General features: G+C 55.0%; 194 protein-coding genes and 1 riboswitch (2 of these 195 cut by a window edge). Of the genes, 104 read left to right on the top strand and 90 right to left on the bottom strand.

The window, feature by feature from the left end:
* Window positions 1-1,465 carry the 3' portion of a M28 family peptidase gene (locus EQG79_RS04775; RefSeq protein ID WP_129600312.1) on the top strand. It extends 707 nt beyond the left edge of the window, so only the last 1,465 of its 2,172 coding nucleotides appear in the window; its start codon lies off the left edge, out of view; its stop codon occupies window positions 1,463-1,465.
* Between the two features lie 146 nt (window positions 1,466-1,611).
* Here EQG79_RS04775 and EQG79_RS04780 read toward each other — a convergent pair whose 3' ends face one another.
* The 7 genes from EQG79_RS04780 to EQG79_RS04810 form a co-directional block, all read right to left on the bottom strand.
* Window positions 1,612-2,109 carry a Rad52/Rad22 family DNA repair protein gene (locus EQG79_RS04780; protein WP_077919118.1) on the bottom strand — a complete coding sequence of 166 codons (498 nt, stop codon included), beginning with the start codon at window positions 2,107-2,109 and terminating at the stop codon, window positions 1,612-1,614.
* Window positions 2,110-2,123: 14 nt separating this feature from the next.
* Window positions 2,124-2,381 (bottom strand): type II toxin-antitoxin system RelE family toxin, encoded by a 258-nt coding sequence (locus tag EQG79_RS04785; protein ID WP_129600314.1) that lies wholly within the window; start codon window positions 2,379-2,381, stop codon window positions 2,124-2,126.
* Entirely contained in the window at window positions 2,374-2,580 is a 207-nt protein-coding gene (locus EQG79_RS04790; RefSeq protein WP_129600316.1) for a hypothetical protein, read from the bottom strand. Before EQG79_RS04790 ends, EQG79_RS04785 begins: the two co-directional genes overlap by 8 nt.
* A gap of 217 nt (window positions 2,581-2,797) precedes the next feature.
* Window positions 2,798-5,473, bottom strand: coding sequence for a DNA mismatch repair protein MutS (mutS, locus tag EQG79_RS04795; RefSeq protein ID WP_129600317.1), 2,676 nt, complete (start codon window positions 5,471-5,473; stop codon window positions 2,798-2,800).
* Between the two features lie 59 nt (window positions 5,474-5,532).
* On the bottom strand, window positions 5,533-6,525 hold the full coding sequence (locus EQG79_RS04800) for a glycosyltransferase family 9 protein (protein ID WP_129600319.1): 993 nt from the start codon (window positions 6,523-6,525) through the stop codon (window positions 5,533-5,535).
* A gap of 15 nt (window positions 6,526-6,540) precedes the next feature.
* On the bottom strand, window positions 6,541-8,163 hold the full coding sequence (locus EQG79_RS04805; RefSeq protein WP_129600321.1) for a hypothetical protein: 1,623 nt from the start codon (window positions 8,161-8,163) through the stop codon (window positions 6,541-6,543).
* A gap of 42 nt (window positions 8,164-8,205) precedes the next feature.
* Entirely contained in the window at window positions 8,206-8,913 is a 708-nt protein-coding gene (locus EQG79_RS04810) for a hypothetical protein (protein WP_077919123.1), read from the bottom strand.
* Window positions 8,914-9,360: 447 nt separating this feature from the next.
* On the opposite strand from EQG79_RS04810, the gene EQG79_RS04815 reads away from it, so the two are divergent.
* The 9 genes from EQG79_RS04815 to EQG79_RS04855 all read left to right on the top strand — a co-directional run bounded on the left by EQG79_RS04815 (window position 9,361) and on the right by EQG79_RS04855 (window position 19,988).
* Window positions 9,361-10,188 (top strand): polysaccharide biosynthesis/export family protein, encoded by an 828-nt coding sequence (locus EQG79_RS04815; RefSeq protein ID WP_129600323.1) that lies wholly within the window; start codon window positions 9,361-9,363, stop codon window positions 10,186-10,188.
* A gap of 65 nt (window positions 10,189-10,253) precedes the next feature.
* On the top strand, window positions 10,254-12,572 hold the full coding sequence (locus tag EQG79_RS04820) for a GumC family protein (protein ID WP_129600325.1): 2,319 nt from the start codon (window positions 10,254-10,256) through the stop codon (window positions 12,570-12,572).
* Between the two features lie 144 nt (window positions 12,573-12,716).
* A complete protein-coding gene (locus tag EQG79_RS04825; protein ID WP_129600327.1) occupies window positions 12,717-13,379 on the top strand; it encodes a sugar transferase in 663 nt (220 codons plus the stop codon).
* 41 nt (window positions 13,380-13,420) lie between these two features.
* On the top strand, window positions 13,421-14,737 hold the full coding sequence (locus EQG79_RS04830) for a flippase (protein WP_129600329.1): 1,317 nt from the start codon (window positions 13,421-13,423) through the stop codon (window positions 14,735-14,737).
* Window positions 14,738-14,747: 10 nt separating this feature from the next.
* Window positions 14,748-15,665: a nucleotide-diphospho-sugar transferase gene (locus EQG79_RS04835; protein WP_129600331.1), complete on the top strand. Its 918-nt coding sequence runs from the start codon at window positions 14,748-14,750 to the stop codon at window positions 15,663-15,665.
* Window positions 15,666-15,696: 31 nt separating this feature from the next.
* Window positions 15,697-16,539 (top strand): alpha-1,2-fucosyltransferase, encoded by an 843-nt coding sequence (locus EQG79_RS04840; protein WP_129600333.1) that lies wholly within the window; start codon window positions 15,697-15,699, stop codon window positions 16,537-16,539.
* Window positions 16,540-16,817: 278 nt separating this feature from the next.
* Entirely contained in the window at window positions 16,818-17,879 is a 1,062-nt protein-coding gene (locus EQG79_RS04845) for an O-antigen ligase family protein (RefSeq protein WP_165358835.1), read from the top strand.
* 31 nt (window positions 17,880-17,910) lie between these two features.
* The gene (locus EQG79_RS04850; protein WP_129600337.1) at window positions 17,911-19,014 is read left to right on the top strand and encodes a glycosyltransferase family 4 protein; all 1,104 of its coding nucleotides are present in this window, start codon (window positions 17,911-17,913) and stop codon (window positions 19,012-19,014) included.
* Between the two features lie 95 nt (window positions 19,015-19,109).
* A complete protein-coding gene (locus EQG79_RS04855) occupies window positions 19,110-19,988 on the top strand; it encodes a glycosyltransferase family 2 protein (protein ID WP_129600338.1) in 879 nt (292 codons plus the stop codon).
* A gap of 48 nt (window positions 19,989-20,036) precedes the next feature.
* Here the strand turns inward: EQG79_RS04855 and EQG79_RS04860 are convergent, their stop codons facing one another.
* From EQG79_RS04860 to EQG79_RS04895, 8 genes are all read right to left on the bottom strand, one after another.
* Window positions 20,037-21,182 carry an endo-1,4-beta-xylanase gene (locus tag EQG79_RS04860; RefSeq protein WP_129600340.1) on the bottom strand — a complete coding sequence of 382 codons (1,146 nt, stop codon included), beginning with the start codon at window positions 21,180-21,182 and terminating at the stop codon, window positions 20,037-20,039.
* A 739-nt stretch (window positions 21,183-21,921) separates the two neighbouring features.
* Window positions 21,922-23,031 (bottom strand): glycosyltransferase, encoded by a 1,110-nt coding sequence (locus tag EQG79_RS04865; protein ID WP_129600342.1) that lies wholly within the window; start codon window positions 23,029-23,031, stop codon window positions 21,922-21,924.
* 101 nt (window positions 23,032-23,132) lie between these two features.
* Entirely contained in the window at window positions 23,133-24,056 is a 924-nt protein-coding gene (locus EQG79_RS04870) for a glycosyltransferase family protein (RefSeq protein ID WP_129600344.1), read from the bottom strand.
* Window positions 24,037-24,846, bottom strand: coding sequence for a WecB/TagA/CpsF family glycosyltransferase (locus tag EQG79_RS04875; RefSeq protein ID WP_236648545.1), 810 nt, complete (start codon window positions 24,844-24,846; stop codon window positions 24,037-24,039). Before EQG79_RS04875 ends, EQG79_RS04870 begins: the two co-directional genes overlap by 20 nt.
* 111 nt (window positions 24,847-24,957) lie before the next feature.
* On the bottom strand, window positions 24,958-26,457 hold the full coding sequence (locus EQG79_RS04880) for a capsule assembly Wzi family protein (protein WP_129600346.1): 1,500 nt from the start codon (window positions 26,455-26,457) through the stop codon (window positions 24,958-24,960).
* A 163-nt stretch (window positions 26,458-26,620) separates the two neighbouring features.
* Window positions 26,621-27,484 carry a lysylphosphatidylglycerol synthase transmembrane domain-containing protein gene (locus tag EQG79_RS04885; protein WP_077919138.1) on the bottom strand — a complete coding sequence of 288 codons (864 nt, stop codon included), beginning with the start codon at window positions 27,482-27,484 and terminating at the stop codon, window positions 26,621-26,623.
* A gap of 28 nt (window positions 27,485-27,512) precedes the next feature.
* Window positions 27,513-29,135, bottom strand: coding sequence for an ArnT family glycosyltransferase (locus EQG79_RS04890; protein WP_236648546.1), 1,623 nt, complete (start codon window positions 29,133-29,135; stop codon window positions 27,513-27,515).
* 290 nt (window positions 29,136-29,425) lie between these two features.
* Window positions 29,426-30,103 carry a tyrosine-protein phosphatase gene (locus EQG79_RS04895; RefSeq protein WP_240699274.1) on the bottom strand — a complete coding sequence of 226 codons (678 nt, stop codon included), beginning with the start codon at window positions 30,101-30,103 and terminating at the stop codon, window positions 29,426-29,428.
* A gap of 433 nt (window positions 30,104-30,536) precedes the next feature.
* Between EQG79_RS04895 and EQG79_RS04900 the strand changes: the two genes are divergently transcribed.
* The 4 genes from EQG79_RS04900 (at window position 30,537) to EQG79_RS04915 (ending at window position 33,440) form a co-directional block, all read left to right on the top strand.
* Complete coding sequence (locus EQG79_RS04900) at window positions 30,537-31,157, top strand: hypothetical protein (RefSeq protein WP_129600351.1); 621 nt, start codon at window positions 30,537-30,539, stop codon at window positions 31,155-31,157.
* Window positions 31,158-31,267: 110 nt separating this feature from the next.
* Window positions 31,268-31,798 (top strand): RNA methyltransferase, encoded by a 531-nt coding sequence (locus EQG79_RS04905; RefSeq protein ID WP_077919598.1) that lies wholly within the window; start codon window positions 31,268-31,270, stop codon window positions 31,796-31,798.
* Window positions 31,799-31,871: 73 nt separating this feature from the next.
* Window positions 31,872-32,336 (top strand): hypothetical protein, encoded by a 465-nt coding sequence (locus EQG79_RS31265; RefSeq protein ID WP_240699275.1) that lies wholly within the window; start codon window positions 31,872-31,874, stop codon window positions 32,334-32,336.
* A gap of 174 nt (window positions 32,337-32,510) precedes the next feature.
* The gene (locus EQG79_RS04915; protein ID WP_129600354.1) at window positions 32,511-33,440 is read left to right on the top strand and encodes a sensor histidine kinase; all 930 of its coding nucleotides are present in this window, start codon (window positions 32,511-32,513) and stop codon (window positions 33,438-33,440) included.
* A gap of 22 nt (window positions 33,441-33,462) precedes the next feature.
* Here EQG79_RS04915 and EQG79_RS04920 read toward each other — a convergent pair whose 3' ends face one another.
* Window positions 33,463-33,984, bottom strand: a complete 522-nt coding sequence (locus EQG79_RS04920) for a DinB family protein (RefSeq protein ID WP_129600357.1) — start codon at window positions 33,982-33,984, stop codon at window positions 33,463-33,465.
* A gap of 213 nt (window positions 33,985-34,197) precedes the next feature.
* Between EQG79_RS04920 and EQG79_RS04925 the strand changes: the two genes are divergently transcribed.
* A complete protein-coding gene (locus tag EQG79_RS04925) occupies window positions 34,198-35,367 on the top strand; it encodes a spore photoproduct lyase family protein (protein ID WP_240699276.1) in 1,170 nt (389 codons plus the stop codon).
* A gap of 55 nt (window positions 35,368-35,422) precedes the next feature.
* Here the strand turns inward: EQG79_RS04925 and EQG79_RS04930 are convergent, their stop codons facing one another.
* Entirely contained in the window at window positions 35,423-37,471 is a 2,049-nt protein-coding gene (locus EQG79_RS04930; protein ID WP_129600360.1) for a M13 family metallopeptidase, read from the bottom strand.
* A gap of 57 nt (window positions 37,472-37,528) precedes the next feature.
* Here EQG79_RS04930 and EQG79_RS04935 point away from each other — a divergent pair, with 57 nt between their 5' ends.
* The 3 genes from EQG79_RS04935 (at window position 37,529) to EQG79_RS04945 (ending at window position 39,825) form a co-directional block, all read left to right on the top strand.
* Window positions 37,529-37,984, top strand: coding sequence for a DUF4920 domain-containing protein (locus EQG79_RS04935; protein ID WP_129600363.1), 456 nt, complete (start codon window positions 37,529-37,531; stop codon window positions 37,982-37,984).
* Window positions 37,985-38,048: 64 nt separating this feature from the next.
* On the top strand, window positions 38,049-38,468 hold the full coding sequence (locus tag EQG79_RS04940) for a hypothetical protein (protein ID WP_129600366.1): 420 nt from the start codon (window positions 38,049-38,051) through the stop codon (window positions 38,466-38,468).
* Between the two features lie 79 nt (window positions 38,469-38,547).
* Complete coding sequence (locus tag EQG79_RS04945) at window positions 38,548-39,825, top strand: metal-dependent hydrolase family protein (RefSeq protein WP_129600369.1); 1,278 nt, start codon at window positions 38,548-38,550, stop codon at window positions 39,823-39,825.
* On the opposite strand, the gene EQG79_RS04950 is transcribed toward EQG79_RS04945, so the two are convergent.
* Window positions 39,767-41,170: a condensation domain-containing protein gene (locus EQG79_RS04950; RefSeq protein ID WP_129600372.1), complete on the bottom strand. Its 1,404-nt coding sequence runs from the start codon at window positions 41,168-41,170 to the stop codon at window positions 39,767-39,769. The genes EQG79_RS04945 and EQG79_RS04950 overlap by 59 nt on opposite strands.
* A gap of 264 nt (window positions 41,171-41,434) precedes the next feature.
* Between EQG79_RS04950 and EQG79_RS04955 the strand changes: the two genes are divergently transcribed.
* Window positions 41,435-43,249, top strand: a complete 1,815-nt coding sequence (locus tag EQG79_RS04955; RefSeq protein ID WP_129600375.1) for a histidine kinase dimerization/phosphoacceptor domain -containing protein — start codon at window positions 41,435-41,437, stop codon at window positions 43,247-43,249.
* Between the two features lie 5 nt (window positions 43,250-43,254).
* Window positions 43,255-44,064 (top strand): response regulator, encoded by an 810-nt coding sequence (locus EQG79_RS04960; RefSeq protein ID WP_129600377.1) that lies wholly within the window; start codon window positions 43,255-43,257, stop codon window positions 44,062-44,064.
* Here EQG79_RS04960 and uxaC read toward each other — a convergent pair.
* The 3 genes from uxaC to EQG79_RS04975 all read right to left on the bottom strand — a co-directional run bounded on the left by uxaC (window position 44,061) and on the right by EQG79_RS04975 (window position 48,002).
* Window positions 44,061-45,476: a glucuronate isomerase gene (gene uxaC / locus EQG79_RS04965; protein WP_129600379.1), complete on the bottom strand. Its 1,416-nt coding sequence runs from the start codon at window positions 45,474-45,476 to the stop codon at window positions 44,061-44,063. The two genes, EQG79_RS04960 and uxaC, sit on opposite strands and share 4 nt — an antisense overlap.
* A gap of 47 nt (window positions 45,477-45,523) precedes the next feature.
* Complete coding sequence (gene metX, locus EQG79_RS04970; protein WP_077919153.1) at window positions 45,524-46,597, bottom strand: homoserine O-acetyltransferase MetX; 1,074 nt, start codon at window positions 46,595-46,597, stop codon at window positions 45,524-45,526.
* An 88-nt stretch (window positions 46,598-46,685) separates the two neighbouring features.
* Complete coding sequence (locus EQG79_RS04975) at window positions 46,686-48,002, bottom strand: O-acetylhomoserine aminocarboxypropyltransferase/cysteine synthase family protein (protein ID WP_129600381.1); 1,317 nt, start codon at window positions 48,000-48,002, stop codon at window positions 46,686-46,688.
* Window positions 48,003-48,204: 202 nt separating this feature from the next.
* Window positions 48,205-48,323, bottom strand: a riboswitch (SAM riboswitch).
* Between the two features lie 188 nt (window positions 48,324-48,511).
* Here EQG79_RS04975 and EQG79_RS04980 point away from each other — a divergent pair.
* Window positions 48,512-48,838, top strand: coding sequence for a DUF721 domain-containing protein (locus tag EQG79_RS04980; RefSeq protein WP_077919155.1), 327 nt, complete (start codon window positions 48,512-48,514; stop codon window positions 48,836-48,838).
* Here the strand turns inward: EQG79_RS04980 and EQG79_RS04985 are convergent.
* Both EQG79_RS04985 and EQG79_RS04990 read right to left on the bottom strand, forming a co-directional pair.
* Entirely contained in the window at window positions 48,831-49,622 is a 792-nt protein-coding gene (locus EQG79_RS04985; protein WP_077919156.1) for a polysaccharide deacetylase family protein, read from the bottom strand. The two genes, EQG79_RS04980 and EQG79_RS04985, sit on opposite strands and share 8 nt — an antisense overlap.
* Window positions 49,574-50,572: a glycosyltransferase family 2 protein gene (locus EQG79_RS04990; RefSeq protein WP_077919157.1), complete on the bottom strand. Its 999-nt coding sequence runs from the start codon at window positions 50,570-50,572 to the stop codon at window positions 49,574-49,576. The genes EQG79_RS04985 and EQG79_RS04990 overlap by 49 nt, the downstream gene beginning before the upstream one ends.
* Window positions 50,573-50,747: 175 nt before the next feature.
* Between EQG79_RS04990 and EQG79_RS04995 the strand changes: the two genes are divergently transcribed.
* On the top strand, window positions 50,748-51,752 hold the full coding sequence (locus EQG79_RS04995) for an ion channel (protein WP_129600384.1): 1,005 nt from the start codon (window positions 50,748-50,750) through the stop codon (window positions 51,750-51,752).
* Between the two features lie 166 nt (window positions 51,753-51,918).
* Here EQG79_RS04995 and EQG79_RS05000 read toward each other — a convergent pair whose 3' ends face one another.
* Window positions 51,919-52,413 carry a nuclear transport factor 2 family protein gene (locus EQG79_RS05000; protein ID WP_077919159.1) on the bottom strand — a complete coding sequence of 165 codons (495 nt, stop codon included), beginning with the start codon at window positions 52,411-52,413 and terminating at the stop codon, window positions 51,919-51,921.
* 239 nt (window positions 52,414-52,652) lie between these two features.
* Between EQG79_RS05000 and EQG79_RS05005 the strand changes: the two genes are divergently transcribed.
* Together EQG79_RS05005 and EQG79_RS05010 are read left to right on the top strand one after the other, a co-directional pair.
* On the top strand, window positions 52,653-53,582 hold the full coding sequence (locus tag EQG79_RS05005; protein ID WP_077919160.1) for a S66 peptidase family protein: 930 nt from the start codon (window positions 52,653-52,655) through the stop codon (window positions 53,580-53,582).
* Window positions 53,583-53,588: 6 nt separating this feature from the next.
* A complete protein-coding gene (locus EQG79_RS05010; RefSeq protein ID WP_077919161.1) occupies window positions 53,589-54,401 on the top strand; it encodes an SDR family oxidoreductase in 813 nt (270 codons plus the stop codon).
* A gap of 86 nt (window positions 54,402-54,487) precedes the next feature.
* Here EQG79_RS05010 and EQG79_RS05015 read toward each other — a convergent pair whose 3' ends face one another.
* The gene (locus EQG79_RS05015) at window positions 54,488-55,825 is read right to left on the bottom strand and encodes an amidohydrolase (RefSeq protein WP_077919600.1); all 1,338 of its coding nucleotides are present in this window, start codon (window positions 55,823-55,825) and stop codon (window positions 54,488-54,490) included.
* A 288-nt stretch (window positions 55,826-56,113) separates the two neighbouring features.
* Here EQG79_RS05015 and EQG79_RS05020 point away from each other — a divergent pair, with 288 nt between their 5' ends.
* From EQG79_RS05020 to EQG79_RS05050, 7 genes are all read left to right on the top strand, one after another.
* Window positions 56,114-59,218: a SusC/RagA family TonB-linked outer membrane protein gene (locus EQG79_RS05020; RefSeq protein WP_077919162.1), complete on the top strand. Its 3,105-nt coding sequence runs from the start codon at window positions 56,114-56,116 to the stop codon at window positions 59,216-59,218.
* Window positions 59,219-59,241: 23 nt separating this feature from the next.
* The gene (locus tag EQG79_RS05025) at window positions 59,242-60,741 is read left to right on the top strand and encodes a RagB/SusD family nutrient uptake outer membrane protein (protein WP_077919163.1); all 1,500 of its coding nucleotides are present in this window, start codon (window positions 59,242-59,244) and stop codon (window positions 60,739-60,741) included.
* 60 nt (window positions 60,742-60,801) lie between these two features.
* Window positions 60,802-61,293, top strand: coding sequence for a hypothetical protein (locus tag EQG79_RS05030; protein WP_077919164.1), 492 nt, complete (start codon window positions 60,802-60,804; stop codon window positions 61,291-61,293).
* Window positions 61,294-61,686: 393 nt separating this feature from the next.
* The gene (locus EQG79_RS05035) at window positions 61,687-64,836 is read left to right on the top strand and encodes a SusC/RagA family TonB-linked outer membrane protein (protein WP_129600386.1); all 3,150 of its coding nucleotides are present in this window, start codon (window positions 61,687-61,689) and stop codon (window positions 64,834-64,836) included.
* Between the two features lie 84 nt (window positions 64,837-64,920).
* Complete coding sequence (locus EQG79_RS05040) at window positions 64,921-66,423, top strand: RagB/SusD family nutrient uptake outer membrane protein (protein WP_077919165.1); 1,503 nt, start codon at window positions 64,921-64,923, stop codon at window positions 66,421-66,423.
* A gap of 238 nt (window positions 66,424-66,661) precedes the next feature.
* Window positions 66,662-67,720 (top strand): 3-oxoacyl-ACP synthase III family protein, encoded by a 1,059-nt coding sequence (locus tag EQG79_RS05045; protein ID WP_077919166.1) that lies wholly within the window; start codon window positions 66,662-66,664, stop codon window positions 67,718-67,720.
* 29 nt (window positions 67,721-67,749) lie between these two features.
* Window positions 67,750-68,154: a MaoC family dehydratase gene (locus EQG79_RS05050; RefSeq protein ID WP_077919167.1), complete on the top strand. Its 405-nt coding sequence runs from the start codon at window positions 67,750-67,752 to the stop codon at window positions 68,152-68,154.
* A 3-nt stretch (window positions 68,155-68,157) separates the two neighbouring features.
* Here EQG79_RS05050 and EQG79_RS05055 read toward each other — a convergent pair whose 3' ends face one another.
* On the bottom strand, window positions 68,158-68,889 hold the full coding sequence (locus EQG79_RS05055) for a sulfite exporter TauE/SafE family protein (RefSeq protein ID WP_129600388.1): 732 nt from the start codon (window positions 68,887-68,889) through the stop codon (window positions 68,158-68,160).
* 79 nt (window positions 68,890-68,968) lie between these two features.
* On the opposite strand from EQG79_RS05055, the gene EQG79_RS05060 reads away from it, so the two are divergent.
* Entirely contained in the window at window positions 68,969-70,639 is a 1,671-nt protein-coding gene (locus EQG79_RS05060) for a S8 family peptidase (protein WP_240699277.1), read from the top strand.
* 175 nt (window positions 70,640-70,814) lie between these two features.
* On the opposite strand, the gene EQG79_RS05065 is transcribed toward EQG79_RS05060, so the two are convergent.
* Window positions 70,815-71,528 (bottom strand): SDR family oxidoreductase, encoded by a 714-nt coding sequence (locus tag EQG79_RS05065; RefSeq protein ID WP_077919169.1) that lies wholly within the window; start codon window positions 71,526-71,528, stop codon window positions 70,815-70,817.
* 143 nt (window positions 71,529-71,671) lie between these two features.
* Here EQG79_RS05065 and EQG79_RS05070 point away from each other — a divergent pair, with 143 nt between their 5' ends.
* Entirely contained in the window at window positions 71,672-72,727 is a 1,056-nt protein-coding gene (locus tag EQG79_RS05070) for a porin family protein (RefSeq protein WP_077919170.1), read from the top strand.
* 69 nt (window positions 72,728-72,796) lie between these two features.
* On the opposite strand, the gene EQG79_RS05075 is transcribed toward EQG79_RS05070, so the two are convergent.
* The 9 genes from EQG79_RS05075 to EQG79_RS05115 all read right to left on the bottom strand — a co-directional run bounded on the left by EQG79_RS05075 (window position 72,797) and on the right by EQG79_RS05115 (window position 84,425).
* Window positions 72,797-73,636, bottom strand: a complete 840-nt coding sequence (locus tag EQG79_RS05075) for an SDR family NAD(P)-dependent oxidoreductase (protein ID WP_236648553.1) — start codon at window positions 73,634-73,636, stop codon at window positions 72,797-72,799.
* A 204-nt stretch (window positions 73,637-73,840) separates the two neighbouring features.
* Window positions 73,841-74,728 carry an NmrA family NAD(P)-binding protein gene (locus tag EQG79_RS05080; RefSeq protein ID WP_077919172.1) on the bottom strand — a complete coding sequence of 296 codons (888 nt, stop codon included), beginning with the start codon at window positions 74,726-74,728 and terminating at the stop codon, window positions 73,841-73,843.
* A 77-nt stretch (window positions 74,729-74,805) separates the two neighbouring features.
* A complete protein-coding gene (locus EQG79_RS05085; RefSeq protein ID WP_077919173.1) occupies window positions 74,806-75,015 on the bottom strand; it encodes a hypothetical protein in 210 nt (69 codons plus the stop codon).
* A 51-nt stretch (window positions 75,016-75,066) separates the two neighbouring features.
* Window positions 75,067-75,531 (bottom strand): MarR family winged helix-turn-helix transcriptional regulator, encoded by a 465-nt coding sequence (locus tag EQG79_RS05090; RefSeq protein ID WP_077919174.1) that lies wholly within the window; start codon window positions 75,529-75,531, stop codon window positions 75,067-75,069.
* A gap of 113 nt (window positions 75,532-75,644) precedes the next feature.
* The gene (gene ctlX, locus EQG79_RS05095; protein ID WP_129600392.1) at window positions 75,645-76,574 is read right to left on the bottom strand and encodes a citrulline utilization hydrolase CtlX; all 930 of its coding nucleotides are present in this window, start codon (window positions 76,572-76,574) and stop codon (window positions 75,645-75,647) included.
* Between the two features lie 266 nt (window positions 76,575-76,840).
* Window positions 76,841-78,364, bottom strand: coding sequence for an arginine deiminase family protein (locus tag EQG79_RS05100; protein WP_077919176.1), 1,524 nt, complete (start codon window positions 78,362-78,364; stop codon window positions 76,841-76,843).
* Between the two features lie 91 nt (window positions 78,365-78,455).
* Window positions 78,456-82,274 (bottom strand): PVC-type heme-binding CxxCH protein, encoded by a 3,819-nt coding sequence (locus tag EQG79_RS05105; RefSeq protein ID WP_129600394.1) that lies wholly within the window; start codon window positions 82,272-82,274, stop codon window positions 78,456-78,458.
* Window positions 82,275-82,383: 109 nt separating this feature from the next.
* Complete coding sequence (locus EQG79_RS05110) at window positions 82,384-83,493, bottom strand: Gfo/Idh/MocA family protein (protein ID WP_129600396.1); 1,110 nt, start codon at window positions 83,491-83,493, stop codon at window positions 82,384-82,386.
* A 62-nt stretch (window positions 83,494-83,555) separates the two neighbouring features.
* Window positions 83,556-84,425 (bottom strand): sugar phosphate isomerase/epimerase family protein, encoded by an 870-nt coding sequence (locus tag EQG79_RS05115; protein WP_129600398.1) that lies wholly within the window; start codon window positions 84,423-84,425, stop codon window positions 83,556-83,558.
* Between the two features lie 135 nt (window positions 84,426-84,560).
* Between EQG79_RS05115 and EQG79_RS05120 the strand changes: the two genes are divergently transcribed.
* Window positions 84,561-85,451, top strand: coding sequence for an AraC family transcriptional regulator (locus tag EQG79_RS05120; RefSeq protein ID WP_077919180.1), 891 nt, complete (start codon window positions 84,561-84,563; stop codon window positions 85,449-85,451).
* A gap of 69 nt (window positions 85,452-85,520) precedes the next feature.
* On the opposite strand, the gene EQG79_RS05125 is transcribed toward EQG79_RS05120, so the two are convergent.
* Window positions 85,521-86,396, bottom strand: a complete 876-nt coding sequence (locus EQG79_RS05125; RefSeq protein ID WP_077919181.1) for an alpha/beta fold hydrolase — start codon at window positions 86,394-86,396, stop codon at window positions 85,521-85,523.
* Window positions 86,397-86,514: 118 nt separating this feature from the next.
* Here EQG79_RS05125 and EQG79_RS05130 point away from each other — a divergent pair, with 118 nt between their 5' ends.
* Entirely contained in the window at window positions 86,515-87,009 is a 495-nt protein-coding gene (locus EQG79_RS05130; protein ID WP_161492689.1) for a DinB family protein, read from the top strand.
* Window positions 87,010-87,032: 23 nt separating this feature from the next.
* On the opposite strand, the gene EQG79_RS05135 is transcribed toward EQG79_RS05130, so the two are convergent.
* Both EQG79_RS05135 and radA read right to left on the bottom strand, forming a co-directional pair.
* Complete coding sequence (locus EQG79_RS05135) at window positions 87,033-87,725, bottom strand: NRDE family protein (protein WP_129600400.1); 693 nt, start codon at window positions 87,723-87,725, stop codon at window positions 87,033-87,035.
* 71 nt (window positions 87,726-87,796) lie between these two features.
* Window positions 87,797-89,182, bottom strand: coding sequence for a DNA repair protein RadA (gene radA / locus EQG79_RS05140; protein WP_077919184.1), 1,386 nt, complete (start codon window positions 89,180-89,182; stop codon window positions 87,797-87,799).
* Window positions 89,183-89,402: 220 nt separating this feature from the next.
* Here radA and EQG79_RS05145 point away from each other — a divergent pair, with 220 nt between their 5' ends.
* Complete coding sequence (locus tag EQG79_RS05145; RefSeq protein ID WP_077919185.1) at window positions 89,403-90,077, top strand: porin family protein; 675 nt, start codon at window positions 89,403-89,405, stop codon at window positions 90,075-90,077.
* A gap of 80 nt (window positions 90,078-90,157) precedes the next feature.
* Here the strand turns inward: EQG79_RS05145 and EQG79_RS05150 are convergent, their stop codons facing one another.
* Both EQG79_RS05150 and EQG79_RS05155 read right to left on the bottom strand, forming a co-directional pair.
* Complete coding sequence (locus EQG79_RS05150; protein WP_077919186.1) at window positions 90,158-90,577, bottom strand: LytR/AlgR family response regulator transcription factor; 420 nt, start codon at window positions 90,575-90,577, stop codon at window positions 90,158-90,160.
* A 253-nt stretch (window positions 90,578-90,830) separates the two neighbouring features.
* A complete protein-coding gene (locus EQG79_RS05155; RefSeq protein WP_077919187.1) occupies window positions 90,831-91,262 on the bottom strand; it encodes a LytR/AlgR family response regulator transcription factor in 432 nt (143 codons plus the stop codon).
* Window positions 91,263-91,627: 365 nt separating this feature from the next.
* Here EQG79_RS05155 and pheS point away from each other — a divergent pair, with 365 nt between their 5' ends.
* The 5 genes from pheS (at window position 91,628) to EQG79_RS05180 (ending at window position 96,866) form a co-directional block, all read left to right on the top strand.
* Window positions 91,628-92,683, top strand: coding sequence for a phenylalanine--tRNA ligase subunit alpha (gene pheS, locus EQG79_RS05160; RefSeq protein ID WP_077919188.1), 1,056 nt, complete (start codon window positions 91,628-91,630; stop codon window positions 92,681-92,683).
* A gap of 81 nt (window positions 92,684-92,764) precedes the next feature.
* A complete protein-coding gene (locus tag EQG79_RS05165; RefSeq protein WP_077919189.1) occupies window positions 92,765-93,967 on the top strand; it encodes an exodeoxyribonuclease VII large subunit in 1,203 nt (400 codons plus the stop codon).
* Between the two features lie 60 nt (window positions 93,968-94,027).
* Window positions 94,028-94,216 (top strand): exodeoxyribonuclease VII small subunit, encoded by a 189-nt coding sequence (gene xseB / locus EQG79_RS05170; protein WP_077919190.1) that lies wholly within the window; start codon window positions 94,028-94,030, stop codon window positions 94,214-94,216.
* Between the two features lie 147 nt (window positions 94,217-94,363).
* Window positions 94,364-95,713, top strand: coding sequence for a DUF937 domain-containing protein (locus EQG79_RS05175; RefSeq protein WP_077919191.1), 1,350 nt, complete (start codon window positions 94,364-94,366; stop codon window positions 95,711-95,713).
* A gap of 115 nt (window positions 95,714-95,828) precedes the next feature.
* The gene (locus EQG79_RS05180) at window positions 95,829-96,866 is read left to right on the top strand and encodes an SDR family NAD(P)-dependent oxidoreductase (RefSeq protein WP_077919192.1); all 1,038 of its coding nucleotides are present in this window, start codon (window positions 95,829-95,831) and stop codon (window positions 96,864-96,866) included.
* Between the two features lie 71 nt (window positions 96,867-96,937).
* Here EQG79_RS05180 and EQG79_RS05185 read toward each other — a convergent pair whose 3' ends face one another.
* On the bottom strand, window positions 96,938-97,477 hold the full coding sequence (locus EQG79_RS05185) for a DUF4136 domain-containing protein (protein ID WP_077919193.1): 540 nt from the start codon (window positions 97,475-97,477) through the stop codon (window positions 96,938-96,940).
* Window positions 97,478-97,627: 150 nt separating this feature from the next.
* Here EQG79_RS05185 and EQG79_RS05190 point away from each other — a divergent pair, with 150 nt between their 5' ends.
* The gene (locus tag EQG79_RS05190) at window positions 97,628-98,665 is read left to right on the top strand and encodes an SDR family NAD(P)-dependent oxidoreductase (protein WP_077919194.1); all 1,038 of its coding nucleotides are present in this window, start codon (window positions 97,628-97,630) and stop codon (window positions 98,663-98,665) included.
* Between the two features lie 251 nt (window positions 98,666-98,916).
* Window positions 98,917-99,450: a collagen-like protein gene (locus tag EQG79_RS30925; RefSeq protein ID WP_165358837.1), complete on the top strand. Its 534-nt coding sequence runs from the start codon at window positions 98,917-98,919 to the stop codon at window positions 99,448-99,450.
* 175 nt (window positions 99,451-99,625) lie between these two features.
* On the opposite strand, the gene EQG79_RS05200 is transcribed toward EQG79_RS30925, so the two are convergent.
* Entirely contained in the window at window positions 99,626-100,885 is a 1,260-nt protein-coding gene (locus EQG79_RS05200) for an asparagine synthetase B (protein WP_077919196.1), read from the bottom strand.
* Between the two features lie 116 nt (window positions 100,886-101,001).
* On the opposite strand from EQG79_RS05200, the gene EQG79_RS05205 reads away from it, so the two are divergent.
* From EQG79_RS05205 to EQG79_RS05220, 4 genes are all read left to right on the top strand, one after another.
* On the top strand, window positions 101,002-103,521 hold the full coding sequence (locus tag EQG79_RS05205; protein ID WP_129600402.1) for a M1 family metallopeptidase: 2,520 nt from the start codon (window positions 101,002-101,004) through the stop codon (window positions 103,519-103,521).
* Window positions 103,518-104,432: a helix-turn-helix domain-containing protein gene (locus tag EQG79_RS05210; RefSeq protein ID WP_129600404.1), complete on the top strand. Its 915-nt coding sequence runs from the start codon at window positions 103,518-103,520 to the stop codon at window positions 104,430-104,432. The genes EQG79_RS05205 and EQG79_RS05210 overlap by 4 nt, the downstream gene beginning before the upstream one ends.
* An 83-nt stretch (window positions 104,433-104,515) precedes the next feature.
* Window positions 104,516-104,983, top strand: coding sequence for a hypothetical protein (locus tag EQG79_RS05215; protein ID WP_077919602.1), 468 nt, complete (start codon window positions 104,516-104,518; stop codon window positions 104,981-104,983).
* Window positions 104,984-105,005: 22 nt separating this feature from the next.
* A complete protein-coding gene (locus EQG79_RS05220; protein WP_077919199.1) occupies window positions 105,006-105,323 on the top strand; it encodes a DUF3817 domain-containing protein in 318 nt (105 codons plus the stop codon).
* A gap of 298 nt (window positions 105,324-105,621) precedes the next feature.
* On the opposite strand, the gene EQG79_RS05225 is transcribed toward EQG79_RS05220, so the two are convergent.
* Window positions 105,622-105,924, bottom strand: coding sequence for a hypothetical protein (locus tag EQG79_RS05225; RefSeq protein WP_077919201.1), 303 nt, complete (start codon window positions 105,922-105,924; stop codon window positions 105,622-105,624).
* A gap of 207 nt (window positions 105,925-106,131) precedes the next feature.
* Between EQG79_RS05225 and EQG79_RS05230 the strand changes: the two genes are divergently transcribed.
* Both EQG79_RS05230 and EQG79_RS05235 read left to right on the top strand, forming a co-directional pair.
* Window positions 106,132-107,637, top strand: a complete 1,506-nt coding sequence (locus EQG79_RS05230; RefSeq protein WP_129600406.1) for a catalase — start codon at window positions 106,132-106,134, stop codon at window positions 107,635-107,637.
* A 141-nt stretch (window positions 107,638-107,778) separates the two neighbouring features.
* A complete protein-coding gene (locus EQG79_RS05235; RefSeq protein ID WP_129600408.1) occupies window positions 107,779-108,699 on the top strand; it encodes an NAD-dependent epimerase/dehydratase family protein in 921 nt (306 codons plus the stop codon).
* Here EQG79_RS05235 and EQG79_RS05240 read toward each other — a convergent pair whose 3' ends face one another.
* Window positions 108,700-109,050 carry a winged helix-turn-helix transcriptional regulator gene (locus tag EQG79_RS05240; RefSeq protein ID WP_077919204.1) on the bottom strand — a complete coding sequence of 117 codons (351 nt, stop codon included), beginning with the start codon at window positions 109,048-109,050 and terminating at the stop codon, window positions 108,700-108,702.
* 109 nt (window positions 109,051-109,159) lie between these two features.
* Here EQG79_RS05240 and EQG79_RS05245 point away from each other — a divergent pair, with 109 nt between their 5' ends.
* The 3 genes from EQG79_RS05245 to EQG79_RS05255 all read left to right on the top strand — a co-directional run bounded on the left by EQG79_RS05245 (window position 109,160) and on the right by EQG79_RS05255 (window position 111,421).
* A complete protein-coding gene (locus EQG79_RS05245; RefSeq protein WP_129600409.1) occupies window positions 109,160-110,083 on the top strand; it encodes an SDR family oxidoreductase in 924 nt (307 codons plus the stop codon).
* Between the two features lie 131 nt (window positions 110,084-110,214).
* Entirely contained in the window at window positions 110,215-110,751 is a 537-nt protein-coding gene (locus tag EQG79_RS05250) for a DUF4229 domain-containing protein (RefSeq protein ID WP_129600411.1), read from the top strand.
* An 82-nt stretch (window positions 110,752-110,833) separates the two neighbouring features.
* The gene (locus EQG79_RS05255) at window positions 110,834-111,421 is read left to right on the top strand and encodes a Crp/Fnr family transcriptional regulator (protein ID WP_077919207.1); all 588 of its coding nucleotides are present in this window, start codon (window positions 110,834-110,836) and stop codon (window positions 111,419-111,421) included.
* Between the two features lie 27 nt (window positions 111,422-111,448).
* Here EQG79_RS05255 and EQG79_RS05260 read toward each other — a convergent pair whose 3' ends face one another.
* Together EQG79_RS05260 and EQG79_RS05265 are read right to left on the bottom strand one after the other, a co-directional pair.
* On the bottom strand, window positions 111,449-112,108 hold the full coding sequence (locus tag EQG79_RS05260; protein WP_077919208.1) for a hypothetical protein: 660 nt from the start codon (window positions 112,106-112,108) through the stop codon (window positions 111,449-111,451).
* Window positions 112,109-112,239: 131 nt separating this feature from the next.
* A complete protein-coding gene (locus EQG79_RS05265) occupies window positions 112,240-112,818 on the bottom strand; it encodes a Crp/Fnr family transcriptional regulator (RefSeq protein ID WP_129600413.1) in 579 nt (192 codons plus the stop codon).
* A gap of 191 nt (window positions 112,819-113,009) precedes the next feature.
* Here EQG79_RS05265 and EQG79_RS05270 point away from each other — a divergent pair, with 191 nt between their 5' ends.
* The 5 genes from EQG79_RS05270 to EQG79_RS05290 all read left to right on the top strand — a co-directional run bounded on the left by EQG79_RS05270 (window position 113,010) and on the right by EQG79_RS05290 (window position 117,006).
* Entirely contained in the window at window positions 113,010-113,477 is a 468-nt protein-coding gene (locus EQG79_RS05270; protein ID WP_129600415.1) for a hypothetical protein, read from the top strand.
* Between the two features lie 13 nt (window positions 113,478-113,490).
* Window positions 113,491-114,207: a DUF4386 domain-containing protein gene (locus tag EQG79_RS05275; RefSeq protein ID WP_129600417.1), complete on the top strand. Its 717-nt coding sequence runs from the start codon at window positions 113,491-113,493 to the stop codon at window positions 114,205-114,207.
* A 72-nt stretch (window positions 114,208-114,279) separates the two neighbouring features.
* Window positions 114,280-115,500, top strand: coding sequence for a nucleoside permease (locus tag EQG79_RS05280; protein WP_077919211.1), 1,221 nt, complete (start codon window positions 114,280-114,282; stop codon window positions 115,498-115,500).
* 95 nt (window positions 115,501-115,595) lie between these two features.
* The gene (locus EQG79_RS05285) at window positions 115,596-116,360 is read left to right on the top strand and encodes an exodeoxyribonuclease III (protein ID WP_129600419.1); all 765 of its coding nucleotides are present in this window, start codon (window positions 115,596-115,598) and stop codon (window positions 116,358-116,360) included.
* Window positions 116,361-116,427: 67 nt separating this feature from the next.
* On the top strand, window positions 116,428-117,006 hold the full coding sequence (locus tag EQG79_RS05290; protein ID WP_077919213.1) for a pseudouridine synthase: 579 nt from the start codon (window positions 116,428-116,430) through the stop codon (window positions 117,004-117,006).
* Window positions 117,007-117,026: 20 nt separating this feature from the next.
* Here the strand turns inward: EQG79_RS05290 and radC are convergent, their stop codons facing one another.
* From radC to EQG79_RS05305, 3 genes are all read right to left on the bottom strand, one after another.
* Window positions 117,027-117,722, bottom strand: coding sequence for a RadC family protein (radC, locus tag EQG79_RS05295; RefSeq protein ID WP_077919214.1), 696 nt, complete (start codon window positions 117,720-117,722; stop codon window positions 117,027-117,029).
* 151 nt (window positions 117,723-117,873) lie between these two features.
* A complete protein-coding gene (gene rpsT, locus EQG79_RS05300) occupies window positions 117,874-118,140 on the bottom strand; it encodes a 30S ribosomal protein S20 (RefSeq protein ID WP_077919215.1) in 267 nt (88 codons plus the stop codon).
* 104 nt (window positions 118,141-118,244) lie between these two features.
* Window positions 118,245-118,643 carry a Dabb family protein gene (locus tag EQG79_RS05305; RefSeq protein WP_077919216.1) on the bottom strand — a complete coding sequence of 133 codons (399 nt, stop codon included), beginning with the start codon at window positions 118,641-118,643 and terminating at the stop codon, window positions 118,245-118,247.
* Window positions 118,644-118,745: 102 nt separating this feature from the next.
* On the opposite strand from EQG79_RS05305, the gene EQG79_RS05310 reads away from it, so the two are divergent.
* Window positions 118,746-119,759 carry a zinc dependent phospholipase C family protein gene (locus tag EQG79_RS05310; RefSeq protein WP_369822663.1) on the top strand — a complete coding sequence of 338 codons (1,014 nt, stop codon included), beginning with the start codon at window positions 118,746-118,748 and terminating at the stop codon, window positions 119,757-119,759.
* Window positions 119,760-119,927: 168 nt separating this feature from the next.
* Here the strand turns inward: EQG79_RS05310 and EQG79_RS05315 are convergent, their stop codons facing one another.
* A complete protein-coding gene (locus EQG79_RS05315) occupies window positions 119,928-120,776 on the bottom strand; it encodes a sugar phosphate isomerase/epimerase family protein (protein ID WP_129600420.1) in 849 nt (282 codons plus the stop codon).
* 180 nt (window positions 120,777-120,956) lie between these two features.
* On the opposite strand from EQG79_RS05315, the gene EQG79_RS05320 reads away from it, so the two are divergent.
* Both EQG79_RS05320 and EQG79_RS05325 read left to right on the top strand, forming a co-directional pair.
* Window positions 120,957-122,171, top strand: coding sequence for a class I SAM-dependent rRNA methyltransferase (locus tag EQG79_RS05320; protein ID WP_077919219.1), 1,215 nt, complete (start codon window positions 120,957-120,959; stop codon window positions 122,169-122,171).
* Window positions 122,172-122,270: 99 nt separating this feature from the next.
* Complete coding sequence (locus EQG79_RS05325) at window positions 122,271-124,034, top strand: pyruvate dehydrogenase complex dihydrolipoamide acetyltransferase (RefSeq protein WP_077919220.1); 1,764 nt, start codon at window positions 122,271-122,273, stop codon at window positions 124,032-124,034.
* 67 nt (window positions 124,035-124,101) lie between these two features.
* Here EQG79_RS05325 and trxA read toward each other — a convergent pair whose 3' ends face one another.
* The 4 genes from trxA to EQG79_RS05345 all read right to left on the bottom strand — a co-directional run bounded on the left by trxA (window position 124,102) and on the right by EQG79_RS05345 (window position 128,807).
* On the bottom strand, window positions 124,102-124,446 hold the full coding sequence (trxA, locus tag EQG79_RS05330) for a thioredoxin (protein ID WP_077919221.1): 345 nt from the start codon (window positions 124,444-124,446) through the stop codon (window positions 124,102-124,104).
* 72 nt (window positions 124,447-124,518) lie between these two features.
* Window positions 124,519-128,136, bottom strand: a complete 3,618-nt coding sequence (gene dnaE, locus EQG79_RS05335) for a DNA polymerase III subunit alpha (RefSeq protein ID WP_129600422.1) — start codon at window positions 128,134-128,136, stop codon at window positions 124,519-124,521.
* 40 nt (window positions 128,137-128,176) lie between these two features.
* A complete protein-coding gene (locus EQG79_RS05340) occupies window positions 128,177-128,599 on the bottom strand; it encodes a PIN domain-containing protein (protein WP_077919223.1) in 423 nt (140 codons plus the stop codon).
* Entirely contained in the window at window positions 128,592-128,807 is a 216-nt protein-coding gene (locus EQG79_RS05345; RefSeq protein WP_077919224.1) for a hypothetical protein, read from the bottom strand. Before EQG79_RS05345 ends, EQG79_RS05340 begins: the two co-directional genes overlap by 8 nt.
* A 523-nt stretch (window positions 128,808-129,330) precedes the next feature.
* On the opposite strand from EQG79_RS05345, the gene EQG79_RS05350 reads away from it, so the two are divergent.
* From EQG79_RS05350 to EQG79_RS05370, 5 genes are all read left to right on the top strand, one after another.
* Window positions 129,331-130,485: a glycosyltransferase family 87 protein gene (locus tag EQG79_RS05350; protein WP_129600425.1), complete on the top strand. Its 1,155-nt coding sequence runs from the start codon at window positions 129,331-129,333 to the stop codon at window positions 130,483-130,485.
* 40 nt (window positions 130,486-130,525) lie between these two features.
* A complete protein-coding gene (locus EQG79_RS05355; RefSeq protein ID WP_077919226.1) occupies window positions 130,526-131,224 on the top strand; it encodes a class I SAM-dependent methyltransferase in 699 nt (232 codons plus the stop codon).
* 111 nt (window positions 131,225-131,335) lie between these two features.
* Window positions 131,336-131,830 carry a hypothetical protein gene (locus EQG79_RS05360; RefSeq protein WP_077919227.1) on the top strand — a complete coding sequence of 165 codons (495 nt, stop codon included), beginning with the start codon at window positions 131,336-131,338 and terminating at the stop codon, window positions 131,828-131,830.
* Window positions 131,831-131,866: 36 nt separating this feature from the next.
* The gene (locus EQG79_RS05365) at window positions 131,867-133,192 is read left to right on the top strand and encodes a serine hydrolase domain-containing protein (RefSeq protein ID WP_077919228.1); all 1,326 of its coding nucleotides are present in this window, start codon (window positions 131,867-131,869) and stop codon (window positions 133,190-133,192) included.
* Between the two features lie 52 nt (window positions 133,193-133,244).
* Window positions 133,245-133,676 (top strand): nuclear transport factor 2 family protein, encoded by a 432-nt coding sequence (locus EQG79_RS05370; RefSeq protein ID WP_129600427.1) that lies wholly within the window; start codon window positions 133,245-133,247, stop codon window positions 133,674-133,676.
* A gap of 418 nt (window positions 133,677-134,094) precedes the next feature.
* Here EQG79_RS05370 and EQG79_RS05375 read toward each other — a convergent pair whose 3' ends face one another.
* Window positions 134,095-134,613, bottom strand: coding sequence for an acyl-CoA thioesterase (locus EQG79_RS05375; RefSeq protein WP_077919230.1), 519 nt, complete (start codon window positions 134,611-134,613; stop codon window positions 134,095-134,097).
* A gap of 185 nt (window positions 134,614-134,798) precedes the next feature.
* Here EQG79_RS05375 and EQG79_RS05380 point away from each other — a divergent pair, with 185 nt between their 5' ends.
* From EQG79_RS05380 to EQG79_RS05415, 7 genes are all read left to right on the top strand, one after another.
* Window positions 134,799-135,650 carry a sterol desaturase family protein gene (locus EQG79_RS05380; protein ID WP_129600429.1) on the top strand — a complete coding sequence of 284 codons (852 nt, stop codon included), beginning with the start codon at window positions 134,799-134,801 and terminating at the stop codon, window positions 135,648-135,650.
* A gap of 210 nt (window positions 135,651-135,860) precedes the next feature.
* On the top strand, window positions 135,861-136,856 hold the full coding sequence (locus EQG79_RS05385) for a Kelch repeat-containing protein (protein WP_129600431.1): 996 nt from the start codon (window positions 135,861-135,863) through the stop codon (window positions 136,854-136,856).
* On the top strand, window positions 136,846-137,157 hold the full coding sequence (locus EQG79_RS05390) for a DUF4907 domain-containing protein (protein WP_165358838.1): 312 nt from the start codon (window positions 136,846-136,848) through the stop codon (window positions 137,155-137,157). The genes EQG79_RS05385 and EQG79_RS05390 overlap by 11 nt, the downstream gene beginning before the upstream one ends.
* A gap of 27 nt (window positions 137,158-137,184) precedes the next feature.
* Window positions 137,185-138,498 (top strand): DUF4270 family protein, encoded by a 1,314-nt coding sequence (locus EQG79_RS05395; protein ID WP_129600435.1) that lies wholly within the window; start codon window positions 137,185-137,187, stop codon window positions 138,496-138,498.
* Between the two features lie 489 nt (window positions 138,499-138,987).
* Window positions 138,988-139,962 carry a fasciclin domain-containing protein gene (locus EQG79_RS05405; RefSeq protein WP_077919233.1) on the top strand — a complete coding sequence of 325 codons (975 nt, stop codon included), beginning with the start codon at window positions 138,988-138,990 and terminating at the stop codon, window positions 139,960-139,962.
* A 232-nt stretch (window positions 139,963-140,194) separates the two neighbouring features.
* On the top strand, window positions 140,195-143,263 hold the full coding sequence (polA, locus tag EQG79_RS05410; RefSeq protein WP_129600437.1) for a DNA polymerase I: 3,069 nt from the start codon (window positions 140,195-140,197) through the stop codon (window positions 143,261-143,263).
* Window positions 143,264-143,439: 176 nt separating this feature from the next.
* The gene (locus tag EQG79_RS05415; protein WP_077919235.1) at window positions 143,440-144,408 is read left to right on the top strand and encodes an SPFH domain-containing protein; all 969 of its coding nucleotides are present in this window, start codon (window positions 143,440-143,442) and stop codon (window positions 144,406-144,408) included.
* A gap of 42 nt (window positions 144,409-144,450) precedes the next feature.
* Here the strand turns inward: EQG79_RS05415 and EQG79_RS05420 are convergent, their stop codons facing one another.
* Window positions 144,451-144,951, bottom strand: a complete 501-nt coding sequence (locus tag EQG79_RS05420) for a hypothetical protein (protein WP_077919236.1) — start codon at window positions 144,949-144,951, stop codon at window positions 144,451-144,453.
* Between the two features lie 288 nt (window positions 144,952-145,239).
* Between EQG79_RS05420 and EQG79_RS05425 the strand changes: the two genes are divergently transcribed.
* Window positions 145,240-145,968: a universal stress protein gene (locus EQG79_RS05425; RefSeq protein WP_077919237.1), complete on the top strand. Its 729-nt coding sequence runs from the start codon at window positions 145,240-145,242 to the stop codon at window positions 145,966-145,968.
* Between the two features lie 284 nt (window positions 145,969-146,252).
* Entirely contained in the window at window positions 146,253-148,628 is a 2,376-nt protein-coding gene (locus tag EQG79_RS05430) for a gliding motility-associated C-terminal domain-containing protein (RefSeq protein ID WP_129600439.1), read from the top strand.
* Window positions 148,629-148,682: 54 nt separating this feature from the next.
* Here the strand turns inward: EQG79_RS05430 and EQG79_RS05435 are convergent, their stop codons facing one another.
* From EQG79_RS05435 to EQG79_RS05450, 4 genes are all read right to left on the bottom strand, one after another.
* Entirely contained in the window at window positions 148,683-149,573 is an 891-nt protein-coding gene (locus EQG79_RS05435) for a sugar phosphate isomerase/epimerase family protein (protein WP_077919239.1), read from the bottom strand.
* 192 nt (window positions 149,574-149,765) lie between these two features.
* Entirely contained in the window at window positions 149,766-150,422 is a 657-nt protein-coding gene (locus tag EQG79_RS05440; protein ID WP_077919240.1) for a DUF4142 domain-containing protein, read from the bottom strand.
* Window positions 150,423-150,584: 162 nt separating this feature from the next.
* The gene (locus tag EQG79_RS05445; protein WP_129600441.1) at window positions 150,585-153,113 is read right to left on the bottom strand and encodes a DUF5686 and carboxypeptidase-like regulatory domain-containing protein; all 2,529 of its coding nucleotides are present in this window, start codon (window positions 153,111-153,113) and stop codon (window positions 150,585-150,587) included.
* Between the two features lie 246 nt (window positions 153,114-153,359).
* Window positions 153,360-155,723 (bottom strand): DUF349 domain-containing protein, encoded by a 2,364-nt coding sequence (locus EQG79_RS05450; protein WP_129600443.1) that lies wholly within the window; start codon window positions 155,721-155,723, stop codon window positions 153,360-153,362.
* A 94-nt stretch (window positions 155,724-155,817) separates the two neighbouring features.
* Between EQG79_RS05450 and pdxH the strand changes: the two genes are divergently transcribed.
* From pdxH to EQG79_RS05505, 11 genes are all read left to right on the top strand, one after another.
* Window positions 155,818-156,459 (top strand): pyridoxamine 5'-phosphate oxidase, encoded by a 642-nt coding sequence (gene pdxH, locus EQG79_RS05455; RefSeq protein ID WP_129600445.1) that lies wholly within the window; start codon window positions 155,818-155,820, stop codon window positions 156,457-156,459.
* 300 nt (window positions 156,460-156,759) lie between these two features.
* Window positions 156,760-157,179 carry an IS1 family transposase gene (locus EQG79_RS05460; protein ID WP_129601143.1) on the top strand — a complete coding sequence of 140 codons (420 nt, stop codon included), beginning with the start codon at window positions 156,760-156,762 and terminating at the stop codon, window positions 157,177-157,179.
* Between the two features lie 104 nt (window positions 157,180-157,283).
* On the top strand, window positions 157,284-158,696 hold the full coding sequence (locus tag EQG79_RS05465) for a porin (protein WP_170315641.1): 1,413 nt from the start codon (window positions 157,284-157,286) through the stop codon (window positions 158,694-158,696).
* Window positions 158,697-158,729: 33 nt separating this feature from the next.
* Entirely contained in the window at window positions 158,730-160,316 is a 1,587-nt protein-coding gene (locus tag EQG79_RS05470; protein WP_129600449.1) for an MFS transporter, read from the top strand.
* 29 nt (window positions 160,317-160,345) lie between these two features.
* Window positions 160,346-160,573 (top strand): DUF6814 family protein, encoded by a 228-nt coding sequence (locus EQG79_RS05475; protein ID WP_077919247.1) that lies wholly within the window; start codon window positions 160,346-160,348, stop codon window positions 160,571-160,573.
* A gap of 109 nt (window positions 160,574-160,682) precedes the next feature.
* Window positions 160,683-160,895, top strand: coding sequence for a hypothetical protein (locus EQG79_RS05480; RefSeq protein WP_129600452.1), 213 nt, complete (start codon window positions 160,683-160,685; stop codon window positions 160,893-160,895).
* Window positions 160,888-163,590 (top strand): ATP-binding protein, encoded by a 2,703-nt coding sequence (locus EQG79_RS05485; RefSeq protein WP_129600455.1) that lies wholly within the window; start codon window positions 160,888-160,890, stop codon window positions 163,588-163,590. The genes EQG79_RS05480 and EQG79_RS05485 overlap by 8 nt, the downstream gene beginning before the upstream one ends.
* Window positions 163,591-163,610: 20 nt before the next feature.
* Window positions 163,611-163,982: a response regulator transcription factor gene (locus tag EQG79_RS05490; protein WP_077919250.1), complete on the top strand. Its 372-nt coding sequence runs from the start codon at window positions 163,611-163,613 to the stop codon at window positions 163,980-163,982.
* A 97-nt stretch (window positions 163,983-164,079) separates the two neighbouring features.
* Entirely contained in the window at window positions 164,080-165,975 is a 1,896-nt protein-coding gene (gene acs / locus EQG79_RS05495; protein ID WP_077919251.1) for an acetate--CoA ligase, read from the top strand.
* Window positions 165,976-166,242: 267 nt separating this feature from the next.
* Window positions 166,243-168,015, top strand: a complete 1,773-nt coding sequence (locus EQG79_RS05500) for an ABC transporter ATP-binding protein (protein WP_129600459.1) — start codon at window positions 166,243-166,245, stop codon at window positions 168,013-168,015.
* Window positions 168,016-168,091: 76 nt separating this feature from the next.
* The gene (locus EQG79_RS05505) at window positions 168,092-169,492 is read left to right on the top strand and encodes a PQQ-dependent sugar dehydrogenase (RefSeq protein ID WP_129600462.1); all 1,401 of its coding nucleotides are present in this window, start codon (window positions 168,092-168,094) and stop codon (window positions 169,490-169,492) included.
* Window positions 169,493-169,549: 57 nt separating this feature from the next.
* On the opposite strand, the gene EQG79_RS05510 is transcribed toward EQG79_RS05505, so the two are convergent.
* Window positions 169,550-170,398, bottom strand: a complete 849-nt coding sequence (locus EQG79_RS05510) for a hypothetical protein (RefSeq protein WP_129600465.1) — start codon at window positions 170,396-170,398, stop codon at window positions 169,550-169,552.
* Window positions 170,399-170,578: 180 nt separating this feature from the next.
* Here EQG79_RS05510 and EQG79_RS05515 point away from each other — a divergent pair, with 180 nt between their 5' ends.
* Both EQG79_RS05515 and EQG79_RS05520 read left to right on the top strand, forming a co-directional pair.
* Window positions 170,579-171,673 (top strand): fasciclin domain-containing protein, encoded by a 1,095-nt coding sequence (locus EQG79_RS05515; RefSeq protein ID WP_129600469.1) that lies wholly within the window; start codon window positions 170,579-170,581, stop codon window positions 171,671-171,673.
* Window positions 171,674-171,796: 123 nt separating this feature from the next.
* Window positions 171,797-172,516, top strand: coding sequence for a 3-keto-disaccharide hydrolase (locus tag EQG79_RS05520; protein WP_240699278.1), 720 nt, complete (start codon window positions 171,797-171,799; stop codon window positions 172,514-172,516).
* A 5-nt stretch (window positions 172,517-172,521) separates the two neighbouring features.
* Here the strand turns inward: EQG79_RS05520 and EQG79_RS05525 are convergent, their stop codons facing one another.
* Window positions 172,522-173,676, bottom strand: a complete 1,155-nt coding sequence (locus tag EQG79_RS05525; protein ID WP_077919256.1) for a DUF1624 domain-containing protein — start codon at window positions 173,674-173,676, stop codon at window positions 172,522-172,524.
* Between the two features lies 1 nt (window position 173,677).
* The gene (locus EQG79_RS05530; protein WP_129600472.1) at window positions 173,678-174,586 is read right to left on the bottom strand and encodes a 3-keto-disaccharide hydrolase; all 909 of its coding nucleotides are present in this window, start codon (window positions 174,584-174,586) and stop codon (window positions 173,678-173,680) included.
* A 210-nt stretch (window positions 174,587-174,796) separates the two neighbouring features.
* Here EQG79_RS05530 and EQG79_RS05535 point away from each other — a divergent pair, with 210 nt between their 5' ends.
* The 4 genes from EQG79_RS05535 (at window position 174,797) to clpB (ending at window position 181,503) form a co-directional block, all read left to right on the top strand.
* Window positions 174,797-175,855 (top strand): endonuclease/exonuclease/phosphatase family protein, encoded by a 1,059-nt coding sequence (locus EQG79_RS05535; RefSeq protein ID WP_129600475.1) that lies wholly within the window; start codon window positions 174,797-174,799, stop codon window positions 175,853-175,855.
* A gap of 90 nt (window positions 175,856-175,945) precedes the next feature.
* The gene (locus tag EQG79_RS05540; RefSeq protein WP_129600478.1) at window positions 175,946-176,899 is read left to right on the top strand and encodes a TspO/MBR family protein; all 954 of its coding nucleotides are present in this window, start codon (window positions 175,946-175,948) and stop codon (window positions 176,897-176,899) included.
* Between the two features lie 173 nt (window positions 176,900-177,072).
* Window positions 177,073-178,326: a DUF418 domain-containing protein gene (locus EQG79_RS05545; RefSeq protein WP_129600482.1), complete on the top strand. Its 1,254-nt coding sequence runs from the start codon at window positions 177,073-177,075 to the stop codon at window positions 178,324-178,326.
* Window positions 178,327-178,842: 516 nt separating this feature from the next.
* Window positions 178,843-181,503, top strand: a complete 2,661-nt coding sequence (gene clpB / locus EQG79_RS05550; protein WP_129600484.1) for an ATP-dependent chaperone ClpB — start codon at window positions 178,843-178,845, stop codon at window positions 181,501-181,503.
* A gap of 508 nt (window positions 181,504-182,011) precedes the next feature.
* Here the strand turns inward: clpB and EQG79_RS05555 are convergent.
* Window positions 182,012-182,722 (bottom strand): LolA-like protein, encoded by a 711-nt coding sequence (locus EQG79_RS05555; protein ID WP_129600486.1) that lies wholly within the window; start codon window positions 182,720-182,722, stop codon window positions 182,012-182,014.
* A gap of 92 nt (window positions 182,723-182,814) precedes the next feature.
* Window positions 182,815-184,110, bottom strand: a complete 1,296-nt coding sequence (nhaD, locus tag EQG79_RS05560) for a sodium:proton antiporter NhaD (protein WP_077924118.1) — start codon at window positions 184,108-184,110, stop codon at window positions 182,815-182,817.
* A gap of 40 nt (window positions 184,111-184,150) precedes the next feature.
* On the opposite strand from nhaD, the gene EQG79_RS05565 reads away from it, so the two are divergent.
* Window positions 184,151-184,489 (top strand): hypothetical protein, encoded by a 339-nt coding sequence (locus tag EQG79_RS05565; protein ID WP_077924146.1) that lies wholly within the window; start codon window positions 184,151-184,153, stop codon window positions 184,487-184,489.
* Between the two features lies 1 nt (window position 184,490).
* Here the strand turns inward: EQG79_RS05565 and EQG79_RS05570 are convergent, their stop codons facing one another.
* The 4 genes from EQG79_RS05570 to EQG79_RS05585 form a co-directional block, all read right to left on the bottom strand.
* A complete protein-coding gene (locus EQG79_RS05570) occupies window positions 184,491-185,669 on the bottom strand; it encodes a cation:proton antiporter (protein ID WP_129600487.1) in 1,179 nt (392 codons plus the stop codon).
* Window positions 185,670-185,758: 89 nt separating this feature from the next.
* A complete protein-coding gene (crtD, locus tag EQG79_RS05575; protein WP_129600489.1) occupies window positions 185,759-187,252 on the bottom strand; it encodes a 1-hydroxycarotenoid 3,4-desaturase CrtD in 1,494 nt (497 codons plus the stop codon).
* A 42-nt stretch (window positions 187,253-187,294) separates the two neighbouring features.
* Window positions 187,295-188,161: a PE-PGRS family protein gene (locus EQG79_RS05580; RefSeq protein ID WP_077924115.1), complete on the bottom strand. Its 867-nt coding sequence runs from the start codon at window positions 188,159-188,161 to the stop codon at window positions 187,295-187,297.
* Window positions 188,162-188,258: 97 nt separating this feature from the next.
* Window positions 188,259-191,801, bottom strand: coding sequence for a PAS domain-containing protein (locus tag EQG79_RS05585; RefSeq protein WP_129600491.1), 3,543 nt, complete (start codon window positions 191,799-191,801; stop codon window positions 188,259-188,261).
* 133 nt (window positions 191,802-191,934) lie between these two features.
* On the opposite strand from EQG79_RS05585, the gene EQG79_RS05590 reads away from it, so the two are divergent.
* The 3 genes from EQG79_RS05590 to EQG79_RS05600 all read left to right on the top strand — a co-directional run bounded on the left by EQG79_RS05590 (window position 191,935) and on the right by EQG79_RS05600 (window position 198,260).
* On the top strand, window positions 191,935-194,439 hold the full coding sequence (locus EQG79_RS05590) for a S9 family peptidase (protein ID WP_129600493.1): 2,505 nt from the start codon (window positions 191,935-191,937) through the stop codon (window positions 194,437-194,439).
* Window positions 194,440-194,625: 186 nt separating this feature from the next.
* Entirely contained in the window at window positions 194,626-197,040 is a 2,415-nt protein-coding gene (locus tag EQG79_RS05595) for an endonuclease MutS2 (protein WP_129600495.1), read from the top strand.
* A 182-nt stretch (window positions 197,041-197,222) separates the two neighbouring features.
* On the top strand, window positions 197,223-198,260 hold the full coding sequence (locus EQG79_RS05600) for an alpha/beta hydrolase family protein (protein ID WP_129600497.1): 1,038 nt from the start codon (window positions 197,223-197,225) through the stop codon (window positions 198,258-198,260).
* 64 nt (window positions 198,261-198,324) lie between these two features.
* On the opposite strand, the gene EQG79_RS05605 is transcribed toward EQG79_RS05600, so the two are convergent.
* The 5 genes from EQG79_RS05605 to EQG79_RS05625 all read right to left on the bottom strand — a co-directional run bounded on the left by EQG79_RS05605 (window position 198,325) and on the right by EQG79_RS05625 (window position 202,671).
* Window positions 198,325-198,645 carry a DMT family transporter gene (locus tag EQG79_RS05605; RefSeq protein WP_129600499.1) on the bottom strand — a complete coding sequence of 107 codons (321 nt, stop codon included), beginning with the start codon at window positions 198,643-198,645 and terminating at the stop codon, window positions 198,325-198,327.
* Window positions 198,646-198,788: 143 nt separating this feature from the next.
* Complete coding sequence (locus tag EQG79_RS05610) at window positions 198,789-199,844, bottom strand: sugar phosphate isomerase/epimerase family protein (protein ID WP_077924109.1); 1,056 nt, start codon at window positions 199,842-199,844, stop codon at window positions 198,789-198,791.
* Between the two features lie 41 nt (window positions 199,845-199,885).
* Window positions 199,886-200,191: a four helix bundle protein gene (locus EQG79_RS31270; RefSeq protein ID WP_317126234.1), complete on the bottom strand. Its 306-nt coding sequence runs from the start codon at window positions 200,189-200,191 to the stop codon at window positions 199,886-199,888.
* 122 nt (window positions 200,192-200,313) lie between these two features.
* A complete protein-coding gene (locus tag EQG79_RS05620; RefSeq protein ID WP_077924108.1) occupies window positions 200,314-201,462 on the bottom strand; it encodes a Gfo/Idh/MocA family protein in 1,149 nt (382 codons plus the stop codon).
* A gap of 72 nt (window positions 201,463-201,534) precedes the next feature.
* Window positions 201,535-202,671, bottom strand: coding sequence for a Gfo/Idh/MocA family protein (locus tag EQG79_RS05625; protein WP_077924145.1), 1,137 nt, complete (start codon window positions 202,669-202,671; stop codon window positions 201,535-201,537).
* Window positions 202,672-202,895: 224 nt separating this feature from the next.
* Between EQG79_RS05625 and EQG79_RS05630 the strand changes: the two genes are divergently transcribed.
* Window positions 202,896-204,137, top strand: coding sequence for an MFS transporter (locus tag EQG79_RS05630; protein ID WP_129600501.1), 1,242 nt, complete (start codon window positions 202,896-202,898; stop codon window positions 204,135-204,137).
* Between the two features lie 183 nt (window positions 204,138-204,320).
* On the opposite strand, the gene EQG79_RS05635 is transcribed toward EQG79_RS05630, so the two are convergent.
* From EQG79_RS05635 to EQG79_RS05645, 3 genes are all read right to left on the bottom strand, one after another.
* Window positions 204,321-204,899 carry an HD domain-containing protein gene (locus EQG79_RS05635; protein WP_129600503.1) on the bottom strand — a complete coding sequence of 193 codons (579 nt, stop codon included), beginning with the start codon at window positions 204,897-204,899 and terminating at the stop codon, window positions 204,321-204,323.
* Window positions 204,900-205,203: 304 nt separating this feature from the next.
* Window positions 205,204-206,673, bottom strand: a complete 1,470-nt coding sequence (locus EQG79_RS05640; protein ID WP_129600504.1) for a dihydrolipoyl dehydrogenase family protein — start codon at window positions 206,671-206,673, stop codon at window positions 205,204-205,206.
* Window positions 206,674-206,693: 20 nt separating this feature from the next.
* Entirely contained in the window at window positions 206,694-207,602 is a 909-nt protein-coding gene (locus tag EQG79_RS05645) for an LEA type 2 family protein (RefSeq protein WP_129600506.1), read from the bottom strand.
* 226 nt (window positions 207,603-207,828) lie between these two features.
* On the opposite strand from EQG79_RS05645, the gene EQG79_RS05650 reads away from it, so the two are divergent.
* The 3 genes from EQG79_RS05650 to EQG79_RS05660 all read left to right on the top strand — a co-directional run bounded on the left by EQG79_RS05650 (window position 207,829) and on the right by EQG79_RS05660 (window position 213,129).
* Window positions 207,829-208,638 carry an META domain-containing protein gene (locus EQG79_RS05650; RefSeq protein WP_236648930.1) on the top strand — a complete coding sequence of 270 codons (810 nt, stop codon included), beginning with the start codon at window positions 207,829-207,831 and terminating at the stop codon, window positions 208,636-208,638.
* Window positions 208,639-208,832: 194 nt separating this feature from the next.
* A complete protein-coding gene (locus tag EQG79_RS05655) occupies window positions 208,833-212,261 on the top strand; it encodes a ThuA domain-containing protein (protein WP_129600508.1) in 3,429 nt (1,142 codons plus the stop codon).
* Between the two features lie 127 nt (window positions 212,262-212,388).
* Window positions 212,389-213,129 (top strand): DUF6503 family protein, encoded by a 741-nt coding sequence (locus tag EQG79_RS05660; protein WP_129600509.1) that lies wholly within the window; start codon window positions 212,389-212,391, stop codon window positions 213,127-213,129.
* Here the strand turns inward: EQG79_RS05660 and EQG79_RS05665 are convergent.
* From EQG79_RS05665 to EQG79_RS05680, 4 genes are all read right to left on the bottom strand, one after another.
* On the bottom strand, window positions 213,123-213,872 hold the full coding sequence (locus EQG79_RS05665; RefSeq protein ID WP_129600511.1) for a GLPGLI family protein: 750 nt from the start codon (window positions 213,870-213,872) through the stop codon (window positions 213,123-213,125). The two genes, EQG79_RS05660 and EQG79_RS05665, sit on opposite strands and share 7 nt — an antisense overlap.
* 41 nt (window positions 213,873-213,913) lie before the next feature.
* Entirely contained in the window at window positions 213,914-216,769 is a 2,856-nt protein-coding gene (locus EQG79_RS05670) for an outer membrane beta-barrel protein (protein WP_129600513.1), read from the bottom strand.
* Between the two features lie 238 nt (window positions 216,770-217,007).
* A complete protein-coding gene (locus EQG79_RS05675; protein WP_077924099.1) occupies window positions 217,008-218,396 on the bottom strand; it encodes an anthranilate synthase component I family protein in 1,389 nt (462 codons plus the stop codon).
* A 2-nt stretch (window positions 218,397-218,398) separates the two neighbouring features.
* Complete coding sequence (locus tag EQG79_RS05680; protein WP_129600515.1) at window positions 218,399-219,403, bottom strand: NYN domain-containing protein; 1,005 nt, start codon at window positions 219,401-219,403, stop codon at window positions 218,399-218,401.
* Between the two features lie 305 nt (window positions 219,404-219,708).
* Here EQG79_RS05680 and hisB point away from each other — a divergent pair, with 305 nt between their 5' ends.
* A complete protein-coding gene (gene hisB, locus EQG79_RS05685; RefSeq protein WP_129600517.1) occupies window positions 219,709-220,857 on the top strand; it encodes a bifunctional histidinol-phosphatase/imidazoleglycerol-phosphate dehydratase HisB in 1,149 nt (382 codons plus the stop codon).
* A 286-nt stretch (window positions 220,858-221,143) separates the two neighbouring features.
* Window positions 221,144-221,716: a 1-acyl-sn-glycerol-3-phosphate acyltransferase gene (locus tag EQG79_RS05690; protein ID WP_129600519.1), complete on the top strand. Its 573-nt coding sequence runs from the start codon at window positions 221,144-221,146 to the stop codon at window positions 221,714-221,716.
* On the opposite strand, the gene lpxB is transcribed toward EQG79_RS05690, so the two are convergent.
* Together lpxB and EQG79_RS05700 are read right to left on the bottom strand one after the other, a co-directional pair.
* Entirely contained in the window at window positions 221,713-222,819 is a 1,107-nt protein-coding gene (lpxB, locus tag EQG79_RS05695; RefSeq protein WP_129600521.1) for a lipid-A-disaccharide synthase, read from the bottom strand. The two genes, EQG79_RS05690 and lpxB, sit on opposite strands and share 4 nt — an antisense overlap.
* 29 nt (window positions 222,820-222,848) lie before the next feature.
* Window positions 222,849-223,265, bottom strand: a complete 417-nt coding sequence (locus EQG79_RS05700) for a 6-pyruvoyl trahydropterin synthase family protein (protein WP_077924094.1) — start codon at window positions 223,263-223,265, stop codon at window positions 222,849-222,851.
* 277 nt (window positions 223,266-223,542) lie between these two features.
* On the opposite strand from EQG79_RS05700, the gene rfaD reads away from it, so the two are divergent.
* Window positions 223,543-224,508: an ADP-glyceromanno-heptose 6-epimerase gene (gene rfaD / locus EQG79_RS05705; protein WP_077924093.1), complete on the top strand. Its 966-nt coding sequence runs from the start codon at window positions 223,543-223,545 to the stop codon at window positions 224,506-224,508.
* Between the two features lie 15 nt (window positions 224,509-224,523).
* Here the strand turns inward: rfaD and EQG79_RS05710 are convergent, their stop codons facing one another.
* Genes EQG79_RS05710 through EQG79_RS05720 form a run of 3 tightly spaced genes read right to left on the bottom strand, consistent with a single transcriptional unit; the run spans window position 224,524 to window position 227,050 of the window.
* Complete coding sequence (locus EQG79_RS05710; RefSeq protein ID WP_077924092.1) at window positions 224,524-224,895, bottom strand: DMT family protein; 372 nt, start codon at window positions 224,893-224,895, stop codon at window positions 224,524-224,526.
* A 22-nt stretch (window positions 224,896-224,917) separates the two neighbouring features.
* Window positions 224,918-226,465 carry a S8 family serine peptidase gene (locus EQG79_RS05715; protein WP_077924143.1) on the bottom strand — a complete coding sequence of 516 codons (1,548 nt, stop codon included), beginning with the start codon at window positions 226,463-226,465 and terminating at the stop codon, window positions 224,918-224,920.
* Window positions 226,466-226,498: 33 nt separating this feature from the next.
* Entirely contained in the window at window positions 226,499-227,050 is a 552-nt protein-coding gene (locus EQG79_RS05720) for an ABC transporter permease (protein ID WP_240699280.1), read from the bottom strand.
* Between the two features lie 142 nt (window positions 227,051-227,192).
* Here EQG79_RS05720 and EQG79_RS05725 point away from each other — a divergent pair, with 142 nt between their 5' ends.
* On the top strand, window positions 227,193-228,488 hold the full coding sequence (locus EQG79_RS05725; RefSeq protein WP_077924090.1) for an aminopeptidase P family protein: 1,296 nt from the start codon (window positions 227,193-227,195) through the stop codon (window positions 228,486-228,488).
* A gap of 70 nt (window positions 228,489-228,558) precedes the next feature.
* Here the strand turns inward: EQG79_RS05725 and EQG79_RS05730 are convergent, their stop codons facing one another.
* The 3 genes from EQG79_RS05730 to EQG79_RS05740 all read right to left on the bottom strand — a co-directional run bounded on the left by EQG79_RS05730 (window position 228,559) and on the right by EQG79_RS05740 (window position 230,357).
* Entirely contained in the window at window positions 228,559-229,179 is a 621-nt protein-coding gene (locus EQG79_RS05730; protein ID WP_077924142.1) for a TetR/AcrR family transcriptional regulator, read from the bottom strand.
* Window positions 229,180-229,340: 161 nt separating this feature from the next.
* The gene (locus EQG79_RS05735) at window positions 229,341-229,784 is read right to left on the bottom strand and encodes a WapI family immunity protein (protein ID WP_077924089.1); all 444 of its coding nucleotides are present in this window, start codon (window positions 229,782-229,784) and stop codon (window positions 229,341-229,343) included.
* A gap of 141 nt (window positions 229,785-229,925) precedes the next feature.
* Complete coding sequence (locus tag EQG79_RS05740) at window positions 229,926-230,357, bottom strand: WapI family immunity protein (protein WP_077924088.1); 432 nt, start codon at window positions 230,355-230,357, stop codon at window positions 229,926-229,928.
* A gap of 157 nt (window positions 230,358-230,514) precedes the next feature.
* Between EQG79_RS05740 and EQG79_RS05745 the strand changes: the two genes are divergently transcribed.
* Window positions 230,515-230,686, top strand: the 5' end (the start) of a protein-coding gene (locus EQG79_RS05745; RefSeq protein WP_129600523.1) for a saccharopine dehydrogenase family protein. Its footprint extends 1,043 nt past the window's final position; the window shows 172 of its 1,215 coding nt (coding positions 1-172); its start codon is at window positions 230,515-230,517; its stop codon lies beyond the right edge, outside the window.

Here is a 230,686-nt window from a genome sequence, read left to right on the forward strand (position 1 = left end):
CTATACCGGCGATCCGCTCACCCCCGGCGAAGCGGCCCTGCCCATGGATGCCAAAAACACGCCCAAACGGCTGGCCGAGAAAGATGTCGCCTTCCATAAAATTCCGGTAACGCCCCTCCCCTACGGATCAGCCGTTGAAATTCTGAAGCGCATGACCGGCACCCGCCCCGTACCCGGCGGCTGGCAGGGTGGCCTTCCGTTTACCTACCGGCTGGAAGGCGGCAACGCCCTGCGGGTGCGGCTCATGGTGAAGCAGGAACGGTCTATCCAGCGCATCTACCAGGTTGTCGGCACGCTGACGGGCAGCGAATTTCCCGACGAATGGATCATTGCGGGTTGCCACTACGACGCCTGGAGCTTCGGGGCTACCGACCCCAACTCGGGTACAGCCATGCTGCTGAGTATGTGTGAGTCGTTCGGAAAACTGGCCAAAACAGGCCAGCGGCCCCGGCGCACGATCAAGGTCTGCCACTGGGATGCCGAAGAGCCGGGCGTCATTGGCTCGGCCGAATGGAGCGAGCAGTTCCGCGATGAGCTGACCCAGAAAGCCGTAGCCTACATGAACTACGACGCAGCCGTATCGGGCCGCACCTTCGGAGCCTCGGCCTCGCCCAGCCTGAAAAAGCTGATCATCGAAGCTACCCAGTCGGTGCAGTACCCCGACTCGAACAAGACCGTTTACCAGCACTGGATGGGCCACAAAGCTGCGGGCAATCCCACCCGCGTTACGGGATCGAGCGCACCGGCCGTACAGGATGGCGAGCCAACCATTGGTAACCTGGGCGGAGGGTCTGACCATATCGGTCCGTACATGCACGTGGGCATACCCGCCCTGAGCGCCGGTATGGAAGGCCCGACGCTGTACCACTCGCAATACGACGATCTGTATTTCTACGACAAGTTTGCCGACCCGACCTACAAAATGGGTCCGATGATGGAGCAGGTAGTGGGTACGATGACCTTGCGACTGGCCAACGCCGATCTTGTTCCCTACGATGTGGCCCGCTACCCGAACGACCTGACCGTCCACCTCAAAGCCGCCGAACGGGCCATCAAAGCCTACGCGCCGACCTATACCATTCAGCCCCTGCTCGACGCCGTCACCGAGCTAAAGAAGAGCGCCGATGCCTGCGAAGCAGCCCGCCAGAACTACCTAAAAACCGGCCGTACCGACAAATTGGTCGACCTGAACCGCGAACTTCGGCTGCTGGAGCGGGCCTTCATCGACCCCAAAGGCAATGCGTTCGGATCGTGGTACCGGTCGCTCTACGCATCATCGGACCCCAACAGCGGCTACGCGTCCTGGATGCTGCCGGGCTTACTCTACGAAGCTTCGCTGAAATCGACGGCCAACCTGCCCGAGCTGGAAATGCGCTACAAGAAAGCGATCAACACCTTAAGTGAGAAATTACTGGCCCTGTCGCAGGGTATGGGTAGCCCGGCCAGCGTAGGCGGAGGAAAATGAGATCATTTTCCTAGCCGAGGCTATTGATTAGCCCCCAGACAAAAACCGGCTTTTGGGGTAAACGTGCGCCAACAGGTAAGCAGGTGCACGTTTACCCCAAAAGCCGGTTAAGCAATTCAGGATCGAAGAACTGGCTTAAACAGCGTTTACGCTTTGGCCGGCTTGGCGTGTTCGGGTTTGAGCACGACCACATCGCGAACGACTCCACCCGCGTTGATTTTATCGACCATCTTGTCCAGCAGGGGCGTAGCCCAGTTGGGTATGTACTTATCGGTTGTTTCGATGAATACCTTCGGGAAGTCGTAGAGCGCGCGGCCCAGCCCAAACTGTACGGCGCACCGCTTCATGGCATCGCTGATACCGCCCTTGATGGGTTCGATCCCGGTACGGCTGGCGCCATCGGTCTTGCGAACAATCTCGCCACCGGGCAATACGGCCGTGATGGTGCATAAAAACCCCCCTTCTATTTCGCGGATTTCGTTCTGCCAGCCCGCCCAGCCGAACTGATCGTCGAAGCGTTGCATCACGCAGCGGTTGGTAATGTAAGGCACGACAATAATCTTCTGACCATCTTTGGTCTGGCTCTGCACCCGCCATTCGATTTCGTGCGTCGTGAGCGGAGCCGTGAGTACGTTCAAGTCCATTGGTTGTTGTTTACTTAGTCATAAATATTCCGCCGATGCCCAACGCCAATTACGTTAACCGTTAACACATCGTCGTGAATGTCGTAAATGATGCGATAGTCACCTTTTTGCAGTCGATACCCGGCGCGCCCTTTCAGCTTTTTACAACCGTCCGGACGAGGGTCAGCGGCTAACAGTTCGATCGCGTCAAGCAGTGTTTCAGCCACTGAATCGGGCAACTTATCCAGCTGTTTCTGGGCAGTCCGGGTCAATACGATTGCATACTCAGTCATTCGACGGCTGTCGTTTTTTGCGATAATCGGCCAGCGAACGAGTCGGCTCCTGTCGCGCCTTCACTTCATCATAAAGCCGAATGTCATCGAGTTCCTCCAGGTCATCCAGCACCTGTTGCCATTGCTGAATCGGCAAAACAACCGAGACTCGCTTACCCTGCTCGTCGGTAATATACTGGGGGTGCAGTGTCTTGTTCATCTGGTTAGGTTTGATTTGATGTAAGCTTATGCTTTTCAGGAAGATTATTTACCAAAGCACTGGGTTGCTTCCAATTGTATACTCCCTTACCAATCCAGGATGGTGACGTACCAACCTTTGTACTGGCCAGTAACCACTCCATTATTTCATCGTGCGAAAATAAATAGCACCCTGTCCAGTCAGCCATAGAAAGACACATCCGCATCTCTTTGCTACATCACTCGGCCAGTTTCAGCAGTTCGTTGAGTTTCAGCAGCGCTTCGATGGGGGTCAGGCGGTTGACGTCGATGGCCCGGAGTTTCTCGCGGATGGCTTCGGAGCGCGGGTCGCCGGCTTCGATGATGCGGAGGGCCAGCTCGCGCTCCTGCGGTACAGCCTCGCGGATTTTTTCTTTGTTGGTTTCCCGAACGTGCGAGGCCTCCAGTTGCTTCAGGATCTCGCCCGCCCGGTTTACCACCTGCGCGGGCATACCGGCCATCTGCGCCACGTGAATACCGAAGCTATGCTCAGACCCGCCTTCTTTGAGCTTGCGCAGAAAGATCACCTTATTGCCCATCTCCTTCACCGACACGTTGTAGTTGCGGATGCGCGGGTTATCGACAGCCAGATCATTCAGTTCGTGATAGTGGGTCGCGAAGAGGGTTTTGGGCCGGCAGTCGGTCTTGTTGTGGAGGTATTCGGTAATGGCCCACGCAATCGACACCCCGTCGTAAGTGCTGGTGCCGCGCCCGATCTCGTCCATCAGGACAAGACTCCGCTCGCTGAGGTTATTCAGGATACTGGCCGTTTCGGTCATCTCGACCATGAACGTACTCTCGCCCCTCGACAGGTTATCCGACGCACCGACACGGGTAAAGATCTTGTCGACCAGTCCGATCTCGGCCAGGGAAGCCGGCACAAAACTGCCCGACTGAGCCATGAGCACGATCAGCGCCGTTTGTCGCAGCAGAGCCGATTTCCCCGCCATGTTGGGGCCGGTAATGATGATGATCTGCTGGGTTTCGTCGTCGAGGTAAATATCGTTCGGGATGTAGGGCTCGCCGGGAGGCAGCTGCTGCTCGATGACGGGGTGCCGCCCGTCTTTGATGTTCAGCACCTTGCTTTCGTTCATCTGCGGCCGGACGTACTTGTTCCGAACAGCTACCCGCGCAAACGAGGAGAGCACATCCAGCACCGACAAAACGCGGGCGTTCTGCTGAATGGCCCCTACGTACTCACCGGCGGCCATGATCAGATCGGCAAACATGCGCGACTCGATCTGAAAAATCTGCTCCTCGGCGTTCAGGATCTTTTCTTCGTATTCTTTCAGCTCGGGCGTGATGTAGCGTTCGGCGTTGACCAGCGTCTGTTTCCGGATCCAGTCGTCGGGCACCCGGTTTTTGTGGGCGTGGGTCACCTCCAGGTAGTAGCCGAACACCTTGTTATACGCCACTTTGAGCGAGCTGATGCCGGTGCGTTCTACTTCCCGCTCCTGGAGCTGAAGCAGATAATCTTTACCCGAGTAAGCAATGGCGGTTAACTCATCCAGCTCGGCGTTGATACCCGGCTTGATCATGCCGCCCTGGTTAGAGAGGGTGGGCGGGTCTTCGCGCAGTTCGGCTTCGATCCGGTCGATCAGGAAGGCGACCGGGTTGAGCTGGTCGGCGTACTTCTTCAGCGACGCCGGATGAAGCCCCGGCGACTCGGACTGGCTCAGCGCCGTGATCAGCATCTCCTTGATCGGCAACACGTGTTGCAGCGACCGTTTCAGCTGCAGCAGCTCGCGCGGGTTTATCCGTCGAACGGCTACTTTCGAGACGAGCCGCTCCAGATCACCGATTTGCCGGAGGTGGCTGACCATGGTATCGGCCAGTTCGATATCCTCGACCAGCAGTTCGACCATGTTGAGCCGCTCGTCGATCAGTGCTTTTTCCTTGAGAGGCAGGCTTAGCCACTTCCGGAGCAGCCGCGCGCCCATGGGGGTTACGGTCTGGTCGAGGATCTGGATCAGCGGAACGCCCCCCTCCTGCTGCGCGGCTGTCAGCTCGAGGTTGCGGATGGTAAACCGGTCGAGCCAGACGTAACGGTCTTCTTCGAGTCGGGTAACGCGGGTAATGTGCTGCAGGTCCTTGTGCTCCGTCTCGTTGAGGTAGTGCAGAATGACCCCGGCGGCAATGATCCCGTCGGGCATGCCTTCGATACCGAACCCTTTCAGCGAGCTGGTCTGGAAGTGCTGCTTCAGGAAGTTGTAGCCGAAATCGTAGGTAAAGGCCCAGTCTTCCAGCGTATAGGTATGAAATTTATCGCCGAAGAGCGCGCCGAACTCCTGCCGGTTGCGCTTGCAGTACAGCACCTCCGACGGGTTGAAGCTTTGCAGCAGTTTATCGATATAAGGTCCGTTGCCCTGCGAGGCCAGAAACTCGCCGGTCGAAATATCCAGAAAAGCCACGCCAAACACATCGTCGGCCTGCCCATTGCCGGCCTTGCCGAAGTGAACGGCCGCCAGGTAGTTGTTCCGGCGGGTATCGAGTACGTTATCGTTGAAGGAAACGCCGGGCGTAACGAGTTCAGTAACGCCCCGCCGGACAATGCCTTTGGCCAGGGCCGGGTCTTCGAGCTGGTCGCAGATGGCTACCCGCTCGCCCGCCCTAACCAGTTTGGGCAGGTGGGTATCGAGCGAATGGTGCGGAAAACCCGCCAGTTCTTCGTTCGCTCCGCCGTTGTTCCGCTTGGTCAGGGTAATGCCCAGAATCTTACTGGCTTTCACGGCATCTTCGCCGAAGGTCTCGTAAAAATCACCGACGCGGAAGAGCAGCAGCGCACCGGGGTATTTGGCCTTAATCTGGTTGTATTGGCGGTTGAGGGGGGTTTCTGTTTTCCTGGATTGTGGCTTTGCTGCAGTGGCTGTCTTCACTAGTTTCGGGCTGTTGTCGTAAACAAAAATAGTGATTTTTCGGGGGAAAACCGAATTGTTTACGCGATCCGCTCGTGGCTCAGTTCGGGCATGGGCACGGCCAGATTCAGCTCGTTCATGCAGCGAAAATGCCCCTGTGGACAACGCGCCGAACCGATCTTCGAGCAGGGGCGGCAGGGCAGATTCGGCACCTGCAGGGATACGTGCGGAGTCTGATAGGGATACATGCCCAGCTCGGGGGTAGTGTTGCCCCAGAGGGCGTAGACCTTCTTCCGGAACGCTGCCGCCACGTGCATCAGACCCGTGTCGTGACTGAACACCACCCGGGCCTGCTGCACCAGCGACGCCGACTGGCTGAACCGGTACAGGCCGCAGGCGTTGTAGACCCGGTCGGGACCGAGCGCCTGCTCAACAGCGGCTCCGGCCTCCCGGTCTTCGGCCCCGCCCAGCAACACCACCGGGTAGTCGATGCGCTGCACCAGCTCGATCATACGCGACACCGGTAGTCGCTTGGTGGCGTGTTGCCCACCCATGGCGTAGGCTGCGTAGCCGTAGTGGTGGCTTACCGGCAGCTGGTCCAGGCTTAGCCGGTCGGCGTCGGGAATGAAATAGTCGAGCCCCCCGCCGTCATTGCTGACACCCAGCGGGGCTACGGTGTCCAGGTAGCGGTCAACGATATGCCGGTCGGGCAGGCAGTTGACTTTCCAGCGGACGTATAGCCACTTCCGCCAGTTGAGTTTGTCGACCGTATAGGCCGGCTTCCCCAGCGCCAGCTTCACGGCCCGGGTCCGCAGGTTGTTGTGCAGATCGATGACCAGGTCATAGTCTTCGGCCCGCAGCTGACGAATCAACGCGGCCAGGCTATCGTCCAGGTAATAGCCTTTGTCGATATAGGGATTGGGCCCGATCAGCGCCGAGTAGGCCCGTTTGGTAGCGTAGTGGACCGACAGGCCGGGCAGTTGCTGCTTCAGGCAACGCACAACCGGACTCGTCAGCACGATATCGCCGATGGATGAAAACCGCAGAATCAGGATTTTTGTGGGGCGTGCCATACTCAGATAAGCCGTTTACTTGCAGTACATGGGCGCGTTGATATCCAGTTTCCACTCAGGCTTGTCGACCAGGTAATTGTTCTGCCGCAGGGGCCAGGTAGCTCCGCCGTCGGTGCTGGCCCGAAAATCGTACCGCTGCCCGATCTTCAGTTTGTACGAGGCTACCTTGCGTTGCGTACGGGTGGCCGTAATCAGCTCCCGCCAGTTTTCTTTGCCGGTTTCGCTGTACTGGGTCCGGATCTGGGCCGGCAGGGCCGACTCGTCGAGGGTGGTTCCTTTGGGGCATTCGAAATCGAACGACAGGTTCATGACCGGCGGTACCGGCAGCGACGCCAGGCTGACCGCAATGGGTGACGGATCGCAGGTTTCGCCTACCGCCGACTCGGCCATCAGCCCCCCCTTGGCGCCTTTGCCCCAGGCGTCGGTTTCGTCGTAGATCCGCAGTTTCAGCTGCCGCCCGCTCGGCTGGCCCGACACTCGTATAGAGGCCCCGTTGTTCACGTTCGCGTAGAAGTTACTGATGCGCTGACCGGTAGTGGCGTCAATCAGTTCGCAGCGGTAGTTGACATCCACATTGGCCAGCTTGCTGTTTATGGTAAAAACGGGCCCCAGGTCGCAGACCGACTCCGTCCAGGTGGCCACGTAGGCGGCTGTTCGGCTGGCCGTGGCGCGGTACTCCAGCCGGCTGTTCTGGCTGTTTCGTACGATAACTCCCGGGGTTTCCTGCTGCCAGCGGTTGGTAAAGGCATCGTAGCTGTAGAGCGGAATCGAGTCGCCAGGCTGTACGCGCCGGCCGTTGCTGCCGTTGATGGTGGCCGGGTTGATATCCATGGTCAGGCGGGCCGGTTGCGACAGGCCGTGGGCCAGCAGATACGCTTCGTTATAGATCTCCAGCGTTAGCGAGCCCGCCAGCGAGGTTACCCGCAGGCTACCCGGTGCCGGTCCGCCGTTCTGTCCGTGTACGTTGGAGAGTATACCGCCCCCCGGCACCTGGCTGGTCACATCACCGGCGCGGGTGTGGGTCTGTAACACCTGCATGGTCAGCTTCCCCCCCACGGCCTGCCCATCCCGATCGGTCAGGCGGGTACCGGCCGGCAGGCTGACCGACGCCCGGTCGGCGTCGGCGGTCAGGCCGGTGGTGGTGAGGCTGAAGGGCGCCGTCAGGGTACCGTCAGTACCGGCCTGTCCGGCCAGGCGGGCGGGCGTCAGGGTGCGGGGTGGCTTACTGAGGCTGATTTGCCGAATCACCCGCGTTACCCGCCCCGGCCCGGTTTGTACGATGGGCTGCACGATCGTCATATACCCTTCCGCTTCGACGACGGTAGTAAACCGGAACGGCGCCTGCGCCGACAGGGTCACCAAAGGCGACGGCGCCAGCAGCAACACCCCGTCAGGATTGATGCGGTAGCGGGTTGTGTTGAGGGTGGTAACGACCTGAGCCGCGTTCGGGCCAGCCAGCGTAATGCGATTATCGGTTGGCCGCGGGTTACCCGCCGGATCGTAGAGTCGTACCTCGACGACCCCGATCTGGATAGGGTCTTTGACCCGCAGCTGAACCCCGTCTAACGGGTTCTGGCAGGTAAGCAGGCCAGCAGCCAGACCAGCACATAAAAGAGAGGATAGCCGACGTATAGTCATGAGTTGAGTTGGATTGCAGTCGTGTCCGCAGCTAACAGTGTATCAACGGCTCAGCCGGTAGCCGACGCGCAGGTTCAGCGTGGGCAGGTAGCGGTAGTGGCGCAGGTTACGCTCGACCACCGGAATCTGCTCCGACAGGTTGGTCGTTTCCAGAAATCCTTCGTACTTCAGATCGATGCGGGGCTTACCCAGGTAGAATAGCCCCATTTCGAATCCGACGCCGACCCGCTTGCGGGGAATTACCCGCCCGAACCCCCAGCCTACATAGCCTACCACCGGACTCCAGCGGATAGCCAGGTCGATCGTACCCACATCTTCGGGGGTCAGCTCCAGCCCGCCCAGGTTCAGCTTCGTATCGGCCGTAGCCACCACGCCCAGATGCGGATGCCAGGAGTACCCGACCCCGCCCGCCAGGAAAAACGACCCCCGCCGGAAGGGATGCCAGTTGAGCCCGGCCTGGGCAATACCGATCATGAAATCAGGATCTACGGTCAGGAACGAGTTAGGTGCCGTTTCGATCTGGATAGGCTTCCGGTAGGCAATGTACTGGCCGCGGATCACCAGCGCCAGGCGATGCGGCTGGCTCAGCGTGCGGGCGTAAAAAACGCCGGGGCCGGTGGTGGTGAGTTGTATACCCAGCGACTGGCTGTTGAGGCCTTTCGCCAGTGAATCTGAAGACGACTGACAGTAGCCTGCCCCTACAGACAGGCTAAGACCAATGCTCAGGAGATACTTGTGCAGGGTATACATAAGATCTAATAGGCTTAGATCAAATTTATGTAAGCATAATTACAGTAACAAGTACTATAACGTTTAATCGGGTTTATTCTGTTTAAAATACAATTTTAACCTCATCACTATCTTAAATGAATATATGTATATTTAAGACATAGACTTTATCGTTAAAATTCAATAACTGGACAAAACCAATATATTCAGATTTTAATTAATTGAAAATCAAATACTTACAAAACTGACTTTTTTGTCACTAAAGCGCTTTATTTGACAGCTAATTGTACTGATCCTCAGCACAATCGGGAGTAAATCGCTGACATACAAGCGATATTACTTTTCCATACAGTTGTATAATTTATTAACTGAAATCTTGTTTGGTAAATATACTATTTACTATTTTTGCTAAGCCTGTTCACATTGATAATTAATAATACGCACGATTCTACTAAAAGATACTAGTTTATGAAAATAGCTTTCCCGCGCAAACTGAATTCGTACCAACACTACCTGATTCTAAGCCTTCTGATTTGCAGTCAGTATCTGGTTGGTTGTGTCTCGACCAAAGAGCTGGCTTACTTTCAGGACGATGCCGCTCAGGCCAATGCTTCGGCGGCTACCGCTGAACGGTATGTTCCAAAAATTCAGGTCGGCGACATACTATCGGTTCAGGTAAGCAGCCTCAACCCCGAGGCTTCATCGTTTTTCAACCCATATACAGCCACCGCTATAGGCGAACGCACAGGTCAGCCCCTTCAGGTAACAACCTCAACGCCGTTACCCGCCGTCAACGGCTATCTGGTTGATCCAACCGGCGCCATTGAATTGCCCATGGTCGGAAAAGTGAACGTGGCGGGCCAGACGGTAGCGCAGATCAAGGAGAAAATACGCGGTATGCTGACCGAGTACCTGAAGGAACCCACCGTTAACGTACGTAACCTGACATTCCGGGTGTCGGTCATGGGTGAAGTGAGCCGCCCCTCGCTGTTTGCCATTCCAAACGAGCAAATCACCCTGCTCGAAGCCCTGAGCCTGTCGGGCGATGTTACCATCTACGGCCGGCGCGATAATATACTCATCATTCGGGAAGAAAACGGCCAGCGTACGTTTGGTCGGATCGACCTGACCAAACGCGATATTTTCAACTCGCCCTACTACTACCTGCATCCGAACGATGTAGTCTACGTAGAGCCGGGTCGGGCGCGGGCTGCTACGGCCGACCGCACCAACCAGCTTTTGCCCATTGTTCTCAGCGCGCTCTCGTTTGTAGCGATTATCGTATCCCGTTTCTAAGTCACTCCACCACACGCGATGCTATTCAACTGTTAATGACTTTTCAATTGTAAACCGACACGATTATGTCAAATCAGAGTACATACGCTTACGCGCCTTACCAGGTGTACGACGGCGAAAAAGAGCCAAACCTACGGGTCGTATTGATGCGCTACCTAAAGCATTGGCCCTGGTTTCTGCTATCGGTACTCGTAGCCCTGGGAGCAGCCTATGCCTACTCCCTCTATCAGGTGCCCGTTTACCAGGTAAAAACCAGTCTTTTGATCAAAGACGATAAGAAGGGACTGAGCGAAGAAAATATCCTGAAAGAGATGGACATCTTCGCCCCTAAAAAAGTGATCGAAAACGAGATGGAGATCCTCAAATCGTTTTCGCTCATGAGCAAAGTAGTTGGTGAACTGGGGCTGGAAGTGCAGTATTTCCGCCCGACCGCTACCATCAAACAGGAAATCTACGACCAGTCGCCGATCAAGCTGATTGTTGAGAAGGCCAAGCCGCATCTGTACGATGAAGAGCTGACGCTGACGGTCGTTAGCCCGCAAATGGTGCGCATCAACAACCTGTCGTACCCCATCAACCAGAGTATCCATACGCCCTACGGTCGGCTGCGGCTGTTTGCCCGTCAACCCCTCAAAGTTACCGACGAACCCCTGATCGTTCAGGTGAACCCCAGGGCGGCTACCGTTGAGCGCTACCTGAAAAATCTGACGGCCGAGCCCAGCAGCAAAGCCTCTACCGTACTGCAGCTGACGCTCGAAGACGCCGTTCCGCGCAAGGGAGAAGCCGTACTGACCAAGCTCATCGAAGCCTACAATCAGGACGCCATCACCGACAAGAACATCGTTGCCTCCAACACCCTCAACTTTATCGAAGACCGGCTTCGGCTGATTGCGGGCGAGCTGACCACCGTTGAGAAAGGCGTAGAGTCGTACAAATCGTCGCAGGGCATCACGGACCTGAGTTCGCAGGCGCAGGTGTTCCTCGAAACGGTCAAAGAAAACGATGCCCAGCTGAACCAGGCCAGCATCCAGCTGAACGCCATTCAGGATATTGAGCGATATGTCAACAGCCAGAACAACGAGCGCGGGGTGGCCCCGTCTACCCTGACCGTTGGCGATCCGGTGCTGATCAGCCTGGTGGGTAAAATGAACGAACTGGAACTCCAGCGCGATCAGCTGAGCCGCACTACCGCGCCCAACAACCCCATGCTGCAGTCGCTCGACAGCCAGATCAAGATCGTTCGGAGCAGCCTCTCGGAGAACGTTCAGAACATGAAACGGACACTGCAGAGCACGGAGCGGAGCCTTAAGAACACCAACCGCCAGCTGGAAAGCCAGATCCGCAGCATTCCCAGCAAGGAGCGGACCCTGGTCAACATTACCCGCCAGCAGGCTATCAAAAACAACCTGTACACTTACCTGCTCGAGAAACGCGAAGAAACGGCCCTCTCCTACGCATCGACCGTAGCCGACAGCCGTACTATCGACGCCCCCCGGAGCGGCAGCAAACCGGTGAAGCCCGTGAAGAGTACTATCTTCCTGCTGTTCGGCATGCTTGGTCTGTTACTGCCGGTAGGCGTACTGGCCGGCCGCGATGCGCTGAACGACCGGATCAGCCACCGTTCCGACGTAGAAGATGCCTCGCAGGTACCGATCCTGGGCGAAGTGGTAGCCAGCCGGAACAACGATCCGCTGGTGATGCTCTCCGGCAAACGCTCGGTCATTGCCGAACAGATCCGGACGCTGCGCACCAACCTCCAGTTCCTGCGCAGCAACCCCACCGACAGTCAGGTTGTCCTGTTTACGTCGAGCATCAGTGGCGAAGGCAAATCCTTCCTGTCGCTGAACCTGGGCGCCAGCCTGGCCCTGGTTGACCGGCCAACGGTTATTCTGGAAATGGACCTGCGCAAACCCAAGCTCCACTCGGTCCTGAACATTCCGAACCGGGCGGGTCTGAGCAACTACCTGATTCAGGAAGCCACGCTGGACGATATTCTGCAACCGGTACCGGGTTTCCCCAATTACCAGATCATCACGAGCGGACCGCTGCCCCCGAACCCGTCGGAGCTGCTGAGCAGCCCACAACTCGAGCAGCTCTTCCGCGAACTGCGCCAGCGCTTCGACTACGTGATTGTTGACTCGCCCCCGATCGGCCTCGTTACGGATGCCCAGCTCATTGCTCCGTTTGCCGACACGACCATGTTCATGATCCGCAACGATCACACGCCGAAAACGTGTCTGAAGATGATCGATACGCTCTACAAAGAGCACCGCTTCCAGCGACTCAATGTCGTCCTGAACGCCGTTGGCGAAGGCCAGTCGTACTACTACAGCTACGGCTATTACGAGAAAGAAACCGGCAACTCCCGCAAAGCGCTCTCCTAAGCAGTATTCGAGGTAAATGATGTCAATACGGGTAAGCCGTGGTCCCCGACTACGGCTTGCTAAAGGCTCTTTTTGCCCTTTGGTAAGCCCTGTTTATGCGTACTACTACAATCTGAACAATAGAATCGTTAACCTACCATCCACATGCTCAGCCTTTCTACCTCTTTTGTTGAGCCGGTCCAGACGGAAGTGGACACCGTATCCGTACCGATCTGGATTGCTCTGAGCAAGCGTCTGCTCGACCTGGTTGTATCGGGACTAGTTGTGTTGCTCGTGCTATCGTGGCTTATTCCCATACTTGGACTGGCTATTCGGATTACATCGCCCGGTCCGATGCTCTTCATACAGGTTCGCACCGGGCGCAACGGGCGTTTGTTCCGGTGTCTTAAGTTCAGAACCATGACTTACGATCCGAACGCGCAGTTCAGGCAGGCTACCAAAAACGATCATCGGGTTACGCGCATTGGTGCTTTTTTACGAAAGACAAACATCGACGAGCTTCCGCAGGTGCTGAACGTACTCTGGGGCGACATGAGCCTGGTAGGCCCGCGCCCTCACGCCATACAGCACGACGCACAGTTCTGGAACGCCATACCCGGCTACGGATACCGCTATGCGATTAAGCCCGGCATTACCGGACTCGCCCAGGTTAGAGGATGCCGTGGCGAAACATCGCACATATCCCAAATGGCGCACCGGGTACGACTGGATAAATTTTATATCCAAAAACAGTCCGTATTTTTAGATATCAAGATTTGCTGGTGGACAGTTACCGCCATGTTCAAAGGGGATAAAAAAGCTTGGTAACTTTTGAATAAGTATAAATTAGTAGCTTAAAATAAACTCTCGTGCTCACAAAACTCCTCAACTCACCCAACAAGATACTTCTGAATATTGGCTGGAGTGTCTTTGACAGGCTATTCCGAATGGTGACTAGCATGTTCGTTGGCGTTTGGGTAGCACGATACTTAGGTCCTGAGCAGTTCGGACGATTAAATTATGCCCAAATTTTCCCAGGCGCATTTGTTGCATTTGCCAGCTTGGGATTAACAAATGTTATCATTACCAAGCTAATACAACTTAAAGGTAGCTCACAAGCAGAATTACTAGGGACGGGTTTTGCTTTAAAATTGATATCGGGAACCCTATGCTACACATTAGCGATTTCAGCTGCTTATTTTTTACATAGCGATGACGGCTATCTACAACTACTAATTTATATACTCAGTACAATTCTTATTTTTCAAAGCTTTGATGTAATTGATATGTTCTTTCAAGCCAACGTGCTTGCAAAGAAATCAGTTTGGGCAAAAACGCTCGCGTTTATTTTAAGTGCATCACTCAAACTTTACTTTTTGACGATCAAAGCCAGTCTAGTCGCTTTTGCATTAACAGTAGTACTAGATTTGTTATTTGGTTTACTGTTTTTGTGTTGGTTTTACAAGTTAGAAACCGGATTTTCAATAACACATTGGCGCTTCTCAACAGCACTTGCCAGAGAACTATTGAAAAGTTCGTGGCCGCTGATCATAAGTGATCTACTAATATTTGCCTACATGAAGTTAGATCAATTTATGATTCAGCAACTAGTAGGCAGTACAGAGCTTGGTATGTATTCGGCGGCCATGCGCCTTTCAGAGGCCTGGTACTTTTTAGCAGGTGCATTAACTAACTCTTTCTATCCCAGCATCGCTTCATATTGGAAAATAAATGAAGAGAAATTTTATGAGTTGTATCAAAAGCTAATTAGTAGGCTCGCTGCAATATCAATTGTAGTTGCTTTAGGAATATCATTGTCTGCATCAACGATAGCGTATATTGTTTATGGAAGCAGTTATAGTGGTGTTGGCCCTATATTGGCTATACATGTGTGGACAGGGGTACCTATTTTCCTAGGAGTGGGATGTAGTAACTTGTATATCTTGAAAAATATACAAAAATACACTGTATTCAGAAGTCTGACAGGCGCATTAGTAAACGTTGCTCTTAACTATTGGTTAATCCCTATATATGGCGCCATTGGTGCATCATTTGCAACGTTTATTTCTCAGTTATTCGCATCAGTATTATTCAACGCCATGACCCCACTTACTAGGTCAATTTTTCGACTTCAGTACAAGGCGGTCAAAAATGTACTCTTGCTTAACTTTTCATCAGTAAGATAGCCGTAATAGTATGGTATTCGATACTCCCATATTACTTGTTTGGTTCAACCGCCCGGATAATGCATCCAGGGTTTTTGATCAAATAAAAAAATTAAAGCCATCAAAACTGTATGTTGCTATTGATGGTCCGAGAGAGGGCAATATCACGGATCAAATAGGCACAGATGGCTGTAAAAGACTTCTATCAGAGATAGATTGGCCATGTAATCTTCAAACACTCATTCGAGAGAAAAACGCGGGATGCGGATTAGGTGTAAGTTCAGCCATTAGCTGGTTCTTTGAGCAGGAAGAGATGGGCATAATATTAGAAGATGATTGTGTACCAGCCCAATCATTCTTTCCTTACTGCCAAGAGATGCTTCTAAAATACCGAGATGACGAACAGATCATGCATATAGCAGGTACGCGTTGGAACGAAGAATATGTAACAGAATCATCATATCTCTTTAGCTCTATTTCACATATCTGGGGCTGGGCTACCTGGCGCAGGGCTTGGAATAAATATGATTTTGAGATGAAGCGCTGGTCCGAGTTAGTACAGAGCGAACAGATAAAAAAACATTTTAGAAATCCTGATAACGTAACCTACTGGGTAAAAACCTTGGATCGGTTTTTCAACGATTCAAATAAACACACTTGGGATTACCAATGGCAGTATACACTATTTTTACACAATGGCATTTCAATTAACCCATCAAACAACTTAATTCAGAACATCGGAACATCAGGAAGTCACGAATCGAATAGTATCAATTTCAGAAAGATTTATTTTCGCAATGTTGATAAAGAATATAAACCTTCGAAGAAGCCAACAATCATAGAACCAGATATAAGATTCAATGATTATCATACAAAAAAATTCTTTAGATGGAGACCGCCAATCATATACAGGGCTTATAAGAGATTGCACAAAATAGTCAGCAAGTAACCCACTTATTCAAAATTCGAACCTCCTCGACATGGTTTATATAATAGGACATACAGGGCAGCTTTGCAACCAACTTTTCAGATTTGCGCACCATGCAGCTAACGCCCTTGCTCACGACTACTCTGTGAATAACTTAGCATTCAGCTACAGCAGTTCATTTCCATCTTTACAAAACAACAAACAAATAAAACTGACCGAGATAAGCAAGAACGCCAATAAGATTGGTCAAAAACTGATAACAAAATTCTCTGACAATAAAATTTCTAAAACAGCATTACTAAAAACAGGAACATATATTATTGATAATAAATTTACACTCGAAGCAAATCAGGAAGACTTCCTTAAGCACGCTCGAAACAGGACTGTTCTGGCCGTAAACTGGCTTTTCAGAGACTATGAAAATTTCAATAAATTTTCAGATGAAATTAGAAGTTTATTTCTTCCAAAAGAAGATGTCATTAATCGTTCAAGAGAGAAAATAGAGGAGATTCGTCTTACTTGTGATATATTAGTTGGCATCCATGTACGAAGAGGTGATTACATAAGTTTTAATGATGGAAAATACTTTTACGAAGATCATGTTTACTATCAACATATGAAAAATATGGAAAAAATGCTTCCTAATAAAAAAGTATCATTTTTATTATGTTCAAATGAGGATATAGAAGTCAATAATTATAAAGATATCAATATAGTAAGTCATAGAAACCCTTTTATGAATGACCTGACGCTTTTATCCTATTGTGATTACATTGTTGGACCGCCTAGTACATTTTCTTTGTGGGCATCATTTATGGGGAATATACCATATTATCACATTAATGACCGTACTGCCTTTCCTAGTATAAATGATTTTCAGTTTGTGAGAGGTTAATTCTGTAATATTCTTACATTCATTTACTTTCGCTTCACATGGCTAGATTTAACTTAATATTTGCTCTACTCTGCTCAATAATCTTCTTGATTCCATTTTTTAGAGTACAGCTTCAATATGATTTCCGGCTCTATGTTGGTATATGTTATATGCTACATGTGATTTACACTAATAGTATATTAATAAATACGAATAAAAATATCAACCTAAACAAATACTTACTATTTTACCTATGGGTTGCCTTTACTTCAATTTTTACGTTGAATTTTGACTATTCAATGCAATATCTGAACAACTATTTATTCGTAGGACTATTCTTGTTTTTAACGGTGCATTATATAAATTCTAGTAAAAGGCTTATCAATGCTTCTAAAATTTTAGCTTGTTCTTATTTCATTCAGTTATTTATTGTATTCATGCAGTATGCCGGATTTAAAGCTTTCTATTTAAGTGAGACAGATAATTTGGGCTTAAATACAGGTATGAAGGAAGCAAGCACCGGTACTGTTAGATACTGGGGTAGTTTTGGAGAAGCACTTGATCTCTCCACCTATTTAACTACAGTCGGTATTGGAGTAATGGTATATTTAATAAGCATACATAAAAACAAATGGATCACAGCTACCACTTTATGTCTAACCTTATTTGGAATATATTTAACAGGATCACGCGCAGGGATGAGTATCTTCATTGCAGTCTTTTTCATTTATTTAATTAGAGAAAAGATATTCAGCCGAACTTCATTTGTAATTTTCACATCAATATGTATAACATTAATTTACAATATATATGATCTATTTTTGAAATCTGATGCTAATATTTCTCGTTTTAGTCAACTAAGAGAAGGAGATTTTAGATATGTATTATGGACAAAAGGATTTCAGATAGTATTTGATAGTCCTATATATGGATCATCTATTGGTTGTCTAAACTACGTCCTAGAGAAGTACGGTATATTAGCGGACTTTGCAACAACTTCAAGTGCATCTGGGCACGTCGAGAATACATACTTAACTATTTTATTCTCTACGGGATTTATTGGTATCATTCTCTTTTTTAATCTGGTTCGATATCCAATTAGATTGATGAATAAATATAAATTTATCAAGTTTAGTAAAAACACTACAAATCATCAAATAACTAAAGTTTACGCCTATAGCTATTTCAGCTTACTTTTATGCATGCTCTCTGAGCCTTCAGTTGGTGTTCATATGCGAAATACGCTGCTTTTCGTTTTAATAAGTGCTTTCATTTATTCATCAATTATTTTGTCTCTAAAAAATCGTCTGAATCATGACGAGATAGATACACCGAAGAAAGAACAATTGATTTACACGTAAGTGTTATAATTTCGAAAAGCCACAGATATAAATGAAAATTTTATTCGATCACCAAGCTTTTTCCAACCAAGATTACGGCGGAGTATCTAGGTATTTCTACGAACTATATCGAGGAATAAATAACCTCCCTGGCTTTCAAGTGGAACTACCAATTTTATTTTCTAACAATATTTATTTAAAAGAAAGCCATTCTACTGTAAGGCCTTTTTTTAAAGGTATACATGTGCCGAAGAAAGTACCGATTATAAAATTCATAAATAAATCTAACACGGAGATTTCTTTTAAGAACTTTCAATTTTCATTATATCATCCAACACATTATGACACATACCTTCTCGACAAAATTGGCAAAAAGCCTATAGTTATTACTGTACATGATATGATTCATGAAAAACTTGGCAATAAATACTCCATATCAAAAGACACAAACACCATTAATTTTAAGAAAAAATCAGTCGAACGAGCAGATAAGATTATAGCCGTATCTCAGAGCACGAAAAACGATTTGATTGAAATTTTAGATATACCATCAGATCGAGTTGAAGTAATATATCATGGTAGTTCAATACCGATAGTAACTATCGACAATAATTCTACTAGAGTTCATGCCAAGCCTTATATACTGTATCTTGGAACTAGGCGACATTACAAAAATTTCGACATATTCATTGAAGCTATTGCACCAATATTGAAAGAATTTGATATCGATCTTATTTGTGGAGGAGGAGGCAATCTATCTTCTAACGAATTAGAACTTATCAAAAAATTTGGTATCGAGCATTACGTTTATCAAAAGAAAATCGATGATGATCATCTCCAATTACTTTACAGACAGGCAATTGGGTTTGTCTTCCCCTCATTATACGAAGGATTTGGTATTCCAGTTCTTGAAGCTTTCTCCTGTGGCTGTCCGTGTGTGATAAGCAATACTAGCTCTCTTCCTGAAGTTGGCGGTAATGCTGCTCTGTATTTCGATCCTACATCTGTAGAGTCAATGCAATATTCGATCAGACAACTCCTTAACAGCAGTGCTTTGAGAGAGGAGCTAACTACATTAGGATTCGAGAGGCTAAAACTATTCTCTTGGAACACTACGGTTGACCAGACCGTAACTCTGTATAAGTCTTTACTCTAACTTTACATACAACTCTAATTTAGTGAGTTTTATAAACTACTTACTTCTTCATGTAAGTATGTGTAAAGAGTTGTATTGTAGCATCTTACGCCAAAATGATATTTGTCGTTATCCCTGTACATAACAGAAAACTACTTACACGACGGTGTTTGGAGTGTCTTCAAAAACAGACTGTATCTGATATCACTGTCATTGTTATTGATGATGGGTCAACAGATGGAACTGCTGACATGGTAAGAACTGAATTTCCAGACGCAGTACTCCTGGTAGGAAATGGCGACTTGTGGTGGACAGAAGCAACTAATGTAGGAATACGGTATGCTATAGAGCATTGCAACAGCACAGAAGAGAACTTTATTTTAACATTAAATGACGATACGGAGGTAAATTCAGATTATGTACATACCCTTTTGTCAACATATAATCAGCACAAGCCATGCCTTGTGGGCTCGGCTTGTCTAGATGTCAATAACCCGAATTGGCTTGAGTATGCCGGTGTACGCATGAATTTGCTGTGGTCGGGTGAAACTCATTTCGCGGCCAGATTCGGTAACGACTATCAAAAGGCATTAGCTAGTGGACCAGTAATCGAATCTGACAGTCTTCCAGGGCGTGGAGTGCTTATCCCTCTGGATGTATTTAGTAAGGTGGGGCTATTTGATTCTGTTCATTTCATACAGTATATGGCCGACATAGAATTTTCAGTGCGTGCTCGTAAAGCTGGTTACAAACTCCTTGTTTCCCTGCCCGGAGCCGTGTACGGACATATTGAAGCAACAGGTCTTCAGATGAAACCAGATTTATCCTTCCGCAAATTTTGGAAGGGTTTGTCATCTACCCGTTCACCAATCAATCTAACCGTTCGCTATAATTTTGCGATGCGTCACTCTTCTACAAAATGGTTATATTTTTCCTTGGATGTTGGGCGAATAATTATGGGATATTTTATTCGTAAGGTTCGTTTGAATGCATAAAAAAAGACCCTGCTCAACAGGGTCTTTTTTTATGCATTCAAACGAACCTTACCGTCTCAGCGTATTTAGAAAAGTGTAGTAAACTGGCTTCTTATTATAATTTGTATCGAACAATAATGGCATTTCCCGTTTGCTCTCAGCAGTTACTAACCAAGTATCAGCGTCCGAAAATCCCCATAAGGTGAGGCCATGTTTTTGCTTGTCTGGAACAAGTTGCTTATAAGCAGACACTACCACTTGATACTTAAGCTGCTGCGTTTGAGTCAATTGATTGGAGATGATAAGATTGTTATCACGACTTGGATTAATTGCAATATCAAGTTCGGAGAGGTGAATCAGTAAACCTGTCGATACTAAAGATTGAATGGATGTGCGGATAGCCTGATCTGGTGTGTTAACGTTGATATGCATCTGAGTTCCAAGACCATGAATAGGTACACCACTCTTCTTGAAATCATTGATTATCTTGATCATAGTATTCTGCTTGGCAACAGACCGTTCGTATACATCTTCGTTCAAAAATAGAAGTGCATCTGGATCAGCTTCATGAGCCCATACGAAACACTTTTTTACGAATGCCAAGTATTCTTCATCGGTAGCGTACATTTTACGGAATGGATTATCTGAAATTTTGCCCGTCTTCCAATCAATAATTTCGTTGATTACGTCCCAGCTTTTTACTCTTCCTTTATAACGACCGGCAATCGTCTGGACGTGTACTTTAACAGCTTGCTCAAAATCAGCTGTGTTTCCTTTAAATTTAGTAATCCAATCGGGGGCTGCTATATGGTATACCAAGCTATGTCCGTGTAAGCGCACACCATACGCTTCTGCGCCTTTTATACGCCGATCCATCAGATCGAAGTTAAACTTACCTCTTTCCCACTGGAGGTTCATAAAGAGGCCTACGGTCAGGGAATTAAACTCTTTGCCAATGATGCTGCGAACTTTCTGATCTCCGTTCAGCATCTGCGTACTGAACATAGTGCCTATTGGAAACGAAGCAGTCGATCTTAAGGTGGCCGCACTATCTATAACACTGTCATCTAAACGGGCCGATGCTACCGATTCAATACCTTGAGAAGCAGGGTTAATGGTCTCAACCTGCTGGCTGCATGCTGTCATTAAACCGGTGATAATCAGGGAGATCAAAAGCGTATAGAACTTGGTGGCGGAGGTAGAAACTTGTGTCATTTGGTACGTCTTTTTTGTCCGTTTTCGTTGAGACAAAATTGATGTACCGACATAAAATCAACCTTAAAGCCTGATTAACATGCACTTAAGGCCAAATTATAAACTTGTTAATACTAGATTAAGCTGGAATTAAGACATATCGGCGAATTAAAGTGAACTTAAAATTTAGAGATTAAAATCATTCAGTCAAGGCGTATCCCTACTTCTATATTATAACTCTCTGTTTACCCTAAACAGTATTTCGTTAATCATCTAAAGCCATATGCATACATATGGACTTGTTTCTACACTATTGTGGATTAAAATACACAGTGATTAATCGGTGCAATGGCTCTAGCACTAGTTAAAAGGTCATTAAACACGTAAGTAAATGCCTTTAAATAAATCTCATAATCTCGTGACCTCCCTCAACTAAGTTGTAGTTACCAAATGAGGCATTTAAATAAATAAATTCATTTTCTGTCGTTACCAAGTCTTCTGGCTCTCCTTCAGAACGTCTCCTAAGCTTAATAGCTTTCAACATATGATCTGTTTACGTAACTGCGCTATTATGTTCAACCAGAATTGTTAAGTTAGCGATGCCACGCCTACGACTGTGGCCGCAGCTTCTAGCCCAGATTTATCGGCTTATACGAGTACTTATTTATTACTTGACTCTTATCCATGTACAGAAATAGGCCCCTGCGTTGCAACGCAGGGGCCTATTTCTGTAAAATAAGTATATCTAAAACCGATTACATTACCTCTGAACAGTTTCGTAAATTTTAAGAAGCTGGCTTACGGCATCTGTCACCGCCCAATCGGAGTCAAGTGTTGTGTTTCTAGGTAACCCTTCATCTTTCTTATTAAGCTGACTCGTCACCGCCGTGTACAAGCCAGAGTAACTACCAGGATCAAATAAGTGATTGGCCTGCTGAACATGGTGAGGCAGAGCGCCAATTTTTGACGCCAGTACAACCTTACCATACCGATATGCCTCCTGTACCACCATACCAAAGGTTTCGAACCATTCTGACGGAACAATTACAAAGCTACATTCCCGTAACACCTGCTCTTTTTCTTCCCCCTGAACGTAACCTAAAAATTCAATATTATCGGCCCCGTAAGCTAGCTGCTGTAGTTCCTCCCTCAACGGACCATCACCTACAATCTTAAGTGGGTATTTTATGTCAGAAAACACTCTCACCAAGTTTCCAACTCCCTTCTCAGGCGACAGCCTACCCATGTACAACGCATAACCTTTATCACATACAGGCTTTGTAATTGCCGCACGGCTTGCAAAGTTTGGTTTTACCGCAATCTGAGCACCAGAGAAGCCAAACTCTTCATACTTCTGTTTAACAAATTCGCTAACAGCTATGAACTTGCTCACATATCGTTGCGCCACACTCCGACCTTCCTGAATTTGCCAGGCCATAAACGCAGATTGAGCATAGCTTCCTCTGTAACATTTTTTCATAACTCCGTAGGCCATATTACCTCGTGCGCAACGTTGGCAAACTTTGTTATTGGTATCGAGTAAACATCCATTTGCGCACAAAAACCGGTAATTATGCAATGTTTGAACCATCGGAATTTTGTATGTATCCAGTAGCTCATACACAGAATTACCTATAACGCTATATATATTATGTATATGCGCTACATCCACCGAGTTATTGTCGAGGAAATGCTTGAGAGAACTATACCAGGTATGCCTATCTGAAAAAAGACTATTTACGGTGCTATTTCTTACTTCTATCCGGGTAACTTGATGTCCAGCTTTGGTCAACAACTCATGTTCATTAGCAACAACTGCGTCCTCTCCGCCCCACTCTTTATACTGGTTATGAATCTGTAGTACTCTCACAGCAGTAAAATTTGTATACGTATTGGTATGGTATTTAGTAGCTGGCCACCCCCTTTGTACAGTGCCGAACTGCTTGATCTTGCCTTTTCCCGCGGATTCCTCTACCGTAAACCGGCGTAGGTTTTCAGTCGGTTAAACAACCGGACGCGTAAACTGAACTGATGCTGGATCTGGCGGGTATAGTAGGCCGTGGGCTCGATGTTGTCCGGCAGCATGAACGTTCGCTGAGCGCCCGTATCGAGCCGGGTCCGGTAGCGGTTAAATACGTTGGTGTTGGTCGATTCAGTAGAGAAGCCGATGTTCTGAATCTTCGACTCGGTCGGGTAAATGGTAAATCCGCCCGCTTTGAACTGGCTGTAACACCACCGGATTGCCCAGGAGTTGATCTCGCCTTCCTGCTGCCGCCGGAGCATGCGCACCCGGTCGCTTCCTCCCTGGTTAAACTGTTGCTGACGAACCGGATCGGCCCTGAAGGCTGCGTAATCAGACACCGCCCAGTCGGCCTGTTGCCAGCGGTCCGACCAGGTTGCCCAGCCCCACGAACCCGTACGCGGAAAGGCGTAGGCGTCGGCCAGGTAGCTGATTGGCCGGTCGATGGGGAATGAGTAGCCCGTAATTGAAAATACCCGTGGGTTACCCTGGTACCGTTGCAGGCACTGATTCATGTAATCGAGAAAATTAGGGCTGGTCAGCAGGTCGTCCTCCAGCACGATCACACTCCGGTACTTTTCCAGCAGAGCCGTTACGTTGGTGATGATCGACTTAGCCAATCCGTTGTTGGTCTCGGCATACTGACGATGTACGGCCCGAAAGCCCGTTGCGGTATCCAGCACAGCCCGTACGGCTTCTACCTTGTCGGCATCGGCCGGGCTACGGGGCCCATCGGAGAAGATATACAGTTCACTGTCCGCAGCCAGATGGTTGGCCTGCAAGGCTTCCAGTACCTGACGCACCTCATCGGGGCGCTTGTAGGCGAACAGCGCAATAGGAGCCAGTCCGGCTCCGTTAGTTCCGGACTTTGTCATACGATAGCTGCTGGTTAAGAAACTGACGGACGAAGTAGTAGATGTACAGGGAGTTGGTAACCGTATAGCGTTTGAACAACCGGCGGGGCTCCTGCATCAGGCGGAATAACCACTCGGTACCGATCTTCTGCATCCAGCGGGGGGCGCGTGTCTGCTGGCCGGCCAGCACCGGCAACGCTCCGCCAATACCGAGTAATACAGCCGGGATACGCCCCCGCATCCGGGCCATCCAGAGTTCCTGCTTGGGGCATCCGAGCGCTACAAAAACCAGCCCGGCCCCCGACGCGGTGATCTGATCGATAACGGCGGTTTCTTCGGCGGGGGTCATGGGCCGAAACGGCGGTGATACCATACCGGCTATCTGCAGCGACGGGAACTCCCGGGCACAGATCCGGCGAATTTCGTCCAGCACGTCGGGCGTAGAGCCGTAGAAGAATGCCGAAATACCAGCCTCGGCTGCTTTCTGCAATAAGCTGCTGATGGCATCCATGCCCGCGATACGCTCCTGACGAAGGCCGTACAAACCACGCATGGCCCACAATAAAGGCACTCCGTCGGGCGCTACCCAGTCGGCACTGTTTACGGCCTGGGCAATAGCAGCATTACGACGGGCCTCGACGACCATGTGTACATTGGCGAAACAGACAGACCTTGACTCCCGGTGACGGGCTGCCTCTATGACCCAGTCCTGCAAATGAGCGTAGTTGCCGAGTGAGACATTCAGGCTGATTACACGAGTTCGTCTAACGGGCGTTGATAGCGTAGACAGTTCTGATTGTTGTAACGGCATAGGTTGTACGTACATAAGCTGTATAGTTGGAATTGGTAGTTTATGTAAAGTGCTTCGATCGGATTAGTAGTAATAAGGCGGGGCAGGGGCAGCGGTGACTACGGGGGTGGCTCAGGGTCGGCTGGTTGTCCAGGTCTTTCGGAGGCTGATCCAGCCGCCCAGCGAATTGGTGTATAGCTCGCCCTGATCGAGGGCAACGGCTGTCCGGAGTTCAGACCCGCCCAGCCAGTTGAGTGGCCAGCTAACCGAAGCCAAACCGGAAAACTGCGGTACGGCCCGACTGAATACCCGCCGGGGGGCGCCGTAATGCTGGCTGGCCGATAGTTTCAGCTGCCAGCGGGTTCGTTCGCCGGCCGATCCGGCCAGTCCCAGATGGATCAGCTCGACCCGGTTGCTGGCAATAGCCAGCACGTTATAGTTGACAGAAAAAGGCACATCGGTCCGGACGTCACGGAGCTGCGCGAAAAACGGGGTGCCAATTACGTTCCGATCCTGTACCCAGCCGTCGCGGTACTGGTAGTTGTTGAAGTAATCGTCTTTGCCGTCGTAGCGTACGGTGCCGGTGATCGATCCGCTCTGGCTGAGGGTGGTCAGGTACTCGATCAGCAGGTTGTCGACCCCGAAGCCGGTGCCCGGTTGCCGTTTCAGCCGCAGCCCATACAGACCGTCGGGCATGTTGACGAACACCACCCCCGATTTATCCTCGAAGGGATGCTGATAATAGCCCATGAGCTGCCAGCGCGCTACGGTTGTCTCCAGGGCAAAATCGATGGAGCCCAAATGGTTGCCCACCCGGTTCAGGCGATCGAAGTCGGTCAGATTGGGCGAATCGGACTCCCCTCCTTCCCGGGCGGTCAGGACATAGAGGTAATCCTGGAACGAGCTGGGAAGTTGTCCGTTGATAGCGAGTGTTTTGGGCAGGGTTGCCGAGCGGCCTCCCCACTGGGCATTATGCAGCACACCACCGGTGAAGCGAAGTCGGCTGTTGGGACGGCCAATCCGGACGTATACGGCCTTCTGGTGCAGAAACGAGCCCTGAATGGAGTCGGTATTGGCAAACCACCCATGTGCAAAAAAAGCGTTGATGGATACCAGTCCCCGGGTGAAACCCAGCGGAGCAAATCCGCGGGTGCCAATCTGTACTTTAGTGATGGGCAGGGCGTTTCCTGACCAGGCGTAAAAACCAGATGTCAGGGTTGAGTCGCCCAGACCGATGATTTCTTTTTTACGACCGCCCCACAAACTGAAACGGCCCATATCGAGCGACACATACGCCTGCGGAATCAACACCCGCGACTGAGGAGCCGCGTTTCCTACGACCTCTACCCCGTACGAAAGCTGCCGATTCGGATGGGCAGCGCTCAGGCCGTAACGGCCGGTTGTCTGCACTATGGCCAGGCCGGCCGGGCTGCTGACGGGAACAATACCAAACTGATTAGCGCGCAGCCAGAACGGTGTTCGGGTGGCCGATGCGGCCAGTCCCGCTACCTCGACCCCGTACGTAGCCGAGTGTCTCGATGCTACCGCCAGCGAGTCGGTCGTTTGCGCCCATACTTGATTTACTGCAGCTACACTAATTAACAGTTTGAGAACTCGTAGCCCTGTTATCATACGAGGAATGTATATATTTCCCCTAATAGTAATAGAAAATAGATTTTTATAAGTTTCTATTACACAAAGGTTTCTCAAATATAATTATCAGTAACTATATATATCTGTATCAACTAAAATTTTGTCAAATTTTACCCCTGATAGCCTGATAGGTAGTGTTTTGTCAACTCTTAAAAAAGCCGCCGGGTGTAGCTACCAGCAGCGAGAGACAGTAAACGATAAAGCCGATGAGCATGGCCTGCTCGGCGGGTATGCCTACATAGCTGGCCCCCGCCGAAAAAACGATTTCCCGAATGCCTATTCCACCAACCGTTATGGGGAGAGCCGTACCCAGTGACGAAGCCAGGAACAGAAACAGGTAGGCGCCCAGCTCGTCGGTGTACCCCAGCGACCAGACGATGTAGACCGTCATCAGGCACTGCGTCAGCTGGACCCCGACCGAATAGAGGTGTAGCAACGCCTGCCGACGGACTGTCCAGCCCATGAACCAGCGCAGCCCACCGACAAAAACGGCGTACATGGCCAGCACCAGCAACAGGCAGAGCCCCCCCGATATACCGAGCTGAGGGAGCCGGGCCCAGGCAGCGATCAGCAGCAGCGCCACCAGCGGAACCAGACCAATGACCCGGTCGAGCAGCGTCAGGGTGGTCAGCTTTCGGAGGCTGCCGCCACCATGCCGGTGCAGTTGCCAGACCTTGAAGCCGTCGCCCCCCACGCTACCCGGCAGAAACTGGTTGTAGAACATGCCCTGCCAGTAGAGCCGGATCAGATCAGCCGATGCCATACGAACCCCGGCTTCCCTGACCAGCAGCCGGTAGCGCTCCGCCGAGAACCATTTGGATACCGCCATGAGCCCCCCCGCAGCCAGCAGCCGCACCAGTTCGACGTCGAGCGCACTGTAGAACCGGCGGTTGTGTGCCAGCTGATATACCACAACGGTCAGCGCGCACACCGACACCAGCCCTTTAAGACTGACCAGCTGCCGGATTCTGGGCAGCCTTGACAACGTAGTAGGCCTGCTCAGCATACGGATCGGGGCTTGCTGGTGATCAGCATCAGTTGAATTGTACAATGAAGGCCGGATGCCGGTCAAACAGCGTTAGTTTGCCCAGGGTCCGGTAGCGTTCGTTGACCAGACTGGCCGAGTCGGCGATGTAGAGTGCCTTGCTGTATTTCTTACCGGTTCTGCGCAGGATACTGCCCCGGGCTGCGGTTAGGTGAAATGTGCTGACATCTGTAGCGTTATCGGCACCGACCGTTGCTTTGTACCCGTATAGCGGGCGGCCCAGCGTCAGCTGAGCGGCCTGGGTAGCGGAGTCCCTGTAAAACTGCCGCTTCTCGACCCGCCCCGGCAAAACCAGCCAGTTGAAGCCCAGCCGAACCACCACCACTACCGCCACCATCAGCCCCAGTCGGTTCATGGAAGGCTGATAAAGCTGCCAGGCCAGCCCCAGCAGTAAGCCCGAAACAAGGGCGGTTTTCCAGACAACCCCCGGAATGGTTTTCGTGGTTGGGTAGAACAGGGTGACCCAGCAGCCCACGGCCACCAGCAGCGCCGTAGCCAGCCAGATCCGCTCCACCCACCACCGCCGGGGCTCAGCCGGTACCGAGTGTTCGTAATAGAGGTAGGCCAGCACCGTAAACAGCAGGGGCACCAGCCCGATCAGGTATCGACCGTATACCTGCGGAGACAGCCAGTAGATGAGTACAGTGAGCGAGAAGGTCAGCGCGTTAAAGGCGATGAATGAATTGGCTTTCAGTAGCGCCAGTATATGCCGCCGAAACAGCAGCACCACCAGTAAGGTATACGGAACGAAATGGTAAATCAGCTCGAACGGAAAGGAAACAAGGTGCAGCAGGGTAGCGCCCAGGCCAAACGTCAGACCGGTTCGTTTGGCACTTTCGCTTAGGATGACGCTGGCCACATCGCTGAACGGGATGGCATTTCGGCTGAAATAGGCCAGGTAATAACTACCCGTAATCAGCACAAAGATGAGCAGACCGACTGCATGAGCCGGGTGGAACAGCAGGCGCCAGCGCCGGGTATACAGAAACCAGCCCGCCAGGGTGAGCCCCTGGAACGCAATGGGAGGCAGTCCTTTCAGCAGGAATCCAACGGCCGTAAGCGCATAGGTGGTAGCATACAGCCACCAGTAGTTTTTCTTCCGGTCAAAGTGGTACACCAGCATCATGGCTGCGTAGGTCACCCAGGCAAACGTAATCTCGATCAGCCCCAGCATGGAGTCGTAGAGCAGTACCCGGCCGTTGGTCAGCGTCATCAGGGCCGCGGCCAGCGCTATGGTGTTGCTGGTATACCGGCGGACGATAGCGAATAACGTCACCCCCAGCAGCAGCAGCGACACCAGCATCGGAAAACGAAGCGCGTAGGTCGAGTACGAGCCAAACAACTGATAGGAGCCAATGATAATCCAGTTGTACAGCGGTGGTTTGTTGAAATACCGCTCGCCGTGCAGGGTTGGGGTTATGTAGTCGCCGGATAGTATCATCTCGAGCGATACCAGTGCCCGCCGGGCTTCGTCGCCCGTGTCGAGTGGCATGTACCCCAGATGGCTGCTCAAGACAAGACACAGACCTGACAGGAGCAGCAGGGTCCAGCCCGGCCGAAAACAGGAGGCTACCGGTGCCGCTACGACAGATGTATTTTCAACTACAGACATACGTTTCCTACTTTGTCCCGGGCCACCAAAAAATGCATGCTGCAACCCGTTTATTTCCCCTACATGGCAGTTAAAAAATAGGCCCGCGTGGCGCAGACCAGGCCACGAAGCAGAAATCGGATCGTGGCAGCGACTACCAGGCAACGATGACCCGGTATTGGTAAGCGCTCGCCACCCCGTCGCATCAATGAGTATAGGGTTGGAAATTTAGCAGTATTGTTAACAAAAAAAGCAAGATATCTGATGATTTATTTACAATCTTTAATTTATATAAACTTGCAATACCATTTTTAATCCAGCAATGACAGATTCAATAAAGACTGTTTCCGAAGTTGTTCGTATTCATGCATGGAAAAGAACATGCCAAGACTTTTCAGATCGGCGGGCCGGTGCAAATCGCTGCTGATAAAATCAACCCATTCATTTTTCAGCAAGAGCCGGGCCTGGGCCTGAGCGCGCTCGCGGTAACGCCCGGTGAAAGAACCCCAGTTCAGCTGAAACAAACACCCGATTTGCCGAAGTCTGGCCAGGCTGGACAGATCGTCGTTGTAGTACGTATATCGTTCAGGGTGAGCCAGTACGGGCGTATACCCACGCGTCTGCATCCGAAAAATAAGGTCTTCTAACTGACGGGGGGGCGCTGCCCAGCCCAGCTCAACCAGCAGATAGCGGGCAGTGCCGAACGTAAGCAGGTCGTCGACCTCCAGCATATCCCCGAAGAATTCATCGAGCATGTATTCAGCCGCCACGGCCACCTGTATGGGTAGGTTATGCTCGTCGACCAGAGCCTGCAAGACCGCCTGACCGGCTCTGATATCGGCAGAACTGTTTGGATACCAGTCTCTGCTGACGTGGGGAGTTGTGATGACGGTTTGTATGCCCCAATCGGCCAGTTGTTTCAGACAGGTAAGGGCTTCTTCCGGTGATTTTACCCCATCGTCGATCCCGGGGATCAGGTGGGAATGCATATCAACCCGCCAGAAACAAGGCTCTTCCGTCGATGCTCCCTGAGAAGACCGGGTTGTCATTGCCTGGCGAATTGTTTGCCAAAGACTCATAAGTTACCTCCAGTAATCGCTAAAACCCACGCTAAGGGTACTCAAATCTACTCTACAATATCTAGTAATGCTACCAGCAGAGTAGGAAACTTATTTAAAATAACATACACCGAATATATACAAGTTTTTACCGATAGTAACAAATATGCTTGTATTCATTAGTTTTCAGTTTTAAACAATTCACCTCAATACTAACTTATAGTTACACGAATAGCAAAAAAACTATAACTTATTATGAAGAAATGAGTTTTATGAAAAAAAATTTCTAAATGTTAGTTTAATGTTTTTTAGTCCATGGAATTAATTAATTTCACCCCATCATCATCACTCCTTCTTACATCATATGAAGTTAACTATACTCACCAAATTGCTACTTGAAGAGGGCTGGCAAACAAGCCATTCGCAGCATGCACACACCTTGTTTATGTACAGCCACAAATCAGGTTCTCCCTCTTTATTAATTCCCTTCGGGAGTTCAGAACAAGTACCAATCGGCACCTTCAACGCCATACTGCGAAGTGCCCGCCAGAAAAAGCGCCATGAAAACTGGCTGTCGTTTCTGCTAACCACCCATACAGCCCGCGTTGTTCTCGAGAAACAGGACGATATGCTGTGGGGTCGGATCGAGCTGCCGGGTTTGTTGATTGCTACGCGGGGCTGCTCCGTTGACTGCGTTCGTGATACGCTCCGCTCGTTGTTATTGTCACAGGTCGACCAGTACGACAGCAGTTATCGCAAAGCGATCGACTCGATGCATTTTAACCCGGTTTACGATACCACCGCTGTGTGGGAGCTGATCAAACAATTGAAAGCAAATCATATTGCCGACGAAACCGGTCTGGACATAGACCTGCTTGGCAGTTTCATGACGGGTGCTTCGTTTCCCTGCCCTGACCAGGCCACCCGACTCGAGCGGTCGATTCGTGAGTTGGGCCGCCAGCTTATGCAGGTTTCGATCCGGTAGTCTACGTATAGTATCTCCTCTCCTATCCTGGCCCGTTTGTGAGTCGGCCAGACATGTATTTCTTACCGATGACAGCCCTTACTTTTGCGCTGAACCATCGTGCAGATTACATGCCCCCCCGCAAACTTGCTCTCCAGGAACTCAACCGCCTGTCGGTCGACGCTTTCCGTCAAACGCCTAAATTCCCTTATTGCCTTCTTCTCGACGACGTGCGTAGCCTCAATAACGTAGGCTCCGTGTTCCGAACGGCCGATGCATTCCGGGCCGAAAAGCTGTATCTGTGCGGCATAACGGGACAGCCTCCTCACCGCGACATCACGAAAACGGCCCTCGGCGCCACGGAGTCCGTTGTCTGGGAGCACGTTGCCGATGCTGTAACGCTGGTCAGGCAACTCCGGTCAGCAGGCTGGCTGGTGGCCGCTGTCGAACAGGCCGAAGGCAGCACCATGCTCTCTGACTTTCAGCCGGTTCAGGGGCAGGGCTACGTTTTTGTGCTGGGCAACGAAGTCAGTGGCGTAAACGATCAGATTATTCAGCAGGCCGACCTGACGCTGGAAATACCCCAGTTTGGCACCAAACATTCGCTCAATGTAGCTGTTACAGCTGGGGTGGTTTGCTGGGATTTCATCAACAAAATGTAACAAAAACTTAACATTGGACTTTTGATTGTCAGAAGAAATTCGTATTTATTTGTAGATTTTTTTCTTTCATACAATGGCAAACAAAATCACAAAAACAAAACAGAAATCGCTGGCAGCCGACATCGTCAGTTCGATTGAGACCAAACTGGGCGAGGCTGGTGAGGCTACCAAGAAGATGAAAAAGTCCATCGAGAAGTCGGCCGAGAAACTAGCCAAGAAGCTGGCCAGACTAATGGACAAGGCTGAAAAGAAGAAGGCAAAGCCAGCCAAAGCCACTGATAAGAAAGCGAAGAAAGAGGCCGCCAAAGCCACAAAAAACGCGGCCAAGGCTGAAAAGAACGCTAAACGCACGGCCAGTCAGAAAGCCAGCGAAGCGCCCCGATCAGAGCCGATCAGCATCAGCACGCCACCCACCATCACCCCGCCCCCCCGCCCCCGGACGTCTCCCGCCAAAGCAGCCACATCGCGCACTACAGCCGCCAAGACGACTACACCCAAAGCAGATACTACTACGGAGACGCCCGCCGAGACGGCTTGATTTCACCATTTTTTGTAATTCATAAACAAAAAGCCTGCATTAATGCAGGCTTTTTGTTTATGAATTACAAAAAATGGTAATTTTACTGTGACTATTGAAACATCCGTTCGTCCATTGTTCTCTTAAGGCGATATCCACGCGCCAGACTCTTATATACCTGAACTGAACGGCGACATGCCTAACCGCTACTCTACTATCATTCTTGTTGGTATTGCGTTATTGCTGGCTACTGTTACAGCCTTGCTGCTTTACACCAATTTATTGTCACTGCCGGTAGCGGTTTCTCACATATCCCCTTCCTTTCGCTGGCTGGCTTTTCTGGCTCTCGCCCTTACCTCCCAGGCGTTCATGGGCTATGTTCTCTGGCGCATGTTACGGCTGCGGCAACGATCGGTTATTCAGACGGAAGTCCTGCATTCACTGGTGCACGAGTTTCAGACGCCCATTACCGCAATCCGCATGGCGGCCGATGTGCTGGATTCGCCCATTGCCCGCAACCAGCCCGAACGGTCAGAAAAATACATCCGCATCATTCGCGAAGAAACCGAACGACTCCAGCAGCAGGTGGAGACCATGCTGACGCTGGCGCGCGCCGATCGGAATACGCTCCTGCTGAACCTGGAGCCAGTTCCGATCCAGCAGCTGCTGCGCACCATTGCCGAACGCCACGGTGACTATCTCCAGCTTTCCCTGCCCAGTTCAGACCCTTACCTGCTGGCCGATCGGCTTCATCTGACCAACGTGTTGCATAACCTGCTCGATAACGCGGTGAAGTACAGCGACGGTCATCCGGACATCACCCTCTACGCTAAAATGAACGCGGGTAGCCTGCAGATTGCCGTCTGCGACCGGGGGGTAGGTATTTCGTCCCAGCACATTCAGCAGATATTCCAGCCCTTCTACCGGGTACACGACCGTCGGCAGCCCAATATCAAAGGCTTCGGGCTGGGACTGAGCTACGTACAGCGGATCGTAAAAGCGCACAACTGGCACATCGACGTCAAAAGCGAGCTTAACCAGGGCAGCGAGTTCATTATCCGCATTCCAACCGCGTCTGTCCTATCGGCCAACGCCGTCAGCACGACCCGTAAGCAGGTCGTCTAGCTTTCTACAGCCGTCTTCAACGCTACCCGGCTGGCAATAACCGCTGGTGATGTTCCGTATGAATACTGATGAAGTCGATCATCTCCCGAACGGTCAGCTTACCCAGAGCGGGGTGGGGCATCTGGTAGCGGTCCAGCTCGGCCGGCGACCAGCCGGATACGCCAGCCGCCACCGACTGATATACAGTCAGTAACCGCTCCATCAGCTCAGCCCGGCTTATCGATATATCAGTCAACCGGGGTACCATGCCATCGGGCGCTTTCACCCCCGAGTCAAGCGCCTTTTCATAATCGACCGCCAGTTGCGCGTATGACCGCGATGGCTTCTCGGCAAGCCCCCACGCCAGCAAAACCTCGCGTGGTCCCGTCACCAGCCGCGCTACGGGCCGGGCCGACAGATACAGGTGCTGAACCACCTCTGCAACAGACCATTTCCCGGGCGGTTGCTCCCGAAACGTTGCTTCCGAATAAGGCCCAATCTGATCGGCAAATGCCTGGTAGCGGCTCAGAAGCCGATCCACACCGGCTGGGATGTCTGGTGTCATAATCCGTTGATGTTACAGGTGAACCCAATCGGTGCCGTTGCGCAGCGTGGCATAGGCTTATGGTTAAAATTATTTTCAAAATACTGATAATCAACATCTTAATTTGAAAAATAACTAACTAAAAATGATCTATACTGCCGATCTGTTTGTTAGTACTATAGGCAGATAAAGCAATTCCTGAGGCCGAATCTGACCGCTTTACTCAACGAACGTATGCAGCCCGATTTGATCCAGTTACCCCAGCCGGAACCGACAGCCGATCTGTTTTCTACCCAGCCCCGCCACCCTCGCCTGTGGATGCCTAAGCGGGTCGTATTTACCGCCGACGCGCTCAAAGAGCCATTCGGTCAGGCTATGCACGATCGGATCTCTGCCCTTGGCCTGCCCATCGACATTGCCCAAAACAACCGGATTACGGGTCTGCGCGGAGCCGACGAACGGGAAACATACAGACTGGCCAAAAACACCCTGGCCGTGGTAAACGCCCCGGCTGGCGCGTTTAAGTTTCAACCCATTCCGCCCTCGGCCGACTGGCAGATGAACCTGGCCGAAGGCTGCCCCGCCCACTGTCAGTATTGTTACCTGGCCGGTAGTCTGAGTGGCCCACCGGTGGTCAAAGCTTTTGCCAATTTGCCTAAACTACTGGCGCATACCGCCACCTACGAAGGCACTTATCCGCCCAACCGAACCTGGCAGAACTCCGCCGATGGGACGGCTGGTAACCGCCCAACGACCTTTGAAGTTAGCTGCTATACCGATGTACTCGGCATCGAACACCTGACCGGTAGCCTGGCCGAGTGCATTCGTTACTTCGGCACCCGCGAGCAAAGTCAGCTGCGTTTTGTTACGAAATACGGTCAGGTCGACAGCCTGATCGACCTGCCCCACCATGGCCAGACCCGGGCCCGCGTGAGTCTCAACGCTGATAGCATTGCCCGCCGGATCGAAGGCGGCACCGCGTCGGTCGAGGCTCGTCTGCAGGCCATCCGCCAGCTGGCGTTACCACGCGCACAGGGCGGTGGTGGGTATCCGATCGGCCTCGTTATTGCCCCTATCATGCCCATTCCGGACTGGCAGCAGCACTATACGGCGCTGCTCGACCGGATGCAGGAGTTGCTAACCTGGCCTGCCCATTACGGCCCCATCGATATGAACGTGGAGTTCATCAGCCACCGGTTCACCCCCGGTTCTAAGGATGTGCTGCTCCAATGGTATCCCAACACCTCACTCGATATGGACGAAGCAACCCGTGCCGAGAAACGAAACAAGTTTGGGGGCACGAAGTACGTTTACCGGCCAGACGACATGCGCGCCATGAAAGCGTTTTTTTACACCGAATGGCAGAAACGCTTTCCCAACGCACCCATTCTGTACTGGACGTAGTCGGTACGGTCGGGCGGCTCTGGCCGTAGAACAAAGCCGCCCGACATCCGGCCAACTACCACACCCGGGCCTGCTGTACCTCGGGTTTGTATAGCTTCTGGCCTGGTTTAACCCCAAAGGCCGTATAGAAAGGAGCGAAGTTGGTCAGCGGACCGTTGACCCGGAATTTAGCGGGCGAGTGCGGGTCGGTAGCAATCCCGACCCGCTCGGCTTCATCGCGGATTTTGACCCGCCAGACCTGGGCAAACCCCAGGAAGAAACGCTGATCAGGGGTGAATCCATCGATCTTGTCGTTGCTTTGTCCCTGTTTGGTCAGCTTGAAGGCCTGATAGGCCAGCGTAATGCCCCCCAGGTCGGCCAGGTTTTCGCCCAGCGTCAGCCGACCGTTCAGGTGCAGGTTATCGAGAACGGTATAGGCGTTATACTGATTGACAACGGCCTGGGTTTTCGTTTCGAAGCGCTCGGCATCCTGCTTCGTCCACCAGTCGCGGAGGTTTCCGCTGGCATCGTACTGGCGACCCTGATCGTCGAAAAGGTGCGTCATCTCATGCCCGATCACCATGCCGATACCGCCGTAATTGATGGCGTCGTCGGCGTCTTTGTCGAAGAAGGGAAACTGGAGTATGCCGGCCGGAAACACAATTTCGTTATTGGTCGGGTTCGCGTAGGCGTTAACCGTTGGCGGAGTCATGCCCCACTCGGCCCGGTCGACGGGCTGATTGATTTTCGCAAACTCTTCTTTATAGTAGTGCTCCCGCGCCCGTTGTACGTTACCAAAGTAATCGTCGCGCTTCACGGTGATGTCGGAGTAGTCTTTCCATTTGTCGGGATAGCCGATCTTCTTCACGAACTTATCCAGCTTATCCAGCGCTACCTTTTTTGTTTCGGGGGCCATCCAGTCGAGTTTCTGAATCCGCTCCCGGTATACGACCTGCAGGTTATTGACCAGCGACAGCATACGCTCTTTGGCTTCGGCGGTAAAATATTTTTTCACCCACAGTTGCCCGAGAGCCTCGCCCAGTGCGTCGTCGACCCGGTTGGCGATGCGTTTCCAGCGGTCGGGCATCTGCGGCTGGCCATACAGGGTCTTGTTGTTGAAGTCGAACCGGGCCTGCTCGAACTCGCGGCTCAGCAAACTGGCGCTGTTATCGAGCAGGTCGAACACCAGCCGGTCTTTGAGCAGGCTGACGGGCGTTTTGGGCAACATACTGTCCAGCGCCTGGTAATAGCCCGGCTGGGCAACCAGCACCGTATCGATCCGGCTTAGCTCCATCGTATTCAGAAACGCGCGCCAGTTGAGGTTGGGCATCTGCCGGGTCAGGTCGGCAACGGCCAGCTTGTTGTAATTGGCTACAGGATCGCGCAGGTCGGCCGGGGCTTTGTGCGAGCGGGCCAGGGCCGTTTCGAACGCCAGAATAGCCTCCGCTTTGGTCCGGGCAGAAGCCGTATCCACGCCTGTCAGCGTAAAGAGTCTGGCAACATACGCCACAAAAGCCGTCCGGATTTTGCGGGTGGGCTCGTCGGTCTTGGTGTAATACTCTTTCTCCGGCAGCGACAAACCCGACTGGCCGAAATTGATCCGGTTGATGCTGCTCTGCCGGTCGTCGGCGCCGATGTAAAAGCCGAAAAAGGCCCCACCCCGGTTGCTTTTGCTGGCGGCCATATAGTTCAGCACATCCTTGTAGGTAGTCAGGGCAGCTATCCGGGCCAGCTCGGCCTTTATGGGTTCGTAGCCAAGCTTGTTGATGGTAGCCGTATCCATGCCGCTGGCGTAGAAATCGCCGACCTGCTGCTCCACGGTGCCCGTTTTAGCGTCTGCTTTGGCTGCTTCTTCCAGAATAGACTTCGTCTTCAGCTGGTTTTCGTCATAAAGCTGATAGAACGAGCCCCAGCCGGTCTGATCGCCGGGGATCTTCGTTTGGCGGACCCACCCGCCATTGGCGTACGAAAAAAAGTCGTTACCAGGGCTAATGGTTGTGTCCATACCTGCCTTGTCGAAGAAAACGGTTCGGCGGGCGGGTTCGCTGGTATCGCTCCGCTGCTGACAGGCGGCCAGGGTTAACAGACTCAGGCTTAGGCAGGAAAATTGCTGTATATAGCGCATGAATACCGGTATTAGGTGTTTGCTTTGTACTTTTGGGTAAAGATAACAGTCTGGATTATGAAGAAATTACTCATCATCGGCTTAGTGCTGGGTCTGTCCTCGGGAGTTTTTGCCCAGCAGGCGGTCAGCTACCACGGCAAAAAAATCAACGAAAAAGGGGCTATTCAGGCTACTGAGCTGGCCACCCAGATGGGCAGCAAGGAAAAGATGCCCGCTAAAGTAGAGGGTACCGTCGAGTCGGTCTGCAAGGTAAAAGGCTGCTGGATGAAGGTAAAAACCGGCGATGGGCAGACCATGCGGGTGACCTTCAAAGATTACGGCTTCTTTGTCCCGAAAGACATTGTCGGTAAGACAGTCGTGGTTCAGGGAACTGCCGAAACCAGCGTCACGCCCGTTGACGAACTTCGTCATTACGCCCAGGACGCCGGTAAGTCGAAAGAAGATATCGAGAAAATTACGGAGCCCGAAAAGGCCCTGACGTTTGTTGCCGACGGGGTCATTGTGAAAAAATAACGGACGCTTGCAACCATACGGGAACGGCGTAGGTCTGACTGACAACTACTCACGCATCATTCCTATGAAATCGCTCATCCGTTTTTTTGCGGCACCGCTCCTCGGGCTGAGTATGCTCTGTGCCTGCCAATCGCAACCCTCAGACGCCACCCCCTCCGATAAAGTGGCCCTGGGTTTTCAAAAATCAGCCCGGCTGGCGTCTGGCCTGACCGTGCGCGTCGACTCCCTGACCGATAGCCGCTGCCCAACCGGCGTTACCTGTATCTGGGCGGGTCAGGCCGTAGCCGCCGTGACGATCAGCGCAGGAGCGGACGCCCAAACGCGCAGACTGGTGCTGGAGCCGGGTCAGGCGAACCGAAGAGACTCGACAACGGTGCTGTTCGACAACGTCACCTACAAGGTCGTCCTGCGCGAGGTCATCCCCTACCCGGTTGGCAACGAACGACCCGAACAGCGAGCCATCATTCAGATAGCCCGGCTGTAGTAAAGCATAGCTGCAAAATTCGTATTTTTCAGGCCGCAACAACCCGTTGCGGCCTTTTTCGTACTTAACCGTCTACTTCATGCGTACCCTGTACCTGCTGACAGGCCTCTGTCTGCTGTCTACTCCCCTGCTGGCCCAGCGGACCCTGCTCCATTGCGGCAACCTCTTCACCGGAACCGGTAATGACCTGCAACCCCAAATGACGGTGGTTGTTGAAGGCAACAAGATTACAGCCGTTCAGAAAGGCTACCTGGCCCCCGCTGGTACCGACCGGGTGCTGGACCTGAAAAGCAAAACGGTTCTACCCGGCCTGATCGACATGCACGTTCACCTCGAGTCCGAAACCCGGCGCGGAGGGCAGATCGATGCGTTTACGCAGAATGTACCCGACATTGCTTACAAAGCCGCTAAACATGCCAGAACGACCCTGCTCGCCGGCTTCACCACCGTACGCGACCTGGGCGGATCGGGGGTCAACATTTCCCTGCGCAATGCCATCAACCAGGGGCTGATCGAAGGGCCGCGCGTGCTGACCGTTGGGAAAAGTATTGCAACGACCGGCGGCCATGCCGACCCGACCAACGGCTACCGTCGGGATCTGATGGGCGATCCGGGTCCGGCCGAAGGCGTAATCAACAGTGCCGACGATGCCCATAAAGCCGTCCGGCAACGCTACAAGGAAGGGTCCGATCTGATCAAAATTACCGCGACGGGGGGCGTTCTGAGCAACGCTAAAGATGGGTCAGGTCCGCAGTTCACCGACGAAGAGGTAAAAGCCATTGTTGTGGCGGCCAAAGATTACGGATTTGCGGTAGCCGCCCACGCCCACGGTGCCGAAGGCATGAAACGAGCCATCCGGGCAGGCGTTCAAACCATCGAGCACGGCACCTACATGGATGACGAAGCCATTGCGCTTTTCAAAAAACACGGCACCTACTACGTTCCCACCATCATTGCCGGCAAGACCGTGGCTGACTCGGCCCGTATGTTCGGTTACTACCCGGCGCTGGTTCGGCCAAAGGCGCTGGCCATCGGTCCCAAAATTCAGAATACGTTTGCCAAAGCCTATAAAGCAGGCGTCAACATCGCCTTCGGTACCGATGCCGGTGTGTTTATCCACGGCTATAACGCCAAAGAGTTCGAATACATGGTCGAAGCCGGTATGCCAGCGGTAGAAGCCATTCGAACCGCCCTGCTCAATAACGCCCGGCTACTGGGTATGGACACCCAGATCGGCTCGATCGAAGTGGGGAAGCTGGCCGACATCATAGCCGTGGACGACAACCCGGTGCAGCAAATCAAAACATTGCAAGCCGTCCGATTTGTGATGAAGGATGGCACCGTGTATAAGCAGTAGCCGACCGGGTTCTGGCTGAGGGGGCAGTACTCTCGAACGTGCCGACGGCGGCCTCGGGCCGATGAGCAAAATCCAGCAGCAGGTGCTCAATACAGTAGCTCAGATTCCGGGCGTCGCGCATACTCAGATAGGCCGGATTACCGATCAGCTGCAGGCTTGCCGACCGCTGGGCTTCGTTATCCCGCCAGAGCAGCTGCAGGGGCAGATCGCCTTCGGCGCTCGCAAACCGCTCAACCCGGCATTCAAGACCCTCGATGGGTAAAACCGGAACCGGGGGTATGTGCTTCACCAGCACGTCGAAGAGCCGGGCCTGTGGCCTGTCGGTATCGCTAAGCCGCTGAATCAAGTGGCTCATCGGATAAAACCGATGGCTGCCGTCGGCCCGGCTCTGACGCTTGATGGTGCGCAGCAGCATAGGCAGAGTCTGATCCGGGTCGTACTTGATCTGGATAGGTAACAGGCAGTCGAAACGCCCCAGCGTTGAGCGCTGCCGCTTCGACTGCCGACCGGCTACCACCCGCCCAAACACACAGACCGACTGCTGGCTGGCGCGCGAGAAATAGATAGTCAGTGCGGCTAGTAACAGATCGGTGGGAGCGGCTCCTGTGCTGGCCACGGCCAGATTTAGCGTACGGCCAAGGCTTTCGTCAGCCGGTATACGGTACAGTTGCCGGGTCAGGAATTGCCCCGTAGCCTGCTCGTTTAACAACGGAGACGGAAGATCGGAGAATTGTTTCTGCCAGTAGACATGATCTTCGGAATAAGCCAGGCTGTTCAGGTAAACACGGGCCGACTCTACCTCATCAGCATATGATGGCGCCTGCGACGGCATAGGCTCGTCGGCCTGCATGGCGGAATAAGCTTCGGTGATGTAGCGTACCAGCCGATCGAAGCCGGCGTCGTCGAGTAGCAGGCGGTGGCCCCGCACCAGGAGCCGATGCTCGTAATCGGACACCCGCAGCAGGGCCAGATCGAAAAATCGGCGGTCGGCCAGATCGAAAGGCTTGACGAACCAGTTTATGGCCCAGGCATCGGCAGCCTGGCGGGGATTGGGGTTTTCGCTGCAGTCGAGTAATGGCAGGATGGGTCGGCGAAACTGGTCAGCGACCGATACCCGTGGTACTGCTTCGGCCGGGTCGAACTGCCACCGGAATACGTCGAACATGACAGGCAGGTGATCAACGACCCGACGAACCAGCGCGTACTGGAGTGAACCCGTTATGACCAGGCAGCCGCCGACAGCCTGATCAGGGCTGCCGGCCTGGCCCGGTTGTCGATTAAGAAGTTCTTCCTGAGCCAGGTGTAATGGCAGGGAAGTGGTTAAAAAAGGAAATGAGTTTTTCATACATGCCCGTTGGTTTAGGCGTAATGAGCACAGTAAATACCACACGAAAGGTACACCATGTTACTACGCACAGGCAGCACTTGTCGGTAAACAGCCCGCCAGCGTAGGCGAACGAGTAAAACGTGCGGGTAAGCGATTTCCATTGAACGGTATCCCGGCAAAGACACAGCGATACCATTCGCTAGAAAGTAGTATACTGAACGTTGCAGTTTTAGTAACTTGACACATGAATGACTGTTCACTTGTAGTTTCCTACCTTCCTCTATGAATGTTTTAACCTGCTGGCTATTAGTCTGTACCTTTCTTCTGGGCAGCTACAGGGCTTCAGCCCAGAAACGCTTTTTACCCGATTCTCTAACCCACGCCCCCGACAGCACCAAGGCCTGGACCCTACGCCAGATCGGCGACTCCCTCGTTCGGGTCAGCCAGCTCGCCCCCGCCAAACAGGCTTACCTCGAAGCGCTGGATGTATCCCTGGCCGCCAAAGAACCCGACCCTGGTACCATTGGTTTATCCTACCGGGGAGTGGGCTACTGGTACGAACAGGCCAACGAGCTGCGCGAAGCCATTCAGTATTACCAGAAAGCACTTGGCTACCTGCGGCAGTATGGGAACACCTTCCACGTGGCCCGGACGCTTAAGTTCATCAGCGGAGCCTACACCCGGCTGAACGATCTCAAAATGGCCCGGCACTACCTGAACCAGGCAGTTACCGTAGCGCAGCAGTCCAGAAATATTGATTTGCTGATGGAGCTGGATGGCGAGCTGGCTATTGTAGAAGCCAAAAGCAACCGGCACGACCGGGCGCTGGTTCTCAACCAGAAAATTGCGGATTACTACCGGCAGAAAAAGGACTGGAGCACGTACTACGGGGTGTTGATCAACGTGGCTCTTACCTACAAGAACCTGGGGCAGTATGCGCAGTCAGAAGTTATTTTCCGATCTATTCTGGACTATAGTAAACAGGCCAACGACGCTTTTCTGGAAGGCTATGCCCATACCAACATACCAAACGCCCTGATTCCGCAGGGTAAACTCGACGAAGCCGAAGCCCACTGTAAACAGGCATTGATCTGGGCCGAACAGACTGGCGCCGGTAAGTATAGCATCCTGGAGGATATCTACGGCAACCTGAGCAAAACCTACCAGAAGCGGGGCAATTACAGGCAGGCTCTCGCCTATTACGAGCAGCGAACAGCCGCTCACGACAGCGTCTTCAACGAGATTCGGAACCGCCAGCTGGCCGAGGTGGAAGCGCGCTTTCAGACGCAGGAAAAAGAGGCTCAGATTCAGGTACTGGACGCCATCAATGCCGCGAAAACCCGCCAGGTCTGGGCCGGCGCCATCGGTATCTTAGTGCTTTCTATCCTGTCGGTCACCCTGTTTGTCTTCTACCGCCGGATTCGGCGCAACCGCGCTCAGATTCAGCAGCAGTCGGAACAGCTGACGCTGATGATGAAAGAGCTGCATCACCGGGTCAAGAATAACCTCGCCATTGTTTCCAGTCTGCTCCGGCTTCAGTCGAACCGGCTCGACGACGAGAAAGCCATAGCTGCGGTGCGGGTTGGCCAGCAGCGCGTAGAAGCAATGTCGATGATTCACCAGCGGCTGTACCAGACCGACCGGGTATCTACGGTCAATATGAGCGAGTTCCTGACCGATCTCAGCGAAAGCCTCATGCGGGCGTACGGGTTTGCGCCCGATGATTTCGACCTGCAACTCGACATCGAGCTCAACGAACTGGATGTCGACGTGGCCATGCCGCTCGGGCTTATTGTGAACGAGCTGGTTACCAATGCCTTCAAGTACGCCTATGCCGATGTACAGCGGCCGAAGCTGCGGATCAGCCTGCACCGGCAGAATGGGCTGGCGCAGCCCGGCCTGACGCTGGAAGTGCAGGACAATGGCCCCGGACTCGATACCGCCGACTGGCAGCGGGCCGGCCACCGGACCTCGTTTGGCAAGCGGCTTATTTATTCCCTGAGTGAGCAACTGGATGGCCAGCTTGAACTGATTCGGCAGAACGGCACCCTCTGCCGGCTCTACATTCCTCAAACCAAACTACGGGCCGCAGCCTGATCATCATGACCGATCGCATCAATATACTGATCGTTGAAGACGAAGCCATCCTGGCCATGGATCTGAGCGATATGCTCGAAGACGAAGGGTACTACGTTGTCGGTACGGCCAATAATGGCCGAAAAGCCCTCGATCTGTTTCAGCATAATCCGGTCGATCTGGTGCTGTGCGATATTACCATCAAGGGCGACTGGGATGGCATCGAAACCATTGGGCAGCTGGTCAGCGTTCGGCAGGTACCGGTAATTTACCTGACGGCCCTCACTGACCGCTCGACCATTGCCCGGGCCAAAGAAACGTTTCCGGCGGCCTACATCACCAAACCCTTCGACAGCGCGCAACTGCGTCTGGCCATCGAAATGGCCCTCAACAGCTTTTCATTGCGGATTTTGGCTCCCCAACTACCCGCTACGCCGGTTACGGAGGCCAAAGTACGTCCGCTTACCGGCGAGAAGCCGACCCCGGAGAAAGACCCCAGCCGAACCGCGCCCATTCTGCGAATCAACGATGCGCTGTTCGTGAAACAGAATTACCAGTTTGTAAAAGTACTCCTGAGCGAAGTGCTGTACCTCGAAGCTGACGACATCTATACGACCATCAACACCACGGGTCGAAAGTACGTAGTGCGGCTCTCGCTGAGCCAGATGATCGAACGGCTACAGGCCAACCGGCTGGCCCGCACCCACCGGTCGTTCGTTGTCAACCTGGATCGGATCGACTCCTTCAGCGACCATGAGGTTATGGTTGGCGGGCACTCCTTACCGCTCGGCCGTAACTACAAGGACGAGTTTCTGCGGCACTTCCCGGTTTGTTAGAACCCGAAATACCGCTCGGCATTCCGGTAACAGATGTCCTGCACGATCTGGCCAATCCAGTCGATGTCGGCCGGCAACTCGCCGTTCTCGACGTCGTTTCCGAAGATGTTGCACAGAATCCGGCGGAAGTACTCGTGCCGGCTGTAAGATAGAAAGCTTCTGGAATCGGTTAGCATACCCACAAAGGCGCTCAGCAGTCCCATATTCGACAGGGCGTTGATCTGCTTCTCCATCCCGTCTTTCTGATCGAGGAACCACCAGCCCGACCCGAACTGCACTTTCCCCCGTACCGAACCGTCGTTGAAGTTGCCGATCATGGTCGCAATCACTTCGTTATCGGCCGGGTTAAGGTTGTAAAGAATGGTTTTAGCCAGCTTATTCCGGTCGTCGAGGCCACCCAGGAAACGCGACAGCGAAGCCGCCTGCTGAAAATCGCCGATCGAGTCCCAGCCCGTATCGGGGCCAAGCTCACGAAGCCGCCGACGGTTGTTGTTGCGCAACGCGCCCAGATGAAACTGCTGCGTCCAGCCTTTTTCGTGATCCCACTCGGCAAACTGCACCAGCATGAACGACCGAAACCGGGCCATCTCGTCGGGGCTGAGTGGTTGCTCAGTCTGGGTCAGGGTGTTGAAAATGGTCTGTACCTCGTTCTCCGTATAAGCCACAGCATCGATGTACTCGAGCCCGTGGTCAGACAGGCGGCAGCCCATGTGGGCGAAGTAATCGTGGCGGGCTTTCAGCGCGTCGAGATAATCGGCCAGGGTACGGATGTCGCGGTTGCTCAGGGCGCTCAGCTTCTGAACATAGGCCCGAAACGCCCTTGGGTCGTCAACGGCCATCGCCTTGTCGGGGCGGAACGTAGGCAGAATTTTAACATCGAACCGGCTCTGGGCAATAGCGCGGTGGTACTCGAGCGAATCGAGCGGATCGTCGGTGGTGCAGACCACCCGTACGTCGAAATGAGTTAGCAGCTGCCGGGTCGACAGCTGGGGTAGCTGCTCGTTGCAGCGGTCGTAGGTGTCGCGGGCCGTAGCGGGGCTGAGCACCTCGGCCATACCGAACGGATTGCGGAGTTCCAGATGCGTCCAGTGGTAGAGCGGGTTCCGCAGGGTATACGGCACAGTTTCGGCCCATTTCTCAAACTTTTCCCAGTCGCTGGCGTCGCCAGTGCAGTAGCGCTCATCGATACCGTGCGTCCGCATGGCCCGCCACTTGTAGTGATCTCCGTAGAGCCAGAGCTGGGTTATGGTGTCGAACTGCCGGTCCTGCGCAATCTGATCGGGCGGCAGGTGGCAATGGTAATCGATAATCGGCATTGATCGGGCGTAATCGTGATAAAGCCGTCGTGCCGTCTCGGTTTGCAGCAGAAAGTCGTCGGAAAGAAAAGTAGGGGTCGGCGTCAGCGTGTTCATAACAGGAAAAGGAACGAAATCCGGATTTCTCCCCGTTGATCGTGGTTTTATGGTTTATCCGCTTCGAGAGGACGGGGGCTGACAGCCGACGCATCGGCTGCCGAAACGCTGGCCATCCATTTTCGGATAATCCCGGCCAGCGGCCTGAATTCGATCAGAAAACCATCGTGTCCGTATAGCGAGTCGATTTCTTCGTAAGTCGCGTCGGGAATATGACGAGCCAGAAACTGTTGCTCCGATACCGGAAAGAGCAGATCGGACCGGATACCAACGACCAGCGTCCGGGCCCGAATCTGGCCCAGTGCATTCAGGATACTGCCGCGGTTTCGCCCGACATTGTGCGAGTCCATCACCTTGGAGAGCGTCCAGTAGGTGAACGCGTTGAAGCGTTCGGCCAGTTTGTCCCCCTGATACCGCTGGTACCCGGCGGCTTTGTAGCCATCCATCTGCTCGTTATTATCCAGCGCCTGGGTAAAGCTATAGGTATCGTAGTTGCGGTAGGAGATCATGGCCATGGCGCGGGCGGCTTTCATGCCGGCAACCCCGGCGTCGGCGCGTCGTTCACGCCAGGTCGGGTCCGCGTCGATGGCCATCCGCTGCGCTTCATTAAATGCAATGCACCAGGGCGAGGCCACGGCGCTGGTTGCCACCACGATCAGGTTATCGATCAGGCCGGGCTGCGCAATGGCCCATTCGAGGGCCTGCTCGCCACCCAGCGACCCCCCCACGCAGGTATGTATTTTATCGATGCCCAGCTCCTGTCGTAACAGGTCGAGCGCCCCCACCATGTCCCGAACCGTTATGGCCGGGAAGTCATGGTAGTACGGCTGACCCGTTTCCGGATTCGCCGACAGCGGGCCAGTAGACCCGTAGCAAGACCCCAGCACGTTGGCACAAACAATAAAATCCCGATCGGGATCGAAGTATTTACCGGCACCGATCATACCGCCCCACCAGTCTCCGGCATCGGCGTTACCGGTTAAGGCATGGCAAATCCAGACCACGTTCGAGCGGTCGCGCTGCAGCGTTCCGCGGGTGGTATAGGCCAGCCGAAACCCGGGCAGGCTCGCGCCAGATTCGAGTGGAAATGAATACTTGTAGTCGAAATACTGAAGGTCCAAACGTAATAAAGGTTTTCAGTTCGCTGGTTTCGCGGCCGGTATCCATCGTCGGTCCGGACGGCCAAACCAGCGAACTGCGCTGTTCATACTAAACCGCTACTGGCTCAGCAATGGCCGCAAAGGCCTGCTCCAGATCTGATTTTATGTCATCGATGTGTTCAATACCCGCCGAGATCCGCAACAGACCGGCTTCGACCCCCGCGCTGGCCTGATCCTGCTCGCTTAACTGCTGGTGCGTAGTCGAAGCCGGATGGATAATCAGCGTTTTCGAGTCGCCCACGTTGGCCAGGTGACTGACCAGCTTCAGGCTATTGACAAAGCGGTCGGCCGCTTCCTTACCGCCTTTCACCTTGAACGTAAAGACGCCCCCGAAGCCCCGCTTCAGGTACTTTTTGGCCAGCTCGTGATACGCGCTGCTGGTCAGGCCGGGGTAGTTGACCACTTCTACCTGCTCGTGCTGTTCGAGCCACTGCGCCAGCGCCAGTGCGTTCTGTACGGTACGATCTACGCGCAGCGACAGGGTTTCCAGCCCCTGCAGCAACAGGAAGGAGTTGAACGGACTGATGGCCGGGCCCCAGTCACGCAGCCCCTCTACCCGGGCCCGGATAATGAACTGAATATTGCCGAACGGACCACCCACCCCGAACACGTCGCTGAAGACCATTCCGTGATACCCCTCCGACGGCTCCGAAAACTGCGGAAACTTACCGTTCCCCCAGTTGTAATTGCCACTGTCGACAATGACGCCCCCAATGCTCGTGCCGTGACCGCCAATCCATTTGGTAGCCGACTCGACCACAACGGCCGCTCCGTGTTCGATAGGCCGGAACAGATAGCCCCCGGCGCCAAACGTATTGTCGACAATTATGGGCAGGTCGTGCCGCTTCGCCAGGGCCGCGATGGCCTCGAAGTCGGGAATGTTGAAACCCGGATTACCGATCGTTTCGAGGTAAATCGCCTTTGTTTTATCGTCGATCAGCGGCTCGAACGATTCGGGTTTGTCGCCATCGGCAAAGCGGGCTTCGATGCCCAGGCGTTTGAACGAAACCTTGAACTGATTGTAGGTACCTCCGTACAAAAACGAGGTAGTTACGAAGTTATCGCCAGCGCTCAGGATGTTGGTCAGCGCAATAAACTGAGCCGCCTGTCCCGACGCCACTGCCAGAGCAGCTACCCCGCCTTCGAGGGCAGCAATCCGCTTCTCGAACACGTCCGACGTCGGGTTCATGATGCGGGTATAAATGTTGCCAAACGCTTTCAGCGCAAACAGATCCGCACCGTGGGCCGAATCGTTAAAGACATACGAGGTTGTCTGATAGATAGGTACCGCCCGCGAATTGGTGGTTGGGTCGGCTTCCTGACCCGCGTGTAACTGCAGCGTATCGAAATGCAGTGAAGAAGACATGGTATTTAGTGGTTTTGGCTTGGAATATTCCAGTGGATTCGGACGGCTGAGCGGTCCGGTTACAGGCTGGCCTCGTCGGGTCTTGACAGATACCGGCGGCCAGGCGCGCGATCAACCCTCCCGGTTGTCGTGGCGGAGTGTGGGTGGTAATTAGTAGGCCCGAGCGGGCATACACTGTTGGCTGTAGAGCATGTGCATAAACGATTTATAGTCCCTAATGTCCGCCGGAGCGGCTGCTTTAGGCAGGAGTTAGCACCTTGCCGTGTGGTAGGTTGCCAGCGGTTCACAGAGCCTGATCTCTCCCCCGCTTCTGTATAAATCAACCCGCGCCCCTGAAGAAAAAGGCGCGTAACAATTGACTTGATGACGCAAGTATACAGGGCAAAACGTCTTTAACCAAACCTAATCTGGTTTTTCTGTCCGTTCCCTCTTTTTTTATTTTTCGGGGTCAGACCGCCTGCCGGATATCGTGTTTGTTCGCTACTTTTGTCTGGTAACACACCCAATCAATGAGCCAAACCTACCGATATAATCGTGAAAACGCCACCCGGGTGGCCGGTACAACCACGCTTAAAGACGCTATCGGGCAGCTGCTGAAACAGTATCAGTTACAGACGCGCTTCAACGAAACTTACCTCGAAGCGTTCTGGAGCCGCATGATGGGCCAGGCCATTGCCTCACGCACCAAACGGCTGTACGTCCGCGAACGTAAGCTCTATATTGAGATTACCTCTGCCCCGCTCCGCAACGAACTCGTCAACGCGAAGCAGAAACTGATTCAGGTGATCAACCGCGATATGAATGCCGAAGTGATTGATGATGTGGTCTTTATCTAGGTAATCCTTCGGCAAACTCCTGCATTGTCATAAACTCGCCCCGGCCTTTGAGGTCCTGCAACAGGGCGTCGACCCGGTCGAGCAGCAGCCCGCTCGAATGACGGCGAACGTAAGCCGGAATCTGACCATAGGCCGCCAGATCGGTAAACTCCCACGGATGTACGTACAGATTCAGAAAGCCGTCGGCCCGCAAGGTCTGGCGGCATAATTGTTTATAGAGGGCAAACGGAAAGTTTTTCAGACTAAGCCAGAACAGGGGCAGCCGAATCGAAGGCGTTACCGACGCCGGAATCTGCCAGACGCCCGACTCCCGAAACGGATGCCGGGGCTCGCCCCAGTGGTTATACCGGCCCGGCAGCCAGGTCGGATGCAGCGACGAATTGTACTGATACCCGGCCTGCTGTACATCAACCGGGTTGACATAGCCCATGCGGGCGCGCCGGAAACCGGTAACCGGGCGACCCAGCAACTCTTCAAGCGCCAGTCGGGACTTCAGCAGATCGGCGGGCTCGAAGGTAGTATGGTAATAGCCATGAGATGCAATCTCATGACGGGCGGCCAGCTGCCCCATCAGAACAGGTTCGTGTAGTGCGTAGTTGGCCGTAGTAAAGAGCGTAGCCCGTACATTATTCGATTCGAGCCGCTGGTTCAGGCTGATCAGGCCCCGCGTCGATACGGCTACCTGTTCGCTCAGCGGAATGGCATGGCCGAACTCCAGCGCCGTGTCAAATTCCTCTACGTCAACGGTGAATAAAATAGATCGTTCTGGGTAGTGGGTTGCCATGAAGTTACGGTCTCGTCAATATCACTTGTGTCGCTGATGATGTAGGCCGGTCTTCCTTTTACTTCAACGAACGTTTTTCCTAAATACACACCGATAATACCGATCATGATGAACTGCACGCCACCAATCAGGGCCAGCAGCACAACCAGCGTTGTCCAGCCCGACACGGTCGCGTCGGTGAAGAAATATTCATACAACACCTCCACGCCGAACAGAATAGCAAACAGCGACATACCGAAACCCAGCATAACGGACAAATACAGCGGCCGGGTAGAGAACGAGGTAATCCCCATAGCGGCCAGTTTCAGCATTTTCCGGATGGAGTATTTTGATCGGCCGGCATACCGGGCAGCGGGCTCGTACAGCATACGACATTGCCGGAAGCCAACCCAGGAAATGGCCCCGCGTAAAAACAGATCATTCTCCTTGAATTGCCGGATTACGTCGATAACTTTCCGGTCGAGCAGCCGGAAATCCGCAGCCCCATCTTCGAGCTCCAGGTCCGAAACCCGGCGCAGCAGCTGGTAGAAATACTTCGACGAGTTTCGTTTGAACCAGGAGAGTTTCGGATCGGGACGACGTACGGTGTAAACGACCTCATAGCCCTGCCGCCATTTCTCGATCAGCGTCGGGATCAGTTCAGGGGGGTGCTGCAGGTCGGCGTCGAGGCAGATGACGGCGTCGCCACGCGCGTTTTCGTAGCCGGCCCGTAAGGCCATCTGGTGACCGAAATTGCGCGAGAACGAGATAAATCGAACCGCCGGATACGTCTGGCTCAGCTGCCGGAGCACATAGCGGGTCTGATCGCTGCTGCCATCATCAACGATCAGTATTTCGTAAAGACCCTCAGAAGCCATGACCGATGTTAGTCGTTGTACCAACACGGTCAGGTTCTCTTCTTCATTAAAGGCTGGCACGACTAGGCTAATCATACCTGGTTGCAGCTTCATAGGTTTACTTACTAAATAATTAGATAGGTACGGTGGTTACGCTGCTGCGCGAAGTCAAAGTTAAGTACATATACTTAATGCCAAATAACTAAAAAATTAAAGTTAGCTTAAACTTAACGCAGGATCGGCTTAGCAATAATGCCACAACTTGTATTGTTTATCCATGAAAAAGCCCATGTTATCCAACAGAAAATCAGGAAAGCAGCGGTTATACGGCGCAGACAGCCAGCTGGTTGATCAGGAAGAACGACGGCTCGATCTGGGCTTCGGCTCCACCTTTACCGATCCTAACTCCCGACTGATTAATAAGGACGGCAGCATTAACGTTACCCGAACCAACACCTCGTTCTGGGATCGGGTAAACCTCTACAACCGGCTGATTACGATGAACTGGCCCTCCTTTTTTGGGGTGGTACTCCTGCTGTATTTCTCGGAGAATGTGGTATTCGCCTGCATCTATATGCTGGTCGGTCCTGAATACCTGCTCGGTCTGGATAAGGTGACAGATGGGAGTCCTCTGGGACAATTCTGGGGGGCCTTCTTCTTCAGCGCCCAGACCCTTACTACCGTTGGCTACGGCCACATCAGCCCCTCAGGTTACTTAGTCAGCGCTATTGCCGCGCTTGAGTCAATGATCGGTCTGCTGGCTTTCGCGCTGGTGACGGGGCTTCTGTATGGCCGTTTTTCGCGTCCTGTGGCACATATACGCTTTTCGACCCACGCCTTGTTTGCGCCTTACCTGGATGTGAATGGCTGGATGTTTCGTATCGTTCACCAGCGCGCTAATCAGCTGATCGACGTGCAGGTAGACGTATCATTGTCGCGGCTGGAAACCCGACCCGACGGAGTGCGTTATCGGCGATACTACAATCTGGAGCTGGAGCGCAATCGGGTAAACTTCTTTCCCACCAACTGGACGCTGGTACATCCCATCACGCCGGGCAGCCCGTTACAGCAATGTACGCCCGACGATCTGGCCGAATCGGATGCCGAATTTCTGATCCTGTTGCGAGCTACTGACGATACCTTTTCGCAGGTTGTGCATACCCGCTATTCCTATCGGTACGATGAGGTTTTATGGGGCCGGAAATTTCTGCCGATGCTGGATGGCAACCAATCGGGCGGGGCCTTACTCGATCTCGCCAAGCTGGATGACACGGTCGACGCTCCGCTCAACTGACCTCGTTGGCTTGCTTAGCTCACCGCCCGCCTACCGCACGTACTTAGCCATAATTCACTCTTCCATCTACGTATGTATAAGTATAATTTTTGAGTAATACGAACTTTATGTTTACAAACCCATCGGCTTGGGTACCTTCGCTCCCTGATTTTAGTCAGGATTGGCGTTATCGGTTAGCGGCCGGCTCCGGTTCAAAATACATGACACCGGCATGTACAATTTTCCACTGCTCTCCCTCCCGCTCAAGGTAGCGTACCTGCTGGCTATGGGTAGTTGGCCGACCATGGCAGCGCATTACCTGGCAAAAGGTGACGAAAGCGGCATCGCCCCGAATCCGGATTCGATAGTCCTGATTGACAAACACGGATGAGTCGGGTTCGGCCATCTGACGAAACGAGCTGGTCAGCCCCCGGCGTAGGGCCGTCTGTTCGCCCTGCGCCACGACCACCCGGCCGTCTCCCAGGCTAACCCGCTGCGATAGTTCCGTATGAGTAGCCCAGCAGCTGGCCTGCTCTGTCGCATTGCGGTTCAGGTAAGCCTGTGCCTCCCGTTCAATAACGACACAGATTGCCCGTTCATCGGCTGGCAGCGACTGGGCAATAAGGATCCGGCTAAACAGCACGAAACCAAGGGTAATACCAAATTGATACACGCGGTTCATAGTCGTGAAGGAAGGATTCAGGGCAGCATAACAAACCGCTGACAAACAATAGTTTATTCAGACAGAGCCGAACCCGATCAAACCTAAACCACATCCCCTAAACCACAAAACGGGTTGATTGAACGGTGCCTCCTGTTGAGTAAGAGGGCAAACGAAAGCCCAGCTTCACCTGGCGACTCTCCCTCAACTTCCCGACCCGGCACTACCCAAAAGCAGAACAATCCGTTTACTTTGCCAGCATGTTTACTGACGAATCTGTTCTAGTAACTCCTCCCGTTCTGCGCCCCGGCGATACGGTGGGGGTTGTATCGCCCGCCAGCTGGTTTCCGTATGAAGAGCTGGCCGAAGGGTTACGCATCTTACGCGACGACTGGCAGCTTACGGTTATCGAGGGCAACAGCCTGCGGGCCCAGGAGGGTCCGTTTGCGGGCTCTGACGAGTTGCGCCGGGCGGATCTGCAACGGTTCTTCGATGATCCGTCGGTGAAGGCCGTATTCGCTACGCGGGGTGGATACGGTTGCTACCGGCTGGCCGACGAACTTGACCTCACCGGTTTGCGGACTTCCCCGAAATGGCTCGTTGGATTCAGCGATGTGACGGTGCTGCTCAGCTTATTTTATACGGCGGGTATTGTCAGCCTGCACGGCCTGATGCCCCGGCAGTACGGCCAGCCCGAACGCGCCGAGGCCCTGGAGTCGGTACGGCAATGGTTGTTCGGCGAGCAGCCCGGTGCCTATACCGTAGCTGCTCATCCCCTCAACCGGGCGGGTCAGGCGTCGGGGCCACTGGTAGGCGGCAACCTGACCATGCTGATCAATTCGATCGGCACCCCAACGGATGTGGATCTGACCAGCACGATTCTGTTCATTGAAGATATTGACGAGACCCTGTTCTCGCTCGACCGCATGATGACTCAGTTGCGCCGGGGTGGTCGTTTGGCGAAGCTGGCGGGGCTCGTGGTCGGGCAGTTCACCGACATGCGTACCAATCCGTCGTTGCCGTTCGGAAAAGACGCTTACCAGCTGATTGCCGAGGCCGTGTCCGCCTACTCGTACCCGGTTCTGTTCAACTTTCCGGCGGGTCATGTCGATGTTAACCTGGCCCTGCCCATCGGGAAACAGGCTATCGTAACGACCGAGCCCTCGGGAGCTACTCTTACATTCCGATAAAAACATATGGACGTATCTGCCGGACAAGTAATCTGGATTACCGGAGCTTCCTCGGGTATTGGTGAGGCTCTGGGCCTGGCGCTGGCGCAGCCCGACTCCCCCTTTCCTAATCCCAGGCTGGTTTTGTCGGCCCGGCGTGCGGAGGAGCTGCAGCGGGTTGCCGACCTGACCGGTCTCCCCAGTCAGCACCTGCTGGTGCTTCCCCTAGACATGACCGATGTGGCCAGTCTGCCCGCGCATGTCGATACCGTTTTCCAACACTTCGGTCGTATCGATTACGTCTTTCAGAACGCCGGCATTACCCAGCGCAGTACCGTGGCCGATACCGACCTGGCCGTTTACCACCGGCTGATGGATGTCAACTTTTTCGGCGTAGTGGCCCTCACCAAAGCCGTATTGCCTGCCATGCTGGAACAGGGTAAGGGGCACTTTGTGGTGACGAGCAGCGTAGCGGGCAAGCTCGGTACCAAACAACGGTCGGGCTACTGCGCCAGTAAACACGCGCTGCACGGCTTCTTCGATGCGCTCCGGGCCGAAACCCACGCGGCCGGGTTGCGGGTCACGCTAGTCTGCCCCGGCTACATTCAAACGCCTATTTCACTCCATGCTCTTGGCCCCGACGGACAGGTACACGGCAAAATGGACAAGCATCAGGAAGTGGGTATGCCCGCGGCTGTTTTTGCCCAGCGGCTGCTCAGGGCCGTGAAGCAGCAAAAAGAAGAAGTGTATATAGGCGGATCGGAAACGTACGGTATTTATATCAAACGATTCTTCCCTGGCCTTCTGTCCCGGATTTTGCGGAATCGTGAAGGCAGCTGATCGACCCACAAAAAGCGACTACCGGATCGATCCTTTTTGAGCAGGGAATCGATCCGGTAGTCGCTTTGTTTGATATAACTCAGGCGTTACTTGCCGCTTACCGCAGCTACTTTGCCAGTCTGACTCATGTAGTCGACGGTCAGGTGGCAGAGCGTTTTCATGCCAAGTACGAAGCAGCTCTCATCGATCTGGAAATCGGGGGTGTGGTGCGGGGCCGCTTCCTCTACCTTCTTCCCTTTAGTCATCCCGCCCAGGAAGTAGAAGAAGCCGGGTATCTTCTGCTGGTAGAAGGAGAAGTCTTCGGCCCCGGTTTGCGCCGGTGTAATTCTGACATTGTTCTTACCCGCTACCGCTTCGAGCGTTGGCACCATCTGATCGGTCAGTTTCGGATCGTTATAAGTGACCGGATACATGATATCGATTTTCACATCGGCCTGGGCACCGGCGCTCTCGGCAATGTTCGTAGCCACCTCGTTGATCCGGCGGTGGATGGTTTTCTGCATGCTGTTGTCCAGCGACCGGATCGTACCGATCATGTTTACTTCTTCCGGAATGATGTTCTGCCGGATGCCACCGTGGATAGCCCCTACCGTAACCACCGCGGCATTCTCGGTCAGGGGCAGGTTCCGGCTAACGATCGTCTGGAGGCCCATCACCACCTGCGAGGCCGTTACGATCGGGTCGACGCCGGACCAGGGCGAAGCACCGTGCGTCTGCTTCCCTTTCAGTTTGATGGCAAACTGATCTACTGCAGCCATGGTAGCGCCCGGCCGGTATTTGATGGTGCCGACTTCGGTTTGCGAGTTGATGTGCAGTCCAAAAATGGCGTCGACTTTCGGATTGTCGAGTACCCCTTCTTTAACCATCAGGTAGGCTCCTCCCTCTTCGCCCTGGGGTGCTCCTTCTTCGGCGGGCTGGAAAATGAATTTTACCGTTCCGTGAAGTTCATTTTTTACCGAGGCCAGCACTTCGGCCGCCCCCATCAGCATAGCCACGTGGGAGTCGTGCCCACAGGCATGCATGATGCCTGTCTGCTGGTTGTTATATTCAGTACGGACCTCGGACTTGAAAGGCAGGTCGACGCGTTCGGTTACCGGCAGGCCATCCATATCGGCCCGCAGCGCAACCACCGGGCCGGGTTTACCACCCCTGAGTATACCGACCACCCCGGTTTTACCGACGCCGGTTTTTACCTCCATACCCAGTGCCTGCAGATGAGCAGCCACCTTACCCGCCGTCCGGAACTCCCGGTTGCCGAGCTCAGGGTACTGGTGAAAATCACGACGCCAGGCAACCACTTTTTTCTCCAAACCTTCGGCTGTTTTATCCATTCGGGCTGAAAGACTCGTTTGCTGAGCATTTACTGTTTGAGCAATCAAGGCCAGACCGGCAAAAATTTGAAAGCGCTGTTTGTATGAAATCATCAAAATATCCAAGTTTATCTGTACGTACATTAATCTGATTTTTGCCAAAAATACCAAATAAATCGTAAATACTTTCCATAAAAACAGCAATTAAACTAACCAATAGAGCTAATAATCAGTTAATACTCGTACATCTATAGATGGTTAGCCAATATGTAACGGTCTGACTACTTATTCTCCGGAAAAGAATAAAAATGTATCATCTATATATGCTACAGATTTCACATCTCTTATCTTTGCGTCTTATTTAACGGTACATCTCAATGTAATTCTAATCTCTACTCACAAATGCGCAAAATTTTATTTGGAAGCTGGTTGCTTTCGTTATTGTTCTGCCTGCCGGTTCTGGCGCAGGAAATAGCAGTAAGTGGCCGCGTCACTTCATCAGACGACGGCTCCACCCTACCCGGTGTGAGCGTACAGGTAAAAGGTACTACCCGCGGCACAACAACCGATGCCGACGGTAATTACCGGATTAGTGCTCCTGCCAACGCCCGGTTGGTATTCAGTTTTATCGGTTTTCTATCGCAGGAAGTAGCCGTTGGCAACCGCAGTACCGTGAACGTTCGTCTGGATAATAACGCCCAGGAGCTGAACGAAGTCGTAGTGACGGGTTACGGCGGTACCGTGAACCGGCGCGAGTTTACCGGCGCCAGCTCGAAAGTAGCCGGCGCTACGGTCTCGAACCTGCCGGTTGGTAGCTTCGATAAGGCCCTGGCAGGCCGGGCAGCCGGTGTGCAGGTAACGTCGGCCAACGGCGTACCGGGTGGCGCGATTCAGATACGGGTTCGGGGTGTCGGCTCAATCTCGGCCGGTAGCGATCCGCTCTACGTTGTCGACGGTGTTCAGCTGAACACCACCAACAACTCAACCTTTACCAGCAGTAACCCACTGGCGTTTCTGAACCCCAGCGACATCGAATCGATCGAGATTCTGAAAGACGCAGCGGCCGCTTCTATTTACGGATCGCAGGCCGCCAACGGGGTTGTACTGGTAACGACCAAGCGCGGTAAAGCCGGTAAAACCCAGATTTCCGTCAACTATTTTACGGGGGTTGCCGATCCGATCAAAAAGCTCGACGTACTCAACACCCAGGAGTGGATTGCCCTGCGCACGCAGGCCCGCATCAACGGGGGGCAGACCAGCGAAGCCGCCCGGGCAGCTGTGCTGAGCACCATTCGTCAGCCAACGACCCTGAGCGACGCCGACATTGCCGCGCTGCCTACCTACGACTGGCAGGATGCCGTATACAAGCGGGGTATCACCAACAACTACGAGCTGGGCCTGAACGGTGGTAACGACAAAACCCGCTTCTATGTATCGGGGTCGTATTACACCCAAAGCGCTAACATCGTCAATGTCGATTTCAAGCGCGGTACGCTGAACACGACGCTGACGCACCAGATCAACCCCAAGCTGTCTATTGACCAGACGCTCAAGATGAGTACCATCTCGGCACGGGGTCAGTTCGGTGGCCCGAACGGCGGATCGTTCCTGGGTGCGGGTGCGTTTGCTTCGCCCCTGATTATTCCAAGTATTCCCATCTACAACCCGGACGGGTCGTATTTCGGACCACCCTCGCAGGGGGGTATCCCGGGTATCCTGAACCAGAATATCCTGCAGGTTAGTGAGTTGAACACCATCCGGGCCGACATCAACCAGTTTGTCGGTAGCCTGGCGCTGAACTACAAAGTGATCGACGGTCTGACCATTCGTCCGTTTGTCAGCCTCGACTATCGTATCATCCGGGGCCGGAACTTCTCGGATCCACGGACGGCCGATGGCTTCAACGTACGCGGCCGGATTCAGGATCAGCTGAACGAGAACAAGAACTTCCTGACCAACATCACGGCCAACTATAACAAGCTGTTTGCCGGCAAGCATGATGTGGGTCTGTTGCTGGGCGCCGAGTACCGCTCCGATGTGAACGAGAACCTGGCGACTAACATCACCAACGTACCGACGCCTGACTTCAAGTACGCCAGTGCGGCAGCGCTGCCCCAGAACATCTTCGGCACGTTCAACAACTTCCGTAAGGCATCTATCTTCGGAAACATCAAGTACGACTTCAACAAGAAGTATAACCTGAGCCTGATTGGTCGTCTGGACGGTTCGAGCCGGTTCGGATCCAACTATCGGTATGGTTTCTTCCCGTCCATATCGGGAGCATGGCTGGTTACCGAAGAGGATTTCCTGAAAGGCAACAACCTGGTCAGCGACCTGAAACTGCGGGCCTCGTTCGGTACAACGGGTAACGACCAGCTGGGTTCGCTGTTCAACCAGTCGAACTTCCCCGGCCTGGGTCTGGTCAGCGCGGGTTTTGATTACAACGGTGCGGCCGGTTTTGCCCCCACGCAGCTGGCTAACCCTGACCTGCGGTGGGAAACCAACGAGACGACCAACATCGGTCTTGACTTCGGTTTCTTCCAGAACCGCCTGACGGGTTCGGTAGACGTGTTCAGACGGGTTAGTAGAGACCTGCTGCTGCCGTTCAACCTGCCGTTTACCAGCGGTTACTCGACCATCTCGCGCAACGTGGGTTCGGTAGAGAACAAAGGGCTTGAAATCGAGCTGAACTCGGTGAACCTGAAAGCAGGGCCGTTCCAGTGGCGCTCTACGTTCAACATCACCTTCATCGAGAACAAGGTAACGTCGCTGTACCCGGGTATCGTCCCCCTGGCCAACCCCGACAGTGCCATTACCCTCGCCTATACCGACTTCTACGGAGTAGGCCGGACGGCCATCCTGGGTCGGCCGCTGCAGGCGCAGTACACCACCGACTATGCTGGTGTTAACCCAGCCACGGGTCGGCCGATGTTCCGCGATTTTGCCGGCAATATTACCTACACTCCGATTACGCCCCGTGATCAGAAGTATTTCGGTACGGAGCTGCCCAAGTTCTACGGCGGTTTCAACAACACCTTCACCTACGGTGGGCTGACGCTCGACGTGCTGTTCCAGTACGATTACGGCCGGCGGTCGTTCAATTCGCAGACGTCGTTCCTGGCCGAGCTGGCTGGTCGTGACTTCAACGCCCTGCGCTCGGTATACGACCGTCGCTGGCAACAGCCGGGCGACATCACCGATGTGCCGCGCCCCATCAACGGTAACATCGAAACCCGCGGGGTTAGTGGTCTGGGCGGTACCCGTACCCTCGAAGACGCTTCGTACCTGCGCCTGAAGCAGATCACGCTGGCGTATGATGTACCAGCTGCCGTTTCGAAACGGATTGGTGCGTCGAAAGCCCGGGTATACATCCAGAGCGCCAACCTGCTTACGTTCACCAACTGGACGAGCTACGATCCTGAGTTCCTAAACTTCGGCGGCAACGGTAACACCGGGGTTGTACCGAACTCGAAAACCTACCAGGCAGGTATCAACCTAACGTTCTAATTCAGCCAACGATTTTTGACTCCATGCGTACAATCAAACATATATGGTCCCTGGGCCTGCTCACTACCGGTATATTGACGGTAACGGCCTGCTCAAACCTGCTCGATGTCGATCCACGATCGAACGTTGACTCGCAGTCGGCGCTGACCACTGCCGAAGGCCTCGATGCTGGCCTGAATGGTATCTATGACCGACTGCAAAACACAGCACTCTACGGTCGCGATATGCTGGCCGTAGCCGAAGCGCTGGCCGACAATGCTCAGGCAACTAACAAGTCGGGTCGTCTGAACAACGAAAACCGGAACATTGCCGGTTCATCATTCGGAACAACCTTTGCTCCGGGCACCTGGCAATCTGCCTATTTTGCCATTAACCAGGCCAACCTGATTCTGGACGCCCTGCCCGGCGTGACGGCCCTGACCGACACCAACCGTCGGAACTCGATCCGGGGACAGGCTCAGTTTCTGCGGGCGCTGCTGTACCATGATCTGATGCGGATTTACGCGTATGATCCAGGGGTAGAAATCGCCCAGAACAGTCGGGGTGGCGTTCCCCTGCTGACGACTGGCGTGCTGAACCAGGGACAGATTACGTTCCCGGCCCGGGCGCCTATTGCCGACGTTTACACACAGATCTATTCTGACCTGCAGGGTTCGATCAATTCGTTCGGCCGCAGCGCAGGTAGCAATGGCACACTGCCAACCAACGGGAACCTACAGGCCGCTCAGGTGCTGTTCTCGCGGGTAGCCCTGTACAACAAGGATTACGCCACAGCCGTCAAAAACGCGACGGATGCCATCGCTGGCACGGTTAAACTCTCGCCGAATGCATCGTACGTAGGTGGCTGGCGGGCTCCGCGCAATCCGGAGTCGGTGTTCGAACTGGCGTACACCACGCCGGAAAACATCGGGGTGAATAACGCGCTGCAAACGACCTACACGACGCTGGTTCGCGTTGGTGATCGGACGGCAACGGGTGGTTTTGGTGATCTGGTGCCGAACAATGCTTTTATCGCCGAACTCGAAGCCGAGAAGAACACAGCCGGCCAAGCCCTCGACATCCGTCGGCAGTTGTACGAGCTGGGCACGACGGGTCGGGGCAACGCCTTCATCGAGTGTACCAAGTTCCTGGGCAAAAACGGCATCATCAACCTGGACAACGTTCCGGTTATCCGCATCTCGGAAGCCTACCTCAACCGGGCCGAAGCCAACGCCATGCTGGGTAACACCGCCAATGCACTGGCCGATCTGAACGTTATCCGCACCCGCTCGGGTCTGCCGGAGCGTACCGGCCTGACCGGCGATGCCCTGCTGAACGAGATTCTGCGGCAGCGTCGGCTGGAGTTTGGGTTTGAAGGTCACCGCTGGTTCGATCTGAAACGGCGCGGGCAGGATGTCATCAAGACCATTCCGCTCACTACAACGCCTAATAACGTTCCGTACAACGATTTCCGCATCCTGGCGCCTATTCCGGTCAATGAGTTATCGACCAACAAAAGCGTTCGGCAGAATTTCGGTTACTAACCTGCTCTTCAGGCCCTTCTTCAGCACGAAGGGCCTGAAGACATCAACCATTCGTTTTCAATGAAAAAAATACCTGGATTTATAGCGGGTGCTTTAGCGCTGTTGATGCTCCACGCCTGCGACAATAGTATCGATAAAGTCTTCGACGAAGAGACCCTGGTCGAATTTAACGAAGCCATTCTGCGGACCAATGCTACGGGTCGGCCTTATTCGATAACGGCTCTGCCCAATAGCGTAACGGCCGGCAGCTCCAGTGTTGCCACCATCAATCTGGTTGGCCGCCAGCGGACCAGCGACCTGACGGTGCGGGTCTTCGTTGATCCGGCAGCTACTACAGCCTCTCCGAACAGCTACACACTCTCTAACGGCGGAAATGTAACTATTCCGGGAGGACCCAATGGACGCAATGCAGGGTCACTCACGGTGACAGTTGGCCGGGCCACCAGTTCTACCGCGCCCATGGCCAATCTGGTACTGGTCATTGATAGTACCAGCACGGAGTTCAAACCAAGCCAGAACTACAAGAGACTCGGTTATTCATTCCGTCAATAGTTGATCTACTTACTCGACAAAAAAGGCCCGATTCGTCATGAATCGGGCCTTTTTTGCTAAAAAAAGTCTATTTCAACTAAGAAAATGTCAATATACGCCTACCTGAGCCTAAATGGACGTCAATCATAAAAGTCGGCGTTATACAACTCGCCAATTACTTACCTATAGCTAAGTATATATACTTACAAACGTTGGACGTAGATATGATACGTATAAGTATTTATACATAGGTTATTTTTTATAAATAAGTCTACTAGATCTAAAGACAAAGTAATTTTAATACAACTATTCATATAGGAATATAATTTATTTAATAGTCCATTTGTTATACCGAATAAATTGTTTGTACTTTTGCAGCCAAGTTTTACCATTTTTTCTAACCTAATCATAAGTATGATCAGAATTTTATTTGGAAGCTGGCTACTTACACTTCTTTTGTTCATTCCTGCTTTGGCGCAGGATGCAGCAGTGAGTGGCCGCGTCACTTCATCAGACGACGGCTCCGCCCTTCCCGGCGTGAGCGTACAGGTAAAAGGTACTACCCGTGGTACAACAACCGACGCGGATGGCAAGTACCGGATCAATGTATCGGGCAACGCCCGGCTTGTGTTTAGCTTCATTGGTTTCTCCAGCCAGGAAGTAGCCGTTGGCAATCGGGCCAGCGTAAACGTTGCACTCACCAGCGATGCCTCGAACCTGAACGAAGTCGTTGTAGTCGGCTACGGTTCGCAAAGCAAAAAAACCATTACGGGTGCGGTATCGTCGGTAGAAGGGTCGGTAATTGCCAATAAGCCCGTACAGAGCTTTGATCAGGCCTTGCAGGGCCGGGCGGCTGGCGTGAACATCGTCACCCCGAACGGCGTCCTCAACAACGCTCCGGTCATTCGCGTGCGGGGCGTATCGTCGATTAGTGGTTCATCGTCTCCGCTGATCGTGATTGACGGTTTGCCCATCAACTCGGGCAACGTATCGTCGGGCGGCTTTACGGTCAACAACCCCCTGGGCGACATCAACCCGAACGACATCGAATCGCTCGAAATTCTGAAAGACGCGGGAGCGACGGCTATCTACGGGTCGCGCGCTGCGGCCGGGGTTATCCTGATCACCACCAAGAAAGGAAAAGAAGGCCGCGCTCAGGTGAGCTACGACGGCTGGGCGGGTGCTACGCAGCCGTTCCGTCTGTTCAACATGCTCAACGCGCAGGAGTTCATGACCATCAAGAACGAAGCCGCCCGCAACGCCGGTCTGCCCGATCAGTTCTTCCCGACCCTGAACCCCGATGGCAGCATTGTTGACACCGACTGGTACGATTACGTATACCGGACGGGTTTCCAGCAAAACCACAACATCAACGTAAACGGCGGCACCAAAGACACGCGTTATGCCTTCTCGGTTGGCTACACCAATCAGCAGGGTATGATTCAGAAAAACGATTTCAGTCGGGTTACGGGCCGGATGAATATTTCGCATCAGCTGAACAAAGCCATCCGCATCGGGTCGAACATTACCCTCGCCAACAGCTTCAACCGGTCGCCGAACACGGGTACCCGCGGTGCGTTCAGCACGGGTGGTCTGGGTCGTCTGCCGCTGGTACTGGCTCCGAACGTAGCCCCTTATAACGCCGATGGTACGTACAACATTAACCGCTCCAGCAATAACCTGGGCCTGGGTAATAACCTGGTTGGCCCCGGCGGCTACTACAACCCGCTGCCCGACCTTGATTTGAGCAAATTCACCTCGGAAAACACTCACATCATTGGTAATATTTTTGCCGATGTGAACCTGTTCAAAGGGTTGACCTTCCGCACTTCGTACGGTACCGACCGGACAACGGTAGAAGACATCGACTTCCGAAACGGCGTCCATGGCGAAGGGGGTACCAACGGTGGCCAGGCGTTCAACATTTATTCGAACGTCAAACTGTGGAACCTGCAGAATTACCTGACCTACGATTTCGGCTTCGGGAAGCACTCATTCCAGACCGTAGTCGGTACCGAGCAGCAGAAGTTCACGTATGACAGCTGGGGCGGTTCGCGTCAGGGCCTCTCCGATCCGTTCTTCACGACCTACCAGGGTAACTTCACCACCAACAACCCGCCCGCTGGTAACTTTCAGACGCAGACTGGTCTGTCGTCTTACTACGCCCGGGTCAACTACGATTTCGATAAGAAATACCTTTTCAACATCAACTTCCGGCGCGACGGCTACTCGGCCTACGCAGTAGGTAACAAGTGGGGTAACTTCGCTGGCGGATCGGTTGGCTATCGTATTTCAGAAGAAGACTTCTGGAAAAACTCACGGCTGGGTTCGGTTATGAACGAGTTCAAACTGCGGGCCAGCTATGGTCAGGTGGGTAACACCGGTATTGGCAGCTTTGCCTCGCTCAGCCTGTTCAACTCCGGCCTGTACGGCACCGTACCTACCTTCGTGTTTGCTCAGGCGGGTAACCCCGATCTGCGTTGGGAGGTCAGCAACAGCCTTGATTTAGGTATTGCCTTTGGTCTGTTCAACGACCGCATCACGGGCGAATTCACTTATTACCAGAAGCGCGTAAACGATCTGGTCCTGCCCGAACCGACTGCCCCATCGCGTGGTATTCCGGGCAACAGCATTGCGACCAACGTTGGCTCGATGGAGAACAAAGGTATTGAACTGGCCATCACGTCGAATAACATCACGAAAGGTAAGTTCAACTGGACAACCAGCTTCAACATTGCCACCCTCGAGAATAAAGTGCTGGCCCTGGCCAACAACAATGCCGATATCTTCGGCTTCACGGGCGATCTGGAAAGCGCCAACATTGTTCGCGTAGGTGAGTCGATCGGTAGCATCTTTGCCATCCGGACGGCTGGCGTTAACCCGGCTAACGGTCAGCGGATCTTCGTTCGCACCGTCACCAACGCCGATGGTACGACCCAGGACCGCCAGATTCAGTACAACCACGCAGCCGCTCCTGCCCAGCGCTGGACTTACGTTGACAACGGGACGGTAGCGCCGGCCATTTCGGGTAGCGACCGCGTAGTGGTGGGTAACGCCCTGCCCAAGTGGTTCGGTGGTTTCGACAACACCTTCCGCTACGGCAACCTGGAGCTGGGTATCTTCCTGCAGTATTCGGGTGGTAACGTAATCTACAATGGTACCAAAGCCGGTCTGCGCGATCAGCGCCCCTGGAACAACCATACCGACATGCTGAACCGCTGGCAGCAAGCCGGCGACATCACCAACATTCCACGTCCGGTGCTGAACGATAACGTCTCGAACGGGTCGGCCAACCCGATCACCGAAAACGTAGAAAAAGGTGATTTCATCCGGGGTCGTAACCTGTCGCTGTCGTATACGCTCCGGAACGATCTGCTCCGCAAGGCTAACATTTCGTCGCTGCGTCTGTACGCTCAGGTGCAGAATGCCTTCGTGATCACCAAATACACCGGTGCTGACCCCGAGGTATCGACCAACCGCGATACCAACATTGCTCCCGGCATCGACCGGAACTCGGCCCCACAGGCCCGGACCTACACGTTTGGCGTTGGTCTTAACTTCTAATCAGCCGGTTTGCTGACCGGGTCTGGCCGAACTATTTTGTTCGACCAGACTCAGGCAGCAGTCTATAAACGACGCATATCGACCATGAAATTATATCCATTTCAACATACATTTTCTCGTACCCGGCGTGGACTGCTCAAGTCCGTATTCGCCACGGCGCTGATCAGCGTATCGCTGACAGCCTGTAACGAAACCGAATTGCTGAACCCAACGCCCCTGACATCGCTGGCTGATCTTGAAGCCTTCAAGAACCCCGACCGGGTACTGGCACAGGTGAACGGGTTGTACGCCAGCGTTAAGTCGGGCCAGTTTCTGGGGGGCCGTTACCTGGTTTACATCGACGTACGGGGTGAGGAGTTCCTGAACGTAACCAACAACGGGGTTACTGCCCTCGGTGCCTGGAACCACACGCAGAACTCGCTCTCGAACGAGCCGACCAACCTCTGGAACGCGGCCTATCTGGCCATCAACCGGATGAACCTCTTCCTGGCCGGTCTTGATGCGAACCCAAGCGTCATTGACGCAGCACTGGCCAACCAGTACCGCGCCGAAGCCCGGTTCCTGCGGGCGCTGACGTATCTGCAAATGGTGCAGCTTTACGCGCAGCCATTCACGAAAGACAACGGTGCCAGCCCCGGTCTACCCCTTCGCCTGAAAGCTGAAGTAGGAACGGGCAACAACGACCTGGCCCGTTCTACGGTTGCTCAGGTGTATGCCCAGGTGCTGGAGGATCTGAATTTTGCCGAGCAGAACCTGCCCGCTACCTACGCCAACGCCACCCTGAACACGACCCGCGCGCACAAGAACACCGCCATTGCGCTCAAGACCCGTGCGTATCTGAACATGGGCCGCTGGGCCGACGTGGTGACCGAAGCCAACAAGATCGTGTCGACAGCCGCTCCCTTCCGGGCGGCATCGGGTGTAGCGCATCAGCTGCAGGCCAGCGTTCTGACGCCGTTCTCGAACTACATCACGACCGAGTCGATCTTCTCGATGCCGATGAGCAGCAACGACCTGCCCGGCACCCAGAATGGCCTCGGCAGCTACTACCTGGCCGTAATCGGTATCGGTGACTTCAGCCTGAACCCCGCCGGGATCATTGGCAACGCAGCCTTCGCCAGCACCGACGCCCGCCGTGGTTTTATTCGGAATGACTTTGTAAGCGATCAGAGCCGCAACCGCCTGACCAAATTCCCGACCGGGCCGCAGCATACCGACTGGGTTCCCGTAATCCGGTATGCCGAGGTGCTGCTCAACCTGGCCGAAGCCAAAGCCCGGCTGACCCCAGGCGCGGTTGATGAACAGGGCCTGGCCCTGCTGAACGCCGTTCGCGGCCGGTCTAACCCCGCCGGTGTGTATACCGCAGCTGGTTTGGGCACGGGTACCGCCCTGGCCAACGCCATTCTGCTCGAACGCCGGATCGAACTGCTCGGCGAAGGGTTCCGGTCAAACGACCTCCTTCGGACCAACCAGCCGCTGCCTGCCAAAGGCACGATCCAGGCTGTGCCGGCAACCGCTTCAGTCTACATCTGGCCAATTCCGCAAACGGAGCTGAACGTGAACAAAGCCGCTGTTCAGAACCCATAAGCAACCAGCCGATACCCATATTGGCTGATCGTTGTCCAGCAAAAAAGTCTCCTGCCTCTGCGGGAGACTTTTTTGTTGCCCGATTTACTGACAAACAGACGTTTTTTGGGTTGTGTATACAATCAGGCTTGAGGTGTAGCTGGTCGGCCACGGTAAAGCCCGGGGCTATTACTTCCCTACGAAAGCCAGTTAGCTGGCGCACAACATCCCGACTACAACATCCGTGAACTTCTGCTGAATGATTAACGCCCGAATTGCCGGTATCGGCCATTACCTGCCCGAACGGGTAGTGCCCAACAATGAACTGGCGCCCCGAATGGACGTAGCCGATACCTGGATCGAAGAACGGACCGGCATCCGCGAACGCCGATATGCGCTGTCTGGAGAAGAAACGGCTACCACTATGGGCGCTGCGGCTTCCCGCATTGCCATCGAGCGAGCCGGTATAACCCCCGACGATATCGACTTTATTGTATTCGCGACCATGAGTGCCGACTACCTGGTGCCGGGCTGCGGAGTCCTGCTGCAACGCGAACTGGGCATAACCCATCGCGAGGTGGGCGCGCTCGACATCCGAAATCAGTGTTCCGGTTTTTTATATGCGCTGTCGGTAGCCGATAAATTCGTCAAAACCGGCACGTATCGGAACGTACTGGTGGTGGGTGCCGAGCGGCAATCGTTCAACCTGGATTACAGCCCCCGCGGCCGCGATGTGGCGGTGTTGTTTGCCGATGGCGCCGGTGCGGTTGTGCTGCAGCCCTCCGACCAGCCCGACCGGGGTATACTATCAACGCACCTGCATGCCGATGGTACCTATGCCGAAGAGTTGAGCATTATCAACCCCGGTAGCCATGGCAACTATCACTTTAACCGATATAAGCCCCAGTACCTGAACGCCGAGAACGAGTTTGTTCATCCCAACGATGGGCCGTTTGAACCACCTTATCTGTTTACGGGGGTGTTCAACGGCTTTCAGGTCATAAAAAAAGCGTTCGAGAAGTTTCCGGCCGTAATCGGGGAGGCTATCCGGGCCAATAACCTGACCCTCGACGCGGTAGATTTTTTTGTGCTGCATCAGGCCAACGGACGTATATTGGAGTTCGTGCAGCGCAACATGAATTTGCCCGTCGGAAAACTCTGGAACAACATACAACGGTATGGCAACACCACTTCGGCCTCGGTTCCTATTGCCCTCAGCGAACTCTGGGAAGCCGGTAAGATCCGCGATGGTCATGTGGTTTGCCTGTCGGCGTTCGGCAGTGGGTTTACGTGGGCGTCGGCGCTGATTCGCTGGTAATCTGATCTCTCACCTGGCTGTTTACTCCTATGCAAGTTGGCGATACCTTTACCTACCTCTATCACTTTTCGCAGGATGACGTCCGGCGGTTTGCCGACATTACCGGCGACGATAACCCGCTTCACCTCGACCCGGCCTACGCGGCTACTACGCCGTTTAAACGCCCGATCATGCACGGTATGCTGAGCGCGAGCGTTTTCGCCCGCGTGTTTGGTCGTAATTTTGGCGGCACGGGGGGCGTTCATCTCTCGCAAATGCTGGAATTTGTGCGCCCCATGTATCCCGATACCGATTACGAAGCCCGGTTCGAATGCCGATCCATCGATACCCGTCGCCATACGGCCGAAATCACCTGTACCGTGGTAGACCCGGCCACCGGCAAGGCTACCCTGCGCGGTACCGGCGTCGTGTTCCACAAAGACATGTTCGTGTAGGTCCTACGTAAAGATCAGCTTTATACAGGCTACCCCAACGCTCAGCGCCAGCAGGTACCGTAGCGTGGGTACGTTGAACCGATGGCTTCCCAGGTAGCCGCCCAGCACCCCGCCGGCGAAAGCAGCACCGATCCAGCTGTACACTGCCGGATCGGGCGAGTAGCCTTTGCTGAGGAGGCCGAAAAAGCCCGAGAGCGAGTTTACAAAAATGAACAGGGCCGACGTAGCCGCCACTTCTTTGAGCCGGGCCCACCGAAACAGCAGCATGAGGGGGCTAAGTAGGATCCCTCCGCCAATCCCGATCATGCCTGATAACAGGCCAATAAGTCCGCCCGTCAATAAGCCGGCTCCCAGCGGAATGGGCCTCGGTTCGGCTTCGTCGCCCCGAACCGACCAGAGGAGCCGGACCACCACCAGGAGCAGACAGACTGCCAGCAGCTGCCGATACAGGGTATCACTCAGCGGAATTTTAGCGCCTATGAAAGCCAGCGGCACGCTGGCTACAGCAAATGGCCAGAACGTACGCCAGCGAAAATGCCCCGCCCGGTAAAACTGAATGAACGACACCGTTGATACGAACAGGTTCAGCAGCAGGGCCGAAGGCTTCAGCAAAGCCGGTGCTACGCCGAACAAGGCCATGGTAGCCAGGTACCCGCTGGCTCCGCCATGCCCAACGGACGCATAGACAAAGCCGACCATGAACAGACAAACCAGAAAAACGAGAGAAGAATCCATACAACAAACCGTTTCTACCAAAGAGACACCAACTCCCGCCGGGAAGGTCGTATTTTGTCGAAAGATAGTCCCGATTGCCATGATTCTGCGCGCCCTGTCGCTTATCGTTTCTCTTTTCTGCCTGTTGCCAGCCAACCGGGCCAGCGCCCAGCAGCCTATTAAAAATACGCGCTGGAAAGATGTATTGTCCAGTCCGGGTCAGCCACCCCGTACCTGGGCGCACCTCGACCCGCTGACCGACTCTGTGGCGGGCATCAGCCTGAACCGGGCGTATGAACTCCTCAAAGGCAGGCCGTCGGTACCGGTCGTGGTGGGCGTACTCGACTCGGGCGTGGACATCGAGCACGAAGATCTGCGCGAGGTGATCTGGACCAACGACAACGAAATAGCCGGCAATCAGGTCGACGACGACAAGAACGGCTACCCGGACGATCGAAACGGCTGGAACTTCATGGGCGGACCAAACGGACAAACCTACGAGTACGACCAACCCGAAATAACGCAGACATACCTGCTCCTCCGCAGTCGCTACGACACCGCCGACCCAGCCACGATACCACCGGCTCAACAGCGCCAGTACGAAACCTACCGCGCAGCCAAACGACTTTACCTGCCCCGCTATCAGGCCAGCCGGGCCAAACTGCTGGCGTTTACCGATACGACCCGGTTCTGGCAGGTAGCCGAACGGCTCGCTCCGCTACTGCCCGGGTCCTCTGTAAGCCAGCAGGCCATCCGGGCCGTTGATCTGGCTCCCGATTCAGTAGCGATTGCGGTGCGTAACGTACTGGCCGACGCCTATAATCCGCAATACGGCGCGTTTGGCACCTACCTCCGGCTGGTTCGTCAGAACTGGCTACGCTTCCGGCAGATCGTGGGGGGAGAAGCACTCATTGCCTACAATCCGGACTACAACGCCCGCCAGCTGCTCGTTGGCGACGATCCGGCAAACCTGAACGAGCGTTTCTACGGCAGCCCAACCATGCGGCTCGCCGGCTCCGACCAGCTGGCGGTGCACGGCAGCCACGTAGCCGGCATCATCGGCGCCAGGCGCGGCAACGGACGGGGTATCGACGGCGTCGCGGATAACGTTCGGATTATGCCCGTATCGATGGTGCCTGCCAACGGCGACGAACGGGACAAAGACATTGCGAATGGCATTCGGTACGCCGTGGAAAACGGCGCCAAAGTCATCAACATGAGTTTTGGCAAGAGGCTGTCGCCCTTCAAGGAGCAGATCGATGCGGCCGTTCGTTTTGCCGAAGCCCGTGATGTGCTGATCATACACGCGGCCGGAAACAACGGTGAAAACTACGATTCTCTCCCCTCCTACCCATCGGCCCGGTATGCAGACGGGCAGCTGGCGCAGAACGTACTCACGGTAGGCAACAGCACCTGGCAACTGGATGCCAATCTCCCCAGCCAGTCGTCCAACTACGGCGCGCAAACCGTCGACCTGTTTGCGCCGGGCACCGATATACTGTCTACGGTACCGAACGGCGGCTACGCCAGCTTTTCGGGCACCAGCATGTCGGCTCCCTGTGTGGCCGGTGTAGCCGCCCTGCTGCGCGCCTATTTCCCGACATTAACGGCCCTACAGGTCAAAGAGATTCTGCTGGCGAGCAGCTACCGCCCCGACATTCAGGTTCGAAAACCCGGCCGCTCGGCTACCCTGGTTCCTTTCCGCAGCCTAAGCCGGTCAGGGGGAATTGTCAACGCGTATCAGGCCGTAAAGCTGGCCCTGGAGAAATAGGCTACCGTATCCGTCACCGTGGGGACAGAGACCACACTGACGGGAAACCTAACTCCGTTACCGTGGTCCGTGTCCCCACGGACTACTCGTCCGGATGGTATTGGCTTATCAGTGTGGTCCGACTGCGCGTCCCGGTGTCCTCACGGACCACGGTGACGGGAAACCCAGCTCATCTTTACCAAGCGGCTTCGTGTTTATCGTGCCAGAACTTACCGGTTTCGGTAGAAGGCGCTGAGGTGGCAAGCCAGACGATGGTTTCGGCACCTTTCTCGACGGGACGACTGGCGTGCGGCCCGCCCATGTCTGTCTGGACCCAGCCCGGATCGACACAGTTGACAACGATGCGGTGCTCCTGAAGCGCTGCCGCAAACTGACGGGTAACCGCATTGAGAGCCGCTTTAGAAATACTATACGCCGGGGCATAGGTGCTCATTGTTTGAAGCGCACCGGCTCCACTCGAGACGTTGATGATCCGCCCTCCGTTGGGTGACTTCTGCAGATAGGGCAACGCATCCTGGGTGACCATAATTGGACCGGTCACGTTCGCTTTCAGGGTCCGGTCGAGCATTTCCGGGTTGAGCTTCACGATATCTTCGCCATGGTCTTCCAGGATACCCGCGTTATTGATCAGCACATCCAGGTGATCGGCTTTCTGCGAGAGCGTGCCGAAGGCTGTTTTGACACTGACCGGATCCGTCACGTCGAGTTGAATAAAGGTTGCTTCGTAGCCTTCCTGACAAAGCTCCTCGGCGGCTTCGCGGCCTTTTGCTATATCACGAGCCCCGATAAATACGGCAAACCCCTGCTGAGCAAGCTGCCGGGCTGTTTCTTTACCAATTCCTTTATTGGCTCCCGTAATCAAAGCCGTACGCTGATGTTCAGTTTTCATACTATGGGTACTTCGCTACCCGCCAAATTGTTCACGGGCAGCGGACCGTAGACTCAAAGGATGACCGTTCCCTCGGTGCTGTTACAGAATATACTACCTTAGCGACTAATCTTACAACAAGCAAGTTCACTCCTACCGAGCCAATGAAATCGTTTTGCTTCTATTTGACGCTGAGCGCGCTGACCGTCAGTCTGTCAATAGCCCAAACCCGTCCAACTACGAAATCGACGACTAAACCGCTGTCTACTACTACGTCGGCGACCCGGTCAACGTCGGCCACGACGTCGGCTTCCCGATCGGCTACGACCGTTACGACCACGGCGAAAGCCACATCGGCCAGCATCACTGCAACCCGGTCAACCACTACGGCGCCCGCTGCGGCCGTCAGCACCAATCCGAACCGCCGGCAGGAGCTGTACGACGAATACCACGGCATCAGCAAAAAACCCTCGACCACCTCAGCCCCGATTGCCCAGCCGGGCCTATCCCGACCGGGCCAATCCAGGCCGGACCCATCCAGGCCGGACCCATCCCGGACGGCCGAACGCAAACCAGCCGATACGCGTCCATCCCAACCTATTGGCTCCGCATCGACCGGCCCCGTTGCGCGTCGGGAGTCGGCCAGTCCGGCCTTATCCAGCGAGAGTAACTCGGGCGTACGGATCGGCCTGCGGGGTGGAGTTACCTACCCGTATAACTTCGATCCGGACATTGCCGGCGACCCGACGGTGAGTTTTGTGGGGGGCATTGTTTTCAACGTTGGACGCGGTACGCTGTCGTTCCAGCCCGAGATCAATTACGCCCGCTATGCCGGAAGAGCCACCATTGGCCAGGGTACAGTACTCGAAACAACCCTGAACGGCGCTGCGGATCAGGTTGAGGTGCCGCTGTTCCTGAAAATTGCGACCGGCACTCCGAACAGCAACCGGTTCTTTCTGAACGTAGGCCCCTATGCTTCCTACGCACTCAACATCAGTGTCAACGGCAAAACCCAGTCATTGAATGGCGTAGAGGGGCGGTTTGGTTTCGGTGCAGCAGCCGGTATCGGCACAGCGCTGAAAGCCGGGCCTGGTCATCTGACCATAGAGGTACGGGGGTTGTACTCGCTGGGCGATACCGACGCCGGATTCAACACCGACTCCCAGACTATATATACACAGGCAGCCATCGGCTACATGGTACCGCTGGGGAGCCGCTAACCGATTTTGTTTCTCATAGAGTGGGTTTTCGGAATGGCGATGGCTGGCTGGTCATCGCCATTTTTGTGATCAGACAAAGGGCATGGTCTTCTCCCAAAGCCAGGCGGCTTTCTCCTCGGTCGCATCCCGATTATATACCTTTTTGGGCTGGCTATCGGCAAAATAGCCGCCGTTATTGCTCGCTCCAATTGCCTTGAGCGGAGCGGCAGCCAGGAAAACCGACGTTTGCGCCCCTTTCTCGGCCGTGCGCATCAGCGGCCCTGCCAGCGAAAACACTTTCCCCAGAAAACCAGGCGTATCGGCCCCAAAATTGGTCCGAACGGCACCCGGGTGAACCGAGTAAGCCGTTATGCCCTGACCAGCCGTGCGCTTGGCCAGCTCTTTAGCGTGGAGGAGGTTGGCCAGTTTGTCATCACAGTAGGCGAAAGTCGGCGACAGATCATCGATCCGGCGGAAGAAGCGCGCCGTTCGACCACCGAGGTAAGCCGCCGACGACAGGTTCAGTATCCGGACATCGCCAGTCTGGGCAGCGGTAGTCTTCAGCAGATCCATCAGATGGTGCGTCAGCACAAAGTGCCCGATGTGACTCGAATAAAACGACTTTTCTATGGTATCGATAAACTCCAGTTTAGCCGGTGTATAGCCAGCATTGTTGATCAGTACATCGAGACGATCGTAGGTCGTTTTCACGTGGGCAGCCGCCTGTCGTACCGAGTTCAGATCAGCCAGATCAGCCGTAACCAGGTCGACCCGCACGGCTGGATTCGCTTTTTGTACCTCTGCCTGAGCCGCCCGGCCTTTCTGCTCACTGCGGCACAGCAAAATAAGGTTGAAAGACCGCTGGGCCAGCGCCCGGGCCGTGGCCAGGCCTAGTCCGGAGTTGGCTCCGGTAATAAGTGCTTGTTTCACGATATGCTCTGGTAAAGTGATGGCAGGGCTAGTGCCTACTATCTTTAATTGACTCTCCGTTAGCCGTCTTTGTTCAGACCGGGAATCAGATTCTGCCGGTCTGTTCGGGATTTATCCGGTCTCTGTAGAACAGGAGCCAGTGCCCGCAAACGAAAAAAGCGCCCGGATCATCCAGACGCTTCGGGGTTTCAGGGGCGTTGGCTCCTAAGCGTTGAAAGCGGGAGCAAACTCATTTTTAGCGAAGTCTTCCAGCTTCACCGCGCCGTATTCGGCGGGTTTTTTGGCGTAGAAATCTTCCTGAAGTTTGCCGTTTCGCATGGCTTCACCCAGGTAGGTGTATTGACTGGCCACCTCTTCGCTCATACCTGCCTGCAGCATGCCCTGCTTGTTCTGCTCGTCGGAGAACACAATCCAGGGCGTTTCGGGCTTACCGATGGCTTCGCCCAGTACGCGGGCAATTTCGGGCCCAGTCCGTTCGTCGCCGGCAATGTAGCGAACCTGCTGACCCGTAAAGTCCAGGTTTAGCAACTCCTGCAGGGCCACAGCGGCAATATCGTCGGTATGGGTCAGCACCACCTTTTCGTCGCCGAAGTTGCTGCCCATGATGCCCGCTCCCTTCACCATACCGATCATGCCAAAAAGATTGTACATGAAGTAGGACGGACGCAGGAACTTACTGTTCAGACCCGTTACGGCCGCCAGTTTTTGTTCCATATCATACAGCCCGTCTATCGGGCCGGCTCCCTCACCCAGGTGGGCCCCGATGCTGCTCAGCAATACCGCAAACCGGATGTCGTTGGCTTTGATGGCCTCAATGTAGTTATCGCCAATCTGGTTCTGGAACGCGCGCCAGTCCGTAACGCCCCAGTTGCTGGGAATGAGCAGATAGGCCGCGTCAGCCCTGGCAAACGCCTGTTTCAGAAAATCAGCGTCGGTAACGCTCCCTACGGCGGCCTGGGCACCCAGCGCTTCGATAGCGGCTGCATTCTCGGGCTTGCTGGTTACGACCGTAACGGTATGACCCGCCTTAATCAATCCTTCCGTAATTGGTTTGCCCGTATGACCTAACGAGCCGGTAATGACGTAGTGCATAGTGGTTTAATAGAAATTATCTGGTAAAAACTGGATTAAGCAAGCAAACAGCTGGCGTATTCTGGCCGTCTGGTATGTCAGAACATCAGCTTCCAGCCGTTAAAGAACAGGTCCTTACCCGGCTGGCCAGACCAATGTTTGATCGGATCAACGGTTTCGGTCGGTACGCTTTCTTTCTGCTTCACCACGGCCGAAATTCCTTCTTTGGCCAGTGAACGGCATATGTCTTTGGCGGTAGCGTCACCTTTGCCAGCCAGCAGGCAGACGGCGTTATCTTCGTTTTTCATAGCGGTTCAGTTTATATTGTTTGCACATACAATAGATTTAACAAAAAAATATTAGTCCAGATCGTCGAGTGACCGGGCAGCTTTAAAAACCTGCTGGGTCAACTGGCACACGTCGTCAGGACCAATGGCACTGGAGTACCGGGCGCCAACCCGCCCCCAGGCTTCGGCAATCGCGGGGCGTAACGCTTCGCCGGCTTCGGTCGGGTAGATCAGCGTTTTCTTCCCCTCCGACTCCCGCCGGACCAGTTGCTTCAGCTCCAGTTTCTCTACCAGCCGGGTAATGGTCGACGGCGTCAGGAAAAGCGTTTCGCTCAATTTTGATGGGGTGACACCAGGCTGGTCGACCACTTCGCAGAGCAGGTAAGCGTACGAATACGACAACCCGATCCGGCCGAACTCTTCATCACCGATGGCGGTGATGGCCCGGGCCAGGGCGTTTGCCGAGAACAACAGACAGGCGCTGTAGCGATTGTCTTTCTGTCCGGCAACGGCAGGGGTCTCTATTTCGTTAATCATCTCGCTTCTCATATTGACACAACAAAGGTAGGTAATTATATTTGTATGTGCAAGCAACGAATGGTTTTTTTACGTAGAGATAATCGAGATGCGAAGGGTCGCCGGTGCGGGCTCTACCGCAGAGGCAGGTGAACTTCGGCCATCATGCAGCGGGCCGAACCGCCCCCGTTGCCTTCGATGATGGGTAGATCGAAATGAACCAGTGTGGCGTAATCGTCCAGCAAGTCAATCTGCTTGGCCGTAAGCGACGCATGAGCCCGGGTCGACATGACCAGTAACTTTTGTCCTTTTTGCGTCAGTACCATCAGCATATTACCCGCAAAGCTGGCCATCTGCTCCAGCGAAATATCGATGATCCGCTTGTTTAGCCACTCCAGCTCCTGACGTACCATCAGCCGCTCGTCGGGGTCGGTAATGGCCGACAAACAAACGACCGCGAACGTATCGGCAATGCACATCAGCACATTGGTATGGTAAACCGCTTTTCCGCCGGCGTCGGCCGCACGGAAGGAGACAATACGGTAGCCGGTCTGCCGCGAAAACTCAGCCAGCACATCGGGATGCGTGCGGGGCGACAGGCATGCAAAGGCCACCTTGTTCATCCGGTCCAGCACCATACTACCCGTTCCTTCGAGAAACTTGCCTTCCTGCTCGAAGTGCGTCAGGTCAACCACCTTGGCTACGTGAAAGCGCTCGGCCAGATCGTTTATAATATCCGGACGGCGTTCGAGCCGCCGGTTTTCGGCCTGCATCGGGTACAAGACCACCGTTCCGCTGGCGTGCAGTGATACCCAGTTGTTCGGAAAAATAGAGTCCGGGGTATAGGGCTCAGTGGTGTCGTCGTACACCATCACATCCACCCCGACAGCCTGGAGCTGGCGCGCCATTTCGTCGAACTCCCGACGGGCATCTTCCTGAGCTACGTCTTTTGTCTGCGCAGCCAGTTTAATATCCTGAAACGCATTGGACTCAGCCGTTTCGGCGTTGAAGCCAAAGCGAACCGGACGAATCATGAGAATACGGGAGGTAGCTTGCGATTGCATAAAAGAAGTAGAGTAAAGGTCGTTTGTCGTGTGAGTGGAGCGGGTCAGCCATCGCCAAACCTCCGGCAAATTAGCACCTCAATGTCATTTTGCCAATGATTTTTGGCGATCCGGGTGCATTCATAAAGTCTGTCGGCCGCCTTCCGAATCGGGTTCTACCGATCGAAAGCGGCCGACAGGCTGGCTAACTGGCTGACGGCTGTTTAGTTGACAACCAGCTAACAGGGTAATTTACCCGTTCAGGCCCGGCGACGGCCCGATTGGGTTTAGACCTCTTCCCGGAGCAGCGGCAGGCTCATGCAGTGGGAACCCCCGCGTGCCCGGCTCAGCTCGGCCGAAGGCAGCATAATGAAGGTATTCTGAATGGTGGCCGGCGACGACTCGCCCCGTTCGAACCGATCGAGTAGTCGGGCCGCTTCAATAACGTCGAACCCAGCTTCCCGGAACGCTTCGGCCGTTTTCTGGTTGCGGTCGTAGCCCACCACTACCCCATCCTTCAACGCCAGCAGGTTGCAGGAGTCGGTCCACTGCTCCCGAGCTCCGAACGGAAATTCGTTATTGCCCGAATAGATGAACCGTACCGGTTCTGCAGCGCCCAGATCATTCTTACTGATGTCGGCCAGCAGGTCTTCGAGGTTGTCGATCTCGATCGGCTTATGTTCCAGTCCTTTAATAAACTGCAGTATTTTCAGTTCTTCAGACAGGTCTTTGGGCGAGAAAAAGTGCAGCACATCCCGTTTCTTGGCCTCATCGCCGGTGCGGGCCAGCGAGCCCAGCAGCACCCACACATTGCGTTTCACCTGCGTAAATACGGTGTCGATGTGCATGTAGTCGCGTTTCTTCGGAATCTTGATGATCGTTACGGTATCGACCAGGTTCTTGCTGAACACCAGCCGCATCACCTGCTGAGCCGCGTACAGGGTGGTTCGTTCGCTGACGCCGATCATCAGGTGTCGTTTGGCAATCATCATCACATCGCCCCCTTCGAGCGTTGATCGGGTAACGTCGCTGTTTACGTCGGCATCGGGCAGCAGGAAGGCGTGCTCGTTATCCGGAATTTCGATGATTTTATCCTGGTAACTGGCAAAGATGGGGTGATTGAAAAAGATATACTGCGCCAGTAAAGCCTCGCGGGTCCGGGCCAGCTTGGCGGGTTTGTTCAGCAGAATATGGTCGTTGATGACAATGCCGATATCGCGCGTAAAGATGAAGTTAGGCAGGGGCGAGAACAGCATGGTCTGGTCGGGCAGCGATCCCGAGATCATGATCTTGGCCAGCTCGACCGCATCGAACTGGTTGAGCAGCTGCTGGGTCCGGAACGCCGTTCGTTCGATGCCGCATATAGCCGCGATCAGCCGGGTTCGGATGGCCTCGTCGGCCAGAATATCGGATAGCAGACACTGTATATCGATGACCTTATCGGAGCGGAAGTAGGCCGGATGGTCGGGTTTGAAGAAGTTACGATCCGAGTCGGGACCCAGGCTGGCTATGCGGCCGCTTACTTTATCAGGGTCCAGAAAATATAACAGAATCTTCACGTAGTAATCGTACTCATCCCGGCGCATCATGTCCAGATGAACGATATCCTCGAAGAGCCAGTCCTGCGCCTTCGACGGTACTACTTTACCCAGTCCACGGTCGGGGCTGTGAATGAGCAGCCGCTTGAGCGTCCCTATTTCTGACGAAACGTTAATGGTGGCAAGCGGTGTCTGGGCAGGCGAGGTGACGGCAGCAACGGGCTGTTCTGACAGCAGCGTATCGCTTTCGTGGTTTTGTTTCTCGTTTTTCATGCAAAACCGGCAAGCCTGCTTTAGGACAGACCTGCCGGTTTGCAATGTACAGCTTTGACCGCTGAAAACGAACGGTGTCTTCGTTTCTGGGTTACCGGGTAGCCGTAGCGGGCTTACCCGCCACTACCTTCATCACCCCGTTCATCAGCCGCCAGTGGCCCGGGAACGTGCAGACAAACGGATAATCGCCGGGCTGGGCAGGGGCCGTAAACTTGAGCCGGTACGTCTGGTCCGGGTTGACCAGTGGCGTAGCGGCAATGACCTGCGGTATGGCGGGCACGTAGTTCTTTTCGGCGCCATCTTTGGCCGTGATCATCTTGTCAGCAGCCGCACCGATCGCATCCATGGTTTTCTGCTTGCCAATGACCAGGTTGTGCTGCATGGCATCCGGATTTTCGAGTACGATCTCGACCGACTTACCCGCCGTTACGGTAAACGTCTTTTTGTCGTACCGCATCTCTTCCCGCACGGTTTTGAGCCGCACGATCTCCACGTTTGGGTCGACGGGTTCGGCCGAGGCCACGCCCCAGGCTTCGTATAACCGGCCGAGCCGCTCCTTGATGTCGGGCGAAACGGTATTGCTCAGGCTGGCCAGAAACGATTTGTCGGCGTCGGCAACCTGCGCTTTCTGCCGCGGGTTCCAGCCTTCGGCTACGCCTTTGATGATGGCCTGCCCGTGGGCCGAACCAATCTTCTGAGCGGTTTTGAGCAGCGCCACAACCGAATCGATGGGCTGAGCGGATGCATAGCTACGGCTGGCCCGCTCCAGTACATAAGCACTCATGTCCTGGGGCGCCCGGTAGGTCACCTTATATACGGTGTTGTTATTCTGCTCGTTATCCTCCGCGATTTTGTTCTCCCGATCGAGCATGACCGTTACGTTGTACTGGCCGGCCCGTTCAAAATTCATCCAGAACTCGGTGTTCCAGGGGCCGTTGTTGCCTTTACTGATGGTTACCGTCTCGCCGGGCTTGATGCCGGTTGTGTGCGATACGCTGACGTAATCAAGCCGGGCGGGCTCGTCGGCCCCAACCGGTCCTTCGATCCGAACCGACATCGGGATCGGCGTTCCGGCCGGTATGGCCACATCGCCTGCGTTCATCACGTCAACTTCGATCTTGGCACTCTGCCGCAACTCGGGCGACTGGGGCGTTGACCGAACAGCGGCAATGACTAGGTCAGGCTTGTTGTTTTTCGACTGCGCAATGGCCCGCCGGGGCATCTCTTCGGGCGCGCTGGGGCCACCACCCTGTCTGGCGCCGGTATGATTGTGGTGCTGATCGGCTGGCGCCGTACTGGGCTGGGTCGGTGCGTTTGCCGACACCTGTTTCAGATACGTCTTCAGCAGTTGTCCTTTGTTGGTTGTCAGTGCCAGCGCAAACGCATCGGGCAACCAGCGGTCCGTTACCTCCCGGGCCGAACCCAGCCGGGCCAGAATAGCCTGCTGCGTAGCCGCGCTACCCGGCATCTCTGACAGGGCCAGGAGGCTGTTCAGCACCACCAGCGGTTCTTTGTCGTTGAGCGCACCGGCCTGCACCAGCATAGCGGCCGACTCAGCCGTGCGGGGCATGACCTGTACTACGGTTTTGCGTACGCCCGATGACTCATGCTTCAGCGCCGACGTTAGCGCGGCCATGACGGGCTGATTGGCAGCGTTTATTTCGCCCAGGCCATGCAGGGTCCAGAGCGCGTGAATAGCAGCCGGGTTGTTGCCGATCTCATCGACCGACGAATCGTTGACCAGCGCAATCAGCTGGGGAACAACGTCTTTGTTGTTCCGCTCGATCAACAGGCGCTGGGCGGTCTGGCGCCAGAACATATTATCGTTTTTCAGCGCGGCAATCAGTTCGGCGGGCCGGTCTTTGCTGAGCGACATGGCGGTATAGGGCTTGGCGCCCTTATAGCCTACGCGGTAGATACGGCCGTGGGTGAAATCGCGCAGATTGGTTTCGTACGCATTTCCCTTTCCATTTTCGAAGCCTTTGGGTGTGGGGTTGTGCTGAATAATGAAGCTGTACCAGTCTACTACCCATACGGCACCATCGGGGCCGACTTCGGCAAATACAGGCGCGAACCACTCGTCGGCACCAGCCATCAGGTTGAACCCTACGCCGGCCGCTTCGGCATCTTCGTAGTCGGTACCGGTTTTCTTCAGCACATTCTGGTGAACGATATGCCCCGTTGGTTCGCACACGAACGCGACCTTGTTCCAGTACGAAGCCGGAAACGAACGCGCCGTGTAGACGTTATGACCGGCAGCCGCCGTAAACCCGCCAAACACGTCGACCTGCCGAACGCGCTCGGTAATCGGCTTCATGTCTTTGTGGGTATCGGTACCGCGGCTCCCGTTCTCCCGCAGGTGCGGCCCGCCCGAAAAATAGCGATTCGGAATGGGCGCGTACCAGCCGTGTGCGTTATTGGCCGTACTGCCGAAAACATCGCCCGTTTCGTTGAACGCCATACCCCAGGTGTTGTTGGAGGTGGCCGTTACGTATTCGAGCGCTGAACCGTCGGGTTTGAACCGGAAAAAGCCCTGCGAGAAGCGAAGCGAATCTTTGCTGTTGCCGACAACCCCTTTGAAGCCGGAGTAACCAACACTGCCCCAGATCCAGTTATCGAATCCATAGTGGAGGTTGCTTGGACCGGCATGGGTATCGAACGTACCGAAGCCGGTAAAAACGATTTTCTTCACGTCGGCCTTGTCGTCGCCGTTGGTATCCTGCAAAAACAGCATATGCGGAGCCTGCGCCACGTACAGGCCGCCGTTGGCGAAGGTCATACCGGTGGGGATGTTCAGCCCCTCGGCGAAGTTGGTGAACTTGTCGGCCTTGCCATCGCCGTTGGTATCTTCGCAGATGACGATGTAGTCGGAGCCGGTTCCTTCGGCTTTGCGTTCGTTGGGATAATCTTTCGTGATCAGGGCAAACAGCCGGCCCCGCTCATCCCAGGCCAGGGCAATGGGGTGCATCACGTTCGGCTCGTGGGCGAACAGGTCCAGCGAAAAGCCAACCGGTACCTGAATGTGTTTCATCGACTCCTCGGGCGAGAGGGGTTCCTGCCGCAGTTGAGGGCCAGGCCGTTTTTCGTAGTTCGGTAGTTTGGCTTCGCCGTAGGCAAAGGGCTGCGGGTTGAGGGCGTCATGCTGCTGCTTAACCGCATCACCCACGGCCCAGAGGATACCTCGTTCCAGCAGCGCCTGAAAACCCGGCTGCCCCCAGGTGCGCTCGTCGTGTCCATAGGCCGTGTAGAATACCCGTCCCTTGCCGTACGAGCGGGTCCAGGTATACGGTTCTTCGGCTACCCCCGGCTTGTCTTTAGCCTGGTCGGCTTTAATATCGCGAACGGCCAGCACGTTGTTATCGGCCTGCAAGTGCGTATGCAGGTAGGTTTCGTCGTAAGCCTTGAACGAAGGCAAACCAGCCGTAATGGGGCTGTTGGGTTGGGTGAACCGCGTCTGGATGGTATCCATCCGATGTCGCCAGAACTGCCCGCCAACCACTTTGTCGACGTATTCGGACGAGTTGCGGAAGCAGTACGACGCGCAGTGAACCGGAATGACCCCGTGGCCCGCCGACACGTAATCCAGCAGGGCTTTTTCCTGCGGTTTGGGCAGGCTGTCCCAGTTGGCGAAGATCAGCAGCCCGTCGTACTGGTTGAGGTTGTCGGTATTCAGGTCGGCCAGCCGATCGGTATAGGTAATATTGATGCCGCGATTACCCAGGGCAGCCATGAGTTGCGCCACGCGCTCGCGGGGTTTGTGGTGGCCGTTATCGCCCAGAAACAGAATCTCGGTGCGCCGGGGTTTGGCGGCTTCCGACCGAACGGTAGTCTGTGTGGTCGACTGGCGGGTACACTGGGTTAGGACAATAGCCGTCAGCAGCAGACCAATAAGAGAGTAGGTACGATACATCATTGATGTTCATGTAGTGCCGAAGTTCCGGCTTCGGCGATAGAGGACATACTATTCATTTCCGAAGCCGGCGCATCGACACTACTGGTACCCGCCCGGTCCGGAACCGCTAAAAATCCGGCAGCTTTATGATCTCTCCGCCCCGCAGAGCCGACTCATGCGCCAGGATACCAACGCTTGTCCAGTTTGCCGACTGTGCCGCATTGGGGAACGGGTCGCGATCCTCCACGATGGCCGACACAAACTCATGGACCATGTGCGGATGGGAACCACCGTGGCCCCCACCCTGCGTGAACGACAGGTGCTGGGTTTCGTCAGCATCATAGACGCCCTTCGTCGTAAACCGCTGAATGGGTTCCGGCAGCAGATGCGCGTAGTCGGGCACGGTTACCTTTTCAGGAATTTCCGGTTCCGGTTTCTTGGCCGTATGTACCACCGGCTGCTCATCTTCAATCAGTTGCCACTCAAACGATTTCTTATCGCCGTAGACCTCAAAACTTTCCCGGTATTGCCGGGCCACGTCAAAAAGCGACCGGTATACGTAAGCCGACAGATCACTGTCTTTAAACTTGATATGCGCCGACTCAACCGCAAAGGGTGAGTTATGGATAGAGGCCAGCTCTTCGCGAATAGTCCCCGACCCGAAGCACGACACATAATCGGCCTGGAGCCGCAGCAGACCGGCTACCGGCCCAACGCAATGGGTGGCGTAATGCATGGGGGGCAGACCCGGCCAGTAGTCGGGCCAGCCGTCCATATCCTGCTGGTGGCTGGCTTTCAGGAACTGCACTTTGCCCAGCTCCCCTTTTTCGTGCAGTTCTTTGACGTAGAGAAACTCGCGGCTGTACACTACGGTCTCCATCATCATATATTTCTTACCCGATTCCTGGCAGGCCTTCACAATCTCGGCACACTCTTCTACCGTGGTGGCCATCGGTACGGTACAGGCTACGTGTTTGCCCGCCCGCAGCGCTTTCAGGCTCTGCTCGGCATGGTTCGGAATGGGCGAGTTGATGTGAACAGCGTCAACGGCCGGATCAGCCAGCAGTTCATCATAACTGGTGTACCGCTTTTCGATCCCGAACGCATCGCCGATTTTGTTGAGATTCTCAACATTACGCTGGCAGATGGCGTACATCGTGGTGTTGGGATGCCGCTGGTAGATCGGGATAAATTCAGCCCCAAAACCGAGGCCAACAATAGCAATGTTCAGTTTCATAAAGTAATGCGTGAAAAGGCAAATGAGTGAATCAGCACGCTGACGTAACAGCGAACGAGTGGCTATACAGTAATACTCTTGCGTTCTTTATGTCGTTCGCTTTTTAGGAAAGTAAGTCCGTCTACGGCCAGTTGCTCGGGCGAGGGAAACATGGGGCGGAAGATGTGCGTAGCCGCAGCCAGCTCCGGCGGATTCGGGCCAAACGCTTCGATAGCGACGGGTCCATCGTAACCTACCTCGTCCAGCGCAGCAAACACATCGTCAAAATTGATATGCCCCTGGCCGGGTGTTGAGCGGTCGTTTTCCGAGATCTGCACGTGCACCAGATAGGGCGCTAACGTACGGATGGCCGCGCCCAGGCTCTTCTCCTCGATATTGGCATGGAACGTGTCGAAAGCAGCCCGGCAGTTGGGGTGGTTAACCGCTTCGATGTACCGAAACACCTCATCGGCGCAGGTTAGCAGGTAGATTTCGAACCGGTTCAGTGATTCGATGGCCAGCGTGACATCCTGCGTTTGTGCATGTTCGGCAACCTCCCGCATGGCCGTCACCGACCAGTCCCACTCCTGAGCTGTAGCGGCCCGGCCAACGAACGTTTTGAACCCGGCAAACAGGGGGCCCATCAGAATTTTCGAGCCAGCCGCGGCTGAACAGTCGACAACCCGCTTCAGAAAATCGATCCCAGCCCGACGAACAGCAGCGTCCGGACTGATCAGACTGTATTCGGGACCGCAGATGGTGCAGGTCTGAACGCCCAGCCCCAGACTGGCACACTGCTGCCCGATGCGTTTCCAGCGGGCTGTGTCATCGGCGTTATTGATGGGAATCTCAACGAAATCAAAACCGCTTGCTTTCAGAAACGAGAAGGTGTCGGACAGATCTTCCTCCATCGTCATCGTCCAGACAAATAGATTCATTCCATACTTATTCATATTCGATCTATAAAAAGTTAACAAATGTATTGAGTATACTAGTGGGATGCGCGGCTTATATTGCCGAAAACTGACTATTTTTTCACTAATTTTCGACCTTTTACCCCATATTCGAGTAAATAACAAGCCAGTCTTATGAAACAGCCCTTACGTAAAGACCTTGAACCGGTTTCCGCTTCGTTCCTGGTCAAGGAACTGGTTGAACCGCACTTCGATCCTAACTGGCATTTTCATCCGCACTACCAGCTGTTCATGGTAGAGGAAGGTACGGGCACGCGCTTCATCGGCGACTCGATCCGGCCGTTTGGGCCGGGCGATCTGGTCTTTCTGGGCCCTAACCTGCCACACCTCTGGCGCAGTGATCAGGCCTTTTTTGACCGGTCCAGCGGCTTGCTGACAAAGGGAATCGTTGTGTATTTCTCAGAAGGCTTCCTGGGCGCTGATTTTATCAACAAGCCCGAAATGGCGGCTCTGCGGCAGCTGTTCGAACTTTCGCGACGGGGACTCGAATGGATCGGCGACACCCGCGACCGTACCGAGGCCGCGCTTCGGAACCTGACCCAGCAGCCCATCAGCTTTGATCGGGTGCTGAGCCTGCTTACCCTATTGAACGAGCTGGCCCACGCCACGAATTACCGGCTCCTGACCAGCACGGGCTACACCAATACCGTGAAACCATACGAAATAGATGGGTCGGGCTACCGCCGGATGCAGATCGTTCACGACTACGTTATGGACCATTTCTCCGACGAAATACACCTCGCTGCCATTGCCGATCTGGCCGGCATGACAGCCCCCGCCTTTTGCCGCTATTTCAAGTCGCACGCCAACAAAACCTTCCTTGATTTTGTGGCCGAAGTTCGCATCGGCCACGCCTGCAAGTTACTGGTAAAAGGGGATTTAAGTGTGGCTCAGATCAGTTTTGAAAGTGGATTCAGAACCCTCTCCAACTTTAACCGCCAGTTCCGGCAGATAACCGGCCAGACCCCCTCGGGTTACGTCAGAACGTACCGGCAACTGGGCTAAACGAAAACTGCCCACCTCTTTTCAGAAGTGGGCAGCCGGTCCGAAGCCGGACTGTATGTCAACTACGGATTAATACGTCGTTGTACTCAGGGGTTCGCGGGTGGTTACGCCTTCCTGCACAAAAGCCAGCAGATCCTGGTTGAGCCGATCCTTCTCGGTTACAAACAGGCCGTGGGGCGCTCCGTCGTATACGATGTAGGTAGCGTTCGGCAGGGCGTTCGACGTCAGTTCGCCCGACGACTCGATGGGTACCGTTTTGTCAGAGTCGCCGTGAATGATCAGCGTAGGCACCGTAATCTGGGTCAGGTCGTTCCGGAAATCGGTTTCGGAGAAGGACCGTACACAATCGACCGTTGCTTTGTGCGACGCCACATAGGCCCGGGCGAAATCGCCGTCGAGGTGCGCCTGACTAACCGGGTGGCTGATCAGGTTAACCCCGTAGAACTGCTTGCCAAAGGTTTGCAGGAAGTCAGCCCGGTCTTTATTGATATTTTCGACCATCGTATCGAATACGTCCTGGTCTACGCCATCGGGATTATCGTCGGTCTTGAGCAGGTAAGGCGTTACTGCGCTGACGAAAGCGACCCGTGCCACCCGGGCACCGCCGTAATTGGCCATGTAGCGGGCCACTTCACCACCGCCCATCGAGAAGCCAACCAGCGTAACGTTCTGCAGATCCAGTTCGTCCAGTACGGCTTTCAGGTCAGCCGCCAGGGTATCGTAATCGTAGCCGGTCCAGGTCTGGCTCGACTTACCGAAGCCACGCCGGTCGTAGGCGATAACCCGCAGGTTATGCTTGGGCAGTTCGGCCAGCTGGTAATCCCACATTTCGTGGCTCAGGGGCCAGCCATGAATCAGCACAACCGGGCTTCCTGTACCCTGATCGGTGTAGAATAATTTTACATCATTGCCCTGGGCGTCAGTACCCGCTTTAATGTAGCTCATAACTAAGGTTCAATTAACGTGTTGAGTAATATAATCCATGAATTAACTGTAGTTACGTATAATGGTTTGTGGCAGATTCTTTCTTTGCCCTCTTTTGCGCGTATTTTATTTTCAGGTAATGAAACCATCCCTCCTGTCCCGACTGTCGGCCCAGCCCGACGCCCTTGATCATTTGCTGTCCGGTCTTTCCGATGAGCAGCTTCACCAGCGGCCCCAGCCCAGCACCTGGTCCATTGCCGAAAACCTGGCGCATCTGGGTCGTTATCAGGAAGTTTTTCTGGAACGAATGCAGCGGATCACTACCCAGGACGAACCCCGGTTCGAGCGCTATGCTGCCGATGCCGATCCCGGCTTTTTACCCTGGACCGAACTCCCGTTCGACGCGCTTCTTGAACGATTCCGGGGTGAACGGGCAGCCCTCAATGCCTTTCTCAGTATTTTACACGAGGAACACCTGACGCGCACGGGTCTTCACCCGGCCTATGGACCGATGACCCTGGAAGGCTGGACTGAATTTTTTCTGCTCCACGAAGCCCACCATTTTTTCACTATCCTGAAACTGGGGGGCGCCCTCCGCACCGCCGGACAGCCGATGGGTCTGTATTCGTTCTAGCCAACCGCCACCTGCACCGAGGCCTACGCACTCAGGTCGAGATACCGCATCTGCTGGTCAGCCGCCCTGTGGTACACCTGAGTGATGCTCACGGTTTGAAGACCATAAGCGGGGCGGTGCATGACAAAATCATGGGCCGGGTCGCCGTCGCCCGCCGTTTGGTGAAACGCAAACACGTCGGCGGCTGTATAATGAGGTTGTTTATAAAGAAACTGAGCCAGCCAGGTTTTTCGAAGTTCGGCCATGGGCAGCGTGTACAGCGTCACCGACGACCAGATATGCGCCACCTGGGGCGGCATGTTGCGGAGGTAAACCTGCGTCCCATTCCAGCGCAGCTCATGCAGCGCCGGCGTACCTGACGCGTGGCTGACGATAACCAGCGTAAAGGGCTCGATACCGCTGAAGTCGTAGCGGTCGGTAAACAGCGCCGGGCTGGGGTAGCTAAAGTAATCAAGCACGACCAGGCCGCGGCTTTTTCGGTAGGGTGGCTGATGAAGATGGGGCTCGAAGGCGCCGTTGAGCAGGCAAACGGTTGTTGTGCCGGAGGTAGCCAGCCAGGTCCCTCCGCCGGTCGGATCTTTGGGGAAACAAACTAGCTCGTCGGCCAGCGTATACGCCTGCGGGGCTAGCGCAACCGGTCGGCTACTGAGCTCGTCGCGGTTGGATGTCAGCACAAAACCACCTTCCGGCAGGGGCAAATAAGTTACGACGCACATGCGTTATCGGCGGCAGGACAAGCCTCATTCGATGAACCTGCCCTGCCATTGATGTGATCAGATAAACAAACCTACAGCAATACTCCCTGAAAGACCTCATCGAGCCGCGATACGGGCCGGATGCGGATCCCCATATTTTTCGTATCGAGCCCTTTGAGGTTATACTTGGAAATATAGATCTCTTTGAACCCCAGCTTTTCGGCTTCGGCAATGCGCGATTCGATCCGGCTCACGGCCCGCACCTCGCCCCCCAGCCCAACCTCGGCCGCAAACGCAATGGAGGGCGCGATGGCAATATCTTCGTAGCTCGACACGACAGCCGCACAAACGGCCAGGTCGATGGCCGGATCTTCGACCCGCAGCCCCCCGGCTATGTTTAGAAAAACGTCCTGCTGCCCCAGCCGGAAGCCGCCCCGCTTTTCCAGTACCGCCAGGAGCATATTTAACCGCTTGGCATCGAAGCCGGTGCTGCTGCGCTGCGGAGTGCCGTAGGTGGCCACGCTCACCAGCGCCTGCGACTCGATCATCAGCGGGCGGTTGCCTTCCAGCATCGACCCGATGGTCACGCCACTCAGCGCATCGTCGCGTTGTGAAATCAGAATCTCCGACGGGTTGGTTACCTGCCGCAGCCCCGAACCGAGCATTTCATAAATACCCAGCTCATCGGTACTGCCGAACCGGTTTTTGGTCGTTCGCAGAATCCGGTAGGTCGTATGCCGATCCCCCTCGAACGTCAGCACCGTGTCGACCATATGCTCCAGCACTTTGGGGCCAGCCAGCGAGCCTTCTTTGGTGATATGACCGATCATAAATACCGGCACGCCCGACTCTTTGGCATATTTCATGAACTCGGTCGTACACTCCCGAACCTGCGAGACACTCCCCGCCCCCGACTCGACCAGCGACGACTGCATCGTCTGGATCGAATCGATGATCAGCACTTCCGGCTCGAAATGCTCCACTACCCGGAATATATTCTGGGTCGACGTTTCGGTCATGACATGGCAGTCGCTGACGGGTGCATCCAGGCGTTCGGCCCGCATCTTGATCTGCTGCTCGCTTTCTTCGCCCGACACGTACAGCACCCGCATACCCGACAGGCTCAGCGCAATCTGGAGTAACAGCGTCGATTTACCGATACCGGGTTCGCCCCCGATCAGTACCAGCGAGCCGGGAACGATACCGCCCCCCAGCACCCGGTTCAGCTCCCCGTCGATAGTTGGAATGCGGGGTTGCTCCTCGTAATTGATCGCGTGAAGGGCTTTGGGTTTGGCAGCCACGCGTACATGGCCGGGACCGGCCGACGGACTGCGCCAGCCTCCTTTCTCGGGTTCGTCTTTAGCGACTACCTCTTCTACTATCGTATTCCATTCACCACAGGTAGCACAGCGACCCATCCATTTGGCCGACTGCTGGCCGCAATTCTGACAGAAATAAGTGGTTTTCAGTTTAGCCATTTCAGGAATCTAGAATAACGGCGGATGTTCAGTGATAGAGTTATTACCAGGTCGTTTAAACCAAACGGATGCTGGCTAGTCCAAGCCCCGAAACCGGCTCGGATCAGTTTTTACGCATTGCCCTTATTCATTAGATAAACGCCGTTTCCTCGAAATAAGTTGATCTGGCACACCGCCGGTCCCGACTAAACGTTTAACCATCTAGTACAATCAGACAACCATGAAAAAGAAACTGCTAATCGCTGCATTGACACTCCTGCCGGCGCTCACGTTTGCGCAGGGAGGCTTCCAGATCGGAATTAAAGGCGGGGTCAACCTCTCAAAACTTTCATTCGGCCCTTTTGTAAGTACCACTACGAATTCCAACGGGTCTCCCTCGGTCAATGTTGATGGCCAGACGTTCCGTAACAGCATCAGTGACAGCTACAAGAGCCGCACGGGTACGTCGTTCGGTATTTATACCCGCTTCGGGAAGAACCTGTTTTTACAGCCCGAAGTCCTCTACTCGACCCGATCGGGCCAGTTCGATGTCGTCCGCAACGGGCAGTCGGAAACGGTTACCATCAAAACAACGAGTTTCGATATTCCGGTGCTGATCGGTATTAAAGGTGGTCCGCTCCGGGTAGTAGCTGGCCCGGTTGTATCGCTGCGTATCGATGATAATCAGCGGCTGGGCGAGGCTATTCAGCAATATACCAGCGGTACGCTGAACGATGCCTGGTCAAAAGCGTATTACGGCTACCAGGTTGGGGGCGGCCTCGACATCGGGTCGCTCGGTATCGACGTCCGGTACGAAGGTAACCTGTCTGACGTGGCGGAGATCAACGACGCATCCGGCAAGTTCAACCAGCGGTTCAAATCGTGGCAGGTAACGCTGGCGTATAAACTGTTTTAAGGCCGGTAAGCAACAACACCTAAAAGGGGCGGATACGCAATGTATCCGCCCCTTTTAGGTGTTGTTGCTTACCGTTTCTATTAATTATGCATCCGCTGGCGGTACTGAGCCAGTTGCAGCGTAATGTCTTTCATCCGACGGCGCGATATGGCTACCTCCCGACCGTCGGCCAGTCGTACCTGCCGCTCTTTGGTAAACACACTGTGTTGTACGTAAGCCAGGTTCACGATGTATGATTTGTGGATCCGCAGGAACAGCGTGCTGTCGAGCGTTTTTTCGAATTCTTTCAGGGTTTTCGATACCAGATACCGTTTCCGGTCGCGGGTATGGAGGAAGGTATAGTTGCCTTCGCCCTGCAGACAGAGGATATCATCGACCGCAATAAATATGGTGCGGTTCAGATAAGGTAACGCAATCCGGTGAGTACCTCGCTGATACGAAGCTGGAAATTGAGGAGCAGTTAATGGGGGCTGTACAGTAGAAAAGAGGTTCGCTTCCATGCTTAGGGGTTATTAAGTCCGTGTTTGAATCCGTGTCTGATGACTCAAAATTACCATCCGGAGGCAACCTCACGAAAAAACGGTCTGGCAGCCAGCCGATCAGATTAACACCCAATCAACTAACTATCAGACCGTTATAAATATTTTTTGGTCTACATTTGAGTGGTAGTACCCACCTGATTACGTAGAAATACGTATGGCCTTATGCAGCATCCTACGGAGCACATATGGTAATTTCTACGGATGAGCGCGTCTAGCTCACAGCAACTGGCTGAAAATCACGGATGCGATCCATAAACATCTGCGCCCGGCGACGGGAAATTTTCACCTGCTGACCATCAATCAACTCCAGCTCACCTTCTTTCTTGACAAAAAACTTACGAACAAAGCCCAGGTTAACGATACACGATTTGTGAACCCGGACAAACGCCTGGCCGTCGAGCAATGTTTCATATTCTTTCAGGGTCCGGGACACCAGCATTTTGGTGCCGTCTTTCAGAAAGAAGTTTGTGTAATTTCCTGACCCTTCGAGCCGCACAATTTCATCGACAGAAATTGTTCGCTTACGATCGTAGAATGGGATCAACAGCTTCTGCATGCACGAAGAATCGGCAATTTTTTCCACACTTTTGTGGAAAGGAATGGACATTGGATCGAAAATCGAGTCGTTAGCGAATGCTTTCATAGTCGTTTTGAGTGAAGAATAATGATTGATAGTTTAAGGTTGATGTTCAGTTACTTAGGGAACTAGTAATCGCGATCTACCTAGGGAGTTACTGTGCGTAATACACCTCATCCTGTGCAACAATCAGACCTACCTTCCCGCCGTTTTATTAAACGTTGGTATCTTCTTTATAAACTGTTATTAATCAGTGGTATTTTACCGCTTACTCAATGACCATCCGTAAGGCAACGCATGGTCACATGTTGTCATCATTTTCTACAGTTTTGGGTAATAAAGACCACGCCCATCTGGCATATACGGTTCTTAAATCGGCACTCATTCCGTTTTTCCGTACCTTTGCCTTATACAATGACAGGTAGTGTAGTATGCTGGACCGAGTTAAGGAGATTTACGGGGAAATAGATCAGTACGAAGTAGCATCGAAAGAACAGCTGGAGCAGTTTCGACTACGGTTTATCAGCCGGAAAGGGGTTGTTACGGAACTGTTTGACGGGCTCAAGCAGGTGGCTGCCGACGACCGGCGCGCGGTCGGCCAGGCCCTCAACGGGCTTAAGAACCGGGCGCAGGAGCGTTTCGATGAGTTTGCCAGGCAGATTGACGATCAGCCAGCCGGTACCGACGGGGCGCCTATCGATCTGACCCTGCCCACTGTACCCAATCTGAACGGTACGCAACACCCGCTGAGCCTGGTTCGTCAGCGCATTATCCAGATCTTCGAACGGATTGGTTTTAACGTAGCCGACGGCCCCGAAATCGAGTCGGACTGGTACAACTTCGGCGCCCTCAACTTCCCGGATAACCATCCGGCCCGCGATATGCAGGATACGTTCTTCGTCGAAAAAGACGGTCAGCAATCCGATATGCTGTTGCGGACGCATACGTCGAACGTACAGATCCGGCTGATGGAGCGTCAGCGCGCTAATGGCAGCTCAGCCCCGTTCCGCCCAATTCGCTCCATTATGCCAGGCCGGGTGTATCGGAATGAGACCATTTCGGCCCGCGCCCACTGCATGTTCCACCAGGTAGAGGGTATTTATATTGACCGGAATGTAGGCTTCAAAGATCTGAAAGATACGCTGTATCACTTTGTAAAAGAGATGTTTGAGCCGGGTACGCAGATCCGGTTTCGACCGTCTTACTTCCCGTTTACCGAGCCAAGCGCCGAAATCGACATCTCCTGTCAGATCTGTGGCGGCAAGGGCTGTAACATCTGCAAACATTCGGGCTGGGTCGAAATTGCAGGATCGGGCATGGTTGACCCGCAGGTCATCGCCAACTGCGGCATCGATCCCGAAGAGTATACCGGATTTGCGTTTGGAATGGGTATCGAGCGGATCACCCAGCTCAAGTACGTTGTCAACGATCTGCGGCTCTATACCGAAAACGACGTACGGTTTCTGCGCCAGTTTGAAGGACTTTGATCAATGGGTGAATGAGTAAGTGAGTAGCCGCTCCAGTCGGCCTTCACCCAGTCGTTCAGTCGCTCATTCACTCACTCTATTATGTCACCTATTCGCTTATCCGATCTTGCGTTCACCCTTGAAGCTGTTCTGGACAACGCCTTCGGACAGAAGCCGATATGGGTTGTGGCCGAAACGAGCGATATCAAGAATTACCCCGACCGGGGGTACTGCTTCCTGACGCTGGTCGAGCGGGAAGACGGCCCCTCGGGTCGGCACGAAACGCTGGCCAAGCTGGATGCCTGCATCTGGCGCCGGAACTACCATACCATCCGCGACTTCGAAACCGCAACCGGCGTCGCCTTTGCGCGGAACGTAAAACTATTGCTCCTGGTATCGGTCGGATTCAGCCCGGTTTATGGCCTGCGACTCGAAATCCTGAAGATCGACCCTTCCTACACGCTGGGCAATCTGGAACGCGAGCGGCAGGAGGTGCTGGACACGCTGGTTCGGGATTACCCCGACCTGGTCTGGCTCGAAGCAGGACAATACATCACGGCTAATCAGCTTCTGCCCCGACCGGCCGTGTTGCAGCGCCTGGCCCTGATTGCCGCACCGGGCTCCGATGGCTGGCGTGACTTTCGCCATGAGCTGGCGGCTAACCCCTATGGCTATACGTTCTCGGTAGATGAGTACCTGACCCAGGTGCAGGGCAAAGGGGCCGAACAGGCTATTTGCCAGCAGCTGGAAACGATACGGCTGAGCAGTACGCCCTACGACGCCGTTGTTCTGGTGCGTGGCGGGGGCTCGCAGCTCGACTTCGGCTCGTTCGACACCCTGCTGATGGGATTGACCGTTGCCGGTTTCGACATTCCGATTCTGGCCGGTATCGGGCACGAGCGCAACGTCAGTATTACCGACATGATGTGTCACCAGAGTGTGAAAACACCGACCAAGGCCGCGGGCTTCCTCATCGAACACAACCGACAGTTCGAAGAAAGCTGCCTTCGGCTCCTCGACCGAATGGGCGTTGTTGCCCGGGATGTACTCCAGAACGCCCGCGAAGAGCTTGATATGCAAACCGACCGGCTGCGGTTTGTTTCTTACAACTACCTCCGCGACCGGCATACCGAACTAACCGAGAAGGCAGTTACGATTCGGCACCTTGACCCTGCCAACGTGCTCCGGCGGGGGTACGCCCTGCTGTTACGTCAGGGCCGGATCGTTACAAAGGCGGCCGAGGTCCGTCAGAGCGAAACCCTTCAGGTTCAGCTGCACGATGGCACCATCACCGTCGTGAGCTGATGTAGAGGCAACGTGGAGAAGTGCGTGGCCAGGATTGACGTATAGACAACAAAACACAACATGACCTATCAGGAAGCTTACGAAAAACTGACAGCGCTGGTTGAAGAGATCGAGAACGAAGAGATCGCACTCGACGAACTGCCGGCCAAAATCCGACAGGCTGGCGAGTTGATTACGTTTTGCCAGGATCGCCTGCGTATCGTTGAAACTGACTATCAGGAATCGATCGAACGCCTGCCGAAGCGATAAATCGGGAATTTATCAACCGGGCTTGCGTGTCCTTTAGTAAACCTTGCCTAATTTTATCCCGGAGGGGGGTCATAAAAGGGGTAATGTGCCGATTTTGACTGTGAAGAGAACGACACCCTTGTTTTGCCCGATCGAGTTTTCCTACTTATGAATTTGTTCAACACATTCGATACTGTATTCAACCCGGACGTCGTATCGCGTATTGCGCTGTACGTAGACGAACCGGCGGATAAAATCAATAAAGCCGTTGACGGTCTGGTATACACCATTATTGGTGGTCTGATGAAGCGGACAACTACTGAAATTGGAGTCAATCAGTTATTCAGCCATATACAAAAAGGGCGTTATGACGGTAGTCTGATCGAAAACCTCGATCAGTCACTACGCGATCCGGCGCATACCAATACGCTCATTACGCAGGGTAATGATGTGATCAGTCATTTGCTGCCCGCCATGAAAAGCTCGATCGGCAGCATGATCTCGAGCTACGCGGGCATCCGCAACTCATCGGCTATTTCGCTGCTGGGTCTCACCACCACGATCGTATTGCACGGCCTGGGTAAACAGGTTAAAGACCGGAAGCTGGACGCCGATGGGCTGGCCTCGCTGCTCTTTGCCGAACGCGATGCTCTCATCAACACCGTACCGGACGAATTCATGCCCCGGCTGGTCGAGAAGGTGGGGCTGCAGCAGATCGTTTCGGGCCTGGCAGCGCCGGCCCGCCGTTCCGCGACCGAGGCACCGACCCGCCCAGTGGCTTCGCCATCCCGCCAGACCGCTACGGCTTCGCGCCCACCTATCAGTTACGAACCCGCCGAAGAAGAAGCCGGGAACAACAGCTCCCTGGCAAAGCTGGCCGTAGGTGGGCTGCTGGTTCTGGCCGTACTGGGCGGAGGCTACTACATCTATCAGAATACCCAGAATTACGCCGGCGATGAGCAGATCGTTACCGACGCGGGCCCGGTCACGAGCGATACCATCCAGGCCGATACCGTAACCCGGTCGCTGGCCGTGCCGGCCGAGCCGGCTCCGCGCTCTACATCAGCAACCGCGGCAACTACCGCAACCGGTCTGGCTGTCGGGGGCGCGCCCACCACGCCAACCGGTAATCTGACGCAGCAAATGACGCCTTATCTGGGCAACGCAGCCCTACCCAAAGGCCGGATCTTCCCACTGACGGAGGTGTCGTTCTCGCCCGGTTCGTTATCCATGACGTCGGGGCAGGCAACCGTTGGGGAGCTGGCCACGCTGCTGAAAACCTATCCTTCGCTGCAAATTCAGCTGATCGGTTACGCCAATGATGCCAGTGGAGCGCTTACCAACAAGAGCCTGTCGTTCAAGCGGGTCAACCAGATCAAGCAGCAGCTGATGTCGTCGGGTATCGATTTTGTTCGGATCGACGCAATCGGACGCGGCACCGGCGTCAGCAAACGGGATACATCCGGTATCCCCAAACCGACGCTGAAAAAAATCGACGTTAAAGTAGTCGTTAAATAAGCGAAGGCAGAGGATGGCCATGGGGGGGCTGATGCCGCTCCTCCCCGTCCTGTCCAAACAACTTCCCGCCCGTCAGGTTGAATGGTAAGCGATCAACTTAACACACTCAACTCCTATGACAACCGAAGCAGGCAAGACAGCTCTTATTACCGGCGCATCGAGCGGTATTGGCCGTGAACTGGCAACGTTATTTGCCAAAGATGGGTATAACCTCGTTCTCGTAGCCCGAAGCGAAGATAAACTTCAGGATCTGGCCGACAAGTACAGACACCAGTTTGGCACATCGACCATTACGGTTATCGAGAAAGACCTGTCGAGTCCGCAGGCTCCGCAGGAAATCTACGATGAGGTAACCCGGCAAAACATTACCGTAAACGCCCTGGTGAACAACGCCGGTTTTGGCGAGTATGGCAAGTTTGCGACCGAAACCGATCTCCAGAAAGAACTGAATGTCATTCAGGTCAACCTGACATCACTGGTCCACCTGACCAAGCTGTTTCTGAAAGATATGGTGAAGCGGAATGAAGGGAAGGTTCTCATGCTGGGGTCGGTAGCGTCTGTGATGCCTAACCCGATGATGGCGGTTTACGGAGCCACCAAGTCGTTTATCTATTCGTTTTCCGAAGCGCTGCGTAACGAAGTGAAAGATACTGACGTCTCGATTACGGTGCTGATGCCGGGCGCGACGGATACCGATTTCTTCAACAAGGCGGGCGCGATGAACACAAAAGCGCAGGATCAGGCCCGCTCAACCGACCCAGCTGTAGTGGCCAAAGATGGGTACGCAGCCATGATGGCTGGCAAAGACAAGATTGTGTCGGGTGCTATGAATAAAGTACAGGTAGCGGCCGCTCACTTTCTGCCCGATCAGGCTGTTGCCGCCAACATGCGGAAGCAGATGGAAGATCGCAACGCCCAGCAGGAAGAGCAGTCGTCGGCGCTGGCCCTCGGCATCGGCGTAGCAGCCCTCGTGGCAACGGGTATCGTTCTGTATGCCACCTACCGAAATGCCGGTCCGATCGATCGGGCGCGGTATCGGTATAAAGCCAGCAAAGCGAGCCGGTCGGCTAAAAACGCACTGGCTTCCGTAGTCGACTCGGTGGCCGGGTCCTACTACAAAACCAAAGCCGAGGCCGAGCAGGAAGCGGTGTAGCATGAATGATGAATGGTAAATGATGAACGAGGGGCGACAGTGACCGCGCCAGTTCATCATTTACCATTCATTCACTTTTTCCCCGGAAACCGTTCGAACACGTTGGCGACGGCGTTGCTGATCTGCTCAGGGTCCAGCGTTCGTCGGTTGAGTACGCTTGAGACGGCTACATCCCACAGCAGGGCGTTACGCTGCGCGTCGACTATATGTAAGTTTACGGTCCCCTCCTGATACGTTCCCGTCGGCACTTCCTGACTCCGCCAGCTGTACCGGCGCTGACCAATATACAGCGGAGCTTCCCGAATCGTGGTCTGCCGGGTTTGCGTCCGCTCCTTCACCACGGCCCCCAGATTGACCAGCAGGTCCGGATTATCTTTCGTAGGCTCATAGCCCCGGTTCTTCAACTCGATAGCTACGGCCTGTTTGACCTGTTCCATAGCTGCCTGGTATGAATCGCGGGGGGTTGGGTCGATACGGGCTGTATCGACAAAGGCATAGGTCCGGTAAGCCGCCCAGGTCGCCGACCGATCCGACTCGTTACGAACAACCCGAAACGGGGAGCAAGCCGATACCAGCCCAATAAGCAACAGGAAAAGATGGGGTAATTTCATGGCGTTGGTTAGTTTCCTGTATAACAAATCTCCGTGGCTATTTGTGCGTAAGCGAACCTTACCGGCACCTTGCCTCACCCAGCGTATTCGAACAACTTCGACCGGCGCCGGTTCTCTAGAGAGTATTATTCGTTACTTAATCACAACGTTATGAAAGAAGGAACAGGAAAAACAGCCCTTATCACCGGTGCCTCCAGTGGCATTGGTCAGGAACTTGCCAAACTTTTTGCCCAGGATGGATTCGACCTGGTGCTGGTTGGCCGACGTGAAGAAACCCTCGACCGGCTGGCCGACGTCTTCCGCAATAACTACGGAACCCAGCAGATTACCGTCATCAACAAAGACCTGGCGCGGGAAGATGTAGCGCAGGAGCTGTACGACGAGTTACAGAGCAAAGGCATTACGATTAATATTCTGGTCAACGACGCGGGGGCGAGTACCTACGGGAAGTTTGCCACCGAAACAGAATGGGCGCGCGAGAAAGAGCTCATCCACCTCAACGTGCTGACCACCACACTACTGACCAAGCTATTTCTGAGCGATATGGTAGCCCGCAACGAAGGCCGTATTCTGCAGCTGGCTTCGATGGTATCGGTAACGCCTTTCCCGCTGATGTCGGTTTATGCGGCTACCAAAGCGTATGTCTGGAGCCTGACCCAGTCGCTCAATAATGAACTCAAAGGCACCAACGTAACCATGACGGCGCTGATGCCCAACGCCACGGCCACCAATTTTTTCCGCGAAGCGGGTGCGCCCAAACTGGTCGTTGAAGACATGATGGATGATCCGGCTATGGTAGCTAAAGACGGCTACAAGGCGCTGATGAAAGGCGAGGCCAAAGTAATCCCCGGCGGGCTGGGTAACAAAGCGCAGGAACTCATGTCCTATGTGTCGCCCCAGGAAGCGCTGGCCTCTCTGATGCGCAAGCTGCTCTCGCCCAAGCATGAGTCAGGGCAGGACCAGAAAACGCCAGCCTGGACCGTTGGGATCGGCATTGCGTTGGCGGCTGTGGCGGGCTACGCGCTCGTACGTGCTTATACCAACGCCAACCCGATCGATAAAGCTCGTTATCGGCAACAGGCGCAGTCGCTGGGGGACTCGGCCTCGGGTACGATCTCGTCGATCATCGACTCGGTTGTCGGAACCTATCACAACGGCAAAGCTAAAGTCGAGTCGACGCTGGCCTGATACTGATAGCCAGTATAATCAGACCATATAACTGAACGGAGAGGTCAACGCCCGCTGTAAGCAACAGCGTCTGGCGTTGACCTCTCTGTCGTTTATCCGGGTAGCCTGACTCATTACCCTATGTCTGATCTGGTGCGTACATCTACGTAATTTCCCGGTAGTACTACCTGTGTTCACTCGTTGCTGTTTCCGACAGTGGGGGTGATGCGACTAAGAAGTCGTATCACCTTACTCATTAATCACTGTTCAACATGAAACGTTTACACACAGGCCTGCTCGTGGCTACCCTCTTCCTTGGATCGTTTGTTTTTCAAAACTGTCAGCCTAAAGACGGCGAAGTAGGCCCCACCGGACCAGCCGGACCTGCTGGCCCCACCGGACCGGCTGGTCCGCAAGGTGCCAAAGGCGAGACAGGCACCGCCAACGTTCAGTACTCGCCCTGGATTCCGACCACATTCTCGGGCAGTGGCAGCACCTATACGGGCAACATTACAGCTGCAGCCATCACGCAAGCCGTTCTGGATCGTGCCGATATCCGCGTGTACTGGAGCGAGAGCGGCCGAGTACTTGCCCTGCCGTATGCGCAGACAATCGGGGGCACAAGCTATTCGGTACACCAGCGCTTTTACGTGGGGCGCATAGAGCTGGTTGCTTCCTATGCGTTGTCGAGCCAGCAGTTCCGCTACGTCATTATTCCGGGTGGCGCTGCGGTTGGCGGGCGAAAGGCGGCCATCGACCTCAACGATTACGAAGCCGTAAAAAAAGCCTACAACATTCCTGATTAACCGTAGAGACGCATCCGCCCGGCGGCCCGGCCCATGCGTCTCATTCGCGTCAGCAACAAGACCCCATGCAGCTCCTATGCGTCAGCAATTTGTAAGTACAACCACCCCTCCCCTATAACGCCGTGTTGCTGACGCGTAGGAGACGCATAGGCCGGGCCGCCGGGCGGATGCGTCTCTACGTTTTGCGCTTCTTTTTGCGGGCCGAGGGGAACAGGACGTTGTTGAGAATGAGCCGGTAGCCAGGCGAATGCGGGTGTAGATTAAGGTCGGTAGGGGTGCGCCAGCTGCCGCCCCCGCGGACACCTTCGGGATCGTGACCGCCGTAAAAGGTCCACTGGCCCCGCCCTACTTCGCCGTAGATGTAGCGATCGGAGGTTTTCCCCTCCCCCATCACCAGCGAACTGGGTTTGACGGCGGCCTTCCGGAACGCGGTGGTCTGCCCAAAAAACTCTTTGATAATGTGTTCGTGGTTCTGGGTAAGCATGGCCGGAATTACGTCCCATTTGGCCGAGAAGTTAAACAGCTCGAAGAAACCGGCCGTTTGGTCGTAACCCCGACCGGCGGCCGAGTTTATGTCAGAAAACGTAGAAAAGCCCCGGTATCCATTGTCGCCTTCGAGGGTGAAATTTCCGAACGCCAGCGTTTTGGTAAAGTCCAGCTTAGCCTGCGCGTCGGGGTCGGTACCATCGCCGTCGTACGCACTTCCTACAATATCGACGCCCTCCGCTGCCAGCGCAATATCGAGCGTTTCAGCGCCCGAACACATGGCAAACAGATAGCCTCCGCCCGCGCAGAACTCCTTGATGGCTTTGGCCACCGCCAGTTTCATGGTAGATACCTTCGAGAACCCATATTTCTTCGCGATGTCTTCCTGCGCTTTGATGTCGGCCAGCGTCTGCCGGTGAATGGCCCGCCCAAACTGACCCGTAAAATCCTCATGGTGCAGGTGCAGCCAGTCATATTTGGGCAGGTCGCCCTTCAGAATCTCTTCATCATACACGACCTCGAACGGAATTTCGGCGTAGGTCAGCACCAGCAGTACGGCGTCCGTATTTTCGAACTCGGACGGGCTCACTTTAATGGGCGAATAAACAATGATCTTAGCCGCCTTGTGCAGCGTCACCACGTTCATATTCAGATCGGGATCAGCCAGCTGCTGGCGGATAGAAGCCGCCCGGCTATCGGTAATCGACTCGAACGATACGCCCCGCACCCGGCATTCGGTCTCCAGCGCGGCCGAGTGCTTAATCAAAAACGCCCCACCCCGGTAGTTCAGCAGCCAGTCGACGTCCTGGTCGTCTTTCAGCATTTTATACGCAATGCCATACGCTTTGAGGTGGTTGGCCTGCTGATCGTCCATCGGGATCAGGATTGAGCTGGCGCGGGCGGCAATAATCGCCGACAGGAAAAGCAGGATGGTCAGATGCCGTTTCATAACTTGCATACGTTCGCAACTGGTTCTGTTCAATGGTGAAGCTACTTTCCTTTTCCTGTTACGGTCTTCTACTGTCTACACTGGCTGTACTTATGATGTTTTGTACCCGTCAGGCTATGCCCCCATCTCCGCCCCCCGTCGAAACCGGCGTTTCGCAGGCCCTGGCCCGGTTTCGGGCTCAAACCCTTGGCGATCTGGCATATGCTCTCAAGTTCGACATTCCTGCGCAAAAAAACCAGCCCATTCCAGCCAGTGAAACCATAACCTTTACGTGGCAGCCCGGCAACGCACCTTTGCAACTCGACTTCAAGGAAGAACGCGCTCATTTGCAGACTGTTTCGGTTAACGGAACAGCCATTCCAATTGTTTTTGAGCAGGAACATCTGCTCATCGATGCGGCCCGGCTCCGACCCGGCACCAACCAGATCACGATTGGCTTTACGGCCGGGAATCTATCGCTGAACCGGAACGACGATTACCTCTATACCCTGCTCGTTCCCGACCGCGCCCGCACCGTCTTTCCGTGTTTCGACCAACCCGACCTGAAAGCCTCGTTTCAGCTTACGCTTACCCTTCCGCAACGCTGGCAGGCCATCACCAACGCCAGCCTGATCGACTCCGCCGTAACTGCCGACCGGAAAACGCTCCGGTTTGCTGCTTCGGAGCGGATACCGACCTATCTGTTTTCGTTCGTAGCGGGGCAGTTCAGGCCCGTCAGCCGAACCGCCGGCAACCGGCCCATGCTGTTGCTCCACCGCGAAACCGACACCACCAAAATCCGGCTCAGCCTCGCCCCGCTCTTCGATCTGCACGCCGAAGCGCTGGGGTTTCTGGAAGACTACACCCAGATGCCGTATCCGTTCAGCAAGTTCGACTTTGCGGCCATCCCTGATTTTCAGTACGGCGGCATGGAACACGTTGGCGCCATCGACTACCGCTCCTCTACCCTCTTTCTCGACAACGGCGCCACCCGCGATCAGAAGCTGAACCGCGCTACCCTGATTGCGCACGAGACGGCACACATGTGGTTCGGGGATCTGGTGACCATGCGCTGGTTCGACGATGTATGGCTCAAAGAAGTGTTTGCCAACTTTATGGCCGATAAAATCACGGAGGCTTCGTTTCCCGATGCCAACTACGATCTGCAGTTCGTGATCGACCATTTCCCGGCTGCCTACGCCGTCGACCGGACCGAAGGCGCCAACCCCATTGGTCAGCCGCTGGCCAACCTCCAGGAAGCCGGCTCGCTGTACGGCGGTATCATCTACCACAAAGCGCCGATTATGATGCGGCAGCTGGAGCTCCTGATCGGGAAAGAAGCCCTCCGGGAGGGGCTGCGCGACTACCTGAAAACCTACGCCTTCGGTAATGCGACCTGGACCGACCTCATCCGGATTCTCGACGCCCGTACCCCAACCGACCTCCAGGCCTGGAGCCGCATCTGGGTCAGCGAGACCGGCCGACCGGTTTTTACGCACCAGATCGAGCAGCAGAACGGACGCATCAACCGATTTACGATCACCCAAGCGGGCGAAGATGGCTCCAGACGCCTGTGGCCCCAGGTGTTCGACGTGGCCCTGGTCTATGCCGACCGGGTCGAGCTGATTCCGGTTACGATGAGCCAGCCTACCGTTGAGCTAACCGCTGCGCGGGGCAAAACACCCCCGCTGTTCGTCGCTTTCAACGCCATGGGGCAGGGATACGGCCGTTTTCCCGTCGACCCGGCTACCCCCGCCCAGCTGGCCAGCGTCGGCAATCCCGTTACCCGGGCGGCTCTGTACATCAATCTGTACGAAGCCATGCTGGCAGGAGCCGGTATCGGGCCGAAACAGCTCATCGATACGTACCAGACCATGCTGGCAACCGAGAAAGAGGAGCTTACCCTGCGGCTGCTGACCAGTCAGCTGACGGACCTCGTCTGGACATTCACCCGACCCGCCGACCGGCCAGCGGTAGCGGCCCAGGTCGAACAGGCGGCCTGGCAGGCTATGGAGCAGGCTATGGAGCAGGCTCAACACCCGGGTATCACTAAACTGCTGTTTCGCCTGTACCAGAGCGTGGCCCTCAGTCCCGGCGCCCAACAGCGACTGTACACAATCTGGGACCAGCAGAAAGCGCCGGCGGGCGTGACCCTCACCGAAGATGACTATACCTCCCTGGCCCTGGCGCTGGCCGTACGCGACTACCCGGCCGACGGCATCCTGACCCGGCAGCTCGCCCGCATCAAAAACCCCGACCGGCAGAAACGACTCGAATTTATGATGCCCGCCCTCTCGGCCAGTGAGGCCGAGAGGAACGCTTTTTTTGCGTCACTGGCCGTCGAAGCCAACCGCGACCGCGAAGCCTGGGTAACGGCGGCCCTGGGTTACCTGCATCATCCGCTCCGGGCCGTAACCTCGGCTACGTACCTGCCCAAAAGCCTCGAGTTGCTGGAGGAGATTCAGCGAACCGGCGACATTTTCTTTCCCGAGCAATGGCTGCGGGCCACGCTCAGCGCGTATCAGACCCCCGAAACGGCCCAGCTGGTCCGGCAGTTTCTGGCCGACCGGCCGGGTTATAATCCCCGTTTGCGCGCGAAACTGTTACAGGCTGCCGACGGACCTTTCCGGGCCAGCAAGCTCCTTTATCAGCCATGATCACAGATACGCATTTCCCGGCTATCAGTCCGGCCATGGCACGAGACCGGTTTCTGCTGCGCGACGAGACGTGGGACAATCGTTTCAGGCCCGATTTTGACCAGTTCATTATCTCGTCGTTCGAGTACGCCCGGCCGGTCATCAAACTACCGGTCCCGACGGGCCGTACCGGCAACCACGCCCTTTTTCTGGTTACGGGTGGCGAAGTCGCCATCCGGATTGGTCATCGGGCGTATACGCTCACCTCGCCCGAGCTGGCCATCGTTCCGGCCATGCAGATCTTCTCGATCGAAACCATTCAGGAAAACACAACGGGTTACATGTGCTTTGTCAGCCCGGAACGGCTACGCACCGCCGTTGGTCCTGCCAGCTTCGATTTTCTGAAGCTGACCAGTCAGCCCGTCGTGTCGTTGACAAGCCCCCAAACCGATTACATAGCCAATCTGCTCGGGCGGCTCTCAGCGGAGTATTACACCCACGGCAGCACGCGAACCGACCTGATTGGGCCGTATCTGCTCACGCTGATGACGGAAATCAACCAGGCTTATCTGGGCAGCGTACCGCCCCGGATCAGTGCCGGCGATCAGCTGGTTCAGCGGTTTATAGACGTACTGCCCCAGCGCATTCGCCAGTCCAGAGCGGTAACGGCCTATGCTGACTGGCTCAACGTGACCCCTAATCACCTTAACAAAGTACTGAAAGCCCGAACGGGTCGGTCGCCCTCGGTCTGGATTGACGAGCATATCGTTCTGGAAGCGAAAGTGCTGCTTTTCCAGTCTGGCCTGACGGTGGGGCAGATTGCGGCCGAGCTGGGTTTCGATGACCAGTCTACCTTTGGTAAGCTGTTCAGGAAGTACGTGCACCTGAGCCCCACGGCTTTCCGAGCCAGGCACAGCCAGCAAAATGATTGATTCGGACCAATTTCCAACGAATACGTCCTAACTCAACAACCGCCTACGCCCGGACCTTTGCGGTAGATTATATCGGTTATTCTATGGTTTACCCAATCATTCTGTTTCTGCATAACGCCCTGCGGTGGCTGGTACTGGGCAGCCTGCTGGCGGCTTTGTTTAGTAGCTACTCGGGCTGGCTCAGCAGCCGTCCGTACCGCCCGCTCGACCGCGCCGTGAGCGTGCTGACGACCTCCCTCGCACACACCCAGCTGTTGGTTGGCTTATATTTGTACACCATTAGCCCGATTGTCAGCTATTACTGGACCTACAAACCCGGCTTCGGCGAATCGACCGAATTTCCGTTCTTTGGGCTGATTCACGGCAGCCTGATGTTTATAGCGATCGTTGTGATGACCGTTGGGGCCAGTAAAGCCAAGCGGCAGACCGATCACCGGCAGCGCTTTCGAACCACAGCCGTTTATTTCACCATCGGCCTGTTGCTGATCGGCCTGTCGATACCCTGGCCATTTTCACCCCTGGCCAGCCGCCCCTGGATACGGGGTCTTTAACCAGTCTTTATCAACCACGACAATGGCAGCTACTTTTTTCAACTCCCCCAAAATACGGCTACGGGTTATCGGTTTTGCCGAGGGGCTTTCTTACCTCATTCTATTGTTCATTGCGGTGCCGCTCAAGCGCATCGGCGGTCATCCGGAAGCCGTTGAACTGGTTGGCCCCATTCACGGGCTCCTGTTTGTCCTGTACGTGCTGACGGTCATACAGGCGAAGACCGAGTATCGCTGGCCGCTGGGCAAAACAGGGCTGGCCCTACTGGCTTCGGTCCTGCCCGGCGGAACCTTCTGGGCCGATTACAAACTGTTCAGGCAACTGCGCGAGCCGTCAGAATAAGTATGCCCGTACTTATCTTCCAAACAGACATGGTCGGTACGGGCTGCGTACAAACTGTGGGGGCTGCCCTGAATGCTGTCAACGTCATCACTCGCTGGACGGTAGATCTGGAAGACTGTGATCGGGTTCTACGAATTGAGACGGCTGCTGGATCTGCTCTGGAGGCAGCAACGGTTATCGAGCTGATGAAAGGCCTAGGTTTCAGCTGCAGCGAGTTACCCTAGCTTTGTAAAAAAACGGTCCCTCCTCATGCATCGTATGGCATGAGGAGGGACCGTTTATATCAGCTTATCGTAGCTTACTTCACGGCGTCGATAGCGGCAGCGGCTTCGGCGGCTTCGATGGCAGCGCGGTTTTTGTCGCCGTACTCATCTCGTTGCTCCTCGAAATAAGCGAAGATCTGCGTGATGGCTTCTACGTTTTCGGCTATTTTGGCGTGCATATCGCCCAGATCGGTTTCCAGACGTTTATCGTTCAGGCCGTTCATGTTATCAACTTCGATCTGACTGATCTTCGTAATCAGTGCGGTCTGGCTATTTTGAAGATCCTCAAGCTCACGAACTACTTTGTTCATCAGTTCGAATTTCTGTAGCTTATCCATAGGAATCAGTTATTTTGTTGAGTAATACTTACCTAACAGGATGCCGACAAAATGGTTTTAGATTCTGGCTTATTACGCATCAATCTACTCTATATGATCATAAAGCAAATCAATTTGACCTATGACAGAGCCTGCTCTACCTTGTTACTCGTCAACTAGCTTTTTTCTCACCACTCACGTATCAACCGCATCATCAGGCGTACTCGTATGGACAACCAGCCCCAAAAGTTAACTACCGCTTCAGGACGGCCCTATGCCGAAAACGAAAACAGCCAGAGCGCCGGCGCACGCGGGCCTTTGCTGCTCCAGGACTATATCCTGCACGAAAAAATGGCGCATTTCAACCGGGAGCGGATTCCGGAGCGGGTTGTACACGCCAAAGGGTCGGGCGCTTACGGTACGTTTACGGTAACGAACGACATCACCCAGTACACCCGGGCCAGACTGTTCAATCAGGTCGGCAAGGAGACCCGGGTATTCATGCGGTTTTCGACCGTTGGTGGCGAAAAAGGATCGGCCGATACCGAGCGCGACCCACGCGGCTTCGCGGTTAAGTTCTACACCGAGGAGGGCAACTGGGATCTGGTGGGTAACAACACGCCCGTCTTCTTCGTCAAAGACCCCAAGAAATTCGGCGACTTCATTCATACCCAGAAGCGCGATCCGTACACAAACCTGAAATCGCCCACCATGATGTGGGATTACTGGAGCCTGAACCCCGAAAGCCTGCATCAGGTACTGATTCTGATGTCGGACCGGGGTACGCCGGTTGGATACCGGTTCATGAACGGCTACGGCTCGCATACGTTCTCGCTCATCAACGCCAAAGGCGAGCGCTTCTGGGTCAAATTTCATTTCAAATCCATGCAGGGCATCCGCAATTTCTCGGGGCCGGAAGCCGACGCGATGAAGGCCCGGGATCTTGATTTCGCCCAGCGCGACCTGCTCGAAGCCATTGACAACGGGCATTATCCGAAATGGGCGCTGAAGGTACAGATCATGCCCGAAGCCGACGCCAAAACTTACAAGTGGAATCCCTTCGATCTCACGAAAGTCTGGCCGCATAAGGATTACCCGCTCATCGACGTTGGCGTGCTGGAGCTGAATCAGAATCCTGACAACTACTTTGCGGAGGTCGAACAGTCGGCCTTTGCCCCGGCCCACGTGGTAGACGGTATCGGCTATTCGCCCGATAAGATGCTTCAGGGTCGATTACTGTCTTATCCGGATGCACACCGCTACCGGCTGGGCGGTAATTACGAGCAGATTCCGGTGAACCGCTGCCCCTACGCCGTTCATAACTACCAGCGCGACGGACAAATGCGGGTAGATGGCAACGGCGGCCGCACCCCCAACTACTTCCCCAACTCGTTCGATACCATTGTGGCCGACGCGTCGTACAAAGAACCCGCCCAGACGCTCGACAGCCTGGTAGCCGACTGGTACGACCGGAATGCACCCGGCGACAATGACCACTACACCCAGCCTGGGATCCTGTTCCGGGAGGTTATGACGCCCGAGCAGCAGATGGCCACGGTTCAGAACATTGTGACGGCCATGCGCGGCATTTCGGGCCCGAAAAAAGAGCAGATCGTTTTCCGGCAATTGTGCCACTTCTTCCGGGCCGACATGAGCCTGGGCATGGCCATAGCGCGGGGGCTGAACGTAAACGTCGATCAGTTTATGCCAACCGCCCAGAGCGCACACGCTTAGTGAATTGACGGCTACCCCCAAAGAGACCTCTCTGCGTTCTTTTTGGGGGTATTTTTTTGCGCCGAAGTTAACCCGGGTCAATGCGTAGTTGCCTGCCCGTGAGCACCTTTGCAGTATCTCAATTTAACGCACAAACACACGATGCAAACGATACTCGGTGCGGGCGGCACCATTGCCAAAGACCTGGCCAGCGCTCTGACAAGCTATACCGATCAGATTCGGCTGGTCAGCCGGAACCCGAAGGCGGTTAACCCGACCGATGAACTGGTTTCGGCCGACCTGACCGATGCCGGCGCCGTACGTCGCGCCGTGGCCGGATCGGAAGTCGTCTATCTGACGGTTGGGTACGACTATTCCGTAAAAATCTGGCAGGAGAGATGGCCTGTTACCATGCGCAACGTCATCGAGGCCTGTCAGGAGCACGGCGCTAAACTGGTCTTCTTCGACAACATCTATATGTACGACCGGGATCACCTCGACCCCATGACCGAAGAAACCCCGATCCGGCCTACCAGCCGGAAAGGAGAAGTCAGAGCGCAGATTGCCGGTATGCTGATGGAGGCCGTACGAGCCGGTACCCTGACGGCCCTGATTGCCCGATCGGCCGATTTTTACGGACCCGGTAATGACAAGAGCGTACTGGTCGAAACGGTTTACAAAAACCTGAAGCAGGGCAAAGCAGCCAACTGGCTGGCCGGCCTGGACTACGTACATAACTTCACCTACACCCCCGACGCGGGCCGGGCTACAGCTTTGCTGGGCAATACGCCCGATGCCTACGGGCAGGTCTGGCACCTGCCCACCCACCCGCAACGGCTGACAGGCCGGCAATGGATCGAGCTGTTTGCCAGGGAGATGCACGTAACACCCAAAGCCAGTGCCTTACCCGTTTGGGCCCTGCTGCCCCTGGGCTGGTTTGTACCGCTCATGAAGGAGCTACGCGAAATGGTTTACCAGTACGACCGGCACTACGCGTTCGACAGCAGCAAGTTCACCAGGCGATTCGGCATCGAAGCCACCTCCCCGATTGAAGGGGTGCGGGAAACGGTGCGCGGCAACTGATCAGCGGGCAACAGCGGGTTGCATGATGCGTCGGCGGTGGTTCCTGCCCCAGTCGCCCAGCGCCGTCAGTACGGTATCTAACGAGCGACCATAGTCCGTCAGCCGGTAATCGACCGAGACAGGCATGGTGGGGTAAACCCGCCGTTCAACCAGCTCGTTCTGCTCCAGCTCTTTCAGTTCTTTCGATAACATACGGGGCGTAATGCCGCCAATAGCCCGCTCGATCTCGCTGAAGCGCATGGGACTTTCGCTGTGGAGCAAACTCATGATCAGCAACTTCCACTTACCGCCCAGTAATTCGAGCGTGTCGGCCATGGATCGCAGATGGTTCGTGCAATAGGTCTGTTTCATGCTGAGTATGAATTACTATGCTATAGTATAGTACTATACAAAAGTATAGCCATATAAAATGTATAGCAAACCGGTTGAGCTTTGCGACAGCATCTAACAAAAGGCTGTCATGAACACAACCAACCCATTAAACGTACTCGTCTACGGAGCTACCGGATCGCAGGCCGGTGCGGTACCTACCTTCCTGCTGGCGGCTGGTCACCAACCCTACGTTCTTACCCGCACTGCCGACAAAGCGGCTCACCACGCCCGAGCGGGCGCTATCGTGCTGGAAGGCGACATGGCCGACGGCAACCGGCTGCGTGAGATCAGCGACGGTATGGATGCCGTATCGCTCCTGATTCCATTCTTCGCCAACCCGGCCGAAGTTGCCAATTACGGCCGTCAGGCTATCGATGCCGCCAAGGCCGCGGGGGTCAAGCTTCTCGTCTGGAACACCAGCGGAGCAATTCTTCCCGTTCGGACGGGGAACCCATCCATCGACGTCCGGATCGATATGCAGCAGTATTTACAGGAGAGCGGGCTGCCCCATATTATCATTCAGCCGAGTGTATACCTCGAAAACCTGCTCGGCCCCTGGACGGCACCGTTCGTTGCCAACAAAAACCAGGTTGCCTATCCGGTGCCTGCTGATATGCCTGTTAGCTGGATTGCGTCCGACGATGTCAGTGCCCTGGTGGCAGCGGCTCTCGAACGCCCCCAGCTGGCAGGGTCGAACTGGCCCGTTAGCGGGTTGGCCAACCCGGACGGACCGGCGCTGGCCCGGGCCTTTTCGGAAGGACTCGGTCGCCCAATAACGTATTACGCCATGCCACCTCGTGATTTTGGCGGTATTCTGGATCAGGCCTTTGGGCCGGGGGCTGGCGCTGCGGCTGCCAGTGAATATCAGCGGATGTGGGACTTCCCGGAGCAGCGCCCTTCTTTTCGGGCCGATATGCAGCCGGTGCTGGCCGAACTGCCCGTTCAGATGACGAGTATCAGCCAGTGGGTTACGGCCCGCAAGGCGCTTTTCTCGGCCCCGGTAACCGCCTGATTAACAGACCACGCCTTTCGCTCAATCCTATCGGGCACGAGCTTGCTGCCGGTTTATATTTGACAGGTGGGGCGGGTCAGGATTCAAACGCCTGCCTGCCCCACCTGTCAACCCTAAGCCCTTCAAAGCGAATGCACTACAAAACTGTGTACGACATCTCGGTGGAGCCTTATGACGGCTGGATCTGGTTCATTTTGGCCGGTATTTTTGCGATTCTGGTGCTGTACAGCTTCGGTATTCTGACCACGGTTAAGCCCGGATTATACCCACAGCGGCACTGGGTTGTGGGGTTTGCCCTGGTTATTGCCGGGATAGCGGCCTTGTCATACTGGGACTTTCACCGGCTGCGCGACCGGCTCCTGGCTGACGACTGTCAGCATCTCGACGGGATCATTCAGGGGCATTGGGAGAAGAAATGGGTGGCGCGGGATGCCAGCGGGAAACCCGACCGAAAACACTACGAGGGCTTTACGGTCAACGGCGTTTCGTTCGGTTATTACATCAAAGAAGCGGAACATGCCGGGTTTCAGAACGGTGGCCCCACCCAGATTCCACTGCCCGATGGTATGCCCGCCCGGGTGTGGTACATCACCGACAAACATATCGACGACGGATATCTCGAAAACAGGATTCTGAAACTACAGCTAGGCGAATTCCCGAAAAATTGATAACTAGATGACTGGTGCTGCCCGGGAGCCAGTAGATCAACTGATGGCGGCCTAACTCAGAACCCTGGTTAATCGATCCATCATGACAAGCAGCAGTCCTCTGGTATCAAAAATCAGCCAGATCATAGCGCTATCGGCTTCTGAACAGGAGCTGATCGACACGCTCTTCCGCCCGCAATCGCTGCATCCGGGCGATTTTTGGCTGCAGGAGGGGCAGGTTTGCCGCTATGTGGCCTATATCGAAGAGGGTCTGCTGCGGTATACGGTCAACCACGATGGCGACGAACTTACGTACTCGTTCGGCAAAGAGACCGATTTTGCCAGTAGCTACGAGAGTTTTCTGACCCAGTCAGCAGCCAACTGCGCCATTCAGGCCATCGAACCAACGCTGCTCCGCTGCATCACGCATGAAGACCTTCAGCGGTTTTATCGGGAGGTAAACGAAGGCGAACGGTTTGGGCGGCTCATCATCGAGCAGATCTTTCTGCAAACGGTGCATCAGCTCACCGGTCTGTACACCAACACCCCCGAAGACCGGTATCTGAACTTTACGCGACACTTCCACGATATTCAGCAGCGGATTCCACAGTATTACCTGGCCTCCTACGTGGGCGTAAAACCCCAGTCGCTCAGCCGCATCCGGCGCCGGCTAGCCCGGACAGGCCGATGATACAACGGGGTTACGCCGAAGGGCGGTTCAGAAACCTATGCCAACATTCAGGCTGACGTGGCTGTTTCTGAAGGACTGATTCTCCCCGACCCCCGTTACGTCGCCCCGTCGGTTTGAGGTTTCGAAATCGAAGTCAATGTTAAGGGCCGACCGTTTTTTGAGAATCGGAACAGAATAGCCCAGTCCGACCAGCAGGGTAGTACCGATGGCAAACTGATGCTCGTAGGTTTGGGTTGCGTTATACTTTGTTTTCTCCGTCATCTGGCCAATTCCGAAGCTGCTCTTTAGCGCCAGGCCCTGGTTGAAGCGTTTGCTGAACAGGTAGTATTTGGCGCCGATACCGGTATGATAGTAGTTGAAGAGGTATGTTTCGCTGTTACCGCCGTTGTTGGGTGTAGCAAAAAAACCTTTGATCCCTGCCCCTACGCCGAGGCCCTTCCACTGGGCCGGGGCAACATAAAACCAGCTTGTGAGCGTGTTTCCCTGGTTTCGGCCAAAGCCACGCCCGTCGTTGATCGTTTCTTTTTCGGCGAGCTGGCCCGAGAAAAAAGTGTTGCCGTACCCAATGCTGATAGTCGCGTAGATGGGTAGCTTGGCGGGTGCAGGCTCCGTCTGCTGCGCCCGGAGGGCAGTAGTTGCCAGGAGGAAAGAGACGGACCCGAGGAAGGTAATCTGAACGGTTTTCATACGTGCTTTTAACGGCTTTGTGATCGGTTGACTTACGATACAAAGGTGCTGCCTGATCGGGGCGTTGTGCCTTGACTTCGGTTAGCTTCGCCAGCGACGTATCTTGACCTGGGTTAAGAAATAGACCTATTCTACCGGTTATCGGCCAGTCGTTTCCGAATGCGCGACAGACTTTCGGGTTTGATACCGAGGTACGACGCAATATGGTGCAATGGAATCCGCTCCATCACCTTGGGCCGTTCGGCAATGAGCTTGAGGTAGCGCTCTTCGGGCGTATCGAACAGTAACGAGGCTGTCCGGCGCTGAGAACCGATCACTATATTCTCGGCCAGCAATCGCCCGAACCGCTCGAAGACAGGCCGTTCGGCATACAGCGCCTGCAGATCGGTTCGTTTAATGACCAGCAGTTCCGTGTCTTCGAGCGCATCGATGTACTGCACGGCTGGCTGCCCGGTCAGGAAACTCTGGTAATCACCAACCCAGGCCCCTTCGAAGAAAAACTGCCCGTTGTACTCGTCCCCGTCTTTCAGGTAATAGTAGCGCAGACAGCCCTGGTTGATGAAAGCGATATGTGAACAAACCTCCCCGCCCCGCAGCAACGATTCATGTTTGGCCAGTCGGCGCGGAGTGAGCAACGTAGCGAAGTACATGAACTCGTCGCGGGTAACAGGCAACAGCCGGTCCAGACTGATTTTCAGGCGGTCAAACATAGGGGTAAGCTACAACCTTTAGCGGAAAAATCCGCTTTCGAAATGTGCTCCGGGGCTGATGACGGCACCCAATCACTCGCCAGCCTCGCCGGGCAACCGAACGTAATTAACTCAGGTGCACGAAACAGGCCGGCCAGACCAGGATGTTTGCATTCGTTATCAACGTCGATAACCTTTTCCATCGTCCTGTCATGACGCGTTTATTCTGGTTTTCCTGGCTCGTCGGCCTCCTGTTGACATCACCTGGCTTACTGGCCCAGCATCGCTTTCCCAAGCATGAGTTAAGTATCAATGGATTCCGGGCTCCATCGATCGGGCTGGAATACCGCCACCGGGCTTTCTCGGTCCATGGCGGCTATTACCTGACCAACCTGAGCCCAAACCTTACGACCCGCTTCGTAAAAGCAGGGGTAACGGGCTGGTTTTTGCCGGTTGGCCGGCAGCCCAATCCGTCCTCCTTCTATGCGTCGGTATCGTACCTGCGTGGTCTCAACCGCGATTACGAAGCCAGAAACGCAGCCTCGGCCGAACTCGGTTTCCGATGGATGGTCTGGCGCGGCCTGAATCTGCGGATCGGCGCCATTGCGCTGGCGTCAGCAGGCCAGACCGTAAAAATTAACCCAACGCCGGGTATCAGCTACTCATTCGTTCTCCGATAATCGATCTACCCTCATGAACACATCTGAGAAAACATGGCTGGCCCGGGCCGGTCAGCTGCTCATAGCCGGGGGTCTGCTGCTCCTGATCCCGTACGCGATATTGACCAGTACGTTCGACTATCCGGACAGTTTACGGGCGGAGCCGGGCGCCGTGCTGAGCCGGTTCCATGCGGGCGGGGCCAGCCTGATCTGGACCTGGCTGGCGTTCGCACTGGTCGGTCTGCCGCTCATTCCGGCGTATGTACTGCTGGGCCAGTGGGTCGATAAACGGGAGCCGACGGTACGCTGGGCTACCACCGTCGGGCTCATTGGACTGGTTGTCCAGCTGATAGGCCTGCTGCGCTGGGTGTTTGTGGTACCGGTGCTGGCCCGCATCTTCGTAACGACCGATCGGGAAGCGGTTCGGGAGGCCGCCCGCCTGGCCTTCATCACCATCCATCAGTACGGTGGCGTGCTGCTGGGCGAGCATATGGGCCAGCTCTTTACCATTGTCTGGACGGTAGCACTCGCGGGGGCACTCGGCCGGGCCGGGCTTCTGAACCGGGGCTGGGTGTGGCTGGGTTATGTGGCTTCGGCCATCTATCTGCTGGCCCAGGCCGAGCTGCTGGCCACGGTACTACCCACCTTCCCGGTCTGGAATCCGGCTGGTTTTCTGGGCAGTACGCTCTGGCTGATCTGGCTCATCGGACTGGGTCTGCGGTGCTGGCAGGTTGGCCGGGTTGAGAAATAAAAGGCCGGGGTTATGATAGAAAAAGGGGGTTGGCTATCTTCATACGGTAAAACCTAACTTCTGCAAGCCCTCATGCTTACCACAACACGCGTTAAACTGTCTGCTATGATGTTTCTCCAGTTCTTTGTCTGGGGAGCCTGGTACGGACAAATGAGCAAATACCTGCTCACGCAACTAAATGCCACCGGCGATCAGGTCGGCAACGCCTACGCGGCTTTTTCGCTCGCCATGATCATTGCGCCCTTCTTCGTGGGGATGATTGCCGACCGCTATTTTGCCGCGCAGAAAGTGCTGGGCATCCTGAATCTGCTCGGAGCAGTCGTGCTCTACCTGATTACGCAGAATACCGACCCGGGCAATTTCTTCTACCTGATTCTGGCCTACTGCATCACCTTCGCGCCGACGCTCGCCCTGACCACGTCTATTGCCATGCAGCAGATGACGAGCCCCGAGAAGGAGTTTCCGGGTATCCGGGTGCTCGGTACGGTGGCCTGGATCGTGGTTACCAACATTGTTGGTTTTTACGGGTTCGGCGATCAGGTCACGATCTTCCAGCTATCGATGTACTCGGCGGTAGCCCTGGGTATCTTCTCGTTCTTCCTGCCCGATACGCCCCCCAAAGCCACAGCCTCAACGTCGGTTAGTCAGATTCTGGGGCTCGATGCCTTCAAACTGTTCAAAGACCGGTCGTTCGCTATTTTCTTTTTATCGTCGGTGCTGATCTGTATTCCGCTGTCGTTCTACTACGCCATGGCCAACCCTTCACTGACCGACGGCGGCATGCAGAACGTTGAGAACAAAATGTCGCTGGGCCAGGCGTCGGAGGTTATCTTCATGCTGCTGATCCCGGTGGCGTATAGCCGACTGGGCGTTAAGAAGATGCTGATCGTTGGGCTCATCGCCTGGATTGTGCGGTTCATCTGCTTTGGCTACGGCGACGTGTCGTCGGAGTGGCTACTCTTTATTGCCATCCTGCTGCACGGCGTCTGCTACGACTTCTTCTTTGTAACAGGTCAGATCTACACCGACAACAAGGCCGGCGACAAAATCAAGTCCTCGGCGCAGGGGCTGATTACCTTAGCCACGTATGGCCTGGGTATGGGTATCGGCTCCAAACTGTCGGGTATCGTACTCGACATGTATACCCGCCCCGATGGCACCAAAGACTGGCTGTCGGTCTGGCTCGTACCAGCCGGTATTGCCGCTGCCGTACTGATCATTTTCGTGCTGCTATTCACCGACAACAAGAAATCGGTCCCCACCGAAGGGGAACTGGTAACAGGGCCTTTATAACGGAAGAACCGAAAAAAGCCGCCGAACACCAACGGGCATAAGGTCATGCCTCCCGGTGTTCGGCTTTCTTTGTCTGTCCTCTTCTCTTTTCGTTCATGCAACTCATTTCCTACAATATCAACGGCATTCGGGCGGCCATGCGCAATGGGCTGACCGACTGGCTGAGCCGTAACGAATTCGATATCCTTTGTTTTCAGGAAGTCAAAGCCACTACCGATGTGGTAGACCTGGCACCGTTTGAACAGTTGGGCTACCAGTATCACTGGCACGCGGCCGAGAAAAAAGGTTATTCGGGCGTGGCTACGTTCTCCCGCATGGCTCCTACCAATGTGATCATGGGTTGCGGCCTGGCCGTATATGATTGCGAAGGCCGCATTTTGCGCACCGATTTTGGCGACTTGACCCTGCTGAACTGCTACTTCCCCTCGGGCACGACGGGCGAGGTTCGGCAGGCGGTGAAGATGGAGTTTCTCCGCGATTTCTTCGAGTACGTCCAAACGCTGCGGCAAACCCGGCCCAACCTGATCGTAGTCGGCGATTACAACATTGCCCATACTGCCCAGGACATTCATGACCCCGTTCGCAACAAAAACACCACCGGATTTCTGCCCGAAGAACGCGCCTGGATGGATCAGTGGTTTGGCTCCGGCATGATAGACGCCTTTCGGCATACCCACCCCAACGATGTAGCCTACAGCTGGTGGAGTTACCGCGCCGGCGCCCGCACCAGTAACAAGGGCTGGCGTATCGACTATGCCTCCGTCAGCGACCCGCTGCGCCCCCGCATCGTCGACTGCCGGATGCTTCCCGACGCCGTCCACGCTGACCACTGCCCCGTTTGGTTGTCATTACAGGATTGAGGAGTCGGGTGGGGAGCAACGCGCATCGTCACCCGTTTTCCATCCCGTTGAATTGCCCTGTTTTTTCATGTACTATCTGATCTACAAGCCCTACCTGATGCTCTCGCAGTTTTCGCGGGAGGGCGACAAACCCACGCTAGCCGATCTGGCGTACGACTTTCCGGGCGATGTTTACCCCGTTGGGCGGCTCGATGCCGATAGCGAAGGGCTGCTCCTCCTGACGAGCGACAAGCAACTCAACCATCGGCTGCTGAACCCCAGATTCAGGCACAACCGAACGTACTACGTGCAGGTAGATGGTGCGCTGACCGCCGAAGCCTGCCAGCAGTTATCGGCGGGGGTTACGATTTCGGTCGATGGTAAACCCTATGCGACCCTGCCCGCGCTGGCAAAACCGATGGCGGCTCCGCCCCTGCCCGACCGCGACCCACCCATCCGCTACAGAGCCGCCATACCAACCTCATGGCTATCGATCAGTCTGCACGAAGGCAAGAACCGGCAGGTACGCCGAATGACGGCTGCCGTAGGGTTTCCTACACTCCGGCTCGTGCGCTGGGCCATCGAATCACTCACGGCCGAGGGTATGATGCCCGGCGACGTTCGTCCACTGAGCCGGGGCGAGATCCTGCAGGGGCTGAAGCTGTAACCCGAGCCATCCGCCGAAACTCACAATATACCCTCGTCGGCAAAGCTGTAATACGCCTTATCGGTAAAGATCAGATGGTCCAGCACCGGAATATCGAGCAGGCGACCCGCGTCTTTCAGTTTACGGGTCAGGTCTTTATCGGCCTGCGACGGGGTCAGGTTGCCGGAGGGGTGGTTATGAAACAGAATCATCGACGAGGCCAGATACTCGATTGCCTGCTTGAAGATAATTTTGGGATCGGCCACCGTACCCGATACGCCCCCCGCGCTGATCAGTACCGGCCGCAGCACCTCGTTGGCACGGTTCATCAGCAAAATCCAGAATTCTTCGTGGGGCTTATCGATCAGGTGCGGAATCATCTCATTATACGCATCGCGCGAACAGGTGATTCGGGCGCGTTGCGGACGGTCCTGCTCTTTGCGCCGACGCCCCAGTTCAAGGGCAGCCACGATAGCGATGGCCCGCGCTTCGCCAATACCCCGAAATTTAGACAGGTCTTTGATGCTCAGCCGGGCCAGGTCGTTCAGGTTGTTACCTACGCTCTTCAGGATGATTTTGGCGATATCGACCGCGGTCAGGTCTACCGTACCGGCGTTGATCAGGATAGCGATCAGCTCGGCATCGGACAGGGCGGCTTTTCCCTTGAGCATCAACTTTTCGCGGGGACGGTCTTCTTCGGCCCAGCTTTGGATTTTTCCGGAGGTTTCGTAGGTCACGGCAGCAGTGAATCGGTCAGGAACTAAACACGAACTAACAAAATAGACACCATAAACCTCGCTATTCTACCGCATTTCCGGCCAGTTAGGGCATAAAAAAACCTCACCCCGAAAAAGGTAAGGTTCTGATATGTCTCTGAATGACTGGCAACTAGGCAGCAGCAGGCTTCAGACCGTTTACCAACCGAGCCAGTTTCGACTTGTTGTTAGACGCTTTGTTCTTGTGGATGATGTTGCGCTTTGCCAGTTTGTCCAGTGCCGACGATACGGTTTTGAACAACTCAACGGCCATAGCATGGTCGGTGGTGGTACGCAGTTTTTTCACCAGGTTCCGGGTCGTGACGTGCTGGTAGCGGTTCAACAGCCGCTTTTTGGCGCTCGACCGGATTGCTTTTTTTGCTGACTTATGGTTTGCCATCGGTATGTACTGTAAAGATCGTTTCGCGATATGAGGGCGCAAAAATAAGAAAATCAGTCAGCACATCCAAGTGTACTGACTGATTTTCTGTGATAAACCAACGCTTACGGCCGAATATCGGCGTTGACGATCAGCGTTTTTTCCCAAACGCCCTGGTTCTGCGTTACAAACTGTTTGTAAGCCGGGCTGCTTTCAAAAATTTTAATGTCGGCCTCGCTCTGAAACGTCAGATAATGCACCACGTCATAGTCGGCAACGGCTCCGTTTGGCAAAATTGTCTTGCCAGAGGTGTAACCAACGATGTTTGGAATTTCATGCTTTAGGGCGGCAAAACCGTTCATATGCTGTTCAACAGCTTGCGATTCAACCCCTTTTTTGAATTTCACACACACAATTTGCTGTTTCTGGGCTTTGCGCGCAGGTGAGTATGCACCATAGATTGTCAAAGCGAAAGCACACATCAGCACAACGATAAGGGCGTAACCCCGTGATTTTGGATTCATGACTATTGGTCTTTTTCTATTTTGCCAAATTTTGTTTCGATTCAACCAGCAGTTTTACAGAATAGTTAAATTATATATCCGTAAAGTGCCATGTTTTGTCAAATGTACAAACGTTTTGTTTGGTTGTATGTTTTTGTGATTTTTTTTTCGGGCCTGCTGAGCAGTTCATCCACGCTGGCCACCGACGCTCCGCAGTCAGCCAGACCCAACTGGGGGTTTTATGCTCACCAGCAGATTAACCGGCTGGCCGTGTTCACGTTACCGGTTGAGATGATGCCGTTCTTCAAAAAACACATCGGCTTTCTGACTGACAACGCGGTTAACCCCGACAAACGCCGGTATGCCGTAGTGGGTGAAGCCCCGCGCCATTTCATCGACCTCGACGCGTACTCCGATACCACAGCCGCTACCCTGCCCCGCTTTTACAAAGACGCTGCGGACCGCTATGGCGAAGACACGCTGGCGCTGCACGGCCTGGTCCCCTGGCAGATTCAGCTGAGCAAGTACCAGCTGACCGAAGCCTTCCGGCAGCGCGACGTTCGCCGGATTCTCCGGCTCGCGGCCGATCTGGGCCATTACATTGCCGACGCAAACGTGCCGTTGCATACGACCCGCAACTACAACGGTCAGCTCACCGGTCAGCAGGGCATTCATGGCTTCTGGGAATCCCGCCTACCCGAACTGTTCAGTATGGACTATGATTTCTTCACCGGTCAGGCCGAGTATGTATACGCTCCGCAAAAGGCAGCCTGGCGGGCTGTATTCAGAGCCCATGCGGCCCTCGACTCCGTCTTGCGGCTGGAGCAGACGCTTACGCAGGAAGTGGGAGAAACCCGTAAATACGGTTTCGAGGAGCGAAACGGGATGACTACAAAAGTGTATGCATCCGATTTTTCGCGTCAGTATCATACCCGTCTGAGCGGGCAGGTAGAACGGCAGATGCGCGCATCGATAAAGATGGTCGGCGATTTCTGGTATACAGCCTGGGTCGATGCGGGCCAGCCGGATCTGAAGTCTCTGGCCGGCTACCAGCTCACCGAGCAGGACAAAAATGATGACACCGAAGAGAAAAAAAGCTGGCTGAAACGACTGTTCTCAGCCCGGGAGGAGGGTTGATTGATACTCAGGACCCGTTGAAACGGATCAATACTCATTCCGGCTGCTTTAGCAACCGGAATTGCTATTCCGGCGCAGGAAGATCCATTGGTTTTTCCTGCGCCGGAATGACATAACACTCGTAGCCAAGCGTTCCAGAAAACGACCAGCCGTCATGTCAAGAAGAAATTATACAGTCAGCTTCTTCATGTACTCAGCATCATTTTTCATGCTGCCCAGTACTGACACAGGATACTCTTCCTGCTCGACAATGAAGTACTTCATCCCATTGTTCATGGCCGTACGAAGCGTCTTTTTGAAGTCTACGTTACCCTTGCCAAGGTCGTCCTGAACCGGTTTGCCGCCTACTTTCTTGTAATCCTTGATATGACACAGTTCGTAGCGCTTGCCATACTTGTTCAGGTGAGCAACGGGGTCCTGACCCGCTACATCGATCCAGCACAGATCCAGCTCGAACATGACATTTTTGGGATCGGTGTTGGCCAGCAGGTACTCCTGCGGAATTTTACCGTCGAGGGGTTTGAACGAATAATCGTGGTTATGGTAGCCAAACTTCAGCCCACCCTTACGCACCTGCTCACCAACCGTATTGAACTTGTCGGCAATTCGTTTCCAGTCGTCGAACGTCTTCTGGACTCCGATGTAGGGACAGAGCAGGTAGCTCAGGCCAGCGCCGTTCGCCATATCGATGCTCTTGTCCAGATCTTTGTTCATATCGAAGTGGGTACTGATCATTTTCACGCCCAGCCCATCCAGAAACGACTTCATCTCTTTCGGCTCCATACCCCACAAAAAGCCCTGCGGTCCGCTGTAGCTCTCAAACTGTTTGTAGCCCATCTGGGCCAGCTGCGTCATGACTCCTTTCGGGTCTTTGGGCAGAATATCGCGGGTGCTGTAGAGTTGAACGCCAAAAGGGTTAATGGCTTTACCGGGCGCGCTGGCCAGTAGTTCATGACTTAGGGTAAGGGCACCTGCCGAAAGCAGGCCAGCCTGCTGGAGAAACGAACGTCGTTGCATGATTGTAGATGGTTTTGCAGAACTAAAACGTAAAAATGGATTTGTTCTACGCATTTTTTTGTCATAACCCTCAGGAAACTCCACGAAAGCACTTTTGGGCGAACCGCACCGCCCTGATCGTCAACTGCTCTGGCCGACATACAAAGCCTATCGTATCTTTGCATTCTTTTCCGATTCTGAATGACGTATTCCAAGTTATATCTGCAGGCCGGGCGCGACGAAGCCGTTCGGCGGTTTCACCCCTGGGTTTTTTCGCGTGCCATTGGCCGTTACGAAGGGAATCTGGCCGATGGCGACGTGGTTGAGGTCTACGACCGCAAGGGACAGTACCTTGCCACGGGCCATTACCACGATGGCAGCATTGCCGTGCGTATCTTTTCCTTTGGCGCCACTGCCGGCGGGCCCGTTACACCAGACCTGGCCTACTGGACCGATAAGCTGACACACATCCGCAGCATCCGGCAGGCCATTATCAACGACGATACCAACTGCTACCGGCTGGTGCATGGCGAAGGCGATGGCTGCACGGGCCTCATCATTGACGTGTACAATGGCGTAGCCGTTTTGCAGGCCCACTCCATCGGGATGCACCGCGAGCGGCAGCTCATTACCGAAGCTCTGCGTGCGGTTTTCGGCGATGAGCTCAAGGCGGTTTATGACAAAAGCGCCGAAACCCTGCCCGACGAGTACGGCGCCAGCGTAACCAACGGCTACCTCTTTGGCCGAACACCCGTTCCGCACCCGGTGCAGGAAAATGGCAACATGTTCCTGATCGACTGGATCACAGGCCAGAAGACAGGATTTTTTCTCGACCAGCGCGACAATCGGGCGTTGCTGGCCCGGTATGCGCCCGGCAAACGGGTGCTGAACGCCTTCTGTTATTCGGGTGGCTTCTCCGTTTATGCCCTGCAGGCCGGAGCCAGTGAGGTGCATTCGGTCGATGTGTCGCAGAAAGCGATCGATCTGACCAACCAGAACGTAGTGGCCAATTTCCCCGATCAGGCTGACCGGAACGCACCGGGCCAGCACGAAGCCATTGCCGACGATGTTATGCATTACCTGAAACACCAGGATAGCCAGCAGTACGATATCGTCGTGCTTGACCCACCCGCCTTTGCTAAAAGCCTCTCGGCGCGGCACCGGGCCGTACAGGGCTACAAACGACTGAATGCCGAAGGACTTCGGCGGGTAGCCAAAGGCGGTATCCTCTTTACATTTTCGTGTTCACAGGTCGTCGATCGCGAATTGTTCTACAATACCATCGTTGCGGCCGCCATCGAAGCCGGGCGGCAGGTGCGCGTGCTGCACCACCTGAGCCAGCCCGCCGACCATCCGGTAAGCCTCTTCCACCCCGAAGGCGGCTACCTCAAAGGGCTGGTGCTCTGGGTCGAGTAATAGAAAAGCCTGCCGAACGATACAACCTTGGCCGGTTTGCGCTAATTTTGGCACGTAACCTGTCCCGACTACGAACAACCCGATTTATACAGACTATATATGGCTGAATTGATTCGAATGCCCAAGATGAGCGACACCATGACCGAAGGGGTCATTGCGGAGTGGCATAAGAAAGTGGGCGATAAAGTTAAATCCGGCGACGTCCTGGCTGAAGTCGAAACGGACAAAGCCACTATGGACCTCGAAGCTTATGAAGAAGGCACCCTGCTGTACATAGGCGTCGAAAAAGGCTCGTCGGTGCCCGTTGATGGCGTTCTGGCTGTCATCGGTGCCGATGGTGAAGATTACAAATCGTTGCTGAACGGTTCGAGTGGTGGCAGTCAGGAAGCCCCGGCCGCCGAAACGCCGAAACCGGCTCCGACCGAAGCGCCCGCTCCCAGCGGAGATGCCAACAAAGCCGAGGTAGCGACCAACCTGCCCGACCAGAAAGCGGTGTCAGCAGCGCCAGCCGAAAACGTCAACGCGTCAGTAATCCGGATGCCGAAGATGAGCGACACCATGACCGAAGGAACGATCGTGGCCTGGCACAAGAAAGAAGGCGATACGGTAAAATCGGGCGATATCCTGGCCGAAGTCGAAACCGACAAAGCGACCATGGATCTGGAAGCTTACGAAGAAGGCACCCTGCTCTACGTTGGGGTGAAAGAAGGCGCCGTTGTTGGTGTCGATGAAATCATTGCCGTTGTCGGCGAAAAAGGCGCCAACTTCAAAGTCCTGATCGACAGTGGCGGAGCACCGGCTCCCCAGCCTGCCGCCAGTGGCGACGGGGGCGCTCAAACCGCCGAGCAGAACCCGCAGGCATCGGCACCGGCCAATGCCGCAACGGATCTGTCGTACGGGGGCGAAAGTGGCGACAATGCCGAGTCGAACGGTCGGCTGAAGGCGTCGCCCCTGGCCAAACGCATTGCCGAAGAAAAAGGAATCGACCTCAAGCAGGTTCAGGGCTCGGGTCCCGAAGGCCGCATTGTGAAAAGCGATGTCGAATCGTTTGTCCCATCGGCCGCTCCGACCAAACCCGCAACTGCACCAGCCCAGCCCGCAGCCGCCGAACAGAAGCCGGCAGCCGCTCCCCAGCCCGCACCGGCCGCTCAGCCAGCGCCCGCAGCCGGCGAATACGAAGACGTACCGGTGAGCCAGATGCGGAAAACCATTGCCCGCCGGCTTGGCGAAAGCATGTTTACGGCTCCGCACTTCTACCTGACCATGGAAATCAACATGGATAAGGCGATGGAACTGCGCGGTACGGTCAACAGTGTGAGCCCGGTTAAGATTTCGTTCAACGATTTCGTACTTAAAGCAGCGGCCGTTGCGCTCAAGCAACACCCGAACGTTAACTCGTCATGGCTCGGCGATAAAATCCGGAAGTACAAGTACGTCAACATCGGCGTCGCCGTGGCGGTCGATGAAGGGCTGCTCGTTCCGGTGGTTCGTAACGCCGACCAGAAAACGCTGTCGACCATTGCGGCCGAGGTGAAAGAAATGGCGGGCAAAGCCAAGGACAAAAAGCTCCAGCCCAAAGACTGGGAAGGCAGCACCTTCTCGATCTCGAACCTGGGGATGTTCGGCATTGACGAATTTACGGCCATCATCAACCCACCCGATTCGTGCATCCTGGCGGTTGGTGCCATCAAACAGTCGGTCAAGTTTGAGAGTGATGCGGCCGGCGTTCCGGTAGCGAAGCCTACCAACGTCATGAAAGTAACCCTCTCCTGCGACCACCGCGTGGTTGACGGGGCTACGGGGTCGGCTTTCCTGCAAACGCTGAAAGAGATGCTCGAAAATCCGATGCGGATGCTGGTATAAATACCATCAGATACAATAAAGAAAGGGAGCCAATTGGCTCCCTTTCTTTATTGTATCTGATGTATGCTTAGAGCGCGGCTGGCTCCAGAGCGGCCTGGAGTTTTTGCTCCAGCACATTCTTCGGCACAGCACCGATTACTTTATCGACCAGCTGACCGTTTTTGAAGACCATCAGCGTCGGGATGCTGCGGATACCGAACTTGGCGGGCACCTGCGCATTCTGATCGACGTCCATCTTCGCGATAACGGCTTTACCTTCGTATTCGCCGGCCAGTTGCTCAACAACCGGTCCGATCATCTTACATGGTCCGCACCATTCGGCCCAAAAGTCGACCAGTACGGGTTTGTCTGAATTTATCAGTTCGTTGAAGTTCGCATCGGTTGCTTCAACAGCCATGGATCCTGCTGCCATGAGTGAAATCTGTTTATTGGGTTGAACTTGTTTCAGACGTATAAACCCGCGCGGGCCGGTTTAGTTCCGAATCTACGCGACCTTACACGTGACGCCCTCCATGGCTTCGAGCGCCCGCAGAAACGAGTTGGCCGGCGACACTTTCAGGGTACGCGATTGCAGGCTGACTTCAATCCGTTCGTTCGGGTCTACCACGTTCAGCGACAGGGTACAGGTGCCGGGGTGGGCGCCGATTAGTTCATTGAGCCTGGCGACCAGCTGCGCGTTTACCGAATCCAGCATCAGCGAGACCCGTATCTCCTTACACATCTTGTCGCGCATTTCGGTCAGTAGCCGAATGTTGACCGGTTTGAATTCGAGTTGCTCGGAATTCCATCGGTTCTGCGTTTTTCCGGTAATGTGCAGGAAGCGGCCCACGTCTACGTACTGCCCCATCCGCACATAGTCATCGCCGAAGAGCGCCATTTCGATCGCCGTATTGTAATCTTCGATCTTGAAAATACAGAACGGGTTACCGTTGCGGGCAATCTTGGTCTGCATGGCCGTAACAATACCCGCTACTTTGATTTCCGGCGATTTAACTTCGTAGATCTTATCGAGCGTACAGTTGCAGAAACCGTCCAGTTCGAGTCTGAACTCGTCGAGCGGATGGCCGGTGATGTAGAAGCCAACCACATCTTTCTCGAATTTGAGTTTTTCGATCTGGTTCCACTCCGGCACAATGGGTGGTTTGGGCCGGGCAATCATTGGTTCTCCCCCCATCATGGCCCCGAACAGCGACTGCTGGGCGGCTGCTTTCTCGGCGTGGTAGTTGTTGGCATACCGGATTACCTTGTCCAGGAACGGCGAGGTATCTCCTTCGCCCAGATCGAAATACTGCGCCCGGTGGTATTCGTCGATGCTGTCGAACGCGCCGGCATAGGCCAGCGATTCGAGGGTTTTCTTATTGACTGTGCGGAGGTTGACCCGAATGGCGAAGTCGAAGATATCCTTGAAGGGTCCACCGGCTTTCCGCTCTTCGATGATGGCTTCTACGGCCGCATCGCCCGCGCCCTTGATACCACCGAGACCAAACCGGATTTCGCCTTTGTCGTTCACCCCGAAGAAGCGCTCCGACTCGTTTACGTTGGGGCCCAGTACCGGCAGGCCAAGATTCTTACATTCTTCCATGAAGAACGTAATTTTATCGATAGACCCCAGGCAGCTGGTGAGAACGGCCGCCATGTACTCTGACGTGTAATGGGCTTTGAGCCAGGCTGTCTGGTAAGCTACAAACGCATAGCAGGTCGAGTGCGACTTGTTGAAGGCGTAACTGGCGAAGGCTTCCCAGTCGGTCCAGACTTTCTCGCAGATTTTGAGGTTCAGTCCGTTAGCCGCGCAGCCTTCCATAAACTTGCCCTTCATCTTGTCGAGCACGTCTTTCTGCTTCTTACCCATGGCTTTCCGCAGCACGTCAGCGTCGCCTTTGGTGAAGTTGCCGAGTTTCTGCGACAGCAGCATGAGCTGCTCCTGATAGACCGTAATGCCGTAGGTATCGGCCAGGTACTCTTCCATTTCGGGCAGGTCGTACTTAACCTCCTCGCGCCCGTGTTTCCGGTTGATGTAGTTCGGAATATACTGGATCGGGCCGGGGCGGTAGAGCGCGTTCATAGCAATGAGGTCCTCGAAGCGGTCGGGCTTGAGGTCCTTCATGTGCTTCTTCATGCCGTCGGATTCGAACTGGAAGATCGCGTTGGTTTCGCCCCGCTGAAACAGTTCATACGCTTTCGGATCATCGAGCGGAATAGCATCGATGTCGATGGTAAGTCCGTAATTCTGTTTGATCAGGCGCAGACATTCTTTGATGATGGTCAGGTTGCGTAACCCCAGGAAGTCCATCTTGATTACGCCCGCGTCTTCAATCACCTTACCCTCGTACTGGGTAATGATGAGGTTGGTATCCTTAGAGGTCGAGACGGGCACGATATTGGACAGATCGTCGGGCGCGATGATGATACCGGCCGCGTGAACGCCCGTATTCCGAACCGTACCTTCGAGCCGACGCGCCTGCTGCAGCACGTTCTGGACTTTTTCGGTATCGATCAGCTTCATGGCACGCCCTACGCTCTGATCACCCGCTTCGAGCGCCCGCATCCGCTTTACGTTCTCGACTTCGTCTGGCTGAATAACGCTGGACAGCCCACCCGGTCCATCGATGGGGTCTTCGAAGATCCGCCGGAGGGTCATGTTGTAGGTCGGCTTGTCGGGCACGAGTTTGGCCAGGGCGTTGGCATCGTTGAGCGGCAGATCCATGACCCGGCTCACGTCTTTAATGGCCGACTTGGCCGCCATGGTACCGTAGGTCACAATGGCCGCTACCTGCTGCTTTCCGTACTTATCGACCACGTAATCGATCACCTTCTGGCGACCTTCGTCGTCGAAGTCGGTATCGATGTCGGGCATCGACTTCCGGTCGGGATTCAGGAATCGCTCGAACAGCAGGTCGTATTTGATGGGGTCGATGTTGGTAATACCGATGCAGTACGCCACCGCACTACCGGCCGCGCTACCCCGTCCCGGACCGACCATAACGCCGAGGTCGCGCCCGGCCTTGATGAAGTCGGCCACAATCAGGAAGTAGCCCGCAAACCCCATTGTCTTGATCGTAAACAGCTCAAAATCGAGTCGTTCCTGCACGTGGCTTTCGATTTCGCCGTACCGCTGCCGGGCGCCCTCGTAGGTAAGGTGTTTAAGGTATTCCCACTGGTTCAGCACATCGTCGGTATGCAGCTGAAACTCCTGCGGAATGGGGAAGTTGGGCAGCAGAATATCGCGCTTGAGTTTCAGCGTCTCTACTTTTCCAACAATTTCGTTGGTATTGTCAATGGCCTCGGGCAGGTCGTGAAAGAGGGTACTCATCTCCTGCGTGTTCTTGAAGTAGAACTGATCGCTGAAGAATGCAAACCGGGTTCCTTTCTTGGCCCCTTCGTCTTCGTTAAACTCCTTCTCCGACGGCGTAGCCAGCTTCTCGCCGGTGTTTACGCAGAGCAGGATGTCGTGGGCAACCCAGTCGTCGCGGTCTACGTAGTGCGAATCGTTCGACGCAATGATCTTGACATTATATTTCCGGGCCAACTTGACCAGCACCTCATTGGCCTTGATCTGATCGGGTATTTCGTGGCGCTGCAGCTCAACGTAATAATCCTCCCCGAAGCGATCGAGCCACCATTTGAATTCAATTTCGGCGGCTTCTTCGCCTTTTTTCAGAATGGTTTTCGGAACGATGGCCCCAATACAGCAGGTGGTTGCAATCAGCCCTTCTTTATACTGGTCGATAAGCGCTTTCGTGACCCTCGGATATTTGCCATACAGGCCTTCCATGTAGCCCAGCGAGCACAGTTTGGCCAGGTTTTTGTACCCCTGCGCGTTCTTGGCCAGCAGCAGTTGGTGGTACCGAATGTCTTTTTGCTCTTTGGTAAACTGTTTTCGGGTATGATCGTCTACCACATAGAATTCGCAACCTACAATGGGTTTAATACCCTGTTTGCTGGCTTCGGCCACGAATTCGAACACACCGAACATGTTTCCGTGATCGGTGATAGCCACGGCGGGCATATTATCCGCTTTGGCCTTCTTGACCAGCTTTTTTATATCGGCCTGCCCGTCGAGCAGCGAATACTGGGTATGGCAGTGGAGGTGAGAGAATTGCATGGATAAAGGAAAAGAAAATCGTTATCGTACTTGAAATGATTTAATCGAAAATATCGTAGAAAGCCGTAAATCCTCTGGCGGTTAATCCCTCCCGGATGGGTTGGTCGCGAGTCCAGAGTGAGCAACCGAGTTCGATTGCCAGGGCAACGAAGGGTACGTCTTTTTCATCGATACCTTTGCATAGCCGGTACGCTTCGAGGTAGCTACCTATTGAAATTGATTCTTCACTGACGAACGTAATTCGTTGCAGCAACCCGTTCAGGTACTCGTATAGCTCGTCTTCAAGTTGTGCATTATTCCGGAGCAGCTTTTCCTTGTGTTTGAAAATTTCAACAATTAAAAACTTGGGCGCGTAAAGTTGATATTGATTGTCAATCAGTGCGTCCCGTATAGCGGATTGTTTGGCTCGTAATGCTTTAAAAACAATGTTGGTATCAACGACCAGCGGTGGTTTGCTACTCATTGATAAACCGGCTTTTGTTTTTTGCCCACCAATCAGCTTTGATTTGCTCACCGAGTGCTTCGACGTCTTCGCCAAAATTAAATTGACCAGCCAGTTCCTCCAGGCGCAGCCGCTCAATCAACTGCACCAGCCACTGCCGGTCGACAGCAGAACGGTCAATAGAAATCAGGTATTTGTCGGGCTGGGTATCTAACTGAATTCTGGTCATTGTCGTATTTTTTTAAGTTCTACCAGAGAAGCAACGGTTCATTGAATACGCGGCTGAAGAAAGTATAGTTTCGCTACAGCGAACGGCGGCATAGGATTAGCTTCGCCTTTTTAACCGACTTCTCACTATCGACCTGCCCGTCGAGCAACGAATACTGGGTATGACAATGGAGAGGCAAGAATTGCATAGTTTGTACCGATCAGAGGCAGAACGGCGCTGGTTTTCCGGCGCAGCCAGTCAGGTTCGATTGGGTAAATTTAAACGAAAGACGCGGGGACCGGGTAGTATGGAGCCTTATTTTTTACCTTGTTACTGTCAACCTACTAAGGCTGAAATGATTCCACCATCGCGACCGCAGCCTTACCTGTTTCCGGTTCGAAGTCAACAAAAAAATAGGTAACTATATTCATAAGCTTCTGTACGCTGCAGCAATTACTTATCGATCCCTTGGTAAAAGTACCGTATCTTTACCAACCTCCGTAACCAATGTACCTGCAGGATAAAGCCTGCTATCTGATCAAGCATGCGTGCCTTTTTCAGCAAACCGCTGTTCAGCGATTTCCGATTCATTCTCGGCGTTTATGCCCTGCTGATGGTGTTTGCCAGCACCCGGATCGTTGTTCACCAGGACTCGAATAACTACTCCATCTTTTACCACTCGCTCTATCACCTGATCAACGGCACGAGTCTATACGCTGAGTATCCGGCTGAGTATTTCGATCACTATCACTACGCGCCCACCTTTGCGGCTTTATTTTCGCCGGTCTTCGCGCTCCCCTATTCGGTTGGTCTGTTTCTGTGGCAGCTGCTGTTTGCGGCCGTATGGGTTTATGCCATCTACCGCATGCCGCTGACCCATCGGCAGCAGGTGTTCGCGTACTGGTTCGGTCTGCACGAACTCTTTACGTCGATCGTCAACAGCCAGACCAATCCGCTCATTGGGGCCATTCCGCTGTTCGCCTTTCTATGCTTCGAAAAGCGCCAACCGTTCTGGGCGGCTTGCTTCATCATGCTCGGGTTCAATGTAAAAATATACAGCCTCGTAGCGGCCGGCCTCTTTGTGCTGTACCCGCAGCGCGGCCGGTTTCTGGTCTCGATGGTGTTCTGGGCTGTGGTGCTGGGGCTACTGCCGCTGTTGTTCACAACGCCCGACAAGCTGGCCTGGCAGTATGACTTATGGGTCAGGCAGCTGCTTATCAAATCAGACCACGACAAGTGGGCCAACACATCGATTCATCGGCTGCTCCACCTTTTCGTATCGCCCAATCTGGATACATCCGTTATTATCGGCTCGGGCGTGCTGCTGTTCTGTACGGTTTACGTACACATCAAACGATATAGCGAACAGACGTTCAAACAGCTCCTGCTGGCGTCGATACTGATTTTCCAGGTGATCTTTAACCCGGTTTCCGAGTCACCGACTTACATCACCGCCGTAACGGGCGTTATTCTCTGGTGGTTTGTCTGCCCACAATCGCGGCTTGACCGCGGGTTGCTGATCAGCTGCTTCGTGCTGACGATCATGTCGCCGAGCGATCTGTTTCCGGCATTTCTGCGCAACGAATTGGTATTACCCTATGGTTTGAAAGCGCTGCCCTGCGTGCTGATCTGGTTTCGGGTAATCTACCTGATGCACCGACCAACCACCCAGCGCCAACCTGAAGCCCTACCCGCCTAAGGCACTCATCACTCATCACTCATCACTCATCACTCATCACATGCCTACCTGGCTCGACTTCTGGCAAAACGAAAACGAGTTCGACGACTCGATGACCGCCAATTATGCTTTTTTTCTGGATCGGGTCGAAACCTACGCCCCCCTTTCGCCATCAACCCGGGTACTCGACATCGGGTCGGGACCGGGTAACCTGGAAGACGCCTGGCACAGCCGGGTTGGCGATATCCACGGACTCGATATCTCGAAGCGATACAATGAGATCACCCGCGCCAAGCACGCTGGTCATCCCAACGTGCATATTCACGATATTCCAGCCGACGATTACCTGAACTTCGGCCCGGTGGCGGATCGTCAGTTCGATCTGATCATCGTCATGAGCGTGGTTCAGTACTACCGGAGCGCGGCCGAAATTGAGCAGTTACTGACCAACATAAAAGCCGCAGCGGCACCCGGCGGTCGGGCGCTGCTCTGCGACCTGATCGTGGCCGAAGGCGTGCTGGGCGACGTGCTTAGCATACTGGGGCGTTCGCTGCGGCAGGGGCAGCTGCTATCGATGCTCAGGCTGTTGTTCCGGCTCCGCTTCTCCGACTATTACTCGGTTCGGCAGCAGAACGGGATTCTGATCGTACCCGAACGTGACTGGCTGGCCATGTGCAAACGGCTGGGTATTAAAGCCCGTTTCATTGATGAACCCCTTACCCTGCAACAGGAGCGAAAGAACCTGCTGCTCCAGTTTTAGGCCCGCGGGCCGACAGGACAGCCGAACGAATCAAGGTTCGTTTATACTTAAAAAACCGGCACGGCGTTTGATAGACAAACAACAGACTTAACCCATCTTCCAATAAACATCATGGCTTTTCTTACTATCGTTCGTTCTTATCGAAACGTACTGATGGCGTTACTCGTTGTCAGCACCCTGACTACCTCCTGTAAAAAATCAGGCGGCAGCGACCCCGACATCGACCCGCGCGAACAATACGTTGGTACGTATGACGGCGACTATCGCATCACCATCTACATTGGTTCTGACGGCCTGACCCCCGATGTGGGCAAAATCAACGTGGCCGTAACGAAGGCCTCAAATCCGAAAGAAATGTATTTCGACATGTCGTACGACGGAAACGTCAAGGAGCGTGTCACGGCGGAGCTGAACGGCGATACCTTTACCATTATCGATAAGAAAACGGATCAGATTACCCTGACGCCTACCAACAAGGTCAGCTCCGACTACGCAGCAACGGGCAGTTTCACCAGCAACCAGCTTCTGCTGAACGCATCGGCCAATGCCCTGCGAAACGGAACGCAGTACTCGAAAAAGTACGACATCATCGCGACGCGAAAATAAGTACCTTAGCGCCGGTTCCTAACATCCGGTCTGTTCATGAAAACACGCATGCTAACCGGCCTCATGGCCGGTTTTTTTCTGTCGGGTACGGCCCAAATACCCGCTGCCCGAGTAGCCACGCGCCCCAGTCCGGTGCCCGCTGTATTGAAGGAAGCCCCCGCCGAAAGCGTTGGGATGAGCACGGCCCGACTCCGGCGCATGGACGCTGTCATTGAGGATTACATCGCCAAAGGTCGTCAGGCAGGGGTCGCGGTGCTGGTGGCCCGCGATGGTCGTATCGTGTATCACAAAGCGTACGGTCAGGACGACATAACGACCCGATCGCCCCTGACGCGTGACGCCATTTTCCGGCTGGCCTCGCAAACCAAAGCCATCACCAGCATTGGATTGATGATGCTGTTCGAAGAAGGTAAACTCCTGCTCGACGATCCGATATCGAAATACATTCCGGCATTCAAAAATCCCAAAGTACTCGATAAGTTCAACGAGAAGGATACTACGTTCACTACCGTTCCGGCCAAACGGGAGATTACCATCCGGCAGTTACTGACGCATACGTCGGGCATCAGCTATCCGACTATCGGCACTAAAGAAGCCGTAGCCATTTATGCCAAATACAAAATCCCGAGCGGTATCGGCACCCCCACCGGCACACTGGCCGAGTCGATTCCGCGGCTGGCGGCCCTGCCCCTTATGCACAATCCTGGCGACCGGTGGACCTATGGCCTCAGCACCGACGTACTGGGCTACCTGATCGAGGTGCTGTCGGGACAGTCGCTCGACCAGTTTCTCCGGACACGCCTGTTTGAGCCGCTGGGCATGAACGACACCTATTTTTACCTGCCTGCTGCCCGACAGCCCCGCCTGACGCGCGTCTACACCGAAGACTCGACCCGAACCCTACGGCGCCTGCCCACGCAAGGGGGCATCTCGGAAGACTACCCCAAGCAGGCGGGTACCTACTACTCTGGTGGAGCAGGCCTGTCGGGTACGCTGTACGATTACGCCATTTTTCTGCAGATGCTGCTCAACGGCGGAACCTATAATGGCAAGCGCATCCTGAGTCCCACAACGGTTCGCCTGATTACCCAGAACCAGATTGGGGATCTGAACCAGGGCCTCAACAAATTCGGGCTGGGCTTTTCGATTACGTCCGAACGAAGCGCGGCCCGGCTACCCGTTTCAGCCGGTGCATTCGACTGGGGCGGCTTTTTCGGTACTACCTACTGGGTCGACCCCAACGAAAAAGTAGTTGCCCTGCTGTACACGCAGAAAGTGCCGAACAGCTACGGCGACCTGACCGACAAGTTCAAGGTGCTGGTCTATCAGGCTATCACTGAGCTTAATCAGCCAGAGCGGTAGAAGCCCTGCGCTGTCTTCTTTAGTATCGAGTTGATAAACCCGATAACTCTCCATGAAACACCTACTCATCTTCTGCCTGCTGCTCACCGCGCCCCTTGTTCAGGCTCAATCGAATGCTACCGAAAAAGCGGTTCTGGATGCCGAAAAACGCCGGTTCGACGCCCAGGTAAGCAAAGATTACTCAGCCCTCAACCAACTACTGGCCGACGACCTTGTTTACACCCACTCGAACGGCAATACGGATGGCAAGGAGTCGTATATCCAGTCGATCCGTGATGGCAAGTCCAACTACGCAGCCATTGACCCGCAGGAGCAGAAAGTCCGGGTGTATGGGAATACGGCCATCATCAACGGTGTCTGTCTGATCAAGATGAATAACAACAACACGCCCACCGAACTCAAGCTTCGGTATACGGATATGTACGTAAAAAAGGGTGGCCAATGGCAGATGGTAGCCTGGCAGTCGCTCCGGCTAACGCAATAAACGTTCTTATTCCTTTCTCCGGCATGAATGCCGGAGCTAGTCATTAACGGAACTCCATGTAGAATCTGGACCCACCGAAAAATGAATAGCCCCGGCCTTTAGGCCGGGGTTACTTTTTACCCCATCCCATCTTCCTCTCCCCGGCATAAATGCCGGAGCTAATCATTAACGGAACTCCCTGTAGAATCTGGATCATCCAGACAATGAATAGCCCCGGCATTCATGCCGGGGTTAATTTTTGCCCCAACTGATTCCTTTTCTCAGGCATGAATGCCGAAGCTAATCATTGACCCAGCTCCATGTAGAATCTGGACCCACCGAAAATGAATAGCCCCGGCCTTTAGGCCGGGGTTACTTTTTTGGCGCTATTGCCGGGCGTATATCTCTCCGGTCGGCATGCTCCAATACAATCTTCCCGTTACTCTACTTTCAGAAACTCCCGGAGTTCGGTGGCATCCTGGGCTTTCATACGGCCGGCGAGTACCAGACGGAGCTGCCGCCGGCGGAGGGCGCTGGCGTATCGGTCTTTTTCTTCATCCGTTTCCGGAACGACCGCCGGAACCTCGATGGGGCGGCCACTCTGATCGACGGCGACAAACGTATAGAACGCGCTGTTGGTACTGACCCGTACACCCGCCGGGATGTCTTCGGCCCAGACCTCAATAAACACTTCCATCGATGAACTGAACGCGCGGGTCACCTGCGCCTTCATGGTAACGATGTTTCCCAGCCGAATCGGCTCCGCAAAGGAGACATTGTCTACCGAGGCCGTTACAACGATGCGGTTCGAGTGCTTTTGCGCGGCAATAGCAGCCGCAATGTCCATAAAATGAAGGAGTCGGCCACCCATCAGATTATTCAGGGTATTGGTATCGTTGGGCAGTACCATCTCGGTCATAACCGTCATGGACTCGCGGGCTAGTTTGGGCTGGGGCATTCGTTTTCTATTCTGTTTTCGATCTACAGTCGGTTGATAACACCCAGTGTAGATAGTCTGTGATGATCGGTTTCTATAAACGCGCTACAAACCAACGACCGAAAAGTGAAACAGGCAAATAAGGGGTTATCAAAGAAATTATCCCTATTTTTGTATAATCTAATCCAAGATTAATCCAACCTACTATGGAGCGTCTGGTTGCGTATTTCGAACACATCCCATCGTCTCACCGAAGCCTGATTCTGGTTGGTGGTATTACGCTGTTTTGGTTGATCGAGAGCGCGGCCCCGCTCTTTCGGTTCGAGTACAACAAACTGCGCCATGCAGGCATCAACATCTTTTTTACGCTGACTACCATTGTCGTCAATTTTGTGCTGGCGTTCATCCTGCTCCGGACCAGCGACTGGGCCGTTCAGAACCACCTGGGTCTGCTGCAATGGATTGATTGGCCGCTCTGGGTCGAAGCACTAGTCGGTCTGCTCGCGCTTGACCTGATCGGTGCGTGGCTCCCCCACTGGGCCGAACACCAGGTTAAATTTTTGTGGCGTTTCCACCTGATCCATCATACCGACACCTACGTGGATACTACCACTGCCAATCGCCATCATCCGGGCGAGAGCGTGATTCGGTTCGTATTCACAACGGCTGCGGTACTCGTTACAGGGGCGCCGATGTGGCTGGTTTTTTTATACCAGGCGCTGTCGGTGGCGTTATCGCAGTTCAACCACGCCAATATTGAACTACCGCGCCGGGTCGACCGGCTACTGGGGTTGTTCATCGTAACGCCCAATATGCACCATGTTCATCATCACTACGTGCTGCCGGTTACCAACACAAACTACGGTAACATTTTCCCCTACTGGGACCGGCTCTTCGGCACCTACCACGAAATGGCCGGGAAAGATCTCCGATATGGTATCGATACCCACCTCAGCCCCCACGAGCACTCGCAGGTAGGCAGCCTGCTGAAGATTCCGTTCCAGGCGTATCGGCAACCGGTAGGCCCTGAAGTTGTGACAGAAAAACAAACGGCCTGACGTTCGCTCTTGAGCCGTTAGCCATTGCCTTCGCCGACCCATCAACCCGCTGACGGGCAGACCTCCGCGGGCTAAAATACACGTTCCTGCTTCGTTCAGTCTGACCACTCCCTGAGGAAGCACTTCTCTGGATTTAACATTTTTTAAAGGAGACTGCTTACAACGGTTGGTTGATTTCCGGCGTATTCGTCGGTGTAATCAACTTCCCGAATGATGAAATGCTTCCGCTTTTCAGTAGCCATCCATTGGCTGGCTGTCCCCGTTTCCACCTTTCTGCTGGCCCTCGCTGGCTGTAGTAACTCGGATAGCGTTACCCCCCTGGGCGACTGGCGCCGTCGCTCCGACTTTGAAGGTATTGCCCGCCAGGCCGCAGCGGGCTTTGTCATCAACAACGTGGCCTATGTGGGCACCGGCAATAACGCCGATAACGAGCGTCTGCGCGATATGTGGTCGTACGATGCGACCCGCAACACCTGGACCCAGATAGCCGATTTTGCCGGTTCAGCCCGCCAGGCCGCCACCGGATTTTCGGTCGGCACCAAAGGCTACATCGGCACTGGTCTGAACGAGAACAGCGACCGGCTCAACGATTTCTACGAATACGACCCCGCCAGCAACCAGTGGCGACGCATTGCCGACTACGCCGGTACAGCCCGCCGAAATGCGGTAGCGTTCACGATCGGCAACAAAGGCTACGTAGGCACCGGCTTCGACGGCAACTACCTCAAAGATTTTTACGCCTACGATCCGGCTACCAACACCTGGACGCGAACGGCCAGCTTCAGCGGCTCCAAACGCCTGGGTGCCGTTGCTTTCGTGCTCAACAACCTCGGGTATGTGGTAACGGGCAATAACAACGGTACAGCCCAGAAAGATGTATGGGCTTATGACCCGACTCAGGACACCTGGATCGAAAAAGATAAGTTCACCGACGAAGAAACGGTAGCCCGGAGCTATGGCGTTGCCTTCACCCTGAACAACAAAGCCTACGTGCTCCTCGGCGACGGCAACAACACGGTCTGGGAATATGACCCGGCTGCCGACGCATGGGCCGACAAGAATACGTTCGAGGGAAGCAACCGCCTGTACAGCTGCGGGTTTGCGCTGAACAACAAAGCCTATGTTACGACCGGCAGCGTTGGCACCAGCGTGCTGGACGATTTGTGGGAGTACGACCCAAGCCTGGAACGCGACGATGACAACTAAACCGCAACCCCGTCGCACCTGGGCCATGCGCCTGTTTTGGGTGCTGGCCATGGGGCTTATGATCTGGCTGTATCAGGCATCGCCCCGCTACAGCCTGCGTACATACCTCACATCGGCGGGCTGGGGTTATGATATTCTGCGTAATAACGTACCGCTCATCCATCAGCCAACCCAGCCAGCCGTAGTGGGCAGGCTGGGGTTCGAGAGCGAAGAACACGCCCGGCGTGTTGGCGAACGGGCCATCGCCAAAATCAGACAGGGCCAGTTCCCCCCCACCCTCAGCCCCGCCGACCTTAAATAACAGGCCGACGGCTCACCGCACATACACATGTTTATTACTTCATTTAGAGCCAGGACTACGGCCTTCCTGGGTCTGCTGCTCATCGGCACGAGTTGCCAGCAGGGCGACCTCGACGTGGGTCAGCAGATAATCAGTCCGCTGGAGTTGGCCATTACGCCCATCGACACGTTTCGGGTTGACGCGGCTACGGTTCTGACCGACACCTTTGCCACTTCGGCCGATAGCAGCGTACTGGTAGGTCAGTGGACCGACGCCCTGACGGGTCGCACGTCGGCACTTGGGTTTTCGGCGGTAAGCTACGTCAGCCATGATCTGCCCGACCGGACCGGCGCCCGCTTCGACTCGCTGGTGCTGGTGCTGCCGCTGGGAACAGCCTACGGTGACACGACAACCCCGACAACCTTACGCGTACATCGGCTCACCGAAACCGTAGATACCAAGACTTACTACAACCTCGATGCCGTTGGGTACGAAGTCTCGTCATTTCTGGTAAAAACCGTTCAGCCCCGGCCCGGCTCCGGCAGCAGGCAGGTGCGGCTGAAACTACCGGACGCTTACGGGCAGTCGCTTTTTGCAGCCCTTCGCAGCCGAACGATTTCGGACAACGAAACCTTCCATAACCTGCTGAAAGGGTTCGCCTTTGTAGCCGACCCGACCTCGGCCAATCTGTTGCTCAAACTCGCTATTTCATCCGGATCGGCGGGGCTTGTGCTCTATTACCACGAAAACGATCTCAATCAGACGCGAAGCACCCTCCGATTTCCGCTGGAAGGAGGGCATTTCAGCCAGATCGTAACCAGCCGGAGCGGCACTCCGCTGGTAGCGCTGACTGACCGCAGCCGTTCCGTAGCCAGCAGCCAGACCGAGCGTACGAGTTTTGTTATACCGGCAGCCATGCTACAGACCCGGCTCAGCTTCCCGTCAATCGGTCAGCTGGCCCTGCTCGAAACGTTTCGGGGTCTCAACCGCGCCGAACTGATCGTTGAACCCGTCGGTCAGAACCCGCGCAGCAACGCAGCCCCACCCGCCCAGCTAGTACTGTTCCAGACCAACAGCCAGAACGAACGGCTGGCTATCGTTCCCGACGGAACGGGTGGTAGCAGCACCGTAGGCGCCACCTACAGCTACAGCCTGACCGACCTCGAACAGCAGGGCCAGTACGTGTTCGACCTGACGTATTACCTCAATGAAATTCTCAGCAACCGGCTTACCAACCGCCCCCTTTTGCTGACGGCGGTTACCAGCGCGGCCCGGCTTCCGCAGGAACGGCTAACCCTCGGCGACAACAGCAACGGAACCTACCGGATGCGGCTGAAGCTGTACGCTACGTTCGGAAAATAGGACGTAAACTCAGTTTCTGTAACCAAAGCCGCCGTAAACGGGATGGGTTAGATGTGATGGATGGCGGGTGTCACGGCTCGACACGCCCGACGCCGTCATCATGATTGTCACCTACGGGCTAACGGCCTGGCTGGCCGCAGCAGGTGGTAAAAAAACGGGCTGAACAGAAGCCGTGGTTACCCATTGCGATGGGTGCCAAGGTCCTGGCCGACATCGGAACCAATCTGCAACTCGCCCGCGAAGAATGGGCCGATAACAAAGCATTCTGCGCCTATTGCCAGACCGCGTCGGTACTGTAAATGGCTTCCGCAGCGCTGGCCGCACCGGAAGTGATCAAAGCCATAGGGCGGGGTGACTGGCAAATCCTGACAGTTTGTTTAGGGTTTTTATGCTTTTGCTAAACAATATTACCAAACAGTCGTTTGGGAAAGGTACACCCATACATGTGGGAAACTGTGCGCTTAACAACCAATAACAAATCGAAACATTATGTTCGCTAAAACCTCTAAGCAATCGCTCCGGGCGTTTGGTTTATTGTCTAGCCTGTTCCTGGCGCTGGCCCTGACGTTTTCGGCCTGTAAAGACGAAGAAAATCCGACAATTCCTCCCCCGCAAAATATTGTTGACCTGGTCGTTTCAGGAAACCAGTTTACCCTGCTAGAAGCAGCCGTTACGCGGGCTGGTCTGGTAACAACCCTGTCGGGCAACGGTCCTTTCACGGTGTTTGCTCCCACGGATGACGCCTTCCGGGCGGCTGGTTTTGCCGATGCGGCTGCCATCAATGCAGCTTCGGTAGCTACCCTGACCAACATCCTGTTGTATCACGTTGTGAGCGGTACGGCCGTAGCGTCTTCGGCTATCCCGACGGCACAGACCTCGTATCCGACTTCGGTTTCGGGCAATGCACCGATTTTCGTTACCAAAGCCAGCTCAGGCTCGGTATCGGTTAACAACGCCCGCGTACAGCAGGCCGACGTACAGGCAACCAACGGAGTTGTGCACGTAATTGACCGGGTTCTGATGCCACCGGCCGGTAACGTACTGCAACTGGCGGCTGCCGATCCGCAGCTGTCGCTGCTGGTAGCTGCTGCCCAGCGGGGTGGTGCAGCCGTAACGGGAGCCCTGGGCGGAACGACACCCATTACTGTACTCGCTCCAACCAATGCCGCCTTCAATGCAGCCGGTTTTGCTGATGTAGCCGCCATCAACGCGGCTTCGGTAGCCACGCTAACGGCCGTACTGACCAATCACGTGATACCCAATGCCCGTGCCTATTCGCCTACGCTAGCCAATGGCCCCGTAACCACCTTTGGCGGTGGCTCGCTGACAGTAGCCGTCGGTAGCAACAACGCGGTTACGCTGCTTAGCCGTGGTAACGGTACCAACGTATCGACCGTGACAACAGCCGACATCAACGCCACCAACGGGGTGATTCACAAGATCGACCGGGTGTTATTACCGTAGTCTTTTATCCGAGTTCCTAGCTATGAGAGTACGGGCCAGCCTTCAGAGACTGGTCCGTTTTTTTATGGCCTGCAGGCAGGCTTCTCCAAGCTAAATCCTGAATCAAAACCCGGTTTTGGCTGTTGTATTTGTATACCCAATACCCCAGTTTATCGTCAATTTATCAGGGCGCAAGTAGGCTTTCTGGGCCCGACTTTCGACCTTTGGCGAATTGATCTGCGACTTTTATCGAATGGCTAAACCACAGAAAAAACTGTTTTTGTTAGACGCGCTGGCCCTCATCTACCGCGCGCATTTTGCGTTCAGCAAAGCCCCCCGCATCTCCTCCAGAGGGGTCAATACCTCAGCCATCTTCGGCTTCATGAACGCCATGATCGAGGTGTTGTCGAAAGAAAAACCGACCCACATCGGTGTTGCCTTCGATTCATCGAAGAAAACCTTCCGGCACGAACAGTTTCCGATGTACAAAGCCACCCGGCAGTCGCAGCCCGAAGACATCAGCGTGGCTACGCCCTACATCAAGCAGATTATCGAAGCCATGCACATCCCGATTCTGATCATGGACGGCTACGAAGCCGACGACATTATCGGGACCATCGCCAAGAAAGCGGCCCGCGCCGATTTTGAGGTGTATATGATGACGCCCGATAAAGACTACGGGCAGCTGGTCGAAGAGCACGTTCATATCTACAAGCCCGCCTTCATGGGCAAGCCCGCCGAAAAGCTGGGGGTACCCGAAGTCCTGGAACGCTGGCAGATCGAACGCATCGAGCAGGTTACCGATATGCTCGGACTCGTTGGCGACTCGGTCGATAACATTCCGGGCATTCCGGGCATTGGCGAAAAAACAGCCCAGAAACTCATTGCCGACTTCGGCTCGGTCGAAAACCTGATTGCCAGTGCCGACCAGCTGAAGGGCAAACTCAAAGAGAATGTCGTCAACTTTGCGGAGCAGGGTATGCTCTCCAAACAGCTGGCTACCATCCACCTCGATGTTCCGGTCGACTTCAACGAAGACCGGCTGCGGCATACCGAATATGACAAACCCCGGCTGGCCGCCCTGCTCGATGAGCTGGAGTTCCGACAGATGAAAACGCGACTGCTCGGCGGCACCTACGACGAAAAACCGCTCCCCACCGCCTTTCAGAATAACCCGCCGGCCCAGATGAATCTGTTCGATTCACCCGCCGATCAGGCGCCGGCCTTCCTGCCGTTCCCCAACATGAGCGCGGTGAAGCCATCTGGCGCCGACGACCTGCCCTTCGATTTCGACTCGGCGTCTCCGGCTGCGGCCCAGCCCGCCGACAAGCCGAAGCGCACGAAGGTGAAAGCCCCGGTGGCGTCGGCGTCCGCTGCCACACCAGATGCCGTTACCGATACCAAAACAACCGACGATGCGCCGGGCGCTACCGTCACCGAAACCAGCGAACCGGCGTATCTGGACGTTTTTCCCGACTACGAGATTGACGAGGTTCAGCCCGAGCGCCGGAAAAATATCTTATCGGTCATTCACGACTACCGACTGGTCGACACGGCCGAGCTGCGGGCCAGTCTGGTCCATTATCTGGGTCTTCAGAGCAGCCTCTGTTTCGACTCCGAAACAACGGCCATCGACCCCGTTGAGGCCGATCTGGTCGGGCTATCGTTCGCCTACCGCCCGGGCGAGGCTTTTTACGTACCCGTTCCCGACGACCGGGCCGAAGCCCAGGCCATTGTAGATCAGTTTAAGCCGGTGTTCGAGAATGCGGCTATTGAAAAAATCGGACAGAACCTCAAGTACGACCTGCTGATGCTGAAAAAGTACGGCGTCGAGGTGCAGGGCAAACTGTTCGATACCATGATTGCGCACTATCTGATCGAGCCGGAAATGCGCCATAATATGGACATGATGGCCATGACCTACCTTAACTACCAGCCCGTTGAGATCGAAGCTCTGATTGGTAAAAAAGGGAAGGGACAGCTGACTATGCGCGATGTAGACGTGCAGAAAATAGTGGAGTACGCGGGCGAGGATGCCGACATCACCCTGCAACTGCGCAACGCCTTCGCGCCCCGGCTCGAAAAGGACAGCCTGCACAAACTATTCGATCAGGTCGAGATGCCGCTCGTGCAGGTGCTGGCCGACCTGGAGCTGGAAGGGATCACCCTCGATACCAACGCCCTGGCCGAACTGTCGGCTATACTTGAGGTAGACATGCGACAGGTACAGCAGGAGATTTTTCAGATTGCGGGCGAGTCGTTCAACATCGGATCGCCGAAGCAGCTCGGCGAGGTTTTGTTCGATAAACTCAAGCTCGACAAGAACGCCAAGAAAACCCGTACCGGCCAGTACGCCACCGGCGAAGAAATCCTGTCGAAGCTGGAAGAAGAGCACGAAATTGCCCGCAAAATTCTCGACTACCGGGAGCTTATCAAGCTGAAGAACACCTACGTCGATGCGCTGCCGTTACTGATCAGCAAGCGTACGGGCCGCATTCATACCTCCTTCAACCAGGCCGTGGCCAGCACGGGGCGGCTTTCATCGGCCAACCCCAACCTGCAGAACATCCCAATCCGTACCCCCCGCGGTCAGGAGATACGGAAGGCGTTTGTGCCGCGCGGGCCGGAGTTCCTGATTATGTCGGCCGATTACTCGCAGATCGAACTCCGGATCATGGCCGCCTTCAGCGGAGACCAGACCATGCTCGATGCATTCAACAACAACGTCGACATCCATACGCAGACGGCCAGCAAGGTCTTCCACGTGGGGCTCGGCGATGTCACCAGCGACATGCGCCGGAAGGCCAAAACCATCAACTTCGGCATCATCTACGGCATATCGTCGTTTGGCCTGAGCCAGCGGCTGAAGATTCCGCGCAAGGAAGCGGCTCAGATCATTGATGAGTACTTCACCGAGTTTCCGGCCATCAAAGCCTATATGGACCAGAGCGTTGAGAAGGCGCGTGGGTTCGGATACGCCGAAACGATTCTGGGCCGGCGCCGGTATCTGCGCGACATCAACTCCCGCAATGTAACCGACCGCATGTTTGCCGAACGAAACGCCGTAAACGCGCCTATTCAGGGGAGCGCAGCCGATATGCTGAAGATTGCCATGATCCAGATTCATGACTTCATGCGCCGGGAAAAGCTGAAATCGAAGATGATCCTGACGGTACATGACGAACTGGTATTCGACGCCCACCGCGATGAGCTCGATCTGCTGCGCGAGCATGTCGATCATATCATGAAGAACGCTATTCCGATGGGGGTTCAGATGGAAACCGGCATCGGCGTCGGAGAAAACTGGCTGGTTGCCCACTAGTTCATCCGCCTGGCGGTAGATTTATCGGCTCGGCGGCCCGGTCATACAATATCCCAACGATCCTAAAACCGGATGCTGTACGTTGATGCAGCATCCGGTTTTTGTTTGGGCTCGCTCCGTATTGTAACTATCACCCAAAGCTGTACATTGCTTTACTTACTCTTAACCTGACACGTATGATTATTCTAAGCATCCTATTCTTTCTGGCGGTACTTATCGCGTTTCTGTCTATCGTTATCGTTCAGCAGGGTACGGTAGCGGTTATTACCATTTTTGGGAAATACGCCCGCGTTATGACCCCGGGGCTGAACTTCAAGATTCCTTTCATCGAGTTCATCTACCGGCGCATCTCCATCCAGAACCGGTCGGTCGAGCTGGCGTTCCAGGCCATTACGGCCGACCAGGCCAACGTCAATTTCAAGGCTATGCTGGTGTATTCGGTCCTGAACCAGGCCGAGGAAACCATAAAAAACGTGGCGTTCAAGTTTATCGACGAGGCTTCGTTCATGCAGGCGCTCATCCGCACCATCGAAGGGTCCATCCGTAGTTTTGTAGCCACCAAGCGGCAGTCCGAAATTCTGGCCCTGCGTTCCGAAATTATCGAACACGTGAAGGCGCAGCTCGACAGCCTACTCGAAAGCTGGGGCTATCACCTGACCGACCTGCAACTGAATGATATTGCGTTCGACGAGGTAATCATGCGCTCGATGGCGCAGGTAGTAGCCTCCTCCAACCTTAAGGCAGCCGCCGAAAACGAAGGGCAGGCATTGCTCATCACCAAAACCAAAGCGGCCGAAGCCGAAGGGAATGCCATAAAAATATCCGCCGAAGCCGAAAAAACGGCCGCTCAGCTGCGGGGGCAGGGGGTGGCGCTGTTCCGCGAGGAGGTAGCCAGAGGTATGGCCGAGTCGGCCAAGGTCATGAACGAAGCCGATCTCGATGCGTCCCTGATCCTCTTCTCGATCTGGACGGAAGCCGTCAAGCATTTTGCCGAAAACAGCCGGGGCAACGTTATCTTCCTCGATGGGTCGACCGAAGGTATGGAAAAGACCATGAAACAGCTGCTGGCTATCGAAAAGCTGAACAAAGTTCCCGAAATAGCCTCCATCGTTACGCCCGACCCAAAAGCCCGCAACACGGACTAATGGTCCGCCTGCCGGGTCATGATCTGGCCAGCCTGGCGTTGATCAGTGAGACCCAACGGGCTGATCGGTCAGGCGCTGGTTGATGCCATAAATCGCGTGCTGACACAGCATAATAAACGCCAGCACCGTATGCACCGATTCGAGCAGGATACGACCGTTATTGGTGTCGATTACCAGCCGCATCAACGTCTGCCCCTGTTCTTCGTGTAGCGCGGACGGGAAGGTGGCGGGCGTCGGCACGAACAGCATCAGGAGCCAGTCGGTGAGCAGACATATTAACGACACCCACAGGAGCCAGCCCGATATACCGGCGGGCCGTTTCCAGATGATAAGCCCGTTGAGGATAGTCAGGAACAGGAACGGTATGATATGTTCCGGTATCATGCGTTGTTCGTGCAGGGCATGATAGGTCACAAAATCAGGCACTCCCATCAGAGCCCGCGACGGATAAGCGACGAAATAGTCCATCATGGCGGTTCCGTAGCTGTAGAACGCGAGGGCGCAGAAAGCACTGATGAGCAGGGTTTTGTTTACTGATGTCATGAGAGGAAAGGCTGTACTAATTTCGGCAACAAATATAATCACAAGCAAAGCTATAGGACTATATTACTTTACTACTAAATACTGACAAACAGCACCTTACAATAAATATTTACCCAACCATTCGGTTAGTTTAGGGAACCGGCCGGGAGAAAGGTAACCCGCGCCCCTGGCTGGATTAGACCGGAGGAGTAGGTATTCGCTGTAAACACAGTTGTCTGTTCCTGGTTATCAGTGACAGTGAACCACCAGGCGGGCGAACTGATAGGCCCCCTGCCAGCATCAACTGTTATGACAAACCTACTTTTCCCTACTGATTTTTCGTCCAGCACCACCGCTCCGTTAAACTGGGTTCGACTGTTTGCCCGCAAGACGGGGGCCACGGTTACCCTGTTGCACGTGTACCAGCCCATGATTGCCGACACGACCCTGCCTACCCTGGGCGATCCGGGCCTGGGCCTGGCCGCGTCGCAGGAGATTGAAGACATAAGCCAGCAACGCCTGTCACAACTGGCCGCTGACCTGCAGGCTGAAGGCCTCTCTGTCGTGACAGACTGGCGGATCGGCTCCGTTGAAGATGAAATTCTCGACGCAGCCCGCGAAACCTCGGCGGATCTGATCATCATGGGTCGTAGCTCGCTCAGCAGTTTCTTTGACCGGCTGGCCGGCAGTGCCGTTTCTGAAGTTGCCGACTCCGCTATCTGCCCGGTTCTCATCGTACCTATGGTCGAAGAAGGCACCCTGGCTCCCCAGGCGCAGGTCCGCACCATTGCCTACGCCATGCAGTCGGGAACGACCCAGGCCAATGTGTCGGCCCAGACCGATTCGCTCGTCGATACCTTCGATGCGCAACTGCAGATCCTGACCGAAGACCAGCTCAAAAATCCGCCCGTCGACCTGATTGTGATGCAGCTCTACCCCCAATCGGGTTTCCTGGATGGTCTGCTCCACCCAAACCGGACCTCGGCCCTGATCGAGACATCGGACGTACCGGTTCTCATTTATCACCAGCCTAAATAACACCCGCTTATACCGCTGTCATACTGTTTCGGGAGCGACGCAACGAACCGGAGCCTGCTGGCGTATCGGGACTATCCAGCAAATACCTCATCACCAGATACCGTACGAAAACAAAATTGGCGCGTTGGCTGGTAATCAATTACTTTTCACGTCATTAGATACCCGAGTTTGTATATTAGCTAAGCGTAGAGTTTGTCGGCTACTGCATCAGTGCGTCCGCGTAGCGTGGCATTTACAGTATCAGAGTGCTGAGTGAATGTAGCGTTTCAGGTAACGGTTGTTGTATGCGGCTAACTCTATTTGTCTTTGTCTGGATTTTACTGATTCTTCTCCCCGGTTCACTACGGGCAACCCATCAGGTAGGTGGGCAGATTGAGATGCGTTCCATCGGCACAGTACCCGGCGCCTATCGAATCATCGTCACCAATTACATGGAAGCCGGGCGCCGGGCCGATCAGCAGGGCGGAGGAGCACTGGGCATATTCCGCAAGCGCGACAATGGGCTCATGATGTCGTTTACCGTTAGCGAAACCGGCCAGCGCCAACCTGTTATCTACGCGAACTCCGTCTGCGCCGATCAGCGGAATCTCAGCTTCATCGTGGCCACCTTTGAAGCCACTATCCAGCTCGACCCGGCCACCTACAGCGACCCGGAAGGGTATTACATCTCTTATCAGACGCGTAACCGCAACGGCAGCATTACCAACCTGGTCAATCCGATTCAGACGGGCTATACTTTTTACATGGAGTTTCCGGCGCTGGTTCAGGGAGGACGCCTGTTCGTTAACTCATCGCCCCGCTTTCCGGCTATCAACGGCGAGTATATCTGCATCAACGAACCGTTTACCTTTCCGTTCGGTGGTACAGACGCTGATGGCGACGAGCTGCGCTACTCAATGATTACGCCCCTGAACCAGAAAAACGGGAATGGACAGGGGCAGGGTAATATTGTGGCACCGGCTCCCTACCCCGACGTAACCTGGGCCGCCGGCTATAGCGCCGATAACGCCATCAAAGCCAGCCAGCCGCTGCGCGTCAACGCCCAGACGGGGCAGCTATCTGTAACAGCAACCCAGCTTGGGTTATTCGTCTTTGCGGTACGGGTCGAAGAATTTCGCAACGGGGTGAAAATCGGGGAGGTACGGCGTGATTTTCAGTTTCTGGTCGTTGATTGTCCGCCGGCCAGAACCCCTGAACCAACGGTACAGATCATTACCCGCCCCGGCCAGCAAAGTACGACGATCTGCCGGAGCGATTCAGCCGTGCTCGAAGCGTCGTTCGATCCTAACTGGAACTACCAGTGGCGTCGTGATGGCGTCAATCTGTCGGGGGCTACCAGCGCCACCCTGGCGGCCCGGGCTACCGGCCTGTACACGGTTGTGGCTTCAACAAAAAACATATGCAGCAAAGTCGGTAATTCAGAGGTACTGGCGGTATCTGTAGTCGGTAGCGACGCCCGATTAGCCACTGCCGGGCATTTATGCGCCACAACAGGTAGCGTTAGTCTGAGCGCCGAATCGTCCGAAACGGAGGTGACTTACCAGTGGTTCCGCAATGGCCTCCCCCTGGCCGGTCAAACCGTCGATTCGCTGCGAACCAGCCAGCCGGGGCGTTACTGGGTTGTCATGACCCATCAGACACTGGGTTGCCTGTCGCGCACCGACACCGCCGATGTGTCGCGATCGGCAGCGGTTTCGGCGGTTGTTACATCTGAATCGGGCTTCAACCGGCTTTGCCCGCAAGCGACCCTGAGCTTGCGGGGAAGCGGGGGACTTACGTACAGCTGGCAGTTTAATGGACAGCCCGTAGCAGGGGTTACGTCTGCTCAGTACAGCATTTCGGCCGTTGGTTCCTATGTCGTAACGGCCGAAGACATTTATGGCTGTCAGGGCGTGTCAGCCCCGGTCAGCATCACCCCGGTACCGCCCATTACGGTCCTGCTCGATTCGCTACCGGCCGTTTGTGGTCCCAATGCGCCGGCCTACAGCCTGCAGGGCAAGCCGGCGGGCGGAATCTACGAGGGCACGGGCGTAGCGGAAGATGAGTTCAGCCCGCTGCGGGCCGGCATCGGGAACCACACCGTCACCTATACGGTAAAACCGGCGCCCGAATGTGCCGGGGTGGTGGCCACCCGAACGGCCGTTGTATCGCCTATTCCGACCATCGACTTGGTCGATTCTCTAATTACCTACAAAGGCAATACGTTCGCCCTGACTCCGGGCCTGACCGGTAGCCCGAATCAGTTTCAATGGGCATCGGGGCAGTATCTGGATAACGCAAACGCGGCCAGCCCAACGGTTCAGTCGATTCAGAATGATATTACCTACACGATTTACGTGGCCAACAGCTCCGGCTGCGAAGCGCGGGATACGATCCATATCACCGTATATGCCCGAGTATGGGTACCCGAGGCCTTCACCCCCAACGGCGACGGGATGAATGACACCTGGGACCTGCCCGGTATCGAAGCGTTTCCGGATGCGGTCGTGACGGTCTTCAACCGCTGGGGCGAGGTCATTTTCCGGTCCGACAAGGGCTATAAGGAGCCGTTCGATGGTACGCTCAACGGAAACGTGCTGCCGCCGGGCCTGTATGCCTATACGGTCTATACAGTGCCCGAAAAACCGGTATTACGCGGGAGCCTGGTCATTGCCCGGTAAAACCAGAACCGGGCAGTCGTGGCCAACAGGTACGCCAACTGCCCGGTTTGCTCGTTACACCTTTAGTTTCTGTACGTTTTTGTAACTGATGGCAATAGCCTCCAGCGGGGGGCGTTTACAGACGTCCTGCTCCACAAAATAGTGGGTCATACCGGCTATTTTGCGTGCGTCGAAGATGCGCTGAAAATTGATGCTTCCCGTTCCTACTTCGGCAAAAGCCCGTTCGGGTGTTTTTTCCATGTCTTTGATGTGCCAGAGCGGGAACCGACCGGGGTGCTTTTTGAACAGCGCTACGGGATCCTGCCCGGCAAACGTAGCCCAGTAGAGGTCTAATTCCAGCTGTACCAGCTTGGGGTCAGTACCGCTCAGCAGCACATTGTACGGCACTTTACCACCCAGCGCTTTGAACTCGAAGTCATGATTATGGTACGCAAACTGTATGCCGGCCGCCCGGCATACTTCGGCCGACTTATTGAAGAGGTCGACGTATTTTTTGTAATCATCGAGTTTGGTACGCTCCTCCGGAAAGAGGTAGGCGCATACCATGTATTTCTGCCCGATGGCTGCGGCATCGTCAACCGCCCGTTTCCAGTTGTTGATCAGCGAGCCTTCGTCTTTCATCATCACCTTGCCCGTAACGTAATGGCCGCTGGGCGTCGACAGGCCCAGGTCTTTCAGCAGAGCCGCGTATTCGGCCGGTTTTTTACCGAAGAACTTGCCCCCGGCATAGCCGAATGATTCTACCTCTTTATAACCGATCCGGGCTACCTTTTTCAGAGTCCCGACCGGGTCTCTGCCCATCTCGTCTCGTAAGGTATACAGTTGCAGACCAACTTTCTTAGCGGGAGCTGCCAACACGTCGAAGCGGGACGTCAGGGCGGCAGCCGCAGTGAGTGCACTCAGTTTCAGGACCTGTCGGCGACCAGGCTTTTCTGGAGAATTCATAGCTATAAACCGGATTACAAAAACGCACCATGAAGTCGTACGTTCATCAATCAAAGATAGCTTTTTCCGGATTGTATTGAATTATTAAAAGGTAGCGGGCCAGCTACTTCCCGGTACAGGGCCACTACAAAAAAACCGGGAAGCAACTGCCTTCCGGTTTTTCCGATTATACAACTCAATGTGCGGACTATTTTATCGGCCGCTCGATGTATTACCGGACATTTTGTTCATCACCTCACGGGATACTTTCAGGTGGGTTTTGACCAGTGGATGAGCCGCCTGCGCCACTTCTTTCAGATTACGATCCGAAGCACTCGATTTGACCTTACTCATTACGCCGTCCAGCTTTTCGTGGCCCTTTACGCCACTTTCGGTCACGTACATCCGGTCGAACGACATGCCCGACTGTGCTTTCATCTTGTCCAGTTTGGCGGTTGTTTCGGCATCGGGAGCACTGGGGAGGGTTACGCCTTTGGCCGACGCAATTTCCTGAAGTTTGGTCGACAGACCCGTTTGCTCCTCCACTTCGGCCTGGGCCAGTTGACGCACTTCATCGTTACTGGCATTCTGGACCGCCATTTTGCTCATTTCCAGCTGCATCATCCCCCCTTTGGCTACTTCCATCATCAACGCCTGGTCGGCGCTCGACAGTTTGGCACTGGTTGGCTGAATAGCGGCTACTGTAGCGGCCCCCTTCTGGTTGGCCTGGTCAAACGATGCTTTGCTCTCACGGCCTACCATGCCGGCTGTTCCTGCGTTCATGGTGCCGGCGCTGTTCTGCTGCGCTAAAGACAATCCAGAGGCCGCCAGGACTACGGCCAGACCAAGAATAATTCGATTGATTTTCATAACGTGTTCTACTGAGTATGATTAGTTTATCACTGAGATTTCAACTAACCCGGCAGCACACTGTTCCAATTACTCTTTATATTCTATAGGATATTATATAATAGGAGATTTCGGGGCCGTAGCCTCACAATTGACGCCGTATTTGTCGGTACTGGTCCCCGCTTAGAATGCCAGCCAGCCCGACACTTTGATGGCAAACGGGGTTACGGGAATACCCGTACGGCTCAGGTTATCGCGGTAGGTAAGCCGATGAATGGCGTCGACCCGAAGTACTTTGAAGATATTGTCAATGCCGTACCCAACTTCTACGTACGGGGTACGGCTCAGCGAATTAAATCCTTCCACCGCCCGCCCCTGCTCGTCGGCCGGCGGAATGAGTGCTACGTTAGCCGATGAGACGCTGCCAACCAGCACTTTGGCAGTTACCAGCTCACGCCATTTGAGCCGACGCAGGCCGGGAAGCCGGTTAAACAGCAAGCCGTTAAAGTTGTGTTCAACCTGCGCCGATGCCCAGCGGTCAGCCACGAATTCAAAGAAATTCATCAGGTTATAGGCATTGCCGACATAGAACGACGATTCGTTACCCAGGGGCGTATAGAGCAGGGGGTACGGTACCGTTGACGGAATCAGCCCGCCGTCGAGTGTATAGTACGTACGGCCCAACACCCCCATCCGGAACGAATGTTTCAGCGAAAACGCCACCCGATGGTAGGTAAAGTCGCTGCCGAAAACCTGCCGCAGTCCCAGCGTATACCGTAACGTGACGATAGGCTTACGGGTAGCGCCGGCGCTAACGCGTACGTTATCGTTCTGTAGAATAACCTCGTCGGGGGCAAATCGGGTTTCTGAGGTAAGCTCCGTGACCTGGTACGTAGACCGGATCGTCTGGTCATCGTCCTGCGGTTGCGGCCGAAATGCAAACGGGAAGAGCGGCTCGAACGAGCGCCGACGAAGAGCCAGCGTCTGGGTGAAGCCACTGCCCATCTCCCGCCGGAAATACAGGAGCTTATCTTCCTGAAAATAAGGCCGACGAATGATGCCGAAGCGCGAGTAGGCCGCAAAGAAGGAGTTGCCGCCAATGTTATCGGCCGATACGCCAATACGCTCCAGGTCGTAGGTTTGCCGATAGCCCACCACGGTCCAGGGTTTGCGGCTGAGAATCCGCTCGATGCCTACGTTGTATTTAAACTGCTGGTCCCGGGTGCCGTAGGCCACATACCCGCTCAGCAGCCACTTACGGCTAAAACCGGTGTTGGTACGCATGCCCAGCCGAAACCGGTTTCCTTCAATGTTGTTGTTGGCATAGGAGTAGAGCAACGGCCCAACGTCGATATGCCAGTTCTCAATGGGTTTATAGCCTAGTACGCCCAGCTTGATAATCTCGCCGGCCACCTTAATAAACGGCACATTCCGTACCGAGTCAACCACCCGCATCGCTTTCCACTCATCGGCCGAGAGTGAATCGGGGCGAACGCGCTGCCAGAACGCCACATCGGCCATTCGGTAGTCGTCGTCCAGCTCGATAGACGGGTCATAGAACCCGGCCTCTTTCGGCTGGTTCTCGACAATGTTACGGGCCGTAGCAAAGAATCGGATCAGCGCGCCCGGTGCCCGTGGTGCGGGTTCGTCGGTATCGATGGTTACCTGTGTCTGGGTCGGAAACCGCACCCCCGATGCCGTCCGTTCCCACTCCTGCTCGATGTGCAGTTCGTCGACGAAGTTGATGTTGGCCCGTTTGTCAACCCGCGCATCAATCTGCGCCAGCGCCACCTGCATCGTATCGATCCAGACCGTGCCCGCAAAAGCCAGATCGGCGGCTCGCTTCGGCGTGAATTCGATCTCGTAACAAACCGCATCGCCCAGGGTCATCGTATCCTTCATCCGGAAGGTATAGACCGTTTCCCACTGCGCCCCTACCGGCGAGGGGATGTCTTTCCGGAGTACATAGAGCGAGTTTCGGTAGAAATTGTACTGCTGGAACGAAGCTCCCGTCAACTGGGCAATCAGCCCGCCATCGCTCACCCCTACCCCGGTCACGTGCGACTTCAGGACCCGTTCTTTCTGCTTTTCAGGGTTGGTACGGGCGTAAAAGTTGGAGAACGTTTCGGAAACGAACACCGGTACAGCCGGATTTCCGTTGCCGTCGGTTATAGCTGGAAGTTTACCCAGCAGCCGACCAATAGGTCCCGGCGACCGACCTTTCCGGCGTTTCTGACTAAAGTTGTTGACATACCCTTCTATCTTGGTATAGCTGTCGTACTGATACCCCGACAACCGCGTGGGGTCGTACTGGGCGCGTCGGCGGATGGCTTCCCGCATAACCCGGTAGGCTGGGTCGCCCCCTTTGGCATATACCTTTACTTCCTGAAGTTTGGTGGCCCCCGCTGTCAACTGCGCATTGACTACCTGCGTTTCAACCGGCATGAGCCTGTAAAACCGGCTCTGATAGCCCAGGCTAAGGACTTGCAGGGAGTCGGCCAGGCGTTTGGCCCGTATGGTATAGCGTCCCTCGACATCAGACGTTGTACCGATTGTTGTTCCTTTGATGGCAATACTGGCAAACGGTATTCCCTCGCCTGTTACCGCATCCGTTACGCGCCCGCTGATTACATAAGTAGTCTGCGCCATGGCCAGCCACGAGCAACTAAACAACAGACCGGTCAGCAAAAAGCGTCGTAAAAAATGCATCATTGAGTAAAAGATGGTGGCATTAGCAGGGTAACCAAAATATAGTCAACAGAGTTTACTACAGATATTATTTTTACATGAACGTTATGAAACAGGTAGTGGACGGTGTTGATCGTCAACGACTCGTGGGCAGACCAGCCCTTGTAATCGCTACGCTTTCCGACGCCTTTCTGTTGCAGCTGGATAGGCAATACAAACAAAAAGGCGTCTGCCCGGGGGTAGACGCCTTTCGTAGAAAGTTAGTATGTACTAGGCCTGAGCGACCCGCAGTTGGTGACGCAGGTCATCCAGCTGCTTCTCGGCATCGGCAATCTTTTTATCGATGTCGGCCCGTAGCTTATCGGCATTCTTCGAACGGGCAAAGAATTCGATGTTGTTACGGTACGTAGCGATATCGTTTTCGATGGCCGTGATGCGCCGGCGAATATCGCCTTCGCGTTTGTTGCCACCCCCGTCGCGGTCGCCCCGGTTGTAATCCCGATCAGCCCGATCGCGACCACCGCCACCCCGGGTGGCTTCAGCCTCGCTCTGGAGCATGATCCGCTCTTTGTCTTTAGCCGGAATCTTACCCGTGGCCCCCACCAGCGCATTGACAGCGTTGATGTACCGTTTCTGAATCGACTCTTTATCCTTTTTCGGTACGAAGCCGATCGCGTTCCACTCTTTCTTGAACTCGTTCAGCTGCGACAGATCGGCGTTTTCGGTAGCGGCCGCTTCGATCCGCTCGATGAGCGCAATCTTTTTGGCCAGGTTCCCTTCAAACTCCCGCTCCGTTTCCTGATTTTTCGAGCGCTTTTTGTTAAAGAACGCATCGCAGGCGGCTTTGAATCGGTCGAAGATCGAGTTCTTTTGTTTCTCTGGAACCTGACCGATGTTTTTCCACTGGCGCTGCAGCTCGATTACGGTCTGGGTGATCTCCGGCGACTCTTCGCCCGAGGCCAGGATCGCTTCTACCTGCTCGCAGAGTTCGGTTTTCTGACGCAGGTTTTCCTCGCGCTTGCTTTCGAGCTGCTTGAAAAACTCGCCCTTGTTATGGAAGAACGTTTTGAGGGCCGACCAGAATTTTTTGCTCAGCTCTTTGCCTTCTTCGCGCGGCATTGGTCCTTTTATGGCGTTCCAGCGATCCTGGAGGGCCATCACGACCTTCGTCTTATCGTTCCAGTCGTTAATGCTGTTCGAGGTGAACGAGGTCAGCGGTACCAGTTCTTCGTAAATAGCCGATTTCTCTTCGTACAGCTGAGCCGACTCTTTACGCTGCTCATTGGTCTGATCGCGCCGTTTGTCGTACAGAACGTCGAGCGCAGCTTTCATGCGGCCCCACAGGACTTCCTGTTCGGCTTTTGGTGCGGGACCAATGTGCTTATATTCTTCGAACAGGGCGTTTGCTTCGTCGATAGTCTGGCGGGTTACGGGCGTCTCTTCAGCCGCCCTGGCCATCGCTTCCACCTTTTCGATCACCTCTGTTTTCAGGGTCGTATTCCGCTTGCGATCCAGCTCCTTCAGCTCGAAATAGATATTCCGGTTGCTGTAGTACCGATCGACCAGGGCGTGGTAGGTAGCCCAGAGCGTGGCGTTGTGCGGGGAATTCATGTTTCCGGCCGCTTTCCACTCGTCCTGAATCTTCTTGAACTCGTTCCAGCTGGTTTTGGGGTCGCCGGCGTTGTTCTCGTCGGTTTCGACCAGTTCGCGCAGGCGGGTCAACAGCTCGGTTTTAGCCGCGAAGTTGCCGTCTTTCGCCTTATCCAGATTCTGGAAGTAGGTATTTTTGAGGCTTTTGATCTGCTTGTAAAGGTCGTCGAATCGCAGAACAGCCTCATCATATTTATAGTCGAACCCTTCTTCGGCGCCGGTGTCGGCTACGTAGGCCTGCAGGGCAGCCTCCCGTTCGGCCCGCTTCATCTGATCGAACAGGGGCTTCACTTCTTTCAGCACCTGATCGGCTTTCTTGAAATCGGTAGGGGTTACCGCTGTCGCACTAACAGTTGCCAGCTGGCTTTCGAGCAGGGCTACAAAGTCCTGTTTCGAGAACTGACTGTAGTCAGCCGCCGGTTGTGAAGCCGTTTCGTCGGCTTCTTCGGGCTCAGCTACCGTAGCATACTGCGCCGTAACCTCATCGGTTTCGGTCGTAGCTGTCTCAGCCGCAGGTTCCGTTTCGGCAGCAACAACAGGAGCCTCTTCGTCGGCGACAGGCGCAGGCGTTTCGGCAACGGGCTCCTCTGGCACGCTCGTCTCGGCGACGGGCGCTTCGGGTTGAGGATCGGCTTCGGGCGCTGTTTCGGCAACCGTTTCCAGAACAGCCTGATCGGCTTCCTGAGGGTCAGCAGCCGACTGATCAACGACCGGCTGGCTTTCGACCTCCGGCGCTACCGACTCATTTTCAGTTAATTCTGAGACTGTCAACGTATCGTTCGATTGAGAGGTAGGTTCGTCAACACCACTAGCCTGTGGCTGAGTTGCGGCCGGCGTCTCGGTCGAGTCAGGCGTAGCAGCAGCTGCCTCGCCCGAATCCGTAGATTGCGTCGTGGTGTCTTCGGGGGTATTAACGGCCAGCGTACCGGTTGCCTGATCTGTAGCGTCCGGCTGCTGGTTTATTTCCTGTTCTTCGTTTGCCATGTTGGGAACGTACCGATTACTTTTGCAAAATTACGACAATATGCGGATTTTCTTGCAGTTCGGCCGTTGAATTGCCGTTAAACAACCCAACAGAATGCCGTCAACAATTAGCGACTTACGGAAAGAATATACGCTTAACGGTTTGGATGTAGACGATGTTTCATCTGATCCACTGACTCAATTCCGACTTTGGTTCGATGCAGCCCTAGGTTCGGGGGTTCCGGAGCCGAACGCCATGCACGTCAGCACCATCACCGCCGACGGCCGACCAGACGGTCGTATTGTGTTGCTCAAAGATATATCAGCGGGCGGATTTGTCTTCTACACCAACTACGAAAGCCGCAAAGGACGCGACCTGACCGAACGGCCGGTGGCCGCTCTGACCTTCTTCTACCCCGAGCTGGAACGCCAGATCCGGATCGAGGGCCACGTGGAGAAAGTAAGCGCTGCCGAGTCAGACGCGTACTTTGCCAGCCGGCCGCGAGGTAGCCAGATCGGGGCCTGGGTATCAAACCAGAGTTCGGTCATTACCGATCGCGACACCCTCGAAAAGCGGCAACAGAAGCTCGAAGCCCAGTTTGCCGGTCAGCCTATTCCGCGACCGCCCCACTGGGGTGGCTTTCGGGTGATTCCAGACCAGATTGAGTTCTGGCAGGGGCGACCCAGCCGTTTGCACGACCGCATCCGATACCGGAAAGACGGACAGGACTGGCTTATCGACCGGCTTTCTCCCTAGAACTTGTTAAACCGATTTTTTTGAGGTTGCCGGATGAGCTAATGCTGATCCGGCAACCTTTTGTGTTTTCGGGCCCCCTCTCCTCCTCAACTGCCAGCCTGATGGCAGCCCCCCCGCTGTCGGAAGCTCCTATCGCCTGGCCACAGCCCCCCTTTCGCCAACGGATGGTTTGCCGATATATACTACTGAAAGCAGGCGTTTAAAGCCTATTTTATTGAGCTATTTGGGGATAAAATTGTGCTATTATGCTAAGTTACTATATATTTGGTAATTTGATAGCGATAATCCTGCCCACCACCCATGACTGCGTCTCGTTGCCCCAAATGTAATAGCGCTCAGCTAGTTAGAAACGGCATTCTCAACCATCGGCAACGGTACCGATGCAAGCACTGCGCCTATAATTTCACCGTCGACAAGGTGGGTAAAGGCATTAACAGTTACTACGTTATCAAGGCGTTGCAGCTATACATCGAGGGGGTCAGCTTCCGGGAGATTGAGCGGCTGCTGGGCGTCAGTCATGTATCGGTCATGAACTGGGTCAAGAAATACCAGGTGAAAGCCCCCCAGAACCGGCTCTACCACCCAACCTACAAGATACTGAACCACAAAGAGTTGTCAGAATTTTTCAGCAGTCGCGAAAACGTACAGGGCGCGGGTATGATCGTTACCGAATTAGGCGATAAATTTATGATTATCCGCTGGGAACGGTTTCGAGACTGACCATCGCTAGCAATTGACCGTATCTATTCCGAAGGTTTCGCAGGTCTTGCAGAAAGAGACAGTTTTGATCCGGCAACGAACGCCGATCCGAACTTGTCTTACCCATGAAACATAGCTTACACCTACTTGTACTTGCGCTGCTGCTCAGCGGGCCATGTCAACAACAAAGTATGGCTCAGGGCTCATCCGATTATGGAGCCGGGCTCAAGTTTAACCTGAATCCGGAAGGGACCAAATACGCCCGAATTCTTATGTGGAACCAAATGTGGTTCAGATCCATGCAGATGAATCCAGGTACGTCAGTAAACGGGGTTCCGACGGAGAACCTGACGGATATAGGCGCCCGGCGGCTTCGGATACTTGCCTACGCCCAGATTTCGCCCCGTTATCTGATTCTGACCCATGTAGGTATCAACAACCAGACGTTCATAAACGGCGGAGCCGCCGGAAGCAGCGGTACGGGTGGGTACGGCCAGGGCAAAAAGCCAGGCCTGTTTTTCCACGATGTCTGGAACGAATACGCCGTTGTACCCAGCGGGAAAGATGCAGCCGGAGTGGTTCGAAAGAATACGCTCTACCTGGGCGCCGGGCTGCACTACTGGCACGGTATATCCCGTATGACATCGGCCAGCACGCTGAACTTCCTGGCGGTCGACGCCCCGATATTCAACTGGCCGCTGATCGAAAATTCGGATCAGTTTGCCCGGCTGTTCGGTATCTATGCCAAAGGCAAACTGGGTAAGCTGGAGTACCGCCTGAACTACAACAAACCCTTCGCTACCAACCAGACGCCCCCGCTGAGCGGCACGACCGTAACGCCCGATGTAGCCGTTGATAATAATGGCGTCAGTAAAATGTCCTATGGTGGCTACTTCGAGTATCAGTTTCTGGATCAGGAAGCCAACGTCCTGCCCTTCAAGGTGGGCTCTTACGTAGGAACCAAGCGCGTATTCAACATTGGCGCGGGTTTTTACCGACAGCCCGAAGCAACACGCTCTATGAACAACGGCAAATTAAACGCCCACGATATCGACCTTTTTTCGGTGGATGTCTTCGCGGATATGCCAATCGGGAAAAAGGAAAAAAACATGGCCATTACCACCTACAGCGTTCTTTACAGGTATGATTTTGGTCCTAACTACCTGCGAAATCTGGGCATCATGAATCCCGGCGCGGCCGACGCTTCTTTTGAAGGAAAACGCGCGCTGGCCGGTCCGGGAAATGCGCGCCCGCTGGTCGGTACGGGAACGATCTGGTATACCCAGGCAGGGTTGCTTTTACCCAAAACCACCGAGAAACCCGTCATGCGGATACAGCCTTATGCAGCCTACACGCTCAAGAACCTGGAAGCGCTCGGAAAATCGGGTAATTATTACGACCTGGGCTGCAATTTTTATCTGGACGGCCACCATGCCAAGATTACCCCACAGTGGTCGGTACGTCCTGTCTACACCGACAAAAATACCATCAGCGGTACTCGGGGTGAGTTTATCCTGCAGGCCCAGGTTTATCTCTAATTCTTCACCTAGTCCATTAACCTTGTTTCATTCATGATTACAGAACCCAAGGCCAAACCAGCCACTAACATCCGTTCGCTGATCAGCGTCATCGGAGCCTCTTCCGTCGGAACGCTCATCGAATGGTACGATTTCTACATATTCGGGTCGCTGGCGACGGTACTGGCCACCAAGTTTTTTCCGGAAGGCAACTCAACGGCGGCCTTTCTCTCTACGCTGGCCACCTTTGCCGCCGGTTTCGTTGTTCGTCCGTTCGGCGCGCTGTTTTTCGGGCGGCTCGGCGATCTGATTGGCCGGAAATATACCTTCATGGTCACGCTGCTGCTGATGGGCGGAGCTACGTTTGCCATTGGCCTGATTCCGAGCTACGAAACCATTGGCTTCCTGGCTCCGCTGCTGGTGCTGATCCTGCGCCTGTTGCAGGGCCTGGCGCTGGGTGGCGAATACGGAGGGGCCGCTACCTACGTAGCCGAACACTCACCCAAAAGCGAGCGGGGCTTCTGGACCTCCTGGATTCAGACCACCGCCACCATTGGTCTGTTCGTTTCGCTGCTGGTGATCATGCTCACGCGGCTATCGATGTCTAAAGAAGCCTTCAACGATTGGGGCTGGCGGGTGCCGTTTCTGGTGTCGATCCTGATGGTGCTTATTTCGTACGTCATCCGGAAAAACATGAGTGAGTCGCCCCTGTTCGCCAAAGTGAAAGCGGAGGGGAAAACGTCGGCCAGTCCGCTGAAAGAAAGTTTCGGCAACCGGTACAACTTCAAATTCGTTCTGCTGGCGCTGTTCGGGGCCACCATGGGGCAGGGCGTAGTCTGGTATACGGGCCAGTTTTACGCCATGAGTTTTATTCAGAAAATCTGTAACGTAGAAGCAATGCAGGCCGATGGGCTGATGACCATAGCCCTGCTGATGGGTACGCCTTTCTTCGTGCTGTTCGGCTGGCTCTCGGATAAAATCGGCCGGAAAAGCATCATGCTGGCCGGTATGCTGGTCGCCATCCTATCGTATCGAACCATCTACGAGAAGATGTACCAGACCACCAACCTGAGTAACAAAACCGAAGTGGCCGGTGCTGCCCGAATCGACTCGGTAACCGCCCCGAACCCTAAAGAAGCCGGTGGATTCATTACGACCAAAACCATCGCCAAAGCGTATACCGACGGCACCACCTACGAGGAGGTAATCAAAACAAAAATTGCAGCTACGCCCGCGGCCGAGGCTCCCAAGCCGGAAATCAGGAAGACCGTCACCATCAATGATGCTGACAAATGGACGCTGATCTGGCTGGTTTTCATTCAGGTGATTTTTGTAACAATGGTGTACGGCCCCATCGCGGCTTTCCTGGTTGAGATGTTCCCGACCAAGATCCGGTACACGTCCATGTCGTTACCCTACCACATCGGGAACGGGGTTTTTGGCGGACTGCTGCCGGCCGTAGCGACCTATCTGGCCACCAAGGCTAAAGATGCCAACACGGCCGCGGAAGCCGCCGGAGCCGCCCTGCCCAACGCAGCTCCCTATCTGGAAGGACTCTGGTACCCGATCGGGGTGGCCGCTGTCAGTTTCGTCATTGGCCTGCTGTACATCGACAACAAAAACCGGACAACCCACGACTAATTCATTCTAACCTGTAGACATTTTGTTCCATGAACGCAATCAAAAAATACGCTGGCATTGTCTGGCTGGCGCTGGCGGCTGTTGTCGGCTACTACGGCCTTACCCAGTTCGGTCTGCCCAAACTGACGAGCGGCAAAACCGAAGACCTGGTTTTTGGCATCATCATTCTGTTCGTACTGTTGCCCATTATCGTGGGTGGACTGGTCCGGTTTGGCCTCTACGCGCTCCAGGGCGAGTATGACGATGAAGTCAGCTAGGCCACACCCGTTGTAAATAAAGTGGCAGAGCAGTACCGCTGGCCCGAGACCAGCGGTACTGCCCGAGACCGGCTGTTGATCTGTAGCTATCCCGTAACTGACCTTCCATATGAAAACCCGGCGACTACTGTTGCTAAGCATCGTGTTTATGCTGCTTTTCAACGAGCCATTCCTGTCGATCGTTAACGTACCTGACCTGACGGGTGGGTTGCCTGGCAGCTATGCCTACGTGCTGGTGGTATGGGCCGCTCTGATTGTATCGCTGGTGATCTGCCTGCACGGCAACCACAACGCTGACGATTCATTCCATCCCGATGAATAGCCTCACGCTCATCGTCTGCTCGCTGCTCTACCTGAGTCTGCTCTTTCTGATTGCCTACTGGGCCGAACACCGCACGCATACCCGCCGGAGTCTGGTGAATAACCCGTATGTCTATTCGTTATCGCTGGCCGTTTACTGCACGGCCTGGACGTTCTACGGCAGTGTAGGCCGGGCCGTATCGCACGGGATGCAGTTTCTGACGGTTTATATTGGCCCAACGCTCGCGGCTCCGCTCTGGTGGCTCATCCTCCGGAAAATCATTCGCATCTGCAAAGCCCAGCGCATTACCAGCATTGCGGACTTCATTTCGGCCCGGTATGGCAAAAATCGGGGGCTGGGCGTTTTCGTGACGGGTCTGTGTGTAGCCGGTATCATCCCCTACATCTCTATCCAGATCAAAGCCATAGCGACCAGTTTTTCGGTATTATCGGGCCAGGCGGGTAACGCATCGGAAGGCTTGTTTCTGGGCGACCAGGCCTTTTATATCACACTGGTTCTGACCATTTTCACGATCCTGTTTGGCGCCCGTACCCTCGAAGCGACCGAGCGGCACGAGGGCCTGGTCACGGCCGTTGCGTTCGAGTCGCTCGTGAAGCTGGTCGCTTTCGTAGCGGTTGGTCTGTTTGTCACCTTCGGGCTGTTCAATGGCCCGACGGATATTTTTCAGCAGGCCCGGGCCATACCCGCGCTGCGCCAGCAGTTCACGTTCGGGCCGGGCCATACGTCGGGCGACTGGTTCTGGAATATCTTATTGTCGATGGTGGCCGTTCTGTTCCTGCCGCGCCAGTTTCAGGTTGCCGTAGTAGAAAATACCAGCGAGAAGCACCTCGACAAAGCCATCTGGCTGTTTCCGCTGTACCTGTTCGTCATCAATATTTTTGTGTTGCCGCTGGCCTTTGGGGGCCATATTCTGCTGGGCGACCTCCCCATCGACGCCGACAACTACGTACTGGCCCTGCCGGTGCAGTACGGCCGCGAAGGCCTGGCCCTGCTGGCTTACATCGGCGGATTTTCGGCGGCCACGAGCATGATCATTGTCGAAACGATTGCGCTCAGCGTCATGGTCAGCAACAACGTCGTGATGCCTTTTCTGGTGAGCCGTTCCAACTGGCAGAACCGGTTTGGCGCGGTGTCGAGTACGTTTGTCATCAACATCCGGCGGCTCACGATTGTCCTGTTTCTGGTCCTGGCGTATATATACTACCGAACGGTGTCGCAGCAGTTCTCGCTGGTATCGGTTGGGCTGATTTCGTTCGCGGCTGTCGCTCAGTTTACGCCGGCCATCATTGGCGGTATTTTCTGGAAAGAAGGCAATCGGGCGGGGGCGCGGCTGGGTCTGTATGCCGGTACCGCTATGTGGTTTTACACGCTGATTCTGCCTACGCTCGTACCCGGGCTGCTTCCACCTACGCTACTGACCGAGGGGCCCTGGGGGATTGGTTTTTTACGCCCGCAGAACCTGTTCGGACAAACCGACCTGGAGCCGCTGGCCCAGGGAATTTTCTGGTCCCTGCTGGTCAATGTGCTGGGGTATCTGTGGGGATCGATCAACCGGCCGCAAAGCGCGCTGGAGCACAACCAGGCGGTTCTCTTCGTCGATATTTTCCGGCTTTCGCGCTCCGACGAGAGTTCCGTAGTCTGGAAAGGGAAAGTAGTCGTGTCGGAACTACAGCGGCTGCTCACCACCTTTTTCGGAGCCGACTGGGCCAATCGCGTTATTGAGCGGTATACCAGCCGACATGCACCCGCCACCCCGACCTCCTACGCCGACGCCCGGCTGGTTACCTACTGCGAGAAACTGCTGGCGGGCGCTATTGGAACAGCCTCGGCCCGTACGCTCGTAGCCTCCATTGCGAAGGAAGAAACTATTTCGGTCGATGAAGTGATTCGTATTCTCAAGACCTCGCAGGAGCTGCTTTCGGTCAACAGGGAGCTCAAACGAAAGTCGACGGAACTGGAACAGATGGCTCAGCAACTCAGCGAAGCCAACGAACGCCTGCAGGCAGCCGACCTCAACAAAGCCGAGTTTCTGTCGACCATCACGCATGAGGTTCGTACGCCCATCACGTCGGTGCGGGCACTGGCCGAGATTCTGTACGACACGCCCGATATGAACGATCACTCCCGCCAGCAGTTTCTGGGAACGATTATCCGCGAGTCCGAACGGCTTACCCGACTCATCAACCAGGTGCTGGATCTGGAGCGATTCGAATCGGGGCGGTTACAGCTACAGCTGGAGCCGGTCCTGTTGCGCGATATCGTACGCCAGGCCATCGATACCATACAGCAGCTGATTCGCGAAAAAAACATCAGCATCACGGTACAGCACGACATTCCGCCCACCCCCGTTCGGGCCGACCACGATCGGCTGATGCAGGTATTCATCAACCTGCTCTCGAACGCGGTCAAGTTTTGTGAACCTAACCAGGGCCGAATTGCCGTACTAACATCAGCCGATGGTCCCAACCTGATCGTGAGTATAACCGATAACGGCGTGGGCATCGACCCGGCCTATCACGAGCTGATTTTCGACAAGTTTTACCAGCTCCACCACAAAACCCGCGACAAACCGACGGGTAGCGGACTGGGCCTGGCGATTTCCCGGAAAATTGCCGAATTACATGGCGGCAGCATTCGGGTGGAGAGTCAATTGGGACAAGGTGCTACCTTTACCGTACGTATACCCGTTGACTAGCCATCCGATCACTGATCTCTATGCTTACCGTAGTAATTGCCGACGACGAACCAAACATTCTGCTCTCGCTCGAATTCCTGATGAAGAAAGAAGGACACCGGGTCTTTATTGCCCGCGACGGGGCCGAAGCCCAGGAACTGATCGACGCCGAAAAACCGGACCTGCTCCTGCTCGACGTCATGATGCCCAAAATGAATGGTCATGAACTCTGCCGGTACGTACGGGCGCAACCCGATCTGAACCATGCGAAAGTAATTTTTCTGAGTGCCAGAAGTAAAGAAGCCGATGTGCAGGCCGGTTACGAGGCCGGCGCTAACCTGTACATACCCAAGCCTTTTTCGACCCGCGACCTCGTCAGCCGGATTAATCAGCTAATGAAACCGGTCGGGTAAGTAGGTAGCTATCTATACCAACTTAGCAAATAAATTACCGGCCAAAACGCCGGTGTCATTTACTTTTACTCTCTCATTTACCTTTTGCCCTTCAACTATGCGTATCCGAACCTTTGACGACTATCAGCAGGCCTACCAGCAAAGTGTCGAAGACCCCGAGGCCTTCTGGGCCGGTGTAGCTCAGGAATTCCAGTGGCGCAAACCCTGGACCAAAACCCTACAATGGAACTTTACCGAACCCAATATCAAGTGGTTTGTAGGTGGTAAACTGAACATTACCGAAAACTGCCTCGACCGGCACCTGGCCGAACGGGGCGATCAGCCCGCCATCATCTGGGAACCCAACGATCCGCACGAAGCCGGGGTTACCCTCACCTATCGGATGCTCCACGATCAGGTTTGCCGGATGGCCAACGTGCTCAAGCGCAACGGCGTAGGCAAAGGTGACCGGGTCTGCGTCTACATGCCGATGGTCCCCGAACTGGCCATTGCCGTGCTGGCCTGCGCCCGTATCGGTGCTATTCACTCCGTTGTTTTCGGTGGATTTTCGGCCCAGAGCATTGCCGACCGGATCAACGACGCCCAGTGCCGACTGGTGATTACGGCCGATGGCGCTTACCGGGGCAACAAAGAAATTCCACTCAAAAGCGTTGTCGACGATGCCCTGATCGGCTGCCCCAGCGTGGAGAAAGTAATCGTCATGACCCGTACGCGCACGCCGGTAGCCATGCTGAAAGGTCGCGACGTATGGATGGAGCAGGAACTCAAGCAGGTCACCGCCGACTGCCCGGCCGAAGAAATGGATGCCGAAGATGTGCTGTTCATTCTCTACACATCGGGCAGTACGGGTAAACCCAAAGGCGTGGTTCATACCTGCGGTGGGTATATGGTCTATGCGGCTTATACCTTCGAGAACGTATTCCAGTACGAGCCGGGTCAGGTGCATTTTTGCACGGCCGACATCGGCTGGATTACGGGGCATAGCTATATCGTATACGGACCGCTGGCCTGCGGGGCTACCTCACTGCTGTTCGAAGGGGTACCGACCTACCCCGACGCTGGCCGGTTCTGGGATATTGTCGACAAACATCAGGTCAACATCCTGTATACCGCCCCAACGGCCATCCGGTCGCTAATGGGCTTTGGTCTCGATAAGGTAGAGAATCACGACCTGAGCAGCCTGAAGGTACTCGGCTCGGTGGGCGAACCCATCAATGCCGAAGCCTGGCACTGGTACGACGATCATATCGGTAAAAACCGGTGCCCGATTGTCGATACGTGGTGGCAAACCGAAACGGGTGGTATGCTGATTTCGCCCATTGCGGGCGTCACCAAAACCAAACCTACTTACGCCACCCTCCCACTGCCCGGCGTTCAGCCCATGCTGGTGGATGAAAACGGGAAGGAGATCGAAGGCAACGGCGTATCCGGAAACCTGTGCATGAAGTTTCCCTGGCCGGGTATTCTACGAACAACCTGGGGCGACCATGAGCGCTGCCGACAGACGTACTTCAGCACCTACCCCGGCCTGTATTTTACCGGCGATGGCTGTCTGCGCGACGAAGACGGCTATTATCGGATCACGGGCCGCGTCGATGACGTCCTGAACGTATCGGGCCACCGCATCGGTACGGCCGAAGTGGAAAACGCCATCAACATGCACACGGGCGTGGTCGAAAGCGCCGTTGTCGGGTATCCGCACGACATCAAAGGGCAGGGTATCTATGCCTACGTCATTGCCGACGCCATGCCCGCCGATCATGACGCCGACCTTACCAAGCGCGACATCCTCGCTACCGTCAGCCGGGTCATTGGCCCCATTGCCAAACCCGATAAAATTCAGTTTGTTTCGGGTCTGCCCAAAACCCGGTCGGGCAAGATCATGCGCCGGATTCTTCGCAAAATTGCCGAAGGAGACACCAGCAACCTCGGCGACACGACCACGCTGCTCGATCCGGCTGTTGTTGACGAGATCAAAGCCGGCGCCGTGTAGTTTTGTCAATTAGCGTCTAAAGCCTAAAAGGTCTATGTAACGATCTTTTAGGCTTTTTTGATGTCCTGTATGGCCCGCCCCGCTCCCGCCCACCGGGCCATACAGGACCGCTGGCTGCGCCAGCCTCAGCGGTACCGGCATCAGGCTGAGCGCCCCCGACAGGTTTTTGTCAACGACGTTTCCGGTTCAGGAGACCTTTTAGGCTCGTCTGTTGTTACACCGGCAAATCCCGTCCGCTCACCACCAGGCCGGGCCGTCAACTCCTGTATGAAACTACTTTACAGTTATTTGCGCCGTTACTGGGGCCTGCTGATCCTGGCGCTGCTACTGGCCGCTGTCAACCAGATTTTTTCGCTCCTCGACCCGTATATCTTTCGGAAGATCATCGACCAGTACGTTGTCAAGCCGGGCGGCACCCTGCGCGACATCAACTTCTGGGAATTTCTGCAGAACGGGGCGGGGCTTCTGATCCTCCAGGCCCTGGGCGTAGCCATGGTGAGCCGCATCGCCAAAAATTTTCAGGACTATTACGTCAACGTAATCACCCAGCGGCTGGGCGCCAGGCTCTATACCGACGGCCTTCGCCACTCCCTCGAACTACCCTACCAGGTCTTTGAAGACCAGCGCTCGGGCGAGACGCTCGGTAAGCTGCAGAAAGTACGGTCCGATGTCGAGAAGCTGATCCAGTCGTTCGTCAACGTCCTGTTCACGTCCGTAGTGGGTATCGTGTTCGTGATGTGGTACGCCACTACCGTTTACTGGCCCATTGCGCCGGCTTATTTTCTGACCATTCCGCTGCTGGGTTTCGTGAGCTCGCTGCTCAGCAAAAAAATCAAGAACGTTCAGAAAACGATCGTTGCCGAAACAACGGCCCTGGCCGGCTCGACCACCGAGAGCCTGCGCAACATTGAACTGGTCAAAAGCCTCGGCCTGGCCCAGCAGGAAACCGAACGGCTGAACGCCACGACCGAGAAAATTCTGAAACTCGAGCTGAAGAAGGTTCGCTATATCCGGTCCTTGTCGTTCGTTCAGGGCACCTTCGTGAACCTGCTCCGTAATGCCATTATGCTGCTAATGTTGTTTCTGGTGGTGCAGGGGCGCATTACGGTGGGTGAGTTTTTCTCGCTGTTCATCTATTCGTTTGCCATTTTCGGACCGCTGCAGGAACTGGGCAACATCATCAATATATACCGCGAAACAGAAGCGTCGCTGGCTAACTTCCAGCAGATTCTCGACACCCCGCGCGACGTCAAGCCCGCCCTGCCGCAGCCCGTCAGGGGCCTTCAGACGCTGGCTTTCGATGCGGTTCGGTTCAAACACCTGTCGGCCAGCCAACCCGCCCTCGACGACATCTCGTTCGATGCCCAACTGGGCGAAACCATTGCCTTCGTAGGGCCGAGCGGCTCGGGCAAAACCACGCTGGTCAAGCTGCTGGTGGGGCTCTATACCCCCATGAGCGGCCAGATTCTGTACAACAACATACCCGGCTCGGCCGTCAACCTCGACGAGTTGCGCGAACAAATCGGCTTCGTTACCCAGGATACGCAGCTTTTTGCCGGTACCATCCGCGAAAACCTGCGCTTCGTGGCTCCTAACGCCACCGACGAAGAATGCCTGATGGCACTCCGGCAGGCCGCGGCCGATTCGTTGCTGGCCCGCGCTCCGCAGGGGCTCGATACGGTTATTGGTGAAGGGGGCGTAAAGGTCTCCGGGGGCGAGAAACAACGGTTGAGTATTGCCCGCGCGCTGCTGCGCAAACCGACCCTGCTGGTCTTTGACGAAGCCACATCGGCGCTCGACTCGCTGACCGAAGAAGAGATTGGCCGAACGGTTCGTGAGCTGTCGGGTTCGCACCGGCACATCACCATCCTGATTGCTCACCGGCTGAGCACGATTCTGCACGCCGATCGTATTTTTGTACTGGAACACGGGCGGGTGGCTGAGCAGGGCCGTCACGACGAGTTGCTGGCGCTGAAAGGTCTGTATTACGCCATGTGGCGGCAGCAGATTGGCGAACGCAAAGAACTGGTAGCCGCCTAGCCGTTTACCCATAGCCCATCAATAGTAAAAAAGTCAGCTCTCCCGCTTCATTCGTAAAACAAGTCCCATCCCCCCTATGCTACGCTACACGATTGGCAGCGCCTTTGTGGCCGTGTTTTGCCTCAGCAGTTTTCTGATCGACCGAAAGCCGGCGGCAAAAACGGCGCGCGAAAACTACGAAACCTATTGCTCCTCCTGCCACGGCGAAAAGGTAGAAGCCTTTGTCGATCGCCAGTGGAAACACGGGAAAGAAAAAAGTGACCTGGTTAAAAGTATTACCGGCGGTTACCCCGACCTGGGCATGCCGGCCTGGAAAGGCGTGCTGACCGATAAGGAAATCGACGAGATGGCCGACCTGATTCTGACGAGCCTGAAAAACGTGGATCAGTACAAGTTTGCCAACAAGCCCTCCTCCAACGTATTTACCTCGGAAGGCATGACGGTTCGGCTCGACACGGTGGCGAGCGGGTTCAAGTCGCCCTGGGGTCTGGCCTTCCTGCCCGATGGTAGCATGCTGGTGACCGACCGCACGGGTGATCTGTACCGGGTCGAAAAAGGCAACCAGAAAACCAAACTAACCGGCGGTCCAACCGTACTGGCCGAAGGACAGGGTGGCCTGCTCGACGTAGAACTGCACCCCGACTTTGCGAAGAATCAGCTGATCTACCTGTCGTATTCGGCGGTGAAGCAAGAAGGCAGCGACAAGCTTTCGACTACGGCCGTGATGCGGGCCAAACTGGCGGGTACTGCGCTGACCGATCAGAAGGTAATTTTTGAAGCACTCCCCTACGCCAAAACCCGCCACCACTACGGCTCGCGGCTCGAATTCGACAAGAAAGGGTTTCTGTACATCACAGTTGGCGACCGCGGCAGTGAACAGCAAAACCCCCAATCGCTGGACCGCGACGCGGGAAAGGTGCACCGCCTGCACGACGATGGCCGCATTCCGGCCGACAACCCCTTCGTAGCCAACAAGAGCGCGCATCCATCCATCTATTCGTACGGCCACCGCAATCCGCAGGGTATGACCCTGAACCCGGCCACGGGCGCCATCTGGACCCACGAACACGGGCCGCGCGGGGGCGATGAGATCAACATCGTCAAAAAATCGGCCAACTACGGCTGGCCCGTCATCTGCTACGGCATCAATTACGACGGCAAACCGATCACCAACCTGACGGCCAAAGAAGGCATGGAACAGCCGCTTACCTACTGGTTACCCTCCATCGGTCCCAGTGGCATGGCCTTCGTAACGAGTTCCAAATACCCAGGCTGGAAAAACAACCTGATGGTGGGGTCGCTGCGGTTTCAGTACCTGAACCGGTGCGTCATGAACGGCGACAAAATCGTTAGCCAGGAGAACATCCTGAAAAACATTGGACGGCTGCGCAACGTGACCATGGGCCCCGACGGCTATCTCTACGTATCGGTCGAAGATCCGGGTTACGTATTCCGGCTGCTGCCCGTTACCCAGTAAGGGACTCACAACCCGACAAAAACGCCCGACAGTGCTGCTGCCGGGCGTTTTTGTATTTTACAAAGTTGTCTCATCAGGCCATGGTGTCAGCCTTAACAGAGCACGCATACGTTCTTCGACCAGATCGAGAAAAGAATCGTCGCGCAGGTAGGCCGTGTGCGACAGGGGTGTTTCTGACAGCGGCCACGTACCGGCATTGATCGAAATATCGTCGATGCGGGTGCCCTGCGTATCGTCCCAGATGTCGGCCAGCGGATACCCAAGCACATCGTCCGGATCGAACACGTTCTGCCAGCGGGCTTCGGCTTTCAGATACGCCGGTAGGTTCTGGTGCGGAAATGGAATGCATCGGATGGGGGGCGAAGGCGGCAGAAAGAGCGGAATATTAGAGCCGAACGTGATAAACGACGTGAGCGTTTCGGTCCGCTCGAAAGGCATTTTGCCCAGGCCAACATGCTCCTCATTTTTGTTGTAATGCTGGTCCCAGATGTAATTACTGGCGATTACGCTGCCCAGCGAGTGGGCCAGGATCATCAGGGGCCGGGGTTGACCCTCGCCCAGCCGGGCCGAGAGCTGCTCCAGACTGGTCCGCATACACGCATGAATCTGCCCATACACCGGTTTGCCATCCTTGAAAAAACCAGACAGATAACTCACCGGATCGCCCAGTGCGCTGACAATCCAGCGTCGAAACGCCAGCGCATCCAGCTGATCACGCAGCAGCAACCGACGCCAGGTTACGTCCTGTTGTTTCTGCAGAATGGGTGCCCAGTAACACGCTTCAAACTCGACCTCCCGGGCCGCATCGCCCAGCCGTTTCGTTACCTGATCGATAAGTACTTCGGCATAATCGGGAGCAGGATCGCCCATGCCATGAATAATAAAAACGCCTAGTTTTTTGGTCATGGTTCAGCCCGTTTCGTTGCCCTGAAAGTACGCAAAACATAAATCCCGTTCACTCGAATAGCACTTTTCCAACACAACAACTCATCCCGATGCCCCGTTAACCTTCCAACTACCTCTCGTTACGCAACAATGACGACAGGATTGCTTACTTAATTAGTCAACAATTTACCAACTCAACGTATGACCATTCATCTCAATTTCAACACATTCCGATCAGTGGCAGCGGCCTGCCTGCTGAGTTCGGTTGCCTTTCTGAGCAGCTGTACCAATAGCCCCGATCCGCAACCGGTTCCGCCTACGACAACCAATCCAGGTTCGGGCACGGCTACTACGCCCGGCACCGGCACGGCCACGACACCCGGCTCCGGCACATCGACGACGCCTGGTTCAGGCACCACAACTCCCGGCTCGAACCAGACCGTTGTGGCCTCGTATGATTACATCAAGCAGAAAGATAATCTGACGTTCCTGACGGCCGCCATTGCGCAGGCTGGTCTGGTTGCGGATGTGAACAAAGGCGCACTGACCATCTTCGCCCCCTCCGACGACGCCTTCCGGGCGGCTGGTTACGCCAGTGTGGCCGCAGTGAGCGCTGCGCCAGCGGCTGACCTGAAGCGGATTCTGCAATACCACGTTATCGGGTCGCTGATCGACCTGTCGTCCATCCCGACGCGGGTGAATACCTCCTATCAGACCACCTTGCCCAATACGCAGGTGTCGGTTTATAAGGTTAGCAACAGCGACGTCAGCATCAACGGCGCGAAGGTTACCCAGGGCGACATTCCGACCACAGGCAGCACGATCCATATCATCAACAAGGTGCTGATGCCGCCAACGATCAACGCAGCCGACGTGGTAAAAGCCAACAATGATCTGTCACTGTTCGTAGCGGCCGCCAACCGGGCGGGTACCAGCATTCAGAACATTCTGAGCAACAGCACGCAGAATGGCGTAACCGTTTTCGCGCCCAACAACGCAGCCTTCAACGCAGCAGGCTATGCCAACGTGGCGGCCATTGAGAAAGAAGACCCGAAAAAACTGGCTGATCTGCTGGCCTACCATACGCTGAACTACCGGGCCTTTGCGCAGACGTTCCAGAACGGGGCCGACGTGGTAACGGCCCAGGGATCGAGTGTGCGGTTCAACGTAGCCGATGGTAAAGTGACCATTTTGGGTAAAGGCAACGGGACCAGCTCGGCCAACATCACCCAGGCTGATGTAGTGGCCAACAACGCCGTTATTCATGTCATTGACCGCGTACTGCTGTTCCAGTAGTAGCTGCAGACAGGAGGTAGTTAGGCGTGCCCCGTTTCGGAACGGGGCACGCTTTGTTTTAGGCCGGACAGTAGCGAACGACTTCGGCCCGTCTTTTACAACAAACACGTTTTCATACAGCCCATGCGCTTCCGGTTTCTTTTGTCTGCCCTACTCGTTCTGACTGCCAGCCTGATGCAGGCTCAGAATACCCTAACCTCACAGGAAAAGAAAGAGGGCTGGACCCTCCTCTTCAACGGCCAGAACACCAACGGCTGGCATACCTACGGCGGCAAAGGAGTCGGCTCGGCCTGGCGCGTGGAGCAGGGGGCACTGCACCTGTACGTGCCGAACCGGATCGGTAACAAAGCCGCTAACGGGGGCGACCTGGTTACGGATGCCTCGTTCACCGGCGATTTTGAGTTCAAGGCCGATTGGAAAGTAGAACGGCTGACCAACAGCGGCATTTTCTTTTTCGTGCAGGAATCCCCCGCCCACAAGAACGTATACGATACGGGGCTTGAGCTTCAGGTTCTCGACAACGCCATTTATGAAGGAGCCGACGAGAATAAGCACCGGGCGGGCGATTTCTTCAGCGTAGCCAACGCCCGCGTTCGTGAGGTCAACCCGGTCGGTTCGTGGAACCAGGTGCATTTCGTGATGAAAAAGAACACGCTGACCGTATCGCTGAACGGGTTTACGATCCACGAGTACACCCTCAACAGCCCCGAATGGAAACAGCGGGTGGCCGCCAGTAAGCTCAAAGACGCCCCCATCGGCAAAGGCCAGTATATCGGCCGGATTGGTTTGCAGGACTGGGGCAGCCCCGTCTGGTTTCGCAATGTCAAGTTCCGTCGTCTCTAGCGTTCTTATAGATACCGCAGCCAGGTCAACTCGGGGTGAGCGGCCTTGTAGCGACCATACCAGCGGCAGAGCGGATACAGAACAGCCACCAGCGCAAGCCAGACCCCATAAACGCCCCCCAGCGATATACCTGCTCCTTCGGGCCGGCCAAAGTTGAGCGGTCCCGAAGGCACATCGGCCCAGGTGTAGCCCTGCGCAAACGACATCGCCAGCATAGACAGGTGAACGAGGTACCAGTGGATGAGGTAGTAGAACATAGGCACCTGCCCGTATACCGTCAGCAGGCGGGTCAGGGCATTGCTGGCGCCGTCGGCAGCGGCCAGTATCAGCAGCGCCAGTCCGATGGTTACGGCCGTGTAGAGCAGCGAGGGCGGGTATTTACTCACGTTCAGGAACGAAAGCACCGTCAGTAAACCATTCTTCTGTACCGACCAGGGTGCCGGATCGCCATAGAGGTTCAGGAATCGAAGCGCCAGAAAAAGACCCAGCGCCCCCAGGCCCAGTTGCCACAGCAGCGGTCGGCGACTGGTAGCGGGCTGCTCAAACAACCGCCCGGCCGCGAAACCCAGCAGCATAATGCCCAACCAGGGAATGAGCGGATAACCGACCAGCACCGTCAGTTCCGGGCTTACCACAAACACGTTGGTTCGGAACAGCAACGACCATACAAAACTCCCCACCGGGTTAGCAAACGGCGCAAACGGCAGTAGGTTGTGCAGCAGCACAATACCGAACCCGATACCGGCCACCCACCGAACGGGTAACCTCGCCAGCAGCGACAGCATCATCAGCCCGCCCCCGATGGCAAAGATGACCTGCAGCATAAGGCTCCTGAACTGAATGTCGAACCAGAACGCGAAGTTGATGACGGTCAGCTCCAGCACGATCAGCACCAGCCCCCGTTTCAGCAGGAAGCGCCGGGCTGCGGGAGAGTTGCGCTTCCGCAACGACAGATAAGCCGATACCCCCGACAGAAATACGAAGGTCGGGGCGCAGAGGTGGGTAATCCAGCGGGTCAGAAAAATGGCCGGGGTTGTCGTGGCCAGATCGGTCGGGTTCTGCGTCAGGGCGGGTGTGTGGAGCAGGTCGCGGACATGATCGAGGGCCATGATGACCATGACCAATCCCCGCGTCACGTCGATTGTCGTAATCCGGTTCATGTTATTTCTTGCGTCCGTACTGGCATCGGGTGTTGTCGGACTTTACGTAATAGGATTTGTAGTTCAGCGCCTTAGGATCGGTACAGCCTTTGAGTTCGAGAATCTCGACCGAGCGGAAGTCGATCGGGTGGCTCTCGGCCTGCAGCGCAATATAGCCTTCGCCGAGTGGTTTGTTAGCCCGGCTGGCCCAGTAATCGACATTCTGAATCCCGGCCGCTTTCCAGTCATACTCGTCGCTGATGAAATAGCTGCTCACCCGGGGCCGCTGGTAAGTCAGCACCGTATCGCCATCCACCAGATGATGAATGACCGAATCGCCCAGCACGATGGCTTCGGCCGTTACCCACTGGTCGCCGTCGTAGGTTTTTGAGTCCGAGTCGATGCAGTGGGCGGGGTTCAGCTTGCCATCCATGTAGACCTCCGTGCCGGGGGTGCAGAGGTTAGCGGTATGGCGTGGCCCCTTCCCCAGCCCGCCCAGTAGCTGTAGCTCGAGCGACACCGGAAAATCCTGTCCCAGCGACAGACTCGCGGCCGACTGCGAATGGAGCATGACGCCACTGTTGCGCACGTTCCAGGCCGCTCCGCCTTTGGTTTGCTGACCAACGAACCGGTACGTGAATCGCACTCGGTAGTGCGAGTAGGGTTTCTTGTAGTACAGGTGCCCGTATTTGCCGTCGAAGCTGGTGTACTGATCATAGGCTAGTCGCATAATGCCATTCTCGACCCGGAATGTATTCTTGTAATTATCATTCAGGGGCTGGCCCGTGATTTTGATATCCCAGCCTGTCAAGTCTTTTCCGTTGAAGAGCGGCTCCCAGTCCTGACGGTTGGGGTTAGCCTGGGCAAGGGCCAGGCCCAGGCCTGATGTAATGAAAAGCAGACCAGCGAGCAAGAGTGTACGCAATGGCATAACGAGTGGGGTTAACTACGTGTAAGGCAGGCTCACGAATACGATCAGTGTGTGAGCACGACGGCGCCGAAACCAGGTTCAGAGAATCCGTACAGAGCCTGTAGGGCAGAAAGGCGATAACCGCCGGTAGCCTACTGCCTGTACAGACCAGAAAGCCCTACTGCTGACGCTGGTGAAGGCTTTTTCGTAGCTTTGGGGCCCGGATAGGCTATGGTTCGACCTTCTTCACCCTTGACAATCGGCTCGTACTGGCAGCGCGTTTGCCCGTATCTGACCTCGCCCGACTGGTGGCTCTGGTGGGGATCGGTAGCGCTCTTCGGCAGCGTGGCGCTGGGCAGCGCCCTCGGCCGGCTCTACTTCTTTGAGTTGTTCAGTCATTTTCAGGTTCAGTATACAGTGGTTGCGCTGGCCTTGCTGCTGGCAAACGGGCTACGCGGGCTGATCTACCACCGATGGGGGCGGCCCTGGGTCCTGCTCCTGACGCTCGCGCTCCTGGGCTGGAACCAGACAAACTACGCAGGCTGGTGGCACCCCGGCGACTACGACCAGCCCATTCTGCCCCCGCAGGGCGACGTTCGGGTCTACCACGCCAACGTGCTCGTTACCCGCAGCGAATACGAGACAACCCTGGCCAGCCTCCGGACGCAACGGCCCGACCTATACGTACTACAGGAAATGACACCCGCCAGCATCCGGCACGTTACGACCCGCCTTCGCGGAGCCTATCCGCACTGGTTCGCGTGCTGGTCGAAGAAACGGTTCTGGATACTGGTCGGTAGCCGCACGCCCATCCGGGTCGATACGGCCCTGGCCCGGAACCACCAGCTCATTACCCTCACAACGGTTGTGAACGGCCAACCCATGGCGCTGGTTACCGTTCATCCGCGTATCCCGCTGCTCCCATCCTGGTTCAGGGGTCGTAATGCCCAACTGGCCGAAGCCGCCCGCCGAACCCGATACCACAGCCTGCCCGCCCTGCTCATCGGCGACTTCAACATCAGTATTTTCTCGCCCGTGTATGCCGATGTGTTTGGCCCGCCCAACGCCGTTCCCGCTACAGCCGGGCGTTCCAACATACCCGCGCTAATCAGCGGTCGGCATACGCGCACCCAGCCAACCTGGCCCACCTTCTTTCCGCCCCTCCAGCTTCCGATCGACCACGCCTTCGTCAATGCGGGCTTTCAGTTCAGTCAGTTCCGAACGCTTCCGCAGACTGGCTCTGACCACCGCGCCCTGCTGGTCGACCTTCGGTTTGCGGGCCGACCCTGATCGGCAAACATCTTGGCACGCCGGTAGGTTTTGTGTATAAAAATCGGGGCAGTTGCCACGCGGCCGGCCCGACAGCTAACCACTATCGTTATGAAAAACTCATCAATCTGGCGCATCGCCACGGCGGTACTGGCCGTCGGCAGTATTATCTATACCACCACCTCCAGTGCCCGTTCGCGTCGGGCAGGCAAACAGATGCAACAGGCCGAATCAGAACCAGAATTCGATGTGCCGGTCGAATACCAGAACGTATTCGACCGAAATCTGATCATTCCGGCTGGCTGGGCGTTTGGTGTGGTCTGGTCAACTATTTATTCGGGGCTGGGGGCATTGATGGTTCACCAGGCACTGCCAGGTCAGGCGTATAACCCACGCTATCAGAAAGCCTTACCGTGGTGGCTAACCAGCTGGACCCTCAACGCCATCTTTGGCCGTTATTTTTCGCAGGATGATAAACGCAGTATTGTCGTATCCGATCTGACAACAAAAGCCAACCTCGTAGCGGCCCTGGGCTTACACCATGCGCTCGAAATTGGTAAAACCGACGTACCTACTCCCGAAAAATACCTGCGGATTCCGGTCAGTCTGTATACCGGCTGGCTAACAGCCGCCACTGTTGTCGGCACCCCCGATACCCTCCTGACTCTCGATGCCTGGGAGACAGATGACGAGCGGGATGTGCCCGTAGCGGCAGGTATTCTGAGCGCCACAGCTGGCGCGGGTTATCTGGTAGCGCGCCAGCTCAACGATCCCTGGTTCATGCTCCCGTTTGTAGCCGGTTTTGGCGGCATCGCTTCCCGCCAGTGGAATCGCTACCCGGTTGTAGGGCTGACGGCCGCCGGTCTGGCAGCTGCGTATGTCGGTTTGCTGGCCTACTGGCTTCCCAAAGGCAAGTTCCGTGACCACGACCGTACGGTTCTCGACGCAGCTGTAGTCGACCCCGATTATCAGGACAACCCGGCCGATGTGTATTCGGGGCTTCAGCACGAAACCAACATCGAACGAGAACGCATGACGCCGATCGAAGCCGAAGGACTGGATTGATGATTATCTTTCCGAGTCTGTTTTTCCTGAAGACCGCCCGATATGGGCGGTCTTTTTTTGTTGCGAGCAACGTTTATCAGGCTATTTCGTCATTGGTGTAACTACGCTTTGCTTTACCCGGCAAAATGACTGTATTGGTATCAATACTTTCTTGCTCCTAATCCTGATCCGTTATGTACGCTCCTGACACCCCCACCTTTCCGGCACCAGTCAGCAAACCAACCCGTATTCAGGTTGTGGATGCGCTGCGCGGTTTTGCCCTGCTCGGCATCTTGATTGCCCACGTATCGGTCTGGTTCGATGGTGGCCCGTTACCCGGCTCGGTCTACCAGATCAACAGCCAGGGAGCCGCCAATATGGTAGCCCAAACGTTTGTCGGTATATTTATCAGCGGTAAGTTTTACACCTTTTTCTCGTTCCTGTTCGGGCTGAGTTTCGCACTCATGCTAACCCGTTCTACCGATTCTGACGGCACGTTCCTCCGACGATTTGCCTGGCGTCTGCTCATCCTGGGTGCCATCGGATTTCTCCATCACCTGCACTGGCGGGGCGACATTCTGAGCATTTACGCCATGCTGGGTTTTGGCATGCTCCTGTTCCGGAACGTACCAACCCGCTGGGTGCTTGTTGCGGCCATACTGCTGGTTCTGAACGTACCGGCCCAGATACGAAATAATTATAATCAGTTCATGGCTCCACAACCCACGAAAGCTCAGAACGAACAGCGGCAAAAAGAGGACGAAAAACTGGTGGAGGCCAATTACAAAGTCATCAAGCAAGGCACGTACGCAGAGGTTGTCCGCGTAAATCTGAGCGAGTTCAAAACCAAGATGCAGTTCCAGTTCGAGAGCGGGCGTATCTATATCACCCTGGGTTTCTTCCTGCTGGGCTTGTATGCCGGTCGCCGGCGCTTGTTTCAGCAGCTCGGCGAATACCGTCCGTTTTTCCGGCGGCTGACAAAGTATACGGGGCTGCTGGTCCTGGGCATCATCCTTCTGTTTGTAGCGGCCATACTAACCATCGGCCCCAACAACCAGCCTCCCAAAGTAATCGAGGTTATTTTCGGGTTTCTCTTCGACCTGGGGAATGCTGCCCTGACGGTATTTTACATCAGCGGCTTAACCCTGCTGTTCCAGCGGCTATCCTGGCAGCGGGTTGTTTCACCGCTGGCTGCCGTTGGGAAGATGGCCCTGACGAATTACATCCTGCAATCGGTCATCGGCACGCTGCTCTTCTACGGCTACGGCCTCGGCCTGATTGGCGAAATCGGAACGGCTATGGTGTTGTTGCTTACTATTCCCGTTTTTCTAGCGCAGGTGCTGTTCAGTCAGTTTTGGCTATCTCGCTTTCACTACGGCCCCCTGGAGTGGCTTTGGCGCTCGCTAACGTATCTGAAACCACAACCCATGCAGGCCCGCCATTCGTAAACCACCGCCACCGTCTCCTGCCCTCACGAACTCCAGCGAAGCAACATGCCAATAGCCTGGCAACAACCTAACCCCAGCGGGGCGGCATGTCCATAGCTAATAACCGAGATATCACCGCAACCCAGCTCCGTGAGGGCGGCAGGAATTATGCCATGCCGCCCCCACGGGGCTTCTCTAGTAACCCCGTCCCTACGGCTATTGACATGCCGCTCCTATGGAGTTAATCCTATTCGCTTTAGCCAACTGCGGTTGGCCTGCTGCACATACAGCTCTATTCATAAACACGCTCCCATAGAATACGGGCGGAATGTCGAGGATCTTTCGCATTCGGAACGCCTGAATTATACTCTCTATACAAGATCTTATAAAGACATTTTGACGCATTTAGCAATCTCAACGGCTTGTTTCACGTCAAAATGTCCGCAAAACAGACCCGGCCCGGAGTTTGTTACCAACTAGTGTATACTGACTGTAATCTCTGGTTATTGATTTATCTCATTCATTCCTCAACCAGCCATGAACGTTAATAATTACACCATAAAGGCGCAGGAGGTCGTGCAGCATGCGGCCCAGATGGCGCAGGGCAATCAGCAGCAAACGGTCGAAACAGGCCATGTGCTGAAAGCCATTCTAGAAGAAGACCCAAACACCGTAGGGTTTCTGGCCAGGAAACTCGGTACCGACATCAAACGCTTGACCCTCGCCCTGGATGCCATCATCAACGGGTACCCCAAAGTGGTCGTTGCCGGTGGGCAGCAGCAGGGTATTTACCTGGGCAATGATCTGAACGCGGCTTTGCAACGGGCCCAGACGCAAATGAAAGACTTTGGCGACGAGTATGTCAGCGTCGAAATGATGCTACTTGGCCTCGTTGGTGGTAAAGACACCGTAGCTACGTTACTGAAAGACATCGGATTTTCCGAAAAAACCCTAAAAGATGCCATTCGCGACCTGCGGGGCAAAAACAATCCTGTGAAAGACCAAAACGCAGAGGCAACGTACCAGTCGCTGGAGCGGTACGGTATCAACCTCAACGAGCGAGCCAGCGCGGGCAAAATTGACCCGGTGATTGGCCGCGACGAAGAAATACGGCGGGTGCTCCAGATACTGAGCCGCCGGACCAAAAATAACCCGATGCTGCTGGGTGAACCCGGTGTCGGTAAAACCGCCATCGTAGAAGGACTGGCCCAGCGCATTGTACAGGGCGACGTTCCCGAAAACCTCAAGTCGAAGATTATTATGTCGCTGGACATGGGCTTGCTCGTGGCCGGTGCCAAATACAAGGGTGAGTTTGAAGAACGGCTGAAGGCCGTTATCAAGGAGGTGACGGATTCCGATGGCGAAATCGTCTTGTTCATCGACGAAATCCACACCCTCATTGGTGCGGGCGGTGGTGGCGAAGGGGCTATGGATGCGGCTAACCTGCTGAAACCAGCCCTGGCGCGGGGCGAACTGCACGCCATCGGTGCTACCACGCTTAAAGAATACCAGAAATACATCGAGAAAGACAAAGCCCTCGAACGCCGGTTCCAGTCCGTTATGGTCGATGAACCCGACGTGCCGGATGCGATCTCGATCCTGCGCGGTATCAAAGAGCGCTATGAGCTGCACCATGGCGTACGCATCAAAGACGACGCGGTCATTGCCGCCGTTGAGCTGTCGAACCGCTACATTTCGGACCGGTTCCTGCCCGATAAGGCCATTGACCTCATGGACGAAGCCGCAGCCAAGCTCCGGCTCGAGATCGACTCCGTACCCGAAGAGCTCGACGAGCTGAACCGGCGGATCATGCAGCTGGAAATTGAACGCGAAGCCATCCGGCGCGAAGACGACCGCGACAAAGAAAGCGTCCTGAGCCGGCAAATTGCCGAGCTGAACGAGCAGCGTACCGAACTGAAAGCCCGCTGGGAAACCGAAAAAGCGTCGGTCAACGAAGGCCGTACGCTGAAAGAACAACTCGACCAGCTCCGCATCGAAGCCGAACAGGCCGAGCGCTCAGGCGAGTACGGCAAAGTAGCCGAGATTCGGTACGGCCGCATCCCGGAAATCGAAAACCGCCTGAAGGAACTGCAACGGGAGAAAGGCGACGGCGACGTGTCCAACAACCAGAGCCCCATGTTGCAGGAAGAAGTCACCTCCGAAGACATTGCCGAAGTGGTGGCCAAATGGACAGGTATTCCGGTGAGCCGCATGCTCCAGTCGGAACGCGACAAACTGCTGTTCCTGGAAGCGGAACTCGGCAAGCGGGTAGCGGGTCAGGAAGAAGCGATCGAGGTCGTGTCGGACGCCGTACGCCGGAGCCGCGCGGGTATGCAGGACCCGAAGCGCCCCATCGGTTCGTTCATCTTCCTGGGTACGACCGGCGTCGGTAAAACCGAGCTGGCCAAGGCCCTGGCCGAATTCCTGTTCAACGACGAGAACGCGCTGGTTCGCATCGACATGAGCGAGTACCAGGAGCGCCACGCCGTGAGCCGCCTGATTGGTGCCCCTCCGGGCTACGTAGGCTATGACGAAGGTGGTCAGCTAACGGAGGCCGTTCGTCGGAAACCGTACAGCGTAATTTTGCTCGATGAGATTGAGAAAGCACACCCCGATGTGTTCAACATTCTCCTGCAGGTGCTGGACGATGGTCGCCTGACCGATAACAAAGGCCGGGTAGCCAACTTTAAGAATACGATTATCATCATGACCTCGAATATCGGGTCGCACGTGATCCGGGAGCGGTTTGCCGACATAACGGATCAGAATGCCGATCAAATCATCGAGAGCACGAAAGAAGAAGTGTTTGAGCTGCTGAAGCAGACCGTACGGCCCGAGTTTCTGAACCGGATCGATGAACTGGTGATGTTTCAGCCGCTGACCAGACGCGAAGTGCGCAAGATCATGGAGATCCAGTTCCGGCAGATCCAGCACCGGTTGACCGAGCAGGGTATCGCACTCGAAGCCGACACGGAGGTGCTCGACTTCATCGCCCGCGAAGGCTTCGATCCTCAGTTTGGCGCCCGCCCGCTGAAGCGTGTGCTGCAACGGCGCATCCTGAACGCCCTCTCGAAGGAAATCCTGTCGGGTCGGATTCAGAAAAACGCCATCGTGGGCATGATGCTCAACGAAGACGAAAGCGGCAAAGAAGATATCATCTTCTACAACCTCGACAAGGTGGTGCCGATACTCGACTAACGAAGCCACAAAAAACGCCCGGCCAGCAGGTCGGGCGTTTTTTTATGTCCTGTCAGGCAGTTCCTGATTAGGGCACCGTTACGTAACGCGAACGACGAACAGTCGATTACGACTATTCTTTGTCATCCCGTTGGCAGTAAGAATCTCCGGGCGAGGCTAAAAAACCTTCGGCTACAGAAGATCCCCACTTCGGTGGCCCGGTCCTTTGCCGGGACGACAAAAAGGCCAGCCATGGTTTACCACTGTTATCACGATCACGTTATCACGAATCATGACCCGTAGGGCCTTCACAGCGCAGCGTCGGTAGCAGCAAACGGCCCATCATCCATGGCCCGTTAGGGCCTTCACAGCACAGCGTCGGTAGCCATCAATTCAGCCAGAGCATCCTTGGCCCGTCAGGGCCTTCACAGCACAGCGTCGGTAGCAGCAAACGACCCGATCATCCATATGGCCCGTAGGGCCTTCACAGCGCAGCGTCGGTAGCATGTCGGTAGCATGTCGGCACCATTTATTCGGTTTTAAAATCCGAATCTTTGAGCCCTTTGTTGACCTTCACGTTATCGACGGTCATGACCATATTACCCCGGGCCGACTTCTGATTGAGCGTCATCGGAAATTTGATACCACTCACATCCTTATAATCGTCGTATACGGTTGTCGTCGTCATGCTACCCCGGGGCGATTTGTTGGTTACGACCGACTGCACTTTCAGCCCCGTGCTGGTGTCGAAGTTGTCCGTCCAGGTAGATGATCCGTCGGCAGTTGTATGGCTGAGTTTGTAGGTGCTCTTGCCGTCAACGGTCTCGGGCCCGACCAGGGTTGTTTTAACGCCATTTTCGGCATAGTGCAACTCCGGAAAAAGCGTATTCATCAGGGTCATCTGCTGAGCCGCCGGGCCGTCTAGTGTCTGGCTGCCCTGCATTCCGCCCATAAGCACCTTCTGCCCGTCGCCGGTTTGCTTCATCACCTCCATACCGTTGGCGTTGATCACCATCGAGAACTTGTTGGGTAGTTTCTGCTTGCGGGTAATGATCATCACCCCGCGCTCGGTCTCGCTCGACATGCTCATTGTCAGATCGTTTACTTTCGTCAGGGCATCTTTACCGCCGAGGGCTGTTATGTATTTGTCCAGTACCTGATCGGCCGTAGGGGCGTCTTGTGCAGTGGCCTGCCGGGTCAGCGCCGGCAGCAGTAACAGGGCTATAAGGAATCGTTTCATGAGGAGAAAAGGGGGTGATTGGTTCGACCAAATGTAAAGAATCGCCCCTGAATCGGCAAGCCTCTGAGCAGCTCTGGCATGGGCGGTACCGGCTACCGGAACAGGGCGTACTCAACCAGGTATACCACAGCCCCCGCAACATAACCGATCAGCGCGAGCCAGCTGATCCGGCGCAGGTACCAGCCAAACGACAGTCGCTCCATACCCATAACGGCTACCCCGGCCGCCGACCCGATCAGCAGCAGACTGCCACCGGTACCGGCGCAGTAGGCCAGAAATTCCCAGAGCTTGGCATCAGGCGGATAGGTCTCTAAATCGTACATTCCCATGGCAGCCGCTACAATCGGCACATTGTCGACCACAGCCGATACAAGCCCAATCAGCAGAACAATTACATCCAGGTTCCCGACCGCATCGGTCAACGCGCCGGCCAGGCTCCGCAGCACGCCCGTTGCTTCGAGCGAGCCAACCGCCAGCAGAATGCCCAGAAAGAACAATATGCTGGACGTGTCGATGCGGCTCAGGGCGTGGGCGGCTGTGAACTTCTGCCGTTCGGCTTCATCCTTGTCGCTGTGAATCACCTCCGACGCCACCCAGATTACACCCAGCACGAGCATCATGCCCATGTAAGGCGGCAGATGGGTAACTGTTTTGAAGATCGGCACAAACAGCATGCCCCCCAGTCCGATGGCCAGCATCAGCCGCCGGTCGCGTCGGGCCGCTTTCGACACGTAAGGCCGGCTAATGCCCTGCTTCGCCGTTGGCTGAGCGGCCTGCGTATCGGCTTTGTACATGAATGTCAGAATACCCAGCGGCACGACCAGCGATACGAGGCTGGGCAGCAGCAATTCGCGAATGATGTTGGTGGTCGTGATCTGCCCGCCTATCCAGAGCATAGTCGTCGTTACGTCGCCAATGGGCGACCAGGCACCGCCGGCGTTGGCAGCCAGGATGATCATACCGGCAATGACCCGTCGCTGCTCCGCGTTGCGAACCAGCTTGCGGGCTACCGAAATCATGACAATAGACGAGGTGAGGTTATCCAGCAGCGCCGACAGACCAAAGGTCAGGAGACTAATAATCCAAAGTAGCGTGCGGGTATTGCGACTGGCAATCCGGTCGGTAATGAGCGTGAAACCATCGTGCGCATCGATCAGCTCTACGATAGTCATGGCCCCCAGCAGAAAAAACAGTATCTCCGCAACCCCCGTCAGGTGCTCGCCGAGATGATGAACAACGGCTTCTATATCACTGACCGACAGGGCATATACCGTCCAGCAAACCACACCCGTAATCAGCGCCGTAGCGGTCTTGTTAATTTTGATCGGATGCTCGAGGGTGATCAGCAGGTACCCAATAACGAAGAGTATGATGAGGGTTATAGTCATAAAATAGAACCGGAACGACTCCGTAATTGTCTGTATGTCGATGGCAAAGAAGCTATTTATTTTACGAATTCCTGCACTTGGTCCCGATGGCATGGCCCTGTTTCCGTTCATCCTGGTCCGGCACAGAAACCCCGGCCCCACGCTGATCAATCACGAACGGATTCACCTGCGCCAGCAACTGGAGCTGGGTATCGTTCCCTTCTACTTCTGGTATCTGATTGAATATGTGATCCGCCGATTTCAGTACCGCGACCATTATACGGCCTACCGGAATATCAGCTTCGAGCGCGAAGCGTTTGCCAACGACCAGAACCTGGGCTACCTGGCCACACGACCGGTCTGGGCCTTTCTGAAATGGACGAAAAAAAGCAGGCCGTAGTTTACTCGTTGTTCAACCGCTGCCCCCGAACCGCTCCGCCGATCATCACCAGCGACGACATCACCACCACCAGCATGGGAATGCCCTCGCGGAAGCCGACCAGCCGCAGGTTCTCCGGAATATTCAGGTAAAGAAGAATGGTAATCAGACCACGGGGCGCTATCCAGAGCAGGGGTCTGGCGGCACTTGGGTAGGTGATGCGCAGCGTCAGCCAGCGCCAGGTGATGATGATAAACACAAATAGCGCACTGACGATCAGCGCATCCGTATCGATGAGTTCGCTCGGCACGGCTATATAGCCGAAGATCAGGAAGAAAAACGTCCGGACAACGAAGGCGCCCTCGGCCGTGAGGTTTTTGAGCTGATCAAGCTCTTTCTCGAACAGATCATTTTTCAGGATGCGGCTGAGTGTACCGCGGATAAACAGCTCCGTATTGTTCAGGAAAAGCCCGAAGATCAGGATCAGCAGCAATGACGACAGATGGTTGATTTCGGCCAGGGCGTAGACCAGAAACAGCACCGAAATAATGGGCAGAAACTTGATCCGGTGGTTGATGCGGCTGATCAGGTAGAGCAGCAGGAAACAGCAGGCCAGCGAGATCAGCGCCATCACCAGCGTGTCGCGCGCGAAGAACCAGACCGCCCCCAGCACCGAATCGCGACTGAGCAGCAGGAAGTTATAGGCCATGATCCCCAGAATACCCGCAAAGGCCGACTCGTAAACCACAAAATCCTGTTTCCCGTCGGAGAGGTTGGTCACGCTCGCGTTGGCAACGGCGCTACTGATGATAGAAAACGGGAGAGCCGCAATGAGGCAATGGTAAAACGTATCGTTGAGCAGCAGGTACAGCGTGCCCGCCATCAGCAGCGTACCGCCAATAATCGACAGCAGCGACGCCAGCAGGGTTCGGCGCAGCACCCCCAGTCGCTCACCGTGGAGTTCGAGATCAAGCCCGCCCTCCAGCACGATCAGAATAAGGCCCAGCGTGCCCAGCGTTGGCAGGATGGTATCCAGATAAGGCACCCGCACGCTAAAGTAGTCGGTAGCCTGCCGGGTCAGCATACCCAACGCCAGCAGCAATAGTACCGATGGAATCTTGAAACGACTGCTGAACAGGTCGAAGCCGTAGGAAATCAGCACCGCCAGGCTCAGCACTATAATCAGAATAGAGGAATCCATGCAGCAAGATACTAAAACGGTACTCAGTTTACAGAGTACCGCATCTGGTTTACTACGTTCTGTTTCCGTAGCTACCCGTCAGAACTAAACTACTGGCTGGCCTTCTCATCAACCACATCCGTCATGATTTTGGCCGAGAGCAGGCAGAGCGGAATGCCTCCGCCGGGATGAACGCTCCCCCCTACAAAGTACAGATTCCGGAATTCGTGCGAGAAATTGGCATGCCGCAGGAAAGCCGCAAACCGGTTGTTGCTGCTGTTGCCGTACAGAGCGCCCTGGCTCGATGAGGTTCGGGCTTCGATACTGCGCGGGTCCAGAACAGCTTCGGTTTCGATGAGCGGCCCCACATCGACGCCCAGGTTGTGGCTCAGTTTGCGGATCACGTCCTGCCGCGCCCGGCTGATGATAGCATCCCAGTCCTGACCGGTATTGTTGGGCGCGTTGAGCAGGATAAACCAGTTTTCGCAACCCGGCGGAGCATCATCGGCCTTGTGTTTCGACGTGATGTTGAGGTAGATAGTCGGGTCGCTGTACAGCTGGTTCTGGCCAAATAACTCGGCAAACTCGGCGCGGTAGTTGTTGCTGAAGAATATGTTATGCAGCCCCAGCTCGGCAAACTCGCGCCGGATACCCCAGTAGAAGATCAGCCCCGAGCTGGATTTGGGCTGCCGCAGAATCCGTTCCGGCTGCCGGGCGTTGGGCAGCAGTTTCCGAAACGTACTGACCACATCCATGTTCGATACAACCAGCGCGTAGGGACGCGGCTGCTCCTCGCCCGCCAGCTGAACGCCCAACACCTGCGTTCCTTTCGTGACGAGCTGGCTTACCCGCGCCCGGTAGTGGAACCGAACGCCAAGATCTTCGGCCAGCCGAACCAGGCTCCCGGTAATGCTGACCATGCCCTGCACCGGAAAAAAAGCGCCGATGTTATACTCCAGATGCGGAATGATATTCAGGGTGGCGGGTGTCTGGTACGGGTCTGAGCCGTTGTAGGTGGCGTAGCGGTTAAACAGCTGAACGAGTTTGGGATGCCGAAACCGACCCTCGTTGGCCTTGTTCATAGTGCTGAACACCCCCAGCCTGGGGAGGTTGAGATAGCCCCGTAAGGCATCCCGGTTGATCCAGGTACCAATTTTGTGCAGTGACCGGTGCAGAAACAGCTTTTCGGTTACCTCATACTTAAGAGCGCTGTCGCGGAGGTGGTCCAGCAGATGATCCGCGGGTTCGCCCAGAACGGACTCGACTTCCTGACCGAATCGGGTATGGTCGGCCCAGGCCGTAAGTCGGGTGGCATCGTCCCAGAAATAGCGGCAGGTTTCGTCCAGCCGGATGTACTGAAAATAGTTGGCCGGCTGTCGACCGGCCAGCTGAAACAGTTCATCGACCAGGTGCGGCATCGTAAACAACGACGGCCCCGCATCGAACCGGTAACTTCCCCGGTCGGTGGTCAGATCGAACGTGGAGAGTTTACCGCCCGGATAGTCGTTAGCCTCGAAGACGTCAACGGCATAGCCTTTCACCGCCAGCCGGATGGCCGACGCAATACCGGCAATACCGGCCCCGATAACAGCAGCAGTTTTCAAAAGGTGATCGAGTGAACTGAGAACAGGGCGCCCCAGTGCCGATTATTTACGGGCGTAATAAAAGAGATTAACGGCAGAAGCGCTGCCTTTTTCGCTGATGGTGAAATAACCTTTGCCATCCTTGTCGAAACAGACGGCTTCGCCCTGCGGCTCTACCCGATACGGCAGGGCTTTGCTGTTACCCCGTTGCAGGGCATCGGCAATGCTTTGTCCGGCATTTCGCTTCCAGTACCGGATTTCGGTATAAGTCCGAACTACAATCTCGGACCCATCGGGCGAAATAGCCGCTCCGGTTACGAACGTCATGGGAATTTCGCCCAGCGATTCGGCAACGGTCAGCTCGTTGATGTTCTGCGGGTACGGCAGCCGGTACAGCCGCACGTTAGCCTCCCGCTTCGAGATGATGTAGATATCTTTGGTAGCCGGATCAATGAACATAGCTTCCGCATCGCGGGGACCATCGGGGTAGCGGAAGTTGATCCGCTCAATCTGCGTAATCGGCGTTTGCAGGTTGGCAGGCTCCGGGAGTCGGTACACCTGCAGAAACGGCTGCTGGGCATTGTTGTCGCCAATGTCGCCGATGTAGAGGTAGTTAACGCCGTCCTGAGGGCCCGGTCCGCTGGCCAGCTCTTCCCAGTCGCGGTTTTCGAAACGCGGAACGCTGATCCGGCCTTTGAGTTGCCCATCGTGTCCGAGCAGCGCCAGTTCGGCCGGTGAGCCGCTGTCCTGGTTGATCCAGAGGTTGCCCGGCTGGGTACGGCTATCGACCATACCCGAGGCTTCGTCGATCAGACCAGCCTGAACGGGGGTTGCGGTCGGGTCCGCAAACTGAGCCTGATCTACACCCGGCAACTCCAGTTTGCAGGAGGTAGCGGTGAGGAGGCCGATTAATATAAGAACAATACGCATGAAGTCTTTCAGGTTGATTGTGCCTCAAAGTAACGAAAGGCCAGACGAAAAATTAGCGAATCGGGAGGATAAGCTATTCAACAGTCTACAATTCGGGTTAAGCCGGGAGCAGAATGGAGAACGTAGCCCCCTGGCCCGGTCGTCCGTCGGCCTGTATATAGCCGTGGTGGTTCTCGACTACTTTCTGCACGATAGCCAACCCAATACCCGTTCCCTGGTATTCGCTCCGGCCGTGGAGCCGCTGAAAAACCTGAAAAATCCGATCGGCCTGGCGCGGGTCGAATCCGATGCCGTTGTCTGACACGTCGATCCGGCAAAACCACCGGCCTTCGTCGGCTACCGACACCGGCAGGCCCGCGTGTTTGCCGCGTACCATCTGGCCCGTAATGATCACTTCCGGCATCTGGTCAGGCCTCGTGAACTTGAGCGAATTGCTGACCAGATTCTGAAACAGCTGCCGTAGCTGAAGACCATCGCCCGGAACGGTGGGCAACGGGTGTACCTGAATATGCGCCCGTTTGTCGGCAATGGCCGTTTCCAGATCGATCAGCACATCGTCGATGAGTGGGTTTAGCTCTACAGGCTCAACCTCTTCGCGTTTGGTCGCCACGCGCGAGTAGGCCAGCACGTCCTTTATGAGCACCTGCATACGGGCTGCGGCCGACTGCATACGCCGGATCATATCCACGCCTTCGGCATCCATAACGCCGACGTACTTCGTCTGAATGATATCGCCAAAAGCCTGAATTTTACGAAGCGGTTCCTGCAGGTCGTGGCTGGCTACGTAGGCAAACTGTTCCAGGTTCCGGTTCGACCGCTGAAGATCCACTACCGACGCCTGTAGTTGCTGCTGGAGCAGTTTGAGCGGGGTGTAATCGCCAAACGTAACCAGTACCTCATCGCCCATTTTGGTGGTGAGGATATCGAGCCATACGTCGATTCCGTCGGTATTGTAATGAAAATCGAACCGCTGCGGCTCGCCGGTCACGTAGGTTTTGTGGTAGGCATCGAACAGGCCGTTACTTTGGTAGCCTGGGAACCATGTGCTGCCCAGCGCCCCGACCACAGCCGCCGGGTCCTGCCCGACATACGAAGCGAGCTGCCGGTTGGCCACCCGAAAGCGGAAATCAACGACCTGCCCCGATTTGTCATGTACAGGACTGAACAGGAATATACCCGTCTGCGACGTGTCGATAACCGTTTGCAGCTCAACGGCCGACCGCTCAATAAGCTGGGAAGCCCGTTTTACGGCCGACACATCCGAGAAGGTAACCACAAAGCCATCGCCCAGTTTCTGGGCCGACACATCGATCCAGAAGTCGAGCCCGTCATGATTATAGTGCAGTTCCGTACGCGTCGGCTCGCCCGTTTCGGTGGTATTCACGTACATAGCAAACAGGCCACTCTCTACGTTACCCGGAAACAGATTCAGCAGCGTATGACGCTTGATAAAGTCGACGGGGTAGCCAACCAGCTGTTCGCTGGCCTGGTTAACCGTAACGTAGCCGAAGTCAACAATCGCCCCCTCCTCGTTCCGGATGGCTTCGAACGACATGATGCCGCTGTTGGAGCTGTTGAGCACACTGTCGAGCAGGTCGGCCTGGCGTTTGGTTTCGGCTGCCTGCCGTTCTACGGCCAGCTGAGCCTGCTTGAGGTCGGTAAAGTTGGTGAACGTAACCAGTACATCCTGCCCAAACTTCATAGCGTGCACATCGAACCAGAGATCGAACCCGTCAACATCGTAATGAATGCTGAATCGCTGTTCCTCGCCGGTATCAAACGTATACCGGTAGCGTTCAAACAGGCCCGTTTCGCGGTAGCTGGTAAACCATGCTGACGCTATGGCACCCGTTAGCACCTCGGGCGTCTGACCCACCATGGCAGCCACCATCCGGTTGATGGTTTTGAACCGAAAATCAACGTGCCGGCCTGCTTCGTCATAAACCGGGCTGAAGACGAATATTCCCGTTGGCGAACGATCGATAACGGCCTGCAGGTCGGCTGCTGCCTGTTTCAGGGCTTGCTGGGCGCGCCGGACTTCGGTGGTATTGGCAAAGGTAAGTACCACCTGTTCGCCCTGCCGAACCGACGACACTTCGAACCACCCCTTCAGGACCTCGTCTTCGTAGTAGTTCTCCGCACGCCGTTGCTCACCGGTTGCCAGCGTCTCACAATACAGTGCGAAGAAGCCTGCCTGCCGATAGCCCGGGTACACGTCCTGCATGGTTCGGCCAATGGCCTGCACCGGATCAGCGCCGGTGAGCTGCTCTACGGCCCGGTTGGCAGCCAGGATCCGGAAATCAACGACCGCACCCGGCTCATTACCCGTTGCCGGCTCCCGGATCGGCTCCAGCAATAATACGCCGTTGATGGCCCCATCGAGCATGGTGTGCATCAGTTCGGCCTGGGCTTTGTTGGCAGCGGCAGCCTGTTCAAGCGCCAGCTGCGCGTATTTTTCGGCCGACACATTCGAAAAGGTGATGACCAGCTCCTCGTCGGCGAGTTTACGGGTATTTACGTTTAGCCATTGGCTGAGCCGTCCGTCGTCGTAATACGTTTCAACAACTTGCGGCTGTCCCGTCTCTATGGTTTTGACAAAGGCGTCGAATAAGCCCGACTCGCGCAGGTTCGGATGCAGCTCAAGATCGCGCTGCCCGACCAGCGCGTCGACCGTTGACTGCGAGATCGTGGCGGCCTGCTGGTTCGCCGACAAGACCAGAAAATCAACAATGTCGCCCTCGGCGTTACGGATCGCGCGTTCGGCGACGATGCCGTTCGACGATGCGTCGAGTAATTTATTGAGGAAGTTGGCCTGCCGTTCTTTCTGTACAGCCGCCTGGTGCTGCTCGGTAACGTCGGTATAAGTGACCACCAGCCCATCGTAGAACGGCGACAAGGTGATATCGAGCCATATACCATGGCCATCCAGTTCATACCATGTCTCGAACCGATGCGGCTCACGGGTTTCGGTCACCCGTACATACTGATCGAACAACCCATGTTCACGGATTCCCGGAAATACGTCCGAAGCGCGCTTCCCAACGAGGTCTCCTACACTTTTGCCGCGCAGAGCCGCCCCTACTTTATTGATCGCAATGACTTTGAAATAGTCTACCCGGCCGGCCTCATCGCGAACGGCTTCCAGGGCTTTGATACCGCTGGCTGAGCTATCCAGCACACTGTTGAGCAGGTCCGCCTGGCGTTTGCTCGCGCGCGACTGCTCTTCCAGGGCCTGCTGATTCTGCCGGGCCAGGGTAATATCGTTGAAGGTGATGACAAACCCATCGGCCAGCTTGACAACGGCCATGTCGTACCAGAGCAGCTGATCGCCATCTGGGTAAGGCGTCTCAAAGCGGGCGGGCTCGCCGGTATCGACAACCTGAACGAAGATGTCGAACAGCCCTCCTTCTTTCACGCCCGGCAGCTGGTCCAGCATAGGCTCACCGATCACCGCATCAGTCAGCCCCAGCATGCGTTTGGCCGCTTTATTGAGCCGAATAAATTTGAAGTCGATAATCTGGCCCGTCTGATCACGAACGGACTCATAAGTAATAATACCGTTTAATGATGCATTCAGGATGCCATCCAGTTGCTCAGTAAGTTCAGCGAGTGATTGGTGATCAGTGGAATCCGTTAGCATAGCAGGTAAAATCCCAAAAATTCAGATTGGGTAACGTAGAACGCGATAGCAAGTTATCATTTTTTATGGACAGTATCGTTTTTGCCGTTTCTGTGGCTAATTTTATACTCACGCTAACCTAAAAACTCAACTCATGTCCTTATTTACGACGATTTCTGACCTGTCGCGGTCGGTAGGCAAAGCCCGTTTTGCGCTGACCCTGTCTGGCCTGCTGCTACAGGCCGGACTGGCGGGCGCTCAGGATACGCCGACGTATCAGACACCACCCAAAGCGCTGGCCGATCTGGTGACGATGCCGCCCACGCCGACGGTCAGTCTGTCTGACAAAGGTGATGTCATGGTCATTCTGGAGCAGGCCTCAGCGCCCGGCATTGCCGAACTGGCCCAACCGGAACTCAAACTGGCCGGTCTGCGCATGAACCCGGCCAATAACGGCCCCAGCCGCATGCGCTACATCACGGGCCTGAAAATTAAAAAACTGAACGCCAGGGAAGAAACACCCGTAACGGGGTTGCCGGCGTCGGCGCTGATCAGCTACGTACAGTGGTCGCCCGACTACAGCAAGATTGCCTTTGCCAACTCCACCGACGAACGAATCGATCTGTACGTGGCCGATGTAGCGACGGCCAAAGCGACCAAAGTAGGGAGTGCGGCTCTCAACGCGACCATGGGTATCCCTTTCCGCTGGCTGTCTGACAGTCGGGCGTTGATTGTGAAGACCGTGCCGGCTGGTCGGGGCAATACGCCTGAAATGAGCCGTGTGCCCGCCGGACCTACCACCCAGGCCAACATTGGTGGTAAACGCGGGCAGGCTCCTACCTATCAGGATTTGCTCAAAAGCCCGTCTGACGAGAAACAGTTTGCCTATTACACCACCGCCCAGGTGGTGCGGCTCAGCCTCGACGGACAGGCAACGCCCATCGGCCAACCCGGCATCATTGCCTCGGCCGACCCATCGCCGGATGGTAAGTACGTCATGATCGAAACCGTTCATACGCCCTTCTCCTACCTGGTGCCTGTTTACCGGTTTCCGCTGCGTACTGACGTATATGCCAGTACGGGTGCACTCATAAAAACCCTGAACGACGGCCCCCTGCAGGAAAGCGTACCCTATAGCCCCGATGGAGCGCCGACGGGTCCGCGCGAGTTTGCGTGGCGGGCCGACGCCCCGGCCTCAGTCTACTACACCGTAGCGCAGGACAACGGCGACCCCAAAGTAAAAGCCGACGTACGGGACAAGGTATTTCTGGTCGAAGCGCCTTTTTCGGGACAGCCTCGCGAAATATACGCGGCACAATACCGGTTCGAAGGCTTTGAGTGGGGCAACGAAACCATGGCCCTGGCTACCGAACGCTGGTGGCAGACGCGCAAGATGCTGACCCGTACCGTAAACCCGACCAGCTGGCAGGCAGCCACCCTGTTCGACCGGTCATACGAAGATCGGTACAGCAACCCCGGCCAGCCCGACACGCGCCATAACCAGTACGGTCGTGAAGTACTGAACCTGCTGGCCAACAACGAGATTCTGATGCTGAACGGGCAGGGAGCCTCGCCCGAAGGCGACCGTCCGTTTGTGAGCCTGCTCAACCTGAAGACCAAACAAACCCGCGAACTGTGGCGGTCGGCAGCGCCCAACTTCGAGCGGCCCGTTGCCGTTCTGGACGCAGCCCGGCAGGTAATCCTGACCACCCGCGAAACACCCGACGAGAACCCGAACTACTTTGTCCGCAACCTCAAGGCCCGCATAGCACCGGTTCAGGTAACGGCTTTCCCGCACCCCTACCCGCAGCTGAAAGGCGTTCAGAAGCAACAGCTTCGCTACAAGCGGGCCGATGGCGTTGACCTGACGGCTACGCTGTATCTGCCAGCTGGCTACAAAAAAGAGCAGGGTCCGCTGCCTACCTTCCTGTGGGCTTACCCGGCAGAGTTCAAAAGCAAAGATGCCGCCGGGCAGGTGTCGGGCTCGCCCTACCAGTTCAACCGGATCAGCTACTGGGGGGCTGCGGCCTTCGTAACCATGGGCTACGCTATTCTCGATAACGCCAGCATCCCCATCGTGGGCGAAGGCGACAAGGAGCCGAACGATACCTACGTTGAGCAGCTCGTCAGCAGCGCCAAAGCGGCCATTGACGAAGGGGTTCGGCTGGGCGTGGTCGACTCGAGTCGCGTGGGCGTGGGCGGTCACTCGTACGGGGCCTTTATGACGGCGAACCTGCTCTCGCACAGCAAGCTGTTCAAAGCCGGTATTGCCCGCAGTGGCGCCTACAACCGCACGCTGACGCCCTTCGGCTTCCAGAACGAACAGCGTACCTACTGGCAGGCGCCGGAAGTGTATAACACGATGTCGCCGTTCATGAATGCCGACAAAGTGAAAACGCCGATTCTGCTGGTTCATGGCGAAGCCGACAACAATACCGGCACGTTCCCGATCCAGTCAGAACGCTACTACAACGCGCTCAAGAGCTTCGGCGTAACCAGCAAACTGGTGCTGCTGCCGTACGAAAGTCACGGCTATACGGCTAAAGAATCGCTGCTGCATATGCTCTGGGAAATGAACGGCTGGCTCGAAGCCTACGTCAAAAACCCCAAGCCAGCCACAGCCGCTGGTCAGGCCGGTAAAGTAGGGGGCGGCAAGTAAGATGCCACCAGCTGATCGGGGTTGTTGAGAAACGGTTGAGCTGTTTCTTAACAACCCCGATTTTTTTGTATCTACCGGTCAGGCATCCGATACGACCCGACCGAACCCGCGCCCCCTGCTGAATGTTGTGTATACAGGAGCCGCCTGTACGGCTCCATACCATCTGTTTTCTGCATACGAACCCGAATGCTTTACCCCCAGACATTAGAACATAAATTAGGTTTCGACACCATCCGCCAGCACCTCAAAGACGCCTGCGTCAGCCCGCTGGGACAGGATTATGTCGAGAAAATTCGCTTTACCGATAACCTCTCGCTGATTGATAAACTCCTGCGCCAGACCGACGAATTTCGGCAGATTGTTCAGTTTGAACCCGACTTCCCGAGCAGCAACTACATCGACGTACGGCCCCACCTGAACCGCGCCCGCATAGAAGGACTGGCGCTGACCGAAGCTGAGTTTTTTGACCTTAAGCTGGCCCTGCGCACCATTCAGGACTGTCTGAAGTTCCTGTCCAAACGCGAAGAGAGTCAAACGTTCCCGTTCCTGCGTGAGCTGGCCGGACCGGTTGGCGTCGACAAAAAACTGACCGACGCCCTCGAACGCGTCATCGACGACCGGGGCAACGTCCGCGATTCGGCCTCGCCCGAGCTGGCCCAGATTCGTCGGCGGATCATTGGCGAACAGGCCAACCTGCGCAAACGGCTCGACAGCATTCTGCGTCAGGCCCGGCAAAACGGCTGGATTCCCGACGACCTCAGCCTGACCGTACGCGGGGGCCGACTAGTCATCCCGATTGCGGCCGAACATAAACGCAAGATCAAAGGCTTTGTCCATGATGAGTCGCAGACGGGGCAGACCGTGTTCCTCGAGCCGGCCGAAGTGTTCGACGCCAACAACGAAATCCGCGAGCTGGAGTACGAAGAACGACGCGAGATTTACCGGATTCTGCTGGCCCTGACCGACCAGGTCCGGCCGCACCTCGATGATCTGAAACGAGCCATCAATTTCCTGGCCCAGATCGATTTCATCCGGGCCAAAGCCAAACTGGCCATTCAGCTGGACGCGGTGCTGCCCAGGCTCCACGAGCGGCCGTTCGTTAACTGGACCAGCGCGCGCCATCCGTTGCTTCACCTGTCGTTTCGGAAGCAAAACAAAACCGTAGTTCCGCTGGGCGTTCGGCTCGACGAAAAAGCGCGGATTCTGATCATCTCCGGCCCCAACGCGGGCGGTAAGTCCGTTGCGCTCAAAACCATCGGGCTGGTTCAGTACATGCTGCAGTGCGGCCTGCTGGTTCCCATGGCCGATTATTCGGAGATGGGCATCTTCCAGAACCTGTTCATCGACATTGGGGATGAGCAATCGCTGGAGAACGACCTCAGTACGTACTCGTCGCACCTGACGGCCATGAAGCAGTTCGTGATCGGGGCCAACAAACGCACGCTTTTCCTGATCGATGAGTTCGGAACGGGTACCGAGCCGGGCCTGGGTGGAGCCATTGCCGAGTCGATTCTGGAAGACCTTAACAAATCGGGCGCTTACGGAGTCATCAACACCCACTACACCAACCTGAAGGTGTTTGCCGATAAAACCCCGGGCCTTATCAACGGCGCCATGCGCTTCGACGGGGAGCATCTGGAACCACTTTACCAGCTGGAAATTGGTCGGCCTGGCTCGTCGTTTGCGTTTGAAATCGCGCAGAAGATCGGCTTGCCCAAAGGCATCATCGACCGCGCTAAAGAGAAGCTGGGCAGTCAGCAGGTCAACTTCGAAAAACTGCTGAAAGAACTCGACATCGAGAAGCGCGTCTTCTCGGAAAAAAATCTCGAAATCAGCATCAACCAGCGTAAGGTAGCCCAGCAACTGGCCGAGTATACCGCCCTGAAAACCCGGCTCGACAACGAACAGAAGCAGCTGCTCAACGACGCCAAGCAGAAGGCCAAAGCCCTCGTGCAGGAGGCCAACCAGCGGATCGAGAACACCATCCGGGAGATCAAGGAAAACAAGGCCGAACGCGAAGCCACCAAACAGGTACGGCAGGAGCTCGAACGGTTCGATCAGAAAGAACTGAAACCCGAGCCGGTAGAGCTGGAAAAACCCAAACCCGAAGAGGAGTTCGAAGCCGATAACGGCGCCATCGCGGTCGGCAGCTACGTCCGGATTCAGGGCCAGAATACCATCGGTGAAGTGCTGTCGATTCGCGGCAAAGACGCCGAAATCCGAATTGGCGATCTGAAGTCAAACATCAGGCTGAACCGACTCGAGAAGGTCAGCCGGAAAACCTTCGTGGCCGCCACCGAAACCCGAGACGACCGGCCACGCAGCCGGGGTGTCGACATGAACGAGAAGATGCAGAACTTCAGCTTCAACCTCGACATTCGGGGCAAACGGGGCGAAGAGGCCCTGGGCGAAGTAGACCGTTTCTTCGACGATGCGCTGATGCTCGGCTATCCTGAGTTGCGCATCGTACACGGCAAGGGCGACGGTATCCTGCGCACCCTGGTCCGGAACCACCTGCGCGGCTACAAACAGGTTGGCTCGATGCAGGACGAACATGCCGACCGGGGCGGGGCCGGTGTTACGATCGTAAAGATGAAGTAGCCCGCCGGCCAGCTATACTCCTCAACCACAAACCGCAGCTCGAACGAACTGCGGTTTGTGTGTATAGAGGCCTCCGAAACAGCCACCGGCCGACCGAAAAACTGGCGATTATGGTCAGAAAGTAATAGATTGTCAGCGGCTTATCCGGCCGTTCATGCATACAACCTTACTCTAATCGTCACATGCGCAACCTGTATCTTCTTGTTTTCTGTTTATGGGGCTTCATCGCCTACGCCCAGCAACCGGCCGCCAACCCCGCCGACCTCACCGAACGCATCCGCAACCTCGAAGAAAAACTGGATTTTGCGCTGCAAACCCAGGACAAAAGCACCGATGATCTGCTGTGGTACCAGCGCGTAGGCGACGTTGCCCTTGTCGACAAAATACGCTATACCAGCAAACCACCCCACGTGATCCGAAACCCGACCGGACAGGGTGCTACCAATCCGCTGGTTATTCCGGCCTATACGTTTATACCCCGCAAATACGCAGCCGACAAAAAGCTCCCGCTGATCGTGTTCGTTCACGGCGGAGTACATAGCGATTTCAACTCCAGCTACGCCCATATCGTCCGTGAACTGATCGAGCAGGGGTATATCATCATCGCGCCCGAATACCGGGGCAGCACGGGCTACGGCGGCTCGTTCTACAAACAGATCGACTACGGCGACTACGAAAACGATGACGTGCTGGCCGGCAAACGCTGGGCCGTTGAGAACCTGCCGCAGGTCGACCCGGACCGGGTGGGTATCATGGGCTGGAGCCATGGCGGCATGATTACCCTGATGAATATTTTCGACCATGCCGACGACTATAAAGTAGCCTACGCAGGCGTTCCCGTCAGCGACATGATTGCGCGGATGGGCTACAAGAACCAGAGTTACCGCAACGAATTTTCGGCCGCTACGCACATCGGAAAAGACGCAGCCGACAACGTGGCCGAATACCGGCGCCGGTCGCCGGTCTGGAACGCCCAGAAGCTGAAAACACCCCTGCTGATTCATACCAATACCAACGACGAAGACGTGAACGTACTCGAAGTAGAATCGCTGATCAACGCCCTGAAGGCCAACGGCAAGAAGTTCGACTACAAGATCTATCAGGATGCGCCCGGCGGCCATATTTTCAACCGCATCGATACCCGGCTCGCTAAAGAGTCGCGCCAGGAGATTTACCGGTTTCTGGGTCGTCAGCTAACGCCCCCCAATGCAGTAAAGTAGGCATCATCAACGAGCCGCCCGCTGGTCAGCGGGCGGCTCGCTTACCGGTTTACAATGCTTTATTTTAGTGGGCCGACACCGTTTTCAGCCCGATGACCGAGCCGATCAGCAGCGCGATGAAGAACAACCGCCAGAAGTCGCCCGGCTCCCGGAAAAACAGTATCCCGATCAGCACCGTACCCACCGCGCCGATACCCGTCCAGACGGCGTAGGCCGTACCGAGCGGAATGGTGAGGGTGGCTTTGTTCAGAAAGTAAAAACTCAGGACCGCACACACTACAAACCCAGCTGCCCAGCCGGGTTTCTGAAAATTGTCAGATAGTTTGAGACAGGTCGTGAAGCCGACTTCAAAGAGTCCGGCCAGAATCAGCAGCAACCAGGCCATTGGATTATAAACGCATTAGTACGTATTGACAACCACCGCCCGGCCCCATTTGTCTGCAAAGGCCCGGCAATCCGCATAAAAAAGTGCCGGAAGCAACGCCCCCGGCACCCTTGAATTTGCCTGAATAAGTTATCAACAACCGCTTAGGGCAGGCCCAGCACTTTTTTGTTGAAGCTTTCGTCGGCTCCGGTGCCGGCGAAGTCGTCGAAGGCACGTTCGGTAACCCGGATGATGTGGCCATCGATAAAGGGCGCCCCTTCGGCCGCTCCCTGTTCAGGATGCTTCAGCGCACACTCCCACTCCAGGACGGCCCAGCCCTCGTAGTCGTACTGCGCCAGTTTGGAGAAGATTCCCGAGAAATCGACCTGGCCGTCGCCCAGCGAACGGAACCGCCCGGCGCGTTCTACCCAGCCCTGGAAACCGCCGTATACGCCCTGCTTACCCGTTGGGTTAAACTCGGCATCTTTTACGTGGTACGCGTAAATTCGCTCGTGGTAGAAGTCGATGAACTGCAGGTAATCGAGTTGTTGCAGCAGGAAGTGGCTCGGGTCGTAGTTGATACCGGCCCGCGGGTGGTTGTTCACCTTCTCCAGGAACATCTCAAACGTAATACCATCGTGCAGGTCTTCGCCGGGGTGCAGCTCGTAGCCCACGTTGACGCCTGCCTCATCGAAGGCGTTCAGGATGGGGAGCCAGCGGTTGGCCAGCTCGGTAAAGCCCGTCTCGACCAGTCCGGCCGGCCGTTGTGGCCAGGGATACATAAACGGCCACAGCAGCGCCCCCGAGAAGGTGACGTGGCTCGTCAGACCGAGGTTCTTCGAGGCTTTGGCCGCCAGCATCAGCTGATCAACGGCCCAGGCCTGCTGTTCGGTTGGTTTACCAGCCAGTTCAGCCGGGCCAAAGCCGTCGAACATGGGTCCGTAGGCGGGGTGTACCGCTACCAGCTGCCCCTGCAGGTGGGTCGACAGTTCGGTGATTTCGACACCGATGTCGCCGAGTTTGCCTTTCAGCTCATCGCAGTAGGTCTGGCTTTCGGCCGCCTGCTTCAGATCAATGACGCGCGGGTCCCAGGTGGGCAGCTGAATGCCCTTATACCCCAGGTCTGCCATGTATCTGGCAATGGTATCCAGCGAATTAAAGGGGGCGGCATCGCCCAGAAACTGAGCCAAAAAAATGCCGGGGCCTTTCATTGTTTTCATCCTTTATTGAGCGAGTTAGTGATTGTGTGATTGTGTGATGACTACGAGCCGCTATTGGCGCTACTACGCGCTTTGGATAGTATCTTCAACAACTGATAGCCCTCATTCATCAAATCACTCAATCGTGTTTCAGATACTATTTCTGTAAAAATTAACATCTCCAGCCAAAAGAGCGACTCGTCTAATTCCTCAACAACAATGCTGAGCTTAACGAAAAACTCATTCTGGCTACGGGCACGGCGAACAGCGCGGTATTTGGCAGCAGATGAAGATGATGACCGTATCAATTGCTTACCAAAATATGAGCTTCGTAAGCATGGGGAAGAGCCCGGGAAACCCGAACACAACGAAGCATGAACGTTTTCAGACGTTGCTCCATGTTGTCAGCAAATTCACCTTTATCCAGTCTGGCAGGCTCCATAATTATGCCTAGGTCAGCGTCGTCGCGCTCAATCGCTCATTCACCCAATCACTCAATGGTTACCCACCCCTGGCTGCGGTTGCTTTCCAGAATTTTTTCGCAGATGAGCAGTTCGCGGTACCCGTCGGCGAACGTCGGATACGTCGGGTTCTCGGGTTGTTTACCGGCTTCGATGGCTGCGTAGACTTCTTTGAACATCTGTTTCGACGTATCGGGAAAGCCTTCGTTATGCCCACCGGGGAAGCTGATGACCGAGCGCGCTTCGGCATGAACCAGCGACGGATCGTCGGTCATAGTCTGGTTGTACCCATCGCGGTTACCGATCCAGAGCTGGTTTGGCGACTCCGAATCGAAGGCGAAGGTTTTCTTCGAACCTGAAATTTCGATCTTCAGCTGGTTCTTGCGACCGGCCGATACCTGCGAAACCGTAATGACGCCCCGGTTGCCATTGTCGAACCGCAGCAGCACGTTGGCATGATCTTCGGTGTTGATCGGCACATCGGCATAATCTTCCGGCTGCAGCATCTTGCCCGAGTACGTCTCAACGGGCTTCAGGGGCTTCTTACGGGTTTTGTGAACCGTATTGAAGTCGGCCAGTACGGCTACCGTTTTTACTCCGGTCACGTATTCGAGCAGGTCCATCAGGTGCGAACCGATGTCGGCAATAGCCCGCGAATCGCCCGATTTGTCGGGTTCGAGCCGCCAGTTGTAGTCGGTATTGTAAAAGAGCCAGTCCTGGAGGTACGAGCCAATAATGCTGTACACATCGCCCAGCTCACCTTTCTCACGCATGACCTTCATCTGCCGAACCAGCGGGTAATAACGCAGGTTGAAATGAACGGCATTGACCAGCCCCGTTTCTTTAGCCAGCTGTACGAGCTCCTCGGCTTCGTGCAGATCTTTGGCCAGCGGCTTTTCGCAGATCACGTGCTTACCGGCCAGCAAAGCGGCTTTCGACTGCTGATAGTGCAGGAAGTTGGGCGTGCAGATGTGTACCACCTGGATATCATCCATCTTGAGCAACTCCTCAAACGTAGCCGATCGCTCAATACCGAGCTGATCGGCCTTCTGACGGGCCAGCTCCGGCGTTACTTCGCAAAGAGCCAGTACATTCGTGTTGGGCAGGCGACGGAGGGCTTCGATATGCGCCGGTCCGATGAATCCGGTGCCGACGACACCGATGTTGATTTTTTGCATGAAAGGTAGTCCCGAAGCTCCAGCTTCGGTTGAGGTTTGGTGTTTGTTACAGCCGAAGCTGGAGCTCCGGTTTTACTCAACAAATTTGGTCCACTTGGTAGAGTCGTTCTGGCTGGAGGCTATCACGGTATCGATAAAAGCCAGCCCGCGCACGCCATCATAGACCGTTGGGAAGTCATAGAGCGGATCGGCCGGCCGACCTTCCATATGCGCCCGAACGGCGTAGGCAAAGTTGCGGTAAATGTTGGCAAAAGCCTCAAAAAATCCTTCCGGATGGCCCGCGGGCAGTCGACCGTGCGCTTTGGCAGCCGCCGACAAATCACCCACCGACGGGCGAATGATGCGCTGGCTTTCCTGCGTCTTGTAGAGGAGGGTGTTGGGTTCCATCTGGCGCCACTCGAGGCCGCCCAGTTCACCGTATACGTAGATTTTCAGGGAGTTTTCTTCGCCGTTGCTGATCTGGCTGGCGTGCAGAACCCCTTTGGCACCCCCTTCGAAGCGCAGCAGCACATTGCCATCGTCATCCAGCTGACGGCCCGGCACGAAGGTGCTCAGGTCGGCGCATAGTTCACTGATTTTTAGTCCGGTGATGTACTCGGCCAGGTTTTCAGCATGAGTACCGATGTCGCCCATGGCCCCGGCCGCACCCGACCGCGCCGGATCTGTACGCCAGATTGCCTGTTTGTAGTCGTTGTGCTCTTCATCTTTCGAGAGCCAGCCCTGCGGGTATTCGACAACAACCTTCCGGATCGGGCCCAGCTTGCCGTTGCGCACCATGTCGCGGGCTTCTTTCACCATCGGGTAGCCGGTATAATTGTGGGTCAGGCCGAACACCAGACCGGTTTTTTCCACAATGGTTACTAGGTCTTTGGCTTCCTGCAGGTTGAGGGTCATCGGCTTATCGCAGATGACGTGAAACCCGTTTTCCAGTGCCATTTTGGCGGCCGGGAAGTGCAGGTGGTTGGGGGTAACGATACTGACAAAGTCAATACGGTCGCCTTCGGGCCGTTCCTTCTCGGCCAGGATCATCTGCTCGAACGAATCGTAGACCCGTTCGTCGGGCAGATAGAGTGCCCGACCGGTAGCTTTGGATTTTTCGGGCGACTGGCTGAAGCAGCCGGCCACCAGTTCAATTTCGTGGTCGAAGATAGCGGCCCGACGGTGTACGGCCCCGATGAAGGCGTCGAGGCTACCCCCTATCTGACCCATGCGCAGTTTGCGATGCATAACGAAGTTTTTTAAGTAAAGAGCCTGTTCGGGCCGGTTTACCCGTTGTTCGGCGTGAACAATTTTCGGGGCGGAAATTAGCGGAATAACTTTTTTTTAGGAAATTTTGCACGAACGGACTACTTACAACAGGTAATTGCTACCATTAGACACCTTTTTTTGACAAACCATTTCGTTCTAATCTAAACCCCTAAAGTGTATTCCAAATGAACCTAACCATCAACCGTTCGCGGCTGTTCAACGCCAGTTGCTTTGCAATCATTACTACGGCCATGGCGTTCGCTATCCGGGCGGGTGTGCTTACCCAGCTGGGTAAAGAGTTTAACCTGACCGCCCAGGAACTAGGGTATGTGAACCAAATGGCTTTTCTGGGATTTCCCATTGCCATGATCTTTGGAGGACCGCTTTATAACATCATCGGACCAAAGCGTATTGCCTGGGTAGCGTTTGCTACGCACGTGCTGGGTCTGGTACTGACCATCACGGCATCGGGCTTCTGGAGTCTGCTGATTTCTACGTTCTTCGTTGGTTTTGGTAACGGAACCGTCGAAGCGGCCTGCAACCCAATGGTTACGGATATGTACAGCGGTAACCAGACCACCAAGATGCTGAACCGGCTACACATGTGGTTTCCGGGCGGTATTGTCATCGGTAGTTTGCTATCGAAGTTCATGACCGACGCGGGCCTGAGCTGGCAGCTCCAAATCAGTGCGATCCTGATTCCGGCGGTTATCTACGCGGCCCTGTTTTTTGGCCAGCAGTTTCCGGCCAGCAAAGTAGAAGGGGCTTCGTCAACGGGCGAGAACCTGAAGGCCATGGCGTCTCCGCTCTACCTGTTCATGCTGGCCTGTATGGCGCTGACGGCTATTTCTGAGTTTGGCCCCGAGCAGTGGATTGATCCGATCATGAGAAACGCCGGCGCTAACCCCATGCTGATTCTGGCGCTGGTTACGGGTCTGATGGCCGTTGGTCGTTATTTTGCCGGGCCTATTGTACACCGGCTTAACCCCACGGGCGTCATTTGGGGCTCGTCTATCGTAGCCGCTATCGGTATCTATATGATGAGCAACGCAACAGGCGGCATGGTCTATCTGTCGGCCGTTATCTTCGCTATCGGCGTGTGCTACTTCTGGCCAACCATGCTGGGCTTCGTTGCCGAATACATACCCAAGTCGGGCGCGTTTGGCCTGTCAATTATGGGCGGTATGGGTATGTTTGCTACGTCGATCTTCCAACCCGTAATTGGTAGCTGGCTCGATACCGAAGCCGCCAAACGCGGTCTTACGGCTGAAACGGCCGATCTGGCAACGGGACAGGCTACCCTCGGCCATATGGTCATTTTCCCGCTGATTCTCATTGTGGCTTTCGGTATACTGTTCTTCGTGATGCGCAACCGCAAGCCGGGCCACGTAGACGAAAGCGTCGTGCTGAACCAGCCGATCCAATAAGCAATCAGTTTATTCTACCATCAAAAAGCCCTACTGCTGATCAGCAGTAGGGCTTTTTGATGGTGCCCGATCAAGGTTACCATACTCGCCAGACAACCTGCCGTCCGGTTGCCCCCAATCCGGCAGAGGTCCGGAGTTGTATCCTATTGGCTCGCCTGAGAGCGGCAACCAACTCCGGCCGACTTATACCAGGGCCCGTAGCGCATGCAATCGCTGTTCCTTAGCCGCTTGCCGGGTAGCAATGGCTGTGGGGGTCCAGTAGTGATGGCTGGCCAGAAAGCCAACCTGTATCCGGTTCCAGGCAGTCTCATCGGCCACCATATCCCGAACTTTCAGTTCTTCGAAAAGCGAGTGAGCAATGGGTTCGAAATCGGTGCGGCCCAGGTAATCCAGGTCAGCATCGCACAGGATCTCTTCCAGCTTGTTCTGGGGAGTTTGTGGGACGCGCGTGGCCATGATCATCCCGCAGATGGTCTCGATTTGCCTGTCATTGTAATCAAAATCGGGTAACACCTGCCGCACGTACACGCAGCCAGCTTCTTCGTGGCCCCGGTAGGTCGACAAAAAGCCCACATCATGAAACAAAGCCGCCGTATGGAGCAGCGTCAGCGACTCTTCGTCAGTGACGCCCTCGCCCTGAGCAATCCGATTGACGGCCTCCACCACGTCGCGCACATGATGCAGACCATGATAATGCAGGGTTGGCGATAGCCCGGCCCTCAGTCTGTCAATAATAAACTGTTCAATATCAACAAGATTCATGAATGGCTACGATCAACTATTCCGTATTTTTTTCAGCGAATGTAAGCGGAGAATCCAATATCCTACTGAAATAGTACCGGAATATCTGTAATTTAATTCAAGTAGCGATCCTCTCCGTACTACCAACACAACCGCCCGCACCAGGCAGACCAGTGAACCCGGACGGGTCAACCTAAGCGGTCGCAGCGGGGAGGTCATTCAGAATCCGTTTTCGGTCGCCTTTCGTGAACGCGTCAACGCCAGGCATAAAGGCGCTATCGATACGTATTGTATCGATAAATCACGGGCATACCGCTGGCGACACTCAATAGACCCACTTTACGGCCCGTTTCACCACGCCCGGCAAATTATCGAGTACGTAGTCAAGCCAGATCGATTTGTTGACCCGGCTGGCGGTAGGGTACGGGTATATTTTGTTGAAGAAATCGCCGACCGTAAGCTTCTTCTGTACCGCCAGAATCAGCTCCTGCGCCAGCTCACCCGCGTTGGGCGCAATGACCGTTCCACCCAGCAAGCGGGTTCCAAACGGGTTGAGGCCTTTGGGCTCGGTGAACAGGATCATTTTTGCGTATTCGTAGGCTTCAATGACAGCCCGATCGTCTTCGGCAAAATCATAGACAACCCGTTCGTAGCGGATGTTACGCTTCGTCAGCTCGTCTTCCTGGAGGCCGAAGGTTGCCACTTCGGGATCGGTGAAGGTTACCCAGGAGAAATGATCGTAACTCAGTTTTTTATCGAGCACCTGGCCCGGCGTCAGCAGGTTGGTCACCAGCGTTGACACGTGTAGCTCGGCCGCGTGGGAGAAATAGCGGGTACCCGCCGGCGCGCCGGCGGCCGCGTCGCCAGCCGCAAAAACGTGCGGATTGGTCGTTTGCAGGAAGTCGTTGAGCTTGATCTGTCCTTTATCGTTCAGCTCGATGCCCGCAGCCGGCAGGTTCAGGTCCCTAACGCTGGCTGTCCGGCCAACGGCTACCAGCACCGCATCGAACGGCAGGGTCTCGGTGGTGCCGTTTTGGCTCTCGATCCGGGCCGTATGCGGGTCGGGGAAGGCGGTTACCTGCTGCCCCAGCCGGAACGTGATCCCCTCGACCTCGAGCCGCTGCTGCAGCAACGCCGACACCTCGGGCAGTTCTTTGCTCAGAATCCGGTCTTCCTGGCCCACTACGGTTACCTGGCTCCCAAACCGCGCAAACGCCTGCCCCATCTCCATGGCAATTGGCCCGGCTCCTACAATCAGCAATCGGTTGGGCAAGCGGTCGAGCGAGAAAATGGTCTCGTTGGTATGTACCTCAACGGCTTCGACCCCGTCAGCCTTCAGTAACTGCGGCTTCGACCCGGTGCAGAGGACAATGTTTTTGGCCGACGTCCGTACGGGTGGCCCGTCTTCGCTGGTCACTTCGATTTCCTGCCGGCCCACGAAGCGTGCCGTTCCCAGCGCCACATCGAGCCCTTCGGTATCGCGCAGGTAGGCCGCGTTTTCGTGGGTGCGGATGATGTCCTGCCGTTCCCGGACGTACTGCATCACGGCCCCCAGATCGGTAGCGCCCTGCATGGTCCAGCCAAACGGGCCGGAGCGCCGGGCGTTATGAATCATCCGGCTCACGTGGATCAGGGCTTTACTCGGTACGCAGCCATCGTTGAGGCAGTCGCCCCCGATACGCCGGTCTGATCGGTCAATGATAAGCACATCGAAGCCCAGGCGTTTCATGGCAATGGCCACACCCAGACCGGCCGAACCGGCTCCGATAGCAATTAAATCGTAGTGCGTCTTCATGGTGGTTGTCGGCCGGTCGGCTAGTCTTTTTTGAAGTCGGCCAGGGTTCCGCGAATGGTCGTGTTGAACTTGCTGTTTTTGAACGCCAGATTCCCGTTTTTATCGATGATTTTACACTGAAACGTCACCAGGAAAGGAGTGTCTTTTTTGTCGAACAGCATCTTGGGCAATAAACCCAGCGACTGCCCCGGCTTTACCGTTACCGGAAAAACAACGGGCGTGACGGCCTGTTGTTTGATCAAAATTGGTTCAGGCTGCTCCCCCTCCGCAATCTGCTTTCCGTCAATGGATACCGTGTAGCGCGTATCGGTGAAGTTGTACGGAAACCGGTTCCGGTTTTCGACGTTCACCTTCGCGGCCACATCCGTCCGCTTCAGGCCGAGTTTGCCGAAATCGATGTCTTCAATTTTGATGGTCGGAATGTAGTACGTAGGCAGCTTCTTCTCGATGGTCTGCGTGAACGTACGTTCGCCCAGAATCGGCACGTCGAGATCGAACGTGGCCCGAACCCCGTAGGTGGTACTGTCGATGCCTTTCTCATCGAGGGTTTTGAGCACCGTCATCAGTTTTTTGTTCAGCAGCTTCATGGGCAGCGTAATGAACGTGCTGTCGCCCGACTCGACCTCGATGGGTTTAGCGTAGGTTTCTTCGACAATGGGCGTTTTGGCCATGTAGACCGTATACCGCAATCCAGTGGCCTTGAACCCTACCGGCAGCGGGTTATCGATCAGCATCTTCAGGGTCATATCGATCACATCGTCATCGATATTAGTGATATCGAGCGTGCTGACTTCCAGGCGTGGTTTAAGTGTGTTGTCATACGCGCCCCCTTCCGATTCGGCATTATTTTTCAGTCGGCTATACCAGATATAAGCGCCAATGACGCCGAGCAGCAGCAGCCCCAGGGCAATGATCCATCCTCTTTTCATAACGTTGTGTTAATAAGCTAACTTAACGATACACAGGCAGTGACTGTTCAGAAGCCGTCCGAATTAATGAGACTGGCCGTAGCCATCAGCTTAGGGGCATAAATCGCCTGGTCAAGCAGCTTCTCAGCCGGTTAAACTATTTACTCCGTTTTAAACCTAAAAGGCATCAAAGACATTATTAGTCGGGTAGGGACCGGTTGGTTTTCTGCCCATCTCAACTCCCGTCATGACACTGAGACTCGTTTTGGTTCTGTTGCTTATCAGTGCGGCATGCCGCAGGCCGTCGACCCGGTTAGGCGCGACGCTTACCCCAACCGGACAGGCGTCCCGACCGGTTTCAACCACGCCCCTCCCCCAGTTGGCCGACTACAGCTCCGCGCTGAAAGCCGGCCATGAACTCGTTGCAACCGGCACGGAGCCGTTCTGGTCGCTGACCATCAACCCCTCCAAAAACCGACTACAATTTTCGACCCTAACCGGCGACAGTCTGACGACAGCCGTACCGCCAATGACCGCGGGCCCGGACGGCAGTTTCCGATATGAGACCGAAGCCGGCGCCGACCGCATCACCATTCAGTTCCGGCCCGACAGCTGCGTCAACGCCATGTCGGGCCAGCGCTACGATTACCGCGTAGCCATCTCGTACAAGCGTCAGAATTACGCGGGCTGTGGCGCGTCGCTCCGGCAGGTTGCCCTGCTCCAGGACATCTGGGTGCTGAAAACCCTGAACGGGAAACCCGTGCAGGCCGCTGGCCCTCGCCAGGAAGTGCCCCGGCTGGAGATCCAGCTAACCGAAGGCCGGGTTATGGGTACCACCGGCTGCAACCGCCTGAGCGGGCGCGTCAAGGCCGATACCCGACTCATTCAGTTTGGACCGCTGGCCGTAACGAAAATGGCCTGCCTCGACGAATCCGGCCGGACCGAGGGCGACTTCCTCGAAGCGCTCAGCCAGTCGCTCGCCTACAGCGTTACAAACGGCACCCTGACACTGCTGCGCGACAGCAAACCAATTATGACCTTCAGGAAGGTAGACTAGGTGGTTTACAGCCCGGTATAAAATGCGTAAACCCCGTCAAAAAAGCGGCAAAACGGGTATAAAACCTAGCCAACGAGCTTACTAGATCGGTGTCTTTTTGGTACATTTGTTTCTTGGTATAAGCCAATGTGGCTTTCCGTCCGGAACATAGCTTCCGTCGTACTGTTCCCAGTTACCCAATCAGGTATATCTCTATGAAAAATGAATGGCTCCCCTCCCGCTCATGGTTGCTGGCGGGTGCGCTGGCAGCGCTGTTGCCCGGTCTGAGCGATCAGGCACTGGCCCAGTCATCGGCCAAACCAGCAACCGCAGCCGTCAAACCGATGGCGCTGAACCGCGTGCTGGTCTTCTCCAAAACAAAAGGCTACCGGCACGGCTCAATCCCCGCCGGTAAACGCGCGATGGTTAAACTCGGTCAGGAGAACGGCTTTGCTGTCGACACCACCGAAGACGCCAGCCAGTTTACCGATGCCAACCTGAAACGCTACGGCGCTGTGATCTGGCTCAGCACCACCGGCGATGTGCTGGACGATGCCCAGCAGGCGGCTTTTGAGCGGTACATTCAGGCCGGGGGTGGCTACGTGGGCATCCACGCTGCGACCGACACCGAATACGGCTGGCCCTGGTACAACAAGCTGGCGGGCGGGCAGTTTGCCAGCCACCCCGGTAATCCGAACGTTCAGGAAGGCGAAGCGTATGTGGTCAATAAAGACCACGCGTCGATGTTTGGCTTCCCCGACCGCTGGAAAGTCAAAGACGAGTTCTACGACTTCAAGAACTTCAACACCGACGTGAACGTGCTCGTCAAGATTGATGAGAAAACGTACAAAGACGGGAAAATGGGCGATAACCACCCCATGTCGTGGTATCACGATTACGACGGCGGCAAAGCGTTCTACACCAACTTTGGTCACCCCGACGAAACGTTTGTCAACCCGGTTTATCTCAAACATCTGCTGGGCGGACTCAAATCCGTGATGGCTACCAGCCTGAAATACAGCCAGGCCAAAACCCAGCCCTATCCCGAAGAAAACCGGTTCGAGAAACAGGTACTCGTATCGAGCCTCGACGAACCGACCGAACTGGCGGTGCTGGACAACGGTAAAGTGCTGTTTGCCGAACGGAAAGGCGCGCTGAAGCTCTGGGACCCGAAAACCAAAGCGGTAAAAGTAGTGGCGAATTTCCCGGTCTATACCAAGTTCGAATACGGCCTGATGGGTATCAACATCGACCCGAACTTCAAACAGAACAAGTGGATTTATGCCTACTACTCGCCCGTTGCCCGGGCCGAAGCTCCCGGCGATACCGCCCAGCACTTGTCCCGCTTCGTGTACGACGACGTTCGGGATACCCTCTTACTAAACACCGAAAAGGTGCTGCTGACCGTACCCGTCAAGCGCACCGACTGCTGCCATACCGGCGGTTCTATTGCGTGGGATCGTAGCGGCAACCTCTACCTCTCAACCGGCGACGATACCAACCCCTTCAACTCCCAGGGGTTTGCGCCCATCGACGAGCGGCCGGGCCGGAGCGGCTGGGATGCCCGCCTGACCAGCAGCAATACCAACGACCTGCGCGGCAAAATCCTGCGCATCAAGCCAGAAGCCGACGGTACCTACTCTATACCGGAGGGCAACCTGTTTCCGAAAGGCAATCCCAAGGCCCGTCCGGAAATTTACGTGATGGGTAACCGTAACCCCTACCGCATTGCCGTTGACCAGCGTACGGGCTTCCTGTACTGGGGCGAAGTAGGGCCCGATGCTGGTGAAAACAGCCCCAAGAAAGGCCCACGGGGTCATGACGAGATCAACCAGGCGCGTAAGGCGGGCTACTACGGCTGGCCACTGTTCGTAGCCGACAACCGCGCCTATAACGCATACTCGTTCAAAGACAGCCTGTCGGGTCCGCTGTTCGATCCGATGAAGCCGATCAACGACTCGCCCCACAACACCGGTTTGCGCGAGTTGCCCCCGGCGCAGAAAGCGTTTATTTATTATCCCTATGCCGAGTCGCCCGAGTTTGGGGAGATTGTTGGCAAGGGCGGTCGTAACGGCATGGGCGGCCCGGTTTATTACTACGACGACTATCCGGAAACCCCCGTCAAATTTCCCCGCCACTACGACGGGAAGTTCTTCGCCTACGACTGGATGCGCGACTGGATCAACCCCGTTACCATGACTAAAGAGGGTGACTTCGTAAAGATGGAGCGGTTCATGCCCAGCGCCAAATTTTCGCACACCATCGACATGCAGTTCGCCAATGACGGTAGCCTCTATACGCTGGAATATGGCCAGCGCTGGTTTGCCGCCAACGACGATGCCCGCCTGAGCCGCATCACCTACAACGCCGGTAATCGCAGACCGGTAGTCGTAGCCTCTGCCAGCAAAATGGTGGGCGCGGCCCCGCTGACGGTGAAGTTCGACAGCAAAGGCACCACCGATTATGACGGCGACGCGCTGAAGTACGAATGGTCGTTTGGCAAAGGACTACCCAAACAAACCACCGCCAGCCCATCGGTAACGTTTGCCAAACCCGGTGTTTATCCGGCCGTTCTGAAAGTGACGGATGCTGCCGGTAACGTGGCCACTAAAACGATGGATATTCGGGTAGGGAACGATGAACCCAAAGTCGACCTGGCCGTGACCGGAAACCGCTCGTTCTACTTCCCCAACAAACCGGTCAAATACGCCGTTAAAGTGGTTGATAAAGAAGATGGTACGCTCCAGAAAGGCATCAGCGCCGACGACGTAACGATGACGATCGACTACCTCGAAGGTTTCGATAAAACGATGCTGGCGCAGGGTCACCAGGCCAATACCAGTTTCTCGACCGGCAAACGCCTGATCGAACTGAGCGACTGTAAAGCCTGCCATGCCATCGACAAAAAATCGATTGGACCGGCTTACCTCGATGTAGCCAAAAAATACAAAGGGGCGTTCCAGATCGAAGGCAAACTGGCCAACAAGATCATCAAAGGCGGGGGCGGTGTATGGGGCGAACAGGCCATGAGCGCACACCCGCAGCTCAAAGACAGCGAAGCAACCGAGATGGTCCGGTATATTCTGTCGCTGGCCGATGAGAAAACAGCCAATAAGCAGCCGGTAGCCGGTAACTACGTGCCCACCGATCAGAAGAAAGAGGGTGCCTACGTCCTGACGGCCTCGTATACCGACCGTGGTAACGGCACCATGGGCCCACTGACGGGAACAACCACACTGGCGCTGCGTAGTCCGAAGATCAAAGCCACCGCTGCCGATACGAAAAAGGATATCCGCGAGGTCGACATTCCCAAGCAGGGGCCAGCCGCTTTCGGTACCAAATCGGGCAGCTACGTAGCCTTCAACGATATCGACATGACTGATATTCAGAGCTTGTCGGTTATGGCGTTTGCACCGAACGAACGAGCCGCTGGTGGTAAACTTGAGGCTCGTCTCGACTCGCCAACGGGTACGCTGATCGGTGAGGCCGATGTGAAACAGGGAACAACCGGTCCGGTAAGCCTGCCCTTCCGGCAGCCGGTGGCGGGTACCCACAAGCTGTATCTGATTTTTGTGAACCCATCGGCCGGGCAGAAACCCCTGTTCGCCGTTGATCGGGTACAGTTCTCCACCTCGGGTATGTAAGCGATTCCATTTCCATCTGACAGGAAAAGCCGGACAGAATCCGGCTTTTCCTGTTATACCCTGGCAGACGCTCCTTTTCTATCCACAGCCACTTTTGTAGGTTTGTACCTCCCCTACTCCGTATCCTATGCCCCGTCTTCTCCTTGTCGCCAGCTCCCTGTTCCTCATCACAGCCGCCTGCCAACCGCAGAACGACGCTCGAACTATTATCGATCAGGCGATTGCGGCCCACGGTGGTGATGCGTACCAGAATAAGCGGATCTCGTTCGACTTCAGGCAGTTTCACCTCGTGCTGGAACAACAGAATGGCCGTTTTCGGTACGAACGCAGCTATCGGGACTCGGCCGGCGTAGCCATTCACGAAGTACTTACCAACGATTCGTTTATCCGCACCCGCAACAACCAGGCTCAGCCGCTCGATACCGCCCAGATCGGTAAATACAGCCGGGCGGTGAACTCGGTAGCCTATTTTGTGCTGCTGCCACACAAACTGAGCGACCCGGCTGTACTGGCCGATTATGCCGGCCAAAGCCAGATTGACGGGCAGGCTTATCATAAAGTACGGGTGCGATTTCGGGCCGAAGGCGGTGGCAACGACTACCAGGATACGTTCTTCTACTGGTTCAACCAGCAGACCCACACCATGGATTACCTGGCCTACAGCGAAGGGGGCCCGCGCTTCCGCAAAGCCATCAACCCCCAAACGATCGGCGGTATCCGGTTTCAGGACTATATCAATTACAAGGGCGACGAAAAAGATACGACCTCGGTAGGCACCTATGACCAGCGCTACCAGGCGCGACAGCTCCCCGAGCTATCGCGCATTGAGCAGAAAAACATTCAGGTTACGCCCCTGGCCAATCAGTAGCGAATGGTCCAGAACGGGTTGCGATGAGCGGTCATGCTCTCCGCAATATGCTGCGAAATCAGGGCGTCGTAGGCTGTATCCGTCAGCTTTTTCCCTTTCAGCTTGGGTAGCTTCAGATCGTCGGGGGTGAGCTTACGGAAGGCCACGCCGGTTGCTTCGATGATGACGTCTCCTTCGTTCAGGTTCAGTTCCAGAATGACGCCGGGCAAACCGCTGTACCGCTCCGGACCGGCCGGCACCGGAATATCCTGCGCAAACCAGGCCGTTATCTTCTGCTTCTTGATGGGATCTTCTGTATCGGCCCGCATACAGATGTAGCCCGCCACCTCCTTGATCTGGTTACCGATTTTCCAGGTCGGTGTATGCAGGGAGTCTTCAACGATATAGGTTTTACCCAGCATCTCCATCACATCGATCTTTTTATCCTTGTCGAAGTTTCGGTACAGCACCAGATCGGCATTACGCCACGAGTACTGCCCGTCTTCGGTTTCGCCCTGCTCGCTGGCGTAGGTATATAGACTCTCGTTGGCGTTGAACGACAGCTTCATTTTTTCTTTCGATTCGTCGTCGTTTTTCCAGGTCTGAGCCGCCCGGTCTTTCTGCTCCTGGCTCAGAAAAGTCATCCGGGCTATAATCTTGCTCCAGTAGGTTTTGCGCTGGTACGTTACCACGCCTTCGGTCTGCTGCGCCAGCGATAGCGTAGTCATCAGCATACCGCAGAGAATAAGAATGAACCGGTTCATAACTTGCTAATTTGAGTGTATCAGACGGGTTGGTTTCTCCATTAAAAGTTCTCCCGGCGCATCTTGGCCTGAACCCCACGCATGTTATAGGTAAAGCTAAGCAGAAAATACCGGGCCAGCGTCTGCACCCGCTCTTCCGAAACAAAGTTCTGGCCGGCATACTGCGATACGTTGAGATTCCGATTCAGCAGGTCGACCGCCGACAGCCGGACTTCGGCTTTTTTGGCCTTGCCCAGAATGTGGTAGGCCGATACGTTCAGGAGCGGCACCCGCTGGTCGAAGCCGAATCGTTCATTTTTATAGACCCGGTAGTTCAGCGCCGATGTCAGGTAGATACCGGCGGGTAGCTTGAGGTTAAGATCGCCCCCGAAGTTGTTGGTGATAATGGTCTGATTCTGGCCCGTGTTGATCGAATACCGGGTTTGGGAAATGCCTACGTTCGCATTACCGTAAAACGTCAGCCACTCAACCGGTGTCAGGTCGAGCCGGGTTCCTATGTTGTAGCTTTGGTTGTAGGTTTCATTCCTGACACTGTCAATATTGGTCAGGTTGCGCCCAAAATTGAGCTGGGTATTGAGCCGTAGCGTGGCTTTGGTTTTTTTGAGGGGAAATCCGTAATCCAGGTACGAACCGATGGTACGCCCGCCGGTCAGGTTCTCCGGAAAGCTCCGGGTAACGAGCGTTTGCCGGTCAACAAGCTGGCTGTATACGATCTGGTTGACGTAGTAATTGCCGTACAGATTGGCGAAGAAATTGGTAAAGTTACCGGGGTTGAAGTAACTGAAGCCCATATTGACACCATGCTGGAGTTCGGGCAGCAGGTTCGGATTACCCTCGGTGATAAACAGCGGGTTGGCGTTGTTCGGAAACGGCTGCAAATCCCGCGATGAAGGTATGCGTACGTTCAGGTCATACCCGCCGTAGACGTACCGGTTGTTTTTCATGTCGTAGTTCAGTGAGACGTTCGGCACAACGGTCGTGAACGTCCGGCGAATAAACCGAAATGCCGACGAGGTCTGATCAACCGCAAACCGACCATCGATCGTGAACTGCTGCCCGGCCAGCCCCACCGCCAGATTCAGTCCCTTGTACGAGTAGCGAACGCTGCTGCCCAGTCGGTTGTAGATGTAGTTATTTCTGTAATAGCGGCTCAGCGAATCGTTACGACTGTTGCCCACATCGGCCACATCGAGTACGTTCCGGTCCACTTCGTCGTAGCGGAGGCTGAAGTTGTAGAACGACTCCCAGAAAAACTTCTTCGCAAATGGTTCGATGAACAGCAGGCTGGCTTTGTACTCGCTGCGCAAACTGGTGGTTTCCTGATCCTGCCGAATCCGGCGCAGCTGTTCGTTGACGCTGGTGGCCTGGAAAAACTCATTCGTCGCGTCCAGGTTCAGGGTGCCGTCGCTGGTATTGATCTGGTAAGTAGCGCTGGCGGCAAAGCTGCGCCCTTTCTTTTTGAACTTGAGCCGGTACAGGAGCGTATTGGCCGACCCGAATGTGGCCGCTATCGTTCGGTTGTTGGTGCGGTTGCGGGTCGATAACAGCTCGGGGCCCGATGTCCCGTTAACCCGGAATTGCTCCTGTAATCTGAACAGGCCCGCATTGCCGTTGCCGAGCCGGCTGTTGTTGATGAAGATAATCGTATTCAGCGAGTCGATGGCTTTTTCGTAGCGCAGGCTAACGCGGTGGTTGGCGTTGAAGTTGGTCTGACCGCTCGTTTCTGCCGTCCGGAACGAACCATCTTCCAGGAAGTTACGCCGGTTGCGTTCGGCATCCAGTTGCAGCCGTGTCTGGCTGTAGTAGTAGCTGGTGCTGAGCTTGGTTTTCTTGGTATCGTAGTTGTAGTTGGCCCCACCGGCCACGTTGTTGGAAAAGCCCCGTCCGGCCCGGCCATCGACCGGAATACTCAGGCTTTCGTTGTCTTCGTCGCCCCCGAAAAAGATGAACCGTCCTCCGCTGCTGAAGCCAAAATCAGCGTTGTCGTTCCAGTTAAAGGAGTTACTCCCCCTGAAATCCTGATAATCGTTCCAGGACAGCCCCTGCTGGTTGGTGTTGTTGCCCAGCCCGATGACCGAGAACTGCCGCTTAGCGTCGAATTTGTTGTAGTTTCCCTTGGCGTCGGCCCGGGGGCTGATGCCGTTCGAGGCTGGGCCTGCCCCGGCGGTTAGCTTACCGAATCCGCCTTTCTTGAATTCTTCCTTAAGTTCCAGGTTAACGGTCTTCTCTTTCTTGCCGTCCTCAACACCCGTCAGTTTAGCCTGTTCGGTCTTGTCGTTATACACCTGCACTTTCTGAATCGCGTCGGCCTGGAGGTTCTTGGTAGCCAGCTTGGGATCATTGCCGAAAAAGTTCTTGCCATCTACGGTTACTTTCTTTACCTCCTGTCCCTGCGCCCGGATATTGCCGTCCTGATCGACCTGTACGCCGGGTAGTTTCCGCAGCAGGTCTTCGACGGTCGAGCCCGGCGGCACCTTGAACGAACTGGCATTATACTCGATCGTGTCTCCTTTGATGGTCAACGGGGCCTTGGCCGTTCTGACCACTACTTCCATCAGCTCTCTGGTAATCGGTTTGAGTTTCAGCGCACCCAGGTCTACGAGGGCCTCGCCCGTTGGTTTCACCAGCTGATTATACGGCATGTAGCCAACGAAGGATATTTTCAGGATGTAGTTACCCGCTTTCAGGTTCTTAAATGAAAAGGCTCCTTTCTCGTCGGTCCGGCCAAAATTCACCAGCGACGAATCCCTGGGGCTGAGCAGCATCACGGTAGAGGAAGCCAGCGGAGCGGCTGACGTATCTACGGCTCGGCCCTGTAGGGTAAAACGAGCCGGGGACTGGGCATGGAGTTTCCCCATAAGCAGGCACAATACGGCCAGCAGGAAAAGATTTTTCATACGGTTTGGATTTAGGAAAGGGGTAACCAATAGTAAAGCTACGCGTACTATTTTAGGGTGGTTACAGGCTTAACGATTTTTAACTAAAAATATAGTAGTTTATTTCGTAAGCGGTAGATACCGCCCTCTGGAGCCTGTAAACCAGCAAATGACCGCGCGACTTACCTCTGGTGAGTCGATTCCGGCAGAAATTCCATACGGATCAGGCAAAAGATTATTGAACCGCCAGCGCCCCCGCTCAGCCAGCCAGGGCGGTCTGCTCCAGCACCTCCCGAATAGCACTGGCTTTGAGCAGACATTCGGCCCATTCCTGGTCGGGATCAGCGTCGTAGGTAATAGCGCTCCCTACCGAAAACGACGCGTACGCCTGGTCGGCATCGTACAGCAACGAGCGGATAACTACGTTGAATTCGAAATCACCGTCGGGGGTGATGTAGCCGATCGCTCCCGAGTATACGCCCCGTCGGCTGGCCTCCAGCTGATCGATCCGTTCCATGGCCCGGATTTTGGGCGCCCCCGTCATACTACCCATCGGGAAAGCATTACGAATGCTGTCGGCCCATGACACATCGCTCCGCAGCGTAGCTGACACCGTTGAAATCATCTGGTAAACTTGCCGGAAACCATAGATTCCAAACAACTCCTCTACCCGTACCGAGCCAGTTTCGGCACTTCGGGCCAGGTCGTTCCGTACCAGATCGACAATCATCAGGTTTTCGGCCCGCTCTTTTTCTGAATGAAAAAGCTGGCTCCGCAACTCGGCATCTTCCTCGGCCGTTTGCCCGCGCCGAATGGTGCCTTTGATAGGTTGCGACAAAATGCGGGAGCCTGTTTTCCGGAGAAATCGCTCGGGCGAGGCTCCCAGCACATAGCGATTGTCAAGCCTGAGAAACGACGAGAACGGCATCGGCGATCGATCCGTCAGCGCCTGGTACGTACGCAGCGGGTCCAGCCGGGCCTTTTCCAGAAAGAACTCGATGCAGTAATTGAGTTCGTACACGTCCCCATCGCGGATAAGCTGCTGGATCTGCCGAACCGTATCCAGGTAAGCGTCGGGCGTTACGCGACACTGAATGGCGGGCATTGCTGATTCATCTGACCGGAAAACTCCGCTTACCGGCTTCCGAAAGGCCAGGATGGCCGCCAAAACCGCCCGCACATCCCCGTCGCCCCGAACCGTTATCTCCTGCGATGAGCCGTTGATCGGGCTGATGTCAATAACCCAGGCCGGCTCCACAAAGTAGGCATCCGGGAAACCCAGCCGGTTGGGGTGGCGGCTGTTCAGTTTTTCGAGCTGGTTTTTGAGGTCGTAGCTGAAGTAGCCAACCAGAAACGAAGCCTGTTGCCGATGCGCTTCGTACAAAGCCTCAAAAACATCGGGACCTGCGGAGCGCCGTACGCCGTCGGCAGTAATTATGGTCGTCTCCTGGCTGGCCTCCGAAAACGAAATAACCCGTTTCGCCCCAACAAACAGTCGGTTCGGAAACGGGTCATTGGGATAGGCAATACCATTGTTGGTCAGCGAAGCAACGAAGGTACCGGTATGGGTGGGTTGTGTCATTGCCCACTTCAGCGCCTGCCACTGAAGGGATGAACTATCGGTAATCGTTACCCGCGCTTCACGCATACTTACGGCCGAAGCAGCCGGACATCTACGGCAATGTCTTTGCCCTCGGCGTTATGACCAATACTAAATTCTACTTCGTCGTCTACCTGTAGTTCGTTAAAGTCCGTATCCAGCAGACTCGTGTAATGGAAAAACAGGTTGTTGGGCGGGTAGTTTACAAAACCATAACCGGTTTTCAGGCTGCGGATCGTGCTGATCTTGCGGCCTTCCGGATCGTCGTCGACATCGTCGGCTACGTTGTAGTTGGGTTCGTCACTTATCTGATACGCATTGTTATACCCGCTCCCGTTCATATAATCGCCGTCGTAGTTACTGCCATTGGCGGTAGCTGCCGTGAAGGTGGGGCGAGACTGCTGTTTTACGAACAGGTTCTGAATAACAGTATCGTTTCGGCGGCTGCGGTCGTCGATCAGCGCGTGCATACCGACTGGGTAGGATACTTCTTCGAGCAGGTCCTGCGAGGTGCGGGTCACCTGCTTTTCGCCCTGTTCGTTCAGGAATTCGAAATCCCAGCTCAGCACCATGATCCGCGAGCCGAGCGTATTGAGTTTACGAATCAGCGGTACGTAATCACCATCTGAGGTGATCAGCACAACGACGTCGAATTTTTTGTACTGAGCCAGTTCAAAAGCTTCCAGCGCCAGCCATACATCAATCCCTTTTTCCTGCCGATACCCCTGGTAGGTTTTAACCGGCAGATAGTGCGTTACCACCCCTTCCGACATCAGGATATCGTCGAACAGGCGATCGTAAAAAAGCTGATTACCACGCTGGTTGGCTTCGTGCGCGTTGAGCCGCCCCCGGAAATAATGAGCATCGACAATCTGGCAAAGCCGTTCGTTAACCCCTTCTTCTTCGGCCACCTGGCGTCGGATAAAGGCATGAAGTCCGGAAATACTGATGCGGCTGCGTCGTTCGTGGGAGTAGTTGTAGTAGTTGCTTACGTGTAAAAAATAATTACCATCATAAAAAACCCCGATTCGGGTTAGTCCAGATTGTGCAGGCATAAGTTAACCGTAGTTTATCGAAATGTACGAACTGTAAAAAAAGGCAACGTCTGATGTTCTTATTACTGTAATCGAGCTGTTAGGATGTGTACGTGTTGTCTTTCGTCAGGCTTCTTTTGAGAAGGAGGTCTCTATATTCTTTCGTATGGATAAACCAATAAGGCAGCTTACTACAGATAACAACGGGTACTTTTTCTGGCTAATAAAGAGAGGGGTACAGCTATAAAGAACTACCGGGCAAAAATAGTATAATTTCACTTGCAATCCGATGGGGGCGTATCTTTGTCCCCTCATTTGCGCCTACCATGCAGAAAATTCTTTTCATTGATCGCGACGGTACTCTCATTGTAGAACCCCAGCCCGACCAGCAAGTCGACTCGCTCGCCAAGCTCGATTACATACCCAAAGTGCTATCGGCCCTGCGCCGGATTGCCGAAGACACCGACTACAAACTGGTGATGGTCACCAACCAGGATGGGCTTGGTACCGACGCCTTTCCGGAAGATACCTTCTGGCCGGCCCATACCAAGATGATGAACACCTTCGCCGGTGAGAACATCCACTTCTCGGGTGTCCACATCGACCGTCATTTCCCCCGGGATAACGCCCCTACCCGTAAACCCGGTACCGGCATGTTAACTGAATACATGGACGGCTCGTACGACCTCGCCAACAGCTACGTAATTGGCGACCGCCTTACCGACGTGCAGCTGGCCGTTAATCTGGGGGCGCAGGCCATCCTGTTTCTGCCGCCGGGTGGCCTCGATACCGTTCAGATGGCCGATGTTACCGGTTTGACGGAGGCTATGCAGGAACGGATAGCGCTCAAAACGGGCGACTGGGACGAGATTTACGAGTTTTTACGGATGCCCAACCGCACGGCCACCATTGCCCGAAATACCAAAGAGACCCAGATCAGCGTCGAGCTGAACCTCGACGGGCGCGGCCGGGCCGATATTCAGACGGGCCTTGGCTTCTTCGACCACATGCTCGATCAGGTTGCCAAACATTCCGGAGCCGATCTGACCATACGGGTGCAGGGCGATCTGCACATCGATGAGCACCACACGATCGAAGACACCGCGCTGGCCCTTGGCGAAGCTTACCGGCGCGCCCTCGGCAACAAGCGGGGCATTAGCCGCTACGGCTTTCTGCTCCCCATGGACGAAGCGCTGGCTCAGGTAGCCATTGATTTTTCGGGGCGGCCCTGGCTTGTCTGGGATGCCGACTTCAAACGCGAAAAAATTGGCGACATGCCGACCGAAATGTTTTTCCATTTCTTCAAGTCGTTCTCCGATACGGCCCTGTGTAACCTCAATGTAAAAGTAGAAGGCGACAACGAGCATCATAAAATCGAGGCTATTTTCAAAGCCTTTGCCAAAGCCATCAAAATGGCGGTTCGGCGCGATAGTAAGGAGCTGGACAACCTGCCCAGCACCAAAGGCGTTTTATAAGCAGTTACCACCCAAAAGGTAGACCGAGCCTTTAGGTTTAAACCGCTGGCTCTTGTACTTTTGCACCCGAATTCAACTGAATACAGACATGGATCTTTCAACCCCACTAACTATTCTGTTCTACGTTGTTCTGCTGGCGGCTTCTTTCATGACCGGCCGTTGGTTAGAGCGCAAAGACCGGAAGTACTAGTTCAACTAGTCGTGAACAGGTATTGGCCAGCCTCTTCAGCTTCGGTTGATCGTATGCCCATACCTGTTCACGAATAGCTGTTCACGTCTTTTTATTATGCTTGGCGCACTAGCCCGTTGGTTATTTAAAGTTTGGGGCTGGCGTATTGTCGGCCCGGTTCCAACAGTGCCGAAAGGGATCTGGGTAGTAGCCCCTCATTCGACCAACTGGGATTTCCCGATCGGCCTCGGTATTCGGCCCACTATTCACATCTGGATTCAGTATCTGGCTAAAAGCTCGCTGTTTACCTGGTATGCCGGGTGGCTGTTCCGGGCGCTGGGTGGCAAACCCGTTTACCGCGACAAGTCGAACAACATGGTCGACGCCACCGCCAGCCTCTTCCGGGAAAGCGACGAACTTCACATCTGCATTGCGCCGGAAGGAACCCGAGGTAACGTTTCGCGGCTCAAGACCGGCTTCTACTACATTGCGCTCAAGGCCGGGGTTCCGCTTATTCTGGTTGGCTTCGACTGGCCGCGTAAGCTCGTTCTGCTCAGCGAACCGCTCTACGTAACCGGCGATTACGAACGCGATATGCTGCCGTTCTACCAGTTTTTTTCGCAGGTTCAGGGCGTCAAGAAAGACTGGCTCCGCAACTGGGAGCGTACAGGCATCATCGAAAAGAGCTAGCGCATCAGCTCGACCATGCGTTTGCCCGCCCGCTCTGATGCACCGGGTTCGCCCATTTTCTGCGCTACCTCGGCGTATCCGTCCAATACCTCCTGCCGCCGATGGCCGCCCGGCAGAATGGCCCGCAGCTCGGCGGTGACCCGCTCCGGTGTGCAGTCGTGAATCAGCTCCCGAACCACTTCCCGACCGGCAATCAGATTCACCAGCGACAGAAACGGCACCGCCAGAATACGCTTGCCGATCTCGTACCACCAGCGTGGCGTTTTGTAGAGCACCACTTCGGGTACGTTCAGCAGGGCGGTTTCGAGCGTGGCCGTACCAGACGTGACGAGCGCAGCCGACGCCACGTGCAGCAGGTCATAGGCCGAATCGCTCACCCGCAGAACGGCCGGGTAGTCGGCCATGTAGGTATCGTACAGCTCGTCGGGCAGGTTGCTGACCGTTCCGACCACGAACTGATAGTCCGTAAACGACCGGGTTGCCGCCAGCATAACCGGTAACATCCCTTTGATTTCCTGCCGTCGGCTACCGGGCAGCAGTGCCACTACGGGCCGTCCGTCGAGCGCCAGCTTACCGGCAAACGCCGGATCGGGCCGGAAAGCCCGGAGCGCGTCGAGCAGCGGGTTACCTACGTATTCGACATCGTAGTCGTACTGGGCAAAGAACTCGGTCTCGAAGGGAAAAATGGTAAACAGCCGGTCAACACTGGCTTTGATGTTGAGCGCCCGGCGGGGGTTCCAGGCCCATACCTTGGGGGATATGTAGTAAAATACCCGAATGCCGTGGCGCTTGGCGAAGCGGGCCATACGGAGGTTGAACCCGCCATAATCGATCAGGATCAGCACATCGGGCCGATTGGCGAGCAGGTCTGCCTCACACTCACGCATGATGCGCCGGATGGTGCCCAGATTCCGGGCCACTTCCAGAAAGCCCATAAACGCCATCTCGCGGTAATGCCGGACCAGGGTGGCCCCGGCGGCTTCCATCTGTTCACCCCCATAGCCGCGGCAACGGGCTTCTGGATCATACTGCCGGATGGCCCGGATCAGGTTCGCTCCGTGCAGGTCGCCCGACCGTTCGCCGGCTATCAGGTAATAGGTCATCTATGGTTCTTGACAATCACGTGGGTTGATTATTCGCCAAAATAATCAACAAAGTTTTTGGGCGTTTCGTACAGACGCAGCTGGTGCAGATGGGCTTCGGTAACGGGAGCCAGCGCGCGCTCGAGAATTTTCCAGATCTCCATGATAAAAATTTCGCAGCTGGCCATTTTCCCCTGCATGAAATCGACATCAAGGTTCAGGTTTTTATGATCCACTTTTTCGATCACCTCCCGCTTGATAATATCGCCGAGGACTTTCAGATCGATCACGAAACCTGTATCGGGATTGGGCTCTCCTTTTACCGTTACAATCAACTCAAAATTATGCCCGTGCCAGTTCATATTCGCGCAGGGGCCAAACACCTCTTTGTTGCGCTCTTCCGACCAGGCCGGGTTGTACAGCCGATGGGCGGCATTGAAATGTTCAATTCTGTTTATATAGACCATTTTTCTGGTTTAGATAAGGCGGTTGCCAGAAACGCCGGTGAAAAAAAGTGCACAAAGATACGCATTGATGAGCCGCTATAAAAACCGGGTGTCAACCCGCAGAGATAGTATCCGGTGGTACCACACGGTCAGCGCTAACTTCAATAAATACAATTTTATCACCAAAAACGCTATTCCTTTCTTCGGCCTAAATCCAGTATCTTTACACCCTACTTTGCCTTGTTTATCCTGATTATTATCGACTTATCGATACGAACACGTTTACGGACATACATTTATGATTATTGTTACGGGGGCCGCTGGTTTTATAGGGAGCTGTTTGATTGACAAACTAAATCAGGAAAATTTCAATTTTATCATCGCCGTAGATGACTTTTCCAACCCCCGTAAAGCGCCGAACCTTGCCAGTAAACGTATTCAGGAACGGGTAGATCGGGAGGTTTTTTTTGACTGGCTCGATCAGAATTATCACGAGGTTGAATTCATCTTTCACATAGGCGCCCGCACCGATACGACCGAGTTTGACCGGCAGATATTTGAGCACCTTAACGTAGAATATTCCAAACAGATCTGGCATCGCTGCATCCAGTATCAGATTCCACTCGTCTATGCCTCCTCGGCGGCTACCTATGGATTAGGCGAGCTGGGCTACGATGATAACGAATCCCTCATTCCGCAACTCAAACCGCTCAATCCGTACGGCGATTCAAAAAACGAGTTCGACAACTGGGCGCTGGAGCAGGAACGGAAACCGTTTTTCTGGGCCGGTCTGAAATTTTTTAACGTATACGGCCCCAACGAGTATCATAAAGACCGGATGGCGTCGGTTATCTTTCACGCCTACCGCCAGATTTGCCAGTCGGGCCACATGAAGTTATTCCGGTCGCACAACCCTGACTTTGCCGACGGCGAGCAAATGCGCGACTTCGTCTATGTAAAAGATGTGGTGGATGTCTGCTCCTTTCTGATGCACCACCGGCGTAACTCGGGTATCTATAACCTGGGCAGCGGCAAAGCCCGCACTTTCCGCGATCTGGCCGTCAACACCTTCCGGGCGCTGGGTCTCGAGCCCCAGATCGATTTTGTAGATACCCCGGCCGACATCCGCGATAAATACCAGTATTATACGCAGGCCAACATGGCCAAGATCCGCTCCATCGGCTACGAACGCCCTTTCACCTCGCTGGAAGACGGCATTACCGATTACGTGACCAATTACCTCAAGGCCGATAAATACCTCTAAGCCAGCAGCCCCGGCTTACCATTTCTTGAAGATAAAAAACACGGCCAGCACAATGAAGGCGAAGCCAACCAGGTGATTCCAGGCCAGCTTGTCGGTTTTGAAAAAGTACACCGTAATGATCGTAAAGACGATCAGCGATACGGCTTCCTGAATGGTTTTCAGCTCGAACAGGGAGAAAGGCCCGCCCGTTTCGTTGGAACCGATCCGGTTGGCGGGTACCTGAAAAATGTACTCGAAGAAAGCGAGTCCCCAGCTCAGCATGATGATCCCGAACAGCGACAGTTTGGCCAGCATCGGATATTGCTTGAGTTGAAGGTGGCCGTACCAGGCCAGGGTCATAAACACATTGGAGAGCGTTAACAGCAGAACGCAATAGATTCCTTTCATGGATGAAGCCCGTTGATGACGTTTATTCCCAGACAACCTCGATTACTTCCCGAATCAGATCGACAGTGGTCTGCTTTTCACCGCTACTGCGTTTAAGGGTCAGCTTGCCGCTGCTAACCTTGGCCGCTTCCTGTTGCAGTACGTGGGTGGCATCTTTCTTATGAAAGACCGATACCGCCGGTTCAGCCGTGTTAACATCCAGGGTTAGCGACTTACCCGAGGCTTTGATGGAGCGGGCGGTTGCCGGCAGGGACTGGTTTTTGACGAGCGCCAGCGCCCGCGACGCCTGGGGTACGCCGTAGCCAACGTAATTGTTACCGTATGGGTACAGATGTGATGACTTCTCAATGATCTCCATCACCTGTTTGTTGGTAAGCTTCGGATTGGCCTGCATCAGACAGGCCGCAAAGCCCGTAATCACAGGCGCCGACAGGGAGGTGCCATACAGCGAAAAACATGATACGTTGGGCTTCAGGTACGGTAAACTCTCGGGACCGATACTGCTGTAGCCGATGCGGTTCCAGAGTTTGGCGTTGGTAGCGCCGATGGCCAGCACTCCCTGCGCATCGGCCGGGGTGCTGATGATCCGCCACGAACGGTCGTCACCTTCGTTACCGGCCGATACCACGATCAGGATCCCTTTCTTGTCGGCGGCAATCTGGGCGGCCCGGCTGATCAGGCTCGTGTGGCCATCCATTTGCCGGGGCTCGTAATTTTCTTTAGGGTTACTCATGCCTTTGGCATACCCCAGCGAGGTGTTGATGAGCCGTACGCCCAGGCTGTCCATCCACTCCATAGCGGCCACCCAGTTGTCTTCTTCGCCCCTGTATTCACGATTCCCCTGGTCGGTACGGGCCAGGTAGAAGGTGGCATCGGTAGCCAGGCCATACTGAATATTTTCGGTAGGATCGGTCCCGGCAATGGCCGCCAGCACCTCGGTACCGTGAAAGTCAGACATGGACTCCAGCGTTCGGAGCAGATTGGTTTTTGGCCGGTTCGGATGTACATAATCGCGAACCAGCCGAACGCCCTCCCGGCTGAACACGTGTTTGAGCGCGTTGGCCGAATCGGCTCCGAAAAAGCCCGCGTCGATCACCCCGATGGTCACGAATCGCCCCGTTAAGCCCGCCCTCACAAAATCCGGTGCCTGGATCTGGGTCATGACCGGTGCGAGCTGCGGTTTGGAGACGGGCTCCGTAGCGGTGATGATCAGGGCAGGATCGATGGGTTGTATGCTTTTTACGAAAGGCAGCGCCAGCACCTGCCGACGCTGTTCGTACGTTAGCCGGGCCGATACCGCGTTCAGCCAGCGCGACTGGCGCAGGGGCCGAATACCGGTTTGCTGGAGCTGATGCAGATAAGCCGCCGATACCGGGCGGTCGGTATCGTCAATGGGGAGTTGCTGAAGTTGCCGTCGGGCCAGCGCTGCGGGCGATAAAGCGGGCGGAGCTGTGATGTCTTTACCCTCCAGCAGGATCCAGTAGTTTGTGTTCGCCGGTTCCGGCTGACCCCATGCCAGGCCAGGCAACAGCCATAAAAGCCTCAGGCATCTCCGTACAACATGATTCATCATGCTAAAATAGCCACTCCAGACCGGAATTGTTCAGAAATTGTCGATAATTTCCCGAACCCGTACCCGCATTCGGGGCTTCTCACCCGCCGGTACGATCACAATGATCCGATCACTGACGCTCTCGCCGTTGCGAAGAATATACCCGGCCTGCACGTTGGTGGTTTTAACGACGTCTTTCCCGTCGGTTCCCTTTACGGTTTCGCGGTAAGGCACCACAAAAGGCCGGGCCAGCAGATTCCCGCCTTTGCTGGTCATCCGTTTGCCGGTTGCGTTCAGACAGTCGAAACTGGCCAGGAGGTTCGGGTTGCTTTCGGTACCAAACAGGGTCTGCCGCGGGAAGATCAGCTTGGCACAGCCACTTTTGTTGGTTACGTACAGCCCCAGTTCGTAGCGGTTATATTCTTCGGTTTTGACGTCCTGGGCTCGTTCGTTCAGTACTTCGATGCCGTACTCGACGCCGTTGAATACGGCCGGTTCGCCGGGAGCTATATCGTATGACGTCTGCGCCAGAGCCGCTGCAGACAGGGTAAAAAGCGTGGTGGTCAATACCGAAAACCGGACTAAAGTAGAAGAAAAGGACATACGCGGTGGGGTTATGTGAACGGCCAAATATGCACGCTTTTCAACTAACCAGCGCGACCATTTACTACATTTGCCGCACAGCAGACCGGTGATTTAGTAAACGTCACGATGCCGGATACCACAATCAAATTCGTTGAGCCTAATGCGCTACTTACCCCTCGATTCATCACTTTTCATTAAAAATCGGCAGCGACTGGCCACCCGGCTGAAGCCCAGATCGTTGGTCGTGCTCAATGCCAACGACATACTGCCTACCAATGCCGATGGGACGATGGCGTTCCGGCAGAACAACGACCTGTTTTATCTCTCCGGCGTCGATCAGGAAGAAACGCGGCTGGTTCTGTTTCCCGATCATCCCGATCCGAAATTCCGCGAAGCGCTGTTCCTGCGCGAAACCAGCGAACTCATCGAGATCTGGGAAGGGCATAAACTCACCAAAGCGGAAGCCGAACAGCTCACCGGCATTCCGCAGTCACGCATCTACTGGAACAACCAGTTTGAGCAGATATTTGGGCAGATGGTGTTTGAAGCCGAACACATCTACCTCAACACCAACGAGCACACCCGCGCCACGGTCGACGTACAGACCCGCGATGCCCGCTACATCGACCAGTTTCGGCAGCTGTACCCGTTGCATCATCTGGAACGGCTGGCTCCGCTAATGCATTACCTCCGGGCGATCAAGCAACCGCAGGAGGTCCAGCTTCTTCAGACGGCTATCGACACTACAGAAAAAATGTTCCGGCGTTTGCTGGGCTTCATCAAACCCGGAGTCTGGGAGTACGAAATTGAGGCCGAGATGATGCACGAGTTCCTGCGCAATCGCTCCCGGGGGGCGGCTTATTCGCCCATTATCGCGTCGGGGGCCAACGCCTGCGTACTGCATTACATCGACAACAGCCAGCAGTGTCAGGATGGCGATCTGGTCTTGCTCGACCTGGGCGCCGAGTATGCCAACTACAATGCCGATATGACGCGTACGGTACCCGTGAACGGCCGCTTTACCGAACGCCAGCGGGCCGTATACGATGCGGTGCTGCGGGTGATGAACGAAGCCAAACAGATGCTGCGCCCCGGTAACCTCTGGGACGATTACCACCGCGAAGTAGGTAAGGTGATGGAGTCGGAACTGATTGGACTGGGCCTGCTGGATCGGGCGGCCGTAGAAAAACAGGATCCTGATGCGCCCCTGTATAAGAAATATTTCATGCACGGCACCTCCCACTTTCTGGGGCTCGACGTACACGACGTAGGGAACAAGTACCGGAAGATGGAGCCCGGCATGGTATTTACCGTTGAGCCGGGCATTTATATCCGCGACGAGAAAATCGGGATCCGGCTGGAGAATAACGTGATTCTGACCGAGTCGGGCAATATCGATCTGATGGCTAACATTCCGGTCGTTGCCGACGAGATCGAGGAGTTAATGAACCGGTAAGCGGGCCCTGGTAGTCGGGTTGCGGTGTACCGGAGTTTATCCAATACCCGCAACCCGATTGCCAGATCGTTTATTTAACCTCGGCTTTCTTGGCGTTTTCGCGGTCGAGCGCAATGTTCAGGCTTGAATAGATTCGGCGGATTGCCGTTTCGATGCGCTCCCAGCCGGCTTCGGTGCGGAGATCGATATCGACGATATGATCACGCTGTGCGCTGGTCAGTACCATATACGTAACGGCCGAAACCATCAGGCTGGTAATGGCAATCGGGTCGAAATCGGTGTAGGGAGCCAGTTTGTCAACCAGGTTCTTATACGACCGATCCCGGTATTCGGCCAGCCGGCGGGCCAGCTCGGTTTCGCCGTGGGTCATCTCCCAGCGAATAAGCTCCTGCGACGGCTTGCGCGCCCGGAACTCACGCAGAAACTGGATGGTATACTCGGACCATACTTTACTCCGGTTTTCGGCGGGCAGGTTGTCGGGAACAGACTCAAGAAACTTGTCATTGAACATCGACAGGAAGAACCCTCGCTGCACATACGCTTCCAGCAAACCGTTCCAGCCACCGAAATAACGGTAGATCAGCACCTTATTAACTCCGGCACGTTCGGCCACAGCGTTAATACCTGCTTTTTCAGTACCTCGTTCGGCCATTACATCCCCCATGGCACGCAAAATACGTTCCATGGTCATCTGGCGGTTTCTGCGCTTGACGACTTTCATACTTGTTAATCAGTTATGTTTTAATTAGGTGTTTATCGACTCTTACAATCGGGAGGGCGCTACTAACTCTACCCAAGCCATAGTCTGGGTACAAATATGTATAAACAAGTTGATGTTACCAAGCGGTAACCTTAACGCCTTACCGGAAAATTGAGGAACTGGTCCGACAGCTGACCAATGGCTTCGGCGAGCTTATGTCTGGTCACAACAACGGGCAGCCAGAACGGAGAAAGTGGGTCGTCGTGCCAATCAGGGGCTATTTCGAAGGCCAGTTTGATTTGCAGGAGAAACTCGTCGGAGTCGGCTGAAATACATTCGAGGCTGAGACATGGCTCCGTAAAGACCAGCCTTCCCTGCGAACGACCAGTGGCGTGCAGCTGCCGCAGCCAGTCGAGCAGGGTACTGATTTCGTAGGTATAAAGGATAGCAGCGGTAGAGGTAGACTGGTGGTGCTGCCAGCCGGACCGAAGCGCCACCCAAAGCAGATTCCGATCGGCCGACGAAGGGCTGTCTGGGGCGTTTTCGTAGTCTAAAATGTTCAGTTCGAAGAAACTGCGCTGGCCGATTAGAAGCATGGGGTTAGAGCTGTAGCCTGACGTAGTACCTACCAGGTTGTGCGGAACACGTATATACGTCTGAAAGGTACCACTATACGTTTAGATACGCAAACCCGGCTAGGGTCTGGCACCTGGCAAACGCACGAAAGAAACGCCCCGTCAACGCTCCGGATAGGCCGCCACCTGACCCGACAGGTCCTGGATGGCTTCCTGCAACTGTCTGCGGTTCAGCAGCAGATTGATCTTGACCGGAAAACCGGGATACGTATGCCAGGCAGGGGTCAGGGCGTGGTCCAGCTGAATCTGTAACCGATAGCTATCGTTCGGGAGCGCCGTGGCCTCAACACTCAGACCGGGCTCCGGAAACGAAACGTCAATGTGGCTCGCGGCTTTGTTCCAGAGCGCACGAAGGCCGTTCAGCAACCGGCCAACTTCCCAGGTCTGCAACGGAGCCGACTGCGTATCGGCCTGCTGCCCCAGTAACGTCGATACCCGACACTGCAACCGGTTTCGCTCCCGCCAGTTGGTTGCCTTTTTACCGTAACCCAGAATCGAGAGTTCAAATGATCCAGCTGAGGAGATAAATTTCATAACGAGAGCGATTTAAGACTGCATATTTCCTATAAAACAAATATAGTAATAATTTGTTTAAGGTAACTATTTGTTCATCAGCGAAGATATCCCTTACTGACCAAGTCCGCGGCTGGCTCACTATCTTTGCGGCCAAAACGTAAACTATAGACGATACATGGCAAACGTGCTCATTATTGGAGCCGGTGGCGTTGGCAGTGTAGTAGCGCACAAATGCGCTATGAACAGCAACGTATTTACGAACATTATGCTGGCCAGCCGCACCAAGGCAAAATGTGACCGCATTGCGGCTGACATTCAGGAGATGCACGGCGTTACGATTCAGACTG

The organism is Spirosoma sordidisoli (assembly GCF_004138325.1).
GTDB classification, from domain to species: domain Bacteria; phylum Bacteroidota; class Bacteroidia; order Cytophagales; family Spirosomataceae; genus Spirosoma; species Spirosoma sordidisoli.

Coding starts and splice junctions, on each gene's coding strand:
- EQG79_RS04900 (WP_129600351.1), top strand. CDS start 30,537: ATGAAGTTAACTATACTCACCAAATTGCTACTTGAAGAGGGCTGGCAA.
- EQG79_RS05355 (WP_077919226.1), top strand. CDS start 130,526: ATGCCTACCTGGCTCGACTTCTGGCAAAACGAAAACGAGTTCGACGAC.
- EQG79_RS05205 (WP_129600402.1), top strand. CDS start 101,002: ATGCCCCCATCTCCGCCCCCCGTCGAAACCGGCGTTTCGCAGGCCCTG.
- EQG79_RS05390 (WP_165358838.1), top strand. CDS start 136,846: ATGACAACTAAACCGCAACCCCGTCGCACCTGGGCCATGCGCCTGTTT.
- EQG79_RS05605 (WP_129600499.1), bottom strand. CDS start 198,645: ATGGCCTGGTTGCTGCTGATTCTGGCCGGACTCTTTGAAGTCGGCTTC.
- EQG79_RS05265 (WP_129600413.1), bottom strand. CDS start 112,818: ATGTTTGACCGCCTGAAAATCAGTCTGGACCGGCTGTTGCCTGTTACC.
- EQG79_RS05635 (WP_129600503.1), bottom strand. CDS start 204,899: ATGAATCTTGTTGATATTGAACAGTTTATTATTGACAGACTGAGGGCC.
- EQG79_RS05570 (WP_129600487.1), bottom strand. CDS start 185,669: ATGGATTCCTCTATTCTGATTATAGTGCTGAGCCTGGCGGTGCTGATT.
- EQG79_RS04870 (WP_129600344.1), bottom strand. CDS start 24,056: ATGACAAAGTCCGGAACTAACGGAGCCGGACTGGCTCCTATTGCGCTG.
- EQG79_RS05360 (WP_077919227.1), top strand. CDS start 131,336: ATGGCTTTTCTTACTATCGTTCGTTCTTATCGAAACGTACTGATGGCG.
- EQG79_RS05060 (WP_240699277.1), top strand. CDS start 68,969: ATGATTCTGCGCGCCCTGTCGCTTATCGTTTCTCTTTTCTGCCTGTTG.
- EQG79_RS04815 (WP_129600323.1), top strand. CDS start 9,361: ATGAAAATAGCTTTCCCGCGCAAACTGAATTCGTACCAACACTACCTG.
- EQG79_RS05370 (WP_129600427.1), top strand. CDS start 133,245: ATGAAACACCTACTCATCTTCTGCCTGCTGCTCACCGCGCCCCTTGTT.
- EQG79_RS05645 (WP_129600506.1), bottom strand. CDS start 207,602: ATGAAAAGAGGATGGATCATTGCCCTGGGGCTGCTGCTGCTCGGCGTC.
- EQG79_RS30925 (WP_165358837.1), top strand. CDS start 98,917: ATGAAACGTTTACACACAGGCCTGCTCGTGGCTACCCTCTTCCTTGGA.
- EQG79_RS05135 (WP_129600400.1), bottom strand. CDS start 87,725: ATGTGCGTCGTAACTTATTTGCCCCTGCCGGAAGGTGGTTTTGTGCTG.
- EQG79_RS04990 (WP_077919157.1), bottom strand. CDS start 50,572: ATGAAGCTGCAACCAGGTATGATTAGCCTAGTCGTGCCAGCCTTTAAT.
- pdxH (WP_129600445.1), top strand. CDS start 155,818: ATGCCGTCAACAATTAGCGACTTACGGAAAGAATATACGCTTAACGGT.
- EQG79_RS04955 (WP_129600375.1), top strand. CDS start 41,435: ATGAATGTTTTAACCTGCTGGCTATTAGTCTGTACCTTTCTTCTGGGC.
- EQG79_RS05025 (WP_077919163.1), top strand. CDS start 59,242: ATGCGTACAATCAAACATATATGGTCCCTGGGCCTGCTCACTACCGGT.
- EQG79_RS05600 (WP_129600497.1), top strand. CDS start 197,223: ATGCGCAACCTGTATCTTCTTGTTTTCTGTTTATGGGGCTTCATCGCC.
- EQG79_RS05340 (WP_077919223.1), bottom strand. CDS start 128,599: ATGAGTAGCAAACCACCGCTGGTCGTTGATACCAACATTGTTTTTAAA.
- EQG79_RS05090 (WP_077919174.1), bottom strand. CDS start 75,531: ATGATTAACGAAATAGAGACCCCTGCCGTTGCCGGACAGAAAGACAAT.
- EQG79_RS05505 (WP_129600462.1), top strand. CDS start 168,092: ATGCTACGCTACACGATTGGCAGCGCCTTTGTGGCCGTGTTTTGCCTC.
- EQG79_RS05120 (WP_077919180.1), top strand. CDS start 84,561: ATGAAACAGCCCTTACGTAAAGACCTTGAACCGGTTTCCGCTTCGTTC.
- EQG79_RS04980 (WP_077919155.1), top strand. CDS start 48,512: ATGAGCCAAACCTACCGATATAATCGTGAAAACGCCACCCGGGTGGCC.
- EQG79_RS05545 (WP_129600482.1), top strand. CDS start 177,073: ATGTACGCTCCTGACACCCCCACCTTTCCGGCACCAGTCAGCAAACCA.
- EQG79_RS04885 (WP_077919138.1), bottom strand. CDS start 27,484: ATGCTGAGCAGGCCTACTACGTTGTCAAGGCTGCCCAGAATCCGGCAG.
- EQG79_RS04860 (WP_129600340.1), bottom strand. CDS start 21,182: ATGACACAAGTTTCTACCTCCGCCACCAAGTTCTATACGCTTTTGATC.
- EQG79_RS04915 (WP_129600354.1), top strand. CDS start 32,511: ATGCCTAACCGCTACTCTACTATCATTCTTGTTGGTATTGCGTTATTG.
- EQG79_RS04800 (WP_129600319.1), bottom strand. CDS start 6,525: ATGGCACGCCCCACAAAAATCCTGATTCTGCGGTTTTCATCCATCGGC.
- EQG79_RS05565 (WP_077924146.1), top strand. CDS start 184,151: ATGGCAAAGAAGCTATTTATTTTACGAATTCCTGCACTTGGTCCCGAT.
- EQG79_RS05515 (WP_129600469.1), top strand. CDS start 170,579: ATGACCATTCATCTCAATTTCAACACATTCCGATCAGTGGCAGCGGCC.
- clpB (WP_129600484.1), top strand. CDS start 178,843: ATGAACGTTAATAATTACACCATAAAGGCGCAGGAGGTCGTGCAGCAT.
- EQG79_RS04880 (WP_129600346.1), bottom strand. CDS start 26,457: ATGATAACAGGGCTACGAGTTCTCAAACTGTTAATTAGTGTAGCTGCA.
- EQG79_RS05680 (WP_129600515.1), bottom strand. CDS start 219,403: ATGCCTGCACAATCTGGACTAACCCGAATCGGGGTTTTTTATGATGGT.
- xseB (WP_077919190.1), top strand. CDS start 94,028: ATGACCTATCAGGAAGCTTACGAAAAACTGACAGCGCTGGTTGAAGAG.
- EQG79_RS05065 (WP_077919169.1), bottom strand. CDS start 71,528: ATGAAAACTGAACATCAGCGTACGGCTTTGATTACGGGAGCCAATAAA.
- EQG79_RS05040 (WP_077919165.1), top strand. CDS start 64,921: ATGAAATTATATCCATTTCAACATACATTTTCTCGTACCCGGCGTGGA.
- EQG79_RS05530 (WP_129600472.1), bottom strand. CDS start 174,586: ATGCCATTGCGTACACTCTTGCTCGCTGGTCTGCTTTTCATTACATCA.
- EQG79_RS05595 (WP_129600495.1), top strand. CDS start 194,626: ATGCTTTACCCCCAGACATTAGAACATAAATTAGGTTTCGACACCATC.
- EQG79_RS05080 (WP_077919172.1), bottom strand. CDS start 74,728: ATGCACTACGTCATTACCGGCTCGTTAGGTCATACGGGCAAACCAATT.
- EQG79_RS04850 (WP_129600337.1), top strand. CDS start 17,911: ATGAAAATTTTATTCGATCACCAAGCTTTTTCCAACCAAGATTACGGC.
- EQG79_RS05470 (WP_129600449.1), top strand. CDS start 158,730: ATGATTACAGAACCCAAGGCCAAACCAGCCACTAACATCCGTTCGCTG.
- EQG79_RS05525 (WP_077919256.1), bottom strand. CDS start 173,676: ATGAACCGGATTACGACAATCGACGTGACGCGGGGATTGGTCATGGTC.
- EQG79_RS05700 (WP_077924094.1), bottom strand. CDS start 223,265: ATGGTCTATATAAACAGAATTGAACATTTCAATGCCGCCCATCGGCTG.
- EQG79_RS04975 (WP_129600381.1), bottom strand. CDS start 48,002: ATGTCTTCTTCACTGCATTTCGATACGCTGCAGTTACACGCGGGTCAG.
- EQG79_RS05045 (WP_077919166.1), top strand. CDS start 66,662: ATGATTAACGCCCGAATTGCCGGTATCGGCCATTACCTGCCCGAACGG.
- EQG79_RS05670 (WP_129600513.1), bottom strand. CDS start 216,769: ATGAAAAATCTTTTCCTGCTGGCCGTATTGTGCCTGCTTATGGGGAAA.
- EQG79_RS04985 (WP_077919156.1), bottom strand. CDS start 49,622: ATGGCAACCCACTACCCAGAACGATCTATTTTATTCACCGTTGACGTA.
- EQG79_RS05585 (WP_129600491.1), bottom strand. CDS start 191,801: ATGCTAACGGATTCCACTGATCACCAATCACTCGCTGAACTTACTGAG.
- EQG79_RS05235 (WP_129600408.1), top strand. CDS start 107,779: ATGCAAACGATACTCGGTGCGGGCGGCACCATTGCCAAAGACCTGGCC.
- EQG79_RS05225 (WP_077919201.1), bottom strand. CDS start 105,924: ATGGATAAGCTACAGAAATTCGAACTGATGAACAAAGTAGTTCGTGAG.
- EQG79_RS05240 (WP_077919204.1), bottom strand. CDS start 109,050: ATGAAACAGACCTATTGCACGAACCATCTGCGATCCATGGCCGACACG.
- EQG79_RS05020 (WP_077919162.1), top strand. CDS start 56,114: ATGCGCAAAATTTTATTTGGAAGCTGGTTGCTTTCGTTATTGTTCTGC.
- EQG79_RS05365 (WP_077919228.1), top strand. CDS start 131,867: ATGAAAACACGCATGCTAACCGGCCTCATGGCCGGTTTTTTTCTGTCG.
- EQG79_RS05035 (WP_129600386.1), top strand. CDS start 61,687: ATGATCAGAATTTTATTTGGAAGCTGGCTACTTACACTTCTTTTGTTC.
- lpxB (WP_129600521.1), bottom strand. CDS start 222,819: ATGACCTATTACCTGATAGCCGGCGAACGGTCGGGCGACCTGCACGGA.
- EQG79_RS04875 (WP_236648545.1), bottom strand. CDS start 24,846: ATGCCGTTACAACAATCAGAACTGTCTACGCTATCAACGCCCGTTAGA.
- EQG79_RS05465 (WP_170315641.1), top strand. CDS start 157,284: ATGAAACATAGCTTACACCTACTTGTACTTGCGCTGCTGCTCAGCGGG.
- EQG79_RS05155 (WP_077919187.1), bottom strand. CDS start 91,262: ATGAAAGCATTCGCTAACGACTCGATTTTCGATCCAATGTCCATTCCT.
- EQG79_RS05050 (WP_077919167.1), top strand. CDS start 67,750: ATGCAAGTTGGCGATACCTTTACCTACCTCTATCACTTTTCGCAGGAT.
- EQG79_RS05520 (WP_240699278.1), top strand. CDS start 171,797: ATGCGCTTCCGGTTTCTTTTGTCTGCCCTACTCGTTCTGACTGCCAGC.
- EQG79_RS04785 (WP_129600314.1), bottom strand. CDS start 2,381: ATGACTGAGTATGCAATCGTATTGACCCGGACTGCCCAGAAACAGCTG.
- EQG79_RS04840 (WP_129600333.1), top strand. CDS start 15,697: ATGGTTTATATAATAGGACATACAGGGCAGCTTTGCAACCAACTTTTC.
- EQG79_RS04905 (WP_077919598.1), top strand. CDS start 31,268: ATGCCCCCCCGCAAACTTGCTCTCCAGGAACTCAACCGCCTGTCGGTC.
- EQG79_RS05130 (WP_161492689.1), top strand. CDS start 86,515: ATGAAACCATCCCTCCTGTCCCGACTGTCGGCCCAGCCCGACGCCCTT.
- EQG79_RS04950 (WP_129600372.1), bottom strand. CDS start 41,170: ATGAAAAACTCATTTCCTTTTTTAACCACTTCCCTGCCATTACACCTG.
- EQG79_RS05490 (WP_077919250.1), top strand. CDS start 163,611: ATGCTTACCGTAGTAATTGCCGACGACGAACCAAACATTCTGCTCTCG.
- EQG79_RS05100 (WP_077919176.1), bottom strand. CDS start 78,364: ATGAAAAACGAGAAACAAAACCACGAAAGCGATACGCTGCTGTCAGAA.
- EQG79_RS05690 (WP_129600519.1), top strand. CDS start 221,144: ATGCTTGGCGCACTAGCCCGTTGGTTATTTAAAGTTTGGGGCTGGCGT.
- EQG79_RS05510 (WP_129600465.1), bottom strand. CDS start 170,398: ATGACCAAAAAACTAGGCGTTTTTATTATTCATGGCATGGGCGATCCT.
- rfaD (WP_077924093.1), top strand. CDS start 223,543: ATGATTATTGTTACGGGGGCCGCTGGTTTTATAGGGAGCTGTTTGATT.
- EQG79_RS05710 (WP_077924092.1), bottom strand. CDS start 224,895: ATGAAAGGAATCTATTGCGTTCTGCTGTTAACGCTCTCCAATGTGTTT.
- EQG79_RS05270 (WP_129600415.1), top strand. CDS start 113,010: ATGACGCGTTTATTCTGGTTTTCCTGGCTCGTCGGCCTCCTGTTGACA.
- EQG79_RS05030 (WP_077919164.1), top strand. CDS start 60,802: ATGAAAAAAATACCTGGATTTATAGCGGGTGCTTTAGCGCTGTTGATG.
- EQG79_RS05720 (WP_240699280.1), bottom strand. CDS start 227,050: ATGTCCTTTTCTTCTACTTTAGTCCGGTTTTCGGTATTGACCACCACG.
- EQG79_RS05005 (WP_077919160.1), top strand. CDS start 52,653: ATGTTTACTGACGAATCTGTTCTAGTAACTCCTCCCGTTCTGCGCCCC.
- EQG79_RS05125 (WP_077919181.1), bottom strand. CDS start 86,396: ATGAGCTACATTAAAGCGGGTACTGACGCCCAGGGCAATGATGTAAAA.
- EQG79_RS05085 (WP_077919173.1), bottom strand. CDS start 75,015: ATGAAAAACGAAGATAACGCCGTCTGCCTGCTGGCTGGCAAAGGTGAC.
- EQG79_RS05640 (WP_129600504.1), bottom strand. CDS start 206,673: ATGAAGACGCACTACGATTTAATTGCTATCGGAGCCGGTTCGGCCGGT.
- EQG79_RS05475 (WP_077919247.1), top strand. CDS start 160,346: ATGAACGCAATCAAAAAATACGCTGGCATTGTCTGGCTGGCGCTGGCG.
- polA (WP_129600437.1), top strand. CDS start 140,195: ATGGCTAAACCACAGAAAAAACTGTTTTTGTTAGACGCGCTGGCCCTC.
- EQG79_RS05715 (WP_077924143.1), bottom strand. CDS start 226,465: ATGAATCATGTTGTACGGAGATGCCTGAGGCTTTTATGGCTGTTGCCT.
- EQG79_RS05420 (WP_077919236.1), bottom strand. CDS start 144,951: ATGACATCAGTAAACAAAACCCTGCTCATCAGTGCTTTCTGCGCCCTC.
- EQG79_RS05435 (WP_077919239.1), bottom strand. CDS start 149,573: ATGAATTCTCCAGAAAAGCCTGGTCGCCGACAGGTCCTGAAACTGAGT.
- EQG79_RS05115 (WP_129600398.1), bottom strand. CDS start 84,425: ATGAATAAGTATGGAATGAATCTATTTGTCTGGACGATGACGATGGAG.
- EQG79_RS05010 (WP_077919161.1), top strand. CDS start 53,589: ATGGACGTATCTGCCGGACAAGTAATCTGGATTACCGGAGCTTCCTCG.
- EQG79_RS05375 (WP_077919230.1), bottom strand. CDS start 134,613: ATGCCCCAGCCCAAACTAGCCCGCGAGTCCATGACGGTTATGACCGAG.
- EQG79_RS04995 (WP_129600384.1), top strand. CDS start 50,748: ATGTTATCCAACAGAAAATCAGGAAAGCAGCGGTTATACGGCGCAGAC.
- EQG79_RS05430 (WP_129600439.1), top strand. CDS start 146,253: ATGCGGCTAACTCTATTTGTCTTTGTCTGGATTTTACTGATTCTTCTC.
- radA (WP_077919184.1), bottom strand. CDS start 89,182: ATGGCTAAACTGAAAACCACTTATTTCTGTCAGAATTGCGGCCAGCAG.
- EQG79_RS05250 (WP_129600411.1), top strand. CDS start 110,215: ATGCACTACAAAACTGTGTACGACATCTCGGTGGAGCCTTATGACGGC.
- EQG79_RS04835 (WP_129600331.1), top strand. CDS start 14,748: ATGGTATTCGATACTCCCATATTACTTGTTTGGTTCAACCGCCCGGAT.
- EQG79_RS04890 (WP_236648546.1), bottom strand. CDS start 29,135: ATGTCTGTAGTTGAAAATACATCTGTCGTAGCGGCACCGGTAGCCTCC.
- EQG79_RS05385 (WP_129600431.1), top strand. CDS start 135,861: ATGATGAAATGCTTCCGCTTTTCAGTAGCCATCCATTGGCTGGCTGTC.
- EQG79_RS05735 (WP_077924089.1), bottom strand. CDS start 229,784: ATGCTTCTAATCGGCCAGCGCAGTTTCTTCGAACTGAACATTTTAGAC.
- EQG79_RS05610 (WP_077924109.1), bottom strand. CDS start 199,844: ATGAAAACAATGAAAGGCCCCGGCATTTTTTTGGCTCAGTTTCTGGGC.
- EQG79_RS05215 (WP_077919602.1), top strand. CDS start 104,516: ATGGTTTACCCAATCATTCTGTTTCTGCATAACGCCCTGCGGTGGCTG.
- EQG79_RS05665 (WP_129600511.1), bottom strand. CDS start 213,872: ATGAACCGGTTCATTCTTATTCTCTGCGGTATGCTGATGACTACGCTA.
- pheS (WP_077919188.1), top strand. CDS start 91,628: ATGCTGGACCGAGTTAAGGAGATTTACGGGGAAATAGATCAGTACGAA.
- EQG79_RS05730 (WP_077924142.1), bottom strand. CDS start 229,179: ATGACCATGGAACGTATTTTGCGTGCCATGGGGGATGTAATGGCCGAA.
- EQG79_RS05210 (WP_129600404.1), top strand. CDS start 103,518: ATGATCACAGATACGCATTTCCCGGCTATCAGTCCGGCCATGGCACGA.
- EQG79_RS05220 (WP_077919199.1), top strand. CDS start 105,006: ATGGCAGCTACTTTTTTCAACTCCCCCAAAATACGGCTACGGGTTATC.
- EQG79_RS05395 (WP_129600435.1), top strand. CDS start 137,185: ATGTTTATTACTTCATTTAGAGCCAGGACTACGGCCTTCCTGGGTCTG.
- EQG79_RS05285 (WP_129600419.1), top strand. CDS start 115,596: ATGCAACTCATTTCCTACAATATCAACGGCATTCGGGCGGCCATGCGC.
- EQG79_RS04960 (WP_129600377.1), top strand. CDS start 43,255: ATGACCGATCGCATCAATATACTGATCGTTGAAGACGAAGCCATCCTG.
- EQG79_RS05180 (WP_077919192.1), top strand. CDS start 95,829: ATGACAACCGAAGCAGGCAAGACAGCTCTTATTACCGGCGCATCGAGC.
- EQG79_RS05485 (WP_129600455.1), top strand. CDS start 160,888: ATGAATAGCCTCACGCTCATCGTCTGCTCGCTGCTCTACCTGAGTCTG.
- EQG79_RS05655 (WP_129600508.1), top strand. CDS start 208,833: ATGAAAAATGAATGGCTCCCCTCCCGCTCATGGTTGCTGGCGGGTGCG.
- EQG79_RS05630 (WP_129600501.1), top strand. CDS start 202,896: ATGAACCTAACCATCAACCGTTCGCGGCTGTTCAACGCCAGTTGCTTT.
- EQG79_RS04825 (WP_129600327.1), top strand. CDS start 12,717: ATGCTCAGCCTTTCTACCTCTTTTGTTGAGCCGGTCCAGACGGAAGTG.
- EQG79_RS05150 (WP_077919186.1), bottom strand. CDS start 90,577: ATGGAAGCGAACCTCTTTTCTACTGTACAGCCCCCATTAACTGCTCCT.
- EQG79_RS05460 (WP_129601143.1), top strand. CDS start 156,760: ATGACTGCGTCTCGTTGCCCCAAATGTAATAGCGCTCAGCTAGTTAGA.
- EQG79_RS04925 (WP_240699276.1), top strand. CDS start 34,198: ATGCAGCCCGATTTGATCCAGTTACCCCAGCCGGAACCGACAGCCGAT.
- EQG79_RS05345 (WP_077919224.1), bottom strand. CDS start 128,807: ATGACCAGAATTCAGTTAGATACCCAGCCCGACAAATACCTGATTTCT.
- EQG79_RS05320 (WP_077919219.1), top strand. CDS start 120,957: ATGACGTATTCCAAGTTATATCTGCAGGCCGGGCGCGACGAAGCCGTT.
- EQG79_RS05185 (WP_077919193.1), bottom strand. CDS start 97,477: ATGAAATTACCCCATCTTTTCCTGTTGCTTATTGGGCTGGTATCGGCT.
- EQG79_RS05445 (WP_129600441.1), bottom strand. CDS start 153,113: ATGATGCATTTTTTACGACGCTTTTTGCTGACCGGTCTGTTGTTTAGT.
- EQG79_RS05000 (WP_077919159.1), bottom strand. CDS start 52,413: ATGAACCGCGTGTATCAATTTGGTATTACCCTTGGTTTCGTGCTGTTT.
- EQG79_RS05415 (WP_077919235.1), top strand. CDS start 143,440: ATGATTATTCTAAGCATCCTATTCTTTCTGGCGGTACTTATCGCGTTT.
- EQG79_RS04855 (WP_129600338.1), top strand. CDS start 19,110: ATGATATTTGTCGTTATCCCTGTACATAACAGAAAACTACTTACACGA.
- EQG79_RS05280 (WP_077919211.1), top strand. CDS start 114,280: ATGCTTACCACAACACGCGTTAAACTGTCTGCTATGATGTTTCTCCAG.
- hisB (WP_129600517.1), top strand. CDS start 219,709: ATGCAGAAAATTCTTTTCATTGATCGCGACGGTACTCTCATTGTAGAA.
- EQG79_RS04920 (WP_129600357.1), bottom strand. CDS start 33,984: ATGACACCAGACATCCCAGCCGGTGTGGATCGGCTTCTGAGCCGCTAC.
- EQG79_RS05165 (WP_077919189.1), top strand. CDS start 92,765: ATGTCACCTATTCGCTTATCCGATCTTGCGTTCACCCTTGAAGCTGTT.
- EQG79_RS04935 (WP_129600363.1), top strand. CDS start 37,529: ATGAAGAAATTACTCATCATCGGCTTAGTGCTGGGTCTGTCCTCGGGA.
- EQG79_RS04930 (WP_129600360.1), bottom strand. CDS start 37,471: ATGCGCTATATACAGCAATTTTCCTGCCTAAGCCTGAGTCTGTTAACC.
- EQG79_RS05070 (WP_077919170.1), top strand. CDS start 71,672: ATGAAATCGTTTTGCTTCTATTTGACGCTGAGCGCGCTGACCGTCAGT.
- EQG79_RS05590 (WP_129600493.1), top strand. CDS start 191,935: ATGTCCTTATTTACGACGATTTCTGACCTGTCGCGGTCGGTAGGCAAA.
- EQG79_RS05500 (WP_129600459.1), top strand. CDS start 166,243: ATGAAACTACTTTACAGTTATTTGCGCCGTTACTGGGGCCTGCTGATC.
- EQG79_RS04780 (WP_077919118.1), bottom strand. CDS start 2,109: ATGGACTTGAACGTACTCACGGCTCCGCTCACGACGCACGAAATCGAA.
- EQG79_RS05315 (WP_129600420.1), bottom strand. CDS start 120,776: ATGCAACGACGTTCGTTTCTCCAGCAGGCTGGCCTGCTTTCGGCAGGT.
- EQG79_RS05275 (WP_129600417.1), top strand. CDS start 113,491: ATGAACACATCTGAGAAAACATGGCTGGCCCGGGCCGGTCAGCTGCTC.
- dnaE (WP_129600422.1), bottom strand. CDS start 128,136: ATGCAATTCTCTCACCTCCACTGCCATACCCAGTATTCGCTGCTCGAC.
- EQG79_RS05725 (WP_077924090.1), top strand. CDS start 227,193: ATGCGCTACTTACCCCTCGATTCATCACTTTTCATTAAAAATCGGCAG.
- EQG79_RS05555 (WP_129600486.1), bottom strand. CDS start 182,722: ATGAAACGATTCCTTATAGCCCTGTTACTGCTGCCGGCGCTGACCCGG.
- EQG79_RS05425 (WP_077919237.1), top strand. CDS start 145,240: ATGACAAACCTACTTTTCCCTACTGATTTTTCGTCCAGCACCACCGCT.
- EQG79_RS05440 (WP_077919240.1), bottom strand. CDS start 150,422: ATGAAAATCAATCGAATTATTCTTGGTCTGGCCGTAGTCCTGGCGGCC.
- EQG79_RS05535 (WP_129600475.1), top strand. CDS start 174,797: ATGGTTCGACCTTCTTCACCCTTGACAATCGGCTCGTACTGGCAGCGC.
- uxaC (WP_129600379.1), bottom strand. CDS start 45,476: ATGAACACGCTGACGCCGACCCCTACTTTTCTTTCCGACGACTTTCTG.
- EQG79_RS05480 (WP_129600452.1), top strand. CDS start 160,683: ATGAAAACCCGGCGACTACTGTTGCTAAGCATCGTGTTTATGCTGCTT.
- EQG79_RS05105 (WP_129600394.1), bottom strand. CDS start 82,274: ATGTATCGTACCTACTCTCTTATTGGTCTGCTGCTGACGGCTATTGTC.
- EQG79_RS31265 (WP_240699275.1), top strand. CDS start 31,872: ATGGCAAACAAAATCACAAAAACAAAACAGAAATCGCTGGCAGCCGAC.
- EQG79_RS05405 (WP_077919233.1), top strand. CDS start 138,988: ATGTTCGCTAAAACCTCTAAGCAATCGCTCCGGGCGTTTGGTTTATTG.
- EQG79_RS05310 (WP_369822663.1), top strand. CDS start 118,746: ATGTACAAACGTTTTGTTTGGTTGTATGTTTTTGTGATTTTTTTTTCG.
- EQG79_RS05190 (WP_077919194.1), top strand. CDS start 97,628: ATGAAAGAAGGAACAGGAAAAACAGCCCTTATCACCGGTGCCTCCAGT.
- ctlX (WP_129600392.1), bottom strand. CDS start 76,574: ATGCAATCGCAAGCTACCTCCCGTATTCTCATGATTCGTCCGGTTCGC.
- EQG79_RS05740 (WP_077924088.1), bottom strand. CDS start 230,357: ATGAAATTTATCTCCTCAGCTGGATCATTTGAACTCTCGATTCTGGGT.
- EQG79_RS04790 (WP_129600316.1), bottom strand. CDS start 2,580: ATGAACAAGACACTGCACCCCCAGTATATTACCGACGAGCAGGGTAAG.
- EQG79_RS05675 (WP_077924099.1), bottom strand. CDS start 218,396: ATGCGTGAAGCGCGGGTAACGATTACCGATAGTTCATCCCTTCAGTGG.
- EQG79_RS05450 (WP_129600443.1), bottom strand. CDS start 155,723: ATGGCAAACGAAGAACAGGAAATAAACCAGCAGCCGGACGCTACAGAT.
- EQG79_RS05540 (WP_129600478.1), top strand. CDS start 175,946: ATGAAAAACTCATCAATCTGGCGCATCGCCACGGCGGTACTGGCCGTC.
- EQG79_RS04945 (WP_129600369.1), top strand. CDS start 38,548: ATGCGTACCCTGTACCTGCTGACAGGCCTCTGTCTGCTGTCTACTCCC.
- EQG79_RS05350 (WP_129600425.1), top strand. CDS start 129,331: ATGCGTGCCTTTTTCAGCAAACCGCTGTTCAGCGATTTCCGATTCATT.
- EQG79_RS05660 (WP_129600509.1), top strand. CDS start 212,389: ATGCCCCGTCTTCTCCTTGTCGCCAGCTCCCTGTTCCTCATCACAGCC.
- EQG79_RS05380 (WP_129600429.1), top strand. CDS start 134,799: ATGGAGCGTCTGGTTGCGTATTTCGAACACATCCCATCGTCTCACCGA.
- EQG79_RS05305 (WP_077919216.1), bottom strand. CDS start 118,643: ATGAATCCAAAATCACGGGGTTACGCCCTTATCGTTGTGCTGATGTGT.
- EQG79_RS04940 (WP_129600366.1), top strand. CDS start 38,049: ATGAAATCGCTCATCCGTTTTTTTGCGGCACCGCTCCTCGGGCTGAGT.
- EQG79_RS04810 (WP_077919123.1), bottom strand. CDS start 8,913: ATGTATACCCTGCACAAGTATCTCCTGAGCATTGGTCTTAGCCTGTCT.
- EQG79_RS05015 (WP_077919600.1), bottom strand. CDS start 55,825: ATGATTTCATACAAACAGCGCTTTCAAATTTTTGCCGGTCTGGCCTTG.
- EQG79_RS05230 (WP_129600406.1), top strand. CDS start 106,132: ATGGACAACCAGCCCCAAAAGTTAACTACCGCTTCAGGACGGCCCTAT.
- nhaD (WP_077924118.1), bottom strand. CDS start 184,110: ATGACTATAACCCTCATCATACTCTTCGTTATTGGGTACCTGCTGATC.
- EQG79_RS05145 (WP_077919185.1), top strand. CDS start 89,403: ATGAAAAAGAAACTGCTAATCGCTGCATTGACACTCCTGCCGGCGCTC.
- EQG79_RS05245 (WP_129600409.1), top strand. CDS start 109,160: ATGAACACAACCAACCCATTAAACGTACTCGTCTACGGAGCTACCGGA.
- EQG79_RS05650 (WP_236648930.1), top strand. CDS start 207,829: ATGACACTGAGACTCGTTTTGGTTCTGTTGCTTATCAGTGCGGCATGC.
- EQG79_RS05620 (WP_077924108.1), bottom strand. CDS start 201,462: ATGCAAAAAATCAACATCGGTGTCGTCGGCACCGGATTCATCGGACCG.
- acs (WP_077919251.1), top strand. CDS start 164,080: ATGCGTATCCGAACCTTTGACGACTATCAGCAGGCCTACCAGCAAAGT.
- EQG79_RS04820 (WP_129600325.1), top strand. CDS start 10,254: ATGTCAAATCAGAGTACATACGCTTACGCGCCTTACCAGGTGTACGAC.
- EQG79_RS05625 (WP_077924145.1), bottom strand. CDS start 202,671: ATGGGTCAGATAGGGGGTAGCCTCGACGCCTTCATCGGGGCCGTACAC.
- EQG79_RS05290 (WP_077919213.1), top strand. CDS start 116,428: ATGTACTATCTGATCTACAAGCCCTACCTGATGCTCTCGCAGTTTTCG.
- EQG79_RS05055 (WP_129600388.1), bottom strand. CDS start 68,889: ATGGATTCTTCTCTCGTTTTTCTGGTTTGTCTGTTCATGGTCGGCTTT.
- EQG79_RS05325 (WP_077919220.1), top strand. CDS start 122,271: ATGGCTGAATTGATTCGAATGCCCAAGATGAGCGACACCATGACCGAA.
- EQG79_RS05110 (WP_129600396.1), bottom strand. CDS start 83,493: ATGAAACTGAACATTGCTATTGTTGGCCTCGGTTTTGGGGCTGAATTT.
- EQG79_RS05200 (WP_077919196.1), bottom strand. CDS start 100,885: ATGAAACGGCATCTGACCATCCTGCTTTTCCTGTCGGCGATTATTGCC.
- EQG79_RS04895 (WP_240699274.1), bottom strand. CDS start 30,103: ATGCATTCCCACCTGATCCCCGGGATCGACGATGGGGTAAAATCACCG.
- trxA (WP_077919221.1), bottom strand. CDS start 124,446: ATGGCAGCAGGATCCATGGCTGTTGAAGCAACCGATGCGAACTTCAAC.
- EQG79_RS04845 (WP_165358835.1), top strand. CDS start 16,818: ATGCAATATCTGAACAACTATTTATTCGTAGGACTATTCTTGTTTTTA.
- EQG79_RS05255 (WP_077919207.1), top strand. CDS start 110,834: ATGACAAGCAGCAGTCCTCTGGTATCAAAAATCAGCCAGATCATAGCG.
- EQG79_RS05580 (WP_077924115.1), bottom strand. CDS start 188,161: ATGCGTATTGTTCTTATATTAATCGGCCTCCTCACCGCTACCTCCTGC.
- EQG79_RS04805 (WP_129600321.1), bottom strand. CDS start 8,163: ATGACTATACGTCGGCTATCCTCTCTTTTATGTGCTGGTCTGGCTGCT.
- rpsT (WP_077919215.1), bottom strand. CDS start 118,140: ATGGCAAACCATAAGTCAGCAAAAAAAGCAATCCGGTCGAGCGCCAAA.
- EQG79_RS05175 (WP_077919191.1), top strand. CDS start 94,364: ATGAATTTGTTCAACACATTCGATACTGTATTCAACCCGGACGTCGTA.
- EQG79_RS05260 (WP_077919208.1), bottom strand. CDS start 112,108: ATGAAAACCGTTCAGATTACCTTCCTCGGGTCCGTCTCTTTCCTCCTG.